Origin of the sequence: Streptomyces sp. NBC_00523 (assembly GCF_036346615.1) — a bacterium.
GTDB lineage: Bacteria > Actinomycetota > Actinomycetes > Streptomycetales > Streptomycetaceae > Streptomyces.
The window spans coordinates 1-227344 of sequence record NZ_CP107836.1 but is presented as its reverse complement, the minus strand read 5'-3'; the positions used below and the strand labels follow the sequence as shown (position 1 = coordinate 227344).

Genomic DNA, 227344 nt, shown 5'->3' with positions numbered 1-227344 from the left:
CGCGCTCGCCACCCGCACCGGCACCGCCGAAGGCCTCGAATGGGCCGTCATCGCCCCCTTCACCGGAGCCGCGCTACTCGGCGCCTGGGACGGCAAACGCCTCGCCGCGAAGCTCACCGGCAACCGCCTGCAGCACATCTTCGCCTACGTACTGCTCGCAGTGGCCGCCTTCATGCTCCTCGACACCCTCATCTGACCACCCCGACCGAAGGACACAGCCCATGAGCTCGACCGTCACCACCAGCGCCGTCCGTGAGCGCCTCCACACCCTCGTCGTCATCGACGTACGTTCCCCCGGCGAATACGCTGGCGGTCACCTGCCCGGCGCCCACAACATCCCCCTCGACGACCTCGCGCAGGCCCTGCCGACGCTCCGCGAGACCGCGGACCGCCGCGACCTCCTCGTGGTCTGCGCCTCCGGCGCACGCTCGCAGAAGGCAGGCGACACACTGACGTCGAACGGCATACCGGCGGCCAGCCTCGAAGGCGGAACCGCTGCCTGGGCCTCGGAAGGCGGGGAACTGCACCGCCCGGCAACCCCTGCGGCGGCCAAGTGGGCCATGGACCGCCAGGTCCGTTTCACCGCAGGCTCCCTCGTCCTGCTCGGGCTGCTCCTGGGCGTGCTGATCCACCCCGCCTTCCAGCTGATTTCCGCCGGCGTTGCCGCGGGCCTCGTCTACTCCGCCCTGTCCAACAGCTGTGCCATGGCCGCGCTGCTCGGGAAGCTCCCCTACAACCGAACCAACCGCGCCAACCTGAACAACACCCTCGCCGTCCTGGGAGAGCATCGGGTGCCGGCCCCGGACACCGTACGAAGCCCAGCCGGCGGCGGCCGGCTGGACGCGGAACATGGACCGCGGGGGAGGAGCTGATGGCGGTGAGGAAGTCGAACGCGGCCGGGTCGACGAACACGGCGCGCGCGGACGTGCTGCGCGTCCTCGGGGTGCTGAAGGTCGCCACGACGGATCAGATCCAGCGGATCGCGATGCCGCACCTGAATCACCGTCACACGGAGAAGCCGACGGCGGCGAAGCGGAAGGCGGCCCGCACCGCGACGCGCACACCACCGCCCTGGCCGACCTGCGCACCCACCGCCTCGTCACGACCGGCGGCCCGACGAGCGCGGGCGAGGTTCTGCGTCACCTGACCCTCAAGGGCCTGGAGGCCGCCGCCACCGAGCTTCAGCGCCCGCTGTCCGAGATGGGCGCGACCGCGCGCGGCGCGGGCGCGGCCGGCGCCTCCCACCCGATGACCGTGAACAAGACCGTGATCGGCCTGCTGCGCCCGAAGCCGGACCTGGCCAAGCTCGCCACCGACCCGCCTGCGGTACGGGCGGCCGCCCAGGCCGTCGTCGACGCCCCCGGCGGGGTGGGGAGCATCGGCTCGTACTTGCCCGAGGTCGCGTTGCCGGTTGCGGGGTCGTGGAGCACGCCGGGCCGGGGCGGCGCCCAGGCCGACATCGTCCTGACCGCGCCCCAGGACAACATCCCGCTGCTGTTCGTGGAGGTCGACAACTGCCACGAGACCGCGGAGGAGTTCGCGGACAAGCAGGAGAAGTACGCCCGCTTCTACCGCCGCAAGGTGAAGGACACGGTGGGCAAGGCGCAGCCGATGTGGCGCACACGCTGGAACACGCCACCCGGCACGGGGCTTGAGAACCCGTACCCGCCGGTGCTGTTCGTGTTCAACCCGCTCGGTGCCCGCAACCCCGAGCGCACCATCGCGCGCCTGGCTGCTCTCACCCGGCACCCGGGGACAAGGACTACGAGGAGGACTTCCACCACTACGGCAGGAAGATCCCCGTCATCGCGACCACCCTGGCCGACCTCCGGGAGCACGGTCCGCATGGTCAGGTCTTCCGTCGCTTCGGCCGCCCCGGTCCGCAGATGCTGTTCGACGCGATCGGTAGCCCCCGCCGTCAGGCCGCCCTGGAACGCCACTGGGCCCAGCAGCGGGCCCGTGAGCGCGAGGCCCAGGAGCGTGAGCGCCAGGAGGCCGAACAGCGCACGGTGGAGCGGGAAGCGCAGCGCCCGGCGTGTGCGCGGTGCGGGACGAAGTTCACCGACCAACGGTGGAAGACGGCCCAGGCCACCGACTGGGGAACTCCGGCGGACACCACCCACGCTCTGCGACCGGTGCAAGCACCGCGCCCTCGTCGCCGTGCAGCTGGCCCAGACCCTCCAACACCGTTCGGAGCGCCACGACCAGGAGGACCATCAGGAGCTGGCGCGGATGCCCGGCCGGTGGTTCTCACGTCGGCGGACCTGAGGAGGCGGCGGAGGCCGGGTGACCTCTGGCTTCTTCCAGCGGTTAGAGGAGGGTGACGATCTCTCACTTGCCCTCCGGGTCTCCTGAATGTTCCGTGCGAGCTGTGGGAGGGGGGAGGAGGCCCTGGCCGCTGCCGCGGCTGCCGGGCAGCCGCGTAGGTCCGCTCCTTGCCCGGTGCGCCGACGGCCTGCCCGGTCGGGGCCTGGCTCGCCGGGGAGCTGCCGGAGGCGATCGAGACGGCGACGGCCTCCCTGACTCTGGAGGAGTGCGACCGCATGGACGCCTACGGTGTGATGAGCGACGGGACGGGCGGCCTTGACGAAGTGACTCGTAGCGAGCTGACCGCCGTGCCGTGCGTCGTCCAGGACGCGCCGTGGCTCACCCCGGAGCAGCAGATCCGGCTGGTGGCGGTGGCCTCGCTGGTCGCAGGGGCGGCACGGCTGCTCGCGCAGGATCCGGGTACAGCGATCGACGGGCAGCTGGATCGGATGTGGGCTTTGCTGGACCACGCCATCGTCTGACGTGCTGACGCCCGGCCGACCGGATCGAAGAGGAGAGCCTTGTGGCAGCGGATCGGCGCCCTATGGACCTGGACGCGTACGAGGCCAGGGTGCGTAACAGTCCATGCTTCATTTGCGCGTTCGTGGCGGGTGAGCCCGGGCATGTGACGGTGTACGAGGACGACCAGCACATCGCCTTTCTCGACCGGTATCCCACCGTGCCGGGGAAGGTGCTCGTGGCTCCCAAGACCCACATCGAGCATGCTGTCCGCGAACTTGAGGAGCCCGCCTACCTTGCCCTGATGTCGGTGGTCCGCAAGGTGGCGCTTGCGGTGGAAGCGGTCGTCGAACCCGAGCGCACCTACCTGCTGTCCCTGGGCAGCCAGCAGGGCAACGCGCACCTTCACTGGCACATCGCCGGCCTGCCCCCGGGAACGCCGTACAGGAAACAGCAGTTCCACGCCCTGATGACCGAGAACGGCATGCTGTCCTACACCGACGCGGAAGCAGCGGCCCTGGGGGAACGTCTACGCGCCGCCCTCGCCGAAGGGTGAGCTCCCAAGCCACTCGCGCTCGTTGTGGAGGCCCGAGTGAACCGGGCGTGAGTTGACCGTTTACGCCCCCAGGGGATTACGGAGTCGGAGGAAGCCAGCCGGGAGCTGTTCCAGCATTGAAGATCACCGTGCCGCCGGAGAAGACGGCGCGGTCGAAGGACACCCTGCCACTGGAGAAGCGCGCCGGCCCCGGCTACCACCCCGAAGGACAGCTTCACCAAGTCGAAGAGCGTCTTCGCGTCGAGCCTGGCGGAGGTGTCGATCCTCTGGAAGCCGAGCAGGACCACCAGGCCGTAGCAGATGCCGCCTGCGACCAGGATCGCAGCGACGAAGGCGATGGTCAGGGGGCCCGGCCGACCTTCCACAGGCGTAGCTCCGGGTCATCTGAGGCTGGTCTCGGCCGTCGATTGGCTGTCATGAAGACGGAGACAAGGATCAGAGGTCCATGGTTGCAGCGGGACCTGGGGCGGCGATCTGTCGGACGACCGTGGCTGTCAGCAGCCCGGTCTCTTCGGCGACCTCGGCGGCGCACGGTCCTGATAGACCGAAGAGAAACGGGCCGCCGGAAATTCCGACGGCCCGTCACGAAAAGTCGAGGGTTTATGCGGGTCTGGGTGAGGGTTATTCGGAGGGCTGCTCGCCCTGTGCGGCCTCGATGCCCCGGTGCAGCCACGCGGCGCCGCCCAGCGACGACGCGGCTGCAGTGGTGCACAGTAGCGCCATCACCAGCAGCGCTGGCACCATGCGACGGGCCGGCGCCGGGGCCAGCAGGGCTCGGACGCGGGCGGGCACGGGTCCCGTCGTGACGCCCGGTGCGAGGGTGGAGGCTTTGGCTGCCGCCGTCGCACGGCTCGCAGCGAGCGCGGCATGCCCGACGGCCTGCGCGGCGAGAGCGCGGTCACCACAGCCGCGGGCGGCGGCCTCGTCGGCCGCTCGTTCTGCGGCGAATGACACGTGGGCGGTGACCGTCCCCAGTGCCGGGTGGCACCACCCGGCCAGGTGCGCGACGGAGAGGAACAGGTGGTGTTTCGAGGCAAGGTGGGCACGCTCGTGGGCCAGCAGCGCCTCGCGCTCGACCGGTCCCAGGGCTCGCAGCATGCCGGAGGTCACCACGATCCGGTTCGTGCGGCCCCGTCCGCCGGGCAGCGCGTAGGCGTCGGGCCGCGGGTCGTCGAGTACGCACAGACCGCCGGCATCCGGCAGATGGGCGACGCGTGCGTGCGCGGCCCGCAGCCGTGCCGTCTCCGAAGCCGCCCGGCGCAGGACGCGGTACACCGCCAGGGTGAGCGCGCCGGTGGCGAGGGCGGAGAGGCTCAGCACGAGCAGCTCGGGGCCGGCGGCCAGTGGCCGCACCAGGTCGGCGAGCGCGCTCACCGGCGGGAGGGTGAGGCTCAGCGGCAGCAGCAGTGCCCCCAGGCAGGCCACGACGCCGACGGCCAGAGCGGCCGTGGCGCTGGTGATCGCCCATAGGGCGATCTCCGGCCGCACCTTGTTCGCCGTACGCCGGGCCAGTGGTGGCAGGGCCCACGGCAGGATCAGCGGGATCAGGAGCAGGGCGATCAATGGGAGCCTCCGCCCAGTAGGCGCTTCAGCTCCGCCTCGTCAGCCGGGTCGAGCCCTTCGACGAACCGGGCCAGCACCACGCTGCGGTCCTCGTCCTGGTCCAGCTCCTGATGCATCCGCCGCGCGGTCAGGCCGTGCGAATCCGCCACCGCGCAATACAGGAAGCCGCGCCGTCCGGGCGTACGTTCCACCACGCCCTTCTCGTGCAGCCGCGTCAGCAGCGTCGCCACCGTCGTGCGCGCCAGATCCTGCGGTATCGCCGCTCTCACCTCGGCCGCCGACAGCGGCCGGCCTGCCGCGCACAGGGCGGCCAGCACGCTGGCCTCCAGTTCGCCCGCGGGTCTGCGCTCGCCCACCGTGTCGGTCATGGAAATGCCCTCTCCATCGAATCGTCTACAGTAAAGTAGACCGACTACTTGCCTGTAGACGCAAGGCCTTTGTGCCCGCGTGTCACGGCAGCGGTCCTTGCTCGTGTCCGGTATACCCGACAGCCCATGATCGAAGGGGCCGCGCCGATGACGCCCGTGCACCAAGCCGTACCCCCGCTCCAGCTCGCCGTGAACATCCTCGACGCCCAGTCGCTGCTCGCCGCCTTCGGCACGGTCGGCATCGCCGTCGTGATGTTCGCGGAGACCGGGCTGCTCATCGGGTTCTTCCTCCCCGGCGACTCGCTCCTGTTCACCGCGGGTCTGCTGTGTGCGGGAGGCACCGCGGCCGCCCCGGGACACCTGTCCCTGCCGTGGGTGCTCCTCGCCGCGGTCGTCGGCGCGCTGGCCGGAGCCCAGACCGGATACCTGCTCGGGCGCCGCGCCGGACCGGCCGTGCTGGCCCGGACGAAATCCCGCAAGATCACCGAAGGCGCCGCCCGCGCCTCCGACATCCTTGAGAAGTACGGCCATGCCAAGGCCATCGTGCTGGCCCGCTTCCTGCCCATCGTGCGCACCGTACTCAACCCCGTCGCCGGCGCGCTCGCCGTCCCCGCACGGACCTTCACCCTCTGGCAGGTACTCGGCGGACTCGTGTGGACCGTCGGCCTGGTGCTGGCCGGTTACGGCCTGGGAGCGTCGGTCCCCAACGTCGACCGCTACCTGCTGCCCATCATTGCCGTCATCGTCATCGTCTCCCTCATCCCCGTCGCCGTGGAACTGCTGCGCTCCCGGCGCGCCCACAACACCGACGGAGGCGAAGCCTGATGTACACGGCCACGACCACGACAACGATCGCTGCTGCCTCGGGTTACAACGGCTCGGGTATCGACGGCAACGTGTACAGGGACGTCGTTGATGCCGCGCACGGAGCCCCGTCCTGGCTGGACAGCCTCGTCTCGGCGTTCTCCACGTACGGGCTGGTCCTGTTCGCCGTCCTGATGCTGTTCGGATGGTGGCAGGCCCGCGCCCAGGACGCGCAGCAGGCGGTGAAGGCACTGGCCGCCCCGGTCCTGACCGTCATCGCGTTCGCCGTCAGCACCGTGCTGAAGCAGGCGGTGCACGAGAACCGGCCGTGCCAGTCCCTGCACGTCATCACCCTGGAAGCCTGCCCTCAGCCCGGGGACTGGTCCTTCCCCAGCAACCACGCCACGCTGGCCGCCGCCGCGGCTGTCGCCCTGTGGTTCGTCTCGACCCGCCTCGGTGCCGTCGCTACCGGCATCGCTCTGGCGATGGCAGCCTCCCGGGTCTGGGTCGGAGCGCACTACCCCCACGACGCTCTCGCTGGTCTAGCTGTTGGAGGGGTTGTCGCGCTGCCCCTGGCACTTCTGCTCTCGCGCCGCACCCAGGAGTTGGCGGGCCTGTTCAGCCGTACCCGTCTGCGTCTGCTGATCACCTCATGAGCCCGGCCGAGGCACCGACGTCCACCTCGGTCGCGGTGCGCCGGGACCGAGGTGCGCGGTGTGGTGGTACGTGCTCGCCGCTTTGGCCTTCGGGGGAGTGTCGGGTGCGGTGCTCGCCGCAGACGGCGGGCAGACCGTCCCCGCTCACACGCGTTCCTTGACTGGCGATCTTGACCGGTTGCCAGGTCAGTTTCACGGCGCTCGCCCGGCCGAAAGACGGCGAAGTGGCCGTGGCGGTGAAGTCGGCGAAGGGGGAAGCCCCCAGTGCTGGGCGTCTGAGGTTCCCATGCGAAGCTTCTCCTCTTCGCCCTGGTCAGGAAGGCTATTGGTTCATGTCTAGGGCGGCGGCGACCACCTCGCGCACCTTCACCGCCGCGAGCTCCTGCGCCCGCTGCGCCCCCGGAGCGGCCCTCAGCGTCACGTCCCGGGCGGTCGGCAGGAACGGGGCGAGGGAGTCCTCGGTGCCCTCACCGGCCGCCAGGTACGCGCTGACGAACAGTTCCGCGAACCCGCCCGGTCCCGTCGACTGACCGACCGCGGCGGGCTGCTCCTGGCGGACCGGAGCCACCGGAGCGGGCCGCGAGACCATCGACAACACGCCCAGCACGGGCCCAGCGACGATCAGCGCCCATGTCGTACGACGCGGCACCGTCACCGTATTGGCGGCGGCGCCGAGGGAACCCAGCGCCCACCCGCCCGCCTCACCCGGCAGCACGTCCTTCACACCCTCGGTGCGCCGCCTCACGACCGCCCCCGCAGCGCCTGGTCGTCCTGACCGGTGCGGCTCTGCTCCGGCAGCCCGAGCCAGCGGGCGAAAGCAGAACTCGCCCGCGTGGCTTCCTCATCGAGGTAGGCGTGCATCGACGCCGCCGTCGCATCGGCGAACGGCGCCGTCTCCAGCTGCACCACCAGCGCGCGCAACAGCCCGTGTGCCCGCACCAATACGGCGAGATCCGACTCACCGCCGGCGTCGCTTTCCGTCTTCGTGAGCCCGGGGTCCGTCATGACCCGCCCACCCCTTCCCAACCCGCAACCGGCAGTACCTCCGCCGCCACCCACCCCAAGGAGCCGCCGACGCCCGAACGTGACCGCGCATCCCGAGAAATCTGAAAACGAGGCCGTCATGCCGCCTGCACCCACCGCTCCGCGACGACCCGCATCTGCCGCACCGTCCGGCTCCGCCGCTTCCGCCACGCCACCGCGGACACCCCCGCCCCGGCCTGCGCGCCGACCCGGGTCTCGTCCGCGATCACCCGCGCCCGGTCGGCGTCCATCCGGCCCGCGCCCACGGCCCACACCAGCAGCTCGACCAGCTCACCCCGAGCCCCGTCGACGCCCTCGCCGTCCCGCAGCAACCCCGCCCTCGCGGCCTGCCGCTCCAGGACCCTCGCCCACGCGGACCGGGCCGGGTCGTCGTCCGCCGGCTCACCGGACAGCACCTCGTCGAGGTACGGGTACTTCACGACGCCTCCCTCGGCGCCCTCGGCCTTCAGCTCGCGACCGGCCAGGTGCAGCGTCTCCAAAGCAAGTTCGCCGCGGCCCCGCTCGTACGCCCGAGCGCCGCCCTCGACCTCCCCGTCCCCGAAGTGCACGCCGCCCTCGCGCAGCCATCCGAGCACCATCTGGGTGTGGCCCGGCTCGGCGCACACAACCGACCACTCGGCATTCAGCGACTCAAAAACACGCGTTCCGTTCACGGCAACTCCTTCAGGTGATGCCGTGAATGCTTCTCAGGCCCTCCGACCCAATCGCTGACCCAAACCCCCGAATGCGCAGGTCAGGAGGTTGCCCAAATGCTGACCCAGGCCGTGCGGAGGGACTGGGTCAGCGAGCCGGCGGCCCGGAGACATCCCCCGAACCGCGCCGATCGAAGCCGGGCGGAGCCAGCTGACCGAAGCGGGGCAGCACGCCCCCTTTGCCCGTGGCGACCGGCTGACCGCACCGGCTGACCAAACCCTGCCGCTGACCCCGCCGTCGCAGACCGAGGACTACCTCAAAGCACCCGCAGCCCCGCCCGGGACCGCGCCGTACAGGGCGACCTCGTGACCCCGCCCAGCGTCATCGGCGCCGTGGCCGAGTTGCACAACGGGTCGCGGCCGTGTTGAGAGGGCGGCACACAGCTGCGTAGCGTCGGTTGCACCGACGAAGCACCGGCCGGACAAGCAGGGGATGGCGCCTGATGCACGCCCAACAGGATCCCAGCTTCGGCCCGTACGGAGTGCCGTCGGCGGCACTCCTTGCCTGCCCGAGGTGCTGCTGGAGGTGTTCTCCTGGACTGGCGCTGACCAGTTCGTCGTCCCGGTTCCCTCGGTGTACGCGCGGCGGAACCCGAAGTGCTTCGGCCGCCGGGGCGGCGCCACCTGGCTCAACATGATCAACGACCAGGCCGCCGGGCTGGGCGGGAAGGTCGTGGCCGGCATCCCGCGCGACTCCCTGTACGTGCTGGACGTCCCCTACGGCCGCGACGGCGGACGGCGCCCAGAGATGATCGTCACCGACACCGCCTCGTACTCCGACATCGCCTTCGGCTTGCTCACCCTCGCGGGGTTCGCGTACGCGCTGCAGCTCGCCGACCTGCCCGACCAGAAGATGTGGCGCATTGACCGGACGGCCGACTTCGGCGCCTTCCAGGACGCGGCCCGCGGCCGGGTTGACCTCGTACGCATTGAGCGGCACTGGGAGGACATCCTGCGCATCATCGGCTCCATCCACACCGGGGCCGTCCGCGCGTACGACGTGATTCGGATGCTCTCCCGCGACGGGCGCCCGACCCCGCTCGGGGACGCGATCGCGCACTACGGGCGGATCGCGGAGACCCTGCACATTCTGCGTCTGGCCGAAGAGCCCGGTTACCGCCGCCAGATCAAGGTGCAGGCCAACCTTCAGGAAGGCAGGCACGCGCTCGCCCGGAAGATCTTCCACGGCCGCGCCGGGCAGCTTTCCCAGCGCTACCAGGATGGTATGGAGGAGCAGATCGGCGCCCTCGGCCTCGTCCTCAACGCCTTGGTCCTGTTCAACACCCGGTACATGGACGCCGCCCTCGCCCAGCTCCGCGCCGACGGCTTCGATGTCCGGGACGAGGATTCGCCGTTCGTGAGGCACCACGTCAACATGCTCGGCCGGTACTCCTTCCAGCTTCCCGACCTGCCCGGTGGCCTACGGCCCCTGCGCGACAAGAACGCGGCTGACGGCGAGTAGGCTCCAGCAAGGATGAGCCGCGCTGCGGTCGGCCGAGGTGCGCTGGCGGTGCGAGGGCTTCAGGCCCCTTCTTCCGATGCGCGGGCGGTACTGCCGGCCGGGGTAAGGCAGCGGCGCACGAGTGCGAGAGTGCGCTGCGTGACCGTATCGAGGGGGGTGCCGTTCTCGACGGCGGCCAGGGCGGTGTGGAGCATTCCGGCGATCAGGTCGGCCGTGAGCGAGGGCTCAGGAGCGCCGAGTTCCCGGACAGCGGCGCGGAACGGTTCGACCTGTTCCAGGTGGAGCTCCATCAGCCGCTGCTGGCAGGCCGGGGGAAGGCCGGCACTCATGAGGGCGACGGCAGGACGGTGTGCGCCTTCGGCGCCCAGGCGGAGGCTTTCCGCGAAGAACGCCTCGACGCGTTCCAGTGGGCCGTTCGCGGTGGCCATGGCCCGGGTGAGAGCCTCGTTGGAGCGCCGGAAGGCTTCCTCCGTGATGGTGGCCAGGAGGGCGGCGGAGGAGTCGAAGTACTGGTAGACGCTGGAGCGGGCCAGGCCCGCGCGGGCGCCGACCACCGCCGGTGTGACGGCGGCGGCGCCCTCGTCGACCAGGATGTCGATCGCCGCCCTGATCAGCGCTTCGCGTTGCTGGGCACGGTGCTCGGCGACGGTGGAGGCGTTGATCTTCGGCATGCGGTACGGGCTCCTGGAGGGGTGGGCGGGGCCGAGAATGCGGTACCGGCCCACGGCCGCCGGTCAGGACAGGCGGCCGTCGACCATTTCGTACACCCGGTCGGCAGCGTCCATTATCGCCGTGTCGTGGGTGACCATGACCGTGGCCGTGTTGCGTTCGTGGGTCTGCTCGGCGATCAGCCGCACCGCCTCGGCGGACCGTACCCGGTCCAGTGCCGACGTGGGTTCGTCCACCAGCAGGACGGCGGGGGAGGTCATCAGGGCGCGGGCCAGGCCCGCGCGCTGGCGCTCGCCGCCCGACAGCTGGTGCGGGCGGGAGCCGGCGCGGTGGGTCAGTCCGACGGCTTCGATGAGTTCGTCGGCGCGGGTCCGGGCAGTGGTGTCGAGGCGTCCGTCGATGTGCAGTGGCAGCAGGAGCTGTTCCCTGACGGTGAGGGAGGCCAGCAGGTTCGACTGCTGGAAGACGAAGCCGATGTGGCGAAGCCGGGTGGCGGTGCGTTCCTTGTCCGAAAGGGTGGTCAGCTCGGTGCCGGCGATGTGCACGGTGCCCGAGGTGGGCCGCTGGAGGCCGCCGGCGACGGCGAGGAGGCTGGACTTGCCGGACCCGGAGGGGCCGACGACGGCGACGAACTCACCGGGGACGACGGTCAGGCTGACGTGGTCGAGGGCGGTGACGGCGGAATCGCCGTCGCCGAGGGTGAGGGTGACGTCGTTCAGGCGCAGCCCGTCGGAGCGGTCGGTGTCCGCGGCGGTCTGGTGGTCGGTGGCGGGTGTGGTCATCGGGTGGCTCCCAGAGCGGTCAGGGGGTCGACGGCGGTGATGCGGCGGACGGCGACGACGGCGCCCACGGTGCCCAGGACGATGAGGAGGCCGGAGGAGGTGGCGATGGCCGGGGCGGACAGCGAGAAGGGGGCCTTGCCGATCATCGCGCTGCCCAGGGCCAGACCGACGGCGGTGCCGAGGGCCGTGGCGCCGACGAGTACGGCGACGACCTGGGCGAGCGCGTCGCGCAGGATGTAGCGGGTGGGGGCGCCCAGCGCCTTCATCAGGGCGATCTCCGGCTTGCGCTGGACGGTCCAGACGGTGAAGAACGCACCGACGACCAGGGCGGAGATGACGTACAGGAATCCCTTGATCAGGGCCATGGTGCTCGACTCGGCCTCGTAGCCGGGGGACGCGTTGAACGTCTCTTCCTTGGTCTCGGCGAGGGTCCCGGTTGCCTTTTCCACCGCGGCGACGTCGGCGCCCGGCTTCAGGGTCAGGGCGACGGCGGTGGCCTGCCGGCTCGCGGCCTCGGGCAGGTCGCCGGGCAGGCCGTAGTGCAGGTGCCGCCACGTGTCGAGGTCGGCGTAGGCGACGCCGATGTGGCCGTAGGAGATGGTCTCGTCGACCAGCCCCACGACCTTCAGCGGCACCCCGCTCTTGTCCGCGGTCAGCACATCACCGACCTTCACGCCCAGGTCGGCGATCTCCCGGGTGATCACGATGCCCGCACTGCCCTCCTTCAGGCCCTCACCGTCGCCGGGACGGGGTGCCAGGGGGGAGTCCGGTGCCATGCCGAAGACGGCGAGGTTGACCTGCTCGCCCTTCTTGTCGCCCTCGGTCACCTGGGCATTGGCCAGGGTGTTCCCGAACGGCTCCGCGCGCTCCACCCCCGGAGCCTTGGACCACGCCTGCCAGTCCTCCTGCTCCACGGTCGAGCGGGAGAACTGCTCGCTGGTCGCCTTCTCATCGAAGGCCAAATGGGTCACAGGCAGCGCGCGCAGCCCGGATATGCCGGCATCCGCCAGACCAGAGGCAAGCCCCGACAGCAGGACACCGAGTACGGCGATGAGCGCGACCACCGCACCCATCAGGGCGAAGCGACCGCGGGCGAAGCGCAGATCGCGTAGGGCAAGGAACACGGAGTTCTCCGAAGGAAAGGGAAATGAGGGCATGACAGGCTGGCCACATCGCCTCTTTGCCTAAAGTTGACGACGCAGGTGTCGGCATCCTATCGGGTGTTGCCGACACGACCGTCGGTATGTCGCGTGCGTCACCCGCTCCCTCCCCGCCAGGCCGCCAGCGGCGACGGAGGCTTGGCGCACGATCGATCCCGATGTTCCTCAGACCCCATGTCTCTCTGGCACCCGGCAGCGTCGACGTCGTGGTGACATCGCCGCCGTACTGGAAGAAGCGCGACCACGGGGTGAAGGGGCAGCTCGGTCAGGAGGGAAACCCCGAGGCGTACGCACGTGCGCCGGCCGACTGCCTGGCGGACTGGCGACGAACGCTGCCTGCGCGCGGCAGCGTGTTCCTGAATGTCGGCGATACCTATCACCGACGGTCGCTGGCGAATGTGCCGGCACTCGTGGAGCTGGAAGCGGCACGTGCCGGGTGGAAGATCCGTAACCGGGTCGTCTGGACGAAGACGCGGGGAATGCCCGACCCCGTCCGAGACCGGCTCACCTCTCGCCACGAGTACATCATCCAAATGACCCCTCGCCGCAGTTACTACTACGACCTGCACGGCTACGTCGTCGACCACGGCACGGGCCCCGGAGACGTCTGGGCCATCGAACCGGAACGCGGGGGGGACGAAACACCTGGCTCCGTTCCCCGTGGAAGTCGCGCGGCGCGGCATCCGTCTCGGATGCCCACCACGGGTGTGCGTCACCTGCCGGACCCCCGCGCGGCGGTTGCTGAGACGGTCGACGTCGCTCGACCGGTCCCGACCCCATCACGGAGGAAGCCTTCCGGCGCTCCAACGAGGCTCTCACCCGGGCCATGGCCACCGCGAACGGCCCACTGGAACGCGTCGAGGCGTTCTTCGAGCATTGAAGATCACCGTGCCGCCGGAGAAGGTGGCGTTGTCGAAGGACACTGGGCCGTCCGCGCGTACGACGTGATTCGGATGCTCTCCCGCGACGGGACCGCCGTCCGCACCTTCACCTGTGCTCCGCAGGGGTTGATCCGCCTTGCCGCGGACAGCCACTGTCGCCCGATGGCCTTCGTCATCACGCCCGGCCAGGCCGGTGACGCACCCGCGTTCCCCGAAGTCATCAGCCGCCTGCGGGTGCCCCGGTCGACCGGCCGTCCAAGGGCCACAGCGGACGTGGTCCTTGCCAGCCATCGGCCGCGCTCTCCAGCTCACCGCACTTGAGGCCGCGTAACTGGGCCCACGCCCACCGCGGACATGGGGTCGTCCCGGTGGGGTGCTGGCCGGCCGGTGACACGGAACCTCGGGCGGTGGCACCACCCATCCCGGCCCGTTGACCACTCCCTGGTGTCGACGACGGGTAAACCGACCGTAGATCTTGGTGCGAAACGTACTGATGGGGCGTCAAGGTCTTCTGTGGTCATCTTCCTGGATGGAATACAGACAACTCCGGATGTTCTGCGACGTTGCTGGTGCGGGGGCGCGATGATTTTGCTGACTTCGCGGGGGAGTGGGTTGGCTGCTGTCCGGTCGGAGGAGGCTGCCGCTGCTCCGGTTCCTGCCGCGGCGGTGGGTTGTGTGCGCCGTGCCCATAAGAGGTTGAGCCCGCAGGGGTGCGGTGCGCGATGTACGCAGTAGTGCCAAAGCTCCGCCGCCCACGGCTCAGAGGCCTTGGGTGGGGAGTCGCGCGGCCGCGCGGCCGCCGGTTGCCGGGTCCTTCGGGCCCGCCGTCGGCGTGCGGACTGATGAAGGGAAGCCCTTTGCTTTCTGCACCTGCCCGTATACGCCGGCCCTTCTCCGTCTGGAGACGCCGTCTGACTTCCTTGACCACGGGCGGCGCCCTGGTGCTCACGGGAGTAGTGGCGCTGAGCGCGCCTGCACATGCCGCTACCGGCCCGCTCGCCTATGTGGCCAACATAGGTGGCAACACCGTCTCGGTGATCGACACCAGCACCAACGCCGTCACCGCCAGCGTCACGGTCGGCAGCAGCCCCGCCAACGTGGCGGTCTCTCCCGCCGGCACCCAGGCATACGTCACCAATCTGGGAAGCAACAGCGTCTCGGTGTTCGACACCGCTACCAACGCGGTGACCGGGACAGTCCCCGTCGGCAGCAACCCGCTCTCGGTGGCACTGACCCCGTCCGGAGCACTCGCCTACGTCACGAACAACGGCACGAACACCGTCTCGGTCATCGACACCGCGACCATCACGGCCAGCGCCACCGTCACTGTCGGAAGCGGCCCGAACGGCGTGGCGGTAAACCCGTCGGGCGCCACCGCGTACGTCACCAACAACTACGCGGACACGGTCTCGGCCATCGACACCGCCACCAACACGGTCACCGCGACCATCCCGGTCGGCAGCGCCCCCTCGGGCGTGGCCGTCAGCCCCACCGGAACCTTCGCCTACGTCACGAACAACGGAGGCTCCACCGTCTCCGTCATCGATACGGCCACCAACACGGTCAGTGCCACCGTCCCGGTTGGGACCGCTCCCAACGGCGTGTCGTTCAACGCGGCCGGCACGCGGGCCTACGTCGCCGACTACGGCAGCTCCACCGTGTCCGTCGTCGACACCGCGACCAGCACCGTCACCGCGACCGTCCCGGTCGGCAACAACCCGGCTCAGGCCAGGATCAATCCGTCCGGCACGGCCGTCTACGCCACCAACCAGTCCGGCAATACCATCTCGGTGATCGACACCGCCACCAATACGGTCACCACGACGATCGCCGGGTTGACCGGCCCCTACGGCCTTGCCTTCAAGCCTGCGCCCCCCACCTCGGACATCGACGTCGACCTCACCGCCCAGCCGCACCTGGGCGTCCTGACGCCCTACCTCAACTACACCCTCACCGCCCGCAACACCGGCCCCGCCACCCTCACCTCAGCTGCCCTCACCGCCACACTTCCCGCCGGCGCCTCGGCCACCAACCTCGCCACCGGATGTACCTCCGCGACCATCACGGTGACCTGTGTCTTCGGCTCCATCGCCGCCGACGCGAGCGCGAGCAAGACCTTCCGCATCCGCCTGAGCCTGCTGAAACTCGGCCCGGTCACCGTCACCGGCGTGCGGACCGCCTCCGCGCCCATCGACCCCAACCCGGCCAACGACAGCGCGGCTGTCACCTGCACCGCCCTCTCCATCGTCCTCGTCAGCTGCCCCTGACCTCCCGCACCTGGTAGTCCGCTCGTCCCGCCATCGCTGCCTTCCACCGGCCCGATCCGGTGGAAGGCAGCGATGGCGTACTTGATACGGCCGCCCCAGGCCCCTGACGGCCAGCACCCTGACGACATGGCGCGGTGTGGCCACCGGCGCTGTACGGATCCCCCGGCAGGCGGGCAGCCTTCCTCCGCTGTCACGCCGTTTTCCGAGCTTTTCTCCTTTGTAGTGGCTTGAACATTCATTCCAGACTTTCCAGGAATAAATCCGGTCATGTGAAGAACTCCCCGTTACTTTGTGCGGACTCTGCGTATAAGTTCTGTCGTGGCCCGGGCGTCCCATCACTGGCTCGGACCGCAGGTTCATCGACCGGATCTGAAGGGGGAAGTCACATGGCTGACATCGATCTCGGAGTGGCGTCGGACTGGGACGAGGGGGACACCCACGGCCGTATCAAACTGCGCGAGAACCAGGTGTATCCGGGATCGCCGAAGAAGGACGTGCTCATCAGCTCCCCGGTGAGCATCGAGCTGTCCGTGAATACGAACTACTCCAGCTCGCAGGAGGCCGACAAGATCTACTTCACGACCCACCACGGCTCGACGAAGAAGATCATCGCGGTCCTCGACTCCGACGGCAACCTGCACATCGCGGGACGCCTGATCACCGACCAGAAGGACCTCAGCTACTAAGAGGCTGCCGGGGCAGCCCCTGGCGAGCGGCCGGACGCGTCATCAATGCGTCGGCCCTTCGCCCACGCAGCACAAGGGCCCGCACGACCGAGCAGGTCGGCGGGCCCTTCTCGTTGCTGAAATCACCGCACGGCTGCGCAACGACGCCTGGTCCGCGCACTGCCCGCCGGGGCGCGCGTGCCGGTGGGCCCGGACGACCGTCGGATGGGAGTGGGCCCAACGCGTGCGGAAGCGCGAACTGACGGCCATCCACCGTGTGCGGGAGGGCGCCGGCAAAGAGGTCACGGGCACCTTCACCGACCTTGTCACGGGCGCCCCGGTCATCACGAAGAAGGGCCACTACATGTTCCGGCCCGCAGACGAGATGACCTTCCACTCCTACGCCCCCCGCGGTCAGGCTCTCCCGCCTTCGCCCAGCCGGACCCGGCGGTGGGGCTGTTGCCGAGCGGCCCGAGCTCATCGAAGGCGAAGGTGCGATTGGGCTGCTCACGCCTCTTCCGCAGCAGCCGCCCCAGTGTCTTCAGGGCCTCTCCCCTTGCCCACTGCACCCCGATGGCGAGTCTCGGGTCATGCGCGTGTTGGGCAGTTTCCCTCGCGAGAGCTCTCGCTCACCTGTGGCCTTGAATCCGTAGCGCTCGTAGAAGCGGACTGCCCACTCGTTGTAGTCAGTGACCCAGAGCCGCATCGGTGTGCTTCCCGCCCAGGCGAGGAACTCACTCATCAATCGGCCACCGACCCCTTGGCCCTGGGCTTCGTTCAGCAGATACATCGGCCCGAGGGACACCACCTTGTCCCGGCGCCCGCAGAGGAAGCCGACCATCTCGGTCTCGGAGCGGACGACACGGCAGAACAACCAATCCGGTTGCTGCTTCACCGCCTCGACGAACTCCCGCCTCTGGGCGCGACCCCTTGCTCGGTCGCGGCGCCGCGCTGTTCACGGATCCATGTCTCATCGATCCCTGCCTCGTCGTTGGGATACGTCTGCAGCCAGGCTCTGTCGGCGTACGGACTTTTCTCCCCAGATGCGTACGGACGAACGTCCCAACGGGCCCATGCCCCATGAGTCGATCAGATCCCACATCGCCGCCAACCCGCGTGTATCCGGCATGAACAGCCCACTGCGGGACCCCTGCGACGGCACTGGGACACGGACCGGGACAGCTATCTGGAGCCTCCGCCGCGGGGCCTCCGGTAGGGGAGGGCGACAACATGGCCGGGCCGCCGCCACCGGTACCGACGGACCGGCAGTCTCCGCGGCCCCCGCTGGACGCCGGGGCGCCCCGGAATCCCCCGGCGGGCACGGTGCGGGTCACCGGGTCCGGCCACCGCGTGCGGAACGTCGCGGCCGCCCGTGCGGGCGGCAACGGTTCGGCGCGCAGGGCGTCGTCCCGCCGCTGTACGTACGGGCCCGGACGGCAACCCGGCTGTTCAGCGGTGTTCGGGGATCCGGGCCGCGGTGATGGCCACCCGGCGGTCGCCGAGGACGGTCACCTGGGCCGTGACATCGGTGAAGCCGTGGCCGACGGCCCAGTCGACGGCGTCCTCGGGGCCGGCCGGGAGCGGCACGTCCGCGGCGAGCAGGGCGGCGAAGCGGCTGGAGGGACGGAAGTGCCCGGCCAGCGGCAGGGAGTACGCGACCCGGCCGCCGGGACGCAGGACGCGCCGCCAGTCGGCGAGGGCCCGGCAGCCCAGGAAGTGCAGCGAGGACGCGCAGAACACCGCGTCGAGCGAACCGTCGGGCTCAGGCAGCGGCACAGCGTCCGCCACCCGCCAGTCGACGGCCCCTCCAACCGCCCGGCCGCGCCCCGCCTCGATCATGCGCGGCGAGATATCGACCGCGAGCACGGGCGGAGCGCTGTCCGGCCGGGCACGGGCCAGACGCAGGGCGACCGCCCCGGCTCCACAGGCCACATCGGCGACGGCATCGTAAGTACCCCGGCCAGGCACGAGCGAGAAGAGCGTCCGCGATCCTCTCGTGGTGATCGTGGTCATAGCTGTCGGCCAGATCGTCGAACAGTCCGGCAAGGATCGCGGCACGGGTCACCCGGCGATCCTATGCCGGACCCACCGGGAACTTCCGGGGCGGCAGTGGGTCTGCCGGGCCGCACCCGCCCACACACGGCAACAAGGACACCGTCGGCCGGGCGGCCCAGGCCGAGAACGCCACGCACGCGGCGGCCGCCCGGATGCCGGCGTCGCGCATCAGCCACCTACTGAGGTTGCACTCGTGGAGTCGTAGGGGCTGACGGCTCGTCGCTCATGCGGTATCACCGGTGCATGCGGTATCCACAAGGGGGCGGGTTGGCCGCCGAACGGCAGCAGTTCCGCGAGGAGTTACGCCTCCAGGCGGCCGGGAGGTTCGCCAAGGGCGAGGCGAGCTCGGTGATCGCCAAGGATCTGCGGGTCAGTGTCCGCTCGGTGCAGCGATGGCGGCAGGCGTGGGAGGAGGACGGGCCGCGCACTCTGCGGTCGCAGGGACCTGCGTCGCTGCCGAGACTGAGCGAGAAGCAGTTCGCGCAACTGGAGGCGGAGCTGGCCAAGGGGCCGGCCGCGCACGGCTGGCAGGATCAGCGCTGGACCCTGAGCCGGATCAAGACCGTGATCGGCCGGCGCTTCTACCTGACCTACACCATTCAGGGTGTGCGCAAGCTGCTGGTGCGCAACGGCTGGTCCCGCCAGGTCCCCGCCCGCCGGGCCATGGAACGCGACGACGAGGCCGTGGCCGGCTGGGTGAAGGAGACCTGGCCCTGCGCGGAAGACTTGCGGCGGCCTGTGGAGCCTGGCTCGTCTTCGAGGACGAAGCCGGCTTCTCCATGACGCCGCCGCAGGCGAAGACCTGGTCACAGCGCGGTCGAACCCCGGCGGTACGGGTCCGCGGCCGCTCCCACAGACGCATCTCCATCGCAGCGGTGACCTGCTACAAACCCGGTCACCGCTCGAGGCCGATCTATCGACCCCGCCGCGACGACGGCAACCGCGACGGACGCAAGAGTTTCTCCTGGCGCGACTACCGCGACCTGCTCATCGCCGCACACCAGCAGCTCGGCGGCCCGATCGTGCTGGTCTGGGACAATCTCAACGTCCACAAGGCCGCCGACCTGCGGAAATGGGCGGCAGGCCAGGACTGGCTGACCATCTACCACCTGCCGCCCTACGCACCTGACCTCAACCCCGTCGAAGGCATCTGGTCGCTGCTGCGGCGCGGCTGGCTCTCCAACGTCGCCTTCAGCACCCCTGAACACCTCGTCCAGACCGTCCGACGCGGCCTCCGCCACATCCAGCACCGCGGCCACCTCATAGACGGCTGCCTCACCGAGACAGGACTGACCAACAGGCCCTGATCACCGAAGACGACATCACGAGTTCAACCTCAGTAGCTCATGACAGGAGGCTCTCACACAGCTCTGACAGCCATAAGAAACGACGTCTTATGGCTTGGCCGGGTCAGGCAACGGGATCTTCCGGGCGCCGTGGGACCAGGCGACCAGCACCATCAGGGCAGCGGTTGTGCCAGCGAGCGTCATGACCAAGGATGGGGCGGAGTGGTCAACCACGACGCCTCCGACCAGCGCCCCGATGGAAATGGTGGCCTGGAACGAGGCCGTGAAGAGCACGGATGAGGCTTCGGGTGAATTGGGTGAGGCCTTGGCGAACCAGGTCTGCGAGCAGACAGGCACGGCACCGTAGGCAACACCCCACAAAACCAGCAGGGCCACGGCGCCGAGATCATCTTTGCCGAGCACCGGGAGCAGCACAGTCGCGCCGGCGATCATCAGGGCGGCGGCTGCGAAGGTGCCCATCGGATACCGTGCCACAGCCGATCCGCCCAGGAAGTTCCCGGCAATTCCTGCAACTCCGTACACGAGCAGATAGACCGTGATGAGCCCGGCGCTCACATGAGTCACCTGCTCCAGGAACGGTGTGACATAGGTGTAGGCACCGAAGTGGGCGAGCACTACTAGGAACGTCATCACCAGGGCGAACCGAGTATTGACACTCCTGAGCATGCCCGTGAGCGCACTCAGACGAGTCGGCTCATCGGTCGGCAGCGGCGGGACCACCAGGAGCAACATGGCGAAGACACAGAGGGTCAGAATTCCCATGGTAAGAAACGTGGTACGCCATCCCGCAATGTCTCCGATGAGCGTACCCAGCGGGACTCCGAGCACGGACCCGAGAGGCACCGCGGAGAAAATCACGGCTGTCGCCCGGCCGACCGATTCGGCAGGTACCAGCCGGCTTGCCAGCCCCGCGCCGATGGACCAGAAACCACCGATGGTGACCCCGACCAATACACGTGAGAATAGGACCAGCCAGTAGCTCGGCGCAACCGCGGCCAGGAAATTCGCCAATGCGAGCAGCAGAATTAGAGTACCCAGCATGAGCCGACGATCGATGCGCCCCGTGGCGACAGTTACCACGGGCGCCGATACCGCGGCCAGGAAACCAGGCATGGTCATCATCAGACCAGCCATTCCGTCGGAAATTGTGAAACTCGAGCCAATCGACGTCAAAAGGCCGATCGGCAGGATCTCGGTGGTGATGATCGAGAAGATCCCCAACATCACCGAAATCACCGCCAGCCACGATACCAATGGTGATCGAGCCGGCAGTGAAGGTGAGTCGATGGAAGTGGTGGTTGCTGTGGACATGAATCCCGTCCTGTGCTGGGCATCACATGGAGTGTGACACTATTTGAGCAGGATCAGGAGCTGCCTTCTGGCAGTTTCGCGACGTCAACAATGGCTTCCGCGTTCGGCGCGTCCGAGGAATACCGTAGTTCCGGTTCGGGCGGTCGGCGGCGTTGTCGTGCACATGTGTCAATCACGTGATGGAGCTGCCGAGTTGAACTGCACGGGCTCGAGGGTGCCTTCGCGCATCTGCACTGGTTCCGTCGCCTGCGCATCCGCTGGGAGATACGTGACGACATCCACGAAGCCTTCCGCGCCCTCCGATGCGCACTGATCTGCTCGCGACGCCTGACGAAGCTCTAGCCGCAGCCGCGGCTGTCCAAGGTGGCGCTGAAGCCATGGTCCTGAAGCACTGGGAACGTCTGCACTGAGCCGCACAGCCATGCGCCGATCTCTTCGTGGGACGCCCTGATGGCGCTGACCAGCTCCACGGCGACCTCCGGCTTCTGCTGGCCGACATTCAGGCGCAGTTCCGCAACCGAAACCTCCCGATACGGCATGCTCAGCTGCCACCAGAAGCGCATGAGATACCGGCACCCCTGCGGCTCGCGATCATCCGCCAGGCGACTGGCGATCATCGCCTGAACACGCTGCCGCTGCTCAACGTCGCGGAATCCGTCTCGAAGGCCCGTCAGAGTCACGGCCGGACCGTACCAACCGTGCTCACCTGCAAACCCAGCGAGGTCATTCCGTTAGGAGTTCTCAGGGCTGGGGTCAAGCTCTTGGTCGACGGTCCAGCGGTCGATTCCTTGCCGATGCCGGCTACCAAGGAAAGCTCGCCACGGACTCGCCCGCGGTGCGGGTAGCCGCCCAGGCCGTCGGGTGTCCGGCAAGGCGATGCCCCCCCGACGATCCCTTGGGCGCCGAGGCCTGCACTTGATCATGATTCGATACGCGCCCCAGCGGCTCCACTCGACCATCGGCTACATCACGCCGCACCAGGCGAGGGTCCGCTGCCGTCAACGGCTGGACCTCGCGGCACAATACGAAAGCGTCGGACCCAAAGGGGTCCTTGGCGGCGCTGAGGGTGGCCGTGCGGGCGTCGTGGAAGTCGGTCGTGGAAACCATGTAGCTCGTCAGGGCGGTGTAGAAGATGTTCAGCGCCTTCGCCCGCCCGATGCCGGTGACGGCGGAGCCGTCGTAGGTGGCGGAGTTGTACGTGACGTTGCCGATGGTCTTCTGGCCGCTGCCTTCGGCGCGCAGGTAGAAGGCATGGGAGGAAATGCCGGAGCCCGCGTGCACCTCTGTGTCGTACGCCTTCGAGGACCAGTAGTCGACGGTGCCTTCGAGCTTGTCGAGGGAGGGCTGGTCCAGGCGGCGCAGGAAGCCCTGCGCCAGGCCGAGCTTCTCGCCGAGCAGGTAATTGGGCGAGTTGGTGGAGTTGTTCGTAGCGAACTCCATGCCGCTGCCGAAGATGTCGGCCAGCGACTCGTTGAGAGCTCCGGGCTCGCCGAACTGATTGCCCCTGCTGTCGATGCGGGTGGGCTCGAGGCCGGCGGTGGCCCCGACCACTCCGTGCGACAGCTCATGACCCGTGACGTCCAGAACGACCAAGGGGTTCTTGAAGGTGGAGCCGTCGCCGTCGCCGTATTGCATGCAGCCGCAGTCGGGGTTCCAGAAGGCATTGCCGACCTTCGAGCCCCAGTGGACCATGCCGTAGGCGCCGCCGCCGCCGACGGGCACCTGCCTGGCGCCCTCAACATCCCCCTGAACCAGATTCAACAGGCGCTGCCCGACATCCGCCACGCTGCCGAGCGCGGTGACGTCCTGGTGGTCTGTGCGTCCGGCGTCCGCTAGGAGAACGTCTGCCGCATCCTCGCCGACCACCACATCGCCGCCGTCACCCTCTCCGGTGGCACCGGCGCCTGGGCCGCCGACGGCCACGACCTCCACCATCCCCAGGACGCCGTCGGCGCCACCTGGGGCATGGAACGTCAGGTCCGTTTCACCGCCGGCACGGTCGTCCTGACCGGTCTCCCTTTCGGACTCCTCGTCCACCCGGCCTTCCAGATCCTCTCGGCCGGCCTCGCCGCCGGACTGGTCTTCTCCGCCCTCACCATCACCTGCGGCATGGCCGGCCGCCATGCTCGCCAAGCTCCCCCACAACCGCTCCCGCGCCGCTGGCCTCCGTAAAGCTCGGGCCGGGCTCCGCAACCGCTGACAGGGGTGGGGGAGGGAAGAGGGCGGGGATCCGGTTCTCCGGCTCCTCGCCCGCTTTGAGGCTGACGCGAACAAGGCTGCTGGAGTCGACGGTCTTCGCGACCGCTCACCTGATGTCGGGCGGGACGTGCGGAGACCACGCCGAGCGGATGGCTGCCTTCGGCGATGACGCAAGCGGCGGTGATGTCGAACGCGCAGCAGATCGGCGTCGCCGCGCGGCCTCATGACGGGTGACTCCTCGTCGTGGCCGCGATGGTCTGCCTCACCTGGTCTGTGAGGGCAGTCAGACGAGGCGATGCGGCGCCGTTTCCGCGTCGGGCATCCCGCGTTCCTCGAACAGTAGCCGGAAGCCCGCCCGGCGCCCCTCCAAGTCCGGTAGTTCAGTACTCGCCGAGGACGCCTGAGACCGGCAGGCAATGAAAGCGCGACATCAGCGCATCCTGCTGGGCCAGGGTGCGGGGCCGGTGATGGCGGGCGCAGCGGCAGAGCGGCAACCGGAGTTCCATCGGCCTAAGGTCGGGTCCACCTCACGCTCCGTATTGACTGAACCCGGACGTCTGCCAAGTTCGGCCGTTCGGCATGACAGCGAATGCCTCGTAGCCGTCGAGGGTTTCCAGCCAGTCCCGTCCGCCCGGGCCCCTGGCGAAGGCTGCGGTGGCGTAGGCGTCGGTCATGGTCAGTGTGGGCCCTATGACGGTGAGGGCAGCGAACTCCGTGGCGGGTGTACCGGTGTGCGGGTCGAGGATGTGGGCGCCTCGTTCAGCGGTGCCCGAGGTGGCGATGGCCATGGTGCGGTCGGCGGTGATGACGGTGGCCAGTTCGCCTGGGCGCAGTGGGTGGGCGATGCCGACGCGCCAGGGGCTGCTGGTGGTCGCTCGGCTGCGGAGCTGGAGGTCACCGCCGCCGTTGGTACAGGTGTTGTGTGCGCCTGCAGCGTGGAGAATAAGGGATGCGGCTTCGGTGGCCCAGCCCTTCACGAGCCCCGAGGGGTCGAGGATGCCGCCCGAGGTCGTGCTGAACCAGCCGTCGGTGGCACGGGTGGCCTGTGCGCAGAGGGCCAGCACTTCATGGACTTCGGGCGGGCAGTCGCCGAGCCGGATCTCGCCGCGGTCGAGGCGGCTGATGTAGCTGTCGGCGCGGTAGGTGGAGAACACGGCGTCGACCCGGTGGAGCAGTTGTACGGCCCCCTGGACGGCGTCGTGGATGGCCGGGGTGGGCTTGTCCCGGATATCGAAGGAGAAGACCGTGCCCATCACGTGCTCGACGTGACGCAGTTCGGTTGCGGTGTCAGGCATGGGCCTGATCCAGTGCGCTCTGCAGGGACTGGATGTAGCCCTGGCTGGTGTAGCTGGCGCCGGAGACGGCGTCGATGTGCGCGCTCTGTGTACCAAGGGCTTCCTGGGTGAGGCGGGGCAGGGCGTAGGCGGCGAGCTGCTGGTCGCGGCCGTTGCTGTCCGGGGCCTGAAGCACCTTGACCGCGGTGATCTTCCCCTGGGAGAGAGTCGCCGCGACCTGCACGGTCCCGTACTGGGTGTCGATGGGATCGCCGGTGAACGTTCCGGTGCCTGTGGATGCGCCCGGCGAAGTGCTTGGGGAGGTGTGCGGAGACGACGAGGGCGTTGACGGCGGGCTGCCGGCGACGACGGGGAGATGGTGGGGTTTGAGGGAGAGCAGCGCGATGACCAGGGCGCTGATCCCGGTGGTGGCGAGGACGGCTCTGCGCATGGTTGCTCCTCAGAACGCGAAAGACTCGTGGTGGATGCGTCGTGCGGGTACCCCGGCTTCCCGTAGGGCGCTCTTGGCGGTCTGTGTCATACCTGGCGGGCCGCAGACATAGACGTCGTGCGAGGCCAGGTCCGGAACCAGCGCGCTCAGCCCGGGGGCGGTGAGAGGGGATGGGCGTCCGGCGGGCTCGTCGACCAAGTAGTGCACGGTGGCCTGTCGGCGTGCGGCTATGGCGTCGATTTCATCGCGCAGGGCGAGGTCGTCGGGCCGACGGGCCCTGTAGACGAGGGTTACCTGTCCCGGCAGCGTCTCGAAGAGGGTGCGCAGGGGTGTGATGCCGACGCCGCCGGCCAGGAGCAGGACCTTGGGTGTGGTGCGCCGCTTGGCGGTGAAGGCGCCGTAGGGCCCCTCGGCCCAGACCCGGGTGCCCGGAGTCAGGTGGGCCAGTGCGGCGCTGTGCCCGCCTGCGGTCTTGACCGTGATGCGCAGGTGGCGGGGGTGAGCGGGGGCAGAGAGGGAGTAGGGGTTCGCTGTCCACCACAGACCGCGGGCCATGAAGCGCCAGCGCAGGAACTGTCCCGGCTCACCCCCCAACTCGTCCAGATGTTCGCCAGTGAGGTGAACGGACACCACACCCGGTGCTTCGGGGCGTACCGCGCTGACGCGCATCCGGTGGCGCAGTCCCCGCCGGACGGGGGCGACGAACCGGTACCAGGCGAGAAGGGCGGCGACGCCGAGGAACAGCGTGTACCAGGCGATCTGGACGGGGCGGTTGCCGACGAAGTCGGCTCCGTTGGAGAGCTGATGTCCGAAGGCGAGAAAGACGGCGAGGTAGGTGGCGAAGTGCAGGTAGTGCCAGGTCTCGTAGCTCATGCGGCGGCGCGCGGCGCGCGCCGACAGGATCCCGGTGGCCAGGAAGAGCAGGAAGGCCGCCGTGGCTTTGAGGAGGTCGGGGTAGTGCAGGACGAGGGTGGAGGTCTGGCTGACCACGCTGGTGTGTGAGGTCAGGGAGTAGCCCCAGATGATCAGCAGGGTGTGGGCGAGGACCAGGGAGATGGTGCAGCGCCCGCCCAGTGCGTGCCAGCGGGCGAGCCGATCGGTGCCGATCGTGTGGTCCAGCATGGGAACGCGGGCCATCAGGGCAAGCAGTACCGCACAGGCGTAGCCGGCCAGGAGCCCTGTGATGCGTCCCGCCCCGGTGAGCCACCCCGCCGGCCCAATGACCGAACCTGTGTCGCTCCACCACAGCGCCAGCACCCCTGCGGCGCCGGCCCAGATCACCAAAGTCGCGAGGAACGGCACAGGACTGCGGTGCGGACGCCGGTGGCGCGTCCCGCGGCTCACAGGGGGAGTGGTGAGGGTGCTGGCCATGAGGTTCCTCCGGCAGGGACTTGCTCCGGCGATGGGCGGCCAGCATCACAGCCCAACCTCTGCGTACCTTCTGAATCGGACCTGCCCTGCGGCTCTCGGCACCGATTCAGAGGAAACTCAGAGGTACGCCTCACGCGGACACGGCCCGTGCCGGGGGATGCTGGAAGGACCATGAACGAGCCGCTTACGACATCCCTTCTGCACCGCCCCGACGGCACCCCCGTGCGAGTCCTTGTCGTCGACGACGAACCCGACGTCACGGACGTGCTGTCCGGGGTCATGACGGCGGAGGGCTGGCAGGTCCGTACGGCAGCGGACGGCGCGAGCGCGCTCGCGACGGCCCGTGATTTCCGGCCCGACGCAGTGGTCCTGGACTGGATGCTGCCCGATCTCGACGGCCTGCAGGTCCTGCGCGCGCTCAGACGCGAGGCGCCCCGTGTGTGCGTGCTGTTCCTGACCGCCCGTGATGCGGTCGAGGACCGCATCACGGGAATCACGGCAGGCGGAGACGACTACGTCACCAAGCCCTACAGCCTGGAAGAGGTCCTGGCAAGGTTGCGCGGGCTGCTCCGACGGGCGGGCGTGACCGCCGAGCCGGGAGCACACCGGCTGACGGTGGGGGACCTGAGCATGGATGAGGAGGCCAGGGAGGTCAGGCGTGGTGAGGTCACCGTCGACTTGTCCCGCACCGAGTTCGAACTCCTGCGTTTCCTCATGCGCAACCCACGCCGGGTGCTCTCCAAAGACCAGATCCTCGACCGGGTCTGGGCCTACGACTTCGGCGGCCGCGCCCACATCGTCGAGCTCTACATCAGCTACCTGCGCAAAAAGATCGACGCCGGACGCGCCCCCATGATCCACACCGTTCGCGGCGTCGGATACGTCCTCAAGCCGGGCACCCCATGAGGCGTCCGCTGCCCCGCACCCTGCGTGTCCAGCTCACCGCCGGCCTCGTCACCCTGCTCGCGCTCGCCTGCCTCGCCGTCGGAATCTCCACCGCCCTGGCCCTCCGAGGCTTCCTGATGGGACGCCTGGACGAACAACTCGCCACCTCGGGAGGCAGGTTCGCCGCCAGCCTGGAACACGAGGCCGAGCCCGACAACGACAACCCTCCCGACACCCGAGGCCAAGCCGAATCGACCTTCGGCGCACGGATCCTGCACGGCACCGTCACCCAGGCCGCCGTCGTCGATGACGCCGGCGACCGACCACTCCGGCTCACACCAGGGGACCGCAGTGCTCTGGCGAGGCTCCCCGTTGACGGAAACGGACACAGCATCCGCCTCTCTGCTCTGGGTGCCTACCGCGTCACGGCCCTCCACGGCGACGACCAGGACATCTTGATCACCGGCTTGCCCCTGCACCCGGTGGAGGAGACAGTGCACCGCCTGGAAGCGGTTGAAGCCGTGCTGTTCGGAGCGGCCCTCGTGGTCACCGGCATCGCCGGAGCCCTGTGGGTGCGGCTCTCTCTGCGTCCCCTCCAACGGGTGACCGCCAGAGCCGTGGAGGTCGCCGGACTACCGCTCGCCAGCGGCGAGATCGCCATGCCGGGACCGCTTCCGGACACAGACCCGCGCACCGAGGTCGGCCAGGTCGGCACGGCCCTCAACCACATGCTCCGCCACGTCGAGGACGCCCTCACCCGCCGCCAGGCAAGCGAGGAACGCCTTCGCCACTTCGCCGCCGACGCCAGCCACGAACTACGCACCCCTGTCGCCAACATTCGAGGCCACGCCGAACTCGCCCTGCGCCATCGCGGCCCGGTGCCCGGCGAAGTCCGACACGCTCTGGAGCGAATCAACGGCGAGTCTCAGCGCATGACACGCCTCGTCGACGACCTGCTCCTTCTCGCCCGTTTGGACGCCGGACGCCCCCTCGAACACCAGCCGGTCGACCTGACGCTGCTGATCCTGAACGCAACGGACGACGCACGCGCCGCCGGCCCCGACCACCGCTGGTTCCTCGAACTCCCCGAAGAGCCGGTCACCGTCACCGGTGACGCCCACCGGCTTCAGCAGGCCATCGGCAACCTCCTCGCCAACGCCCGCACCCACACACCCCCCGGCACCGTGGTGACAGTTACCGTCACCACCGACACCACCGGCGTCTGCGTGAGTGTCAGTGACAACGGGCCGGGAATTCCCGAAGAATTGCAACCCGAGGTGTTCGGACGCTTCGTCCGTGCTGACCAGGCACGATCCCGCAGTACCGGGAGCACGGGGCTGGGCCTGGCCATCGTCCATGCCGTTATCACCGCCCACGGGGGCAGCGCCACCGTAACCAGCAGGCCGGGACGCACCACCTTCCGGCTGATCCTTCCCGGCTGACACCGTCCGGCCGTGCCGGGGGCGGCACTGCGTCTCCAGGGGAAGAGGTCGACGACCTCCCCGGCCCTCTCAAGGGTTTCACCAGACTGGTTCCGCTGCAGTCACTGCGCGGGGTTCTCCGATGACGATGACAACGACGAGGCGGCGGCATGTCAGTCTCGTTGAGATCACCGGCCATCGGATGGCACACGGGTGTCCGAGATGAGCAGCAGCCGTGCGCGGGATTCTGTCACCGCGCCGGTCGTGTCCTCGTCCAGCGAGTTTGGCCTCCCACGCCTCCCCGCCGTGCGCCCAGAGCATCCCGGCCTCCGGCGCGTTAAGACCGTGTCCTATGTGGTGAGACGGGCGAGTCGTTTGTAGCAGCAGAGGGTGGCGGCGAGGCCGAGTAAGGCCAGGTAGTTGCGGGAATCGCGTTCGTAGCGGTGGTTGAGTCTGCGGTAGCTGGTCAGCCAGGACATCGTGCGTTCGATGACCCATCGTCGGCGCCCCAATCGTTCGCTGGACTCGATGCTCTTGCGGGCGATGCGGACGCCGATGTGCTTGCCCCATAACCATTTCCGCAGGTGAGGGACGTCGTATGCCTTGTCTGCGTGGAGGCGCCGGGGCTTGAAGTAGCGGCCGCGGTGGGGGTCGTGTCTCGTTTGGTGACCTGTGATCATGGGCTTCAGGGCGAGGCTGTCGTGGGTGTTTGCCGCGGAGAGGCCGACAAGGAGGGGCAGTCCGTTCGCGTCCGACAGGACGTGCATCTTGGAACCCGGCTTGCCCCGGTCCACGGGGCTCGGTCCTGTGAGTTCGCCCCTTTCTTAGCCCTCACGTGCGCGGAGTCCAGGACCGCGCGGGACAGGTCGAGGAGGGCTGCATCGTCCAGGCGGTGCAGGATCTCCTTGTGGAGCCGGCCCCAGACGCCGGCTCTTGACCAGATCAGGAACCTGCGGTGGGCCGTCGACTTCGATATCCCGAAGCACGGCGGCAGCGCCCGCCAGGCACACCCGCTGACCAGCACGTAGACGATCGCGGCGAACAGCGTCTCATCAGGCATGTCCTGCGTCCCGCCGCCCTGCGGCCGCACCTTCGACGGCAGGATCAGCGGCTCCGCGAACTCCCACAGCCCGTCCGGAACAATCCAACTCCACGTACCCCGCCCCATGACGAGCCCAACGAGCCAGCGCCGCATAGGACGCGGTCTTAACCGTGCAGCACTTCCCCGGGTGGCTCGTCGGCCTGATCACCACAGCCACCGGTGCAGCGGGGACGTGGTGGGTACAGCGCTAGCGAGCTCGTGCATGGTTGGCGGTAGCGGGTCGAGGACTGCGGGCCAGCCGGTTGTGTTCACGTTCGCGTACCGTTGGCGATGGTGGCAACCTGCTGGTGGGAGAGCAGTCCGGCGACGGCCTTGATGGTGTCGCTCATGTGTTCTCGGCGGCCGTGGTGCCGCGCGAGGGGTCGCCAGTTCTTCAGGTGGCTGATGCCGTGCTCGACCTGGATGCGGCGTGAAGAGTGTGCCTTGCGCTGCCGGTGGTGCATCTCCTCGTACCACTCGGGCGGGTTCTTTGTGAACTTGCGGTGCGGTGGCGTCACCACGCGCCCGCCGGTCTGTGCACCCAGTACCTGGTAGCCGCCATCGGCCAGGATCTCCACGGGGGCCCGTCGGCCAGTAGCCCGACCAGGCCCAACTTCCGGCGCGCGTGATGTCCGTGCAGCTGGCCGGCTCGGCCGGACTGCGAAACAGCAACCGCCCTATGGTGTCCGTGACGACCATCGACTTCACGGCGTTCCGCCTGTTCTTGCCGGAAATGAACTTCTCCCGGCCCTTGCGCCCGGTTGCTGGACAACACACCCGGACCTCTGAGCCGTCGATGATCCCGGTCTGTCCGCTCGCGCCGAGATGGTCGATGACTTCGGCGAGTGTGCGTAGCCGGATGCCGGGCGCGACGGTGCAGCCCCGCTCGGCGAGCAGGGGCCGCACTTCAGATCGCACGCGTAATGGTGGAGCGATCGCCACCGAACCAGCAGGCCAGCATGTCGTGCGTGGCGCCATGACGGAGGTGCGCCAGCGTGGCCAACAGTCGGTCGACGAAGACGAGCTTGTGCTTGGCCCCGGCACCGACGGTCCGGCGGCGGGGTCGTGACGTCGGCACGGCCTGGTGTCGCTCATGCCACAACGGGCCAAGTTCAGCAACGAGTTCTGCGATCACGTCGGGCGTCAGCCCGGTGATCCGCTGGCTACGGATGAACCCCGCACACGTCCGGTTTCCCACCCAGGGATCATGATCAACGATCAAGGTCTCGACACGCTACCGCCAACCATGCACGAGCTCGTTAGAGCAACCACGAGCTGTTCAAAGGCGCGAGTTCCAAGGCGTGCTCGGACCGTACGCCTATACCTGTCGTGGATCGACGGACGGCGGTCACGGCCACAGGGGAGTCCTCCTCGGGTGCGTGCAGTGTGGAAGCGACCTGGATCCTGGTACCATGCATTGCATGGAACCCGGCAAGGCAAGTGAAAAGCCGAGCGACCGGACCCCGGGCAGGATCGAGAGCCAGTTGCTCAAGGGCGTCCTGGAGTACTGCGTGCTCGCGCTCATGCGGGACGAGGCGAAGTACGGGGTCCAGCTGCTGCACGAACTGGAGGAGACGGGGGCGCTGGCGACGGGCCAGGGCACGGTCTATCCGCTGCTGTCGCGGCTGCGGCGGGAGGAACTCGTCGTCACCACCTGGCGCGAGTCGGCGTCCGGGCCACCGCGGCGCTACTACGAGCTGTCCGAGGCGGGTCATGCCGCCCTTGCCCGGTTCGCCGCCGTCTGGCCGGGGTTCCGGAACGCAGTCGACGGCCTCGTCATCCCGGGCAAGGGGCCCGGGATGCGTAAGGAAGGGCGCCACCTTGAAGACGAAGACCGATGAAACGCTGACGCGTGAGTACTTGTCGGCAGTCGAACGCGAGACGTCGATGCTGCCGGCCGCTGCTCGTCAGGAGCTCATCGCCGACCTCGGTGAACACATCGCGGTCGCGCTCGCCGAACGGCCCGGCAGCGTGCACGAAATCCTGCGCGAGATGGGCGATCCGCGCGCGATAGCAGAGACCGCCCGCCAGGAACTCGGCGGGATCCCGGCCGCACCGGCCACGGCCCCCGGTCGCCGCCGCTCCCCGGTATGGCTGCCGCTTGCCCTTCTGGTGGCGAGCGAGGTGCTGCCGTACCTCGAGAACATCGTCCTCTCCTTGCTCAGCATCGCCGCCATGATTGCCGCGGTCGTGATCGTGTGCCGGGCCCGCTACTGGACGGCGGCCCAGAAAGGGACCGGACTGGCCCTGACCGTCATCGTCCCGGTCCTCGCGAAAATCGTGTGGTACGTCTCCCCGGTTCCCCACCACGGCAGTTCTGCGGAACCCGTGGCGCGCTGGACGCTCATCACCGTGGTTTTCCTTCTGACGCTGGCCGGCACCGGATGGCTGTGGCGGAACCGCCGCCGCTGAGCGTCCTGGCCGTCAACGGAATGTGCTGGCGGTGCCCGACTCGGCCGGCAACCGGTGTGGTGCCATTTCGGGCGAACTTCGGTGTGACGCTGCGGCCCCGGAGAAGCCGACGGTTCTCGTCGCAGTCATTGCCGCGGTCGGCGAACAGCCGGCCTGGTCGGTGACGTGGCCGGCCGCGAACGCCCCGAATGCGGGGTACCGCGTCCAGCAGGGGCATCAGCTGCGTGACATCGTGCCGATTTCCGCTGGTCAGCGAGACGACCAGCGGACTGCCATGCGGGTCGGCATCAAGTGGTGCTTGCTGGCAGGACGAGCCCGGTCGCCCGGCGAAGGTCCGGTGTGACCTTGGTGGTCAGCCCGCCGCGGGACCGGCCGGGCGCCTGGTCAGCCGCCGCGCGTGCCGGATCTTCCAGTGCGTCCCCCGCCGGTGCCCCTATTTTCGGGCGCCGGCGGCGTGCTGGTGAGCACGGTTGGCCGTGGAGTCGACCGACACGGTCCACTCCACCGCTCCGATCCAGTCGTCGTCGACCTGGACCTCCTCGAGTAGACGGGCCCAGGTCCCGTCCACCTCCCAGCGGGAGAACCGCTCATAGATCGTCTGCCGCGGCCCGAAGCGTTCTGGCAGGTCACGCCACGGAGCACCCGTGCGCAATCGCCACAGCACCCCATTGATCACCTGCGGGTGATCCCGCCACGGACGACCCCGCCCGTCAACACCTGGCAGCAGCGGCGATATCCGCTGCCACGTCGCATCCGTCAGCTCTCCGCGCCCCACCTCAGGCTGAGGCGTCGTGAAGGACGATGAACCTTCCCCTTGGTCGTGGACACCTGGAGACTGGGACCTGAGGTTCCAGAGGAAGTAGCACCAGGTGGGAAGCAAGTACACGAAGCGGTACACCGCGGAGTTCAAGAGGGACGCCATTGCGCTCGTCGACTCCACGGGCAAGACGGTCACCGCCGTCGCCCGGGAGCTCGGCATCAGCTCGGAGTCCCTGCGCGGCTGGTACCGCCAGGCCAAGGCCGACCGTGGCGAGGGCGCCCCGGGAGAACTCACGACCGCCGAGCGCGAGGAGCTCAAGCGCCTGCGTCGGCAGAACGCCGAGCAGGCCAAGACGATCGAGGTCCTGCGAAAAGCCGCGGTCTTCTTCGCGAAGGAGAGCGATCGGTGAACGACACGTACGCGTTCATCGAGGCGGAGAAGACCACCCACGGCGTCGCTTTCCTCTGCCGCCTGCTCAAGGTGGCCCGTTCCTCGTTCTATGCCTGGCTCGCCGCGGCAAAGCCCCGGGCCGCCCGCCGGGCCGCCGACCAGGCCCTGGTGCACGAGATCACCGTGATCCACGTCGGCTCGCGCCAGACTTATGGCGTCCCGCGCGTCCATGCCGAACTGCGGCGTCTGGGACGGGCAGTGAACCGTAAGCGGGTCGCCCGTCTCATGCGCGAGCACGACATCCAGGGCGTGACCCGCCGCAAGCGCCGTTCGCTGACACGAGCGGACAGGAAGGCCAGGCCGGCACCGGACCTGATCGGCCGCGAATTCCACGCCGAGACGCCCGGCACGAAACTGGTCGGCGACATCACCGCCCTGCCCACCGGCGAGGGTTGGCTCTACCTCGCCTGCTGGCTCGACCTGGCCACCCGCGAGGTCGTCGGTTACTCGATGGCCGATCACCACCGGGCCGATCTCGTCGTCGATGCACTCGGCATGGCCCACGGCCGCGGTGGACTGCAACCCGGCTGCGTGATCCACAGCGACCGCGGCAGCGAGTACACCTCGACCCGATTCCAGAACCGAATAAGGGAGTTGGAACTCCGCCAGAGCTGCGGACGCACCGGGTCCTGCTTCGACAACGCCGCCGCGGAGAGTTTCTGGGCCCTGCTCAAAGAAGAGATCGGCACCCGCGTCTGGCCTGACCGGGCCACCGCCCGTGCCGACGTTTTCGATTTCATCGAGACGTTCTACAACCGGCGCCGACTGCGCAGACACAAGTTCTTCGGCTACCTCACCCCGGCCGAGACCCGCCAACGGCACCGACACACCCTCGCGGCATAGCCATCGAGTGTCCAAGATCACGGGGAAGCTTCACGAGGGCAGTCTTCACGATGTCGGCTATTTGATTGGTCGCCTACACCGCCACCCGGTTCACCGTCATCCTCCACAGCCTTGACGCCGACTGCGACCACGAACAAGACCTTCAGCGAGTGGGGCCAGGCCTTCGGCGACGAGGTCCTGGCCACCGCCATCGACCGACTCCTCCACCACTGCGACGTCACGGAAAAGGCTCGTTGCTCATTGGTTTGCCCCAATCCACCTCGTCTCTCCCGTAGCGTGCAACCGCGGGAACTTGTGACGGCGTACATACATGGGTGGGTTGCGGAGCGAAGGGGAGGGACCAGTGGCGGAGGCCGTGCTGTCAGGGCGCTACCGGCTGACCGAGCGGCTCGGCGAGGGCGGGATGGGTGTCGTGTGGCTGGCCGAGGACCTTGTGCTGCACCGGGAGGTCGCGGTCAAGACCGTCGCCGGGCCTGGCGTCACCGAGCAGGCCGCCGCCCGGCTCGAGCGCGAGGCGCGAGCTGCGGCGGGGCTGTCAGACAGTCAACACGTTGTTACCGTGCACGACTTCGGCCAGGATGGTGACACGCTCTTCATTGTCATGGCCCTCGCTCCGGGCCGCGCTCTCGACCGGGTCCTGGCCGCCGAGGGCCCGCCCGCTATTGTGCATGCCGTGGACTGGGCCCGGCAGATTTGCGTTGCCCTGGAGGCAGCGCACGGCGCGGGCATCGTCCACCGCGACATCAAGCCCGCGAATGCCGTCCTCGGCCCGGATGGCACGGTCCGTGTCCTCGACTTCGGCATCGCCTGGTTCCACCGCGATCTCGGCCTGGACCGGCTCAGCCAGGCAGGTGGCGTACTGGGCAGCGCGCCCTGGATGTCACCAGAACAGGCGCGAGGGGAGGAGGTGGGGCCGGCCTCCGATCTGTACTCGTTGGGCTGTCTGCTCCACCAGCTCCTGGCCGGAAAGCCGCCTTTCGGCGACCGGGACGCATTGGCCCAGATCGTCGCCCATGCCCAGGAAGTCCCCGACCCGCCCTCCGCGCACCGGCCCGGAGTGCCAGTCGACCTGGACCTCCTGGTCGCCGAACTGCTCTCCAAGTCCCCGGAGCACCGCCCCGACTCTGCCGCCGCAACTGTGGCGCGGCTCGGGGCGATCGCGCGGGAGCTGGGGGCGGAGGAGACGACGGGGCGGCCCCTGGCACCCCCGATACCGGCTGCCCTGCCGCGCGCCGCCAGCCCCGCGGAGCGTCCGGTGTCCCGGCGGACATTGCTGGTCGGGGCAGTTGGCCTCGTGGCTGTTTCCACGACTGCGATCGTCGTAGTACCGAATGTCCTTGACGGGGATTCCGGCAACGGTAATGGCGGCGGGGAGGCGACATATCGCTGGCGCAAGCAGACGCTCCGGATACCGACCGCCGTGGCCGACTCGGCAGTGATCACGGGGCAGAACGGTGACGACTCCCTCGTCGCGTACGACGTCAGGACCGGGGAGGAGCGCTGGCGGGGCTCGGACGACATCGACGCGACGTACCCGATGACCAAGGACACCTTGTACGTCACCGCGAACGGTGGAGAGCTGCGCTGCCTCGAGCCCGATACGGGGGAGGTCCGCTGGTCTTTCGAGCCGCTCGGCGACGACGACGTATCGGGTGGTGTGTTTCCGGTCCTGGTTCCAGAGTGCGTCTACGTGGGCCTGGGGCCGTACGTCTACTCGCTTGACCACTCCACGGGCGAAGAGCGCTGGCGCTACATGCTGGAGGAAGACCTTGCACTGGTCACCTCGTTGGAGTCGGGGGGCGGGCTGCTGTTCGTACGGGACAAGGAGCGCGCCTGGATCGCACTCGATCCGGTGGCCGGGAGCAAGCTGTGGACCTGGCAGCACGCCTCGTCCGAAGGCGGGAGCGACGAGCGCTCGTTCGTCGGCGCGGTGGACGGCCGGGCCTTCTTCAGCGGCGGCTCCGGACTGACCGTCCTCGACACCTCGGACGGAAGGTTCGTTACGACGTATAGGGACCTTGGTGACGTCCGGGTCGTGCCGGAACACCGGCTGCTGCTTGGGGCGCAGGGTGCGTGGTCGGCCACGGACGGCAGGAGGATGTGGTCCGCGCCAAAGGACTTTTTCGGCGGTGTCCTCATGGGCGGCGCCGTGGTGGGCAACGCGTACGACGCGAAGGCCAAGGAGGGCTACCTTGTGGGCCTCGACCCACGAGACGGCAAGGAACGCTGGCGGCACAAGGACCTGTACGAGTTCGTCTCGACCACCGGCACGGCGGCCGCGGCGGCCACCGACTCGCCGCTGATTGCCAAAGTCCTTACCGCCGGCGTGAAGCTGCTGCGTATCGACCCCGCGACAGGCCGGCGGGGCCCGGTCCGCACCGTGCCGGAGAGCTACCTCCTGTGGACCGGCTGCCTGGGCAATCTAGTCTTCGCCGTATGCGCCGACAGTCGGGTGGACCCCAAGACCGGCACCTGGCCCAAGAAGCGGCGCCTGTACACGATCGAACTGGCGCAGTTCGACGAGGACTGACGGCCGTCGCTGGCCCCTGTACCCGCCTGCCTGGATGAAAGCCCACCCGGCGATGCGCCGGGGCGAGGTGGACATGAACACGACGACCAGGTATTCGTACGCACCAGCTTCCGAAGCACTCCGCAGCGCGGAACAGCGGCCGGGGCCGGCGCGGGGTCACTCGTGCCAGCCCCGGCCGCTGTGGTCACCGCCGCAGGCGCGGCGGGTCCGGTGCCCAGGGCCCGGCGCCCGGCGGGCCGTGACAACGGCCCGTCGTCGGCAACTGGGATGGTCGGCAGGCGTTCCGCAGCGAGGCCGGCGCGCGGCGCCGCTCGCGTGCGAGGCGGTGAACTTCGCCGGGCGGCGTCGGGCAGCAGCTCGTGCTCCTGGCCGTCGTCGTCGGGCGGGTCCGGCGCAGCATTTGCACGGCCGGCGCGGCGGGCTCCACGGACCCGGCTTCTCCAGGGACTTCTACCTGCGTAAGCGCTCCGAGGGGCTCCGTCACGTCCAGGCCGTCCTCGCTCTGGCCCGCCGCCGCGTCGACGTGTTGTGGGCCATGTTCCTCGATGGCCGCCTCTACACCCCGGCCCCGCCCCCACCAGCAGCCATCGCTGCGAGGGGGAAGCGGGGTGGTGTGAAGGGCGGCGCCGTTAGTCAGTGCTGGTCGGCTCGCACGCCGTGCTTCCAGAAGTTGAAGGTCCACGTGTCGTTCGCGACCGGGCGGGCGAAGGCCACCCTGCCGTCGCCGTCGAGGTTCTCCCCCTGGTAGAAGTCGTAGCTGTCGAAGTCGGCGACCATGGCCTTGGCCGCTTCCTGCGCACTCTTCTTGAACTCCTCCACCTCGCCCGGTGCGTTCTCCCTCAGGTGGCTCTCGACCTGCGACAGGTAGCCCTTCAGGTAGGTCAGGTAGCTCTTCCTGTCGAACGCAGTCCGCTGTAACCGGTGGGAATCGACCAGGGTGATCACCTGGATCGTGCCGGCTCCGTACTCGCTGTCATCCTCCCCCTCCGCGCTCCTGGTAGACCCGTTACCGATCTTGACCGAGAGGTCACTGGTGACCATCTTGGCGGTCACCGCGTACAGAGCGGGGAGTTCCTCGATGGGGAACGCATCACTGAACAGTTCGTCCTTGTTGTAGCCGAGGACATCCTTGTAGATCTTCACGGGATCACTGACTTTCATCACGACCGGGGATGCAGGACAGGTGATCATTCGGGCCCGGGTCGATTCCGACGCCCTGCCCTCGTGGGACTGTCACCCGAACGTGGTGCCCTCGCACCATGGCAGCTCCCGGTCCTCAGGGCCGCCGCAGAAGCTCCTCAACTCCCAAGCCAGCCCAGCGGTCCCGAGCAGTTGACAAGTCATCGAGATTCAACGTGCGACCACCAGGTTCGTACGAATCGGGGTCGGGCGTCCGTTCAATGCGCTGGCAGGGCACCGGTCGCTGCGCGGTTCGCTCGTAGGTGGCGTCGGTGTGGGTCACGTCCCACCAGCGAAGGCATGAACGTCCAGGTGTCCTCACCGAACCGTCCGGACGGCTGACAGGGCGCGCAGCGTTCCTTGATGGCTGAGCCAGCCAAGAGGTCTGCCGCTCTGGTCGTCCAGCACCGGTAGCCCCGTGCCGGACACGTCGACGAGCTTCTTCATCGCGGAGGCGAGTGAGTCGTTCGTGGTGACGCGGGGCGCCGGTTCCACTATCTGGCGTACGACGGTCGGGGCGTCCGACGGCTGCTGGGCGAGGGCCTCGGCCGCCGCCCGGGCCGTGACCACCCCGAGGTAGGCGCCCGTCTCGTCGAGGACCGGGAGAGCCCCGTGGCCCGATAGGCTGAGCAGTCCTGACGCCTCGTTCAGTGGGCTGTTCGCCTGCACGGTTCGGGGGAGTGCCTCCATGACGTCGGCGACCTGCTGCCCACCGATCTGCGCTCCTTGTGCGGGGCGGGTCAGGTCTATGCCGCGTCGGAGTAGTTTGAGGGTGTAGATCGTCTCGTGCGAGAGGACTCGGCTGGTGGCCGTGGCCAGCACGATGGCGAGCATCATCGGCAGGATGATCGTGTACTCACCGGTGAGCTCGAACAGGATGACCACCGCCGTGATCGGTGCCCGCGAGGAGCCGGCGAATACGGCGCCCATGCCGACGAGGGCGTAGGCGCCGACCGCGCCGGCGGTCGTGGGCATGACGTCGCCGGCCGCTGCTCCGAAGGCGGCCCCGAGCATGGCCCCGATGAACAGACTCGGTGCGAAGACCCCACCCGAACCGCCGATTCCGATCGTCACGCTGGTTGCCACCATCTTCCCGGCCATCAGCAGGAGCAGGAAGCCGAGGGCATATCCACCTTCAGTGGCCCGCTGGAGCACGGGGTATCCGACGCCGTACATCTCGGGCAGGGCGAGAAGGACCAGTCCGAGGGCCAGGCCGCCCACGGCCGGGCGCAGCCATTCCGGCCCGCGCCATGCCCAGTCGCACGCGTCCTCGATCGCGTACAGGATGCGGGCGAAGCCGACACCTACCGCACCCGCGATGACACCGAGCACCGCGAACAGTCCGTACTGGCCCAGGTGCTCGACGTGGAACGCGGGGAGGTCGAGGAAGGCGGTGTCGCCGAAGGCCGCGCGTCCGATCACGCTGGCGGTGACGCTCGCGAGGACCGCCGCGCCGAACGCCTCCGCGCTGAAGGCGCCGAGGATGAGCTCCATGGCGAAGAAGACACCGGCCAAGGGGGCGTTGAACGTCGCCGCGATGCCACCGGCCGCGCCGCAGGCGACCAGCAGCTTCATCCGGCCCTCCGTCACCTTCGTCACGCGTCCGAGGGTCGAGCCGAGCGCGGAACCGATCTGGACGATCGGCCCCTCCCGGCCCACCGATCCCCCCGAGCCGATGGTGAGTGCGGAGGCGAGCGTCTTGACGACGGCGACCTTGGGGCTGATGCGCCCGCCCCGCTGGGCGACCGCCACCATGACCTCGGGGACGCCGTGGCCCCGCGCTTCCTTGGCGAACCGGTTCACCAGTGGTCCGTACAGCAGACCGCCGACCACCGGGGCCAGCACCACGAAGCCCGGGCCCAGCCAGGCCAGATGTGGATGTGGGCTGCCGGGGTCGGAGGCGTAGTCCGTGTGACCGGAGAAGAAGCGTGTGAAGGTCTCGATGCACCAACGGAACACGATGGATCCGGCACCGGCGCCCGCACCGACGGCTACGGCCAGCACCATCAGACCCAGTGGAGCGCTCCCCAGCATCCCGCGAAGGGGGGACCGAGACATTGCGGTGTCCGTACTCGTGGTCGCGAAAGAACTGGTCACGGGCTCCCTCTCTTCCTCTGCGTCGGCGCGCGAGTGTGCGGTCATAGGCGAGCACTCAAAAATTTGGGCTATGCAATCTTTGCACAGTCCAAATTTGTGCCTCGCCGGGCCCTAAGAGGAAGGCCGGGGGAACCGTCACTATCGCTGAGCGTGGTTCGCCCAGGGAGATCGTGATTCCGGTGGGCTGCCGGAGGCACTCGTGGGCGACAAGGGCTTACGCCCTCCGGGCTGGGCAACGGCGGGACTTTCCGGACACGGCTTAGGACTGCCCTTGCCGGGGACTGGGTGATCCGCCCATCATGCTCAGCATGTCCCTGCCGCCGGTGCGCAGGAAGCGGGCGATCAGGAGCGCGGCCAGCAGGAGGAAGGCGATGTTGAGCCAGGTGGGGGTGACGGCTTCCCCGGTGCGCCCGGCTTCCGCAAGCAGCCCAGCGAAGGGTTCCGCCGCGTATCAAGTAGTGCCTTGCGGGGGCCCGGGCTTGTTCGACCGCGTCGTCGACCCCACTGCAGTAGGCGGGTCACAGTAGGGATCGACGTGGCCCAGCGGATCGCCGCCCGGCCAGAACCCGCGGTCCGAACGCCTCACCGAACTGTCAAGCTGGGTCACCGGGGTGACATGTGAAGACCTGGTCCAGGCCGGTCAGGGTGAAGATGCGTATCAGGTGCGTCGGCACAGCCTCCAAGATCAGGGTGGCGCCCGCCGCTTGCACGTGCTGGCGGGCAGCAAGGAGGGCGGTGATGCCGGTGGAGTCGCAGAAGTTCACACCTGACAGGTCGACGATCAGGCGCTGCCCTGGGGAGAGATGAAGAGCCTCGGTCCTAAGGCTCAGGGCGGCGGAACTTGCGTAGTCGAGTTCGCCAGCCACGTGCAGTGCGGGGCCGGCGGGGGTTTCGTCCGGTGTGATGTTAAGCGGGCTCATGCAGAATGATTCGTTGCCGACCGGGTGTGTGGATTGGTGGCGGGGATGACGAGAGTCCAGCCGGGTGGCCTCGTCTGCCTCCGCCAGGCCAGCAGAGTATCGAGAACCCGTCGGGCGCCATGTCGAAAGGCGCCTGCTTCATACAGCCATTGACCTGCGCGGCCCCCGGGGGCGCAATGCCTGGTCTTCCAGGGTCCGTCGTTTCAGGTGCCCCGCGGGTGCGGGAACCAGCGGCCTGGCCTGGGCACTGCCACCGTCTCGTCCTGCTCCAGGTCGTGAGGCTCGCAGCGGTGCGGCGATGACCCGGGGCACGTCGATGCCCCAGTGCCGCGTCTCGTCGATCATGTCGAGGGCCAGCTGCCACTTTTCGACGTGGCCCACCTGGGCAGGAATGGCGCACTTGTCGCGGCGGGCGACCTTGGCCGGATCGGCTTTCGGCGAGGCGGGATCCCAGCTCCCGGGCAGGAACAGGCGCCAGTTCACCGCGGCCGAGGCGCCATTGGAAGCCAGGTGAAGCGATACGCCGGCCTGGCAGTTGGTGACCTTGCCCGCGGTGCCGGTGTACTGCCGGGTCACGCACGCGGACGCGTCTCCGTCCCTGAGGAACCCGGTGTCATCCATGACCAGCGCGGTGGGTTTGATGACCGGCTGCATGCGCCAGGCCAGCCGGGCCCGCACATGCGCCGCATCCCAGGGGCTGGAGGTAACGAAGTGGGCCAGTGCCTGCCGGTTACCCTCCTCGCCCAGGCGGGCGGCCATCGGCTCCACCGACTTGCGCCCGCCGTCCAGCAGCAGACCCCGCAGATAGACCCCGCCCCACCGCCGTTGATCCGCCCGCGCGAACGGCTCGAACATCTCCGCCGCGAAGTCCTCCAGATCACATCGGACCGCAGCCAACTCCTTACTCTGCAAAACAGGCTCTCCGACAAGCGCGACGACATCGCCATGATCGCCTTTCGAGCCGATCCGCCCGGCTGAGCAGTCGAACAACGGTAAGCGTTTGGCGCCTGGCCGGTGCGGGACCCCGGTGTTCAGCGGTTCTGCTCGCGGCCTGCGGGCCGCCCGGTAAGCCCCGGCACCCGACGCGGTGCCGTGCGAGGTGGAGGGACGCCCGCATACCGCCCGGCGGGCGGACGGGCCCTCAGGCCAGCGCACTTCCCAGCAAGGTCACCCCACCCGCACAGGAGACTGCCAGGACCCCGGCCCGTACCGCGCGCGCGGGCAGCCGGGGCGCAGACACCATGCCGGCGGCCGCGCCGAAGGCGAGGGCGGCCACGGTCGTCCAGGGCGGGAGGACGAACCCCAGCACCGCTGCGGTGACCAGGTTCTGCACGAGGAAGAAGGCGTGCAGCGTGGCCCGGGTGTCCCTGACGGCCCAGCCCGCGTTGGCGGCGTAGAGACCGATCGGTGGTCCGCCCACTCCACCGATAACGTTGAGTCCGGCGCTGCCCAAACCCGCCAGCCAGGCGCCCTTCGGACTGCTGAGGAACGACGAGCGCACCCCCCGAGCCAGCAGCACCACTCCGATCAGCACCCCGCATCCGGCGGCGAGGGCCAGCAGCCTCGTGTCGACGGCGCGCAGCGCCCACGCCGCCACCGGCGTACCCAGGATCGCCGGCAACAGCAGCCGCCCCACGTCGCGCTGGCGGGCGTGCCGCCAGTCGCGCGAAAGTGGCAGGAGGGAGGACACCACGGCGAGGACCAGAACCATCGGTACCCCCCGATGGGGCCCGAAGACGGCGATCAGAACCGGCGCCGCGATCAGGGAGAAACCCATCCCCGTCGCCGCCTGGGCGAACGCACCGAGCGCGACCGCCGCTACGGCCAAGAGCTCCGGCAGCGTCATGCGGCACCGTCCAGGACGCAGCGTCTCTGGAACCACAGTGCGATGCCCATGAGCCCTGCCGGCACACATGTGAAACCGACGAGCAGCGCGGTCAGTGCCGTGCTGGACTGGGCGGCGGGCGCGCCCGCCGTGCTGGAGACGAATCCGCCCATGGCCAGCACCGCCGAGTACACGTACGGGCCGACGGCGGTCCCGGTCGCCTCGGTCGCGGTCCACACCCCGGTGTAGGCCCCGGCCTTCGCCGCCCCGGCCGCCGCGATCGCGTCGGGGAGCATGGAGAACGCGAACAACTGGAGCCCCGCGAACGCCACCCCCATCACCATCACCACACCCGCGGTCACCACGACACCGGGCGTTCCGTCGAGCGTCGCACCCGGAAGCAGGGTCACGGACCCCGCCGCGAACACGCCCTGGGACAGGAGGAGTCCCCGCTGCTTGCCGTGCCGCCGGGACCAGGCCGTCCACGCGGGAGCCGCGAACAGGGCCGGTCCGAGGAAGAGCCCCATGAACAGCGCGGTCAGGCGCGGGGCGTCGAAGACGTACTCGGTCACGTACGGCAACGAGGCGAGGAACAGATGCGTGGTCGTGCCGGTGAACAGGTACGACAGCACCAGCGTCCGGTAGTCGTGGTCCCGCAGCGCGATGCGCAGGTCGGCCAGGGAGGAGTGGCCGGACCGCACGCCGGGAGTGCGGAATCCGCACGCGTCGGTGAGCCGCCGTACGCCGATGACCGCTACGACCGCCGACACGGCCATGACCGATGCCAGCAGCACGGCCATGCGGGCGTAGTCGCCCCGCGTGCCGGCCGAGGTGAGTGCCGGCGCGGTGACGCCGGCACCCAGGAGCCCGATGGTCAGCAGGACCATGCGGAACATGAAGACCCGGGTCCGCTCGTGGTATCCGACCGGCAGATCGGACGGGGTGGTGAGGTACGGCACCTGGAAACCGGCGAACAACAGGTTGCCGACCACGAACCAGCAGCCGACCCACAGCGCGGCCGTACCGCCGTCCAGCCCCGGCGGCACGCTGAACATGGCCACCATGGCCGGGCCGAGCAGTGTGCCGGCCCACATCATCCGGCGCCGGTGCCCGAACCGGTGCGCTTCCCGGTCCGAACGGGACCCCAGCAGCGGGTGGACGACGATGTCGATCACCTTGGGCAGCAGCAGCGTCAGACCCGCCGCGAACGCGGGCACACCGAGGACGTCCGTCAGGAAGTAGAGCAGCAGCAGCCCCGGCACCGTGACCCACACGCCCATGCCGACGGACCCGGTCGCGTACGCCGACAGCGAGCCCCGGCTCGCCTGCGGCGAGCCCGCACGGATCGCCGTCACCTTCCGCTCCGGTGCCGCTCGACGACGCCCGCGGCCGGCTCGGCGCCGTCGAAGACACCGGTGCGCGCCCGCACGGCGAGTGTGCGGGCCACGACGCGGTCGGTGAGGGCGGGCAGGTGTCGCGCCAGGAAGAACTCCAGCGCACCGCGGCGGGTCGTGGTCACATCCCGCCGGGGCCTGGCGGCCACCAGCGTACGGACGAGCGTGTCGACCACACCGTCCAGCGGTTCGTACACGCTCATGCCTTCCAGCGACAGACCCGCCGCCTTCGTCGAGTCGTGGATCGGGCTGCGCACCGCCGACGGGTACACGCAACTGACCGAGACGTGGGTGCCCAGTTCGAGGCGCAGCGCGTCGGCGTACGCGACCATGGCCCGCTTGGACGCCCCGTACGCCGCGGCCAGCGGGAGTTGCATGACCGCCATCCGGGAGGCCACCATCACCACCCGCCCGCGCGTCTCGACCAGCGCGTCGACACAGGCGGCCGTCACCCGCCACGTACCGAGCAGATTGAGCTCCAGCTGGCGGCGCACCTCGGTGCCGGGCGCGTACTCGGCAGGTGCGGGCCCGCCCCTGCCCGCGTTGTTCACCAGGACGTCGAGGCCGCCGAGTGCCGCGAGGGCGTCCGCGACGGCCTTCGCCGTACTGGCGTCGTCGGTGACGTCGCAGGGGATCACGTCGAACGGCTCGTCGCCGCGGGGCCGCAGATCGAGGCCGACCACATGCGCTCCCGCGCGCGTCAGCCGCTCGCCGAGCGCCCGTCCGATGGTGCCGGACGCGCCGGTGATGAGGATGCGCCGTCCGCGGACATCGTGCCGGCGGGCGAGGAAGGAAGGAGTCATGAGGCGTCGGCTTTCGCGTTCGGGGTGTGGACAGTGGCTCCGCGGGCCGCCCGGCGGACGCCGGCGCGGAGCTCTCGGGGCAGGGCGGTGACGTACCGGTCGAAGTCGATCCGCATGGCCGGGCGGCGGTCGCCCCATCGGGCAACCGCCGCGGCGCGGGCGCGCCGGACCGCGGCGAGCTGTTCGTCCGGGGGCGGTAGGGCGTACCGGCCGGCTAGATGCGCGGCGACGAGTTCGGCCTGTGCCTCGACGACGGGAAGGGCCGCCCCGGTGGACTGCATGAGGCCGACGAAGGTCAGTGTGGGGTCGGCGAGGTGGAAGACCCGCTGGTACAGCGGCATCTCCTCCGGGTCCTCGCCGAGCCAGGTGCCGTCCAGGAACGGAACGGTCACGTGGTAGCCGGTTGCCCACACCACCACGTCGACGTCTTCGGCGGTGCCGTCCGTGAAGACCGCCCGGCCGCCGTCGAGTCGCTCGATGCCGGGGCGGGAGACCACCTCACCGTGCGTGAGCCGGTGCAGGATCGTGTCGCTGATCGTCGGATGGTTCTGGAAGAGCCCACCCGCCGGACGCGGCAGCCCGTACTTCTCCGGTCTGCCGACAGCGAGGCGCAGCACCGCCTCTGCCACCTTCTGCCGGAGCCGCCAGGGAAGCACGGCCAGGGCTCCACCGGTGGCGTCCGCGGGGCGGCCGAGCAGGTACTTCGGGACGATGTGGGTGCCGTGCCGTGCCGACAGCAGCACGGGCCCGGCGGAGACGTACGAGGCGTCCACGGCGATGTCCATCGCGCTGTTGCCCATCCCGACGACGAGAACCCGCCGTCCGGTGAAGATCTCCGGACTGCGGTAGTCGTGAGCGTGCATCTGCATACCGTCGAACACGCCCGGGTAGGCGGGCTCCGGCCACTTCGGCTCGCGATTGTGTCCGTTGGCGACGACCACGGCGTCGTAGACATCCGTCGTCGGTTCCGTTCCCCGCCGGGACGTCACCTCCCACCCGGTGTGACACCGGCGTACGGCGGTGACCTCGGACCCGAACCGGATGCGATCGGTGACCCCGAAGGCGTCCGCGTAGGCGGCGAGGTATCCGCCCACCAGCGCGGCGGACGGGAAGTCCGGCCAGTGCTCCGGCATCGGGTAGGCCGTGAACTCCGTGCGGCCCTTACTGGTGTTGAGATGCAGGCTGCTGTACGCCGGGGTCGCCTCGTCGCCGTCGGGCGCCCACAGCCCTCCGGCGCGACGACCTCGCTCCAGGACCGTGACGTCCACCCCTTCACCGAGCAGCGCCTTCGCGGACGCGAGCCCCGCCGCGCCGGCACCGATCACCGCCACCTTTGTCGAACCCATCGCGTGCTCCTCGTCGTAGGGGCGCTCATTCAATCGAATGATGGAGAGGGGCGCAATGGGTCTGAACTGCGGTGCAGTACTCCAGCAGCTGATTGAAGCGGTCCCCGGGCGTCGGGTAGCCTCGGGGCCATGAGCACCCGATCCGACGAGGGAACGAGCCGAGAGCGCATCGTGGAAGCGGCCACCCGACTCTTCGCGGAGCGGGGGTACGACGCGACAAGCACCCGGGCGATCGGCGAAGCCGTCGGTCTCAACATCGCGACGGTCGCCTACCACGTGGGTGGGAAACTGGAGCTGTACCGCGCGGTCATGCGCCGCGCGCACCTCGCCCAGCGGGAGGTCGCGACGACCGCGCTGGATCAGCTGCGCTCCTGCGGCCCCTCGGCCGACGAGACCCGGACCGCGCTGCTCGGCTTCGTCGACACGTATCTCTCCTTCTGTCTGAACAACCCCGAGGTCCCCGCGCTCTGGATGCGCCGTTGGCTTTCGGAGGGGGCCGAACTGGCCGAGATCGAAGCGGAGTTCGCCGGGCCGCTCGTCGCCGAGGTGGCCGACGGCGTGCGCACGGTGGTCGACCGCGCCGGTATCGGAGCGGGAGTCGACATCGAGATGCTGGTCTTCACGATCGTCTGGACCACGCATTCCTTCGGTCAGGCCGGGGTGATCGACGCCGCCGGCCACCGGCTCGGTCCGCGTGACCTGCCCGCACTCGACCGCTTCCGGCGCCACCTGCACACCCTCGTGACCGGAGTGCTGGGCAGCGGAGCGAAGGCCGCGGGCGGACCCCGCTCCTGAACGACGGAACCATGCGGCGACCGGTCCTTCCGCCCCGTGCCGGGCGCGCGTGAGTAGGGAGTGTCGGTACGCAGTCCGGCCTTCCGGCGAGCGATGACGGCCCCGGGGAGGCCCGGGGCGACTGCTGCGTATGCCGCGACCCGTCTCCCAGCCATGCCGGTAGATCCTCTGCACGGCCCCGCCCTCGCCGCATGGCCGATCCCTCCGCTGCGCTCAGATCGCGCTCCTGCCGGACTACGAGGTGGACACCGGCGAGGTCTCCGGCAAGCCGGGGCTCCGCATCCGCCAGATCACCGAGCGCGGCCTCGAACCCCACCTCGACGGCCGGCGGACATCGCTGTGGCTGACGGGGGTTCCCCGAAACGCCTGGCGCTGGATCGTAGAGGACCGGGCCGCCGAACACTTCCCCGGCTGGCGCCAGCTGTGGACGGAGACAAAGGCATGGACAGCCGAGGAACTCGCCTACGACGCCCAATGGCACACCGACCAGTGGAGCAAAGGCTTCTACGACGGGGCATGGTGCGCGAGCGCCCTCCTGCGCCGCGTCGCCGTCCTTCGCACGATCGCTCCCGTCTACGCGGTCTCGGGCTGGCAAGGCCTGGGCACTGACCCCGTCCGATGGTGCATGGAGATCGGTTTCCGACCTGGAACACCCCAGTACCGAAACCATCTCGTCGCAGCGCTGACGGACCCGGTTTTCGGGCTTCCTGTCGCACCGACCTCGGCGCGAACGGGGGCCCGCTCCCCGCGCACATCATGCAATTCGCCGACGCGAGGCGAACGGCCCTCATCGAGTTCCGGGTTCTCCACCGGCATGTTCCGCTCCTACGGGAAGGAGCATCCTGACCTGCACGCCCGGATCGAGAGCCGGATCGAGCGCATCCTTGCCCACCACGGGACTTGGCACGCATGATGCGCGGCAGCCCTCTCCCACCGCGCGCCTGCGGAATTGCCGGGCCGCGGTGATTGGCCGGGCCAGCGGGCCCGTGCCACCCCAGGCTCGGGGTGCGAAGGTTCGCACCCCGAGCCTTCCAGCCCGCACATGTACACGCGGACCGGGTCCGAGCATCGGCCGCGGTGTAGCGGGTCGCGGAAACCAACGCGGATCAGATGATCCGAAGGAAACGCCCTAGTGACCTGTCTCAGGGAAGTTCGACCGGTCTCACTGAACTCTGGCCACCGGCCGTTTCGTCTCATCGGAGTTTGACCGGCGCTGGCAATAGGCCTTCTGCCGGCAGCGTTGTGAGCACGTCCGGCGTCGTTTCCGGAAAGCCCTGGTGACAGCGGCCCCACGCAGACTTCGCATGGTACGGCCGCGAGAGGCTGAACCGCTCCGGGTCTGTTGGAGGCTCGATTCCCTGAGAGAGGATCGAGTTCATGGCCCGTCCTTCCCCTTACCCTGCCGAGCTTCGTGAGCGTGCGGTGCGCATGGTCGCGGAGATCCGCCCCAACTACCCGACTGAGTGGGCCGCGATGAAGGCGGTCGCCGCGAAGCTGGGCATCGGTGCCGCCGAGACGGTGCGGACCTGGGTCCGCAAGGCTCAGGTCGACGCCGGCCATCGCCGGGGTGTGACCTCGGAGGAGGTCGCGGAGATCAAGCGGCTGAAGGCCGAGAACGCCGAGCTGCGGAGGGCGAACGAGATCCTCAGGGCGGCCTCGGCTTTCTTCGCGGCCGAGCTCGACCGGCCGTCGAAGCGCTCGTAGCGTTTATCGACGAGCACCGGCAGGTGTTCGGGGTCGAGCCGATCTGCAGAGTCCTCACCAGCCACGGACTGAAGATCGCGACGAGCACCTACTACGCCGCCAGGAAGCGGGCGCCCAGTGCACGGTCGGTGCGGGATGCGGAGCTGAAGACGCAGATCAGCCGGGTCCACGCCGACAATTTCAGCGTCTATGGGGTGCGGAAGGTCTGGAGACAGCTGCACCGCGAAGGCATACCGGTGGCACGCTGCACGGTTGCCCGGCTGATGCGCGACCTCGGTCTGCAGGGCGTCCGCCGGGGCCGTGGCATCCGTACCACCGTTCGTGACGACGGCCACGACAGGGCAGATGACCTGCTGGGACGCGACTTCACCGCCTTGCGTCCGAACGAGCGGTGGGTCGCTGATTTCACCTACGTGGCCACCTGGTCCGGGATCGTCTACGTCGCCTTCGTCGTCGACGTGTTCTCCCGGGCGATCGTCGGCTGGTCCGCGGCCACCAGCAAGCGGGCCAAGCTTGTCCTGGACGCTCTCGACATGGCGTTATGGCTCCGCGACCGAGCCGGGAACACGGCCGGACCTGGGCTGATACATCATTCCGATGCGGGCAGTCAGTACACGTCGTTCGCCTTCACCGCCCACCTCCTAGAGGCCGGCATCGACGCCTCGATCGGCACCGTCGGCGATGCCCTGGACAATGCCCTCATGGAGTCCCAGATCGGCCTCTACAAGACCGAGCTGATCAAGCCTCGCAAGCCCTGGCACGGCCTGCCCGACGTCGAGCTCGCGACTGCCGAATGGGTCGAATGGTTCAACAACCAGCGTCTCCACACCGCGATTGGGAGCATCCCGCCCCACGAGCACGAGACCAACTACTACGCTCAACACCAGCCCCAACCGGCGGCTGGAGCCAACGCATAGAGCCTCCACCGATCCCGGAGCGGTTCAGGCTGAGCTGGGCCACGGTCAAGGGTCGGCGACTCGCTGGGGCGGGTGGGCATGCCATCGGGTTGGCCCCTACCAATACCACGCATTGGGTGCTCGGTTCTGTACGTCGCACGTGGCGGGCCTGGGTGGCGTGCACGGCGTGCGACTTGCGCCTGTGAAGCATGGGTGGAGTGCCTCGGCGACGGGGCGGGAGGTGCTCACCGCGCGAAGCGGCGATGTGAGTCCCTCGCATGTTCAACTGTTCAACTCGCTTGGGCCGTGGGAGCATTGACCACATGAGTGACCTTGGCACAAGGTCTTGGCGGTCGGTGGCGTGGCGGCTGGCGGTCCCGGTCCTAGTCTTCGCGGGCAGCACGACGGTAGTTATGACGCTCAGGTTCTCCTGGACCCCGCGAGACGACAGTGATCGGTGGACCGTGGCGATGGTGGTTGCCGTGTTCCTCAGCGGCTTGGCAGCCAGCGCCTTCGAGTGGGTCCGCGGCAGCAGCACGCCCGGGACCGACCCGACCTCGACCGACAGGCAGGAGGTCACCGCGGGCCGGGACAGCGAGAACATTGTGGCCCGCGGGGACATCAGCGCCGCCGGCACAGGCGCGCCGGGGCCGGCCGGGCGAAACAGGCCGGCGGCGCCCCTCGATCAGCGTGTGAAGTCCGGCCGACGCAGCCGGAACATCGTGGCCGGCGGAAACGTCGCGCTCTCTCCGGAGGAGAGGGAGTAGCAGTTGGTGGGTGATGGGGACCGCCGATCGGTGCATCAGCAGGTCCGCTCTGGCAAGGGGAGTGTCAACACCCTGGCTGGGCGCGATGCACATGTCACGAACAACTACAACCAGAAGAACATCTCCCTCAAGGTGAAATGGTCCGGTGCGATAGCGTTCGCCATGGTCGTCGCCTTCGGCGCGGTCTACCTCCCCGGGAACCCGGATGTCAGGGACACGTTTGCCAGTGGCCCGCCGCTGCGTGTCACGGTCCAAACCAAAGACAGCGTCGTGAACCACAACGGGGCGTGGTACTTCCCTGAAAGGCTGCTGAGCGCCGGACAGACGCTCTACTTCGACCAGATGGCCGAGCTCATGTCGAAGCGGTCCGGCAAGGTGGACACCCACGAGACGACCACGCTGGTGACTCTGGAGGGCAACCGCAGCCACACCGTCGACATCACGGGCATCCACATCAAGGTCCGCAGCAAGGTCACCCCGACGCAGGGCGGGAGCCTGCTCGTCTATCCGTCCCAGGGCGAGGACACCAACATCAAGATCGGGTTCAACCTCGACGAACCAGTCCCCGTCCCCCGGAACGCCGATCCCGAGGAGAAAGCGTTCGGCGCCCGCTACTTCGACGACCACTCGGTCTCCGTCAAGGAGGGGGAGATCGTGAACTTCGGCTTCACCCTGCAGACCGTCAAGTGGGATGTCACCTACGATCTCGCGCTCGACCTGGTCATTGACGGCGAGCACACCACACAGACAGTGACCAACGGATCCCAGCCGTTTCACACCAGGGGATTCGCCTCTGCTTACGACCAGGCAGTCGCCCCGAACAGTCAGGACGGTGCCTTCGCCGTCACCAGCCGCGCGAAGGCGATGGACGCGATGTGCGGCACGCCCTGCACGGTCACGCTGGCCCAGGGCACCGCGGCCACGGCGCAGTAGGTGGGAAGTGGATGAAGCTGGCCAGGATGAGCACGAACCGCAGAATGGCGCTGGTGCTGGTCGTCGCCGTGATCGTGGCCGGGCTCGCCGGGTACCTGGCGAGACAATGGGATGCCGGGACTCCGGACTCGGCCACCCCGCACGCCGTCGCGACCACCCACACCCCGGCGAGATCCACGGCCGCACCGAGCCCCAGCCCGACCAGCGACAAGCCGTCCGCCTGGTGCGCCGCCGCACCGAACGTGGTCACCGTCCCCCCGCCGAAGGTCGAGCTCCTGTTTTCCACCGCCACCTGGCGCATCTGCACCACCCAGGTCACGCGTAGTGGAACCGGAAGGGAAGGCGTCCAGTACAAGGTCGACGCGTCCCTGCCGGTCTTCTGGTCGGCGAACCCGGCCGTCGATGCGCTCAACTCGGAGATCAAGAGTCGCCTCGACCATGAAGTCAAGGGCTTCCTCGCCGCCGTCGACGAGACCAGGTCTGACGTGGCCGGCGCGGCCTTCACCCTCTCCGAGCTGCCCAGGATCAACCAGGTCGGTCGGCTGGCCGTGATCCAGTTTACCGGCGAGGAATTTGTGGGCGGCAACCACGGTGGAGTGATCGACGACTGGATCAACATCGACACGGACACCTGGACAATCCTGGACAGGGACCAGATCCTTCTTCCCGCCGCCCGGCAGACCGCAGGTGCCACCAGGCTGGCCAGGCTGATCGCCCCGAAGATCAGGGACATGAACAGCGGCTCCTGCACCACGGACGCGAAAACCCTCCTCGCTGGCGGCCAGACGTCCCAAGGAACGGTCACGCCCAGCAGCTATCAGAAGCACATGGAGATGGGCTTCCAGTACGGCGGTCAACTCGTTGTCGACTTTCCCCCGTACTACCTCTTCGCCTACGGCTGCGGCATCGGCACCGCCACGCTCGATCTCCGCGATCTCAGCGGTCTAATCAACCCGGACCTGGCCGCCCTGGCCACAGCAACCGTCCCACCCGAGGTGGATCCTTCTCCCTTCGATGGCTGAACCGAGGATGCTGCGGTCCTGTTAAATCTGGGCGGGTGGTTCGTCGTGTCGTCTGGCGGCCTGTCAGACAAGCAGTTTCGTTGACATTCAACCTGGTCGTTCCAGGTCAGCGGGCTGCACACGACTAACTTCACTGTCGAAGGACAGTTTGACGTCCGCACACCCGTGACTAGGACTTGTCCGGCCGATCATGGTTCCGGTTGCTGGGGCACGGCGGGGTTTGAGTCTGTCGAGGGCATGGTCGGCCCACGATGTCGTGTGCCAGGGTGACGGTATGGACTGGCAGTCGGAGAGCCCGGAACTCTGGGCATTTTTGGAGACCTTGCACAGCGGCGACATCTTGTCTGGGACCGTTGCGGCGATCGAGCGGTTCGGGGTCTTCGTGGCCCTGGACGACGGACCTGCCCATCCCCTCTTCCCCGGTGTCGGGCTCATCGTCATCCCCGAACTGTCCTGGCGGCACATCGACGCCCCCACCGATGTCGTTCACGCAGGCCAGCGGGTCTCGTGCGAGTTCCTCCAGTTCGACACCTACCACGCGGAGGCCAGACTGTCCTTGAAGGCGCTGGAGCCCGAGCCCCTGCGGGCTTTCGCCGACCGCACGGTGGGTCAGGAAATCCGCGGGACGGTGAAGAAGACCGCTCCCATCGGCGTCTTCGTCGAGCTCGGAGACGGGTTCGTCGGGCTGCTCCCCTCCATAGAGATCGACGGTCGGCCCGCAGCGAGTCCAGTGGAGGACTTGGAGGCCGGAGAGGAGATCACCGTCATCGTCACGGAAATCGACCTGCCGACCCGCCGAATCTGTCTTTCCAGGCCGAAGAACGCCCAGCGCGAAGGTGTCGTGCCGACCGCGTGACGGCCGGCGTGCTCCAGCCGTTGAATGGAGCATGGCGCGGGGTGATTTGAGTGATGCCGAGTGGGAACGGCTGCGGCCGCTCCTGCCGGCCAGCAACCGGCGCTGCGGCAGGTGGCGGGATCACCGGCAGGTGATCGACGGGATCCTGCACCGGGTGCGGACCGGCGTGCAGTGGCGTGACCTGCCTGAACGGTTCGGTCCGTGGAAGACCGTCTATGAACGCCACCGCCTGTGGTCGGCGGACGGTACCTGGGAACGTCTCCTCCAGCAGGTCCAGGCCGCAGCCGATGCAGCAGGCGAGATCGACTGGGACATCTCGGTCGACTCCACCGTCGTGCGGGCGCATCAGCATGCGGCGGGCGCTCGCATCGACCCACCGCCGACGCCCGGCTCAAAGGGGGCCGAGGAGCCAGAACACCAGGACGAAGCGCCGTGGCAGAGTCTGCACGCCCGCCTGGTGGAGGTGGTGCTGGAGGCGAGAGTCTGGGCCGCTCGCGCGGCGGGTTCACCAGCAAGCTTCACCTGAGCGCGGACGGCCGCTGCCGTCTGCTGTCCCTGATCGTCACACCAGGTCAGCGAGCTGACTGCACCCAGTTCGTCGCGGTGCTGGAGAAGGTCCGAGTCCCTAGACCGGGCCTGGGGCGACCACGCAAGAAGCCCGACAGTCGTGCGGCCGACAGGGCCTACAGCAACGGCCCCGTCCGCGAGTACCTGCGACGGCGGGGCATCCGCCACACGATTTCGGAGAAGAGTGACAGCCAGGCAGGCCGACTGCGCAAAGGCGCACGCGGTGGACGGCCGCCCAGCTTCGACGAGGACCGCTACAAAAAGCGCAACACCGTCGAGCGGGCAATCAATCGCATGAAGCAGTTCCGGGCGGTCGCCACTCGCTACGACAAGCGCGGCTACGTCTTCCTCGGCACCGCCACCGCGGCGGCCGTCGCGATCTGGCTCCGTACATGATCGGCCGGACAAGTCCTAGGTGTATTGATCACGAGCGTTGTTGACACGGGGGTCTTGATCAAAGGCGAAGACCTCCGGTGTGGTGGAGCTGTCTAGGAACGCACCACACCGGAGGTCTTCGTGTCCCACCGTAATGCCCGGCTGACGGTCTTCGGGAGGCGTCTGCTGGTCGAGCGTGTCGCGTCCGGCCGTCCGGTCGCCCATGTCGCTGCCGAGATGGGGATCTCGCGGGCGACCGCACATAAATGGGTTCGGCGGTGGCGGACCGAGGGCGAGGCGGGCCTGGCCGACCGCTCCAGCAGGCCATTCACGACGCCGCACCGCACAGCGGCCGCGATCGAGGTCCGCGTCTGCGATCTGCGCCGGTCCCGCAAACTCGGACCCGCGCGGATCGGCCCCGTTCTCGGCCTGCCGGCCTCGACCGTCCACCGGATTCTGGTCCGTCACGGGCTGAACCGTCTGGCCTGGCTGGACCGGCCCACCGGCTCGGTGATCCGCCGCTACGAACGCGAGCACCCCGGCGAGCTCGTCCACGTCGACGTCAAGAAACTGGGCCGGATACCCGACGGCGGCGGCCACAAGGTGCACGGCCGCGAAGCCGGCCGGCCGATCCGCGGCATGGGCTTCGACTACCTCCACTCCGCCGTCGACGACCACACCCGCCTCGCCTACACCGAGATCCACGCCGACGAGAAAGTCGCGACCTGCGCAGCCTTCCTGACCCGGGCCGCCGCGTTCTTCGCCGACCTGGGCATCACCCGTATCGAGCGTGTCCTGACGGACAACGCGTGGGCCTACCGCAAGGGCCTGGCCTGGAAGCAAGCCCTGGCCGACATCGGCGCGACCGGCAAACTCACCCGCCCCTACCGGCCGCAGACCAACGGCAAAGTCGAACGCTTCAACCGCACCCTCGCAGACGAATGGGCCTACCTCCGGCCCTACACCAGCAACGACGAGCGCACAGCGGCCCTGGCAGACTTCCTCCACACTTACAACCACCACCGCTGCCACACCGCACTCGGAGGCAAACCCCCGATCACCCGAGTCAACAACCCTGCGGGTCGCCAGCGGGCTGCGGCCGTCGACCTGGACATGCCGTACGAGCAGGGACAGCCCGTAGGGCAGTCCGAGGGCGAGCACGTAGTTGAGGAGCCCGAAGTGTGCCCACAGCGCCCGGGTCAGCAGCAGCAGGGTCAGTGACCCGGCCAGCACGACCATCTGCGGCACCGTGTAGGGGCCGCCCCAGATCCGGCCCCTTCCACCGGGCCACCGGCCGATCATCAGCGGATGCCGCCTACCTTCGCGTGCCGGGCCCAGACCCTCGTACTGGACGTACTTGGGTCTGGGCCCGGCGCGGCGAGAGTGCGTGCATGGCGTCGCACGGCAGACGGGAATGTGACGACAGGGTCTAGCCACCAGCGCTCAACGCCGCGTCCAAGGCCCGCTCGTACTCGTTTCCTCTGTCCCGCAGACTCTCCCGAATCCAGTGCCGGGCGTCGGCACCCGAGCACGAGTATCTCCAGGCCAGAGCGTGCGCGGCTCGGCGTTTCCGCATCGTTCGAGATCCATCGGCAGTTACCGGAAAGCTGTGGACAGACCTCTGAAATCATCAGGACACGCGCCAGCACGGCTCCCTCGTCGGGCAGCCCGTTCTCGGCGGGCGCGTGCTTCGCCAGAGTCCGGATCTCCAGCAATCCCGCCGCCAGAAGCACAGCCACGGCGTCAGCCGCGTCGACCGAAGCAGCAGCGCCGGAGGGCTTGAACAGTCGCCAGTTCAGCCGAGCCAATGCTCCCACCCTCTGATGTAGATGGGGGTTTGCCAGGTGATTCTACCTTCTCCGGGGTAAGGGCATGCCTCATCGCAGCCTCGATGAGGAGGCTTGCCCGGTGGTTGCCGTTCTCCATCCTCTTCCTCACCTTCCCCACCGTCAGCACGTCCTCAAGTCCCGAGGCCGGACTGAACACTGACTTGAGCAGTTCGTCGTCGGTGAGCCCCTGAAGGCGCGATAGCTGGTTCCTGCTGCCGGCCGTTCCTCCGACATCCTCGATGGCGATCGCGCGGAGGTCGGCGACCGTCGCATTCGGCGCAGGAGGCACCTGCCGGGTGAAGAGGCGGGAGAAGAAGCCTCCGCCACCCGAAGGGCAGTTGTGCACGAGAAGCGGCGTGGGGCCTGCGGCCGCGAAATACGTATGGAGGTCATCGACGGTGAGGTTGTAGACCGTTGTTGACTGCGTCCTGTGCTGGGTGGCGGTGAGCTGGACCCAGGTGCCGGCGCTGGTCTGGAGCCATTGTCCGGGCTGTAGTTCGCCAGCCTCTACCCATTGGTGCAGGGCGGGGATCCAGAAAGGGTGGCCGTCGGTGGCTGTGATACTGCCGGTCTTCCTGCCCTTGGTTCCGTCGGTGTCGACGATGAGGTCGACGAGTCGCTTCTCACCTTGGCCCTTGATGAGTGCGGTGACGGTGCGAGGGCCGGCTTCGCCGCTCTCCGGGTCGGCGGCCTGGACTCTGTCGCCGATCTTGACGTCCTTGATCAGCTTCCTGGTGCCGTCTGCCATTAGGACAGGGGTGTCGGCGGTGAAGCTGTTGGAGGCCAGGCAGCTCCCTGTTCGGCCTGCCCCTCTGGTCGCCAGAACCAGGCTCAGGGCCTCACCGGCCTGTCCGAGCACGCATCCCATCAGAGCCGCGTTGACGACGTCGCCCCATTTGACCTTACGGCCGGACAGTCTCTGTAGCGCCCAGTTGACGCCTCCGTCGATCGCCCCGTTGACGGCACAGGCGGCGATCATGGGGTTGTTGCCGGTGGGGTCGGTATGGGTGGTGGGTGAGGACAGGGCGTACTGGTAGAGGTTGGTGCCGCCGGCCTGGCCGATGGGGTCCTGGGAGATGAAGCGGCCGGTGTCGGGGTCGTAGTAGCGGTTGCGGTAGTACAGCAGGCCGGTGCCGTCGTTCTCGCGTCCGGTAAAGGTGTAGGGGTTGGATGAGGCGGCACCGGTGGTCTTGGCCGTCCCGTTGGGGTCGTAGGCGTAGGTGGTGGCGATGGTGCCGTCGCTGTTGGCGAGTCCGATGACCGAGCCGAGGGCGTCGGTCAGGTAGACCTGAGTGCTGCCGTTCTCGGTCCTGGTGAGGAACTGGTCGACGCCGGAGGTGGTGACGGTCGCGGTGGTGTCGCCCGAGCCGTTCTGCTCGACGAGTGGGTTGCTGCCGTCGGTGAGGAACTTGTCCGTCGCCCGTCCGATGGTCTTCGCGGAGCGAATGCCCAGGGCGTCGTAGCCGAAGGTACTGTTCTGGCCGGCCTTGGTCAGGCTGGAGAGCCGGCCGCGTGCGTTCCAGGTGTATTCGCGGATGCCGTCGGTGGTGAGCTGGCCGTCCGCGTCGTAGGTGAAGGAGCGGCCGGCGAAGGTGGTGATGCGGTTGTCCTTGCCGAAGACCGTACCCGTCTCGGCGGCAGGTAGGGCGACGTTGGCAAGGGTGCCGCTCAGGCCGGTCTGCAGGGAGCGGATGTCGCGGGTGTAATTCAGGTCGCCGATGCCGGTGGCGCCCTTGGCATAGGCGATGGATTTGATGGTGCCGGTCTTGTCGTAGCCGGTGGTGCGGGTGATACCCCCGGGCATTGTGGCGGTCTTCTCCCGTCCCACCGCGTCCAGCCCGAACTCGATTTCCTGGGTGCCGGTGGTGACGGATGTGAGGATGTTGGTCTTGTCGAAGCCGTAGGTGGTGGTCTGGCCGCCTGCGGTCATCGTTTCGCGACGGTCGGCCGCGTCGTAGGTGTAGGCGATGGTGCCGGTGGGGCCGGTGTTGGTCTGGGGCCGGTCGTAGGCGTCGTAGGTGAAGGTCTGGTTGCCGGTCTGACTGTCGGTGATCTGCTTGAGGAGATCGTGGCCGTCGTAGTAGTAGCTGACGGTTGATTCAGCCTGGCCGGCGATACCGACCCCGCACAGGACCGTCTTGGATCGGCCAAGCAGGTCGTAGGTGGCAGTCGCGACCTTCCCTGAGCGGCTGGTGACTTTCTTCAGGAGCCCGGCTGTGTCGTACTCGAACGTGGCCTGTGCGCCCACGGCGTCGGTGGCAGACTTGGGGCGGTCGGCGTTGTCGTAGTCCCAGCTGACGAGGTTGTTGCGGGCATCGGTGAGCGTGAGCAGGTTGCCGTTGTCGTCGTAGTCGAAACTCGTCGACTGCCCCAACGGGTCGGTGACCTTGCGGGTGAACCTTCCCCTTGGTCGTGGACACCTGGAGACTGGGACCTGAGGTTCCAGAGGAAGTAGCACCAGGTGGGAAGCAAGTACACGAAGCGGTACACCGCGGAGTTCAAGAGGGACGCCATTGCGCTCGTCGACTCCACGGGCAAGACGGTCACCGCCGTCGCCCGGGAGCTCGGCATCAGCTCGGAGTCCCTGCGCGGCTGGTACCGCCAGGCCAAGGCCGACCGTGGCGAGGGCGCCCCGGGAGAACTCACGACCGCCGAGCGCGAGGAGCTCAAGCGCCTGCGTCGGCAGAACGCCGAGCAGGCCAAGACGATCGAGGTCCTGCGAAAAGCCGCGGTCTTCTTCGCGAAGGAGAGCGATCGGTGAACGACACGTACGCGTTCATCGAGGCGGAGAAGACCACCCACGGCGTCGCTTTCCTCTGCCGCCTGCTCAAGGTGGCCCGTTCCTCGTTCTATGCCTGGCTCGCCGCGGCAAAGCCCCGGGCCGCCCGCCGGGCCGCCGACCAGGCCCTGGTGCACGAGATCACCGTGATCCACGTCGGCTCGCGCCAGACTTATGGCGTCCCGCGCGTCCATGCCGAACTGCGGCGTCTGGGACGGGCAGTGAACCGTAAGCGGGTCGCCCGTCTCATGCGCGAGCACGACATCCAGGGCGTGACCCGCCGCAAGCGCCGTTCGCTGACACGAGCGGACAGGAAGGCCAGGCCGGCACCGGACCTGATCGGCCGCGAATTCCACGCCGAGACGCCCGGCACGAAACTGGTCGGCGACATCACCGCCCTGCCCACCGGCGAGGGTTGGCTCTACCTCGCCTGCTGGCTCGACCTGGCCACCCGCGAGGTCGTCGGTTACTCGATGGCCGATCACCACCGGGCCGATCTCGTCGTCGATGCACTCGGCATGGCCCACGGCCGCGGTGGACTGCAACCCGGCTGCGTGATCCACAGCGACCGCGGCAGCGAGTACACCTCGACCCGATTCCAGAACCGAATAAGGGAGTTGGAACTCCGCCAGAGCTGCGGACGCACCGGGTCCTGCTTCGACAACGCCGCCGCGGAGAGTTTCTGGGCCCTGCTCAAAGAAGAGATCGGCACCCGCGTCTGGCCTGACCGGGCCACCGCCCGTGCCGACGTTTTCGATTTCATCGAGACGTTCTACAACCGGCGCCGACTGCGCAGACACAAGTTCTTCGGCTACCTCACCCCGGCCGAGACCCGCCAACGGCACCGACACACCCTCGCGGCATAGCCATCGAGTGTCCAAGATCACGGGGAAGCTTCACACGCACCGCTACCGGCTCGTCGGACGCGACCGGCTTGCCGTAGGCCCGCTCACAGTCGGCTGTGATCGATGCCCGCACGTCTGCCGGATACCGGGAGTGAAGCAGTCGCAGTCCACCGGGGCGGGCGGCAAGATCCGGGAAGGCCGCCCGGAGGTCCCTGTACGTCTGCTGAGCCTCGGCCACGGTCGTGCAGCACACCAGCGCCGTACCGCCCACGTCAGCGACGGGTGCCAGCACCTCGCGCAGCGCCGCCCGCCGCCCGCCCGCGCGGACCGGCGAGCCAGTCGGCTCCGCCGTGTCCCACACCACCGCCCTGCGCGACACCATCAGAGTGCGGGCCCTGTTGCTCAGCGTGCTCCGGACAGCCGAGACCTCGCCCGACCCTCCACTCGCGAACAGCCAGCCCGGATACCGCGGAGCCACCGCGGACGGCTCGTAAAACCCGGCGCCGCGCCGGTAGGCATCCACCAGAGAGCCGGCCGAACGCCCCGTCAGCGTGGCCGACAACAGCACGACCGGTGCGCGCATCGCTCCCAGCCATTCGAGCAACCGAAGGAGCAGCTGATGCATCCACGGCCCGTAGGCGTGGGCCTCGTCCACGACGAACACCTTGTCCGACAGGCCGAACAGCCGCAGAGCGTTGTAGCGCAGGGGCAGGACCGCGCTCAGAGCCTGGTCGATGGTGCCGACGCCCAGCGGAGCGAGCAGGCCGCGCTTCGGGCCGCGCAACCACGCATCCGCCTCCACAACCGTCGACGCGCCCGCACTCACAACATCCGCCTGCCCGACAGCATCGCCGGGCACGTCCCGCTCCCCGCTTCCCGGCGAACTCAGCCAGGCCATGGAGTGCAGCAGCATCAACGCCCGCTCACCGGACAACGCCTGGGAAGCAAACGCCTCCACCCGCGGCAGCATCGCATCCGCCGTACCCATCGTCGGCAGCGCAAAGTACAGCCCCCGACACCCTGCCGCGCGCCCCAACACCGAAGCGGCGAACAACGCCCCCTCAGTCTTCCCGTCACCGGTCGGAGCAGTCACCAGCACCAGCCCAGGCCCGTGCTCACGCACCAAACCGGGAAGATGCTCCGCGAGATCCCGCTGCAGACTGTTCGGCTCAAAGGGGAACATCGCCGCAAAATCCTGCGAAGAAAACCGCGCCCGGCCCAGCCGCGCCGAACCCACCAGCTTCGGCGCAGCCCGCACCGCGCCTTGCCAGTGCGCATCCAACTGCGCCGGCGTGCCCGACCAGCCAGAAGCCGGCAGGCGAGCCTCGATCGCCGAAGTCTGGCTCGCCAGCCAGTCGGCCACCACCACCAACCCGGCCACGACCACAGCCAGCCCGGCAGGAAGCCCTCCGGCAGGAACCGCAGATGCTCCCATCACCCGCCGCACTTCCGTAAAGTGCGTCTGCCGCTGATCCGCCCACCCAGACCCGCCCAGACCAGCATTGTATGCACTGGCCTGCGCCGCCTCCTTGGACTTCAGCACCGCCCCGAACGAACCATGGTGACCGCCCAGGAGCTGCGCGACCTGGTGACTCACTGCTCGGTGCATCCGACGCCTGTCACCCGGATAGCCAGCTTCTTCGAGCAACTGGAACAGGGACCAATGGGAAGCGATCTCGTGACGGAACTGGCTCTCGTGCTCCGCGCCAGGCGCACTCGCGTAGGCGGGATCCTCGCGCAACAGTCCGTAGCAACTGGGAACCTGCGCCTGGAACGGGGGAGTGATCTTGCCGATGTCGTGCAACGCGGCCCAGAAGGAAACCACCGCGCGTGCCTCCGACAGACTCAGACCAAGCGCGCTTGCCACTGCCTCTTGGGTCTCCTGACTCAGGACGGCATCCCAGAGCTCTCCGAACACGGCACCCGTATCGAGAAGATGACAGATCACTGGATACGGTCGAGTCAGCCCGCACTCCTTCCCCCACATCCGCGCATCCAGAAGACAGCCCTCCAGGGCACCTGCAGTCTCGGTCTTTTCCACGAGCACAGAGATAGCACCCTCTACTGACAGCGGCCCCAAATCCACCGAACTGGAGGCGTCGTGAGGGATGGGCCATACACTCGCTGCGCGATGTCTACGAGAGAGAGTATGACGCGCCGTCATCCCTGGCAAAGGAACTGCAAAGGGCTTCCGTAAGGGCAGGTGGCAGAGTGCTCTCCGCGCGAGCGGAGGTGAGCCGCGGTCCGCGACAACCACGGCTTCACCCCGCACGTGCTCTCCGCGCGAACGGAGGTGAGCCGCCGGCCCGATACGGCATCAGTTGTCCTCCCCGGTGCTCTCCGCGCGAGCGGAGGTGAGCCGCGGGTGGGCCGCTCGCCGTTGTGGCGCCCGGGGTGCTCTTCGCGCGAGCGGAGGTGAGCCGGGCACGGCCACGCTGCCTGCCTCGTGGCGGAGGTGCTCTCCGCGCGAGCGGAGGTGAGCCGGAGGGCAGCGATGCCGAAGACGACTGAGCGCCGGTGCTCTCCGCGCGAGCGGAGGTGAGCCGCTGTGGGAGGCCCTGATCCCGTCGATGGGCAATACACCTAGGGCGCGGGGTGCCTCCCGGTTTTTCTTCGGGTGGAACGCGGTGCGGGTCACTCCGGACTCGGCGGCCAGCGTCTTCAGGTCACATCCCCCGCCGGGCGGGAGGTCGCCCTGAGGATCCGGTCCATCGCGGCCCTGATTGCGTCTTTGTTGCGGGCGCGGTCTCTGCGCTGATGCGGGGCATGGGGCGCCGTGGGCCCGGCCCGCGCACCCCTGGCGGCGGGGTGCGGTGCTGCCAGCTCGGACCTGACGGAGACGCCCCGCTCGATCGTGGAACACGAGCGGTGCGTCTTCGTGCTCGTTGTCAGGATTTGGCGGGCCAACCGCAGGGGCGGATCATCACGGCGAGGAGCGGCGACGCGGGTGACGGCTGGCTGTGGCCGATGTCCTGGTACCCCCACTCTCGGTAGAGCGCGTGGACCTTTCCGTCTCCGGCCGCTTCGTTGACCATGAGGGTCACGTATTTCTCCGGGGATGATAGGAGGAGGGCGTCGTGGATGCGCCGGGCGGTGCCCGTCTTGCGCCAACTCGGCCGTACACCGATCTCTTTGATGGCCAGCGCCGGACTCCTGGTGTACTCGACATCGGGTTCCGGGCTTGTGCGTTGCCAGTACCGGTCCCCGTGCTCGATGCGGTTGCCGTAGGCGTACCCGACCGGGTGCCCGTCCGCGTACGCGAGGACGGCGACGAACCCGGGCTCGGTGCCGTGCTTGTCCAGGCGCTCGCCGAACACGGTGATTGCGTAGTTCGGCAGGTGCAGTAGGGGTGCGCGCACTTCGGCGTAGACGTCGATCAGGTCGCCGCGGGCGGCGTCGAGCTGGGTGAACTGACGTAGTTCGATGGCTGGTGCCGTGGTCATGCGCTGGTCCTCCAGGCGGCTGAGTGCTCGGTCCAGGTCTGCACGTTGAGACTGCCCGGCGCGGTCGCGCGGAGGGCGGCCCCGAACTCATCCAGCATCCGTGACACGCGGGCATGTTGTGTAGCCGCTGCGGCGGGAACCTTCATCGCCGCGGCTACGGCGGCCTCGGCTTCTCCCTGCGCGAGCTGGGCGTGCGCAAGCCGGGTCAGCGTGATGGTGCGGGACCTCTGCAAGTGCGGGCGGAGGCTGGCGAGGCAGCGGTGGGCGTGGGCCTCCGCCGTCTGGTACTCCCCGAGCGCCAGGTATGCGGAGAGGGCAAGCGAGTCGAGTTCGGCCTGGTCATAGAAGGCGACCAGCCAGACCGGGCGGGGTGCCCGCGGGTCGGCGCGGTCCATCGCCTCCTGCGCTTGGTCAAAAGCACGCCGGGTGCCCGTGCGCTCTTGAGCCGCGCCGTGAATAGCGGCCTGGCGCGCCAGGCCGAGGGACGCGAACATGGGGTCGCGGCGCGTGATGTGCAGACCGCGCGCAACGTCGTTTGCGGCGAAAGCATCGGACGGCCGGCCCATGTGCCGGTACATGCTCCCGGCGTGACTCCAGATGCGGAATTTGATTGCCTGGTCGCCCGACATCTCGGCGAGGGCCTGGGCCTCGCGCATGTGGCGCTGGGCATCGATGTAGCGGCGGCCGTCGATCGCGGCCCACATCGCGGAGGAGCGGAACGCGGCAGCGGCGGCGTAGAGGTTGCTTCGCACGCGCTGGGTGGCGCTGCCGGCGTTCTGGAGGTTCAGCGCCTCGTCGGCAAGGGCGGCGGCCCGCTGCTCGATGGTGAGCTGTCCACCGTGGCGGTGATCTCTGGCGATGATCTCGGTGAACCGGCTCTGGAGCCGGTTGATGTCGCTGATCCCGATACGGCGTGGTGCGCTGCCGGGGGCTGCGGCTGCCGCGGCGGCAGTAGCGGCCAAACCGCCGATGAGGGTACGGCGCTTCATGTCGGGGTCCTCCTGATTCAGGCCGGGGTTGGACTTGGCCCCGCCCCGTGCAACGAACCCTAAATCGGTGCTGGAGAGGCCCGTAACGGCTTCCAGCCCCTTGCGGGTAGCCGTGTTGGGCCACCGGGTGCGGCCGGATTTCCAGGCTCGGACCGACGATCCATCGTGCCCGCCGGCGCGTCCGGTCACCCTCTCCATGGCCAGGTTCACGGCCTCGGCCAGGCTTGCGGAGCTGTGACCGTGCTCCTCCATCCACGCCGCAAGCAGAACATTCCGCGTGGCTTCCATGAGCGCACCGTAACGCTGCGAACCCGCCCAGTCAGGTAAACAGCAAGTCAATTCCTCCTAGGTGGCGTCGCCTGATACTCGGCTCATCGCCCTAAGCGGGTTGCCGGAGACTGGAGTTACCTGGATGTGGACCACCCGTTCCGGGGTGGACGGAATGGCGCTTCGCAGCAGTAGCGCGTCGCCGTTGCCCATCGATCCGCCTGGGAGTGCAGAGCAATGCCGAGCACACACGCACGAGATGACGGAGCGTCCAGGGGGCGCCTACTCCCGCCGCTTCCTGCAACAGCGGTGACGACTCAAGCCGAGCGGCAGCTCGCCGCCGGGCACTGGCTGCTGTCGGCCGCCCCGAACCTGCGCAAGAGCCGCGACGACTGGAAGGTCAAGGGGTCGACGTGGCTGCGGCCCGGGGTGCTGTTCGGCGCGATCGTGATCCCGGCCGACTTGGTGCATCGCGCCCTGGACGTGGATAGCCCGAACCAGTGCCGGCGGTTGCTCGCGACGCACTTGGAGGGCGGCCCCGTCTTCTACAGCCCCGAGCATTTCCGCCGGGAGGGCTCGTACACCGTGCTGGTCACCGCGTCCACGGCTATGGCGTGGCGCTCGCGCGGATCGGTGGCGCACAGCTACAGGGCGCTACTGCAAGTCCCGAGCCCGCGCGCAAGCGAGCCTCAGGCCGGCGACTGTCCGTGGTGGGTAGTGCCCCTCGATGGCCCGGGGCTGCATTGCAGAGCCCGCCCTCTTGCTGCGCTCATCACTGCGGGCCGGCTTGCTGATGACCGCACGAGAGGTAGCCGCCATGCCTGAGCCCGCTTTCGCGGCAGGCACGGCGACCTCCGCAAGGCCCTTGATGAACAGGGTTGGCCTGGCCATCGCAGAGGCCACGGCCGACGATGGCCGTCCCGCTTACAGCATGTCGTTGCCGAGAATTGCCGAGTCAGCTTGCGATGCGCGGCTCTTGACGTCTTCCGCCCTCGGCGTCTGGGGCCTCGGTGGCGTCGAGGACGAGGCGCGACTCGTCATCACTGAGCTGATGTCGAACGCTGTCACTCATGCCCGGCGGGACTACGTCCGCGTAAGCGTGATGCGGCGGGACCTCCTGGTCGTGCGCCTTGCGGTTGCGGACTTCTCGCGAGACCTGCCCCGGCTGCGGGCTGCCGGCGCAGAAGAAGAGCGCGGTCGCGGTCTCGCGATCGTTGAGGCAGTGACCGCCGGTCGATGGGGAGCAGAGCCCCGGCGGTGGGGGAAGCAGGTTTGGGCCGACTTGGAGATGTCCGATGAGTGACTGGTCGATGCAGGCCCTGTACTTCGTGGTGCTGGCCGTCCTGGGGGCCGCCCTGTGCCTCGGGATTTCCCTCGGATAGGTCCGCATGATCAGGGACTGGACTACCGGTTGGTGCTGGCGTTGCGAGGCGACCGACGTGTCCGTGCTGTGGGTCGGCCCCGTCTACAGCCCGGAAGTTGGGGAGGCACCCCTCTATATCTGCCTGCCGTGCATCCGCCGGATCGAAGAGTTGATTGCCGCCCACAACCGGGCCTGACCCCGCCTCTCGTCACTGCGGCGGCCGAGCACCCTCGGCGCCCGCACGAAGACGGCGAGTGCTTCAAGACCAGAGAAGCGCGATCACAAGGAGACGGCAGTGACCATCACTACGGAGACCAGAACGTTAGACGCGGCTGCGCTGTCCGCCGCCACGCAGGAGATCATCACGCGCGCCGCCACGAAGAGGTGGCCGGAGAAGGAAGTCGTCCTCGGGGCGCAGTGCCCGAGCGTCACGTCGTACGTCTGCCGCGTCGTGGTCGACGGCGAGGTGCTGATCGCGAAGTACAGTTGGCTGGGCATGTCCCTGGTCTCGATCCTGCGGGGTGGGGCCGGTACGTGGGAGAACGTGCTGGATGCGCAGCCGGCCTACGCGGCGAGCGACGATCTGCTGACCGCCCGCGAGGCAAAGAACCTGTGGTGCCTGCGGAAACTGGCCGGGCTCGGGGATTCCCGGGACTGCCCGGCTGGCGTCCGGGCAGCGCACCCCACTCCATCCCGGTCGAGGTCACCCAGCGGGACGGGATGTACGTGCTGCGCGCCGAGCTGCCCGGGATGGACCCCGAGGACATCCACGTCGGCGTCGATGACAACCTCATCACCGTGAGCGCGGAGCACGACGAGACGGACCGGGACAGGGAGCACTCGGAGTTCCGCTACGGGTCGTTCCGCCGCACCGTCCGCCTCCCGGAGGCGGTACCGGCGGACCGCATCGACGCCGTGTACGCGGACGGACTGCTGACCGTCCGCGTCCCGGTGCCCGGCAGCGCGCCGAAGGCCGTACAGACCGTACCCGTCCGGCGCGGCGGTACGGAGAACGGCCGAGGGGCGCCATGACGACGGGCCCGAGCGGTCCCGCACCGGGGCCGACCGGCCCAAGCGCCGCCCGGGGGCGACGGCCGAATCTGGAAGCGGGGGAACCCGTACGCCACGCAGGAGGAAGGTGGACAGCATGAGGGCCGCTGTCTTTCAGGGACCGGGCGGCATCGCCTGGCAGGACGTACCCGACCCGGACATCATGGAGCAGGGCGACGTCGTGGTGCGGGTCGATCTCGTCACCATCTGCGGGACCGACCTGCACATACTCAAGGGCGACGTACCCGAGGTCACACCGGGCCGCGTCCTCGGCCACGAAGCGGTCGGCACCGTGGTCGAGGCCGGCCGGGACGTGCGTACGGTACGGCCCGGCGACCGGGTCCTCATCTCGTGCATCACCGCCTGCGGGCGCTGCCGGTACTGCCGGGAGGGCCGCTACGGGCAGTGCCTCGGCGGAGGCGGCTGGATCCTCGGGCACACGATCGACGGGACACAGGCCGAGTACGTCCGGGTCCCGTTCGCCGACCTGTCGGTCCACCCGCTCCCCAGCGCCGTGGACAGCGCGGACGCCGTCCTGCTCGCCGACATCTTTCCCACGTCCTACGAGGTGGGAGTCCTCAACGGCCACGTGCGGCCGGCCGACACGGTCGTCGTGGTGGGCGCCGGGCCGATCGGACTCGCCGCGATCACCACGGCACGCCTGTACAGCCCCGGCCGGATCGTCGCCGTCGACTTCGCCGCCTCGCGGCTGGAAGCGGCACGGACGCTCGGTGCCGACGCCACCGTGGGCGCCGACGAGGAGCCGGAACAGCTCGTCGCCGACCTGACGGACGGCCTGGGCGCCGATGTCGTCATGGAGGCGGTGGGCGTGCCCGAGGCCTTCGAGAGCTGCACCCGCATGGTCCGGCCGGGAGGCCATGTCGCCAACATCGGGGTGCACGGCAAGCCCGCCACTCTCCACCTCGAAGAGCTGTGGATCAAGGACGTCACCCTCACCACCGGCCTCGTGGACACCGCGTCCACCCCCATGCTGCTGAGCATGCTGGCGGCCGGCCGACTGTCCACGTCGGAGCTGGTCACCCACCGCTTCGAACTCGGGCAGATGGCGGAGGCGTACGACGTGTTCGGCCGCGCGGCCGACACCGGGGCCATCAAGGTCGTGCTCGGCGCCCCGCAGCACACCGCCGTGCAGGTCCCCGCCCCTCCGGCCGCCGCATGAACGACGTTCGGACACCGCGCTCTTCCCGGACCCCCTGCGGGGAGGGCGCCGGCCCGGCCGACCCCGGCCTCCCGACCATGATGCGGAACGTCTGGAGCGAGCAACGGTGAGCACCGGGTGGACATGGGGCTACGACCGCTACGAACCCGAACGCGAGCGGCTGGTCGAGTCGTTGTGCGCACTCGGCAACGGGCGGTTCGTCACCCGGGGCTCCGCACCCGAATGCCCCGCCGGACCCGTCCACTACCCGGGCACCTACCTCGCCGGCTGCTACGACCGGCGCGGCTCGGCCGTCGCGGGCCGCACGGTAACGAACGAGGACATGGTCAACCTTCCCAACTGGACGGTGGTGCGCTACCGCTGCCTCCCGGACGACGGGCCGCCCGGCGACTGGCTGACCCCCGACTCCCCGGACCTGCGCCACCATCATGTGCGGCTGGACCTGCGCACGGGCACACTCACCCGGCAGCTGTTCTTCCGGGACGCCGAGGGACGCTCGCTGCGCGTCGTCCATACGCGGATCGTGCACATGGGGGACCCGTACCTGGCCGCCCAGCGCAGCACCTTCCGCGCCTACGGATGGCGCGGCACCATCGAGGTGGAGTCCGTCCTCGACGGGGCGGTCACCAACGCCGGGGTGGACCGGTACCGGAATCTGGAGGGCCGCCATCTCACCGGCCACCGCAGCGGTTTCGATCCCGGCGGCACCGCCTGGCTGACCTGCCGCACCCACGACCCCGGCACCCGCCTCGCCCTGGCTGTCCGCACGGTCACCACACCCCCGGCGCCCGCCGCGCGGACGGCCACACCGACCGCCCCCGTGCAGACCTACCGCCTGCCCGTCGCCCCGCGTCACGCGGTGAGCCTCGTGAAGACCCTGGCGCTGCGCACCTCGGCCGACCGCCCGGCCGGCGACCCGCGCGCGGAGGCATGCGCAGCGGCCGCCGGCGCCTCCGCCTTCCCCCGCCTCCTGGCCACGCACAAGGCGGCCTGGCGGCGCCTCTGGGAACAGGGCGAGCTCCACGTACCGGGCGAGGCCGGCCGCATCCTGCGCCTGCACGTCTTCCACGTACTCCAGACGCTGTCCCCGCACACCGCCGACCTCGACGCCGGCGTCCCCGCGAGGGGGCTGCACGGCGAGGCGTACCGGGGCCACGTCTTCTGGGACGAGCTGTTCGTCCTGCCCTACCTGAACCTGCACTTCCCCGAGGTGGCGAAAGCTCTGCTCATGTACCGCCACCGCCGGCTCCCAGCCGCGCGCACAGCGGCCCGGGACATCGGGGCCACGGGCGCCGTCTACCCGTGGCAGAGCGCCGGTTCCGGGCGCGAGGAGACCCAGGAGCTCCACCTCAATCCGCGCTCCGGGCGGTGGCTGCCCGACCACTCACGGCTCCAGCGGCACGTCGGCTCTGCCGTCGCCCACGACGTGTGGCGGTACGCGCAGACCACCGGCGACCGCGCCTTCCTCCACTCGGCGGGGGCCGAGATCCTCCTGGAGGTGGCCCGCTACTGGGCGGGCGCCGCCCGGTACGACCCGGACCTGCGCGGATACCGCATCCGGGGCGTGGTCGGCCCCGACGAGTACCACGACGCCTACCCCGGAGCGGCCGCGCCGGGCGTCGACGACAACGCGTACACGAATGCCACCGCGGCCTGGGTCCTCGCCCGCGGCCTCGACCTCCTGGCCGAACTGCCCGCCGCGCGGCGCGCCGAACTGGCGGACCAACTGTCTCTCGACGGCGAGGAACTGACGCGGTGGGAGGACGTCTCGCGCCATCTGTACATTCCGTTCCACCACGGCGTGATCAGCCAGTTCGAGGGCTACGGGAGCCTGGAGGAACTGGACTGGGACGGCTACCGGGCCCGCTACGGCGACATCCGCCGGCTCGACCGCATCCTGGAGGCCGAGGGTGACAGCGTCAACCGCTACCAGGCCACCAAACAGGCCGACACGCTCATGCTCGGCTACCTCTTCCGGCCCCGGGAACTCCGCGAGCTGTTTGCCCGCCTCGGCCACCCGCTGGACGACGACACCTGGCGCGCGACGGAGGCGTACCACCTGCGCCGCACCAGCCACGGTTCGACGCTCAGCAGCCTCGTCCACGGCTGGCTGCGCACGCGCACCATGGGTGCGGACGCCTGGCGTTACTGCGAGGAGGCCCTGCTCGGGGACGTGGCCGATCTGCAGGGCGGTACGACCGGCGAGGGCATCCACCTCGGGGCGATGGCGGGGACCGTCGACCTGGTCGAGCGCGGCATCACCGGCCTGGAGGCCGGCCCCGAAGGACTGCGCGTCCAGCCCGTCCCCCTGGCGCAGATCCCCCGGTTCTCCTTCACGATCTGCTTCCAGGGCCACCGGGGAGTCCGGGTCCGCGTCCTGCCCGGACGGCTCGCCGTCCGCGTACCCGAGTCGCCCCGGGGCCCCGTTCCCGTCCTGCTGCCCGACGGGCGGAAGGTCTGCGTCGCACCGGGGGAGGAGCGCTGGTTCCTGCTGTGAACGGCGTACGGGTTCCTGCTGTGAACGGCGTACGGGCGACTGCTCAGACGAAGGACAGGACGTCGGAGACCGGCCGCCGCGGGGTCGCCCGCCCGTGCGGCCCGTATCCCAGGCGCAGCAGCATCTGCACGAAGCCCGACGCCGAACGCGGGTCCCGCGACAGCGCACGCAGCTCCGGCCACTCCAGCGGCTGGGACATGAGCGAGGTGGACAGGCCGTCCGCCGTGGCCTGCAACAGCACCCGGTGCAGGGCCTGCCCCGCGACCAGCCAGTCACGGGGCGTGTCGTCCCGCGTGCCGAGCAGGGCGAACCCGGGACGCCTCTCGAAGCGGGCGGAGGCGCGGGAAGGTCCAGGATGCGGAGGCTCGAAATCCCGTACCGGCGACGTCACGTCGAACTGCCGGGGTCCGAAGGCGTACGCGGGAATCCCCTGCGCCCCTGGGTCCTCGCCCTCCGTACGCGTCCACGCGGCGACCTCCGCGCGGATCAGCGGGTCGGCCGCCTCCAGCCTCGCAGCGTCGCGTACGAGCTCCATGAGGGCGTCGGTGAACCAGTCGCCGGGCACATCCAGCCGGCAGCCCTCGCGCGCCGCCGCAGCGCTCAGCCCTGCCATGATCTCGGGCGGAACCGGCTCGTCCGTGAACGGGAAGCGGCTGGTGTGCCGCTCCCGCAGCGCCGGATGGAGCGCGGCGAGCTCCGCCTCTCCGGCGGGGGCGGACAGGTGTACGTCGGCGAGGTGCCAGGGGTCGCCGGGCGCGGGCAGCAGTTCCGCCTCCGCGTTCAGGTCCCGGTGCGCGGCGGCCACCCGCAGACCGAACAGGGCCGCGCCGCACCCCAGATGGAGGGCCCGGCGGACCGGATCCGCGTGCGGCATCTCGCAGGACCGGTCACCGTGCAGCTCGATGGTGTCCGTGGCCGTCCGGTGGAGGAATCGCCAGGGTTGCGCGTTGTGCATGGACGGGGCGCGGATCGCGTCCTCGACCAGCGACGCGACGAGGGTCCGGGGCAGAGCGTTGGCGGTCACGGCTTGTCCTGTCCGCCGGCCACGGTGCCGGGGCCGGCCTGTGCGAGGAGGAGGGCACGTGTGCCCGTATCACCACGGTCCCCGAATTCCGGGGCGGGCGGCGAGGGCCGTACGGGCCACGCCCCGGGCCGGTCGGGCTCGTCCGCCGGGGGCCGTTGGGACGTTTGGCCCCCGTCCCGCCCCTGGGCGGCCCTTCGGGCGCCGCGTCCCGGGTGCCACGGTGGAGGGAGACCGAGCAAGGCGGCCGTGGCGGGCCTCGTCCCCGGGACAGGAGCGGATCATGAGCAGCACGACGGAACACCGTGAGATCGTCGTCGGCATCGACCCGTCGAGGGACTGGCGCCTCACCGTGGCCTGGGCGGCCGACGAGGCCCACCGGCGCCACCGCGCCCTCCGGCTGGTCGTGGCCGTACCCCCGCAGCACGACACCCACCACGTGGACGACACCCCCCGGCACACGGTCCGGGCCCTGGAGGGCAAGGACGCCGTGAGCGCGGCGGCGGAGTGGGCCCGTGAGCGGCGGCCGGGCACCGGGATCGCCACCGCGGTGGTCGACGGCTTCCCGGCGCAGGTCATGGCGCGCCTCGCGCAGGACGCGGCCATGGTCGTCCTCGGCTCCCGGCATCTCAGCCGGACCGAGGAATACCTCAGCGCGGGCGCGCTCGTCGTCCCCGTCACCGCACAGGCCCGCTGCCCGGTCGTGGTGGTGGGCGAGGCCGAGCACAGCACCCAGGAGCCGCCGTATCTCGTCGTGGGCGTCGACGGCAGCGAGTCCTCCCTCGCGGCCCTCGCGTTCGCCGCCCAGGAGGCGGACCTCCGCCGGGCGGAGCTGCGCGCCGTCGCGGTCTGGCAGCCGCCCGTCTTCTCCCTCCGCTCCAGCGACACCATGTTCGAGGCCGAGCGCAGACAGCTCTCGGAGATCACCGCGGGCTGGTCCGAGAAGTACCCCGGTCTCCGGCTGACGCACGAGGTCCGCGTCGGCTCGCCCGTCGAGATCCTGGCGGAGGCGGGCGAGCACGCCCTCGCCCTGGTCGTCGGCCGCCGGGGCCGGGGCGGCTACACCGGCATGCGCGTCGGCTCCGTCGTCCACGGCCTCCTGCACCGCGCCCGCTGCCCGGTTGTCACCGTCCCGGTCCGGTGACCCCCGCCCCGGTGACCGGTCCGACAGGAAGGCGCGAGGCATCGGGGCTACGGTGAAACGGGACGGACGGGACCGGCACTCGGCGGGTCCGACGCAGCCGGAGGTGCCGATGGGTCCGGAGGAGACCCGAAGCGGCGGAGCGCGGTCTCCGCGCCTGGGACTCGATGAACTCCTGGGTGAACTCCAGGCACGGCTGGACGAGGTCCGGAGTACCCGGGAAAAGCTCGGCGAACTACTGAAAGCCGTCATGTCCGTCGGCCAGGACCTCGACCTCTCCCAGGTACTGCGCACCATCGTGGAGTCCGCCGTGACGCTCGTCGACGCGGAATACGGCGCCCTCGGCGTCATCGGCGACGACCAACGGCTCTCCCAGTTCCTCACCACCGGCATCGATGACGAACTCCACGCGCGGATCGGCGCGCTGCCCTCCGGCCACGGCATCCTCGGAGAGCTCATCCGGCACCCCGAACCACTGCGCCTGGACGAGCTGGCCGACCACCCCGCCTCGTACGGCTTTCCGCCCCACCACCCGCCGATGCACTCGTTCCTCGGCGTACCGATCCGGGTCAGGGACGAGGTGTTCGGCAACCTCTACCTGACGGAGAAGCGCGGCCGGGGCAGCTTCGACGACGAGGACGAGGCCGTGGTGACGACGCTGGCCGTCGCCGCCGGCATCGCGATCGAGAACGCCCGGCTGTACGAGCAGGGGCGCATGCGCCAGCTCTGGCTCGCCGCCGGTGCCGACTTCACCAGCGCGCTGCTCTCCGGCTCACGGGAGCGGGAAGTCCTCGACGGCATGCTCGACCGGGCCGTGGACATCGCCGACGCCGACCTGGGCGTGTACTACCTGGTCGGCCCCGACGGTTCGCTGCGCGGGTCGATGGCGAGCGGCGAGGGCGCCGACCGGCACCGGGGGGTCGTGCTGCCCAGCATCGAGGGCACCCTGGCGGCCGCGGCACTCGCCGCGGGCGGGCTCGTCCTCCTCGCGGACATCGAACGGGACGAACGGATCACGGTCCAGCCCGAGCGCTGGACGGGCTTCGGCCCGGCGATCGCCGCGACGGTGGGCACGAAGGACCGGCTGAGCGGTGTGCTCATCCTGCTGCGGCGCAGGGGGCGGCCCGAGTTCACCGGCACCGAGACCGCCGCGCTGCCCGCCTTCACCGGATCGGCGGCCCTGGCCCTGGAACTGGCCGAACGGCGTCGTGACGCCGAGCAGGTGAGCCTGCTGGAGGACCGCGACCGTATCGCGCGGGACCTGCACGACCTCGCGATCCAGCGCCTCTTCGCCACCGGCATGACGCTCCAGAGCGCCCGGCGTTTCGTGGAGCATCCGGTGGCCAGGGACCGGGTGACCCGTGCCATCGACGACCTCGACACCACCATCAAGATCATCCGCTCGACCATCTTCGGCCTCCGCGAGCACTCCGAGCCCGGAACGGCTCCCAAGTTGCGGAGCCGTGTCGTCGGTGCGGTCGACGCCGCCACGCCGACGCTCGGCTTCGCACCCGCGCTGCGCATGGAGGGCCTGCTCGACACCGACGTACCGGCCGGTGTGGGCGACGAGGCGATCGCGGTGGTGACCGAAGCGCTGACCAATGTGACCCGTCACGCGAAGGCCAGGGCCGCGGAGGTGGCGGTCGTCGCGCACGGCGGCGCCTTGACCGTCACGGTCGGCGACGACGGGGTGGGCATGCGGGACGGCGGCAGACGAAGCGGCCTCCGCAACCTGAGCGAGCGCGCGGAGCGGCTGGGCGGCGGCCTCGACGCACACACCCGGCAGCCCCCCGAGCACGGGACGACGCTCACGTGGTGGGTCCCGCTGGAAGAGCCGGAGAACTGACGGCTATCCGGAGTTCGCGTCGTTCTCGTGCACATGCGCGGCGATGACCGCGGCCTGGACACGCCGCTCCACACCCAGCTTCCCCAGAAGCCGGGAGATGTGGTTCTTGACCGTCTTCTCCGAGAGGTACAGCCGCTGTGCGATCTGCCGGTTGGTGAGCCCCTCGCCGATCAGCTCCAGAACGGAGTGCTCCCGCTCCGAGAGACCCGCGAGCCGCTCGTCCTCCGGGGACTTCCGCTCCTCGGGCCCGCGCAGCGAACGCATCAGCCGGGCCGTGGTCGCCGGATCGAGCATCGACTGCCCCGTCGCCACCGTGCGGATCGCCGACACCAGGTCGGACCCGTTGATCTGCTTCAGCACGTATCCCGCCGCCCCCGCCATGATGGCGTCGAGCAGCGCGTCCTCGTCGTCGAACGAGGTGAGCATCAGACAGGCCAGCCCCGGCAGCCCGGAGCGCAGTTCCCGGCACACCCCGATCCCGTCGCCGTCGGGCAGGCGCACATCGAGGACCGCCACATCGGGCCGCAGAGCCAGCCCTCTGGCGAGACCCTGCTCCGCCGTCGCGGCCTCTCCCACCACTTCCATGTCGGGCTCGTCATCGATCAGGTCGCGCAGCCCCCGGCGTACGACTTCATGATCGTCCACGAGGAAGACCCGCGTCGGCGCTCCGGGAACCGGCGGACCGGACATGGTGACCTCTCTGCTCGGCGGACACACAACCGCCCCCACTCGAATTGTCCGCCATCACGCCCCTTCCGGACACCGGTGGGGCCGTGACCCGGTTCCACGGCACACGGTCGCGGGGCCGTGTCAGTGGGCCCGGTTACGGTGCACGGCATGACGCATTGGATACACCGCGCGCTCCCGCACCACGAGGAGACCAACGTCGTCTTCTTCCGGGGGTTGTCCCTGGACACGCTCGTGCGAGGGCTCCTCGACCAGCAGCGCATGCCACTCGCGTACGGCGGGGGAGCCGACTGGGGACTGGTGATGCACGACATGTCCAGCTGGGAGTGCGGCGAGTACGACCTCGCCGATTACGGACGGCTGTGCCCGGACGGCGGCGAACTCGGTGTTTTCGTGACCGAGCCGTGCTGGGCCAAGGCTCACGGGCCCTCGTTCCAGTACTACCGCGAGGGGCGCCTGATCACGGGCTTCAGCTTCGAGACCCCGTACTTCCGCGCGGGTGAGGAGCCCGATCTGCTGCTGCCCGCCCTCACGGCGGCCCGTCCTACGGGGCCGGCGGCGGATCACGACCGGGAGGACGACGAGGAACGTACGGTGCGGGCCGTCAGCGGCTTTTTCTCCTTTCCCGAACTCGAAATGCCTTGACCGGGGCGCCCGGAGGGAGATCGCTAATCTGAACGAGTGCTTTCTTACGACGAATTGACTTCACCGGAGCGCGAGCTGTGGGACGCGTTCCCCGAGGGACGCCGCGTGGACCTGCGCACGGGTGCGCCCGAGGACGACCGGGTCACCGAAGGCGGCGCGTGGGGGCCCGGGCGGACGGTTCGTGCCGCCGTGATCGCGGCGCTGCTCTCGGGCGGGAATGCCGTGCGGCCCGGCGCCGTCGCCTGCGTGGAACTCGTCGGCGCGCGCATCAGCGGCCGTCTGGACCTCTCGGACGTGGAGATCGGGCAGGCGCTCCGGATCGAGGAGTGCTGGTTCGAGCGGGCACCGAAGCTCGTCGGGGCGTCCGCCCGGACGATCCGTGTCGTGGACAGCCGACTGCCGGGCCTCGAAGCCGCCCTCGTACGGGTCGAAGGGCACCTCGATCTGTCCCGGTCGCGCGTGGAGGGATGCCTGGACCTGCTGAACGCCTCGGTGGCGGGCGAGTTGATTCTGAACGGTACGCGGGTGTGCGTGTCCGAGGGCTGGGGCGTGATCGCGGACGGCCTGCACACGGGCGGCGGCATCTTCTGCATGCACGGGTTCACCGCCCGGGGCGGGATACGCATGCTGGGCGCGCAGCTGTCCGGCGGACTGTTCATGCAGGGCGCGCACCTGGAGCGCCCCGTGCCGTTGGGGCGCCCGGGTCCGGGCGGAGTGGCCCTGGCCCTGGACAACGTCGGGGCGCCGACGCTCAACTTCTCCGGCGGTTTCACCTCCCACGGGACCGTGCGGCTGCGGGGCGCCCGGGTCTCGGACCTCCTGACCTTCGAGGGGGCTTTCCTGAGCGCGGCACCCGGCGGCGACGGCAGGGCCGTGGTCGGACGCGCCATGCAGGTGTCCGACTTCGACCTCGCCCTCACCCGACGACCGCACGGCACCGTGGACCTGCGCGGCGCGCAGGTGGCCTCCCTCCACGACAACGAGCACAGCTGGCCGGACGTGGTGGAGCTGGAGGGCCTCGTCTACGACTCCCTCCGGGCACCCGGGCCGAACGGCCGCCGGGGGTCCGTGCCCGGCCGGGTGGCGTGGATCCGGCGCGGTCCCGGCTACAGCCCGCAGCCGTACGAGCAGTTGGCGAACTGGTACCGGAAGGCGGGCCACGACGACGACGCCCGCCGCGTACTCCTGGCCAAACAGCGCCACCGGCGCCGTACGCTGTCACCGGCCGCGCGGGCCTGGGGGTATCTGCTCGACGGGTCCATCGGCTACGGCTACCGCCCCTGGCTGGCCGGTGTCTGGCTCCTCGCGCTGACGCTCCTGGGCACCCTGGCGTTCGCCGCGCACCCTCCCGTCCCCGCCAAGGAGGGCGAGGGCGCCCCGTTCCAGCCCCTCGTCTACACACTCGACCTGCTGATCCCCATCGGCGGCCTGGGGCAGCGCACGGCCTGGTACTGGGCGGACGGCGGGCTCCAGTGGCTGGCCTACCTCCTGATCGCGCTCGGCTGGGTGCTGGCGACCGCCGTCATCGCGGGTGTCACGCGCACCTTGCAGAAGAACTAGCCGGTGCAAGCGCGGCGGCCGCGGTCACACCGTGGAGGAGCCGCGCGCCAGGCGAAGGTTTCCCCCTCGGGTACGCGGAAATGCCTTCGACCGGTCACCACTGGTGCGGCACCCTCTGCGGTATGACCACGCCCTCCTTCATTCCCGGACTGGAACTCTCGCGCCGCTTCTACCTCGAAGCCGTACTGCCGCTGCTGGACGAGACCGTCCCCGGGCTGGCGCACTCCGCCGCCCGGCTCGGCAGCGGTTCGGAAGTCCTCGGGTTCGACACCGCCCGCTCCGCCGACCACGAGTGGGGACCCCGGTTGGAGGTCTTCCTGCACCCGCGCGACGCCGCCCGTCACGCGGCGGACATCACGGCGCTGCTCGCCGAGCGCCTGCCCAAGACGTTCTGCGGCTACCCGACGCACTTCGCCGAGGCGGGCGACGACGGCATCGGGGTCATGCGGGAGACCGGGGGACCGGTGCACCACCGGGTGACGGTCACCGACCCCGGCACCTGGTTCACCGAGCGGCTGGGATTCGACCCGGGCCAGGGCGTCGCTCTGGCGGACTGGCTGGCCACCCCCGCCCAGCGCCTCGCCGAGGTTACGGCCGGTGCGGTCTTCCACGACGGCCTCGGCGACCTCGTACCGGCCCGGACCGCCGTCGGCTGGTACCCCGATGACCTCTGGCGGTACCTCCTCGCCTGCCAGTGGCGGCGTATCTCCCAGGAGGAGGCCTTCGTCGGACGCTGCGGCGAGGTGGGTGACGAACTCGGCTCCGCCGTTGTCGCCGCCCGGCTGGTCCGCGACCTGATGCGGCTCTGCCTGCTCATGGACCGGCGCTACCCGCCGTACGGCAAATGGCTCGGCAGCGCCTTCGCGCTCAACGCCCAGGGGCCCGCCCTGACGCCGGTGCTCACCGCCGCCCTGGCCGCGACCGACTGGCACACCCGCGAGCAGCACCTCGCCCGTGCGTACGAGACCGTCGCGGCGGCGCACAACGGCCTGGGCCTCTGCGACCCCGTCGACCCCACGACACGGCCGTACCACAACAGGCCGTTCCAGGTCCTGCACGCCGAACGCTTCGCCGGAGCCCTGACCGCCCGGATCACCGACCCGGCCGTCCTCGCCCTGCCACCGGCCGGCACCGTGGACCAGTTGATCGACAGCACCGAGGTCCTCAGCCGCCCGGACCTCGCCCGCGCCGCCACCCGCGCGACGGTCTTGCCGTAGGGCCTTGCCGGCAGACCAACGACAGGGCCAGGACCGTCAGGTGCCCACCGTCCGCGCCCCCAGCACCGGCAGCAGCCGCAGCTTCTCGTCGTCCGGCGAACCCGGCGTGGCGGTGTACACCAGCAGCGTCTGGTTCTGCTCCGGGTCCAGCAGGACCTGGCACTGAAGGGTGAGGACGCCCAGCTCGGGATGGCGTACCAGCTTGGGGTCCACCCGCGGTACGTCGATCTCGTGCGCGCTCCACAGGGCCGCGAACTCCTCGCTGCGTTCCAGCAGGAGGTCGCGCAGGTGCTCGGCGCGGCCGCCCGCACCCTGCCGCGAGTACGCGTCCCGCAAGCCCGAGGTGAAGAAGCGGCTGTGCAGCGGGTGGTCCTCCTCCGGGTACAGCAACCGGGCGGCGGGATCGGTGAACCAGCGGTAGGTGAGGCTGCGTTCAGGTCCGGTGAACCGCGTCTGGTCGCCGAGGAGCGCGATCGCCGCCGGGGTCTGGGCCAGGGTCTCCGCCACATCGCTGACGACCTGCGCCGGGGTGTCGTCCAGCCGCCCGAGGATGCGCATCAGGCCGGGCGTGATGTGGTCGGAGCGCAGATTGCCGGGGCGCGAGGGGGTGTTGTGCCCGGCGATCCGGAACAGGTGGTCCCGCTCGGCGAGCGAGAGGCGCAGACCGCGGGCGATGGCGGCGAGCATCGGCTCCGACGGCTGCGGCCCGCGCTGCTGCTCCAGGCGGCTGTAGTAGTCGGTCGACATGCCGCTCAGCGCCGCCGCCTCCTCCCGGCGCAGGCCCTGGGTGCGGCGGCGCGGCCCGCGGGGCAGCCCCACGTCCTCCGGTTGCAGGGCTTCGCGTCGGGTGCGGAGGAAGTCCGCGAGTTGTGCTCGGTCCACGGTTCCAGTCTCCCTCGTGGCCCCGGTGCCTGACATCCGGGGCGCGGTCGTCAAGGCGTACGGGCCCGGCCGGGCCCGGTCCCTCAGAGCAGCATGCCGCCGGACGCCTCGATGCGCTGTCCCGTGACCCAGGAGGTGCCCTCGGCGAGCAGCGCGGCAGCGGCGGCACCGATGTCGTCGGGCTCACCGGGGCGGCCCATCGCGGTGACACCGCTCAGCATGGAGCGCATGCCCTCGTCGTCGCGGACCCCGCCGCCACCGAAGTCGGTACCGGTGGCACCCGGTGCGAGGGCGTTGACGGCGATGCCGCGCGGCCCCAGCTCCTTGGCGAGGTACCGGGTGAGGATCTCCACGGCGCCCTTGGCCGCGGCATACGCGGCGGTCGGCGCGGCGATGAAGCGGGTCAGGCCGGTGGAGACGTTGAGGATGCGGCCGCCGTCCTGGATCACGGGCAGCAGGGCCTGGGTGAGGAAGAAGACGCCCTTGACGTGGACGTCCATCAGCCCGTCGAACTGCTCCTCGGTCGTCTCCGCGAACGGCGCGTGCACGCCGTGTCCGGCGTTGTTGACGAGGACGTCGAGGTGGTCGCGGCCCCACTCCCGGTCCAGGGCCTCACGCACCTGTGCGGTGAAGGCGGGGAACCCGGCGGTGTCCCCGGTGTCCAGCCGCAGGGCGACCACCGTGCGGCCCAGCTTCCTGGCCGCCTCCGCGACGGCCTCCGCCTCCTCGGCGTGCGAGCGGTAGGTGAGGATCAGGTCGGTACCGGCCTCGGCGAGATGCAGGGCGGTGCTGCGGCCGAGGCCCCGGTTGGCGCCGGTGATCAGGGCGATGCGGGTCATGGTGGCTCCGTTCGGATCGTGGTGCGGGCGGACCGGCCGGTCCGTCGCCGCCTACTCCTCAACGATCGCGCGGCCGGAAGGTTGGATGAAGGCCGCGGTTATCCAGGGATCGCGGATCCCCCCTTCCGGGATACGCGCGCGCGGACCGCGCCGCGCACGCGAGCCCGGTACGGCCACGGGGCCCGGACACCTCGCACACACACCGCCACATAAGCTCGTGCGGGCGAGGGACCTCGCATGTGGGTGTGCATCGACTTTCGAGGAGCCCAAGGTGACCGGAACCGGCGTGCGGTGGCTTGCGGGGGCGCTGGTCATGGCCTGCCTGCTGCTCGCCGGCCCCAGCGCGTCGAACAGCGTCTACACGGCCCAGCCGCTGCCGGCCAGTGCCCCCGAAAAGGTCGTGCCGAACCGGGTCATGACCTGGAACATCTGCAACCCCTGCAGGGGGAGCGGGCAGAACGCCGGCCGCGCGGCGGAGATCGCCACGTACGCGCCTCAGGTCATCGGCTTGCAGGAAGCGTGCGTGGGTGATGTCGAGAGGATCCGGGACTATCTGCGGTACCGGTACGGGCTGGTCTACCACGTCGCGTACGGATCGGTGCTGCCGAGTTGGAGCCGGTGCGGGGGACTGCCGTGGAGCCCGGGAGGCTTCGGCCAGGCGATCCTCTCGGCCGCCCCGATGACGGACCGGGTGAACGTGGAGTACCCCGACGGCGGTTCCGAGGACCGCGGGTACGTGGCCGTCACGACCCTCGTGGACGGCCGGCCCGTCCGGGTCTTCAACACACACCTGGCCGAGCGGAGACAGGCACCGGTCCGCGCGAAGCAGACCCCCGTGCTGGCGAAAGCGATCGCCCGGTACGACCGGACGATCGTTCTCGGCGACTTCAACGCGGTGCCCGACGCCCCCGAACTCATCGCGATGTGGGGCGTGGCCCAGGACGCGGCCCCCGGGTGCGGCCCCTCCGGGACGGGCGCCTGCGAGCCCACCACCGACTGGCGCAGCAAGTTCGACTACATCTTTCTTCGCGGCTTCGACTCGTTGAAGCAGCAGGTGCACCTCACGCCCTGGTCGGACCACGATCTCGTGCAGGCCGACCTGAGCCGGACGTAACCACGACGACGGCTATCCGCTCCGGGCCAGCAACCCGGTATCGATGACCTCGGCGACCAGCGCGGCGCCGCGGCTGTTCTGGTGGATGTGGTCCGTCGTGAGCACGAGACCCCGCCGCCGCGCGATCGCGTCGAGGCTGCGGCGCAGCACCGCGTGCTGGACCAGGACGCCGATGGTCGCCGCGGGCGTCGCCTCCTTGTACGGCACCGGCGGCGGGTCCGCCCGGCGCAGCTCCTCGATCTGGCGTTCGTGGAGCGGCAGGTAGGCCACCTCGCTGTGGGCGGCGACCTCGGAGATCAGACTGCTGTACGCCTGCGAGGCCTGTGCCGCCGGTCCGTCGAGCCGCTGGCCGAGTATCGGGAGCGACAGCAGTCCGATCGTCGCGTCGGTCTCCGCCCGCAGCCGCGCGAGAACGGCTTCCAGGCACTCCTGGAACCAGCCGGCCGACGGGCGAGCGGGGAGCCTCTTCCGCTTCATGGCCTGTTCGACCGGGTAGCCGGCAAGGCTCGCCCGGGCGTCGTTGGTCCCGATCAGCACGGTGATCACATCGGGCGGGTTCGCGACGACGGTGTCGAGGCGCTGCAAGAGGTTGTACGCGAAGTCGCCGTTGACGCCGAAACGGGCGGTCCGCACCTCACCGGGAGGCCGCCGTCGTGCGAGAAGATCCAGGTAGTCGACGCTGAACTGCGCGCGGGTGAGGCTGTCTCCGAGGCACGCGACGCGTGTCGTCACGACGCGTCCTCCGGCCCGGACGTGCCGACGCCTTCGGCCGGGCGGCTGTCGGTCCGGGGGCGGTGGTCGGTGCCGAGGGTCGCGGTGACGGACAGGAGGGACGTCGGCCCCTCCATGTCGACCGTGTGCCATACCCCGGCCGGATTGATGGTGGCCTCGCCCGGCCCGAGCCGAACGTGATCGTGGACCCCGATCACGTCGCGCGTGATCGTGACGGACCCGCTGAGGCAGACGACCAGCTCGTCGCCCGCCGGGTGGCTCTCCCAGTGCTCGCCGGGGCCGTTGCCGTCGAAGATCATCACCATCCGGCCCTCGGCGCCGTCCGCCGCGACCGCGGTGCTGTACGCGCGGAGCACCTCCGGGTCCCAGGCGAAGCCCTCGACGGATCGCGCTCTCGATCCCAGCCCGAGGTGGACGGGGGTGGTCCGCAGGTCCACGGCCTTGTGTTCGTTGTTGACGAGTCTCATGCCGACGATCGTCCACGCGGACGATCGGGCGGTCTTGAAGAAATGGGAAGAGCGGCCGACGGCTGCCCGGTCCCGAGGAGGACTTCGCCGTGACGCCAGGCCGTCGGTGACCGGCCGGTGAACTCGCGCCAGTCCCGTACGAGATGGGCCTGGTCCGCGTAGCCGGCGACGGCTGCCACATCGCCCCACGGGAGCGGGTCCCGCGCCGCCGCCAGCTCGTGTGCGTGCTCGAAACGCAGGACCCGGGCGACGGTCTTCGGCGAGAGGCCCACCTCACCGCGAAACCGCTCGGTGAGGTATCGGCGGCTCCAGCCCAGCTCCGCGGCGACCACGCCCACCTGCACGCACCCGCGCGCGGCGACGAGGCGGCGCCACGCCTCGGCCACCTCGGGGCGCACCCGGCGCACGGGCCCGACAGCCCGCAGCAGCAATTCGTCCAGCACGGCGAACCGCGCCGCCCAGGTCCTCGCCGACCGGAGCCGGTCGACCAGCTCGACGGCGAGCGCCCCGAGAAGTTCGTCCAGCGGGACCAGCCGGTGGGCGAGCTCGGCGGCGGGCATGCCGTAGACGGCCCGGGCCCCGAGCGGTGTCAGCGCGATCTGGACCCCGCGCTGGCGTCCGTCGTGGTGAATCGCGACGGACCGGCACATCAGACCACCGGCCACACCGCCGAACCGGGCGACCGGCGACCCGTCGTCAACACCAGCCGCGACCTCCAGAGGATCCGACAGGCTGATCACCGCGGTGAGCGCACGGCCCGGCGGTCCGCAGTGCACTCCTGCGGGGAGGGCGCGGAGGTCGAAGCCGACGTACGAGTCGACGTACGCGCGCAGGGCGGGCGCCGGACGCGCACTGAGCCCGGTGGCCGTGTGGTCCTCCATTCTCCCGAGCTTACGAGCCGCCCGGCCGCGTACGGCGACCGGTCAGCGGGTGCGTTCGTAGTGACGGCGGGCCTTCTCGCGGTTGCCGCAGAGGGCCATCGAGCACCAGCGGGCGCGGTTGGCGCGGCTGCGGTCGATCAGGAACAGCCTGCACGCGTCGTTGGCGCAGGGGCGCAGCCGGCCGGGTAGCTGCTCCTCGGTGGCCGCCCAGCCGAGAACGGCCTCGACGGCCAGGCGGGCGTGCGGGGGAGTCCTGACCGACCACCGCAGGCCGTCGGAGCTGATCTCCGGAACCTGGTGGACGCCTTCGAGCAGCGGGCTCAACGCGGACGGCGGGCTGTCCCCGCGTACGACATCCCGCAGGACGTCCCGCGCCTCGCGCAGCAGCGCCAGTTCCGCGAGGGTGCCGTCGCCGCCGTGCTCCCGCGCCCAGCGGCGGCCCTCGGCGGGGTCGCGGAGGGCGTCCTGTTCCTCGCCGTTGACCAGGGGCCTGCTGTTGAGCAGGTCCAGCAGGGTGTCCATCGGTCACCGCTCTCTCTAACCGGATCGATTCGTTTGACAGGTTAGCTCGCTCGCCGCATGCTTGCACCACGACGCACTAACCAGATCAATGACTCAAAGGGGTTAGGTATGAGCTCCGTACACCACCGGACCGCCACCATCGACGGCCACGAGATCTTCTACCGTGAGGCAGGCCCCGCCGACGCCCCCGCGATCGTCCTGCTGCACGGCTTCCCGACCAGCTCGTTCATGTTCCGCGAGCTCATCCCGCTCCTGGCCGACCGCTACCACGTCATCGCGCCGGACCACCTCGGCTTCGGCCACTCCGACGCCCCCCTCGCCACGGAGTTCACCTATACCTTCGACGCCCTCGCCGAAATCACCTCCCAACTCCTCGACCACCTCGGCCTGGACCGCTACGCCCTCTACGTCCAGGACTACGGCGCCCCCCTCGGATGGCGTCTCGCGCTCAAGCACCCCGAACGGATCTCCGCCCTCGTCACCCAGAACGGCAACGGCTACGAGGACGGCTTCGTCGAAGCGTTCTGGACCGACGTCTGGGCGTACGGGGCAAACCCCGGCCCCGACACCGAACCCGCGGCCCGCGTCGCGCTGAGCATCGACGCCATCCGCTGGCAGTACGTGCACGGCGTACCCGACCCCGGCCTGGTCAGCCCGGACACCTGGGAACACGACTACGCCCTCGTCTCACGCCCGGGCAACGACGAGATCCAGCTCGCACTGTTCCGCGACTACCGGAACAACCGCCCGCTCTACCCGCTGCTGCACGAATACCTCCGCACCAGCGGGGTCCCGGTACTCGCCGTCTGGGGCCGCAACGACGAAATCTTCGCCCCGGCCGGTGCGCAAGCCTTCGCCCGCGACGCCAAGGGCGCGGAAGTGCACCTGATCGACGGCGGCCACTTCCTCCTGGAAAGCCACCTGCACGTTGTCGCGGGTTACATGCGCGGCTTCCTCGGCCGGGTGCTGGGGTAACCCGCATTCCGCCCTCAGGACGCGCTGAGGGTGACTCCGTCAACGGTCCAGAACCAGTTGTTCCCGCCGGTGTAGCGGAAGCGGACGCGGGCGCTGGTGGCGCCGGACGGGACCCGGAGCGTGACGGCCTCGGCTCGGGACGGCGTGTCGGCGGTGTAGGTCTTCACCGTGACCGGGGCACCTCCGTCCCAGGACACCGACACCTCGCCCTTCTGCGGTGCCTCCTGGCGGTAGAGGGTGGTGTAGCGCAGGACGGCGGTGGACCCGCCGGTGACCGCCCAGGCCGGGCCGACGAGCGTGGAGTCGAACGTGCCGCTGGAGGACTTGTCGACCCACTCGTCCCCGTCGGCCACGGCGAAGACATTGCGGGCGCGGATGTTGGACTCCCGCTGCCGGCCGCGCTCGGCGGCGGTCCAGAACTCGTCGGTGGTGAAGGACCAGCCGCGCCACTCCGTCATGCCGCCGGTGCCCATCGCGCCGTTCTCGACGGACCAGCCGGCGGGCGGGGTGTGCGTGAAGCCGGTGAGGGCGGCGGGGATGCCCGTCTCGTCCACGCGGGCGGTCAGTCGCGGGCGCAGGGTGTCGAACGCGTCGGGCACGGGCGTCTGGAGCGGTCGGCCGTCCAGGCCCCACGAGGCGTCGATCGCGATACCGAGATGGGCGAGTGCGGAGGCGGCGACGTCCGGCATCTTGATGTCGAAGCGCGTGGTGCCGGCCGCGATCGCGCCGCCCCTGGCGATGAGGAAAGACAGCCGGCGGCGGAGCCCGCCGCGAGCCAGACCGTGGTGACAAGCGCCGAGCGGAAGGACGCGGAGCCGAAGACCCCGGCGTACGGCGCGAACGAGAGGCCGCCCCCGTCCGGGCTGACGGACTGCCGGACCACGAGGAACAGCGGATAAAGGAAGACCAGCGCCAGCGCGACGACCGGGGGCAGCGCCCAGAGGAACGCCGGCGCGCGACGCGGCTCACGCGGGCCGGGCCGGGTGGCGGGCAGCGAGGGCCGGGGGCCGGCCGGCACCGTGGCGGACTCCGGTACGCGGGTGGGCGCGGCGCTAGGTGTTCTGTCCCGGGAGGTTGTGGACGGGGTGAGTGAGATCTCGGCTGAGGGATCTTGAACGGGTGAGGGCCTTCCGGGTTCGGTGTGGATTGCGACGTCGACACCGACCGAAAGGCCCTCGTGCCCCACCGTAATGCACCCCTGACCGAGACGGGACGCCTGCGTCTGGCCCGCTGCGTGGTCGAGGACGGCTGGCCCCTGCGCCGGGCCGCCGAACGCTTCCAGGTCGCACCCACCACGGCCCAGCGCTGGGCACACCGTTACCGCCTCCTCGGCGAGGCCGGCATGAGCGACCGTTCGAGCCGCCCGCACCACAGCCCGCGCCAGACCCCCACCCGCACCGAACGACGGATCATCAAGGTCCGGGTCCTGCGCCGGTGGGGCCCGGCCCGCATCGCCCACCTGCTGGGTCTGGCGCCCTCCACCGTCCACCGCGTCCTGACCCGCTACCGGCTTGCCCGCCTCACGCATCTGGACCGGGCAACCGGCCGGGTCATACGCCGTTACGAACGCGACCAGCCCGGCGAACTGGTCCACGTCGACATCAAGAAGCTCGGCAACATCCCCGACGGCGGCGGCCACAAGACCCTCGGCCGGCAAGCAGGCCGCAGAACCCGCTCCGGGGCCGGCTACAGCTACATCCACACCGCCGTCGACGACCACTCCGCCTCGCCTACAGCGAGATCCACTCCGACGAACGCAAGGAAACCGCCATCGCCTTCTGGACCAGGGCCCAGGCGTTCTTCACTTCCTGCGGCATCACCGTCGAACGCGTACTGACCGACGACGGCGCCTGCTACAAGTCCCACGCCTGGCGCGACACACTGACAGCGGCCGGGATCACCCACAAGCGAACCCGGCCCTACCGGCCCCAGACCAACGGCAAGGTCGAACGCCTCAACCGCACCCCGCTCGACGAATGGGCCTACGCCCGCCCCTACCGCTCAGAAGCCGAACGCCGCGACGCCTTCCCGCACTGGCTGCACACCTACAATCACCACCGCGGACACACCGCGCTGAAAGGCCAACCACCCGCCAGCCGCGTCCCCAACCTCACAGGGCAATACACCTAGGCCAGCCGGAACACCGGGCCGCGCGGGGTGAACGGCAGTGACGCGCCCTGCGGGATCAGGTAGGCGTGCTCGCGCCGGATGCGGAGGACATCGCACCAGCCGTCGGTGATGACGAGGACCGGCGCGCCCGGCGGGAAGTCGTCCGCCCGTTGCAACAGGTCCACGCCGGGCTGGAGTTCGGTGCCGCCGCGGCCGCGTACCCGCACCCGTCCGGCGATCTCGGTGGGCGGCAGGTAGCCGGCGTCGTAGGGGGCGGCGTCGCAGAAGACGACGCGTGCGGCGGGTACGTCGCGGGCCTCGGCGTACGAGGCGATGGAGCCGAGAGCCTTGCCGAGCAGGGTGCTGTTCATCGAGCCGGAGGTGTCCAGCACGACGCCGAAGGTGCAGCGGGCCGTCTCATCGGGCGGGAAGTACCGTCCGGCGCGCGGGATGTCGGGGGTCGATGCCTGCCGCCGCGCCGGGCGCGCGTACGTCCGTACGGGCTCCGGACGGGGAACGTACTCGTCGAACCAGCGGGCCAGCCGCGCGTCCCACGGTACGGGCGGGTGCGCCAGGGCGCGGATCTCCTGGATCAGCCCGGCGGGCAGGAGGCCGCGCTCCCCGTACTGGTGGAGGTCGAAGCCCTGCACCAGTCCGCGCCGGTAGAACTCGTCCAGGTCGGTGTACGGACCGGCACCGGCATGCGGCAGCGGCTCGCCGAGGATGTCCCCGGCGCCCTTGCCCCGCAGCGTCGCGAGCCTGCGGCGGCGGCGCAGGTCGTGCGCGATGCGGTCGTACACCTCCTCGGCGGACAGGCCCCGCAGCTCCGGGTCGTACAGCAGCCCTTCGGGCATGTCGCCGACGCGCATCTGGACCAGCCAGTCGTTGACGACGTAGTCGGCGGCGACGTTGAAGAGGAACGGGTCGCGGCCCCCTCTGCGTTCGCCGTGCCGCAGCGCGGCGTGCAGCATCTCGTGCGCGAGGACGAAGCGCCATTCCTCGTCGGTGAACGCGCGCAGCGGGTTGATGTAGATCTCGCCCGCGACCGGACTGACCGCCGCGATGGAGATGTCCTGCGTCCGGGCGAGTTCGGCGTCGGCCACGATCTTCAGGCCCGCGGCGAGCCCGCCCAGCAGGGGGTAGGAGGAGACGAACCAGTTCAGGGCACGGTCCCAGGGCCGCTGGGGTTTGCGCTCTCCGGTGACCCGGTCGCGGCGGCCGCCGGCCACGTCCATCGCGGCGGACACACTGCGGGTCAGCGCGTGTGCGAAGGCGGTCTCCCAGTCCGGGACCGCGGAGTTGTCCCAGGCGTTCCAGGTGGTGAGGACCTGGTCGGGGTGTTCACCCGCGGTGCCGCAGTGCTCGTGGGCGGCGGGGATGCCATCGCGGCGCCACCGCGCGGCGAGCATCTCCTCGTCGCCGCCCGGGAACGACTCCGGCAGGGCGAAGGGCGCCCGGCCCATCGGATGGCTGACCAGGAAGCGGTTGACGACCGCGCAGCGCGCCGCGACGTCGAAGCGGTCGGGCTGTTCGCGCGACGCGGCCGCCGAGGCGGGCACATGACCGAAACCGAGGTGCAGCAGACAGTGGGCGAGCGCCCATGCCCATTCCGCCGGATCGGCCCGTTTGGTGGGGTGTACGTGGACGGTGCCGTTCGACGTGACGGCGGCCAGTCCGCCGGCCGGGGTCAGCGCGCACTTCTCCTGGCGGCACACGGACGCCTCCACGGCCGCGAACGCCGGGTTGCGCTTGACGAGCGCGAGCCCGGCGGCGAAGGCCTCGGTGGCCGGGTCGACCGTGTTCTTGTTCTTCCCGTCCTTGCCCCCGCCCCCGCGCCCGCCGGACCCCTTCATCGCCGGGCCTCGACCAGCCGGGGCATGTCCCGCGCGGCGTCCACGAGGAACCACGCGGGCAGCACGGGCAGCCCGTCGGCGTCGTCCGCGATGACGGTCTGCGCGACCTCGACCGAGATCTCGGCCAGCTGGACGAGCAGCGACTTGGCCCGGTAGGCGGTCTGCCGCAGGGACGGCGAGACGTGCTTCTTCTCACGCGGCAGCTCCTTGACCAGGCGTCCCCGGAACGCGTCGGCCAGGTAGTAGAGCAGGTCGCGGTCCTCGGGCCGCTTCGGCCAGGAGGCGTCACCCTTGAGGATCGCCTCGATGCCGAAGGCGTGACGGACGATCTTCGCGTAGCCGCAGAAGGAGACGGCGTGAGCGGGCGTCAGCGTGCCGTGCACCACGACCTTCAGGGTCTCCTCGTCGATCTCCGGCCCGAAGGAGTGCAGGGCGTCCGAGAGCATGTGCCAGGAGCGGGGCGTGGAGAACGGCTCCTCGGTCTTGGGCGGCTGCGACCACAGGTGGTCCGGGCGGTCCACGAGGTAGTCCGTCACCCACGGGTGGACCCCGTTCTCGCCCGCCCACACCAGCCAGTCCGCCGCCGAGGCCCGGAGGTGGACATGGGTGAGCCGGTTGACCAGGGCGGAGGCGATGGGCCGCGCCAGCGCGTTGTCCGTGGCACGGTTGCCGGCCCCGATGACGATCGAACCGGCGGGCAGTTCGTAGGACCCGATACGCCGGTCCAGGATCAGCGAGTAGAACGCCTTCTGCACATCGGGGGTCGCCGCGTTGAGCTCGTCCAGGAACAGGCAGTACGGCTCGTCACGGGCGATGGACTCCGGGGGGCAGAACACGGACCGGCCGTCGCGGATCCGGGGCACCCCGATGAGGTCCTCCGGTGCGAGCTGCGTCCCGAGCAGGCTGACGCACTCCAGCCCCAGGGACTCCGCGAACTTCCGTACGAGCGACGACTTGCCGATCCCGGGCGCGCCCCACAGAAACACGGGCCGCACGGTGGCGAGGCCCAGCAGCAGTTCGGGGATCTGAGCGGGGGTGACGGTGACGGCAGCCTGCACGCGGGAACGTTCCTTCGGATTCCGGGAGTCGGAGACCGCCAGTATGCGGAGGCGCAAAGGCACGCGCAGCCCAATTTAGCCCTGCGGAGAGCCTGAGCGTTCTGCCCTCCCCCCGTATGCCGGACGCGTCGAAGCAACCCGGACTAGCACTGGGCATCGATCTGCCGGGAGAGCCCCTGGAAGAACTCCTGAAGACTGGCCGCGGCAAGGTCGAACTGATCGAACCAAGAGGCGGTGGCAGACCTCCAGACGCGTCCCGAGCCCGCCAGCGCGAACAGATGCCCGCCCCCGTCACTGGCGAACACCAGGGCGGCCTCCTCCCCGTCGATCGAGACGGCCCCGTAAGCGCGGAAGTGGTCCGCGACCAGCGAGGCAGGGTGGACGAAGCAGCCGTTGTCGACATCGGGCAGGGAGACCTCGTCGATCACCCAGTACATCGTCGTCAGGTCCGACGGGATCGGCGTCAGCTCCACGAGCGCGCCGGTGGCTCGGTGGCTCGCATCCGAAGCGCGCACGACCACGTTGCTGCCCGGCTCGAAGCCGAACCGTGCCTGGAACGATGTCATGAGCTCCGAGAGCGCCGCATCCGTCCGCTCGCACCAGACGCGAAGCCACTCGGCATCAAGCCGTTCGTCGGCCACAGCCACCATCTCTCCTTGCCCTGGCCGTGATCTTGCCGGTGGCCGGCCACTGGTCTCACGGTCTACTGACCGGTATACAGGCGGGGTTCGGATTGTGAGAACTTTCGGGGAGGGCATCATGATGCAGCGGAATCGTCCGGGCAGGGCTGTATCCAAGCGACGCACCGCCATCGCGCTGGCCGCGTTGAGCAGCTGCGCGCTCACGGCCGGCTTCACCGGCACGGCCTCGGCCGCGACGGGCGGCGCGCACGGTTCGCCCCGCACCTCCTACGTGGCGCTGGGCGACTCGTACACGTCCGGTCCTCTGATACCCACGCAGGTCGACGCGAACTGTGCCCGTTCCGACCACAACTATCCCTCGGTCACCGCGCGCGAGCGCCACATCACCTCGTTCACCGACGTGAGCTGCGGCGGGGCGACGACCGTCGAGATGTGGGAGGCGCAGGGCACCAACGGGCCTCAACTGGACGCGGTGAAGAAGGACACGGACCTCGTGACCCTTCAGATCGGCGGCAACGACGTCGGCTTCGGCTCCATCATCGGCACCTGTGCCACCCTCAGCGCCAAGGACCTCGCCGGCAACCCCTGCCAGCAGTACTACGGGGCCAAGGGCTATGACCAGTTGACGCTGAAGATCCTCCAGACGGCGCCCAAGGTCGCCCGCGTGCTGCGGGAAGTGCACCACAAGGCGCCCCACGCACGCGTGGTCGTCGTCGGCTACCCGGACCTCCTTCCCGACGACGGCACCGGCTGCTTCCCTCAAGTCCCGTTCGCCGCGAAGGACTTCCCGTACCTGCGGGACACGGAGAAGCGCCTCAACCTGATGCTGCGCGCGGTGGCGCTGCTGAACCGGGCCGACTACGTGGACACGTACGGGCCGACCGTGGGCCACGACATGTGCAAGGCACCCGCCGACCGGTGGATAGAGCCGTTGAGCCCGGCTGCGCCCGCCGCTCCCGCCCATCCCAACGCGAAGGGCGAAGAGGTCATGGCACAGGCCCTCCTGAAGACCCTCGGCAGGGGTGCGGGGCGCCACTGACTCATTCCGTGGGGACGCGGGAGAAGTGGAAAGCGGCCTGGACCACGAGCACCACGGGCAGGGCGAGGAGCAGGGACCACGGCACCGCGCCGGCCGCGGCCAGGAGGCAGATGACGGGAAGGGCGAGGAGGGTGGGGATCGTTGAGATCAGCGCGATGCGCGCACGGATCCGTCGGTTCATCAGCAGGCTCCTTGGGGCGGACGGGAACGCGGGGGCGACCCCGGCGGGTGCGGGTCAGGAGGAGCTGTGGCGAGCGCGGTCCAGATACTCGGCCAGCTCTCGCCAGTCGTCGGCCGGAGCATCGGGGTCTCCCGACATGGCGGCCGGATCGTCGTGCCAGGCAGTCCTGACTCCGGCGGAGATACCGGCATCGCCTCCGCTGAACAACGCGCTCAGCTCATCCATCCGGGCCACCAGGAGGCGGACCTTCCGATCCGTGGCGGGGGTGCCGGCCGTACGGAGTCGTTCGGCTCTCCGGTACAACTCGGGCCACTCGACGTCGAGCAGGTAGTGCATGGCGGGCCCCAAGGCGGCGGCCCGGGTCCGCAGGACCTGCATCTCGTCGGAGTCCAGATGGCGGCGCAGCGTGTGCTCGCCCTCCGGACCGGTGCCGCCGATCGCCCGCAGCGCGTCGAGCAGCGCCGCGGCCGCCGGAGCCTCGTCGGCCGACAGCTCCTCACCGAGCTGTACGAGCCGCTGACGCAGGGCACCGAGCGCCTTGATGGACGCCTCCACCCCCGCCAGATGATCCCGGACCAGGTGCAGCGGATCGACACCCGCGTCGAGGCAGACAGCGATGGAATCCAGCGCCAGCCCGAGGCTGCGCAGCGCCAGCACCTGATAGAGACGGGCGAGGTCGTCCTCGGTGTACTCCCGGTGTCCTCCCGCGGTGCGCCGGGAGGGAGTGAGCAGCCCGATGGTGTCCCAGTGGTGCAGCGTGCGCACGGTCAGACCGCTGGCCTCCGCGAGCCGGCCCACTCTCCAGGTTGCAGAAGTGGTCATGGAGCCACCATGCATCCTCACGCCACGTGAGGTTCAAGCTCTGGTGGCTCTTTTTCGTCAGGCGCCGTTTCGTCAGACGTTCGGTGGCTAGGCCGCCCGGCGCCCCGTCCGCAGCTCCCGGCCGTTGGCCAGGTCCTCCGGGTCCAGCGCCAGCGACACGGCGGCCGTCGCGCCGACGTCCGCCAGGCTCTCCGCGTCGGGCAGCAGCTCCACGCCGTCCGCGCCGGGCCGGTGGATGAGCACGGGGACGTACTCACGGGTGTGGAAGGCGTGCCCGGCCGTCGGGTCGTTGCCGTGGTCACCGGTCACGATGAGGCGGTCGCCCGGCGCGTCGAGCAGGGCGACGAGCGCGGCCAGGCCCGCGTCCGCCTGTTCCAGGAGGCGTCCGTAGCGCTCGGTGTCCTGCTGGTGCCCGGCCAGGTCCGTCTCCTGGATGTTGGCGACCACCAGGCCGTCGCCGCAGGCGCGTACCGCTTCGAGGGTGTGCGTGAGGACGTCGGCGGTGTCCACGGCCGGGTGCCGGGCCGCACGCTCGCAGGCCAGGATGTCGGCGGCCTTCCCCACCAGGGTGACCGGGATGCCCGCGCGGGCGGCCAGGTCGGGGAGCTGGCGGGTGTGGTCGATCCGGGCGCCCAGGTGCTGCACTTCGAGACCGCCGTTGCGGTAGAAGCCGGTGGCGGGGGTGTCGAGGCCCACCGTGCCCTCCTCACCGGCCCGTACGAAGCGGTCGAGCGGGCCGTCCGCGTGCCCGCCCACCGCGATGACCCGCGCGACGGGAGCGACGGCGCGCACCGTGCGGGCCACGGCGAGGATGCCGCCCGGCCCGTCGAACGGCAGGTCCTCCAGCCGCCCGGAGGCGTTCCAGTTGATGCCCGGGTCGGCCTCCAGGTTGTCGTGGACCAGCACCGCGCCGTCCACGACCAGGAGCGGCCTGCCGTCCAGTCGGCCGACCCGGTGGCCCGCCGCTTCGAGGGCGGCGGTCACCTCGTCCAGGTGGTCGGCGAGCCGCGCCACGGTCACCCGGCTGAAGTCGGCCCCCATCATGGTCTGGTGCCCGGCGAAGGTGTCGGCGCCCGGATAGCCGAGCGCGGCCCGGCCCGCGGCGACGGGCAGATGGGTGCGCCGGGCGAGATCGGGATGCGGGTGGACCAGGCCGAGGCCGAGTGAACCCAGCACGGGCAGCCGCAGCGGGCGGCCGAACGCCTCCCGGCAGTGGTCCAGCACATGCCCGCAGGTGTCGGCGGTCAGATCGCCGGGGCGCGTGGTGCCCGCGTCGGGCATGGCGCCGATGCCGAATCCGTCGATCACGACGATGACGGTCTTGGCCATGGGGTGCCTCCTCAGCTCAGGGACCGGCCCTGGGCGTCGTACAGACCGTTGAGACGGGGCGTCCCGGAGGAGAGTCCGGAGACGACGGCGACGGTCGAGCGGGTGACGAAGATCTGGGTGCGGAAGGCCAGCAGCGCGGTGTCGCCGATGCGGACGTCCTGTCCGGGGGCGGGCGCGTCGAGCAGCCGGTAGTAGTCGATGTTCTCGGCGGGCGCGTCCAGCACGTTCAGACGTGCCCCGGTGCGCGGCAGCAGGGCGCTCCTGATGTGGGAGCGGGCGTAGAACCCGCCGCCGAAGACGGCGGGGCGGCCGTCGCCCAGGGTGTGGGCGACCTCGGTGACGTACACGTAGGCCGGGGTCTCGGGCTGCGCCGGGTCGAGCGCGTGCAGCGGGGTCGTGCCGGTCAGCGCGTGGCCCGGCTCTCCGTGGGTGGCGCCGAGGTCCGCGAGCAGCGGCAGGGAGGCCATCGAGGTGGCGCTGGGGGCGCTCAGCAGGAGGTCCGTGTGGCCGCGTCCGGCGAGCGTCTCGCGGGCCTTGAGAGCGAGGGCGAAGTTGGCCGTGGCGTATGGGGCACCCGTCGCCGGGTCGCACAGCACGCACGGGAAGGCGGTGACCCCCGCGATCCGGATGCCGGGAAGGCGTTCGGCGGCGTCGGCGAAGGCGTCGAGCCGGTTGAGCGGGACGCCGCCCTCCTGGCCCGGGTAGACGCTCCCCTCGGCGCCTTCGAGACGGATCAGGACGTCCTGGACGAACCCCAGCCGCCTCGCGGTGTCGGAGACCGCGCGGGCGTTGTCCAGGTCGTAGACGGTGACGGTCTCGGGACGCCACGCCAGCATCTCGGGCAGGGCGCGGCGCGGGATCTGGACGAGGTGGCCGAGGTTGCCGGCACGGGCCCCGGAGGCGTGCAGGGTGCGCGCCTCGGGCGGGTCGATGGCGGCGTAGCGGGGGATGTGCCGGGCGACGGCCCGGATCAGCTCCGGGTTGCGGCCGAGCTGTTTGACGACGAACCAGAGCGAGAGGCCCAGCCGTTCGGCCTCGGCGGCCAGCAGCGCGGCGTTGGCCTCGACGGCGTCCAGGTCCATCACATAGGTGTCCGGCGGGATCGCGCCCTCGTCGTGCAGTGCGGCCGCGGCCTCGACGAGCCCGGGATTGCGGGTCAGTACGGTGTCGAGAAACACGGTCAGTCGCCCTTCCGGTCGTTCAGCGCGGCCAGCGAGCGGCGCAGGATCTCGATGACGAGGTCCGCGCCCGCCCGCATCGGGTTGATGCGCACGGTCCAGTCGGCCAGTTCGGGGGAGTCGTCCAGGGCGGAGCTGGACATCCGGTAGAAGAGCGGCGTGATCTCGTAGCGCGAGTTGGAACCCACCGGGTACGGGGCCGCGCCGAAGCGGGCGGCGACGGCGGGCAGCTCCCTGGCCACGGGCCGGTCGAGCCGGACGAGCAGGCACCGGTCCTGCGCGTTGGCGAGCCGGACCTCGGCGACCCCGGGCACCTCGCCCGCGGTCAGCCGCTCGGCGACCTCGGCACCGACCTGGGACTGCACGGACCACATGAGCGGTACGTGGGTGAGCGCGCGCAGTGCGTCGAGCGCCTGGTGCCCCTGGACCTGGCCGCCGCCGGAGTAGTTGTCGCGGCGGATGTGCTCGATCAGGTCCCCGGCGCCGACGACGATGCCGACGCCCTCCGGGCCGTGCAGCTTGAACAGCGAGAAGCAGGAGGCGTCGGCGCCCAGTTCGACCCCGGCGGCCGGGGTGCGCATCACGGCGTAGTTGTCGTCCACGACCGTGCGGACGCCGGCGGCCCGGCAGGCGGCGAGGACCGCGCCGGGGTCGTAGGAGTCGGCGAGCCGCTGCCGGGTGTGCTGGACGTAGGCCCAGCGGAACCGCCCGGATTCCAGGGCCTCGCGCAGCTCGTCGGGATCGTTGAAGTCGGCCTCGACGGTCTGGACCCCGAGGCCGCGCAGTGTGACCTCGGTGGTGCGGTAGACGGGCGCCCGGTGGATGAGGAGGGGGTCGTCCGGCCGGACGGCGGCGGTGAGGGCGGCCCGGATCGCGCCGGTGCCCGCGCCCTGGACGAAGGCGGCGCCCTCGGCACCGAAGAAGTCGGCGAGGACGGACTCGACGCGTGCGGTGGTGGCGGGGCGCCCGAGGCCGGGCACGACCCCGGCGTCGGAGGCGAACAGCTGCGGGCCCTCGAAGTGGCGGGCGGTGGCCTCGATGAGCCGGAACTGCCGGGCGACGGCGTCGGCCGGGGCCACGGTCGCCAGCGGGAACGTCCGGGGGAGTACGGGGTGCATGGTCAGCTCTCTTCCACGTTCACGCCGCTGAGGAAGCGCAGCGGATTGCGGCGGGTCAGCAGGTCGATCAGGTCGTCGTCCACGCCCGCCGCACGGGCCTCGGGCAGGAAGCTCCCGAAGAGGTGCCCGTAGCCCTGGCCCCCCTCGGAGGTGAGGTAGCCGTGGCGGGAGACGTCGCAGCTGAGCAGGACCCGGTCGGCGTGCCCCGCCTCCAGGAGGGCGAGCAGGAGCCGCAGCCGGGTGTCGTCGCTCTGGTAGCCGTCCTTGCCGACGGTGTCGAAGGCGACGTAAGCGCCGCTCGCGGCCAGCTCCCGGTGCACCGCCGGATCGTCCAGCAGGTCCTGATGGCCGATCGAGATCCGGTGCGGAGGCAGCCCCTCGCCGGTGAGCAGTTCCAGCTGGGCGAGGCCGCCGCGGCCGAGCTGGGCGTGGGTGGCGACGGAGAGCCCGGTGGCGAGGGCGGCCCGCGCCGAAGCACGGAGCACCTTGCTCTCGGGCGGCGTCGGGACGTCCCCGTGGCTGCCGATCTCGCCGAGGACGCCGGGGCGGATGCCGGTGGTGCCGATGCCGTCCTCGATCTCGCGGACGAGGGTGGCGGTGAGGTCCCCGAGGCCGCCGCGGTCGATCTCGGGGGTGTGGAACGGCTCGTAGTACCAGCCGGTCGCGGCGACGACGGCGACCCGGGCGTCCCGGGAGATCCGGGCCAGGGTGCGCACGTCGCGGCCCATGCCGCGACAGGTCAGCTCGATGACCAGGGCGAGTCCGTACTCCTCGCGGAGTGCGGCCAGTTCGGCGGTGACGGCGGCGGCGTGCCGGCCGGCGGCGAGCACGGCGCCGCCGTCACCCCGGTGGTCGAGGTCGAGGACGAGGTGTTCATGGGCCAGGGCGGGGCCGCGTACCGCATCGGGGGCGATGTCTCCGAGAACGGTACGCAGCACGGGGGCGGGGCTGTTCATCGTGGGGGGTCCTTCTTGGGTCGGCCTGCGTGATCAGGGGCGTGGGGCTATCCCTTGATCGGCGTGAACAGGTCCATCCAGTACAGGAGGTTGAGGAGGATGCCGCCGACGATCACCGCGGCCGGTGCCGCGGCCATCCGGACGACCGGCCGGCCCATCGCCTCGTTCAGCAGGTAGAGCCCGCCGACGACGAGGATGCCCAGGCCGCCGCCCATGGCGTTGGCCGCCATCAGCGAACCGAAGAGGATCGCCAGCTGCAGCGTCTCGCTGATCGCGCTGCGCAGGTGCTCCGAGGAGTCGCGGACGCTGGGCAGCCGCCCGAGGAGCTTGCCGATGTAGGACAGGGCCAGCACCTCGGCCGCGAAGACCAGGGCGCCGACGATCGCGGCGAGGAACGGGTTCGGCATCAGGTACCCGATGGGGTACACGAGGGTGAAGCCCGCGATGCCGTACGCGCCGGAGGCCAGCGCGGTGGTCGCGATCAGCGGGATGAAACCGAAGACGCGGTAGAAGTCGACCTGAGCCGCCTCCGAGTACTGCCCCTTCGCGATCAGGAAGCTGGTCGCCTCGCCGCCGCCGAATATGTGCATCTGGGCGAGCACACAGACCCCGGCGCCCAGCACCATGAACAGGGGCAGGTACCGGCGCAGCCGGGCCGCGCTGGCGCTGAAGAGGGAGGCCATCGGGTCGTCACCCTCGATGACGGGTTCGCTCACGCCCGCGGCCCTGTCCGCCTTGCGCTGGGCGAGGTCCTTGGCGACGGCGAGACCGATGAGCATCAGCACACCGACGGCCATCGCCAGCGCGCCGGCGAACATGTTGGGCCACAGCTTCATGGTCATGACGACCAGGGCGAACTCCAGGACCCCTGCGATGCCGCCCCACTTGCGGCCGAACTGCTTGGTGATGGCCAGCACCGGGAACAGCGTGAAGAGGAAGAGGATCGGGGTCGACATCTGCTGCATGGCGGTGATGAAGTCGACCGGCAGGTCATGGGCCACGTTGTTGGCGCCGTTGAGCCCGAAGACGACGACCGCGCCCCAGGCGCCGCCGAGGATCGGCGCGAGCCACTTCTTCGGCGACAGCATGCCGAGGATGTCGGTGGGCAGGAAGAGGAGCCACGGGTTCAGCACACCGGTGGACAGGGCCATCGGGGCGCCGAGCCCGAAGATGAACCCGGCCGAGAGGCCGAACGAGACCGCCGTCGTCGCGCTGCGCGTGGTGCGCCCCTGGATGAAGTCCAGGAGGAACGGGCGTACGCCGTCGTTGAAGACGGCCAGCGCCATGTGGGAGATGTACGCGGTCAGCGCACAGAGGGCTATGACGGTCAGTTGCTGGGCCAGCGAGAAGTCGAGGCTCGTACCGGCTGCGAGTGTCGTACTCACGGGGTCACTCCTTCGTGCCCGGGGTGATTCAGAGTGGGGTGGCTGGGGTCAGCCGCGGGCGGCGATGGCGCGCGCCATGAGGGGAGCGATGGTGTCGATCTGGTCCATCGAGAAGCCGAAGACCTTCTTGCCCTCGTCCAGCAGGGCGGTGATCTGCTCCACGGTGGGGACGTTGCGGCCGAAGGTGTGGCAGACGGCGCTGCCCATCAGGCCGACGAGGACGCCGAGCGAGGCACCGGCGCCCGTGTGACAGGTGCCCAGGTAGTAGTCGGCCTGGGCGACGCGCAGCTTCATCGCGGCGTCCATGTCGCTGGAGGCGGTGACCTCCAGGCCCTCGATGCCGAGCTGCTTGATGGTCTGGGTGACCTCGGTCTTGCCGACGCCGCCGGCGAGGATCTTCGTCATGTCCTGCTTCTTTCCAGAGGGTGGGGACGGGGTGGTTCAGGAGGAGGGGGCGGCGGGTGTCTGCTGCGCCAGCACCGCGAGGTGCATGCCGAGGAAGTTCACCTCGGACTCCGGGAGGGCGGCCCCGAGCTCGTGCCGGGCGCGCTCGGCGACGGCACGGGCGCGGCCGACGGCCTCGGGGTGCCCGGCCAGTTCGGCGGCGACCTGGTCGTCGGTGAGGAACTGCTCGATGGCCTCGCCGTTCAGCAGCCGGGTGAGCGCCATCATCAGGTGGCTGGTGAGCATGCCCGCGGTCGCCTCGGTCACGGTGTTGCCCTCCGCCTCCAGGGCGGCGAGCTCGGCCGTGACGAAGTCGGCCACCTCGGGCTTGATCTGTCCGCCTTCGCGGAAGAGCTGAAGCCGCAGGGCCAGCTGGTCGTCCATGGCGGTCCTCCTAAAATCGACAGTAACCAGGATTTTGTATTTTGGTGAGGCCGAAGGTCCCGTCACGGGCAGGACCTTCGGCCCGATCCGGCCCGGGGCTCAGTACGAGGGCAGGCGTGTGCCCTCCAGTACCTCGCGCTGGAGCGAGGTGATCAGGGGGAGATCCAGGGAGTCCCGGACGGCGGTCAGGGCCTTGGTCCCGTCGGTCCGCCCGATGATCGCCGCGCTCGAGTTGCGCAGCGACAGCTCGCGGGTGACCTCGTCGCCCAGCGGCAGCACGTCGACGCCGAACCCGAGCCGGTCCTGCACCTCGTCCAGGTTCCAGACGGTGGCGTCAACCTCGGCGCGGGCGAAGAGGTCGGGCAGCTGCATGTACGAGGCCTCCAGCAGCTCGACGTCCCGGCGCCCGGCGAAGACCCGGTCGACCAGCATGCGCAGGTCCTCCGACGCGTGGTCGACCGCGACCCGCAGGCCCGGGGTGTCCAGGTCCACGCCGTGGCGCAGGAGCATGCCGTGCGCGCCGACGTAGGTGGCCGGCCCCAGGTCCGCCACCAGTTCCACCGGATGCTCGGCGATCAGCTCGTCGGCGGCGAAGCGGGACAGGACGACGAGGTCGACCTTGCCTTCGAGCAGGGCGGCGGTACGGGCACCGGCGCCCCGCATGAACGTGATCGCGAAGGGTGCGCCCGCCTTCTCGAAGGCGCCGCGCAGTCCGGTGGCCAGGCCCTCGTACCGGCGGGAGTACGGCAGGGGCATCGCGGCCAGCAGCGTCCCGAGCCCGGAGAGCCGCCAGAGTATGGAGCGGTCCGAGTGGGCGAGGAAGGTGCCGAGGTGCCCCCGCGCGGTCGTCCTGATGGCGCCGGACTCCTCCAGCAGCTGCAGGGCCGCCTGGACCGTGCCGTTTCCGCAGCCCAGCTCCTCCGCGTAGTCCCGCACCCGGGGCAGCCGCGTGTCCGGCTCATGGTTGAGCAGCAGGACCGCGAGCTGGCGGGCGGCCAGTCCGTTGCGCGTAAGGAAGCGCTCATCGAAGGCGTTCACAAAGGGAACAGTAAACAGGATTCTGGATATTGACAAGGATCCTCACCGAGGCATCCCGGAGGGCGCACGGGCGCGGGCCAGAACGCCGCCGCCCCGATGCCCGCGGCACCGGGGCGGCAGCCCACGCGTCCCGGCGTCAGCCGCGCGTCAAACGCAGCGTCACCAGCTCGAACGGGCGCAGCGACAACCGCACGCCCTCGCCGTCCCTCTCGGGCACCGGGGCATCGGTCAGCGGCCGCTCCAGCAGGTCGGTCGCCACGACGCCCGCGGCCCGGAAGCCGGTGGCCAGGCTCACCTTCGCGCGGCCGCCCGTCGACTCGTAGAGCCGCACGACGACGTCGCCGCTCCCGTCGTCCGCCAGCTTGACCGCGCTGACCACGACCGCGTCGTTGTCGACACCCACCAGCGGGGCCACCTCGCGCTCACCGGTGACCCGGCGCTCCGGCAGGTTCACGCGGAACCCCTCGCGGACCGCGTCACCGATCGCCGCTCCGGGCACCAGCGCGTGCCGGAAGCGGTGCACGCCCTGGTCGGTCTCCGGGTCGGGGAAGCGCGGCGCGCGCAGCAGCGAGACCCGCACGGTGGTGGTCGTCCCCGCGTCCGCGTCCCGGACGGTGCGCGTGACGTCGTGGCCGTACGTCGAGTCGTTGACGAGCGCGACGCCCCAGCCCGGCTCCTCCAGGTGGACGAAGCGGTGGTTGCACGCCTCGAACTTGGCCGCCTCCCAGCTGGTGTTCGTGTGGGTGGGCCGGTAGAAGTGCCCGAACTGCGTTTCGGAGGCGTACCGCTCGGCGTGCACGTCCAGCGGGAACGCGGCCTTCAGGAACTTCTCCGTCTCGTGCCAGTCGACCTCCGTGTCGATGTCGAGCCGCTTGGCTCCCGGCTCCAGCGTGAGCAGCTGGGTCACCTTCGATGCCCCGAAGCTGCGGACGATCCGCACACCGTCCGTCACCGGGGTCAGTTCGTCGACGTCCGTCAGGTCCGTGACCGTGTTGCGGTAGAACGCGTCGACGTCCCACGCGTCCCACATGTTCGGGAAGTCGGGGTGGATCTGGAGCAGGTTCGCGGCCGCGTCCGGCGCCACGGTCTCGCGGTCCGCGGCGATGTCGTACGCCGAGACGACGAGGCCCCGGCCGTCGATCTCCACCCGGAGCAGGCCGTTGTCGAGCACATGGCCGCCGCCCTCGCGCGGAGTGGACCGGGTGCTCTCGGCCGTCGCGGCGGTGGCCGCCGCTCCGGAGGGGACGCCGCCGCGGGCGTGCGGCGCGGCGTTGAACACGAGGGCGCGTCCGCCCGCCGGGTCACCGGCGAGCGCGCGCTGCGCGGCGTCGATGACGCCGGTCAGCTCCTCGGCGACGGCCGCGTACGTCTTCTCGGCCTCGCGGTGCACCCAGGCGATCGAGGAGCCCGGCAGGATGTCGTGGAACTGGTGCAGCAGCACCGTCTTCCAGATCCGGTCCAGCTGCTCGTACGGGTACGTGAAGCCGGTTCGCACGGCGGCGGTGGCGGCCCAGAGTTCGGCCTCGCGGAGCAGGTGCTCGCTGCGGCGGTTGCCCTGCTTCGTCTTCGCCTGGCTGGTGAGCGTGGCGCGGTGCAGCTCCAGGTAGAGCTCGCCGACCCACACCGGCGCGTTCGGGTACTCGGCCTCGGCCTTCGTGAAGAAGTCCGCGGGCGTCTCCCAGCTGACCGTCGCGGAGCCCTCCAGGCTGCTCAGCCGGGCCGCCTTGGCGATCATCTCGCGGGTGGTGCCGCCGCCCCCGTCGCCCCAGCCGGTGGGTGCGAGGGAGTGCTGGGCCACCCCCTTGTCCTTGAAGTTCGTCGCCGCGTGGGCGATCTCGCTGCCCTTCATCGAGCAGTTGTACGTGTCGACCGGCGGGAAGTGCGTGAAGATCCGGGTGCCGTCGATGCCCTCCCAGTTGAACGTGTGGTGCGGGAACTTGTTGGTCTGGCTCCACGAGATCTTCTGCGTCAGCAGCCACTTGGAGCCCGCGGCCTTGATGATCTGGGGCAGCCCGGCCGCGAATCCGAAGGTGTCGGGCAACCACGCCTCGTCGTTCTCGATGCCGAATTCATCGAGGAAGAACCGCTTGCCGTGCACGAACTGCCGGGCCATCGCCTCGGAGCCCGGCATGTTGGTGTCGGACTCCACCCACATGCCGCCGGACGGCACGAACCGGCCCTCCGCGACGGCGGCCTTGACCTTCGCGTAGACCTCGGGGCGGTGCTCCTTGATCCAGGCGAACTGCTGGGCCTGCGACATCGCGAACACGAAGTCCGGCTCGTCCTCCAGGAGCGCGGTCATGTTCGACGTCGTACGGGCCACCTTGCGGACCGTCTCGCGCAGCGGCCACAGCCAGGCGGAGTCGATGTGCGCGTGGCCGACCGCGCTGATGCGGTGGGCGGAGGGCACGGCGGGCGTCGCGAGGACGTCGGCCAGCTCCGCGCGGGCGGCGGCCGCCGTCCCGCCCACGTCCTGGAGGTCGACCGCGTCCAGCGCCCGGCCGACGGCACGCAGGAGGTCCCAGCGGCGGGCGCCCTCCACGGGCAGCTCCTGCATCAGCTCGCCCAGCACCTCCAGGTCCTGGACCAGGTTCCACACGTCCTCGTCGAAGACGGCGAGGTCCATCCGGGCCAGCGTGTACTGCGGCTCGCTGCCGGCGGTCTCCTTGTCACCCAGCTGCGTGGGCAGGAAGGGGTGGTAGTCGAGGATCACCGGGTTGGACGCCGCCTCGATGTGCAGCAGCACCTCCTCGCCGCCCGCCACCGGGGCGCCCACCCGCACCCACTGGTTGCGCGGGTTGAGGCCCTTCACCGGGGTGCCGTCGGGGCGGTAGACCAGGCCCTCGCACTGGAAGCCCGGCATGTTCTCGTCGAAGCCGAGGTCGAGCAGCGCCTCCACGGTCCGGCCCGCCCACGCCTCCGGCACCGTGCCGGAGACCTTGAACCAGGAGGTGCCCCACGGAGCACCCCACCGGTCGCCGACCGCGATCGGCTCGGTGGGCCCGGCCAGGCCCTCGGCGACGGGGACGGGCTCGCCCGGCGCGTTCCAGACGGCGACGTTCAGCGGGACGGACTCCCGGTATACGGCGGGCCGGATGCGCTCGTCCAGGACGCGCTTGAGGCGGGCTTCGACCAGGCTGCGGTCGTCGTGCATGAGGGGGACTCCGTTGTGAGTGGGTGGGTCGGGTGGGGGGTTACCAGCGGTGCGCGGTGGAGGCGCTGCCGGAGGTCGTGTACAGCTCGCCAACTGCCCTGACCTGGAAACGAGCGGCTTTCTCGCCCGGTTCCCGGCGCAGGCCGGGCACGAAGAACGCGGTGGAGGCGGTGGCGCCCAGGAAGCGCCGGGTGCCGTCGGACAGCACGCGGTGCAGCTCGTAGTGGCGCGGGGTACCGGGGGAGCGGTGCCAGCGCAGCCGGAGGTCCGTGCCGTCGGTGCCCCGGGACGCTCCGGTGACCCGCAGTCCGGTCGGCGCGGCGGGCGTCTCGGCCCGGTCCCGTACGGCCACGGCGCCGAGCCGCCAGCGCACCGGACCGGACGCGGTGAGGCGCACCCCGAGCGCGTGGACCGTACCGGCCCTACCGGAGAGGGAGTTCAGCCGCAGCGTGGAAGTGGTCCATCCGCCGCCGCCCGCCCGGAGTTCGCCCGCCGGTACGTAGGTGTACGCCACCGGCTCGCCCGGCCGGTCCGGCTCGTGCAGGGCGACGGCCAGCTCGACGGTGACCGGGCCCGAGCCCGCGTCGGTGCGGTGGGTCAGCTCCACGACCGTGCGCCGGGACAGCGGCAGCCGGGTGCGGTGGAGGTCGACGGTGACCGGGGCGTCGAACTCCCCGGCGACCAGGAGGCTGCTGCCCCCGCGCCAGGCGTCCTCGAAGTCGAAGCCCACGGACGGGAGCCGGCCCTCGGTGCGGACGACCCAGCGGCGGCCCGGCAGCCGGTCCTGGACCCCGAGGTGGTTCCACTCGGCGTCCGAGGCGACCCGGCCGTTCTCGTACCAGCGCAGGCCGTGGCCGGTGTTGAAGGTGGTGGCGAACGGCAGCCGGTTCACCGTCGAGCGGTCGGCCACCGCCGTCGCGGGCGCGCGCCAGCTGTCCGTACCGTCCGGCCGGGCCGGGTCCAGGGACCGCCCGGTCCAGAACCGCTGGTCGGCGGCGTGGAACTGAGCGGGCGTACGGTCATCCGGAAGATGGCTGCGGGTCCACTCCGGCCGGTAGAAGCCGTAGCCGACCGTGTGCGGCCGGTCGGCCGGAATGATCGCGTCCCAGTCGACGGAGGCGTTCCAGCCGGTCGACTCGACATCGACACCCGCCCAGAGGGCGTACCGGCTGCGTCCGGCGGCCTCGGCGTTCGCCGCGGAGGAGGTGAGCGACGCGGGCGTCCAGCGGAAGTCCACGAACATCGAGTCCGCCTCCCGGAACAGCGCGGTGTTCTCGGAGTTGAGCGCGCCCTGCCAGCCGACCTCGCCCTTCACCGTCATCGCGTCGTACCAGGTGATGCGCAGCCCCGCCGCGTCGCTGCGCGCCCGGAGCTCGGTGACGAAGGCCAGCATCTCGGCGCCGAGCGCGGCGTCCCCGCCCTCGGTCTCGGCGTTGAGGAACCAGCCGTCGAAGCCGTGCGCGACGGCCGCCTCCACCAGCTTGGCGGCCAGCGGGAAGCGCCCGGCCGCGTCGCGCTGCACGAGGTCGCGGGTCCACCGGAGGTCGCCGCCGTGGTGCACGGGCGGCAGGAACACGGTCCCGAGGACGGGCACGCCGTGGCGATGGGCCGCGTCCACGACCGGGGCGTTCGGCGCGAGGATCAGGCCCTCGCCCGCCGAGCCGCCCCAGAAGACCAGCTCATCTATGTACGCCCAGTGGTTCAACGCGTAGTAGTCGGCGGTGGCCGAGCCCTGTGACGGGTTGCCCGCGGTGTTCCCGAACGCCACCAGCGAGGTGATCCGCGCCTGGTCGGTCCGGGCCGTGGCGTTGGCCGGGACCGGGGTGAAGCGCTCGGCGAGCGGTACGGACGCGGTGTTGAACGGCAGGTCCGGGTCGGTCTCCGGGCGCCAGGCCTTCAGGCTCCGCCAGGTGATGCCGTCGCCGGGCGTGCCGGCGGGCAGCGAGTCGGGGAACCAGTACGAGGCGCAGGGCTGCGCCGCGGCAGGTGCGGCGGCGTGGGCGGTCGTGGCCGGGCCGGGAGTGAGCAGAGCGGCGGCGGTTCCGGCTCCGGCGAGGACCACGGTGCGGCGGCTGGGTGCGGACGGGCGTCGCGGGGACTGGGTCATGGTGTGCTCCGTATCGTGCGGGTTCGATTCCGGTGCGGTGCGGGGTGACGCGAGGTCAGCTGACCTCTTCGGGCGTGACGACCTTCGTGATGCCACGGGCGGCCAGGTGGTCCTGGTCGGCGGCCCTGCTCGCGAGGACGGTGGTGGGGCGGACGCCCTCGGCGGTGAGCCGGGCGAACGCCTCGAAGACCGCGCCGCCGGGGGCGCAGACGGAGCGGCGGGGCGCGGTCTCGTCGTCCCCGGTGTCCACGACGAGCGCCGTGGTCCGGGGCGCGGGGCGGTGGGCGCGGCCGCGCTGCTCCTGGACAATGCGGGCGATGGTCCGGCCGGCCGGCTTGACCCGGCGGTCGTTGGTCAGCAGCCCGAGGCTGTACTCCAGCTCCGGGAAGTCGGCCAGCGAGCGCGACACGTCGTGGGAGCACCACCAGGTGACGCCCCACACGTCCTCGCAGTCCAGGGCGTTGGCCACGGTCGCCTCGGTGAACGCGGCGGCGTGCTCGGCGGGGATCAGCGGGGCAGGAGCGCCGACCTCCTGGAGCCAGACCGGCCGGTGCGGGTCGAGCGCCCACGCCTTGGAGAGTTCGATGAGGTAGGCGGCGTGGTGCTCGGTGGCGGTGCCGGTACGGCCGTGGCGCTGGGCGGTGCCGTTGAAGACCCAGGAGTGCACGGCGGTGACGGCGCCCCTGCGTGCGGCCTGCGCCGGGGTGAAGGCGTGGTCGTCCTGGTACCAGGCGGCGTCGTACTCCGCGTGCAGGTGGAGCTTGCCCGGCGCCCCCTCCTCGCAGGCCGCCAGCATCCGGGTCAGCCAGGCGTCCGCCTGCGCGGGCGTGATGCGGTCGGGGTCGGGGTGCGGGTCGCCGGAGAACTGGTTGATCTCGTTGCCCAGGGTCATCCCGATGAAATGCGGCCGGTCGGCGAGGGCGGCGGCCAGGGTGCGCAGGTACTCGGCCTGCCCGGCGAGGACGTCCGGGTCGGTGAAGAGGTTGCGCCGGTGCCACGTACCGGTCCAGGCGGGCAGGAAGTCGAAGCTCGACAGGTGGCCCTGGAGCCCGTCCACGTTGACGTCGAGGCCGCGTTCGGCGGCGGCGTCGGCGAGCTGCACGAGCTGCTCGACGGCGCGCGGGCGGATCAGGGCGCGGTTGGGCTGGAAGAGCGGCCAGAGCGGGAAGACCCGGATGTGGTCGAGGCCGAGGCCGGCGATCGAGTCCAGGTCGGCGCGTACGGCGTCGAGGTCGAAGTCCAGCCAGTGGTGGAACCAGCCCTGGCTGGGCGTGTAGTTGGCGCCGAAACGCACGGGGGAGGTGCTCATACGGAACAGGAGTCCTGGTTCTAGTGGTGCGAGGGGGCGGTCCGGCTCAGCCCTTGACGGCGCCTTCGCCGACGCCCCGGAAGAAGAAGCGCTGCAGCCCCGCGAAGAGGATGATGAGCGGCAGCACGGCGATGATCGTGCCCGCCGCGACGAGCCGTTCGTCGTTGGCGAAGGTGCCGTGCAGGTAGTTCAGACCGATGGTCAGGGTGAAGTTCTCCGGGTCGCTGAGGACGATCAGCGGCCACAGGAAGTCGTCCCACGAGCCCATGAAGGCGAAGATCGCGACGACGGCGAGGGTGCCCTTGACGGAGGGCAGCGCGATCCGCAGGAAGCGCTGCCAGACGTTGGCACCGTCCACGAACGCCGCCTCCTCGATCTCCACGGGGAGGTTCAGGAACGCGTTCCGCATCAGGAGGACGTTCATCGCGCCGACCGACCCCGGCAGCAGCACACCGATCAGGGTGTTGTTCAGCCCCAGGTCACGCATGGTGGTGAACTGGGCGATGATGATGCCCTCCACGGGTACGAGCATGGCGAGGATGAACGCCAGCGTCGCGGCCCTGCGCCCCCGGTAGCGGAGCCTCGCCAGGGCGTACCCCGCGAGCGCCGAGCCGACGCAGTTGGTGACCACGTTGGCGGAGGCGACCTTGAGCGAGTTCAGCGCGTAGTCCCAGACAGGGATCGTGTCGGCGACCCGGCTGTAGTTGTCCAGGGTCGGATCGCTCGGGAAGAACTTCGGCGGGGAGCTGAAGATGTCCTCGTTCGGGCCCTTCAGCGAGGTGGACAGCTGCCACAGGAACGGCCCGACGGTCAGGGCCAGGACCGCCAGCAGCAGCACGTACCGCAGCACGAGCTGCCAGACGGGGACCCGCCGGCCCTCGGCGTCGGTGGTCTTCAGGAAGCTCACGCGTCCTCCTTGCGGTCGGCGCGGAGCACCAGCAGCATCAGGCCGACGGTGACGACGAAGATGACGACCGAGATGGCGGAGGCGTAACCGACCCGCCCGCTCAGCCCGGTGCCGACCCGCTGGACGAGCATCACCAGGGTGGTGTCCTCGCCCGCGGGGCCGCCGGAGGGGCCGGCCATCAGGTAGACCTCGGAGAACACCTTGAAGGCGGAGACCGAGGAGAGGGCCGCGACCAGCACCATCGTGGACCGGATGGCGGGCACGGTGACCGTGAAGAAGCGGCGTACGACACCGGCACCGTCCACGGACGCGGCCTCGTGCAGCTCCCTCGGTACGTTCGCGAGGGCGGCCAGGTAGATGATCATGTAGTAGCCGAGGCCCTTCCAGACCGTGACCGTCATCGCGCTGCCCAGCAGCAGCCACTGGTCGCTGAGGAAGCCGACCTTGCCGATGCCGACGGCTTCCAGGACCGCGTTGATCAGCCCGCGGTCGTCCAGCATCCACACCCAGATCAGGCCGACGACCACGATGGACGCGACGACCGGGGTGTAGAACGCCGACCGGAAGAAGGTGATGCCGGGGATGTGCCGCTGGACGAGCATCGCCAGCAGCAGCGGCAGGATGACGAGCGCGGGGACCACGCCGACGACGTACAGCACGCTGTTGCGCAGGCCGGTCCAGAACATCTCGTCGTGCAGCAGCTCCCGGAAGTTCGCCAGGCCGACGAACGAGCCGGGGACCAGCGTCCGCCGGTCGGTGAAGGAGTTCACCAGCGTGCTGAAGAACGGGTAGAGGCTGAAGGCGCCGACCACGATCAGACCGGGCGCCGCGAACAGCCAGGGGCTGAGGGGCAGATGGCGGCGGATCCGGCTGGTGGGCCGGCCCGCCGCGGCGGTGGGGGAGGGGGATTTCACGGGAGGGCTCAGCTCTGCTGCAACAGCCGGTCACACGCCTTGACAGCGTTGTCAAGGGCTTCCTTGGGGCTCTGCTTCCCTTGCAGCGCCTTGGCGATCTGGTTGCGCAGCTCGGTCTTCATCTGCTCGCTGAACAGCACCGGGGTGTAGTTGACGGCCGTCTTCAGGGACTTCGCGGCGGCGACGCGGACGCGGGTCTCGTCCGTCCCGTCCTCCTTGGTGAAGTACGGGTCGTCGAGCGAGCCGGCGGTGCTCGGGAAGATGGCGACCTGCTTGGCGAACTCCATCTGCCGGGTCGCGTCGGTCACGTAGTGGGCGAAGGCCACGGCGGCGGGCTTGCGCTTGGACTGCGCGTTCACCATGACGCCCATGACGTACATGTTGGCCTTGCCGGTACTGCTGACCTGGTCGGTGATCCCGATGCTCTTGTAGAGGCTCGGGGCCTGCTTCTTGAAGTTGGCCAGGTCCAGCGCGCTGCCCGGATTCATCGCCACGGACTCGGTGAGGAACTTGTGGCCCGAGGACTCCGGCGTCGCGGTCAGCGCCTGCGGGTCGAGCGCCTTGGCGTCGTACAACTCCTTGTAGTGCGTGAGCAGTTCGACGCCCTTCGCGTCGTTGAAGGCGAAGCCCGTGCCCTCCTTGTTCATCAGCTGCCCGCCGTACCGGCCGAAGTCCTCGATGGTGGGGACGTTGGCGAGGGTGGCGACCTTGCCGTGACTCTTCTCCGCCAGCTTCAGACCGTCCGCGAAGACCTCGTCGTACGTGGTCGGCGGCTTCTGCGGGTCGAGTCCGGCGTCCTTGAACAGCCGCTTGTTGTAGAACATCGGCCCGGTGTTGAGGTACCAGGGGAAGGCGTACGTGCCCTCCGTGCCGGGTATCTGGTGGCTCTTCCAGGCGCCGTCCAGGTACTCCTTGCGGTACTTCGGCGCGGCCTTGTCGAGGTCGAGGGCGAGACCGGCCTTGGCCAGCGGAGCCACCAGGTCCGGCGAGACGTTGACGACGTCGGGCAGGGTGCCGCCGGCCGCGTCCGCGCTGATCTTGTCCGCGTAGCCCTCGCCGGGGCGGTCGACCCACTTGACTTCGGTGCCCGGGTACTTCTTCTCGAAGTCCGCGATCACGCCGTTGAAGTAGTCCTTGAAGTTCGCCTGGAGGTTCCAGGTCTGGAAGGTGATCTTCCCTTCGACCTTGCCCGAGGCGTCGGACGAGTCCGAGCCGGATCCCCCGCCGCAGGCGCTCAGCGGCAGGACGGTGGCGAGGACGGCGGCAGCGGCGACTGCTCTGCGGGAGATGTGCACGGTGAACGGCTCCTTTGCTCGGACCAGGCGCGCGGACGGTGGTCCCGGGGTCCCTGACCCGGCGGGCCGCGTTCGCCCGACAGACCCTGCAATGCGCCTGTGCTCAAAGTCAATACATTCACCGGAAAATAATCTCCCGTTGTCACGTCTGTGCAGGTCAAGGACTTGTGACGAGCTATTGACGGCTGCTTACTAATGCGCTTTAGCTAGGTGCAGCTCAAGCGCATTAGTCGGTTGGGCGTCCTCTCTCGACCAAACGGCCGGGGAACCTCTACGATGCCCGGGGGTGAGCGGGCCCGACGGCCCGTCAGTACCCCCGGGCGAGGCAGGAAGTGAGGCACGGGTGGCTCCGAAGCGGCCGACCATGAAGGACATCGCCCAGCGGGCCGGTGTCTCGGAGAGCGCCGTCTCCTTCGCGCTCAACGACCGTCCGGGTGTCTCCGAGGTCACCCGCGCCCGGGTGCGGCGCGTCGCCGAACAGCTGGGCTGGCGCCCGAGCGCCGCCGCCCGCGCCCTGTCCGGCGAGGGATCGGCCACCGTCGGCCTGGTCGTGGCGCGCCCGGCGGCCAATCTCGGGGTGGACTCGTTCTTCCTCCAGCTGATCTCCGGCATCCAGGAGGTGCTGTCCGAGCGTCATCTGGGTCTGCTCTTCCAGGTGATGGACGACGTGGCGGACGAGTGCGGGGTCTACCGGCGCTGGTGGGCCGAACACCGGGTCGACGGCGTGCTCGTCGTGGATCCGCGTACGGATGACCCCCGCGTCTCCCTCCTCGATGAACTGGGCCTCCCCGGCGTCATCATCGGTGCCCTCCCCGGCACCGACACCGGCCCTCACCCCGGCCTCTCCCAGGTCCGCGCCGACGACGCGGGCGCGATGGCGGCGATCGTGGGCCGTCTGTACGAGCTCGGGCACCGGCGCATCGTGCACATCGCCGGTCTCCCCTCGCTCGCGCACACCGACCGCCGCATCCGCTCGCTCCGCCTGGAGGCGGACCGGCGCGGCCTGGCCGGGGTGCACTCGGTGACCACGGACTACTCCGACACCGAGGGCGCGGCCGCCACCCGCCGGGTCCTGGAGCGGACCGACCCGCCGACCGCGCTGATCTACGACAACGACGTGATGGCGGCGGCCGGGGTGGCCGTGGCGACCGGGCTGGGGGTCCGGGTCCCGGGCGATGTGTCGGTGGTGTCCTGGGAGGACTCCGCGCTGTGCCGGCTGACCGCACCCTGGCTGACCGCGCTCTCGCGCGACCCGGTCGCCTTCGGCCGGCTCGCGGCACGGGAGCTCACCACCCTGCTCGACGGGGGTCCGCCGCGCACCGTGCGGGTGGCCCTGCCCGACCTCATCGAACGCGGCAGCACGGCGAAGGCGCCCGAGATCGTCGGGACGCCCTGAGCCCGGCGCCTTCCGCCGGAGTCGCGACGAGGGGCCGGGGCCACCGACCGTACGGCCGCGTGCGGCGAGGCACGCGACCCGAACTCGGGTGTCACCGTCGTGGTGCCAGGAGCGCGGCCGCTCCCGGCCCGTCGAGCTCCTCCCGTACGACCTGCCGACCGGAGACGGCCAGCAGCAAGGAAAGGGCGGGCCCTCTGACCTCCGGACCGTTCCCTGCGGACAGCTCGGCGTCCGTCGCCGTGAGCCGGACACGGGCCGTCAGTTCCTTGGCCCCGCGGAAGGACGCGGGGGTGCGGAGCTGCAGGCGCAGTGACCGGGCGACGGCCACCGGCGGGTAGGGGTGGGCGAGCCCCAACGGCCTGCGGATGTCCTCACCGTGCACGACCTGCTCGACGAGCCGGCTGTCCAAGGGCGCCGGAGGCGTCGACGTCCGCGACGCCACCCGACGAAGCCGCTGCAACGTCTCCTGCGGGGAGGCGCCTCGCTCCCGCTCCACACCGCGTGCGTTCTGACGGTCGAAGTCGAACCGCTCCCTGGCAAGGCCGACCACGAAACCCGAGCCGTGTCGTCCGAGCGGTGTCGACCAGATGGGCAGCCACGTCATGCACGGTCCATCCCGCACACAGCGAAGGAAGCTCCCACTGCGCGTCATCGAGTCGCGCGAGGTCATCGATCAGCGCCGCAGGCTCCGCATGCACCATCGGCCAGACATCGCTACTCATGGGGTCTCCTCCACCCAGAACTGCCCTGTCCGCCCTGTAGGACCCCTGGCCCGGTGAAAACTCATCGCTCAGCGCGTGCGACCGGGCGCGGTCGGCAGACCCGGGCCCTGCGCGGTCGGTGTCCTCGGTGTGGGTCCGGCTACGGCAGCGGGGTGCTGTGAGCGATAACACCCCTCCATTGTGCGGGTTGTGGGGGCGCAGACTGCGGGGTGATCCAGGCGGGAAATGGCCCGGGTGGCCTTGACTGGGTCACGTCAAGTCTCCATAGTGATGCCCGCCCGTACGACAGGTCGCGCATCCCGCCCATGTCCAGTCGGTCAACTACCCCAACCGCTTCATACGTCACTACGCCTACACCGGCTACCTCGCGGGGGACGGGGTCGGCGGCAACACGTGGGACAGTGACGCCCTGTGGAGTGAGGACACCTCCTGGCTGACCGCCCAGCCCTGGTCCTGACCTCGTTCCGGTGGCACACGCCGCGCAGGCGGGTGTGTGCCACCGGTTCAGGAGCGGGCCCCCAGCACTTCGGCGAGGAAGCGGGCCTCGTTGCGCCCGAGTCGGGTCGCGATCACGACCTCGCTGCCCGTGATGCGGCCGATGACGGCGACCTTGGCGAGCAGCCGGCCCTCGCCCTGGACGATCGCCAGGGAGTTCGTGGGCTCGGTCCGCCCCGTCACCCTGCCGGTCAGAGTGGTGAACGCCTTGGCGTCCTTGTCCTCGAACGTCACCCGTACCGACCATCCGCCCGGAGCGCCTTCCTCCGTGTCCTCGAACGCCGAGACCTCCCTGAACCTGTTGACCGTCATACCGGGAGCGGTGGAGACGACCACGCACTGCTGCCGGTCGTCCGAGGTGAAGCCACGCCCCGAGGGCACTCCGGGCTGCGATGTCCCGAAGGGGGTGGCTTCGGACGTCCCGCTGCCGGGGCACGCCCCCTGCTGCTCGCGCTCCACTTCGAGGAAGCGCACGGGCCGGTCCGGGGCTCCGGCGCCACCCTTGGCGTCCCCGTCGCCGGACCCGTTCCAGGGGCTCAGCACCAACAGCGTCCCGGTCAACGCGCCGACCGCGACCAGCCCGCCGACGGCCGGCCGCACCCGTCGGCCCCGACCGGACGCGGCGGTGGGCGGCGGTCCGGGGAGACGTACGGTCCGGCCGGCCCCGGCCACGGCCTGCGTGGGCTCGTCCGGTCCGGCGGCGCCGACCTGGCGCAGCGCCGCACGCAGGGCATCGGTGCGCTCGGCACGGTGCCGCTCGATGGCCTCGGTCCACCGGGCTTCCAGTACACCCCCGTCGCTGCGGGCCGAAGGCTCCTCACCGAAGTGACCGGCACAGTGAGCGACCAGCTGGGCAGGGGTGGGCCGCGCTCGCGGATCCAGATCGAGACAGGGCAGAACGAGGGCGTCCAGAGCAGGCGGGAGGCCGGAGACGTCGGTCTCGCCGGTGGCCGCGCGCATCAGCAGCTCCAGGGCCGAGATCTCCTCGATGTCCCGGTACGGCGGCCTCCCCACCGCCAGGTAGTACAGCGTCGCCCCCAGGGAGAACACATCGGACGCCTCCGTGGTCGGCTCCCCCCGGGCCTGTTCCGGAGAGGCGTACGCCACGGTGCCGAGTGCCGACTGGGTCCGCGTCAGGTCGTGTGCCTGAGAGATGCCGAAGTCGATCACGCGCGGCCCCTCCACGGGCAGCAGTACGTTCGACGGCTTGATGTCCCGGTGCACCAGCCCTGCCGAGTGCAGGGACGCCAGCGCCTCCGCCATACCCGCGGCCACCCAGTGCAGCGCGTCCGTTCCCAACGTGCCGCAGTCCTCCACCAGCTCCTTCAACGAAGGCGCCGGCACGTACTCCTGAGCCATCCACGGGACCTCCGCCGTGGGATCGGCGTCGACGACGCTCGCCGTGTAGATCCCGCGTACCCGCTGCGCACATGCGACCTCCCGGGCGAACCGGCGCCGGTCGTCCGCGTTGTTCGTGATCAGCGTCTTCAGCGCGACCGTACGCCCCGCCGGTGACCGCGCCAGGTACACCCGCCCCATACCGCCGCTCGCCAGTTCGGCCAGCACGGTGAACCGTCCGACCCGTCGGCCCGGACGTACCGCTTCCGCCTCACCCCACCGCATGCCCCGTCCCCACCTGTCTCCCCGTCGCGGGGAAGCCGTAGCCCAAACGGTCGCACCGCACGCGACTCGACCGCTCTGCATCGTCACGTACGAACGCGAACGGTGCATGCGTTTCGCCGAGTTGGCTCACGATGCGGTGGGCGGCCCGTCGCGGCGTGCCCCGGCCGGGGAGCGGTGTAAGGTACCCCACCGGGGTATTTTGACCCGTACAGGCGCAAACGGGAACGAGGATGCGGGCATGAGCGGCGGAGCGGCAGGCGGGCGGGGCTTGCGCCGGCTGGTTGCCGTGTGCGCGCTGCTGCTCGGCCTCTTCCTGATGCACGGCGCTCCGGCCACCGCTGCCGAGGGCTGCCACGGTGCGGTGCCCTCCGTAGCCGCTCATACGCCGGACGGTCATACCGCGTCGGCGATGGACCCGGCGGAGACGCGGGCCACCTCGCAGACGCAGGCCACCGCGCACAGTGCCCCGGCCTTCCGGGCCGCGCCCAGTGCGGGGATGGGCGGCGAACGGTGCTTGTCCACCCCGGCCCAGGAGCGCAACCCGCTGCCGGCCCCGGCCCTTCTCGCCGCTGCAGCCGCCTTGTCGGCCGAGTGGTCGTCGGCTGCCCGGCAGGCGGCCATCGGCCGGCTGCGGCGGCGCGGTCCGCCGACCGGCGGGCGAGATCTGCTGACGCTGGTGTGTATCGCGCGGACGTGACAGGTGCCGCCGGTCCGGGCCCCCAGCCGTGACCGGCACCGTGTCCTGCCCTTTCCGCGCGCCACCGCTGTGGTGCGCCCGCCCCGAAAGTCATCGCGATCCCATGTTCTTCTCTTCCCGTCTCACCACGCACCGCCGCGCCCTGGCCACGGCCGGAACCGCTGTCGCCCTCGCGCTGACGGCGGTCTCCTGCGGCTCCTCCGACGACTCCGCGTCCATGTCCGGCATGGAGCACATGGCCACGGACAAGGGCCTGTCCGATGCCCAGGACGGCTACCGCCTCACCTCCTCCCAGCGGTCCCTCGCAGCAGGCAGGCAGGCCGACTACCGGTTCACGGTGACCGGCCCGGACGGCAAGCCGGTCACCGGCTTCGCCGTCGACCAGACCAAGCGGATGCACTTCTACGCCATCCGCTCGGACCTGACCGGCTTCCAGCACATCCACCCGGCCATGGCGGCCGACGGCACCTGGAGCGCCGGCCTCGCCGCCCTGACCCCGGGGGAGTGGCGCATGTTCGCCTCCTTCACCCCCAACAGCGGGGACGGCAAGGGCAAGGACTTCGTGCTCAGCCGCTCCGTCACCGCGCCGGGCCGGGCCACCAGGACGCCGCTGCCCGCGGCGGCCACCAGCACTCGGGTCGACGGGTACACCGTGACCGTCAAGGGCGAGCCGATGGCCGGTATGGCGCACCCGCTGACCGTCTCCGTCGCCAAGGACGGCGAGCCGGTCACCGATCTGCAGCCCTACCTGGACACCTACGCCCACCTGACCGCCTTCCACGAGGGCGACGCCGCGTTCGCCCACCTCCACCCCACGACGAAGCTCAACGGGAACCACGGCGGGCCGGACCTGTCCTTCCACGCAGAGTTGCCCACCGCGGGCAACTGGCGGCTGTTCCTGCAGTTCCGGACCGGCGGCACGCTGCACACGGCAGCCCTGACGCTGCGCGTCGGCTGAACCCCGGCGGGCGTCCCCTGGCCGGGGGGCGCCCGCACCGCCCGGGACCGGATCGCCGCACTCTCGGGTGACGCCGTTCCCGCTGATCGAATCTCCGAGCCCCGATGACCGCGGCACATCGGGGTACACGGGTGCGCATGGCACCGAAGAAGACCGAGCGCATCCAGTTCCTGCGGGCCGTGCGGCAGCTCCACCGCGCCCGTTCCTTCTACGCCGTCGGCGCACTGCTGTGGGCGGCGTCCGTCGTCTGGACCGGCTGGCAGGCCCCCGGAAGCCGTCAGATGTGGGTGTCAGCCCTCCTCCTGACCGTCTTCACCGGCCTCCTCATCACGGCCGCCGTGTCCCTGCGGCGCCTCGCGGCCCACACCACGTACCGGCCCGCACACCACGGCGTCTCGCACAAGGCATCGCACCCCCGCGGGGCGCACGCCTGACACGCGAGGAACGCGGCCTCCCGGGGCGGCGGTTCGCCACTGGACCCACGTATCGGCCTTGAAGACATGCCGTTTCGGGTCGGGCAGACTACGCACATGCGACTCCCCGCCGAAGCCGTTGACGGCACCGTACTGATCGAGGTCGTACGACTCTCCGGCCTGCCCGCCGGGCGGGAGGACCCTTATCCGGGCACGGTTGCGGCGCACTGGGCCGGGAGCGATGCCGCCGCCGCGCTGTCGCTGATGGCGAGTCTGCCCGGCAGCGAACAGCACCGCTGCGGGTTCTCGCCCGGCTGGAGCGTCCGGGCGTACGACGAACACCTCGGCGCGGCCCTGTTCGAGGCGGCGTTCTGCTTCACGTGCCACGAGGTCCGCATGCGGGGAACGGCCGTGCCGCCCGCCCTGGCCACGCAGTACTTCGACCCGGACTCGACTCCGGCACAGAACCTCTTGTCACTCTTCCGCGGGGCGCACGAGTAGCGACGGCGGGCTGTTCAGTCACCCTGCTGGGTTGCCGCGGGCGGTCGGAAGCAGGCGATCACCATCTTGCCGTCGTTGCAGGGGCGGGTCTCCCACTCGTCGGCCAGGGCGTCGACGAGGAACATGCCCCGGCCGCCCGGCCTGTCGGAACTCGGCGGGCGTGGTGTGGGCAACGCGGTCGAGGAATCGTGGACGGCCACGTGCAGACAGCACTCGTCCCAGGTCATGACCAACTGCGCGTTGCTGTCGGCGTGGACATGAGCATTGGTGACGAGCTCCGAGACGGTCAGAAGCACATCGTCGACCACGTCCGAGGCGTCGGCGGCCCACGGCAGCGTCTCCAGGTGCCCACGTGCCCATTCCCGCGCGATCCTGATTTCACTGTGCAGTGGCAGTGACCGGGCCCAACCCACGGCGCGCAGTGATTCCCCCATGGTGTTCCCTTCATCGGTCCGGTGCCTACGTCCCGCGTGTACCCCTCGCGGAAGCATTGACGCGACGTCCCGTTGCCGTCGGGTTCGAGGCGCCTACGCCTGCCCGTGGTCGCCGCTGCGCAGGGAATCGATCATGCTCTGCAGGATGCGGAACGCGCCCGTCTGTTCGGTCTCGGTCAAGTCGGACAACATCCTGACCTCGACAGCCCTGACCGCCGCGCTCGCCTCCTTCAGGCTCTCGCGGCCACGCGGAGTGAGTCGCGCGGGGAGAGCCTTTCCGACGCGCTCTTCGACGGGCCGGGTCACGTAGCCGTCCCGCTCCAGCGTCTGGAGCAGCACGTTCATGGACTGGCGTGTGACGAACGCACCGCGCGCGAGCTCGGAGTTCGACAGGCCGGGTCGCTGGGCCAGCAGTTCGAGGCAGGAGTAGTGCGTCACGGTCATCCCGAGTGGTCGCAGCACCTCCTCCATGCCCGCCCGCAGTGCGCTCGAAGCCTCCTTCAGCAGGTAGCCCAGTGATTTGTCGAGGTCCACACCGCCACTGTCTTTGCCCATGTCAGGATTCTGACATACGGTGGGTGTGTCAGGAATCTGACATGGGATTCCGGCGTGACGGAAGGAGCATCACCATGCCCGCCATCGGCCCCGACTTTCTCTCGCTCCAAGTGCGCGACCTCGGCGTCTCCCAGGCGTTCTACGAGCAGTACCTCGGCCTGGTGCGCTCGCAGGCCGGGCCTCCGCACGCCGTCGTCTTCGAGACGAATCCGATCGCGTTCGCGCTCCGCGACCTCGTTCCCGGTACCGACCTCGCATCCGTGGCCCAGCCCGGCGTCGGCGCCGCCATCTGGCTTCGCGCCACCGATGTCCAGGCCATCCACGACGCCCTCGTCGCCGACGGTCACACCATCGTCTCCGCACCGATCGACGGCCCCTTCGGCCGGACCTTCGCCTTCGCCGACCCCGACGGCTACCACATCACTCTCCACGACCGTGCCTGAACGGCCGGCCGGTTCACTCCGCAGGAGGGAGCGGAAGGGGCGCGAGCCCGAGCAGCCCCGCAGTCGCCTCGGCGGCGAGGCGCTGCCACTGGCGGGCACCGCGGATCATGGTGTGGCCCCCGCAGGGCATGCGGAAGCCGTGGGTCTCCGCCCCGGCGTCCCGGGCGCGCGAGAGGTAGGCCCAGGTGTCCCCGGCCCGGGTGACGCGGTCGCTCTCGTCGTGGAGGGCGACCACGGTGCGACCGCCCAGGTGCGCGGCGGACTCGCCGGGCGGACACCAGGGGGCCAGCGCCACCACACCCTTCACCTGCGGATCGACGGCCGCACGTAGCGCCGCACGAGCGCCCATGGAATGGCCGACGAGCACGACGGGCACCGGGCCGGCGACCTCGTACAGCTCGCTCAGCGCACGGCGGGCGTCGGCGACGGGATGGGCGTGGTGACCGTTCCAGCCGCGGTGCTGGTAGCGGACGTGGCCCACGAAGACGTCCTCCCGGGCCACGGCCCTCTGGATACGCGTGGCGAACGGCTTCATGCGCAGCGCGGGGAGGTTGAGCGCCGCAGGAGGTTCCAGCGCGTCGACGCGCCCGCCGTGCAGCAGGAGAACCGCGGCCCGCGCGCCCCGCATCGGGCGTCGACCGTCGGCGGGTCGCAGAGCGGCGCCTCCGGGGGCACCGTTCGAGCGATCGAGGAAAGGCATCTTCAGGTCCCTACGCGTCAGAGGTGGCGGGGCCACGCCCACCTCCGGCCCGGCGACGAGGCGTGCTCATACGCCCATCATGCCGTGGTGATGAGGGGACCACGGACGCGCGGCCCGAGGCGGAGCCACCACGACCGTACGGCGCTCGACGCGCAACCCGGCCCGGCCGCGTACCCGCCTCAGCGGCCCGGCGGGGCGAACTCCGGCTGGTCGAGCAGCCGCAGCCAACTCCCGTCCGGCTGGCGCCTGACGACCTGCGCCCGCGCACCGGCCCCGTCCTTCGGCGGGGTCGAGGTGAGCGCGATGTCGCCGCTGATCAGCGTGGGCAGCGGCTGTTCCGGCTCGAAACGGGGGCCGTTGGCCAGCACCTTCCCCCACAGCGCACGGATCGCGTCGCGCCCGACCGTCCGCTCGCCGGGCGGGTAGGCCATGACCGCGTCCTCCTCGTACAGCGCGGCGACCCCGGCCGCGTCACCGGCGTTGGACCGCTCGACGAACAGGCGGGTGATGTCCTCGGGGCGCATGGCCTTCTCGTACTCCGGCATGGGTTTCTCCTCACGTGGTGTTCCGGCACTTTCCAGCGTGATCGGCCACCAGTCAGAAATCCAACAGATGGTTCTTCTGCAAACTAGAATGCGCAGGCATGGAACTGAGGCAGCTGGAGTACTTCGTCGCCGTCGCCGAAGAGCAGAACTTCACCCGCGCGGCTGAGCGGGTACACATCAGCCAGTCCGGTGTCAGCGCCCAGATCCGCCGGCTCGAGCAGGAGCTCGGTGCCGAGCTGTTCGACCGGTCGGCCCGGACCGTCGTCCTCACCGTCGCGGGCAAGGCCGCGCTCGCACACGCCCGCGCCGCCCTCGCCGCAGCCGGAGCGGTCGGTCAGTCGGTGGACGAGGTGACCGAGCTGATACGGGGGCGGCTCACCGTCGGAATGGTCATCGGCTGCACCCTCACCCCGCTCTTCGAAGCCCTCGCCGCATTCCACGAGGCACACCCGGGCGTGGAGATCGCGCTCCTGGAGGACAACTCCGACCGCCTCACCGACGGCGTACGAACCGGAGCCGTCGACCTGGCACTCATCGGGACCGCGACGGCGGCCCCCGACGGGCTGCACGCGCTGACCGTCATCAGCGAACGGCTCGTCGCGGCGGTCCCGGCCCGGCACCCCCTGACGAGACGGCGGCGGGTCACCTTGCGGGACCTGGCCGCCCACCCCATCGTGTGCATGCCCACCGGCACCGGCCTGCGCGCCGTATTCGACCAGGCATGCGCCGCACAGCACCTCCAGCCCTCGATCGCGATGCAGGCCAGCGCCGCGGACGCCATCGCGGACCTCGCCGCCCGCGGCCTCGGCGTGGCCGTACTCAGCGACTCGATGGCCGCGGCCCACCGCGACCGGCTCACCGCCCGCACCATCGACGACGTCGAGACACCGGCACTGCTCGCCCTGGTCTGGAAGAGCGCACACAACCCGGCGGTACGCGAACTCCTCACGCACACCCGACGCGCCTTTCACGCGGAGGTCGAATCCGGACGCAATCACCCGATCGGAACGTTCCTTTCGACGGTCGGCATCGTTGGGGAGTCTGGAATCCCGTAAACGATCACGAGCGAACAACGCACCGCCGTCCCTGTACGGTCCGGGCCCCATCTGCCGTTTCGGCACGGTGGGCGCCGGCGGTGGGCGTGGCTACAGGAGGTATGGAATGTGCTCTCTGCTGGAGAGCTTCTTCGACACGATGGATGAGTTGCACGTCGACTTCTGCCGCCGCCTGGAGGACATCGAGCGGGAGGCGCGGACGGTACCGGTGCCGAGCGTCGGCACCGCAAGCGGCGACACTTCGCACGCGGACAAGTTCGAGGAGATCCGGTACCCGCTCGGGCTGCGACCGCTCTGGACCGATGATTACCTGCCGGCCGAATCCGCGAAGAGCAGAGAGGAGAAAGGGTTCCCCGGGCCGGTCACGGCACTCTCCGACCCATCACTCCACGCAGAAACGATCGTCCGCGTGATGAAGCGGCAGGCAGGAACGATTCGCCGCGACTAGACGCGGACCAAGTGGTCGGCGTTCCCGTCCGCAATGAGGAATACAGAGACTTTGACGAAGCTCATCGCAACCGTGCTGTTCACCACGGCCTTCGTGCTGGGTACAGCCATGGCCGCCCCCGCGAACCTGACCGACTCCGCCGCCCACTTGGTGAAGGGCGCCCCATGAGCCCGTGAGGCGAGGGCGGATACGACCCCGTCCTGCCGAGTCACCCCAACTCGGCAGGACCCGCGGTCGGATCGGACCGGCCCCCGACCCCGCGCTGCCTTCAGTGCGGGAACGTCCTCGGCGGACGCCGGCGGGGCAGCGTGGTGCGGAATTCCTCGATCGCGGAACTCACCTGCCGCATCAGCGAAGTCCGTTCCAGCCGACCGAGGTAGAGATTGCGGCGGGCCAGTCCGGGCAGGTCGACACAGAAGTACAGCGCCATCAGCGGGTTGATGAACAGCTCGGTGTCCTTGGTCCTTTCCGTGAACCGGACGTTGCCGAAGTCACCGCGCACGGCAGCGGCCACGGATCCTTGCACGATGCTCGGGTGGCTCGCGGTGTGGCGCTGGGCATGCGCCACCGCGTCGAGATAGAGCGCGCCCTCCCGCCCCGTCCCGAGCAGCGAGAACGCGCCGAGATAGGAGTCGTCCCGGTCCAGAGCGGCCAGGTTCTCCAGCACGAGCGAGTGGTTCACGCCGTGATACGCGTCCACCCCGAAGCCGAGGCAGGCCACCAGCCGGTGCTCGACCTCGTCGAGCCCGCTCACGGCGGCGAGGCTGGCCATGTCCTCCTCCGGGGTGCCGAGACCGTGCTCGTCGCCGCGCATCAGGATGTCGGTACCGCCGTCCACCAGCACGATCGCGTCAACACCGCCGAGATGCTCGACCAGCGTCCGGTAGGCCGCCCGAAGCGGCCCGACTCCGATGCCCGGGAAGGCGTACACGGTCGACGGCAGATCCTGTGTCACGAGCCACTGGGCAAGCGTCCGTTCAGGGAAGTAGTCGCCACGCACGGGAGTGTCGGGCCCGATGGCCGCGACGTCCTGGTCCACCCACACATCGAGGTCCAGGCCGTACAAGTCGGCGAAGGACAGATTGGCAAGGTGTACCTCCTTGCCCGCCGACCGCAGCGCGAAGGCGAGCGGCAGCCCTGCGTACACGTCGAAACCGCCGCCCGCACCGGCGATGAGCACACGTCGCGCGTCGCGCAGACGAGTGAAGAATGCGGGTTCCCCCAGAGAAATCACCGCATGAAGCTAGCAGGAGTGCGAGTCGGCACCGGATGTCGACAAGGCCGGTGGTCAATTCGCTTGGGTGGGCGGCCCTTGAGCGGGGGCGGGTGGGATGTGGACGGTCATGATCAGGTGACAGGTTCCGGTGCCCGCGCCGCGGTAGGCGTGGGCGACGTCGCCGTCGAACGTGGCGGTCTGTCCGGCCTCGACGGGATGCTCGACCCCGTCGGCGACGAGGACCATCTGTCCGGCCGTGACACTGACGGTCTCCACGACACCGGCCTGGTGGGGGTGGCTCGGGTACTCCTCGCCCGGTTCGAGTTTCCAGCGCCAGACCTCGACCGGGGCCGGTCCCGAGGTGGTCAGCATGAGCCGCGCCTCGCTGCCCTTCGCGCCGGCCCACAGGGGCATGACCGTGTCGGAGGACACGACCCGGACCCGGCCCTCGGACGGTCCCTCCATCAGTGCGGACACCGAGACGCCGAGGGTGTCGGCGAGGCGGACCAGGGTGGCGAAGTTCGGATTGCCCTGCGCCTTCTCCAGGGCGACGAGGGCTCCCTTGCTGACCTTGGCCCGGCGGCCGAGTTCGTCCAGGGACAGTCCGGCACGGGTGCGGGCCGCGCGGACGTTGCGTGCGAGCGTCCGCAGGGCGTCTTCGGTCTCGGTCATCACTGTCACCCCTCCAAGCAGGTCGGTCACTGCACTGGACCGTGTGGTCGTTCAGTTGACGGCGACCGGTCGGTGCGTTGTACGGTGTAGTCGTTCCATTGATGGTAAGGGATGTACTACCTGTGTTCGCTCTGCTGCTGGCCCTGGGCAGTTCTCTGGCCTACGGATGCGCCGACTTCCTCGGCGGTCTGGGCGCCCGCAAGGCCCACGTCCTGCGCACCGTGATGATCGCCGCCCCGGCCTCGCTCGGCGTCGAGCTGCTGCTGTGGCCCGTGCTCGGTGCCTCCTTCGACCCGGCGACACTGGCCTGGGGTGCCGCGTCCGGCGTGGCGTCGGCCGCCGCGTTCGCCCTGCTCTACAAGACCCTGGCGATCGGGCCGATGAACGTGCTGTCCCCGATCACCGCGCTGGTGTCGGCGATGCTGCCGGTCGGCGTCGGGCTGGTGCAGGGTGAGCACCTGGGGCCGGCCGGGCTGGTCGGCCTGCCGCTGGCGCTGGCGGCCGTGGTGCTGGTCAGCGCCGGGCCCGGAGCGAATGCGGCCCGCCCCTCGCGTACCGCGCTGCTGCTCGCCCTCGGCGCCGGCGCGGCCATCGCCCTGCAGCTGGTCTTCCTGCACCAGGCGCCGTCCGACAGCGGTGTCGGTCCCCTGATCATCGGTCGCGCCGTGTCCTCAACCGTCATCCTGGCCGCCGCCGCGGTGATGTTCGGACGCCTGGGCCCGGAGAAGCCCGCGTACGGGATCTCGGCGGCGGCCGGCGTACTGGACTCGGTGGCCAACCTGCTGTTCCTGCTCGCCGCCCGCAGCGGCGACCTGGCCGTCGTCGCCGTGATCACCGCGCTGTACCCGGCCGGCACCGTCCTGCTCGCCCGCGGCGTCCTCTCCGAACGCATCAGCCGGGGCCAGCTCGTGGGCCTGGGGACCGCAGCGGTCGCCGCCGGCCTGCTCGCCCTCACCTGAACCACCCCCCTTCCCGGAAGGAGCCCGGCATGTTCATCCAGCCCTGGGACGCCGCCCTCGACGACGCCGAGTGGCAGACCTGGATCGCGGACGGCCACGACTTCGGCATCCTGAGCGTCAACGGCCTGCCGGGACACGCACCGGCCGTCGTGCCCACCCATTTCACCGTCGATGACACGGCCCTGCTCGTGCATCTCGCCCGGCCCAACCCCGTCTGGGCGGCGATCGAGGCCGACCCGAACGTCACCTTCACCGTCGCCGGTGACTACGCCTTCATCCCCGGACCGTGGCGCGCCCAGCCCGGCACCCGGTCCACCGACGGCGTCCCCACCAGCTACTACGCCACGGTCCAGTTCACCTGCCGGGCCACCATCATCGATGAGCCCGAGGCCAAGGCCGCGCTTCTGCGCCGGCAGATGGCCCACTTCCAGCCCGACGGCGACCACGCGCCCATTGATCCCGGCCGGCCGCCCTACGGCCGGATGCTGCCCGGCATCCGCGGCCTGCGCCTCGATGTCGCCGAGGTCCGGGCGAAGTTCAAGTACGACGACCACAAGCCGGTCGAGCAGCGCACCGACACCGCACACCGGCTCACCGAACGCGGCACCGCCCTGGACGCACCCACTGCGGCCCAGCAGCTCCGCCGCCTGGACCGCGTCGGCACCTGGAAGCCCTGACCTTCCTAGGGCCTGTCTTCAAACTCCCCTCTGCCGTGCGACGACGCCTGGCACGCACTCTCGCTGCACCGGCCGAGATCCCTAGTACGTCCAGTACGAGGGATCGCGGCCGGCACACCGAGAGCACGCACCATGCGCCGCGCGGCCGCCCTCCGGGCGACGAGGGGAGTTTGAAGACAGGCCCTGGTCCCGCCCACAGAACGGAATCGCACCCACGATGACCACCTTCCGCATCAGCCCCGACGTCGCCGCCGCCTTCCCCGACACCCTGATCGCCGTCGTCACCGCCACCGGCCTGAACAGCCGCGAGCCCTGGCCCCATGCCACCGCTGCCATGGGAGACCTGGAGCAGGAGCTCGCCTCCGGCATCTGGGCCCCTGCCGACGAGAGCGACCCGCGCATCGAGGCCTGGCACACCGCCTATCGCTCCTTCGGCACCAACCCGCGCCGCATCCGCCCCAGCGTCGACGCCCTGGGGCGCCGCATGGCAAAGAAGGGAGCCCTGCCCCGTATCAACCCGGCCGTCGACTCCTACAACACCGTCTCCGTCCGCCACGGCCTGCCCGCCGGGGCCTTCGACCTCGACCACGTCACCGGCGACGTCGAGATCCGCTACGCCGACGGCAGCGAGACCTTCACCCCGCTCGGCGAACCCGACGCCACCGAGACCCCCAGGCCCGGCGAGATCATCTACACCGACACCACCGACGTTCTCACCCGCCACTGGAACCACCGCGACGCCCACCGCACCCGCGTCACCGAAACCTCCACCCACGTCGCGTTCGTGATCGAAACCCTGCACGGTCCCGACGACGGACACCTCCTCGAAGCAGCCGCCGAAGAACTGCGCAGCCTGCTCACCCCTCACGCCGAAGCGACCACCGTCCACTACCTCACCCGGAAGCAGCCCCAGGTCACCATCTGAGACCACGTCCGCCACTCAGGTGCAGTGCGTTCGTCGGCTCGCAACCGGGCTACCGCACGGTTCGGGATCGCTTGACCTTGCCCCAGGGGGAAGGACGACGGTGTCTTCGTGGATCACACGGGCGAGCGGTGTGCGCTTGCCGGCCGGACAGGACGAAGAGGGGGGAGTTCGAGTGAAGGCGACCTGCGTCATTCTTGACATCGGTGGCGTCCTGGAGATCACGCCGGAAACGGGGTCGACGCAGCGGTGGGAGGAACGGCTGGAGCTGCCGTTCGGCACCGTGGATGAGCGGATGCGCGACGTGTGGCAAGCCGGGTGCGTCGGAGGCATCAGTGAACGAGGGGTCCATGAGCAGCTGGCGGCACGCATGGGGCTCGACGCACCCCAGGTCGAAGCCTTCATGGCTGATCTCTGGGCGGAATACCTGGGAACGCCCAACGAGGAACTCATCGCCTATGTGCGGGGGCTGCGGGGGAGTTGCAGGCTCGGCATCCTGAGCAACAGCTTCGTCGGTGCCCGGGAGCGGGAGACGGCGCTGTATCACTTCGACGAACTGGTCGAGCACATCGTGTACTCGCACGAGATCGGCGTCGAGAAGCCGGACCCGCGTGCCTTCCAGGCCGTCTGCACCGGCCTGGAAGTGAGGCCGGAGAGCTGTCTGTTCATTGACGACCTCGCCGTCAATGTTGAGGCCGCTCGGGCAACGGGCATGCAGGCGCATCTGTTCGAGGACAACGCACGGACGATTGCGCGCATCGCGGCCCATCTGGCCTGACCGTTCTTCAACGGTTGCCGGCCGGCCGCCCGGGCGCTTCCACGGACGCAGTCACCACGAGCGGGTAGCCGCCCGTGGTGACGCTCACGGTCATGTCCATCGCATGCCGATGCCGGAGAGCAGGTCCACGCGCTCGGGGGTCAGTGCAGCGGCCCGGCTGCGTTGGTTGCTGACCCACGCCCCGAGCCGGAGTTCCCGTTCCTCTCGGTTCTCGCCGACGATCCGCTCGACGTGCTTCCTCGGTACGTGGAGGTGTCCTTCGCGTTCGTAGTACTGGCGGGCTGCGGCATAGTGCATCGCCCACTTGTCGGCCTGCGTACGGGGAGGGGGCGGCTTCTCGTCCTCGGCCGCCGGGGTGATCCCGAGGATCTGCTCGCACATCCACTGCTGTACGGGCGTCAGGTCGTCCCACCCGTACCGGACCGAGCGAACCCACCGTCCGAGGTCCTCGCCCTGGTCCCTCACGTCGCCCGGCCCGGTGGGCAGCGGGTGGCCGGCTCTCAGGTGGAGCCGGACGAGGTGGAAGCAGCGTTGCCATTCCACCGGCCAGCGCGGGCACCACGCCGGGTCGATCTCGTCCAGCTGTTCGCGCCGCTCGTCCGACAAGGCCCCGGCCGACGATCGGACCGGCAGCCCATCGGCCTGCCGCTGTTCATTCGCGGCCGCCTTGCGGGCCGCGGCCCGCGCGTTCTTCAACCAGATCCCGACCCGGTAGCCCTGGTGGACGGCGTCGGTGGGGGCGAGGAGGTGACCTGCCTCGGCCGCCCATCCGCGCGCTGCGGAGAGGCCTTCCTCCCAGGCGACGTCGTAGTGCGACCAGACCATGCCCAGCTTCTCCAGCTGCGCGACGCGGTCCTCGTCCATGTCCCCACGGGCGTAGAACCTCCGTGCGTCGGCCGTCCACTGCCCGAGCGGGAACCCGGCGAGCGATGCCGGCCACCCCTCGACCTCTTCGGCCTGGCCCTCCTCGGCCTCGGCCTCGCTGCTGTCGGCGGTGGGCACGCGGTAGGTGAACGGCACCTTCAGATCGCCGTGGAGCCGGTGGTAGATGCCGGCGGCCTCGATGCCGCGTCGCCAGTGCTCGTTCTCGGGGTTGAGGACACGGAGGCTGATGAACGCGGCCAGCTGCGCCGGATCGCGTGGCACGGAGAACTTCAGCAGCTCCCGCGCCGGCTCCGAGGGACCCTTCGCCCCGCCCGCCTCGATCTCGCCGGCCTGTCCCTGCACGGGCTTGGAGGCGCTGGGGGACTGCTGCTCGGCGAGGTGTTCCACGACGCGGGCGTCATGAGCCCTGAGCGCTTCCAGGAGCTTCGCGAGTCCGCCGTACGCCCGGCTGGTGAGCATGTTGTCGACCGTCTCACCCGGCCCGAGGAGGACCGGTACGACGAGCGAGGCGATCTTGCCTTCGCCGGGCTGCATCCGCAGCGCCCGGCCCACCGCCTGGACCAGGTCGGGCATCGCCCCGCGTACGTCCGCGAAGTACACGGAGTCGCAGTTCTTGGTGTCGACACCCTCGCCCAGGACCTTCACCGACCCCAGGAAGCTCTTCTCCACGACCGCGCCGTCCGTGGTGATCCCGGCCGCGAACTCGTCCAGCACCCGGCGCCGGTGGAGCGGCTTGTGCTCCCCGCACAGCCAGTCGGCCCAGATCGTGCGCGGGTAGAGCTCGGGTTCGGCAGCGCGCAGCCGCGCGGCGACGTGGGGGAGGCCGGCCGCGAACGCCTCGGCCTCGCGGACCTGGTGGTGGAAGGTCAGCGTGCGCCGGAAGCCTTCCTCCGAGGACGCCTTCACCAGGGCGGTCTGGAGGGCAGCGAGCCGGGCCCCGCGTACCTCGTCCGAGCGGCCCTCGACCCCGAGGAGCTGCGCGGCCTGGAGCTGGGTGTCCGTGATGTCGACGCACACGACCTGGTACGGGGCGCAGATACCCCGGTCCACCGCTGCCGAGAGGGTGAGCGTGTACGCCCTGCTGCCGAAGGGGCCCTCGGGGTCGTCCTCCATGCTTGCGACCAACTCGGGCGGTGCCCCGCGGCCGGCGTCCTCGTCCAGCTGCCACATACGCGGGGTGGCGGTCATGTAGAGGCGGCGCAGCGCGGGGATGCGGGTGTTGTCGTGGACGACGGCCCACGGCTTCCCGAGCCGGCCCGAAGTCCGGTGCGCCTCGTCCACGACGATCAGGTCCCAGCCCGGAAGGCCTGTGGCGTGCGCGCGCTCCATTGTGCCGAGGCCGAGCGAGGCGTACGTGGCGAACACGGTGACCTTGTCGAACGGCCGCACCCATGCGACCAGCTCCTCCACGTCCGTGGTGTTCGGAAACGAAGCGTCCTCACCCCGCAGGGACGAGACCCCGATCATCGGGCCCGTACGACCTGCCTCCCGCCACGCGGCCTCGGTCTGAGTCAGCAGATCCAGCGAGGGGACGAGCACGAGTACGCGCCCGGCGCGAAGCTTCTCCGCGCTACGCGCCGCGACCCGGGTCTTCCCGGACCCGGTCGCCATGACGACCTGAGTCCGCAGCCCTCGCTCCGGCACGAGCGACCGCGCAGGCAACTCGAGAGCACGAACAACCGCCTCGACAGCCTCCCGCTGCGCCGCCTCACGCGGGTCAATGCGGCCCGTACCCGACATATGCGCCTGCCCTTTCCTGACCTGATGCCCGATCGCTGTGCCCCGCCGGTCGGCCTGTATTCAACCGAATCCGGTGGAGCGTGTTGTAGCCGGCCGGAGTCACGTACCGACATCTACCACCCGATCCCACGGGTCCTGCGGGGGCGCGTGCGCAAGGCAGGCAGCCGGGCGGTGTCTTCCGCTTCAGCCAGGCTTTCGCCCAAGGCCAGCAGCGAGAGGAGCCGCACCGGCCGACCGGCGGTGGCGGCGGCCTCCAGTTTGTGGTGTCCGTCGAGGAGGAAGTGGGTCAGCCCCAGTGCGCGAAGTAGTCGTCTCCTCGGTCGATGGCGGGCTGGCACACGTCCAGGGTGGAGATCGCCACCGCCGTGGGGACCGTGCCCTGCTCCATCAGCGCGGCGTACTCCTCGACACTCCCGCTCGTTCCACGTCGGGGGAACCATGGGCACGACGAACTCGTAGAGGTGGGTGTCCGCGTCGACCGCGGTCTCGAAGGTCCGGTAGTACGGGGTGTGCGGGTACTCCGGAAGACTCCGTATCGAAGGTCAGTCGTGCCTCGGAGGCTGGGACGCCGAGACGGCGGGGGCCGCCCGTTCTGATCATCACGGGCCGACCGTACGGGACGCCCTCTGCCGGCGTAGCCGAACCCCCGACGAAGGGCACCCCATCGTCGGCGGCTCCGCCTGGGCCGTGAGGAGCGCGGATGTTCCAGGCCAGGCCGACCACGGCCACTGACGAAGCAGCAAGCGCGCCTCGCCGCGAGGGCCGCCTGTTCCGGGCGTGGCGTGCGGCGCACGAGCCCGCCACCGGGGAGCCGCGCTGGGCCCGCCGGGTCGCCTACGCGGCGCCGCTGGTGGTGCTCCCGTCCGGGGTCTGGCGCCTGGGCGTGCTGTTCGCCCCGGACAAGCGTGGTACCCGGCGCCCGCCCCATCCCGGCATCCAGCGCGGGAACACCTCGCCCCAGCGCGGGGCGAACGAGGACTGGGCGATGACGGCGACGTCGTCTTCCTCACCCTCATCCCGACGGCCGCCGCGGTTGTCCCGGCCACGATCGGAGCGACGAGCCTGGCCCTGGTCTTCACGGTCATCGCGATCATCACCACGGTCACCCAGGCCAAGACCAACGGCCGCTCCGCTGTCCGGCAAATCTTGCGTGATTCTGAACGAATTTTGCGCACCCCATGTACTGTGGCGTCATGACAATGAAGGTGGTGCAGGTAGCTGAGTTCGCGGGCGTGAGCCAGCTGACGGTCCGGCGGGTGCTGAACGGCAGCCCGAGTGTCGCCGCCGCGACCAGGGAGCGGGTGCTGCGGGCGCTGGACGTTCTGGGCCTCAAGCGGCCGCCGGGCGCGGCCGCGGAGCGTTCGCCTCTCGTGGGTGTTGTGGTCCCCGACCTCCAGAACCCGGTCTTCCCCTCGTTCGTGGAGGCGTTGGCGGGGCGCTTGAACAAGCGCGGCTATGTGCCGGTTCTTTGCACTCGTACAGCAGATGGGGTCTCCGAAGCCAACTACGTCGAGATGCTGCTGGCGCAGAACATAGGCGGGATCGTGTTCGTCGGGTCCAGCTACGCGGATGTCGGGGCGGAACAGGGGGCCGCGCTGAAGGAGCGGCAGGTGCCGATGGTGATGGTGAACGTCGCCGACGAGAACGCGGACCTGGTCCAGATCGCCGCCGACGACACACAGGCCGTTCAGCAGGCGATGCTTCATTTGGAAGGGATGGGGCACGAGCGCATCGGACTGCTGGTCGGCCCGAGCGGTCACGTGCCGTCCGTACGGAAGTTGCGCGGGTTCGCGCAGTTCTGGCAGTCCAGGGGAGTGGAGCAGGGGCGGTGGGCGCCCTGGGTGGGCCACAGCCTGTTCGCCCTGGAGGCGGGCGCCCGCACCATCTCCGATCTTCTCGACCAGGGGGTCACCGCGGTTGTTTGCGGAAGCGACACCCTTGCACTGGGGGCGGTCCGGGGGGCCCGAAGGCGCGGGCTCGGGGTGCCGGAGGACCTCTCGGTGGTGGGCTTCGACGACTCCGCGTTCATGAGCGCGGTCGACCCGCCGCTGACCACGTGCCGGCAGCCGGTGGCCGCCATGGCCGAGGCCGCGATCGAGGCTCTCGACGAGCAGATCCGCAGCCGACAGGTCGTGCCGGGCCTGACCCTCTTTCAGGCCGAGCTGATCGTCCGGTCCTCCACCGCGAGGCCGAGTTCCGGCAGGTCACAGCCGAAGTAATCAATGTTTTGCAACATGTCATTGACTTTTTACATGACTGACTTCTACCTTCTGCGTATCCGCCGGGGCTTCGGTTGACGGGGCGTCGGCGCAGTGCATCCACGGAAGGTAGATCAGTCATGGGCGGAATGCGCAGTCGCCGCAGGTTCATCGGCGCGGGGATAGCCTGCGTGCTTACCGGAGGGCTTGCCGCCTGCGGCGGCTCCCCTTCCTCGGGCAGCGAGGACGGCGTGGTCACCATCTCGGTGAACGGCATGCCGCCCAAGACCCAGCCGGTGGACCGGAAGTACTTCGAGGAGGACGTCAGGGCCTTCGAGAAGGAGCACCCGAAGATCAAGATCGATGCCCGCGAGGGCCAGATGGACCCCAAGACCTTCTCCGCGAAGCTCGCCGGGGGGCAGCTGGAGGACGTCTACTACGTCTACTTCACCGACCCCGCGGGTCTCATCCAGCGTCGCCAGGGTGCGGACATCACGAAGTACACCAAGGACCTGCCGCGCATCAAGGACATCAAGCCCGAGTACCTGAAGGTGTTCAGCGGGCCCGACGGCGGTCTGTACGGCCTGCCGAACGGCCAGTACTCCCTCGGTCTGGTCTACAACCGGGACCTGTTCAAGAAGGCCGGACTCGACCCCGACAAGCCGCCCACGACCTGGGACGAGGTCCGCAAGGCCGCCAAGAAGATCACCGCGCTGGGCGAGGGAACCGTCGGCTACGCCGACTACAGCAAGAACAACCAGGGCGGCTGGCACTTCACGTCATGGGTCTACTCGATGGGCGGCGACATCGCCGCCCAGGACGGGGACGGGAAGTGGAAGGCGGCTTTCGACAGCAAGGCCGGCCGCGACGCGCTCCAGATGCTGCACGACATGCGCTGGACCGACAACTCCATGGGTACGCGGCAGCTGCTGCAGATCGATGACGTGCAGAAGATGATGGGCTCCGGCAAGCTCGGCATGTACATGGCTGGGCCGGACAACATTCCCACCATCGTCAAGCAGTTCGAGCGCAAGTACAGCGAATTCGGCGTCGCCGCGATGCCCGGCAAGGCCACCCTCGGCGGCGGCAACGGCTTCATGTTCAACCCCAAGGCATCGCCGGAGAAGATCAGGGCCGGCATCGAGTGGGTCCTGTGGAAGTACCTCAACCCGGACCGCACCGAGTTCGAGGACAAGCGCGCCTCCGGCAACGACGTCCCGATCGGCCTCCCGCTGGACCGGCTCCTGAACGGCCTGGCCGAAGACAAGCAGGAACGCGCCCACCAGAAGTACGCCAACGTGCCGCAGAAGAACTACAAGCCGTTCACCGAGCGGAACGACCTCCTCGACCAGAAGGTCGAACCGCCGAACGCCCAGCAGATCTACACGGTGCTGGACGGCGTCATGCAGGCGGTCCTGACCAAGAAGGACGCCGACCTCGACCAGCTGCTCAAGGACGCGTCCAAGAAGGTCGACACCATCCTCGCGACGGTCAAGTGACATGGCGGCTCCGACTCTCACCCGGGAACCCGTATCCCCTCCCGAGCCGCAGAAGGCGAGCATGAACAACCCGAGCAGGCGTCGGCGCCGCCTCAGCGAGCACCTCGTCGCCTACGGCTTCCTCGGCGCGGGCGTGCTCTGCTTCGCACTCTTCTCCTGGTACCCGATCATCCGCGGCTGGCTGCTCGGCTTCCAGGAGGTCACCTTCTCCCAGCCCGCCACATGGGTGGGCTGGGACAACTACCGCCGGCTCTTCGACGACCCGCTCTTCGTGACCGCGTGGAAGAACACCGGCTACTTCACCCTCCTCGCCCTCGTCTTCGGATTCGCCGCCCCCTTCCTCACCGCGGTCGTCCTCAACGAGTTCCGCCACGCGCGTTCCTACCTGCGGATGACCGTCTACCTCCCGGTCATGCTGCCGCCGATCGTCACCATGCTGCTGTGGCGCTGGTTCTACGACCCGGGCCCGGGCCTGTTCAACAACGTCCTGGAGACCCTCCACCTGCCGGCCCAGCAGTGGCTCGAGTCGGAGAACCTCTCCATGATCTCCCTCGTCCTGGTCTCCACCTGGGCGAACATGGGCACCACCACCCTCATCTACCTCGCCGCACTCGGCTCCATCCCCGGCGAGGTCTACGAGGCAGCCGAACTCGACGGAGCCTCCATCCGGCAGCGGCTGTGGCACGTGACGATCCCGCAGATGCGGTTCATCCTGATGATCACCCTCCTGCTCCAGGTCATCGGCACCATGCAGGTCTTCATCGAGCCGTACGTGCTCACCGGCGGCGGACCCGACGACGCCACCGTGACCGTCCTGCTGCTGCTCTACCGCTATGCGTTCGTCTACAACGACTTCGGCATGGCCAGCGCCATGAGCACGGTGCTCTTCATCGTCCTCGGCCTCTTCGCGGCGGTGTACCTCCGGCTGACCCGCAGCAAGGGCTGAAAGGAACGACCATGTCCGACACCTCCGAACGCACCCTCATCGCCCCCGCGGAGATGAACCGGCGCACCGGCCGCTTCCTCTACTGGTTCGTGCTGTCCTCGACCGTCCTCGGTTTCACCCTCGCCTTCGTCTTCCCCCTCTACTGGATGGCCAGCGGGGCACTGAAGTCCTCCTCGGAACTGGCCGACCCGACCCCCACCCTCGTCCCGCACAGCTGGCACCCCGAGTCCTACTCCCAGGCATGGACGAACGTCGGACTGAGCCACTACTTCCTCAACACCCTGCTCCTGGCCGCAGGCGCCTGGCTCACCCAGCTCCTCGTCGACGTGTCCGCCGCCTACGCCCTGTCCAAGCTGCGCCCCGCACTGGGCAACATCGTCCTGGGCATGATGCTGGCCACCCTGATGCTGCCCGTATCCGCCCTGCTGGTACCGACGTACCTGACCGTCACCGACGTACCGCTGTTCGGCACCAACCTGATCAACACCCCCTGGGCGATCTGGCTGCCGGCCTGCGCGAACGCCTTCAACATCTTCATCCTGAAACGCTTCTTCGACCAGATTCCGGCCGAACTGCTCGACTCCGCGCGGATGGACGGAGCGGGACCCCTGCGCGTCCTGGTATCCGTCGTCCTGCCGTTGTCCCGGCCCGTACTGGCCGTGGTCTCCATCTTCGCCGTCGTCGGAGTGTGGAAGGACTTCCTCTGGCCCCTCCTGGTCCTCCCGGACCCGGCACGCCAGCCCATCACCGTCGCGCTCAACCGACTCGCCGAATTCATGCCCGCCAACCAGCTCCTGGCCGGCATGGTCATGGCCTCGATCCCCCTGCTGGTGATCTTCCTGATCTTCCAGCGGCACATCATCGCGGGCCTCACCGCCGGCAGCCTCAAGGGCTGACCCTCAGCCGGTGCCACCACGGGCGAGCCCGGCGTACCCACAGTGCCGCAGCCCATCACCCCCACGACGCCTGCGGCACTTCTCGACAGCGGCCATCACCGCAGCACAGCCCTGCCCCGGCCGCCATCTCGGTCACTGCCCGCCGCCACCACGATCGGGCTCCGTTCCTCCCACGTCGAACCCGCACCCAGGCCCCGCAGACCTGCCCGGCCACCCCCGTTCGCCCCAGCCACCGACCTTTCATGGGCGAGCCCCCTCCCGGAAGGACACACAGCCGTGTCGAAACTCCGCACCGTCAAGTCCCTCAAGCCCACCGCCGCCATATCCGCCGCCATGCTCCTGGCCCTCACCGGCGCCCTCTCCTACAGCCTGGCCACCCCCGCACCCGCCTACGCCGCCACCTCCACGCTGGAGGCGGAGTCGGCGACCCTGTCGGGTGGCGCGGTCAGCCAGCAGGAGCACGCGGGATACACCGGCAGCGCGTACGTCGGCGGACTGACCGACGCGAACAAGGGCCGCGCCACGATCGCGACCACCCTCCAGTCCGCCTACGCCGGCGCCGGAACGGTCGCCGTCCGCTACGCCAACGGAACCGGATCGTCCAAGACGCTCACCCTGACCGCGGGCGGCGCGGCCCAGCAGATCACCCTGCCCGCCACCGACGGCTGGGCGAGCTGGTCCACCATCGACGTGCCGGTCACCTTCACGCAGGGCGCCAACACCCTCACCCTCGCCTTCACCAGCAACGACAGCGGCAACGTCAACATCGACCACCTGAAGGCCACCACCCCGGCACAGCCGGACGACCCGACCCCCGCAGACCCCTCCACGCTGGAGGCGGAGTCGGCGACCCTGTCGGGTGGCGCGGTCAGCCAGCAGGAGCACGCGGGATACACCGGCAGCGGCTACGTCGGCGGACTGACCGACGCCAACAAGGGCCGCGCGTCCCTCACCACCAGCGTGCAGTCCGCCTACGGCGGGGCCGGCAGCCTCACCATCCGCTACGCCAACGGCACCGGGTCGAGCAAGACGCTGACCCTGATCGTGGGAAGCAGTACCGCGCAGGTCACCCTGCCCGCCACCAGCGGCTGGGCCTCCTGGTCGACCGTCGACGTCCCGGTTTCGTACGCCAAGGGCGCCAACACGGTCAAGCTCGCCTTCACCGACAACGACAGCGGCAACGTCAACATCGACCACCTGAAGGCCACCACCCCCACCACCCCGACCGACCCCGGCGATCCCACCGACCCGGACCCGAGTGGCGTAGGTGCCACCCTGCCGTTCACCACCTACGAGGCCGAAGCCGGCAGCTTCAAGGGGTCGGCCATCGGCCCCGACCGCACCTACCTCACCGTGGCCTCGGAGGCATCCGGTCGTCAGGCCGTCAAGCTGACCCAGACCGGCGACTACGTCGAGGTCAAGCTCACCGAGCCCGCGAACGCCATCAACCTGCGCTACTCACTGCCCGACAGCGGCGACGGCAAGGGCATCGACGCCACCCTCAGCGCATACGCCGACGGCAAGGCCCTGCCCGACCTCCACCTCACCTCCCGCTACGCCTGGGTCTACGGCGCCTACCCGTACACCAACAACCCGGGCGAGGGCCAGGGCCACCGCTTCTTCGACGAAACCCGCGCCACCTTCGGCCAGACCCTGCCCGCCGGCACCGTCCTGCGGCTGCAGAAGGACACCGGCGACACCGCCGCCTCCTACACCCTCGACCTGATCGAGGCCGAAGAGACCGGATCCGCCGCCACCCTGCCCAGCGGCTACGTCTCGGCCGCGGACCTCGGCGTCACACCGGGCAGCCAGGACGTCACCGCCGCCCTCAACAACGCACTCGACACGGCCAAGAACCAGGGCAAGGGCCTGTTCCTCCCGGCCGGCACCTACAAGATCTCCGACCACATCAACCTCTCCGGCGTGAAGCTGCGCGGCGCGGGCGTGTGGCACACCGTGCTGCGCGGCACCGGCCTCAAGGGAGGCCTGTTCGGGCAGGGTGGCACCAGCACCATCGAAAACCTCATGATCGACGGTGAGAACACCGTCCGTGACGACGCCGGCGGCCAGGCCGCCATCGAGGGCGACTTCGGCACCGGGTCCGTCATCAAGAACGTCTGGATCCAGCACACCAAGGTCGGCCTGTGGATCTCCGGCCCGACCACCGGCCTCAAGGCCGGCGATCTGCGCATCCGCAACACCTACGCCGACGGCGTCAACCTGCACGGCGCGGTGAAGGACACAGTCATCTCCAACAGCAGCATCCGCGGCACCGGGGACGACGCTCTGGCCATGTGGTCGGACGGCGCCGCGGTGACCAACAGCGCCTTCCGTAACAACACCGTTCAGCTGCCGTCCCTCGCCAACGGCGCCGCCGTCTACGGCGGAAACGGCAACAGCGTCGAGAACAACCTCATCTCCGACACCGTCGTCGCCGCCGCGGGCATCACCGTCTCCACCAGGTTCGGCGAACCGTTCAGCGGGACCACCACCGTCTCCGGCAACCTCCTGCGCCGCACCGGCAGCATGGAAGTGAACTGGAACACCAAGCTCGGCGCCCTGTGGGTGTACGCCGACCAGCACGACATCACCCAGCCCGTCGTCCTGCGGAACAACACCGTCGAGGACTCCACCTACAGCGGACTGCTCATCTCCTGGGAGAAGCAGGTCTCCGACCTGCGCGTGGACGGGCTGACCATCGACAGGACCGGAGCCAACGGCATCGAGGGGAACGCCGGAGGCAAGGGCACCTTCTCCAACACCAAGATCACCGCAACCGCCGAGGCACCCCTCAACATGACCGGCGGCTTCACCATCCAGCGCGGCAGCGGCAACTCCGGCTGGTAACCCCGAACCGACCGCGGGCCCGGCTTGCCTCCCTGGCCGGCCCGGCCCGCGGTTCGCCCTACTCCGAAGACCCGTGGGCCCGGCCCAAGTCCCCGCCGGCCGGGCCCGCGCACTGTTCGCACCACACACGAAGGCAGGCACCATGACCCCGCGCACCACCGACTGGTGGCGTCACGCAGCCATCTACCAGGTCTACCCGCGCAGCTTCGCCGACGGCAACGGCGACGGCATCGGCGACCTGGCGGGCGTGCGCTCCAGACTGGACTACCTCCAGCACCTCGGCATCGAAGCCATCTGGTTCTCTCCCTGGTACCTGACGCCCATGGCGGACGCCGGCTACGACGTCACCGACTTCCGCCGGATCGACCCCCGCTTCGGCACCCTGGCCGAAGCCGAGAAACTCATCAGCGAAGCCCACGAACGCGACATCCGGATCATCGTCGACGTCGTGCCCAACCACGTCTCCAACGAACACGCCTGGTTCACCGCCGCCCTCAACGCCGAGCCCGGCTCACCCGAACGCGAACTGTTCTGGTTCCGCGAAGGCCGCGGCGACGACGGCGAACTGCCCCCCAACGCATGGCAGTCCATCTTCGGCGGCTCCGCCTGGACCCGGGTGCCCGACGGTCAGTGGTACCTGCACCTGTTCGCCCCCGAACAGCCCGACCTCAACTGGCGCAACCCCCTCGTCCGGGCCGAGTACGAAGACATCCTCCGCTTCTGGTTCGACCGGGGAGTGGACGGCATCCGCGTCGACTCCGCCGCCATGTGCAGCAAGGACCCGGACCTGCCCGACTACGACCACAGCGTCTTCCCCGACCCCCACCCCTACGTCGATCTCGACGAGAACCACCACATCTACCGCGGCTGGCGCGCCGTCGCCGACTCCTACTCCGAGCCCCGCGCGCTGATCGGGGAGGTATGGCTCGCCGACCCCGACCGCTTCGCCCAGTACCTGCGCGCCGACGAACTCCACTCGGCCTTCAACTTCGACTTCCTCGGGTGCAGTTGGGACCCCACTGCTCTGCGTGCCGTCATCGACCAGACCCTGGCCGCCCACGTCGGCGTCGGGGCCCCCAGCACCTGGGTGCTCTCCAACCACGACGTCACCCGCCATGTCACCCGCTACGGCCGCCCCGACACCAGCACCGCCGCCGGTATCCGCCAGTACAACCCCGTCGTCGACGAAGACCTCGGCCGCCGCCGCGCCCGCGCCGCAGCCCTGCTCACCATGGCCCTGCCCGGTGCCGTCTACATCTACCAGGGCGAGGAACTGGGCCTGCCCGAGGTCGAGGACATCCCCGCCCACCGCCGCGACGACCCCATCTACCACCGTACGAACGGAGAGGATCCCGGCCGTGACGGCTGCCGCGTCCCGCTGCCCTGGAACGGCACCACCGAGCCCTACGGCTTCAGCCCCGACAGCGCCGCATCACCCTGGCTCCCGCAGCCAGCAGCCTGGGCGGGGCTGACCGCGGCCGCTCAGGACACCGACCCCCACTCCATGCTCACCCTCTACCGCCAGGCCCTCGCCCGCCGCGCGGCCGAGCCCGACCTGGGGGACGGGCCCATGCAGTGGCTCGACTACGCACCCGACGTCCTCGCCTTCACCCGCGGTGAGAACTTCACCTGCATCGTCAACCTCTCCGCCACCCCCGTACAACTCCCGGACGACGCCCAGGTCCTCGTCTCTTCCCAGCCGCTGAGCCAGGGCGTGCTGCCGGTCGACACCAGCGTCTGGCTGCGTACCGCCTGAACCCGCACACCGGGCTGTGGTGTCACACCTCGTGACACCACAGCCCGGTCGCGTCTGCGGCGGAGGTGCGGGGGGCTGCGGACCGCCGGGCCTGTCGGGCCGTGCCGAGGCCGAACGGGCGGGCTCAGGGGCAGGTTTCGGCCGTTTTCCCCTGATCCGGGCCGTGGGGTGTTTGAGCGGGGCCCACAGTAGTTTGGTCCAGACCATTGACCCGCCGTTCGGTCGCTCTCTAGCATTTGCGGCATCACGGCACCCTCCCGGGGCAGCTGTCCCTCCCTCCTCACGCGTCACCCGCACGGGCCGTGCATGCATACGGTTTCAGCCAGGCGGCCGGACCGCCACGACCCGGCCCCCAGGAGCGTCATGCCCGATTCCAGCCAGCGGCCTCACTTCCCGACGCCCGGGGCATCCGGCCCGGAGGCCCAGGCCCTCGCCGAGGCCGTCCTCTCTGTCGGGCAGGAACGCCTCTGGTTCCTGGGCCAGTTCGAGCCGGGGGACCCGGCGTACAACATTCCGCTCGTGCTCCGGTTCACCGGTGCGCTTTCGGCGGACGCCCTCGGCGCGGCGCTGGACGCGGTTGCGGGCCGGCACGAGGCGCTGCGCAGCCGCTTCCCCGCCCTCGACGGCCGCCCGTACGTCGTGGTGGACCCACCGGCCCCGGTCCCATGGGACAGCCATGATCTGCGGGGGTGCGCGGAGGCCGAAACCGCCGCAAGGATCGGGGAGTTCACCAATCGGCCGTTCGACCTGGCGGAAGGGCCGCTGCTGCGTGCCACGCTGCTGCGTACCGGGGAGGACACGTACACCTTCTGTCTGGTCGTGCACCACATCGTCGCCGACGGCTGGTCGCTCGGCCTGCTGCGCTCCGAACTCGCCACGCTGTACTCGGCGTTCCGCGCAGGCGACGGGGCCGCACTGGAGGATCCGCCCTCCTACCTGGCGCACGCCGCCGCGGAGCGCGCCTGGCTGGACGGCCCGGAGGCCGCCGCCGCCCTCGATCACTGGCGCCGGCTGCTCGACGGCACCCAGCCGCTGGCGCTCCCCGCCGAGCGCCCCCGGCCTTCCGTTCCGACCAGCCGGGGCGCCTATCGCACCCAAGTCCTGCGCGGTCTGGGCAGGACGGTGGAGGGCTTCGCCCGTGCCCGCCGGCTCACCCCCTTCATGGTGATCGCCGCGGCCTACCAACTCCTCCTCCACCGCTGCACGGGCCAGGACGACTTCTGCGTGGGCGTGCCCACCGCCGCGCGCACGACGGTCGACAGCGAGCGGACGGTCGGCTACTTCTCCTCGACCCTCGTCCTGCGCGCCGACTTCTCCGAAACCCGGTCCTTCGACGCCCTGCTGCGGCAGATCCGAGGCGACTGGCTCCGCGCCCTGACGCACGGCCGCGTCCCGTTCGAACGGCTCACCGAGGAATTGCGGCAGGACCGGGACACCGGACGTACGCCCGTCTTCCAGACGCTGCTTACTGTGCACACCCAGAGTGGCGGCGACCTGGGCGCGCACCGCTTCGCGGACCTCCTCTGCGCCGAGGCGGACGGCGGCCACACCGCCGCCAAGTTCGAACTGAGCCTGGACGTCCGCCCGGACGGTGACGACCTGCACGCGGTCTTCGGCTACCGCACCGATCTCCTGGACGCGCCGGAGGTGGCCCGGTTCGCCGCCCGCTTCGAGATCCTGCTGCGCGCCGCCCTGGAGGAGCCCGACACGCCCGTGCACCTGCTGCCCCTGCTGGACGAGGGGGAGTCGGCGCTGCTGCGGGACGAGGCGGCGGGGCCCGCGCTGCCGGAGTACCCCCCGACGGTCCTCGCCGCGATCGACCGGAGGATGGCCCGAGCCGCCGATGCCCCGGCCCTCGTCGGCCCAGGGGAAACCCTCACGCGCGGACAACTCGCCGACGCCTCCCGCGCCCTGGCCGCCCGGCTCATGGCGGCCGGGGTCCGCCGCGGCGACCTCGTCGCGTTCTGCCTGCCCCGGGGACCGCGGCCGGTCGTGGTGATGCTCGCCGCCTGGCGCGTCGGCGCGGGCTTTCTCGCGCTGGACCCGGAATACCCCGCCGGACGGCTCGACTTCATGCTGCGGGACAGCGGGGCGGCGGTCCTGCTGACCGGGGACGGCGCACCCGTCCCGGGCCTCATCGCCGATGTCCCCGTCCTGTCCGCCGCCCCCGGCAACCCGTCCGCCCCGCCTTCCGGCCCCGGCATCGAGGCCGGTCCGCTTCCCGGCCCAGGCACCGAGGCCGCCCCGGACGATCCCGCGTACGTCATCTACACCTCGGGGTCCACCGGCACGCCCAAGGGCGTCCTCGTGCCGCACCGCGCACTCGCCGCTCGGGTCGCCTGGATGCGTCAGGGCTACGGCCTCGGCGAGAGCGACCGGGTCCTGCACAGCGCCTCGCTCTCCTTCGACACCAGCGCCGAGGAGATCTTCCCGGCCCTGGCGTCCGGCGCGGTCCTCGTCACCGCCCGCCCCGGAGCGGCCCTCGGCGACCAGCTGGCCGAGCCCTACGCGGCGGGGGTCACCGTCCTGGACCTGCCGACCCCCTACTGGCACCACCTCGTCGCCGACCTCGCCGAAACCCCGTGGCCGGACACGCTGCGCCTGGTCGTCCTGGGCGCCGACCAACTCCGCGCCGAAGCGGTCGCCGCGTGGCGGGCCCGGTTCGGCGACACCGTGCGGCTGGTGAACTCCTACGGCCCGACGGAGACCACGGTCATCGCCACCACGGCGGAGCTCGGCGCGCCGGACGGGCTGCGCAGGCCGCCCATCGGCCGCCCGATCGGCGCGACCACCCTGGCCGTGCTGGACCGCCACGGCACGCCCGTCCCGCCCGGCACCCCCGGCGAACTCGTCATCGGCGGGGCCGGGGTCGCCGACGGCTACCTGGGCCGCCCCGGGGCCACCGCCCGCGCCTTTGTGCCCGACCCGGACGGACCGCCGGGGGCCCGTCGCTACCGGACCGGCGACCGGGTCCGGCGCCGGGCCGACGGGCAGCTGGAATTCCTGGGCCGGCTCGACGGCCAGGTGAAGGTGCGCGGCTTCCGGGTCGAGCCCGGCGAGGTCGAGGCCGCGCTCACCGCCCTGCCCGGCGTGGCCGATGCCGTGGTCCACGCCCGCGGCGACCGGCTCGTCGCCCACGTCGTCCCGGCCCCGGACGCGTCCGCGCCGGACCCGGCCCGGCTGCGCGCGGAACTGGCCGCCGTGCTGCCCCCGCACCTGGTCCCCGGCGCCTGGGCCGTGCTCGACCGCCTGCCGCTCACCCCCAACGGCAAGGTGGACCGGGCGGCCCTGCCGGACCCCGGCGGCGCGTCCCCCGTGCGGGCCGCCTTCGTGGAGCCCAGGACCGAGGCGGAGGAACTGGTCGCCGACATCTGGCGCCAGGTGCTGGGCTCGGGGCCGGTCGGCGCGGACGACGACTTCTTCGACCTGGGCGGCCACTCGCTCCTCGCGACGCGGGTCATCGCCCGGCTCCGCGCCTCCGTCGACCTCGCCGTCCCCCTGCGCACCCTGTTCACCCACCGCACCTGCGCCGCCTTCGCCGAAGCCGTGGAGGCCGCTCTGGCCGCCGAGATCGACGCCCTGTCGGACACGGACGCCGAAGAGCTGCTGGCCGCGCAGGACGCACTGGAAGGAAGCCGGCCCCGCTCATGAGCGCCGACACCGCCCACCCGGCGGAACCAGCCGCCGCCCGCCTCACGGCCGCGAAGCGGGAACTGCTGCGCCGCCGCCTGTCGGCGCGCCCCGCCGCCCGGGCCACCATCCCGCGCCGGGACCCGGACACGCCCGTGCCGCTCTCGTTCGCACAGGAACGCCTGTGGTTCATGGAGCAGTTCGCCCCCGGAACCGCCGCGTACAACATCCCGGTGGTCCGGCGGCTGCGCGGCCCGCTGGACACCGGCCTGCTGCGCGCCGCCCTGGACGCGGCGGTCGCCCGGCACGAGACGCTGCGCTCGCGCTACCCGGCCACCGACGACGGCCTCCCGCTGCTGGTCATCGACCCGCCCGGCCCGGCGGCCCTCACCGAGGCCGTGGCCGAGTCACCGGCCGAGGCCGAACGCCTGGTGGACGAGGCGTCCGCCGTCCCCTTCGACCTGGAGCGGGGCCCGCTGCTGCGGGCCCTGCTGATCCGGCTGGCCGCCGACGACCACGTCCTGCTCCTGGTCGTCCACCACAGCGTCAGCGACGGCTGGTCCAGCGAGGTCCTGCTCGGCGAAGTGCTGCGCCACTACGCCGCCGGCGTCGCGGGCGAACCCAATCCGCTGCCCGAACTGGCCGTGCAGTACGGGGACTTCGCGCTGTGGCAGCGCGAGCAGCTGAGCGGTGAACGGCTCGCGGCCGAGGTCGCCCACTGGTCCGGCGAACTCGCCGGGATCGAACCGCTGGAGCTCGCCTTCTCCCGCCCCCGCCCGCCCCGCCAGACCTTCGAAGGCGCCGGGTACGCGTTCTTCGTCGACCGCCCCCTGCTCGACCGGCTCGCGGCGCTCGGCCGGCTCCACGACGCGACCGTCCACATGGTGCTCCTGGCCGCCTTCCAGATCCTCCTCGCCCGCTTCAGCGGCCAGCGCGACTTCGCCGTCGGTTCCCCTGTCGCCGGACGCACCGAGCCGGAACTCGAAGACCTGGTCGGCATGTTCGTCAACGTCATCGCGCTGCCGGCCCGGCTGGAGGGCGATCCGTCATTCGCCGAGCTCCTGCGCCGCACCCGCGAAACCTGCCTGGACGCCTACGCGCACCAGGAGCTGCCGTTCGCGCAGCTGGTCAGCGAGCTGAAGGTGGCACGCGACGTCTCGCGCCCGCCCGTCTTCCAGGCCGTGCTCGCCGTACAGAACTACGCCACCCAGCGCGACGCCGCGGCGGCGGGCGGCCTGAGCGCCGAGCCCTTCGGGGTACGAGCCAGCGGCACCCGCTTCGATCTCGAACTCTTCCTCCAGGAGTGGCCCGACGGGCTGCACGGCTCCTTCAACTTCAACACCGACCTCTTCGACCCCGCCGACATCGGACGCCTCGCCGATCACCTCGGCAGGATCCTGCGCTCCGTGGCGGCCGCCCCCGAGACCCCGCTCTCCGGCCTCGCCGGGCCCACCCCGGAGGAGCGCGACACCGAGACCGAGCGGTACAACGACACCGCTGTGGACCGTCCGCCCACCACCCTCACCGCCCTGGTGGCCGAGCAGATCGCCCGGACCCCCGACGCGGTCGCCGTCGCCGTCGAGGGCCGGCCCGCCCTCACCTACCGGCAGCTCGACGAGCGGGCCGACCGGATCGCAGCCCGGCTGGCCGCCGAGGGCATCGGTCCGGGCGGCCTCGTCGCCATCTGCTCGGAACGCTCACCCGAACTCGTCGCCGGGCTGCTCGGCATCCTGCGCACGGGCGCGGCCTACGCCCCGCTGGAACCCGGCTACCCCGCCGAACGCCTCGCCTTCCTCCTCGCCGACAGCGACGCGCCCGTCCTGCTCACGCAGCGCGGACTGCCCACCCCGCACGGCTGCACCGCGCAGATCATGCTGCTGGACGACCCCGAGGAACCGCCCCGCTCGCGCCGCGGTCCTGCCGGGCCCACCCCCGACGACCCCGCCTACCTCATCTACACCTCCGGCTCCACCGGCCGCCCGAAGGGCGTGCCCAACACCCACCGGGCCATCGCCAACCGCCTCCAGTGGATGCAGGACACCTACCGGCTGGGCCACGACGACGCCGTCCTGCAGAAGACCCCCGTCGGCTTCGACGTATCGGTGTGGGAGTTCTTCTGGCCCCTGACCACCGGTGCGCGCATCGTCCTCGCCAAGCCCGGCGGCCAGAAGGACGCCGGCTATCTGCTCGACCTCATCGCCACCGCGGGCGTCACCGTGGCGCACTTCGTGCCCGCCATGCTGACCGTCTTCCTCGCCGAGGAGGGCGTCGAACGGTGCACGACACTGCGCCGCGTGATCAGCAGCGGCGAGGCCCTGCCGCCCGACACGGCCCGCGAACTGACCGGCCGACTGCCGCACTGCGCCCTCGCCAACCTGTACGGCCCGACGGAGGCGGCGGTCGACGTCTCCTCGTGGGAGTGCGCCGGGCCCCTGGAGACGGTGCCGATCGGACGGCCCATCGACAACACCCGGCTGTACGTGCTGGACGCCGCCCTGCGCCCCGTGCCGCCCGGGGCCCCCGGAGAACTGCACATCGGCGGCACCGCCGTGGCCCTCGGCTACCACCGCAGGCCCGGCGGGACCGCGGCCCGGTTCGTGCCCGACCCGTACGGTCCGCCCGGCTCCCGCCTCTACCGCACCGGGGACCTGGCCCGCCGCCTCCCGGACGGCACCCTCCAGCACCTCGGCCGCGTCGACGCGCAGATCAAGCTGCGCGGGCTGCGCATCGAGCCCGGCGAGACCGAGGCCGCGCTGCGCGCCCAGCCCCACGTCGCCGACGCGGCGGTCGTCCTGCGCGAGGACCGGCCCGGCGACCAGCGCCTCGTCGGATACGTCGTGCCCGCCGGCCCGGACGAGCCCGATCCGGCCCGGCTGCGTACGGCCCTCAAACGGGTGCTCCCCGAACACCAGGTGCCCTCGGTGGTCGCCGTCGTCCCCGCCCTGCCGCTCACCCCCAACGGAAAGCTCGACCGCCGCGCCCTGCCCGCACCGCAGCTGCGGCGGTCGACCGGCGCGACCCGGCCCGCCACCGAGGTGGAACGCCTGCTCGCCGGGATCTGGGGCGAGGTGCTCGGGCTGACGGAGGTCGGAACGGACGAGGACTTCTTCGACATCGGCGGCCACTCGCTCCTGGCCACCCAGGTCGTCGCGAGGGCCCGCGCCCGGCTGGCCGAGGCGGGCGCCCGGCCCGTCAGCGTCATGGACCTCTTCACCCACCGCACCGTCCGCGACCTGGCCGCCGTCGCCTCCCGGGACGAGAGCGACGACTCCCCGAGGCCGCTGCTGCACCGGCTCACCCCGCCCGTGTCCGCCGCCCACCGCACCCGCACCTTCGTCTGTGTGCCGTACGGCGGCGGCAGCCCCGTCGTCTACCAGCCCGTCGCCGACGCGCTGCCCGCCGACACCGAACTGTGGGCGGTCGCTGTACCGGGCCACGACGTCGGTGTCACCGAGGAGTCCGTGCCGTTCGACGAACTCGCCGAGCGCATCGCGGCGGAGGTACGGGAGCGGACCGAGGGGCCCGTCGTGGTCTACGGGCACTGCGCGGTCGGCACGGCCCTGGCGATCTCCGTCTCCCGGCTGCTGGAAGCCGCCGGGCACCCGCTGGAAGCGGTCTACGCCGGAGCCCAGTTCCCCTTCGCCCGGCCACGCAGCCGGGTGCTCAACGCGCTGAGCCGCGTCGCCTCACTCGAACCGCTGCTCGGCGACCGGGTCTACGCGAACTGGCTCATCGGGCTCGGGGTGAACACCTCCGACCTCGACAAGGAGCAGGCGGCCTTCATCATCGGCAACATGCGCCGGGACACCCAGGCCGCCGAGGACTACTTCACCCGCGCCATCGCCGACGTGGCCGCCGGCGCGCCCCGGCTGCGCGCCCCGCTCATCTGCCTGATCGGCGACCAGGACCCGGCGGCCGACTTCTACCAGGAGCGCTACCGCGAGTGGCTGCTGCTGGCCGAGCGCTCCGCCGTCGCCGTGCTCGACCAGGGCGGTCACTTCTTCCTCAAGTACCGGGCCACCGAGGTCGCCGAGGCGGTGACCACCGTGCACCTCGCGGTGCGCGACGGCGTGACCGACGAACTGCCCGTCCGCGATCCGCGGCACTCGTGGTGGTTCCACGGGGACACCGGGCCGGTGACGGCGGCAGTTGAGGAGTCCGGCACGGAAACCCCCGCCGAGGACGCGAAGTCCGACGCCGGGCCCGAACCCAGCATGCGACGGTTCCTCGCGGTCGCGAGCGGGCAGCTGGTCTCCATCACCGGCTCGGCGCTGACCGAGTTCGCGCTGCCGCTCTGGATCCTGCTGAACACCGGCTCCCTCACCCGGTACGCGCTCTACGCGGTGATCGCCATGGTCCCCGGCATCCTCGTCGGCCCGCTGGCGGGCGCCCTCGTCGACCGGCTGGACCGGCGCACCGTACTCCTCGCGGGCGACCTCACCGCCTGCACCACGCAGGCCGGGCTCCTGGCCCTGCTCCTCACCGGGAACCTGCACTCCTGGGAGGTGTACGTCCTGCTGGGCGTGCTCTCCCTCGCCCTGACCTTCCAACGGCTCGCCTACGCCTCGGCGGTCCCGCAGCTGGTACCCAAGCAGTACCTCGGCCACGCCAACGGCATCGTCCAACTCGCTTTCGGCACAGCCCAGTTCGTCGTGCCGCTGGTGGCCGTCGCGCTGATGGCCGCAATCGGTCTGGGCGGCATCCTCGTCATCGACGTGGCCAGCTACGTCCTGGCCATCGGCGTCCTGCTCGCGGTCAAGTTCCCCCGGACGCTGCCGTGGACCCGGCGCGAGTCCCTCGTCTCCGAGATCCGGCACGGCTTCGCCCATTCCTGGCGCAACCGGGGCTTCCGGGCGATGCTGCTGTGGTTCGCCGGGCTGAACCTCTTCCTCTCCCCGCTCTTCCTGCTCATCACCCCGCTGGTCCTCGCCTTCGACGACCTCCAGGGCGCGGCGCGGGTCGCGATGGCGGGCGGCGCGGGCGCGATCCTGGGCGGGGTCGTCATGGGGTTCTGGGGCGGCCCCCGGCGCCACCGGCTGCGCGGCATGCTCGGCCTCGCCGCACTGCTCGCCCTGGCCGGGGCCCTCACCGGGCTGCACGCCGGTCTCTGGGTGATCGCCGCCGGAGCGTTCGGCATGTCGTTCGCGCTCTCCCTCGTCAACGGCGTCTACTCCACGATCGTCCAGGTCAAGGTCCCGCAGCGCTTCCACGGCCGCGTCTTCGCCCTGAACACCCTCGTCGCCTGGTCCACCCTGCCGCTGGGCCACGGGATCATCGCCCCGCTCGGCTCCTCGGTGCTGGGGCCCCTGATGGAGCCCGGCGGGGCGCTCGCCCCCGTCTTCGGCCCCTTGATCGGCACCGGACCCGGTCGCGGCATCGCCCTGATGTACGTGCTGTTCGGGTGCGCCATGCTCGGCCTGGTCGCGCTCGGCCTGCGCCTTCCGGTGCTGGCGCGCTTCGACCGCGACGTTCCGGAGGCCGAGCCGGACGATCTGGTCGGTCTGCGCGAGCGTGCCCGGATCGCCGCCGCCCGCCGCGCGAAGGAGAGCCGGACATGACACCGACGGCGGCCACCACACTGCCCGCCCTGCTTGCCCACCGGGCCACCGCCCACGGCGAGCGCACCGCCCTGGTCACCAGCCGCGAACGGCTCGACTTCGCGTCCTGGCACGCCCGGTCGGGGGCGTACGCCCGCGCGCTGCGCTCCGCCGGGGTGCGGCCCGGAGACCGGGTGGTGCTGCACCACGGCACGGCCCGCTGGACCGAATACGCCGTCGCCTTCCTCGCGGTGCTGCGGGCGGGCGGGGTGGCCGTCCCGCTGTCCGACCGGACGGCGCCCGCCACCACCGCCCATGTGCTCGCGGACACGCGGGCCCGCTTCCTGCTGCACGGCACGGGGGACGGCCCGCCCGCGCTGCCGGAGGGCACCACCGTGCTGACGGAGGCCGACGCCGACGGCCACCCCTCCCGGCCCGACCTGCCCGAGCCCGCGCCCGGTGACCTCGCCCAGATCCTCTACACCTCCGGCACCACCGGCACCCCGAAGGCGGTCGGAGCCCGGCACGCCAACCTGGCGTACGGCTGCACCCTCGACGAGCGCAGGCGGCCGCTGCGTCACTCGTCCGCCTTCCTGCACGCCTTCCCGGTCGGCACGAACGCCGGGCAGACCATGCTGGTCAACGCGCTGAACGCGTACGCCACCTGTGTCACGGCCCCGCAGTTCACCCCGGCCCGCTTCCTGCGCCTGCTCTCGGAGCACGACATCGGCAGCGTGTTCCTCGTACCGGCCATGGCGATCGAACTGCTGGCGTCCGCCGCGCTCACCGACGCGGGGTCGTCGGGTGCGCGCGACGCCGTGCGCCTGGTGGGTTCCACGGCCGCCGCCCTCCCTCAGCCGGTCGCGCTCGGACTCGTCCGGGCCTTCCCGAAGGCGCAGGTCGTCAACTACTACACGTCCACCGAGGCCGCCCCCGCCCAGGTCACGTTGCTCTTCGACCCGGCCCGCCCGGACTCGCCCGGCCGTCCCGCCTCCCTGGCCGATCTGCGGGTGACCACACCCGGGGGAGAGCCGCTGCCCGCGGGGCGGCCGGGAGAGCTGTGGCTGCGATCGGCGGCGGCTCCGCGGGCGTACGTGGGTGAGACGGACGACGAGGTCTTCCAGGGACGCTGGATACGCATGGGCGACCTGGGCCGCGTGGACGAGGAGGGCTTCCTCCATCTGCTCGACCGGGAGCGGGACGTCGTCAAGTCGGGCGCCCACAAGGTTTCCACCCTCCAGGTCGAGAACGCCCTGCACGCCCATCCGCTGGTCCGGGACGCCGCCGCCCTCGGAGTGCCGCACCCGGTCCTGGGAAGCGTCGTCGCCGCCGTGGTCGTCGCCGACGACGGTCTGACCACCACCGCACTGCGGGCCTTCCTGCTCGACCTGCTGGCCGTCCACGAACTGCCGGCCACCGTGCTGTTCCACGACACCCTGCCGCGCAACGAGGCCGGCAAGGTCCTCAAACGCGAACTGCGCCGCATCCTCGCCCAAGACCACCCCGAGGCCATCCTGTGAACGCGACCCTCAGCTCCGCCCAGCACGGCGTCTGGCTCACCGAGCGCACCCTGGACACCGCTTCCGCCTATCACCTCACCCTGGCCCTATGTCTCGACGGCCCGCTCGACACCAGCCGCCTGAACCGGGCCTGCGCCGCCGTCGCCGCCCAGCACCCGGCCCTCACCACGGTGTTCGCCGCGGACGGCACCCCCCGGCCCGGTCCCGGACCCGGGCGCCCGCGCACGGTCGAGTGCACCGACGGCACACTCGACGCGCTGCTCGCCCGGGAACGGGCCCAGCCCTTCGACCTCGCCCACGGCCCGCTGCACCGCTTCGCACTCCTGCGGCTGTCCCCGGTCCGGCACGTCCTGGTCCTGACCGCCCATCACCTCGTCTTCGACGGCGAGTCCAAGGACCGGCTCGTCGACGACCTGGCCACCGCCTACCGGGGCGGGCCACCGGCTCCGGCCGCCCCGCAGCCGGCCGCCGCACCGTCCCCCGACGCCCTCGCGGACGCCGAAGCGTACTGGGCCACCCGCTGGCGCGATCCGGCCGCTCCCGCGCTCCCGGGCCTCACGGTCCCCCCGGTGGCCGGTACCGCTCCCGCGCCGGGCGCGGAGATCACGTGGAGCCTCGGCCCCGAGCGGGCCGCGCTGCTCGGTGCCACGGCCGAACGGCTCGGGCTCACCCGCTTCGAACTGCTCACCGCGTCCTGGCACGCCCTGCTCGCCCGCTACGGCGAGGCCGCCCCCGTCACGGCCATCGAGTTGTCGCTCCGCACGCCGGGCACGGCCACGGGCGTGGGGCTGGCCGTCAACGAGCTGCCCCTCTTCACCACCGCCGACCTCGACGCGCCCTTCGCGACCTGGTCCCGGACGGTGCGGGCCGAACTGCGCGCCCTGTACCGGCACCGGGCCGTCCCGCTCGGCCGTTCCGTACGCGGACTGACCCCGCGCACCGCGCTGACCCCCCTCTCCCTCAGCTACCGGCGGCGCCCGGAGCGACCGCGCCCCGACTTCGGTGCCGAGGTCCGCGCCGAGGTCCGCTGGCTCGGCTTCTGCGGCACCGCGCGCAACCTGGCGCACCTCCAGCTCGTCGACTCGGGTACGGAGGTGGAGGCGAGCCTCCAGTTCCGCGCGGCGGCGCTCACCGCCGACGGCGCGCGACGGATCGCGGACCACTGGACGACCCTCCTCGACGGCGTACTGGCCGGCCCCGACACCCCGGTCGGCGATCTGCCGCTGCTGACACCCGGTGAACGGGCCGCGCAACTGGCAGCGCCGAGTCCGCGGCCCGAACTCACCCGGCGCACGGTGCCCTCACTCTTCGCCGAGGCGGTGGCCGCCCGCCCCGACGCGACCGCGGTCGTCCGCGGCGACGAGACCCTGACCTACCGGGAGCTGTCCGCCCTGGTCGCACACGCGGCCGCCGCGCTGGCCCGGCACGGCGCGGGCCCCGGCACCCTCGTCGGCATCGAACTGCCGCGCGGCCGCGACCAGCTGGTGGTCCTCCTCGCCTCGCTGGCCCTCGGCTCCGTCCACCTGCCGCTCGACCCCGACCACCCGGCCGAGCGGCTGGCGTTCCTCAGGGCCGACTCGCGCCTCGCGCTGCGCGTCACCACACGCCCCGAGGGCCCCGGCGACCTCACCCCGGAGGCCCTGGCACCCGTCGGGCCGGACACCCCGGCGCTGCCCCCGGGCCCGACGCCCGCCCACCCCGCGTACGTGCTCTACACCTCCGGCTCGACCGGCCGCCCCAAGGGTGTCGAGGTGCCGCACTCGGCGCTCGCCAACGTCCTGGGCGCGCTGCGCGACCACCTGGGCTCCGGCCCCGACGACCGTTGGCTCGGGCTCACCTCGCTGTCCTTCGACATCTCGGCGGTCGAACTGCTGCTGCCCCTCATCAGCGGCGGGCGCGTCGTCCTGGTACCGGAGGGAGGTCACCGCGACGGGCCCGCGCTGCTCGGGCTCATCGATCACCACCGGGTCACGCACGTCCAGGCCACGCCCAGCGGGTGGAGGCTGCTGCTCGACGCGGGGCTCGGCGACGACGCGGCCGGACTCACCGCCCTGTCCGGCGGCGAGGCGCTGCCACCCGCGCTGGCCGCGGAGCTGGGCACCGTCAGCAAACGACTGGTGAACGTCTACGGTCCGACCGAGACCACCATCTGGTCCACCCTGGCGGAGCCCGCCGTGGGCGACGACGGCCAGGTCCTCATCGGCGAACCGCTCGCCAACACCCGTGCCTATGTCCTGGACGGCCGGCTGCGCCCGGTCCCGTACGGACTGCCCGGCGAGCTCTACCTCGGCGGCGCCGGTCTGGCGCACGGCTACCGGCACCGCCCCGGCCTGACGGCCACGCGTTTCGTCCCCGACCCGTACGGGCCTGCGGGCGCGCGCCTCTACCGCACCGGGGACCTCGTGCGGCGCCTGCCCGACGGCGGCCTCGTCTGCATCGGCCGCTCGGACAACCAGGTCAAGGTGCGCGGCCACCGGATCGAACTGGGCGAGATCGAGGCCCGGCTGGCTTCGCACCCCTCGGTCGCGCAGGCCGCCGCCGCGGTGCACGGCGCGGACGGCGAGCGCAGGCTGAGCGCCTATGTCGTCCCGGCCGGCCCGGCGCCCACGGCCCAGGAGCTGCACGCCCACCTCGCCGCCGCGCTTCCCGCCGCCGCCGTCCCCGCCACGTACACGGTGCTGGAGGCGTTCCCGCTCACCCCCAACGGCAAGCTGGACCGGGCCGCGCTTCCGGAGCCGGTCCCGGCGCGCGGACCCGCGCCGGGCGGCGGCGCGGGGACCGGGTCCGACCCCACCATCGACGCGGTGCTCGCGATCTGGCGCGAGGTCCTGGAGCTGGACGATCTCGGCTGCGACGAGGACCTGTTCGACCTCGGCGGCCACTCCCTGACCATCACCGCCATCGCCGCCCGTATCCACCGCACCCTCGGCGTGGACCTCCCGTTCGACGTCTTCTTCGACGCCCCCACCGTGCGCGGCATCGCCGCCGCCGTCACCGCACTGCGCAAGGAGTAGCACCATGACCGAACCCAGCCGCTACCTCGTGGCCGTCAACGACGAGGAGCAGCACGCCCTCTGGCCGGAGGGCGCCGAACTGCCCGCGGGCTGGCGGGCGGAGGGCTTCACCGGCACCGAGGAGGAATGCGTCGCGCACGTCGACCGGGTGTGGCCGGACATCCGCCCCCTGAGCCTGCGCCGCCGCCTGGCCGACGAGGCCGCCCGGTGACCGCGCCCGCCCCCACCCCGGAGAGTGTCGCCCGGCTCGTCGAACGGGCCACCGATGGCCGGCTCGCCGCCGCGGAGCTCATGGACTCCACCGAACCCCTGGCCGCGCTCGGCGTCAGCTCGCTGTCCCTGCTGCGGCTCGCCGACAGTCTGGAGTCGGAGTACGGCGTCCTCATCGACCTCGGCGACCGGGCGCTGTACACCGAAGGTCTCGCGGGCCTGACCGCCCGGGTGCGGGCTCTGGCCGCCGAGGGCACCGAGTGACGGCGACGACGGCGCAGACCACCGCGTCCTTCGCCTTCGCGGGCGGCCGGAGCGGCGATGCCCCGCTGACCTGGGGCCAGCGCGCGATCTGGAACGCGATCGGGCGTACCCGGCCCAACGACCACTACTTCAACATCGGCCGTGTCCTGCCGCTCGCCGACCGGGGCGCACCGGTGGACCTGCCCCGGCTGACGGACGCTCTCACGGCGCTCCTCGTCCGCCACGAAGCGCTGCGCACCCGGATCGCGGACGAGGACGGGGAGCCGCGCCAACGCCTGCACGGCGAAGGGCGGGTGGAGGTCCGTGTCGTCGAGGCGGACGATCCGCAGGAAGCGGCGACGGCCGCCGACGCCCTGTTGTCGTCGCTGACCGCCCACCGCTTCGCCTACGCGGGCGAGTGGCCCGTACGGTTCGGCGCCGTCCGGCACGCGGGGCGGATCACGCACGCCGTGCTGGCGCTGTGCCATCTGGCAGCCGACGGGCACGCCGCCGAGGTCCTGGTCCGCGACCTGCGGCTGCTCGCCCGCCGCGGGTCGGCCGGTCCGGCCTGCGCCGCGAACCCCCTCGACCTGGCGCGCCATCAGGCGTCCCCGGCCGGCCACCGCGCGGGCCGGGCCGCGCTCGCGCACTGGGAGAGGGGGCTGCGGGCGGCGTCCCCGACGATGTTCCCCGCACCGGTCGCCGAGCCGAGCACGCCCCGCTTCTGGACGGGCCGGCTGGTCTCCGCCGCGCTTCCCCGGGCCATCGACGCTCTGGCCGCCGCGCACCGGGTCAGCGGCTCGACCGTGCTGCTGACCGCCTCGGCCGCCCTGGTCGCCGCCGGTCAGGGCCACCAGGTCGCGGCGGTCATGCCGATCGCGGGCAACCGCGCGGCCGAGGGCCACCGCACCCTGGTCAGCACGCTGTCCCAGGACGCGTTGTTCATCCTGCGCATGGACGAGGCCGGTCCGGACGCCGACTTCACGGATCTGCTGGCGGGTGCCTGGCCGGCCGCGCTCGCCGGATACCGCGCCGCCTCCTACGACCCCGCCGACTTCGACGCCCTGCTGGACCGGATGTCCGCGGAGCGCGGCACCGAGGTCCATCCGTACTGCTGCTTCAACGACATGCGCCTGGTGGAGCGCCCGGCGGCGCCCCGGCCCGCGCCGTGCCCGGACCAGGACGCCGCGCTCAGCCGCCGCGGCGTCCTGGATTTCCCCGCGACCCAGGACCGGGTGGCCTGCCGGTACTGCCTGCACGTGAGCGGGGACGACAGCGCGCTCACCGTCACTCTGACCGCCGACACCGCGTATCTGCCACCGCACACCATCCATGCCCACCTGCGCGCCATCGAGGAGGTCGTCGTGACCGCGTCGGCCGGAAACCCGCCCCTTCTGACGGAGCTGCCCGCACTCCTCACGAAGACCGAGGAGGCCGCCCGGTGAGCGCCGAACCGGCCCCGAGACCCCTCGCCCGTGCCGGGACGACGTCCTGCGTACAGGGCGGGTTCATGCGCTTCGCTGTGACCTCCGGCGAGGGCGCCCCGCTCACCGGCCACGTCGTCGTCTCCGACGCCGTGCACGGGCGCCCGATGGCCCGCGCGTCCGTGCACGGCACCGAGTGGACCCTCGACATCCCGGACGACTGGCCCAGTTCGCTGTACGTGGCCCGGTTCCACGACGCCCGTCCGCAGACGCCGGAGCCGGAGCGGGACGCCGAACACGAGGTGTGGTTCGTCGTGCGCGCGGCCCGGCCCGCGACCACCTCGTCCGTGCTCGTCTCCATCCCCTTCGCCACCTGGCGCGCCTACCACCGCGCGGGGCAGCCGGGCCGGAGCCTCTACTACGCCGAGGAACCGGGCCGCGCCGCCCGGGTGTCCTTCACCGACCCGGGAGGGGGCCCGCCGCCCGAGCGCTGGGAGGAGCCGTTGCTGCGCTGGCTGCCCGGGGCCGGCTATCCGGTCGAGTTCTGTTCCGGTCTCGACCTGGACGACGGAGAAGAACTCCTCGCCCCCTATCGGCTGTTGGTCGTCAACGGGCACGACGAGTACTGGTCGGCCGGGATGCGCGACAGCGTCGAGACCTTCGCCCGCCGGGGCGGCAACCTCGCCTTCTTCGCCGGCAACACAGCCTGGTGGCAGATGCGCCTGGAGGACGGCGGCCGCACGATGGTCTGCCATCGCGACGCCGCGTCCGACCCCGTCCCCGACCCCCGCCTCACGACTGTCGAGTGGTCCAGTTCGCCCGTCGACCGCCCCGAGAACGCGATGACCGGCGTCAGCTTCCGCAATGGCGCCGGCTCCTGGGGCGCGGGCATGGGCCTCATCGGCCGCGAGTCCTACACGGTCCGGTTCGCCGGCCACTGGGTCTTCGAAGGAACCGGCCTCCGCGACGGGGACACCTTCGCCCGGGGCGCCCTCGGGTACGAGACGGACGCCGCCGATCTCGACTGGTCGGCCGGGGTGCCCCGCGCCACGGGCCGGGACGGCACCCCGCGCTCGTTCACCGTGCTCGCCACCGCCGACCTGCGGCACTGGCGTACGTACGGGCAGGGCGGCTGGGCCACCATGGGCGTCTTCCGGCTGGGCGCCGGTACGGTCTTCAACGCCGCCACCATCAACTGGGGCCGGGCGCTGGCCGATCCGGTGGTGGACCGGATCACCCGCAACGTGCTGGACCGGCTCGGCGGATGGACTCCGCAGCACGCCTGGCACGCCGTGGGGCAGGCACCGGGGCTGCGGGCGCTCGCCGCCTGCGAAGGGCGGCTCTTCGCCGTCTCCGAGGACGGCGAGACCCTGCTCCACCGTGAGCCGTCCGAGCAGAACCTGCCGTGGGCCGCCTGCCCTCCGGCCCCGGGGCCCGCGCCGCGGATCCGGTGCCTGGCCGCCCCGCGCGAGGCATGCCACCCCATGCCGCTGGCCCTGCTGGCCGTGGACACCGACGACCGGCTGCTCGTACGCGACCCAGTGCCCGGGCCGGCACCCTGGACCCCGGTGGGCGAGGTCCCCGTCGGCACGACGGCGCTGGCGATGTGCGACAACACGCTGTTCGCGGTGACCCCGCACGACGACACCCTGTACGGGCGGCCCGCACCGCACCCGGACGCGCCGTGGACGGTGCTGGGCCCCGCGGGCGGGGCGGTCTCGCTGACCGTGCTCAACGCGCGTCTCTACGCCACCGGCCCGGACGGGCTGCTCACCCGCCCGCCGGTCGTCACCAAAACCCCCTTCGAACCGGCGGGCCCCTTCCCGGTCACCAGGGCGCTCGCCTCGTACGCGGGACGACTGCTGGCGGCGACGCGGGACGGCCTCCTCGTCAGCCATGGACCGCCGCGCCGCTCATGACCCGGACAGGGGCCTAATGCGCGGCGTCCAGTTTCGCCCGCTGGTCCTGAGTGAGGTCGAGGTCCACCGCCGCCAGACTCTCCTCCAGCTGAGCCACCGAGGACGCGCCCACCAGGGGGATGACCGGGATCTGGCCCCCCATCAGCCAGGCGAGGACGACCTGGTTCCGCGTGGCTCCCGTCTCCGCCGCGACCTCGGCCAGGGCGGTGAGCCGGGCAGCCGTGCCCGCGTTCTGGTAGCCGGGGTCCAAGGGCTTGTCCGTACGGCCGTAGCTGCCGTTGAGGAGCGGGGAGTACGCGACCAGGCAGAGGGACGGGTCCTCACGGAGGTAGCTGAGGTGGTCGCCGGAGGCGACCCCCAGGTCGCCGTCGGGGGAGCGGAGCGTGGGCTCGTCGGTGCGGTGGCGGAGGTAGCTGTGGTGGTACTGCAGCACCTCGTAGCCGGGCAGACCCGCGGCCGCCGCGAGAGCCCGGGCACGCTCCAGGCGCCAGACACGATGGTTGCTCGCACCCAGCAGGCCCACCGTGCCGTCGGCGACGACGGCGGCGAAACCCTCCACCGTCTCCTGCAGGGCAACGCGGGGATCCTCGATGTGCGCGTACAGCAGGTCCAGCTTGTCCGTGCCGAGATTGTCCCGGCTGCGCTCGGCCGACTCCCGGATCGTCTTCGCCGTGAGGCTCTCGACGTCCTTCGTGAAGGTCGAGGTGGGGTGATTGGGGCGGCCGCCGAGCTTGGTGGCGATCGTGATCCCGTCGCCCACGCCCCGGCTGCGCCGCCACCGTCCCAGAAGCCGCTCGCTCTCACCGCCCTGGGTGCCGTTGACCCAGAACGCGTAGTTGTTGGCGGTGTCGATGAAGGTACCGCCGGCTTCGACGTACCGGTCGAGGATCGCGTACGAGGTCGCCTCGTCGGTGGTGGTGCCGAACCGCATGGCACCGAGGCTCAGAACGCTCACCTCACGGCGGGTGTCCGGATTTTGACCGATGGTGCGGTAGCGCATGCGGGTGCCTTTCGAAGGGTGCCTGGAGCTTCGGCGGCGAGTCTGCCTCCTGGAGTGCTCTCGAAGTCAAGGGGGGCCGGGACAGGTTCATGAGAGCCGGCAGGAAGCCCGGACGCTGCGCAGTTCGGTCCTCAGCACGGGCGTGCCGTCGACAGGGGCCGGGTCCTCCGCGGTCGGCTCGATTCCGCCGGCAGCGATCTTGTCGAGCGTCTTCAGACCGGCGGCGCCGACCGTGCCGAACACCGTGTAGTCCGGCCGCAGTGCGGAGTCACCGTAGACGACGAAGAACTGCGAACCGTTCGTGTTCGGCCCGGCATTGGCCATCGCCAGCAAGCCGCGCCCGTAGACGCGACGGGCGCCGGTCGGATCAGTCGGCGCCGGCGGCAAGTCCACCGGCAGCTCGTCCTTGTACGCGTACCCCGGTCCACCCTCGCCGGTGCCGGTCGGGTCGCCGCACTGCAGGACCTTCAGCGTCGGATACGCCGTCAGCCGATGACACACCGTACGGTCGTAGAACCGGTGGCGCGCCAGGTGCACGAAGCTCTGGACGGTGCAAGGCGCCTTCGCCCGGTCCAGACGCAGGGGCAGCGGCCCCTGGCTGGTCGGGACAGCCATATCGACCGTTCCGCGACTGGGGGTGTGCCGCGGGTCGGGCGGCAGGGGAACCGGCCGAGCCGCCGGGTCGTCCGGTGTCTGGGAGTACTGGCAAGGCCCGTGCGTGGTCCGCGGCGGGGCTTCGGAAGCGGAGGCGGTGACGCCGCCCCCGGACACGACCAACGTCAGTGCCGCCAGCGCGGTCATGAGGCCTCGGTTCATCCTGCACACCCTCCAGAAGATCGTCAGATTTCGGAGCGGTCGCAGTCTAGTCAGTCGGCGCTCCGCTCCGCAGGCGAGCCGAGGTTCTGGGTGGCGGCCCAGGAGGCGAGGAGGCGGAGTCCCTCTTCGTGGGGCGAGCAGGGTTCGGCGGTGTAGACGGTGAGGGTGAGACCGGGTGCGGCGGCCATCTCCAGGCCTTCGTAGGCGAGGGTGAGGTCGCCGACGGTGTGATGGTGGAAGCGTTTGGTGCCGGTGCCGTGGTGGCGGACGTTGTGGGCGCCCCAGCGGGTGCGGAACTCGTCGCTGCGGGTGGACAGCTCGCCGACGAGGTCGTGGAGGTCCTTGTCGTGGGGGTTGCGGCCGGCTTCGGTGCGCAGGATGGCCACGGCGACGTCGGCGGCCTGATCCCAGTCGGGGAAGAAGAGCCGGGAGGCGGGGTCGAGGAACTGGAACCGGGCCAGGTTGGCCTGGTTGCCGGCGGTGGCGTAGACGTCGCCGTAGAAGGCACGGGCGAGCTGGTTGGTGGCCAGCAGGTCCATGCGGCCGTTGCGGACGAAGGCCGGGCCGGCGGTGATGGCGTCCAGGACCCATTGCAGGCTGCGGTGCGCCTTCCACGGCGCGGCGCGGCGGCGGGGGCGGGTGAGGGCGTCGGAGCCGTCGGCGGCCTGCGCCAGGTTCAGCAGGTGGGCCCGCTCGGCGTCGTCGAGACGGAGGGCGCGTGCGACGGCTTCGAGGACGGCCGGGGAGACACCGGCGAGGTTGCCGCGCTCCAGCTTGGCGTAGTACTCCACGCTGACATCGGCGAGCGCGGCGACCTCGCTGCGAGGCAGGCCCGGTACCCGTCGGCGGCTCCCGGCGGGCAGGCCGGCCTGCCCGGGAGTGATCTTGGCTCGCCGCGAGGTCAGGAACTCGCGGACCTCTTCTCGGTTGTCCACGCCTCCGACGGTACGTCCCGCCCGCGTCCAAAGGGATGTACTGGCAGTACACCCCTTGATGGTGTCTCGCTCCCCGCGCGAAGAGCGGGTTATCTGGATGACGTGGTGCTTTCCCGGGGCGGCAGACCTCGCTCGGACGACACCGACGGCCACCGGCTTTCACCGGTCCCGGCGGACCTCGCGAGCCAAAGCGCAGACGGGGCGCACGACCGTCGGCAATCACAATGATCAAGGAGACACCCGACATGGCCGACCATGACTTCGAGCAGATCTTCCCGCTCGGGGACACCAATGACGCCTACGCCGAGAACTTCGTCGGGCAGAGCTACCTCGCCCCTTTGACCGGCGGGAGCGTCCCGGTCAGCAACGTGTCCTTCGAGCCGGGCTGCCGCAACAACTGGCACATCCACCACGGCACCGGTGGCGGCGGTGACCAGATCCTGCTGTGCACGGCCGGCAGCGGCTGGTACCAGGCCGAGGGCCAGGACCCGGTCAGCATGACCCCCGGCACGGTGATCCGCGTCCCGGCGGGCACGAAGCACTGGCACGGCGCGAAGGCCGACGCGTGGTTCTCCCACCTCGCCCTCATCACGCCGGGAGACGACGTCGGCAACGAATGGCTGGAGCCGGTCACCGACGAGGTGTACGGCCGGCTGCCCAAGAACGGAGAGAACGCATGAGCATCCTGAACGAGACCTACACCCTTTCCAACGGCGTCGAGATCCCCAAGCTCGGCCTGGGCACGTGGTTCATCGACGACGACCAGGCAGCCGCAGCCGTCCGCGCCGCAGTCGAGATCGGCTACCGCAACATCGACACCGCACAGGCGTACGGCAACGAACGCGGCGTCGGAGAAGGCATCCGCACCTCCGGCGTGGCGCGCGAGGACCTGTTCGTATCGACAAAGCTGGCCGCCGAGATCAAGGACCACGACACGGCGGCCGCTGCGATCGACGAGTCGCTGGCCAAGCTGGACATCGGCCACATCGACCTGATGCTGATCCACGCCCCTCAGCCGTGGGACGACTTCCGCGGCGGCGACTACGCCGAGGGCAACCGCCAGGCATGGCGCGCACTGGAGGACGCCCACAAGGCAGGGAAGGTCCGCGCCATCGGAGTGTCGAACTTCCTCCCGTCCGACCTGGAGAACATCCTCGCCCACGGAACGGTGGCACCGCAGGTGGACCAGGTGCTCCTGCACGCCGGGAACACCCCGGACGAGCTGCTGGCCTTCTGCGAGGAGCGCAACATCCTCGTACAGGCGTACTCGCCGATCGCCCACGGCACGCTCCTCGACAGCCGCCGGATCAAGACGATCGCCGAGAATTACCAGGTGAGCGTCCCGCAGCTCTGCATCCGCTACACCCTGCAACTGGGCACCCAGCCGCTGCCGAAGACCGCGAACCCCGAGCACATGCGCTCCAACGCCGACGTCGATTTCGAAATCTCCGAGGACGACATGGCCACCCTGCGCACCCTCGACGAGCGCGACTACGGCGAGCACGCCGCCTTCCCCGTCTACAGCGGCAAGTAGAACCGCACCCGCCGGCCGCCACGCACCACGTCCGGGGTACCCACTGTTGGCCGTCTTGGCGTGGTGCGGGGGCTCGACCGTGAGAGACGGACATTCAGTCATTCGACTGTCGTCCGCGGCGGGCCGCGCGGTGAAAGCCGTGACAGATACGTTGTCGTCGCCACCGTCCCGCACACCCACCCAGACCATGAGACCGGATCCCGACAAGGTGCCACGTCACGAAGTAGGGCCGACATCCGGACGCCTCACACGTGTGAACGGCGTGCCCACCGCATACGAAATGCTCTCCTCGGCCCTCACCAGCGGCTCTCCGGCACGGTCCGTCGGCGACCCACGGGCCGACGGACGGCCGCGGTGCCGCAGGCACCCCCGGGTGAGCGTGAAGAAGGCGAGTTCACGGATACTTCAACGGGCACGGTACGCAACAGAGCTTCCGCCGCCCCACGACAGGATGTCCCTCAGGAAGGCTGAACGCGGTGACGACCGTCGCATATCAGGGTGAACCCGGCTCCAACTCGGCGACCGCCGCACGCGCCCTGTACCCGGACGCCTCGGGACACCCGTGCACCGGCTTCGAGCAGGCCCTGGACGCCGTGGCCCTCGGCGACGCCGACCTTGCCGTGATCCCGGTGGACAACTCCGCGGCCGGACGCGTGGCCGACGTGCACCACCTGCTGCCGGAGTCCGGGCTGTTCATCGTCGGCGAGTACTTCCTCGCCATCCGTTTCGACCTGATGGGTGTCCCCGGCGCCACCCTGGACAGGGTCGAGTGCGTCCGCAGCCACGTGCACGCCCTGGGGCAGTGCCGCAAGCTCCTGCGGGAGGGCGACTGGCGGACCCTGGTCTGCGACGACACCGCCGGAGCGGCGCGTGAGGTGGCCGAACTGGGCGACCCGCGGCACGCGGCCCTCGCACCGCCTGCCGCGGCCGGGCTGCACGGCCTCGACGTCCTGCGCGCCGGCGTCGAGGACGACCCGGAGAACACCACGCGATTCGTGGTCCTCTCCCGCAGGCCCGCTCCCGCCCCGGACCCGGGACAGCCGACCATGACGAGCCTCTTCTTCAGCGTGCGCAACATCCCGAGCGCGCTTTACAAGGCACTCGGCGGCTTCGCCACCGGTGGGGTGAACCTCACCAAGATCGAGAGCTATCAGATCGGCGCGGGGCTCAACGCGAGCCGCTTCTACGTCGAGGCCGAGGGCCACCCCGACGAGCAGCGGGTCGCCCTCGCCCTGGAGGAACTGCGGTTCTTCTCCTCCGAGGTGCGTGTCCTGGGCGTCTACCCGGCTCATCCGCACCGGTTGAAGGACTGACCGGGGACCGCTCGTTCTCACCGGTTCGTACGGTAGTGGGAACGGCCACCCGACGACGGCGCGAGGCCCCGGCGTCGGCGGTTGGCCCGCGCCGCCGGCTCAGAGGTGGTCGGCGTCGACCACGGCCTGGGCGAAGGCGGCAAGGAGCGCGACCTCCTGGCTGAGGTCTTCCCGAACCGGATGGTCGAGGAGCACTACGTCGTCAGCTTGGCTGTCACCACCTGCTGACACGGCGCTGCGATACGTTGGCAACCGCCAGCGGACAGAGGTGCGGCTCTGGTCTCGCAGGCTGGCTCAGGATCGAAGGGTGGATTAGGCCCGTCGCTCAGGCGGCGTACGCGTTGGCGAAGGCCGGGAGCTGCCAGTCGCCGCCGCGGTCCTTCCTCGACATGCGGGCGACCACGTCGGGGATGTGGAGGAAGCAGGCCAGCGCGGTGACGCTCTGGAACGCGCTGATGGCGTGCTTGCTGAGGGGCATGCCCACGCGCAGGATGCGGGGGTTGACCTCTCCCTGGATCTCGTCGACGAAGGGCCGCAGGACCTGTTCGTAGTTCGCCAGCGCGGCCGGCAGGTCGGCCGGGTTCCGGTTGACCTCCCCGGCCAGGACGTAGGCGCCGACCAGGCCGCCGGAGATACCCATGCCGCTGTAAGGGGAGGCGCAGTGCGCGGCGTCCCCTGCCAGGACCACCCGCCCCTTGGACCAGCTGTCGATGCGGACCTGTGCGATCTCCTGGGAGTAGAAGAACGGGCTGTCCTTCATCCCCGTGACGAACCGCTCGGTCTGCCAGCCGGCGTCCTTGAACCGCTCGGCCCAGAACGCCTGCTGCTGCTCGACGGGAGCGCGATGGATCGCGGTCGCTTCCGCCGACTTCTCGCGCATCACGAAGTACACCTGGGTCTCGGTCGCGTTGTGGCTGCGCCGCATGATCTGCCGCCCGCCCGGGACCATGTAGGTGTCGCGAAGGTTGGTGTCGGAGGCAATCCGCGGCACGAACCAGTACGCCATGTGGGTACCCACACGCCAGTACGGATCGTAGCCCGGCGGCAGCAGCGCCCCGCGGGTACGCGAGCCCTGCCCGTCCGCGCCGATCAGCAGGTCGTACTCGCCCGAGGTCCCGTCAGAGAAGTGCGCGGTGACGCGGTCGGAGTGCTGGTCAAATCCGTCAACGCTCATTCCGAAGACGTGCTCGGCGTCGTCCTTCGTCGCCTCGTGCAGGATGCGCACCAGGTCACCGCGCATGATCTCGTATTCCGATGTCAGGGTCTGGCGGCCCTTGCCGGAGGTGTTGGCCATGATCGTTGCTCTCGGTTTCCCGCAGGAATCGACGAACGCCACGCCCGCCTCGTCCACCAGCCGACTGCGCACCTCCCGAAGCAGCCCCATGCGCTCCACCGCCTCGATGCCCTGCCCTCGCAGATCCACCTGCGCCCCCGAGGCGCGTAGCGCTGGGGACCGCTCGACGACCGTCACCGTGTGCCCATCGCGCGTGAGCCAGAAGGCCAGCGCCTGCCCCGCAACGCCGCCGCCGGCCACCAGGATCCGCAGGGAACGCTTCGCGATCTTGTTCGTCATGATCCACACTCCAAAATCTATCAGTGATCGGTTCTGGCTTTCCAGATTCTTCTATCACCGATAGATTGTCAACGTGACGAAGATGAACCGTGAGACCGCCGTCGCTGAGGCGCTGGACCTGCTGGACGACGTGGGCCTGGAAAACGTCAGTACTCGGCGACTGGCCAAACGCCTGGGTGTGGAGCAGCCTTCGCTCTACTACCACTTCAAGACCAAGAAGGACCTGCTGGCCGCAATGGCGGAGGTGGCCATGGCCCCGCACGCCCACGCCGCCCTGCCAGAGCTCGGGGACGACTGGCGCAGCTGGTTCCTGGACAACTCGCGCAGCTTCCGCCGCACCCTGCTGCTGCGCCGCGACGGCGCCCGCCTGCACGCCGGCAGCAGGCCGACCGGCGATCTGGACCGGATCCGTCGGAAGATGACCTTCCTGATGGCCTCCGGCGTACCCGAGCGGCACGCACAGATGGCGATGCTGGCCGCCGGCCGCTTCACCGTCGGATGTGTCCTGGAGGAGCAGGCCGACGCCGACGCGCCGGCCCCGGAGAACCTGCCGGACGATGTTCCCGCACTCGATCACGAGGCCGCCTTCGAGGCGGGCCTCGCGCTCATCCTCGGCGGCCTCGAGCAGCACACCGCTGCTCCCGACACCGCCCACTGACCGCCGACGGGTGAGGTCAGGACACCACACCTCGGGGCCCGTCTCATCGAGGGTGAGACATCCCAGTGGTCGCGCGGCCCACACGGCCGCCAGCACGAGAAGTTGAACCGCAGCCCCTGTCGGAAGCCGTCGGCCGAACGCGCCGCACGTCCACCACGAAGCTCGCGCCCAGCAGCCAGTTGTGGTCATCCGGTTGTGATCGACTTGGTCGACGAGCGTGACTGCCCCGCGAGCGGCGAGGTTGCTGAATATCAGCCCGTTGCGGCTGGCCGAGACAGAGCAGGCCGCATTGCTGAAGCGTCCGTGCGGACCGCTCGCGCGTCGGCATCGTTGCACGGCGGCTGGTTGCTCAAGCGGTTGCCCGAAGGGTGGACTTGCAAGGAGTCGAACTCATGCACTGCAGACCAGGGGCCTTGGGCCAGTCTTTCCTTCTGGCGACACCTCTTCCCCGCAGGGGAAGAGACGATCTCGCCGGGAGAAAGGAGAGCAGGAACGGTGAACCATCGGCATGTCTGATCGAGGCCCAGAGCGTGAAGACCTCCAACAGCATTCCGGCCTCGAGCCAGGCCATCGACGCCGGCAAGAAGAACGTCGGCAGGAAGCGGAGCATCGTCACCGAGACGCTCGGATTCCTCCTTGCCGTGCTGGTGACCGCGGCCGGCGTGCGGGACTCCATCGCCGGCGCCCACCTTCTGGACCAGGTCGCCGCCGAACACCCGGGCATCGGCAAGATCTGGGTCGACGGCGACTGCCGCCATCACCTCGTCGAGCAAGCCGCGACCCTCGGCGTCGACATGGAGAGTACCGCTCGCAAGCCCGAGACCAGGGGCTTTCCCCCGATACCGAACGATGGGCGGTGGAGCGGGCCTACGGCTGGCTCTGCTGAACCGTCGCCTGGCCCTCGACTACGAAGACCTCCCGCACGCTCCGAAGCCGTGATCCACCTCGCCATGACCAGCCTCGTGGCCCGCCGCCTCACCAGCGAGAGCACCATCTCCTGGCGCGACCCGGAGAACGCCGCATAATATCCGATATAGGGATGGGGATTGGGTGAAAACGACCTCTTTCTTCCAGCTTCCGTTGTCGGTGCTTGGTGACAGGATCACCCGCATGAGTTTCGTACGAACCACTCCGCCGCGGCCCGTCGACGTCACGGCGGTCTTCCCGGAACTGCTCCGTTGGCGCGTCTTGCGATACGTCTGCATCCGCGTCCGGGGTCACCTTCGGTCAGGGACAGCTCGGTCGGCGGGCCGTTGTTGTGGCCGACGGGGGAGCCCTGGCCGCACTGTGAGAGCGGGCACTTGCACGTGGACACCGGATTCCGCGAGTCACCGACCGCAGTACGCCTCCAGAGACTCCTGCAGTTCAGGCGGCGTCCTGACGTCCAGCCCATGCTCACGCCCGAGGAGGAAGCACTCAGGGAACAGGACGCCGCGCGGCTCGCCGAACGGCTTGCCGCGAGTTCTCCCGCGCCTGCCGAATCCCCGGCCCCGATGTTGCCCGTGGCGCAGCTGTACCTGCGTGACGTACCCCTTTTGAGGCCGCCCGGGCAGGCTGATCTGCTGCAGATTCTCTGGTGCCCGTACGAGCACGAACCCGATTACAAGCCGGCGACCGCGCTGTTTGGCGGTCGGCCGCGGAAGTCGGTGACGTTCTCGCCGCACCACCGGAACCGTACGAGGCGGACTGTCCGGGCTATGTACCGGAGCCATGCCTGCTGGCACCGGAGGAGACCACTGAGTACCCCAACAGCCTGGATCTGAGCCCGGAGCTCCAGCGGATGCTGGAGGACTGGACCAGGTGGCAGGCGGCCGGTGCCGACGTGGACAGTTCCTACGCGGAGTATCCGCTGGACTTCTATTTCACCCACCTGGGAAACGCACCCGGCTGGAAGGTCGGAGGGTGGCCCCCGTGGGGCCGCACCGACCCGTACCCCCGGTACTGCTCCGTGTGCGAGGCGCGGATGGTCCCGCTCTTGACGATCGCTTCCTGGGAGTGGGGCGGCGATGGAGGCTGGGTGCCGCAGGAGGACCAGGCCCAGGCAGCGCGATCTCACTGGGCAGGCCAGGATCCCTCTCAGCCGACGGGTGTAGAGGTGGGCAGCACGGACAACATGCAGATCTACGTCTGCCCGACCTCCCCCGAGCATCCGCACACCGACCTGATCCAATGAGGTACCCCTCACGCACCCGGTGACAGAAGTGCTGCCGAGCGTGGGCACGTGACAAGTCACTCCCCTCACTGGTGCCATTCAGACTGCTTCGCGCAACCCGTTCTCGCACCTCAACTGGCCCCGGCTGGTGACAACTACGGTGCTTCGGCACAGATCTGCGGGCCGCCGCACGGCGCTCTGGCGGTGGCCCGCACCGAATCCGCACGATGAATGCGAGACCGAAGATGACCCGGTTCTGGCCGCCCGGCGAGAGCACCCGCCGACCGCTCGCCCTGAGCGTCGCCGCGCCCCGCGAGCCAGTTGACCCGGCCCGGATCGGCGGCCGTGTCGTACGGCGCCGGGCCAAGGGTATGAGCGCCGGCGCCATCGCGGCGGCCCTCGATGACGCCCGCTTCGACGCCCGGCAGGCGTCCCGCCACGAGGACCTGGCCGACGACCTTCGGGGCCGGGCGGAGCTCGCGGAGTGGGAGCGCCTGGACCAGCTCCTCGCCGCGGTCGCGCCGGGCACGGGCCACGACCCGGACAGCGACGACGCCGCCCAGGCCGAGCTCGCCGCCGCCCGGGAAGCCGAACTGCGCGAAGCACTGCGGATCGCGGACCGCGCCGACGACCTCCAAGCGCTGCGTTTCGGCACCCTGGAGCAGACCGGGCCCCGCACTGGCGACGTAGCCGTACGCGACGAACTCACCCGGCGAGCCCCACGGCCTCCAGCAGCCGCCGCCCGGGCGCGGCGGCGAGGAAGGAGTGCACACACGGCTCCCCGTCATGGCCGTCATCGGCGGTGACGGGGATACACACGCGCGCGGCGACGTCCAGGAGCAGCCGAAACAGAATCCCCGGGCCGATGTCGGCGGCGACCGCGTCAGCGGTGTCGATGTCCCTGGCGTGCCACGCCTGGACGCAGGCGAAGGCGTTGGCGATGTCGGCCGGCTCCATCGGGGCGAGCGGCGTGATGACGGTGTTCTCGGGAATGGGCGGCTCCCTCATCTTCGGGCCGCCCTGCTGAACACGGCGGCCTCAACGACCCCCCCCCGAACCGCAGCCCGGATGGGTCTCCCTCTCGCCATGCTGCGCGACGATCAGGGAAAGGTGCTGCCGCCCGGGATTTGCCGCTGGGAGACTTTGGAGATGACCACGCAGCGCCTGCCTTTCCCGGTCCCGGATGACCGGGCCCACTACTTCGTCACCTGCTACGCCGACATGCACGACCTCGTGGAGGACCTGGTCGTGCCCGACGGCGTGCCCGAGGCCGCGGCGACGGTCCTGCGTACGGCGCGCGAGCTGCTGCGCCAGTCCTACTACTGCTACGAGTTCTCCACTGTGGCGGTCATGCACTCCCTGATCGCGGTGGAGATCGTGCTGCGCGACCGGATCCCGGACGCAGGCAAGAAGCCGCTGTACCAGCTCATCAAGCAGGGCGCGGCCGACGGGATCCTGACCGCCCGGCAGGCGGAGTACCTCGATGACGGGCGTAAGATCCGCAACCGTCTGATGCACGGCCACACCGCGCACGCGGTGATGCCGCCGGCCATGTCGGTGCCGATGGTGACGACGTCATTCACGATCGTCTCCGAACTCTGCGCGGCACCCGCCGGGTGATCATGGCTCAGTAACGGTGCTCAAGCGGAGCGCCCATTTCCGCAGCTCATTGAGGCCGGCGTCGTGAAGTGCGCCGACGATGCCATGGGCGCGGGCGGTGGTCAGGTCGTGGGTGGATCCGGGAAGCGCGGGTGAGGCCCACAGCAGGCGGCCGAAGGGATCGGTGAGGACCTGGACGTTCATGCCGTGGCGTTTGGGTCTGCCCGAGTCGTGCGGGGCGTCGGCGGCGATCCGGTCGATCGGCAGCAGGGCGCCGTCCAGGATCACGAACGCCTTGGTCCGCGCGACGCGCACCGCCTCGGCACCTCGACCGGTCCCGCGAAGCTGTGCGGGATCATGGCGATCAACGTGGTGCAGCGGAAGGCCAGGGCGAGCGCCGAGCCGGCGAGCGCAGGCACCGTGACCATCAGCGGTGACGCGACCGAGCCGGACACGTACGAGAAGGGCGACACGGTGACCGCCACCGCTCGTCCCGCGCGCGGGTTGCGGCGCACCGGCTGGACAGTCTGCGGCAGGAGACTGCCGCAGACCGGGAACACGGTCAGCATCATGGTGACGGGGGATCACCCGGTCGTCGCCGAGTTCAGCTGCTCCCTTGGTGCGCGGGGGCCGGGCGCACCGTGTCGCCGCGCTGCCGGGCCGACTGCCCCCACGGGCGTTGCAGGGGCCCGGGCCGCCGGCCGCTTCCGGAGTCAGGTGCCGTACACCTGGAGCTGCGCGAGTTGGCCCGCCGGCCAGCCCGTGTTGGCGGTGAAGACGAGCCGCAGATGGCGGGTGGTCGTGGAGGCGGGGAGGGTCAGAGTGGCGGTGTTCCCGGTGAGCGGGTCGAAGGAGCAGTCCGTGCTGCCGCGCAGCATGGAGAAGGAGGCGCCGTCGGTGCTGCCCTGGACGGTGACGGTCTGCGTGCGCGCGCCCCAGTTGGTGGACGGCGGCAGGGCGAGAACGATGCGACGGACGCCTGTGGCAGCGCCCAGGTCCACCTGGAGCCACTGGGGGAAGGCGTGGTTGGCGCTCTCCCAGTACGTGCCCGGATCGCCGTCCACGGCGTTGCCCGCGCCGTAGGTCTGGGTGTGACTGCTTTCGGAGACCGGCCGGCGCAGCGCCAGGTCGCCGGTGGGGGTGCCGCCGCCGGCCGCCGTGGTGACGGTGACCCGGGCCGAGGCCGCGGACACGGAGCCTGTGGAGTCGAGCGCCTGGACGTCGAAGGTGTACGAGGTCGACGGGGAGAGGCCGCTCACCGTGTACGTGGTGGTGTTCCCCGGAGCGGTGCCCACGGGGGTGACCGTGTCACCGGTGATCCGGCGCACACGGTACCCCGTCACACCGGAGTCGTCCGTCGAGGCGGTCCAGGCCAGCGCGACGGTGGTGTCGGTGACGGTGGTGGCGCGCGGATTACCGGGGGCGGTCGGCGGCTGGTTGTCGTTGCCACCGACGAGCGGCGGGGTCGGCCGGGTGGCGGTGACGGGGAACTGGCCCTTGAGCATGCGGCCGCCGTCGCCGGTCAGCCGGAGGTAGTAGTCGGACGAGCAGGCCGTGCCGTCCTCGTCGAGCGCGAGGAAGCCCGACCCGGCCGGTACCCAGTCCCGGGACTCCGCGGTCTTTGCGATCTGGTTGCCCTCGTTGTACTCGTCGAACATGGAGATGTAGACGCTGGACACCTGGGCCCGGCCCATGTTGTAGAACTGCCGCCACATGAAGTCACCATGAGCGCGCTGGCGTTCGGTGACCCCGCCGGGCAGGACACACGGCTGGTAGTCGATGCCGTGCGCGGCGCACTCGGCGAGGTCGGGCACGGTCGCGGCGTTGTAGAAGTTGTCGGCGTCGCCGGCGTTGCCGATCCGGCCGACCAGCCACGGCGAGAGCATGTCGAAGGCGTGGTAGACGCCGCTGAAGCCCGGCCGGGAGTCCCGGTCGCCCGTTCGCCACCATGTCGGGACCCCTCCGATGACGTAGCAGCCCTGGGCCTTGAACCAGTTCAGCACGTCCAGACAGGCTTCCGGGGTGAACGGCCGCTGGGCGTCGTTGAAGCCGAAGCCCCAGATACACACCACCGGTTTGCCGTTCTGCCGGGCATAGGCAGAAGACGCGGTGTGTGCACGCATCTTGAGGGTCCAGTCGGCCTTGATGGCCGTCTGCATGGACGTCCAGTCGGACACGTCGTACATGATGTAGAACTTGACGCCCTCGGCCTCGGCGGCGGCGCGTACCTTGCTCGCCATCGCGTCGCGCGTCGGCCCTTCGCCGCCGGTCGGGTTGAACCGCTGGAGGGCCGCCGCGTCGATGCCGTACTGCTTCATCCACCGGAAGTGGGTGTCGACGGTGGACTGGTCGTAGGACGAGAACAACGAGGCCGGCTGCCCGTTGCCGAGGTTGGCGAAGGCGGTCCGGTACGTGGCCGGGTACTCACGGACATCGGGCCAGGCGACGATGGCGTGGTTGGACGCGGAGGGGGTCTCTCCCCAGTTCCGCGCCCAGTGCCACCAGCCGTCGATCGGGGCGCCGTCGCCCTTGCAGGCGAACCAGCCCTGGTACCCCACGGTCACCTTGCCCACCACGTCCCCCGGGCCGCTGGCCGCGAACGAGGCGTCCGCGAGTGCGGCCTCCCCGCCCGCGATGACTCCTGTCAGTCCCGCCGCCGTCGCCGCTTGCAAGAACGTGCGCCGCGTGAATCCCACCGAGAGCTCCTTCGATCAGTTCTCCACTACGGCGCCCCGGGGGGTCGCGAACGAGCCGCCGGCAGCGCTGCAACTTCTCGCCGGGAACTGTATTGACGTGAACACGTCCTCGCAAGAGGTCGTCATAGAGATGAAAAAAACAGAGCTTCTGTGCGTGTGGGGCGGCCGACCGCTCCGGGGACGCCCTTCGCCCCGACTGGGCGCCGCTCCGGCGGCCTGCGCGCGGGTGAGGTAGGACCAGGTATCGCCGGCCCGGGTGATGCGGTCGCTCTCGTCGTGGAGGGCGATCACTGTGCGACCTCCGGGATGGGAGGCGGACTCGCCCGGCGGGCACCGGAGGGCCAGTGCGATCATGCCCCTCACCTGCGGATCGGCGGCCGCACGGAGAGCCGCCGGGCTCCCATGGAGTGACCGACGAGCACCACGGGCACGGGGCCCGCGACCTCGTACAGCTCGCTCGGCGTGCGGGCCCCCGTCGCGTTTCGTGATCAGAGGGTGTGGAACTCCCGCCTCAGCTCGGTGAATCCACGCTCCACGCGGCTGGGATGGACGCGGTTGGTGAGCAGGACCGCGTAGCGCCCGGCCGCAGGGTCGAGCCACAGGCTCGTGCCGGTGAATCCCGTGTGACCGTACGAAGCCGGGCCGAAGGTGTCGCCCACCGGGGAACCGGTCGAGTCCTGCCCCTGCCAGGCCAGGGCGCGGCGCAGGTTGAGGTGGTCCGTGCGCGGAGTGGTCATCAGCGTGAGGGTGTCCGGCTCCAGCAGCGGGGGGCCGCCGCCCAGGAGAGCGAGCGCGAGGCGTTCCAGGTCCGCGAGCGTGGAGAAGAGCCCCGCGTGTCCGGCGACGCCGCCGAGTACCACCGCGTTCTCGTCGTGCACCTCGCCGACGACGGTCCGGCCACGCCAGGGGCAGGCTTCCGTGGCCACCGCACGCCCCCGCTGGGCGGGCGCCGGCCGGAAGCAGGTGTCGGTGAGGCCGAGAGGTGCGCACACGAGCTCGCTCATCAGCTCGTCCAGGCTCCGGCCCGTGACCTGTTCGGCGATGAGGCCGAGCAGGATGAACCCCTGGGACGAGTACGTGACCCGGGTGCCGGGCGCGGCGGTGCGCGGCAGTGAGCCGAGCGCCGTCAGCAGGGACTCACGGGTCGGGTGGTCGCGGTAGAGCGGTACCCCGCCCGGCAGCCCCGAGGTGTGGTCGAGGAGTTGGGCGATCGTACGGGGGGCGTGCGGGCTGTCCGCGTAGCGGGCCAGATGCTGTCCGACGGTGTCGCCGAGGCGGAGCTCGCCCCGGTCGACCAGTGCCATGACGACCAGGCCCGCCAGCGGTTTGGTCACGGATGCGAGGTCCCACAGATCGTTGCCGTCCAGCGGGGGTCCCCCTTGCGCGCGGGTGCCCGTCCAGCCGCGGTCCCACGGCCCCTCCGTGCCGCCGAGCGACCAGGCGGCACCAGAGTAGAGACCGCGCGCCCGTCCGTCCTCCAGCAGCCGGCGCCGGGCGGCCGCCCGGGCCTCGGGGGGCACCGCGCCGCTCGGGCCGGGGGCAGCCCCCCGCGCGTCGGCGGGCGTCGGGCCGTTCGGGCCGGAGGCGGTCCCTCGCGCCCCGGCGGGCGTCGCCGAGTTCCTGTCCGCGCTCACCGGGACTCCTCCGCCCCGCCGCTTCCGGCGGTCCCCGCGCCGCGATCCGTATCGCGGTCGTGGCCCGGCACCAGACCGAGCCGTGCGCCGGGCTGCGCGGCCAGGCCCGCCGAGACCGCGGCGGCGGCCGACCGCACCACCGGCCCGTAAAGCCGCGCCGCCGCCTCGTCGAGCGTGAAGGCGAGACCGGTGAGCACGAGGGCCCCCACCGCGCGGCCGGTCGCATCGCGCACCGGGGCGGCGAGCGCACGGCGGTCGAGCCAGGCGTCGGAGCCGTCGAAGGCGTAGCCGTCCCGGGCCGCCGCGGACAGGACCGCGCGGGTCACCTCGTCGGCGGGCGCACCGTCGGGGCCGGCGGACAGCGGTTCGCGCTCCGCGGCCGGCAGGTCGGCGAGCAGGGCGAGGCCCGCTGCCCCCGAGGTGAGCGGTTCGCGGAAGCCGGGGCTCAGGCCGAGGCCGAAGTCCTGCGCCGGAGCGCGGACGTCCAGATGGATGACGGTGCGGTCGTCGCGGACCACGTACGAAGCGAACAGCCCGGTGCGCACGCGGAGTTCGTCCAGAACCGGCCCGACCCTGCGCAGCGCGGCGTCGTCGGCGAGCACACCCGCGGCCAGGCCGAGGAGCCGGGGTCCCGGCCGGTAGCTGCCCCCTGGGCCCGGCTCGGCGTAGCCCGACGCGGCGAGCGCGCGGAGCAGTCGGTGCACGGTCGGTTTGGCCAGTCCCGTACTCCGGGCGAGGTCCGCGAGGCGATGCGGGGCGCCCGCCTCGGCGAGGGCCGTCAGGACTTCCATCGCCTTGTCCACCGGGCCGGGGGCGGGCGGTGCGATATCCGCTCCGGAGGCGCCGACGGGCAGCGCGGCGGAGGTCTGCTTCTGCGAACGACTGTTGACCGGTTTCCCCATGTGGCCTACCTTACCCGAACTGCATTCCATTCACCGGAACGAGTGTGTTGTCCAATGGAACGAATACGTGAAGGGGGAGGCGGCCCGGGACTCGGGTTCTCCCGCCGTTCGGTGCTGCGCCTGAGTGGCCTCGCGGTGCCCGCTCTCGCCGCTCCCGCCCTGCTGACCGGGTGCGGAGCCCCCTCGGCGGCCTCGGCCGGCAATGTGCTGCGGGTCTCCCAGACCGGGGACCCGAAGACGATGGACCCGCACAAGCAGGGCGACATGACGTCGATGAACGCCCTGATCAACATGTTCGACACGCTCACCACGCGGGGCCGCGACAACTCGCTCCAGCCGCGGATCGCCCTGTCCTGGAAGGCCGTTGAGCCCAAGGCGTGGCGGTTCGAGCTGCGCCGGGGCGTCACCTTCCACAACGGGGAGCCGTGCGACGCCGAGGCCGTTCGCTTCAGCATCGAGCGGCTGCTCGACCCCGCGACGAAGTCGCCCATCGTGGAACTGCGTTACGTCGAAGGCGTCAAGGTGGTCGACCCGTACACGGTCGATGTCCGCACCTCGGTGCACGACCCGATCCTTCCCGCGAAGCTGTCCCTGTTCGGCGGCGTCGTCGTACCCCCGCGCTACCTCGCGAAGGTCGGCGACGAGGGCTTCGCCGCGCACCCGGTGGGCACCGGCCCGTTCACGTTCCGGCGCTGGCAGCGCGACCACGAACTGCGCCTCGCCGCCTACGACCACCACTGGCAGGGCCGCCCGCACGTCGACGAGCTCGTCTTCGTACCCGCCCCCAACTCCTCCTCCGCGCTGGCCGCGCTGCAGAGCGGGGGCGTCGACATCGTGGCGGGCATGACCCCCGACGCGGCGCAGCAACTGGCCGGCTACCCGGGCGTGGAGATCGGCCACCACACCGGCATCCGCACCTCGTATCTGTCGCTCGACACCCTCACCGAGGGACCGCTGCGTGACCGGCGCGTACGGCAGGCGCTCAACCACGCCATCGACGTGCCCCTGCTCATCAAGGCCGTGCTCGGCGGGAAGGCCACCGAGGTCCCGGCGATGATCCCGCGCGGCGCCTTCGGTTTCGACGCGTCCGTGAAGCCCTTCGAGCGTTCGCTCACCAAGGCCCGCGCACTGCTGGCCGAGGCTGGACACCCCGACGGCATCAGCACCTCGATCACCGCCTCCAACCTGGACGCCAACGTGGCCGAGGCCATCGCCGGCCTGCTGGCCCGCGCCGGTGTCCGGGCCAGGGTGAACCTGCTCGACCCGGGCACGTACTCCCAGCGCCTCACCTCCTCCAACCACGGCGCGCTCGGCCCCATCTATCTCGCCGCGTCCACCGTCTGGACCATGGACGGCGAGAGCATGCTCCAGTCGAACGTGCGCAGCGACCGGCGGCAGAGCCGCTGGCACCACAAGCGCGCCGACCAGCTCGTGGACCGCGAGGAACTGTCCGTCGATCCGGACGTGCGCCGCCGCGCCTTCTCCGAACTCCAGCAACTCATCAAGGACGAGGCGCCGTTCGTGCCCCTCTACCAGATCGACAACATCTACGTGCACAACACCCGGCCGAGCTGGACGCCCGGCGCCGCAGGGGTGCTGGACATGGCGAGCGCGAAGGTGGCCGTGTGATGAGCCAGACCCTGACCGCACCCGGCGTACAGGTCTCCGGGCCCAGTCGCGCCTGGGCCGTCCTGCGGCCCGCCGTCTCCCGCCTCGGCACCGCACTCCTGGTCCTGCTGTGCACCGCCACCGTCGTGTTCTTCCTGGTACGCCTGTCCGGCGACCCGGTGAAGGTGATGCTGCCCCCCGACGCCACCGCCCAGCAGGAGGCCGTGCTGCGGCACAGCCTGGGCCTGGACCGGCCGCTGCTCACGCAGTACCTGGACTACCTGTGGGGCCTGCCGCGCTTCGACTTCGGCAACTCCCTCTTCTACAACCAGCCGGTCCGCGCGGTCCTGGCCGACCGCATCCCCGCGACGCTGCTGCTCGCGGCCGGCGCCCTCGTGGTGACGCTGGTGATCGCTCTGCCCGCCGGGACCATCGCGGCGATGCGGCGCGGCAAGGCCGCCGACCGCGGAGTCATCACGGCCGTCCTGATCGGCCAGTCGACCCCCGCCTTCTGGGTGGGCATCCTGCTCATCCTCGTGTTCGCCGTCGGCCTGCACGCGCTGCCCGCCTCCGGATACGGCACCTTCGCCCACCTCGTACTGCCGTCGGTCACCCTGGCCGTCTACTCCGTCGCCGTCGTCGCACGGCTGCTGCGCTCCTCACTGATCGACGTGCTCGGCTCCGACCACATCCGTACGGCACGCGCCCGCGGCCTGGGACCGGTACGCACCGTGCTCCGGCACGGACTGCGCAACGCGTCGCTGCCCGTGGTGACGGTCGTCGGGCTGGAGATCGGCAGCCTGCTCGGCGGCGCGATCCTCACCGAGCAGGTCTTCTCCTGGCCCGGCGTCGGCCAGCTGACCGTCCAAGCCATCGCCAACCGCGACTTCCCCCTGGTCCAGGGCACCGTGCTGCTGTTCGCCGCCACCTTCGTCGTGGTGAACCTGCTCGTGGACCTGTCCTACGGCCTCCTCGACCCGAGGGTGAGGAACTCCCGATGACCACCACCGCCCCCGCCCCCACGGCCCCTTCCACCGCCCCCGCTCCCGTCTCCGCCCAGCCCTCCGTGCTGCGCTCACTGCTCCGCAACCGGCTGGCCGCCGTCGCGCTCGTCTTCCTCCTGCTGATCGTCGTGTGCGCGCTGTTCGCACCCCTGATCGCGCCCACCGACCCGGCCGCCCAGAACCTCCTCGGCAGGCTCCAGCCGCCCGCCTGGCAGTCCGGGGGCGACAGCGCCCATCTGCTCGGCACCGACCAGCTCGGCCGCGACCTGCTCTCCCGGGTCGTCTACGGCACCCGGGTCTCCCTGCTCGTCGGCGCGGGCGCGGCCCTGCTCGCCGGTGTGATCGGCACCCTCGCCGGCCTCGCCTCCGGGTACCTCGGCGGCTGGACCGACCGGGTCGTGATGCGGTTCGCCGACGTCCAGCTCGCCTTCCCCGCGATCCTGCTGGCGCTCGCCGTCGTCGGATTCGTCGGCTCGGGCCTGGGCTACGTGATCCTCGTGATCGGCGTCACCGGCTGGGTGTCGTACGCCCGGGTGGTGCGCTCCGAAGTCCTGTCGCTGCGCACCCGCGACTTCGTCACCGAGGCCCGCGCGATCGGCGTCGGCGACCTCGCCATCATGCGGCGCCACCTGCTGCCCAACGTCATGGCACCCCTGGCCACCATCGGCACGCTGCACATCGCGTCCGCCATCGTCGCCGAGGCGTCGCTCAGCTACCTGGGCCTCGGCGTCCCCAAGGAGACGGTGACCTGGGGCGGCATGCTCGCCGACGGACAGCTCTACCTCGGCACGTCCTGGTGGATCGCCGTCTTCCCCGGCATCGCCCTGATGCTCACCTCGCTCTCCATCAACATCCTGGGCGACGCGCTGCGCGACGTCGCGGACCCGAAGGCGTACCGCCGATGACCGACTCCGCACAGACCCCGCCCGCCGAGCCCGTCCTCGAATTCCGGGACCTCCGCGTCGACTTCGCGCTCGCCTCCTCCACCGTGCACGCCGTACGCGGAGTGAACCTCTCGGTCGCCGCCGGCGAGACGCTCGCCGTCGTCGGCGAGTCCGGCAGCGGCAAGTCCGCCACCGCCCTGTCCGCGATGCGCCTGAACCCGGAACCTCCGTGCGTGTACGCGGGCGGCCAGGTGCTCCTCGACGGCCGGGACGTACTCGCCCTGCGCGAGAAGGAACTCCGCAAGATCCGCGGCTCCCGGATATCCATGGTCTTCCAGGACCCGATGACCAGCCTCGACCCCCTGCAACGGGTGGGGGACCAGGTGTCCGAGGTGCTGCGGCTGCACGGCGACCACACCCGCGCCGAGGCCCGCCGGGCCGCGCTGACCGCGCTGGACGAGGTCGGCATCCCCGACCCCGAGCGGCGCTACCGCCAGTACCCGCACGAGCTCTCCGGCGGTCTGCGCCAACGCGTCATGATCGCCTCCGCGCTCGTCGCCCGCCCCCGCGTCCTCATCGCGGACGAGCCCACCACGGCGCTCGACGTGACGGTGCAGCGACAGATCCTGGAGCTGCTCGTACGGCTCCAGCGGCGCCACGGCATGGCCGTGCTGCTCATCACCCACGACCTGGGCGTCGTCGCCGAGACCGCCGACCGCGTCGTCGTCATGCGGCACGGCGAGGTCGTCGAGACCGGCGACGTCGAACAGGTCTTCACGCGCCCCGCCGCCCCGTACACACGCGAGCTGCTGGCCGCCACCCCCCGACTGGAGCCCGTCGCATGACCACGACCCCGCTGCTGGAGATCGAAGGACTGCGCAAGGAGTTCCCCGGCCGGCCGCCGAGCGTCGCCGTCGACGACGTCTCGCTCACCGTCCGGGAAGGCGAGACCTACGCCCTGGTCGGCGAGTCCGGCTGCGGCAAGACGACGCTCACCCGGCTGCTGCTGCGGCTGCTCGAACCCACCGCCGGCACCGTACGGTTCGACGGCACGGACCTCCTCGCCGTGAAGGGGGCGGCGCTGAGGCCACTGCGCCGGCAGATGCAGGTCGTGCTCCAGGACCCGTACTCCAGCATGAACCCGCGACTCCGGATCGCCGACATCGTCGGGGAGCCCCTGGTCACCCACGAGGAGTGGGCACGCGGGCGGCGCGGCCGGGCGAAGGTACGCGACCGGGCCGGGGAACTCCTCGACGCCGTCGGCCTGGACGCCGGCATCCTCGACCGGTATCCGCACGAGTTCTCCGGCGGGCAGCGCCAGCGCATCTCCATCGCCCGGGCCCTCGCGCTGGAACCGCGCCTGGTCGTGCTGGACGAGCCGACGAGCGCGCTCGACGTGTCCGTCCAGGCCCGCGTACTCGACCTGCTCGCCGATCTCCAGGAACGCCTCGGCCTGACCTACTTCTTCATCTCGCACAACCTGGCCGTGGTGCGGCAGATCGCTGACCGGGTGGCCGTGATGCGACAGGGCCGCATCGTCGAGTCCGGCACCGCGGACCAGGTGTTCACCTCGCCCGAGGACGCCTACACCCGGCGCCTCCTGGACGCCGTACCCGTCCCCGAAGCCGGCCGCCGGATCCTGGGAGGCGTCGGCGCGTGAGGGTGGCCCTAGCTCCCCGACAGCACCAGCCCCGCCGCCCCCAGCAGCGTGCCGGTGTCCGCGGCCTCGCCCAGGACCACGGTGGGCAGCTCGCCGCCGCCGAGCGCGTCGGCGCGCAGCCGCGACTCGACCAGGGCCCGGAACGGCTCGCCGCCGTCCAGGGCCTCGCCGTGCAGCACGAACAGGCCGCACGCGAACAGCTGCTGGACGGTGGCCAGGCCCAGCACCAGGTTCTCCGCGTACCGGTCGACAAGACGGGCGGCGGCCGGCGCGTCGGACGCCACCAGGGCCGCCAGCGTGGCCTCGCCCTGCGAGAAGCCGTGCTCGGCGGCGCGCTCACGCAGCCACCGGGTCGTCGCCACGGTCTTCCAGCAGCCACGCCGTCCGCAGGTACAGAACTCACCGCTCGCGGTGACCGTCATGTGGGCACCGCTGCGGCCGCCGGCCGGGGCGAGCACCTCCCCTTCGTAGAGGATGCCCACGCCGAGGACGTCGCCGGTCGCGACGGAGGCGAACGAGCGCCGGCCGCGCCCCGCACCGAACCAGCGGTCACCGAGCACCTGCACACGCGCCCGGTGCTCGACCCGCACCGGTGCGCCCGACAGGTCAGCGAGCCGGTCGGCCACCGGGTGGCCGCGCAGCGCCGGGGCGTCGTTCACCTCGATGATCCGGCCCGCCACGGGGTCCACCACACCGGCCGCCGCCACGCCCACCCCGAGCAGGGACTGCCCGTCGAAGACCGCAGCGGCCTCGCGCAGCGCCGCGTCCACCAGGGACGGGTCCGAGCCGGCCGGGTCGAAGCGGGCCTCCGTCCGCGCGCGCACGGCTCCGGCGCGGGTGAGCAGCGCGGCACGCACCAGACCGGGCAGCACCTCGACGGCGCCCAGCACACCGCCGTCCCGGCCGGCCGGCTCGTCCGGCCGCAGGTCGGGAACCAACCGCAAAGGAATACGTTCATGCGCCATGCGCCGACTCTGTCATGCCCCCGGACCGGGGAGACAGCGGCATGACCCACCGCAATCTCACCGAGACCACCTGGCGCGAGACACGGGCGGCGGCGCCCGAGGCGATCGCCGTCCTGCCGATCGGCTCCCAGGAGCAGCACGCCGAGCACCTGCCGATGGGCACCGACACGATGCTCGCCGACGCCGTGGTCTCCCGCGCCCTGGCCCTGCTCGACGAGCGCGCCGCCACCGGGGAGGCTGTGCCCGCCCTTGTACGCCTGCCGACCCTGCCGTACGGACACAGCCCGCACCATCTGTTCGCGGCGGCGCTCACCCTGTCGGCGCCGGTGCTCGGCATGGTGCTCGACGAGCTCCTCGACTCGCTGGCCGCCTGCGGCTACCGCCGGGTCCTCGTCGTCAACGGTCACGGGGGCAACGACGAGATCATGCGGCTCGCGGTCAAGCGGTTCGCGCTGCGCGCCGACGTGACGGCGGCCGCGTGCTCGTACTGGACGCTCACCGACACCGGTGAGCCCGCCGACGCGGTGGAACCGGACGGCCTGGTGCCCGGACACGCCGGCTGGTTCGAGACGTCGCTGATGCTGGCTGCGCAGCCGGAGCTGGTACGGGACGAGCGGGCCGGGCACGCGCCGGTCGAGCCCCCGCCCCTCTTCGACAAGCCGCCCTACCCCGGACTGACCGTGGAGCGGCACGGCGAGTGGGAGCGGGTGGGCGGCGCCACCGACGACGCGGCCGGTGCCGACGCCGTGCACGGAGAGCGCCTGCTCGACCGGCGCGCCCGCGGCCTGGCCCGCGCCGTACTCGCCTTCGACGCCGCGTCGCGCCCCCTGGCGTGACCCCCACCACCTCACACAAGGAAGTACACATGAAGATCACCGAGGTCGACGTCCACGTCGTCAACCTGCCCCTCGTCAACCCGTTCACCAGCTCCTTCGAGACGAAGACCGGGGAGACGCGCACCGTGGTGCGCATCAAGACCGACTCCGGCGTCGAGGGCTGGGGCGAGACGATGTGGGGCCGACCGGTCGCCGCGATCGTCCGCGACCTCGCCGAGGACCTGATCGGTACCAGCCCGTTCGCCCTGGAGGCTTTCCACCGCCGCCACCACATGGTGCCGTTCTTCTACGGCTACCTGGGATACGCGGCGCTCGCCGCGATCGACGTCGCCTGCTGGGACGCCATGGGCAAGGCCACCGGGCAGTCGGTCACCGACCTGCTCGGCGGCCCGGTGCGCGACCAGGTGCCGCTGACCGCCCTGATCACACGCGCCGACGCCCCCGGAGCCGGTGCGGAGGACCTGCCGCGCGCCCTTGCCGAGCACACCGAGCGCGTGGTCGCCGAGGGCGGCTTCACGGCCGTGAAGCTCAAGGGCACCAAGGACGTCCAGGGCGACGTCGCGATCCTGCGGGCCGTGCGCGCCGCGCTGCCCGAGATCGACCTGCGCGTCGACCCGAATGCCGCCTGGTCGGTGCCGGACTCGATCCGAGCCGGTATCGCCCTGGAGGAACTGGACCTGGAGTACCTGGAGGACCCCTGCGTCGGGATCGAGGGGATGAGCCAGGTCCGCCAGAAGGTACGCATCCCGCTGTGCACCAACATGTGCGTGGTCCGGTTCGAGGACTTCGCACCCGCGATGCGGCTGAACGCCGTCGACGTGATCCACGGTGACGTCTACAAGTGGGGCGGCATCTCCGCCACGAAGGCGCTCGCCGCGCACTGCGAGACGTTCGGCCTGGGCATGAACCTGCACAGCGGCGGCGAACTGGGCATCGCCACGGCGGCCCACCTCGCGGTCGTCGCCAGCACCCCGGTGCTGTCGCGCGCCATCGACTCCATGTACTACCTGCACGCGGACGACATCATCGAGCCGCTCACGCTGTCCGGCGGCAGCCTGCGGGTCCCGGACGGACCGGGTCTCGGGGTCACCGTCGACGAGGACAAGCTCCGCCACTACGCGGGGGTCAACGCCGCGGAAGGAGACCTCACCAAGTGACCGCCGACAGCCCCCTCACCCCGCGCCGTGCCGTCACCACGGCCGGAGCACCGGCACCGATCGGCGGCTACAGCCAGGGCATCGCCGCGGGCCCGTACCTGTTCACCTCGGGCTTCGGCCCGCAGGACCCGGCCACCGGCGCACTGGGCGACACCATCGAGGAGCAGACCCGCCAGGTCCTGGCCAACGTGAGTGCCCTGCTCGCCGCCGACGGGCTCACGCTCGACGACGTGGTCAAGGCAACGGTCCACCTCCAGGACGTGCACCGCGACTTCGCCGGCTTCGACCGCGTGTACCGGGAGCACTTCAACGAGCCGAGGCCGGTGCGCACCACGGTCGGCTCCCAGTTGATGGGCATCCTCGTGGAGATCGACGTGGTGGCGCTGCGCCGCGCTTCCTGACCGGGGCCGGGTTACGCGTCAGGGCCGGCCCGTCCGAGGACGAGCCGGCCCTGGCCCGCAGCGAGGGGCCGACCCGTCCGGCCCGGGACCACGCCACGCCTCGTAGGATCGGCACATGGTGGCCCTTGTACCGTCGTTCGTCTGCTTCCTCCTGTTCTGTGTCGGTGTGGTGCGAGACCGCCGCCGCATGAGCAACGCGGTTCTGCTGGGCCTGTCCACCGTCCTCGCGGTGATCGGGCTCCTCCTGCATGTGGCTTCCGAGCGAGCCCAGTTGGGCCACGATCTCGTCGTCGTGCTCCTGACCCTCGCGGGCGTGGGCGTCGTCACGCTTGCGTGGTTCCTCATCGCCAACGGAATCACCATGGTCCGCAAAGAGGGCAGGAGCCCGGCGAACCTGCTGTCCCTGGGGGCCGGCATCGCCCTGGTAGCCCTGCTCGCGCTGCTGATCACCTCGCTGGTGCTGCACACCCACACCCTTCTGGTGGTGGCGGCGACGGCGGTGGCGCTCGCCGGATACATCGCCTTCCTGTTCCTCTGCTTCCTCGTCTACGGGGCCCTTTACGGGCGTCTGCGCATCCGGCGCCGGGCGGACTACGTGGTGGTCCTCGGCTCGGGCCTCATCGGCGGCACCACCGTGCCCCCGCTGCTGGCCGGCCGTCTCGACCGGGCCCGAAAGGAACACTCCAGGCTGTCGCGGAAGGGCCGGCGCCCGGTCCTGCTCACCTCGGGAGGGCAGGGACCCGACGAAAAGCTGCCGGAGTCCCACGCGATGGCCGACTACCTGGTCACCCAGGGCTTCCCCGCCGATCTGATCGAACGCGAGGACCGCTCGACCACCACGGACGAGAACCTGACGTTCAGCAAAACCCTGATGGAGCAGGCGAATCCGGACTACCGGTGCGTGATCGTCACGAACAACTACCACGTCTTCCGCGCCGCGATCATCGCCCGCCGCGCCGGCGTCCGGGGCCATGTGATCGGCGCCCCGACCGCCGCGTACTTCTGGCCGAGCGCCATGATCCGCGAGTTCGTGGCCCTCTTGGTCGCCTACCGTCGCACCAACGCCGTTCTCTTCCTGCTCGTCCTGCTCAGCGGCGTCTTCATCTGGTGGCTGGGGTGATCGAAACCGGCGTGCGGTGGCTTGCGGGGGCGCTGTCGCGGACGTCTCGGCCGCCCCGATGACCGACCTTGTGATGGGGGGGAGTACCCCGACGGCGGCTCTGAGGACCGCGGGTACATGGCCGTCACGACCCTCGTAGCGGGGTGCGCGTCAGGGCGTTCAACACGCACTTGGCCGAGCGGAGGCAGGCCCCGGTCCGCGCGGCGCAGACCCGCGTGCTGGCCGAGGCGGTCGCCCGCTACGACCGCACGATCGTCCTCGGTGACTTCAACGCGATGCCGGCCGCCTCCGAACTCACCGTGATGTGGGCCCTTCGCGGCTTCGCGCCGCTGGAGCAACGGGTGCATCTCACCCCGTGGTCGGACCACGATCTGGTGCAGGTCGATCTGAGTCATGCCTCGGGCCACACGGGGAAGGAAGGAGGGTCCCAGAACTAGGGAGGCTGTTGTGGAGCGGGATCGGATCGGACTGGCAGAGGTGCTCGCCGCGGCCGAGGCTGCCGCGCCGGTGCGCTCCCTCGACGTCGTGGCGCAGATTCTGCGCGAGCGGTTCGGAGCGCGGCATGTGTCGTTTCTGTTCGTCGACGTCGTGGGCCGGCGACTGCTGCGCGTCCATGAGGAGAGGACGACGGCACGAGAGCACGGCGCCGACCAGGTGCTCTTGGCGGGCAGTGTGTACGACGATGTCCTGCGCACCCAGAAGCCGGTCATGGCGCTCGATGGCGGAGAGGGCAGACGGGTGCTCGCCCCGGTCACCAACCGAGGGGACGCCATCGGCGTGCTGGAGCTCTATCTCGCCGACGCCTCGGAGGACGTGCTGGAGCAGGTCGCGGAGGTCGCGCACGCACTGGCGTATGTCATTGTCACCGACCGCCGCTTCACCGACCTCTATCACTGGGGCAACCGCACCGCCTCGGTCACCCTGGCCGCGGAGATCCAGCGCCAGCTCCTTCCCTCGGCGCCCTCCTGCGAGGCACCCGAGTTCACTCTCGCCGGGGCCCTGGTGCCGGCCTCCGACATCGCCGGTGACACCTACGACTACAGCCTCGATGGGCACACCCTGCACCTGTCGATCACCGACGCCATGGGCCACGACGTCGACGCCTCGCTCATGGCCACCCTGGTGGTCAACGCCTCCCGTGGCGCCCGCCGCGCGGGCCTGGACCTGGCCGAACAGGCCCGCCAGACGCACCGGGCGCTCCTCGACCACGGCCGCCGGACCTTCGCCACCGGTCAGCTCCTGCGCATCGCCCTGGACGGCACCAGCGCCGAGCTGGTCAACGCCGGCCACGTCTGGCCGCTGCGATTGCGCGACGGCGAGGTCGAGGAGATCCGCCTGAACATCAATCTCCCCTTCGGTGTCTCTCCGCAGGGCGCTTATCAGGTACAGGACCTCGACCTGCGCCCTGGAGACCGCATCCTCCTCTACACAGACGGCATGCAGGAACGCCAGGCGACAGCCGTCGACCTGCCCCGCCTTCTCCGCGACACCGCCGGCGAGCACCCCCGAGAGGCCGTGCGCGCCATGGTCACCGCGGTCACCGAAGCCTGCGACGGCCATGTCCAGGACGACGCCACCGTCCTGTGCCTGGACTGGTACGGCCCGACCCGCCCGAGATGAAACCACGACACATCTAGGGCCTTTCCTTTGGATCATGCCGGGCTCGCGGGCTGTGGCGCCGCGCCTCGCCGGTCACGATGAGGCGGTCGCCCGGTGCGTCGAGCAGGGCGACGAGCGCGGCCGGGCCCGCGTCCGCCTGTTCCAGGAGGCGTCCGTAGCGTTCAGTGTCCTGCTGGTGCCCGGCCAGGTCCGTCTCCTGGATGTTGGCGACCACGGAGACCGGCACGGCTGCGAGGCCGCTGCGTCCCGACTCCGGTACGACCGCGCAGGCGCGGCCGAGGGCGATGAGCTGGCTGAGCTGCGTGTGGTCGCGCACCTGCGGCCCGGGGCCGTCGGGGAAGGCAACCGTCGGAGAAGGCAACCGTCGGGACGCGGCCAGCGGGGCAGAGGGAGGTCGGGAAGGCCGCTGACCTCGGCGAGCCGCAGTGGGGAGCGGGTGCTGAGCGGGTAACCGGCCGGGATGGCCACGACCTGGCTCCCGGTGTACAGGTCCTCGGTGTCGAAGCCGGTCGTGTCGTCGAAGGGCCGGTGCAGCAGGGCCTCGTCAGCCTGGCCCGTACGCAGCACCAGTGCCTGTTCGCCCGGCCTGCACAGCAGGACGTCCACGGCGACGGCACCGGGCTCGGCGGCGTAGGCATCGAGGAGCTTCGCCAGCAGCTCGCTGGACGCCCCGTCTTGGCGGCCAGGACCACGGCGGGTCGCCCGTCCGAGGCGAGGGCGGCCCGGCGGGTGCGCCGTTCGGCGGCCTCCACGGCGTCCAGCGCGAAGCGGGCCTCCTGGAGCAGCACCGCCCCCGCACCGGTCAGGGCAACCCCCCGGCTGCCGCGCTCCAGCAGCACGGCGCCCAGACGTCGCTCAAGCCCGCTGATCGCCGGAGAAGGATCGATGACATGACTGAGACGAACACCGAGACCACCCCAAGGTCGCGCTGGTGACCGGCGGCGACAAGGGCATCGGGTACGAGATCGCCGCCGGGCTCGGCGCGCTCGGCTGGTCGGTCGGCGTCGGCGCGCGGGACGACGAGCGGCGCGAGGCCGCCGTGGACGAGCACGCGCGGGCGGGGCCGACGCGTTCGGCGTGCCGCTGGACGTGACCGACGACGCGAGCGTGGCCGCGGCGGCCCGGCTGATCGAGGAGCGCACCGCCTCGACGCGCTCGTCAACAACGCGGGCATCACCGGGGGCGGACCTCAGGAGCCCACGACCGTCGACGTGAATCGGGTACGGGCGGCTGCTTCGACGACGAGGGAGAGGTCCCCTGGTGACACGTTTCCGGTTCGCGCCGCCGGATGGGCGCGTACCCGTTCACCGTTCTTCGGGTGGCCGGCCCGAGACGCCGACGTACCAGTCGTCGGCCTCCGTCATCCCGTCCATGCTCGGCTGGTAGGGCTTGACGATGTTGTCGGCGTCCTTGAAGTACACCGTGACGCAGAGCGGGTACCGCGCTCCCGTCGGCGCCGTGACGGTCTCCCGGGGGGCCACCCAGACGAACTTTCCCGGCTGGGTCCACTTCTGGCGGGCGAAGGTCAAGGTGGGGTCGGCCGTACCCAGCTGCAGCAGCTCCGACCAGCTCATGTGCGTCACGGTCCGAGCCTAGGGCGCCGACTCCGCGACGGGGAAGAGGAGTTGACAGCGCGGGACATCGAGGGATAGAAGGCGCCGGGCCGCCGTCGTCAGGGTGCCGGGAGGGGGAATCGTGTGGAACCTACGGAATCCGGCGCATTCAGGGGTTTCGGTTTTCGCTCCCCATGGATTGCCGGGGAGGCGCACAGGGCCTCCGGACCGGGGGTGGTGCCGCCGTGGCCACGGAACGGCACCAGCCCCGTCTTCGCCGGGTGCGTCAGCCGATGTTCGGACCGTTGTCGTTCGCCAGGTTCAGGCCGAAGCGGGCCTCGAGCACCGGGGCGCCCAGGTCGACCGGGTTGAAGGCGAACGAGCCCGTGGCGGTCAGGCCCGAGGAAGCGCCCCGCAGCGACCACACGGCACCACCGTCCGCGACAGCGTCGAGGTCCTCGTCGGGTGCACCGGCTGCCAGGTCTGCCTTGCCGTCCTTGTTGATGTCGAGCAGCCGGACCGATCCGCCGAAGTGGTCACCGGCCTCCGCCACGCCCGGCACCCCGGCCGAGTCCTGGTGGAAGGACTGCGAACCGGTACCGCTCAGTCCGCCGGAGCCACCCTTCAGCAGCACCACGGCGCCTGCCCCCTCGGCCGTCTCGATGGCCTCGAAAGGCACACCGGCGGCCAGATCCGCGTAGCCGTCGCCGTTGACGTCACCCGCGCTGAGCCGGGCGCCGAACTGGTCTCCCCTCTCGCCCACCCCGGGCACACCCGCGGTGTCCTGGGTGATCGTCTTCGTACGGGTGGTGCTGAGCCCGGACGCGGAACCGTAGTAGATCTTCACGGTTCCGGGGTCGGTGGCCAGGTCCTCCGTGATGCCGTTCGGGACCACCCGGGTGGCGAGGTCGTCCTTGCCGTCCTTGTCGAAGTCACCGACCGCGGTGGCCGCGGCGCTCGGGAGCGGGGTCGAGGTCTTGGACAGTCCCTTGGAGGTGCCCAGCCACAGCTTGCCGCCCTCGGCGTGGTTCTCGTACGCGAAGAACGTGCACAGGTCGTCGATACCGTCACCATTGAAGTCGCCCGCGGCGGTGTCCGACATGTCGTTGTCCGTGTCGGACATGAAGATTCCCTGCTCGCCGGCGGGCTTCCCGGCCCGGGTGAACGGCCCGTAGAGCACGTCGCGCTGCCACCCGTCGTCACCGTTCAGCATCATCAGATCCGTCGTCCCGTCGCCGTTGAAGTCGCCGGCGGTGAGGTCGTCTCCGATCTGGTAGTCGGGCGACGTAGGCACACGGACCGCGCCCTGCCCGGTGATGCCGCCGGAGCTGCCCCACAGCAGGATGACGGAGCCGTTGATGGCGTACCCCTCGCCCACGAACCGCTCATGGGTGACCAGAGCGAGGTCGGTCAGCCCGTCGTGGTCGAGGTCCTCGGCAACCATCCGGTAGCCGAAGGCCTGGCCGACTCCGGGCGTCCCCGGCACGCCCGCTGTGTTCTGGTCGATGACCGTGGTGTTCGCCGTCGTCAGGCCGTTGGACGACCCGTAGCTGACGGCGATGTAGCCGGCCCGTGCGTGCCCGGCCACCGTGGCGGCGGGGGCGGCGACGGCGAGGTCCTGATAGCCGTCGCCGTTGAAGTCCTCGCGCACGGTGGTAGCCGCGCTTCCCCCGGTTGCACCGCTGGGAGCCGCGACTGCCGCGCCTCCCGACAACGCTGTAACGGCGCAGACGGCTAGGGCCAATGTGGTGCACATGCCCACAAATCTCTCCTTGGTCGCGTACGCGGAGCCACTGGCGTACGAGGTATGAGGGCTCGCATCGGAGACCCCCATGACGGGGAGAAGGTTGCACGACAAACGAAAAATGAACTCGCCTACAGCGCAAGGCAGTCGACGCAAGCGGCTGATTCGGGGAGGCCCGCAAGTGGTTTCCGGACCGGCGCCTGACGATCGGACCTGCTAGGGGACCGGGCGCGCAGCTGCTGGGTGCTGTGTGCGGCTCACAGGGCCCCGAGTGAACGCCACTTGTCTGCATGCAACACCGGCGTCACCACGATGGCGTGGAAGCGTTCCGACGCGCGGAAGGCAATCACCACTTCACCTGGATCGTTCCCGTCGTGGACACCCTCGATTCCGGCCTTGTCGATGCGCCAGCCGTCCGCCCTGGTCTTGAGATCCGCGTTGGATTTGAAGTGGAGGTGGTCGTCGCAGACCTCCACGACACCGGCGATCTCCTCCTGCACCCCGGATGCTTCGAGCGCGGTCGCGTCAGCCATCAGCGCCTTGCCTGTTCTCACGGCATCCACGATCCGCTCGATCTGTGTGTTGGCCCTGCGCCTGATCCACCAATTGCGAAGGCCCATCCTGATTCCCGTCCCAATAGCAAAACGATTCGTTCAGTGTGCATGTACTGGGTGATCAGCCTAGAGGCGGGGCCGTCCGGCTCATGGCCGAGGGCGAGGGCGGAGGCGGCGCTCACGTCCGTAACGGCTCAGCCGTCGACCAGGCGGCGCAACGCGCGGCGAGCCAGTGGTGCGCACGCGATCACGACCGGCGCGGTCCCGTCGATGCGCACCTCGGCTTCCGTACCGATCGGCGTGCCGGCCCGAACGGTATGCCACAGACGCATGCCCACCGGCCCCACCCGCACGCGCCACCGCCAGGTACGGGCCCGATGGTCGACGGCCTCCACGACGAAGCCGACGCCGGGGCCCATCACGGGCATCACCAGACCGCGCATCCCCACCCGCAACTCCGCTTCCGCCTCTACGGCCCGGATCTGCGGAGCCCACGTGCTCCAGGCGGCCGTTCGCACGTACCGCAGCCAGCCCGATTCCACACTCGCCGCGCCCACAGCGCACACCGTTTTTCGCACCCTCCCACCATGCGCACAGACGGCCCAAGGGCGCTGGTGGCAGGGCCATGTGTCGCGCTCTCACCGGGGGCTGCCATCATGTACGCGACACATCCCTACCGTTCTGGAGCCGCAACCATCATGCTCACCAGGCCTCTCGTCACCAGCGTCCTGATCACCGCGTTCGCCTTCGGCGGTTCGCTCGCCGTCAGCCCGGTCGCGGCTGCGTCGGCCTCGGCAGGATGCCAGTACAAGGTCGTGTGGCCGACCGCTGGTGTCTATGAGGACCCGAACCCGAGCAGTGCCGTCGTCAAGACGAAGTACGCCGGCGACATCGTCGGCGCGGCCACGTGTGAGGGCGCCTCCTACAACGAGTACGGCTATGTGCTGGTCACCACCGACGCGGCCGCGGATGGGCGGGGGTGGATGCGCGAGGGCGCGGTTGTCGCCCTCTGAGCGGTGGGACGAGCACCCCGCCCCGGCGACCGAACGCGCCGATGACAAGTCGTTCAAACGGGTGAAACCACAGGCAACTGCGGGGATCAGTCAGGCGGAAGGGTGATTTCCCGGGCCGTCGTGTGTCCTGGTGAGCGGTGTGGGGGAGAGGTCAGCAGGTTCCTCGCCCCGTTCCATGAGCGTCTCGGCTCCTCCGACGATCAGCGGGTCGGGCTCACCGATGGCCTCCGGGTCCTTGTTGTCGTAAGGGATGCGCCACAGCAGACTGCGCATCGCCTCCAGGCGCCCGCGCCGTTTGTCATTGTTTTTGACAACGGTCCAAGGAGCGTATTCGGTGTCGGTCGCGCGGAACATCGCAACCTTGGCTTTTGTGTAGGCGTCCCACAGGTCCAGTGAGGCGACATCGGTCGGTGACAGCTTCCACCGCCGCAGGGGGTCCACCTGCCGGATCGCGAAGCGGGTGCGTTGCTCTGCCCGCGAGACCGAGAACCAGAACTTGATCAGGATGATCCCGTCGTCCACGAGCATTTCCTCGAAGACGGGGCACTGGCGAAGAAACCGGTTGTACTCCTCATCGGCGCAGAATCCCATCACCTTCTCCACGCCGGCCCGGTTGTACCAGGAACGGTCGAAGAACACGATCTCTCCGCGCGCGGGCAGGTGCGGTACATACCGCTGGAAGTACCACTGTCCCGCCTCGCGATCGGACGGTTTGTCCAGGGCCACGATCCGTGCGCCACGAGGGTTGAGCCGTTCACTGAAGCGCTGAATCGTTCCCCCCTTACCAGCCGCGTCTCGTCCCTCGAAGAGGGCGACGATTCTGGCCCCGGACTCCTGAGCCCACCGTTGGAGTTTCAGCAGCTCGATTTGCAGAACACGCTTGGTGCGCTCGTACTCCTTGCGCCGCAGTCTGTGGTCGTAGGGGTGATTGTCGCGCCACGTCTGGATGACCTCGCCGGAATCGTCCAGCAGCATCGGCCGCTCGGGCCGGCTTTCGTCCACGCTCAGACCGCGCAGCAGCCGCGCTCGCTCTTCTGCCTCGTTCATGCCGTTTGCCGTACCCCCGGGTGCTTTGCCTACGCTTTGCCGTGGGCGAGTCGTGACTGCTCAACTGGATCGGCGCTCGCAGACCTGACCCGCACCATAACGCGGGCCGGCCGCAGCCATCCGGAACCTGAGCCCCGACGCTCCGAGGCCCACCACCTGTACGCGTCAGAGCCCCCGGCCCCTGCGCTACGCCGACCAGTGCGCCGCGTCCGGGGCCGGGCCGAGGACCGGGCCCGTGGACATGCGGTCCAGCGGGCGAGACCTACGGGACGGATCGGCCGTTCCATTCGCGGTCCAGAATGGCGTGGACGACAGAATCGCGCCATTGCCCGGCTTTGAAGATGTGTTCGCGGATGGTTCCTTCCTCGGCCATCCCGGCGGCGGTCAAGGTCTTCGCCGACGCTGTGTTGTGCGGGGATCGTGCTCCCCAGACGCGGTGCAGGTCCAGGTCCTCGAAACCGAGCCCGAGGAGCAGGCGGACCGTTTCGAGGCCGAGACCGGACCCCCAGGTGTCGGGGCGGAGCGCGAATCCCATCGTGGCTCCGCGCGGCTGATGAGGGTCGGCGGCGAGCCGGCCGAACCCGATCACCTCACCTGTGTCCCGCTGGACAACAGCCAGTCCGTACTGGGTACGCGGCGTCTGCGCTGCCGACGCGACGAACCCGGACACGATCTCCTCGACCTGCTCGCGCGTGCGCGGAGTGAAGGACATGTGCTCGGTCGCCGCGGCGCTGCCGTAGACGGCCAGAATCGCGTCGACGTCCGCATCGGCGATTTCGCGCAGACCGACACGTGGGGCGGAGCGGCTGATCGGATACATGGCTCGTGACCCTATCGTCAAGGCAGCTTGCCCGGCGAAGGGCCTGCGTGCAGTTGCAGCGGTGGTATCCACGGAGGGAATGTCCGACTCGAAGCCGAGGGGAGCCGGGGCTCAGCCGGCGTTCAGGGCCGAATCGTCGAGCGTGCGGGCCCCGGGCAGTTGGTGCCGGGCCGCGATCAGTGCCGCGTCGATGTCGCGGGTGCCGGTGGACACGCACAATGTGTAGGCGACATCATTCATGCGCCGGCGTACCTGCGCACTGTCCGCGTGCGACGCGTCCAAGGCGGCGAGGGCCTCGTACTGGTCGATCAGATTCCGCAGCACCGCGGGGTGGGCCATCAGCATCAAAGCACCGTCTTTCTCCACCTGAACCAACGGGTCAGGGCCGTGCACCCTTGTACCCGGTTCTCCGCCCCGCGCTCCCCGCCCTTCACATGCGCCCCGAGCACAGTTCAGGCACCGATTCCGCGGCCGGGGGAGGGCCGTCACGTAAATGCTCTTCGAGCCCCCTCGGGCACGGTTGATCGCGTTCGAACCCGTCCATCTGTCCGGCGAGGGCGAAGCTGTGCCACCGTGCAACGCCGGGCATGACGTGGTGGACCCGTCTGCTTGAGGCAGCAGTCGTGGTCCGGCATCGGACCGGGACCGTCCCGGTCGGTGGCCGGGACGGTCCGCCAGGTCAACGATCGCCAGGGCACCGTCGACGTCGAGGCGGTCGGCGTCTCCCGCCGTGAACAGCGCCGCGTCGAGAGGCCCGAGGTGGACCGACGGGTGCCGGAGCCGGGCCGACCCGCCGGGGACGACCGCCAGGACACGGGTGCCGGCTGCGGCCGGTACCGAGGTGCGGGGTGAGCGGGCGCGGGCGCGCCGCCGGCCCGTCGGCGCCTGGGACGTCGTCTACCGGGGCAAACCCGCTCACGCCGCGCTCGCTCCCTGGGAAGGCGTCAACGCCCTGGACGCGATCGCCCTCGCCCACACCGCTGTGGGCCTGCTGCGTCAGCAACTCCCTCCAGGCACCCTGGTCCACGACGTCGTCTTCGAGGCCGGCCGCGCGGTCAACGTCATCCCCGAGATGGCCCGAGCCCGTTACGAGCTGCGCGCCCGCACCACCGAGGACCTCGACCACGCCCGCCGGAGGGTGCGGGCCTGTCTGGAGGCCGCCGCGCTCGCCACCGGCGCCGAACTCGAACTCACGGCACACGGAGCGGACTTCGCCGACCTGCGCCAGGACGAGTTCCTCACCGCGGCCTACACCCGTGCGGCCCGCTCCCTCGGCCGCGACCCCGTGGACCGCCGGGGCGAGGTCATGGCTTCCACCGACATGGGCAACGTCTCTCACGTCCTCCCCGCGCTCCACCCCACCATCGGCTACGACACCGAGGGCGCCCACCACCACACCGCTTCCTTCGCCCGCTACGGCAACTCCCCAGGTGCCGACCGCGCCGTACTCGACGCCGCAACCGCGCTCGCCCGGGTCGGCGTGGAGCTGGCGACAGACGCGGAGCAGAGGCGACGCTGTCTTGCGCTTCTCGCTGACCGGCGACGAACGGAGACAGCCTCCCCGTGACCAGACCCTGTGGTGGCTCACCTGCCCGTACCGTGCGGCTACGACATAGAGCGGCGCCGACGATGGAGCGGGCCCCCGGCCTTTCCGGCCGGGGGACCGCACGAGGTGCACTGGTCAGCTGCGGCTGGTTTTGCGCCAGCCGAAGGGGCCGGGGAGGTTCATCGAGGTTGTCCGGCGCCCGGTGCTGCTTCGCGTGTGGCGGGTTCCGTGCTTACCACCAGTGGTGATCGACCAGGACTTCCGGTTGATGTTGAGGCGGACACCGGGCAGGATCCTGAAGCTCTTGCGGAATGTCAGCGGCATGACGTCTCGCTTTCTCGGTGCGCGCGAGGTTGCGCGGGTCCACTGATCCTGTCTTCGAAGCCAGTTGACTTCCCTGTGCCCAGCACCGTGCGTTCCAAGCCACCCGGGGGCCGGCCGGGGCTTGGTGCAGCGGGGCGTCAGGTCCCGCCTTGCTGTCACGGCAGGAGGGCAACTCCTCCTCACCGGCCGCCCGCGACACTGGCTCTCCTCACCCGGCCGGCGTGTCGGCAACGCCCACTTCGCGTTGCCGAACGAGCAGGTGTGACGGAGGTCAGGATGCTCGCCCGCCGACCGTCTCAGTGGGTGCCCCGTCGTGTCTGCCCAGTCCCGGAGCAGCTGGGCGTTCAATGAACGCATGACCCTTGATCGGCCGATGTACCGCGTCAAACGGCGGCTCCTTGGCAAGCCGCTCACCACCGCGAGCGTCAGTGAGGAGAAGCTGAGCAACCGGACGGCGCTCGGCGTGTTGGCGTCCGACTGCATCAGTTCGTCGGCTTACGGCTCCGAGGAGATTCTCAGGGTCCTTGTTCCGGTCGTCGGAGCGGCCGCCTTCACGATGGTCATGCCGGTGACCGGTGCGATCCTTCTGGTGCTGCTGCTCCTGACGGTCTGTTACAGCGATGTCGTCACGATTTACACCCGAGCCGGCGGCTCCTACGTGGTTGCCCGCGAGAACTTCGGGCCGAACGTCGCCCAAGTCGCCGCTGTGGCCCTCCTTGTCGACTACATCGTCACCGTCGCCGTTCAGGTGTCGGCCGGCACGAACGCACTGATCTCGCTCGCCCATCTGGCCGGCAACGGCTGGACGGGGCTGGACCATCTCCAGTTGCCGGTCTCCGTGCTGGTGATCGTGGTGCTCGCGTACGGCAACCTGCGCGGAGTCCGAGAGGCGGGCCGGATGTTCGGGGTGCCCGCGTACCTCTTCATCGCCGCCATGAGCCTGGTCTTCCTCGTCGCGGCGGTCCGCGCACTCATGGGCGGGCTGCCGCATGCCGACCTGAACGCGCCCGGTGTCGTGGCGCTGGGGTCTCCCGGCGACGGCTGGCTTCAGGGCGCGTCGCTGTTCATCGTGGCGCGAGCCTTCGCCAACGGCGGCTCGTCCCTGACCGGCCTCGAAGCGATCTCCAACGGCATCTCCGCCTTCCGTGAACCGCAGGGCCGCAACGCCCGGCACACCTTGATCGCCATGAGCTGCGTGCTCGCTTTCCTGGTCCTGGGCGTGTCCACCCTCGCGCATTTCACCCACGCCGTCCCGTACACCGACGGAACCCCCACCGTCATCGCGCAGGAAGCGAGGCTCGCCTTCGGGAACGGCACGGTCGGGACGATCGGGCTGGTCTTCGTCCAGCTGGCGACCGCGCTGGTCCTCTACACCGGTGCCAACACCCCCTTCACAGGGTTCCCGTTCCTGGCGAGCTTCGTGGCGCAGGACCGGTTCCTGCCGCGGGTCCTCACCCGGCGCGGACACCGGCTGGCCTTCTCCAACGGCATCGTCACCCTCTCCGCTCTCTCGCTGGCCCTCCTGCTCGGCACGGGCGCCAATGTGGACCGGCTCGTGGCCCTCTACGCGATCGGCGTGTTCACCGCCTTCACCATGGCAGGAGCCGGCCTCACCGCGTATCACATGCGCAGGCGCGAGGCCCTGCGCCGGGCCAAGATCACGGTGAACGCACTCGCGGCGGTCGTCTCCGGCGCCGTCGTCCTGATCTTCGCCGTGACCAAGTTCTCCGAGGGCGCCTGGCTGGTCGTCGTGGTCTTCCCGCTCGGTGTCTGGATGCTGATTCGCATCAACCGCGAGTACCGGCGCGAGGCCGCTGCCCTGGAACGGCTGCCCACGGACGCGGACCGGCCGCGTACGCGCCGCCACCAGGTGTTCGTCCTCGTCGAGACGCTGGACCTGGCCACACTGAAAGCCCTGCGGTACGCCCATGAACTGCGGCCCGACACGGTCCGGGCCGTGCACTTCGCCATCGACGAGGCCCATGCGCGCCGACTGTCAGCCGTCTGGGCGTCGACAGCCGCGACCTCGGTCGAACTGGAAGTAGTGGCCTGCCCCGACCGGCGGCTGCGTCACGCGATGCGGGAACTGGCCGTGCGCACCACGCAGGACGGGGAGACGTCCCTGACGGTGCTCGTGCCGAGGCGGCTGTACGCGAACGCCCTCGGCAAGCTCCTCCACCGGGGCACGGGCGAGAAGATGTCGAGGACGCTGGAGCAACTGCCGCACGTCGCGGTCACGATTCTTCCGTTCAACGCGTCGCACGCCATGCGGGCCCTGGAGTCGCACCACCTGCCCGGCACGGACTGAGACGGCGGCTGTTCAATGATCTCGGCGAGGTCTGCCCGCGGGCAGACCTCGCCGAGATCGTGTACGGGAGGGACGAGCGGGTCGGCACTCGGAAGCGACGGGGCCGGACGGCCGATTCGGGTGTCAGGGTGAGGGGCAGGGGCCCGGGGTCCGGGTGAGGGAGGCGCGGGCGCCGCCGACGACGATGTCGGTGCCGTCGGACAGCCGGACGTGCAGGGCGTTGACGACGAGACCGTGCCCGTCGCCGTAGACACGCTGTTCGTTGAGGGTGACCGTGCCCAGCTGCGGGAGGGTGATGACGGTGTTCGGTGCCGGGTGGGCGGCGAGCGTGGTGTTTCCCACCCGGGCCCCGGTGAGGGTGGTCGTGCCGGTGGCGGTGATCGTGTCCAGTGCCGTGGGTGCGGTCGCGGTGGCCGTGGCGGTTGCCGTGCCCGCGCTGACCAGACCGCTGAGAAGGTGCAGCCCGTTGACGGTGGCGGTTGAGGTGGCCGTACGGGCACTGCCGGTCCCGGCAGTGCCGGCCGCGTTGGTCGCGGCGGAGGTGAACGCGCCGGTGGAGGAGCCGAAATGGGTGTTGCCCAGCTGGGCGCTGTCAGTGGCCGGGTCCTCGGTGCAGGTGACGTCGGAAGGGGCCAATGGTGCGGCCGCGACGGCCCGGGCGTGCGCGTCCATGAGCAGCGCCACGAACGTCACCGAGGTGCAGCCGGGCGGATCGATGCCGTGCCGGGCGGTGGTCGCCGTGGCGCACAGGGTGTACGTGCCGCTGCGGGCGGAGGTCACCCGGACCGTGATGGCGCAGGACTCCTGACCGACGGCGAGGTCCCCGCCGGAGGTGAGACCGTGTCCGTCGGGGGAGACGGCGACCGTGCCGGAGGAGCAGTCGGTGGTGGCGGAACCGGGGTCGGCGACGAGCCCGGGCGGTAGCTGCTCGGTGAAGGACCAGCCGCGCTTCGCCGCCTTCTCGGTGGTGTTGGTGACGGTGAAGGTCAGCGTGGTCGGGTCGCCGGCGCCCACCGGGTCGGGATCGAAGGCCGTACTGAGCTGCGGGGTGGCGTCCATGATCCGGAGGTTGTCGATCGCGCCGTCGTTGCCGGTCCCGCTGGCCTGCGCGTTGACCATGCGGACACCGGCCGAGGACCCGGAGAAGAGCACGGCGTCGTCGCCCGCGTAGGTGCCGAGGTGCGTGCCGTTCGCGGTGACCGTGTCGGCGTCGGCGCAGGTGTCGATGGGGTCGGTGAACGCCGGGACGACCCGCTGCTCGTCGAGCAGGGAGAACTCCAGCAGCGGATGCGCGGCGAAGCAGTTGACGGCCGCCGCGTCCACCGAGAAGGTCAGGAAGCGGCCGGGCGACTCCACCGGAATCGACTGCACCGTCTCCAGCTGCGTTTTCCCGGCTCCCGGATTCCCCGCGGTGTACGCGGTGACGGCGTGGTTGCCGACCGGGTCGCCGCCGGTCCATTCGGCCAGCGCCGACGCCATGGCCTGCAGAGAGGGCCAGGGCGTCCCGCAGCCGCTGCCGGCCGGGGCGGTGGCGGGGTCCGCCGCCGAGACCAGCCAGCCGTTGCAGGCGGTCAGCCAGGCCGGGTCGGCGGTGTACGACTCGGCGAGAGGCGGAGCCCCGGTGTACGCGGTCAGCGGGCGGGGAGCGCCCGGGGCGTTTTCGAACCCCTCCTCGAAGAGCACGGTCGCCGCCCGGGGCGCAGGCGCGGCGGCGGCCACGGCCAGATGTGCGCCGGCGCCCGAGGCGGGCGCGGACACGGCTGAAGCCCCGGTGAGTGCGGGTGTGCCCGTTGCGGCGGCTGCGGGCAGTGCGGTGGCCAATGCCGCCGCGCAGGCCAGGCCGGATGCCACGGCGGCGCGCAGAATCGGCATGGTCCGGCGCGGCCGATCCGGTAAGTGTCTGTGCACGTCTTCCCCTCCTCGACTCGTCCCGTGGACCGCGAACGCGGTCTGCGGCACGTCCGTCGTCGGGCGGCGCGGGCCGCCCGACGGCCGCGATCGGACCCGAAAGGCGGTGCCCGGCCGCGAAACGGTAGTCAGTCTGGCCGCCGCGCTCGGTCCAGGCAGCGGCGCACACAGGAGGGCAGGGCGTCGCACGCCGGGCGCATGCATCCCCACACCCGACGGCCCCGACGACCCTGTCCGTTCGTGCCATAGGAAGGTTCAGTGCGGGTATGCCTTCGGCGGACGCTGACGGGGCAGCGTGGTGCGGAGCTCCTGACGGACAACTCGCTGTCCTTGGTCCTCTCCGTGAACCGGACGTTGCCGAAGTCACCGCGCACGGCGGCGGCCACGGATCCGTTCACGATGCTCGGGTGACTCGCGGGGTGGCGCTGGGCGTGCGCCACCGCGTCGAGATACAGCGCGCCCCCCCGCCCCGCCTCGAGCAGCGAGAACGCGCCGAGGCTCGCCATGTGCTCCTGCGTCCGGGTCCACCGCAGCCGCGAGCCCGGCGGGGGACCGTGTCGTGGGACGGCCTGGTGTGGCAAGGGCCTGGAGCGCCAGGCGGTGGCCGGTCGGGCAGACCGACCACCGGGGCGGCGCCCACCGGTCATCCGGCCGGCGAACGATCGGCCCAGGGCATGGGCGGGCGGCTCGCACCGGGAAACGGCCACCGAATCTCAGAGCCTTCTGATTTCGCGCCGCTAGCGTCCGGGCCCATGGTGCGCGACTTTCTCATCATCGGGGCCGGACCGGCCGGACTTCAGCTCGCCGCCCTGCTCGAACGCGACGGGCGCGACTACATCGTCCTGGAGAGGGGGAGCGGACCGGGGACCTTCTTCACCCGGTACCCACGCCATCGCCGGCTGATATCGATCAACAAGCTGAACACGGGTTTCACCGACCCGGAACTCAATCTGCGCATGGACTGGAACTCGCTGCTCAGCGACGACCCGGAGCTGCTCTTCACCCGGTACAGCGAGCGCTATTTCCCGCCGGCGGACGACCTGGTGCGCTACCTGGCCGACTTCGCGGCCCGTACCGGCGTACGCGTCGAGTACGGGACGGAAGTCGTCCGGGTCACCCGGGCGGACGGCGTCTTCACCGTGCGCGGCGGCGACGGACGTACCTGGCAGGCCAGGCGGCTCGTCATGGCGACGGGGATCTCCCGGCTCTACGAACCCCCCATCCCGGGAGTCGAACTCGCCGAGCGGTACGACACCTTCGACCCGGACCCCGCGTCCTTCACCAACCAGCGGGTGCTGGTCATCGGCAAGGGGAACTCCGCGTTCGAAACCGCCGACAGCCTCATCGAGAAGGCCGCGGTCATCCATGTCGCCGGTCCGCACTCGGTCAAGCTCGCCTGGAAGACCCACTACCTGGGGCACCTGCGCGCGGTGAACAACAACTTCCTCGACACCTACCAACTCAAGTCGCAGAACGCCGTGCTCGACGGCACCGTCGAGAGCATCGAGAAGGCGGAGAGCGGCGGCTACCGGGTGATGCTGCGCTACGCCCGGACCGTCGAGCCGTTGCGCGAACTCGCTTACGACCGGGTCATTGTCTGCACCGGCTTCCGCTTCGACGCGTCCGTCTTCGACGAGACCTGCCGCCCGTCGCTCGTCATCAACGACCGGTTCCCCGAGCAGACCTCGTCATTCGAGTCGGTCGACGTACCGGACCTCTACTTCGCCGGCACGCTGATGCAGCAGCGGGACTTCAAGAAGTCCACCAACGGCTTCATCCACGGCTTCCGCTACGCGGTGAGAGCCCTGCACCGCATCCTCAGCGCTCAGCATCTCGACACGCCCTGGCCTGCCCGCACGTTCACCGCGACACCGGACGCGATCGCGGACGCCCTCATCGACCGGGTCAACCGCTCGTCGGGGCTCTGGCAGCAGTTCGGATTCCTCGGCGATGTGGTCGGTGTGGACGGCGACCGGGCCGTGTTCCAGGCCGAGGTCCCGCTGGACTACGTCACCGACGGCGGTCTGGGGCCCGCCCCGCACCGGTTCGTCGTCGACCTGGAGTACGGGGCCGACCACGACCGGACCGACCCTTTCGACGTGAGCGTCCCGCGCGTCGTCGAGAACGACGTGGACCACGCGATGGACTCCACGTATCTCCATCCCGTCGTCCGCCACTACCGGGACGGTGTCCTCGCCGGTACTCACCACCTCGCGGAGAACCTGGAGAACGACTGGAACCTGCCGGAGGTCCACCGGCAGCCGCTCACCACCTTTGTGAAGGAGTGCCTTGACTGAGCAGTTCCCCGGCGCCGTACTCGACATCCTCGACGTGGCGGGTGACCGGACGGTGTTCGAGCATGCCGGCGTGGAGGTCTCCGGTACCCAACTCCTCGGCACCGTGCGGCGCGCGGTGAACGGCCTGCGCGGACATGGCGTCGGACCCGGCGACGGCGTGGCCATGCTGTTGGGCGTCGGCCCCGGAGCTTTCGCTGCGATCATCGCCGCCCACGTCGTCGGCGCACGGGTCGTCGGCGTACGGCCCGGCCTGACCGAGGAGCAGCGTAAACACATCGTGCGAGACGTCGGAGTGACCGTCACCGACCGACCCCCCACGGCCGGTGAGTGGGGGGACGGCCTGACCCTCGCGCTCGACGACCTGCTGGCGGCGACGGACGACGGAGTCCGGCCGCGGGTGCTGGCCCTGCCCGGGGACACCGCCCGGCTCCTGCACACCAGCGGCAGTACCGGCCTCCCCAAGGCGTGCGCCCAGACGTATGCGGCGATGACAGCCGGGTGGGCGCACCGACCGGACGCCTGGCCTCCGGCCGTCCGCGAACTCGCCGGGCGCCTCGACCGGTTCCTGGTGTTCGGCACCCTGGCCAGCCAAGTGATGATGGAGTACGGGCTGCTGGCGCTGGCAGCCGGCGGCACCCTCGTCACCGCCGACCCCCCGGACTTCCCTGACGCCCTGGTGCGTCACCGGGCGACCGCGAGCGTGATCACGGTCGCCCGGCTGACGAAGCTCGTGGCGGCGCAGCGTACGGCGCCGGTGGACCTCGGCGCGCTGCGCGCGCTGATGGTGTCGGGGTCGCCGCTGGAACCGGGGCGCGTGCGCGAGGCCGCCGAAGTGCTCGGCCCGGTCGTCTTCCACGGCTACGGCCAGACCGAGACCGGCATGATCTCGATGGCCACCCCGGAGGATCCGCCGGGCTCTCTCGGAGTGCCGCCCGTGGAACTGGAGATCCGTGACCCCTCGGGGCACCCGGTCCCGCCCGGCACCGACGGTGAACTCTTCGCGCGCACCCCCTCCCAGAGCCATGGCTACTGGCAGGAACCCGCCCTCACCGCCGACGTGTACTCCGGCGGATGGGTGCGTACCCGCGACCTCGGCCACCTCGACGCGTCGGGCCGGCTGTGGCTCACGGGACGGACCCGGGACGTGATCATCGTCAACGCCAACGTGTACTACGCCGGGCCCGTCGAGCGGCTGCTCTCCAGCCACCCCTCGGTGGCCGAGGCGTATGTCGTGGCCGAACCGGACGACCGTACGGGCGAAGCCGTCCACGCGTTCGTCGTGCCGGCGGCCGGGCGCGTGCCGGACCTCGCCGAACTGCGGGCGCTGGTGGCAACGGGCGTGGGGGAGGACTCCGCGCCGGCCCGGCTCACCGTCATCGAAGAGGTACCGCTCACCGCCGCCGGAAAGCCCGACAAGCAGCGGCTCGCCCAGGACAGCTAGCAGACCGGCCCCGCCCTCGTCACGAGAGCGGGGCCGGTCCTTCGCCATGTCTCAGAGTGCCGCACCGCCGTCCCGGCCCTTCGCGGGCGCCGCCGGATCGGCCCGCTCCACGGCCACGGACTCGCCGCGCACCAGAGCGTCGAGTTCGGCCTCCAGTCGAGCGGCTTCGTCGGGCGACGCCTCAGCCGTACGCGGGTTGCTGCCGCGCAGCGCCACGGCTCCGCCTGCCAGGGCCATCGGCAGCGCGACGAGCAGCGCGGCGGTGCGCATGCCCCCCGGCGCCGAAAGGACCAGGGCGATGAGCGGGGGCCCGAAGGCACCTCCGGACTTGCCGACCGCCGCCGCCCAGCCGCCGGCGGTTCCCCGGATGGCCAGGGGGAAGATCTCCGCCGTGTAGGGACCGATGAGAGCGATGACCCCGGCGGTACCGGCGAACAGGAGAATCACCGCGGTCAGGAGGATCGGCTCGCTGCCGTCCATCCCCACTGCGGCCAGGACGAGCAGCGCCGTGACGGTGAGGGCGGCGTACAGGGCCATGGTGCCCTTCGCCGACCAGCGCTTGTAGAGCCACGCCGCCACCACACAGGTCGGGATGGACAGAAGTGAGGACAGGAAGAGCAGGGTGGCGGCGGACATACCTCCCTCGTGCGATGCCTCCAGCTGGCTGGGCAGGAAGGTGATGAACCCCCAGTAGACTAGGCCCCAGGCGAGGGCGTAACCGCTGACGACCAGCGTCCTGGTCGTCTGAGGGTGTGTGAAAAGCACGGACGCGCGGACATGCCCGCGCGTCGCCCGCTGGGCGGTGAAGGCCGCCGACTCCGGGATCCACCGGTTCAGTGCGATGAGGATCAGCACCAGCGGGAGCTGCGCGAACCACAGGACACGCCATCCCGTCACCGGGATCAGCAACGAGGCCAGACCGGCGGCCGCCATGTAGCCGCCGGTGGTGGTGAGCCCGGCCTGCAGCACCATGACGGCGGCGCGCCGTCCCGGCGGCAGGCTTTCGGTCATCAGGGCGTACACGACGGGCAGCATGCCTCCGGCCGCCATCCCCATCAGCGCGCACATGACCAGGATGCCGCCGAAGGACGGCATGGCCCCGCACACCGTCGTACCGAGGAAAAGCAGGGACGCGATGAGGATCGTCGCCCTGCGTCCGATCCGGTCGGCCGAGCGGCCCCCGATGAGTGATCCCAGTACGGTGCCGCTCAGCGCGACCGTCGGCAGCCAGGAGATCTCGGCGGCGCTGAGCTGGAACTCCTCGCGCATGCCCGGCTGGATGAACGCCAGGGTGGCGGGCTTCATCTGGTCCACCATCAGCGCGAAGCTCAGCACCCCGATGAGACGGCGCCGGTGGCCCTGCGCTGTCCCGTCCGGAACGGCGGTCCCGGCCGGAATCCGACCGGGGCTCTGCACGACCGCGCGCCCCGAGACCACCACGCCCACGACGATGGCGGCCATCGCGGCCCACATCACGCCGGACATCCCCATCATCGCCATGTGAAAGCCCATCGACCGGGAATCGACGAACATCCACACGTGCTGGCCGACGCCCGTACAGGTGAGGGCCACACCTGCCCAGAACATCAGCGGCCGAGCGATCAGCGACGGGGGCCGGGCGGGCGAGGACGGGCGTGGTCCACTGGGCGTCATCCGTTCCCTCTCTCCACCTGGTGGACGGGACACCCTCCGGTCCGCCGCCCTTCGAAGTACCGCGTGGCCGGGCGCTGTTTGCGGGCGTGCAGGACCATCACCGTGCCGAGGAGCAGTTGGCGGACGCCCCGAGTGACGTCCTCCACCCCGTCCCGCAGCCGGACGAAGCCGCGGAGCGCGGCCAAGTGGCGGGGCCGGGGCGGCAGGCCGTGCGGGATCAGCAGACACGGCGCCCGGTGCGGAATGGAGCGCGTGTGGGAGACCGTCGAGTCCAGCCGGAACCGGTGCAGCACCTCCCGTACCGCGGCGCGCAGCGCGAGCGGCGACAGCCGCCAGGCCGGGCAGGGGCGGTTGGCCGCCACGCCGTACGGGATGTGATGGGCGTCCTTGACGGCCAGGTCCGCCCAGCGGTCCGGATCGAACTCGTCCGGCCGTTCGTATCCGGTGGCGTGGTAGCCGGGGTAGCTGAAGCACACCACGGACCCGGTCGGCAGAACCGTCTCCGCGTCCAGCGCTATGTCGCCGGTGGTGATGCGGTGGGCGATGCCGAACAGCGGATACAGACGCATCGTCTCGTCGAGCACCCGCGTCAGATACGTGTCGTCGTCCGGGTCCGCGCGGAGGCGCCGCTGCACCTCCGGGTGGCGGGCGACAGCGAGCAGGACGTGCGCGGTCGCCTCGGACAGCTGCACGACCGCCGTGTTGAAGAAGGTGCCCTGCAGGTAGTGCACCTGCTCCGGCACCGACAGGGAGGGCGGCAGCCGGTGCGGTACGTCGCCGGCCGCGACCCGGTCCCGCAGGTAGCCGGTGAGCCGGGCCCGGCGGCGCGGATGGCGCAGACCGGTGCATTTCAGCGCGGATATCACGTCATTGGCGTGCGCGGTGATCAGTTTCCGGGCCGGCGGCGGGCACGGCTCCTGGAAGACCAGTTCGTAGCAGAACGCGGCCCACGCGGGCATCATCAGGTCCCGCAGCCGTACGAGACTGATCCGTGTGTCCGGCACCGCGTCCAGCGCGTCCGCGACGGCGCGGGCGGCAGCCGCTGCGAGATCCGCCGAGTTCCCGGCGACGACGCGCCGCGTGGTCGCCGCCACGTCCTGGTAGCGCGCACCGGGCTCCAGGTGCTCCTGGTGCACCTCCGGTCCCGGCGCCAGCCAGTACCAGAAGAGGTCGGAGAGCCCCGCCCCCTCACTACGGCCGTCCGCGTGCGGGTGGGCATAGACCCGCTCGAACACCTCCGGACCGTGGGTGGCGTTCGGGAGGGTCACCGCCCGGTCCCCGTTGACCTTCTCGAAGATGTGGACGCGCAGCGCCACCACGGCGCGCGGCAGCCACCACGCGTCCGTGCCCGCCCGGGCCTTCACCACGTTCCACCCTTCCGCACCACCATGCCGGGTACCAGATCGGTGTTCCGGCGGCCACCGCACAGGGCGAGCGTGTGGTCGTACTCGTCGCGCAGCGTCGCGAGGACCCGCCGCACGCCCGCCTCCCCTTCGGCGGCCAGGCCCCACACCACCGGACGTCCGACGCCGACGGCCCTCGCACCGAGCGCGAGGGCCACCGCGACGTCGCTTCCCCGGCGCGCCCCGCCGTCGAGCAGGACCGGGACCCTGCCCGCGACCGCATCGGCGACCGCCGTCAGGCAGTCCACGGCCCCCGGGACCGCGTCGCACTGGCGGCCGCCGTGATTGGAGACGATCACCCCGGCCGCGCCGTGCTCGACGGCGAGGCGCGCGTCGTCCGGATGGAGGATCCCCTTGACCAGTACGGGGAGCGAGGTGGTGCGTACGGCCGCGGCGAGGTCCGGCCAGCGGAGCGCGGCGGACATCGGGATGGCGGTGAGCCCACCGGGTTCGGACCCGGGCAGGTCGCGCATGTTCTCCGCGGCGTATCCGGGCGGAAGGTCGGTGAACCCGTTGCGCAGGTCCCGGGTGTGCCGGCCGAACACCGGCGAGTCGACGGTCACCACCAGGGCCGTGCAGCCGGCGTCCTCGGCACGCCGGACGAGCGCTCCGGTGACCTCCGGGCGGGAATGCAGGTACAGCTGGAACCACACGGCCGGATCCGGGGCCGCTTCGCGCGCCGCCGCGACGACGTCGGACACCGCGATGGTGGCCGCCGTTCCCGTCACCAGCACGGCGCCCTCGGCGGCGGCCGCGCGCGCCGTGGCCCGCTCGCCGGACCGGTGCACCAGCCGGTGGAAGGCGGTCGGTGCCACGATCACCGGGGACGCGTTCGGGGCGCCCGGCAGATCGACGCCGGTCTCCCGGCCCACGCCACCACTCAGCACCCGCGGCAGCAGCGCGTACCGGTCGAACGCCCGCTCGTTCTCGACGAGGGCGCGCTCCTCGCCCGCGCCGCCCGCGACGTAGTCGTAGACGACCGGGTCCAGTACCTTCCGGGCCCTTTCGTGCAGTTCGCGGAGCGTCACGGCGCCACCGGGGCGGCCGTGCTGCGACGGGCCGTGAGGAAGGCGTCCAGCGGGACGCGGTGGACCTCCTCGCTGTCCCACTCGTTCTCCAGGTTCTCGGTGAGGTGGTGGTCGGCCACGAACTCACCGTCCCGGTACCAGCGGACGACCGGATGCAGATAGCGGCCGTCCAGGCCCGACACGTCCTGCTGGGACTTGCGGCCCGCGCCGACGTCGAACGGGTCCACCCGGTCGTGGTCCTCCCCGTACTCCAGGGTGATCACCGCGTACGCCGCCACCTCACCGAACTCCCCGGCCCGCACCGCCCCCGGCACATGGTCGACGGGTACCTCCTCGGCGTAGCGGAACGTGCCGTCCGGGGCGAGCAGCAGCAGGTCACCGAGGACGGCGAACTGCTGCCACAGCGCCGAGGAACGGTTCACCCGGCCGATCACCGCGTCGACGGCCCGCGCGGTGGAGTCCCCGATCACCGTCGTGGGCCAGGGCACGCCGACATGGCGCTGCCGCAGTCCGCGGTGCAGCGCGCGCACCGCGTAACGGAAGCCGTGGATGAAGCCGGTCGTCGCCTTCCCGAAGGAGCGCCCCTGCATCAGCGTCCCCGCGAAATAGAGACCGGGTACGTTGACCGACTCCCCGAGCGGCGTCAGCTCGGGAAAGCGGCCGTCGACGATCAGGGCCGGTGCGCAGGTGTCGTCGAAGACCGAGGCGTCGAACCGGAAGCCGGTCGCGACGATCACCCGGTCGTAACGGATCTCCTTGACCACCTCGTCGACCCGCTCGAAGGCGACCGGGACGTGAAAACCGTCCTGGTCACGCCGAATGGCCAGGACCCGGCCGTCGAGAAGCGCGTTCTGGGACTTCAACTGGTAGCTGTCCAGGAAGTTGTTGTAGACGGCGCGCAGATGTCCCACATAGTGAGTCCGCCACGCCATCTTCAGGGAGCCCGAGCCGACGACGTGGATGACCGCAGCCGTCTCCATCAGGTTCTCCGCCGTCTCGAAGGCGGAGTTGCCCCGGCCGATGATGAGCACCCGCTGGTCGGTGAAGGACTGGGGATCGGTGTCGATCGTGTCGTAGCGTTCGGCCAGTTCGACGCCCGGGATCGCGGGCAGGTTCGGGACGGACATCCCGGTGGCGACCACCAGATGCCGGGCCCGCCACACCTTGCCCGTGTGATCCGTGACGGCGAAGCCCTCCCCTTGCCTGGAGACCTTCGTCACCTCCGTGTCGTACCGCACGCGCACCCCGGTCCGGGAGGCGAAGTCCGACAGATAGCGCACCAGGTCGTCGGCGGGCGGGAAGTAGCGGGGACTGTACCGGGTGAACAACAGTTCCGGATCGTCGCTCAGCAGGGAGTTCCAGTCCATCCGCAGCCTCAGCTCCGGATCCTCGTAACCCGTGTGCACCTTGTTGTTCGAGATGAGGTAACGGTGCCTGGGGAACCGGGTGAAGAACGTACCCGGACCGCTGCCGCGCTCCAGGACGACGTAGTCCCCGCCGTCCCGCTCCAGCAGGGAGGCGAGCTGAAGTCCGGCGGGCCCCGCACCGATGATCAGGTAGTCATGGGTCATGCCCCGGAAGCTAGCCACCCGTTTTCAGAGCACTCTGAGATTGCCCGCCTACCTTTCCGGATGTGCCCACCACCACGGACTCCCTCTCCCTCACCGGCCCTCTGGACTCCGCAGCCCTGCGCCGGGCCGCCACACCGCTCACCGTCACCGTGGACGCCCGGGCCCGGGACCGTGTGGACCGAGGACGCCGCTTCTTCCACGGGCTGCGGCACGGCGACGGCAGCGGGACCCGCCCCATCTACGGCGCCACCACAGGCTTCGGTGCGCTCGTCGGGTACGCCGGCCGCCCCCACGAGGCGGACCAGTGCGACAACACCCTGGCCCACCTCGGGGCGGGCCAGGGACCGGACCTGCCCCACGAGATCTGCCGCGCCGCCCTCCTGCTGCGCACCTGGTCGCTCTTTCGGGGCTTCTCCGGAGTCTCCGGCGAGGTCGTCGACCGCCTCGCCGCCATGTTCGCGACGACGTTCTCCCCGGCAGTCCCCCGCTACGGCTCCGTCGGCGCGAGCGGCGACCTCATCCCGCTCGCCTACGCGACCCAGGCCCTCCGCGGGCGCGGCTACGCGTACCTGGACGGCCGCCGCATGCCGGCCGACGAGGCGCTGACCGCCGCCGGACTGCGCCCGCTCGACCTGGACGGCCGCGACGCGCTCGCCCTCGTCAACGGGACCTCCGTCACCACCGCGGCCCTGGCGCTGGCCCGTGACAGTGTCCGCGACGCACACCGCTCTCTCATGGCCCTCACCTGCCTCCTGGCCGACCTGCTGGGCTGCGACCCGGGCTTCCTGGACGACGACCTGCTACGGGCATACGGGCACGCCGGGGCGGTCGACGCCGGCGCGCGCATGCGGCGCATCCTCACCGGCCTCGGCCCCTCGGGAAACCGACCGCTCCAGGAGCCGTACAGCATCCGCTGCACCCCACAGTTGCTCGGTGCCGCGGAGGACGCACTGTGCTACGTCGACGGCGTGGTCGCCGCCGACCTCGGCGGCGTCAGTGACAACCCCCTCTTCTTTCCCGGCCATGACGACCGGGAGGGGAAAGTGGTGCACGGCGGCAACTTCTTCGGCCAGCCCGCTGCGTTCGCGGCCGACCTGCTGGCGTCCGTGACCGCCCAGCTGGGCAATCTCGCCGAACGCCAGCTCGACCTGCTGACCGACCCGGCGCGCAACGGGGGACTGCCGCCGATGCTCGCCACGGCACCGGGCCTCCAGCACGGGCTCCAAGGTGTACAACTGGCCGCCACCGCGTTCGTCGCGGAGATCCGCCGCAACGCCACACCGGCAGGCATGCAGAGCCTGCCGACGAACCTGCACAACCAGGACGTCGTCCCCTTCGGCACCCAGGCCGCCCTGCGTTCCTACGACATGGCGGAACTCCTCGCCCTGCTCATCGGATCGCTCGCGCTCGGTCTGCGCCAGGCGGTCCACGTCGGAGCCCGTCGCCCCACCGCGCCCCGGTGCGCGGAACTCCTCGACGCTCTCATCGAGGCGATTCCCCCGGTCGACCCGGACCGCCCACTGGACCGGGACGTCCGCGCCGCAGCCCTCCTGGTCGCCGCCCATGAGTCGCCGTGACCGGGTGCACCTCGACCGGCCGCGCCTCGGCCGGGACGCCGGGCGGGGCCGCGCACTCCGGGAGGCGGATGGTGAACCTGGCCCCCTGACCGGGGTGCCCGTCGGCCGCGACCGTACCCCCGTGGCGTGTGACGACCTCGCGCAGCAGCGCCAGCCCCAACCCGTACCGCCCGCCGTCGCCGCTGCCGCGGTGGAACCTGCGGAACAACTGCTCCACCGCGGCGGGCTCGAACCCGGGGCCGTTGTCCGCGACGACCAAACGCACCGTTCCCCCCGAGCGCGAGAGGATCATGTCGATCCGTCCTTCGTCCGGGGTGTGGCGGATCGCGTTGGACAGCAACTCGCCGAAGGCGCGGCGCAGCGCGGACGGGACGCCGTCGACGAAAAGAGGGTGCGGAGGACCGTCCACGACGACGGTGAGACGACACGCGCGCACCCGATCCGATTCCTCGGCCACCACCGACCGGGCCAGCGCGACCAGTTCGACCGGCCGGTGCTCCGGTCCCCGTACCGGGCCGGCGGCGAGGCTCGCGGACAGCAGCAGGTCGTCGAGCACCTCGCCGAGCCGCCCGGTCGAAGCGACCAGCCGGGCCAGCGTGTCGCGATGAGGACCCGGCAGATCCTGGTCGGCAGCCTGCCGCGCCAGCATCTGCGCCCGCGTGTGCACCTGGGTGACCGGGGTGCGCAACTCGTGACTGGCATCCGTGACGAACCGTTGTTGGCGGGTCAGGGCCTCCGCCAGCGGGGCCACGGCACGACGCCCGAGGAGCGCCCCCGTGACGACTGCGGCCAGCAGCCCCACCGCTTCGGCCACCGCGAGCGCGAACCACAGGTGGCCGCGGTCGGCCAGCTGGAAGCGCATGTCGAACACGGCCTGCACGACCTCTCCGTCGGCCCGGGGCTGCGTGCGCACCAGATAGACCGTGTGGTCACGTTCTACGGTGCGCTCCACTGCCTCACGGGCGCCGCGTACCTCCTCCATGTCGGCGCGCAGGGGGAAGCCGAGCGGAGCGTTGGACAGGGGTTCCACGCCGGGTGCGTACAGCCAGGTGCATACGGGAGGCTTGACCGGGTCGCCGTACATCGCGCCGTAGCGCAACTCGCGCCACACCTGGTCGTTCTGCGCGTCCACCATCACCGTGTGCGCCACGCCCCCGGCGACCGTGACCAGCAGCGTGATGATCGCTCCGGTGATCACGGAGATCCGCAGGCGCGCCCGCCGCACCGCCGCCCACTCGGCCGACGCCGACGGGTTCACAGTGCCCCCAGGCGGTAGCCGAGACCGCGGACCGTGCGCACGACCTTCCTGCCCAGCTTGCGCCGCAGGTAGTAGACGTAGGTGTCGACGATGGACGACGCGGGCGCCTCCTGGAACACCATCCGGCGCAACTCGGCCCGGGAGTGCACCGTTTCGGGCCGCGAGGCGAGCGCCCACAGGAGAGCGAACTCCCGGGGCGCGAGGGCGATCTGCTCGCCGTTCGCCAACTCGACTTCTCTGCGGCCGACGTAGAGGTGTCCCGAGCCTATTCTGAGGACATCGGTGACATCGAGGGCCCGCCGGCACAATGCCCGCAAACGCGCGCTCAGTTCATCGAGGTCGAACGGCTTCACGAGATAGTCGTCGGCACCGGCGTCCAGCCCGTCGACCCGGTCGTGCACGGTGCCCATCGCGGTCAGCAGCAGCACGGGCGTACGCACGCCCCGGGACCGTAACCGGCCCATCAGGTCGAGACCGTCGAGCCCCGGCAGACGTCGGTCGACGGCGAGCACGTCGTACGGCCGGGAGAGGCCGAGATGCAGTCCCTGCTGGCCGTCGGTCGCCACGTCGACCGCGTATCCCTCGGCCCGCAGTACATCGGAGAGCATGCCCGCCAGTTCCCGGTCGTCCTCGACGAGCAGCAGGCGCCAAGGCCCCCGCGAGTGCTTCTGCGCCACGGTCCAACTCCCCTCGTCCTCCCCGCAACCCGTGACAACGCCCCTGCGGGGTAGGGGGTTCCCACTGCGGAGGCCGCAAGGCAGGTGGCGCACGTCCGGTCCGCTGGAGGCCGTACGAAGAACGGGCACCGCTCGGTGCGACGGCCGCTCGTGCCCTGTCCCGCGGGTGGGATCCGGTAGACGGGGACGTGGGGACGCGGCTCGGCGGTGAACTCGGTGCCGGCCCGGTCCGCGTGCCTGGTCTCCAGTCCCATGCCGGCCGGTTGAGCCATGAGGTCGAGTTCGGCCGGCCACATGTAGCGATGGGGACTGCGGCACGGTCGAGCATGCTGGGGCTCGCCGAAGCGGAAGTGGTGCGACACGACGTGCTGGTGCAGGGCGTCATAGGTGTCCAAGCCGATGCATCCGGGTTCGGACTGCCAGACGGCGGCCACTGGAGGTTCGGTCCTGCCGTGCGGGTCCTGGTCTCAGCTCCGGGGCGTGGCAAGAGCCAGTCTGTGAGCAGGCCGTTGACCTCGTCGGGGCGTTCCTGCTGGACCCAGTGGCCGCGGTCTTCCAGGAGGTGGGATGCCGACAGGCGGGGGAGGGTGGTCGGGTAGGAGTCGATCGCGTCGGACACGCAGATGGTGGAGGCGTCCCGGGTGCCGCCGATGGCTTGGTCGGCCCCACCACGACGAGCGCGGTCACCCGCACGGGCTCGACCAGGCACGTGCTCCATCCGGCCGCCCGGGGGACGCGTAAGCCCTTACGCAGGTGTCCGGGCGCGCGTGGACCCGAGACGCGAAGGCGTCAGGCCGCCTCGTACCGGTGCGCACGGCCGCCCCGCCACTGCACCCAGGACGTGTCGTCCAGAAGCAGCTCGGCGTCGGGCAGCCCCGCCCGGCGCAAGAACTCGACCACGTCCTGGTCGTCGTGGGCAAGGCCGACGATCTGCCCGCGGACGGTTACCCGCCGTCCTCCGGTCGCGGACGGACGGTGAATGACCACAGGCGTACTCATATATCCATGGTGCTCCTGCTGCCGCCTTCTGAGATGCGGAGCGCTGCGGGAAGGCGGGCTTTGTTGAAGCCCGGCATTCCGGCAGCCCGGCCGAGGCCGATGTCCGGTCGAGCAATCTGATCTGGGGGTGCTTCGCCGCCCCGCCCGCACCCGGTGCTTCCCGCATCGAACACGGAGCCGCACACGCCGACGCCTTCGAGCGCATGGTGGTGTCCGACCTGCGCAGGGCCGCCGACCGATACCCCGACGACCGTGCCGTGACCGAGCTGATCAACGGACTGCGCGAGACCAACACACGCTTCGCCGATCTCTGGAACCGCTACGAAACCCTTCCGATCGGACGCTCACACAAGACAGTCGTCCCCCCGACCTCGGCGAGATCGTCCTCGACTGCGACATCATGACCATCGAACGCGCCGACCTGCACACCCTGTGGCACTGGACCGCTCCGTACACCGGCGCGGCCGAGAAGCTCGCCGTGCTCCGCGACCGCGTAGCCGCAGCAGCACACTGAAGCCGGGCCTGTTGAAGGACCCATTGTGCGAAGTTCGCTCCGGCGCGGCCGGTGCGCAGCAGTGGGCATATGAGGTTTGCGGCGCCGCCGGTCCTGTGGTGAAGAACGCCGTCATCCGCTCCAGGCCCTGCGGGCCGAACATCGTGTCCAGGCTCTGGGCGGAGTCGTTGGCGGAGGCTTCGCTACGTGGGACGAGGGCCTCCTCGTAGGCGGTCAGGGCGGCCTCGGTGTCGCCGGGGTAAGCGGCGATGGCGGAGGCGAGTTCGGCGCCGTCGAGCATGGCGAGGTTCGCGCCCTCGCCGGCGAAGGGCGACATCAGGTGGGCGGCGTCGCCGAGCAGGGTGACGCCCGGCACGCGGTCCCAACGGTGGCCGACAGGCAGGGCGTGGATACGGCGAGGGGCCATCGTGTCCACGTCGGCGATCAAGCCGCTAAGGGCCTCGTCCGCCCCAACCAGCCCGGCGACTGCGACGGCCGTACGCGGTCGGCTCACCCCTCGAAGCCGTCGATCCCCGCACCGCCAACGTGGGCAGGAGGGCCCGGCCGTCGACGTCTCCGACGCCCATGAACTGCTCCTCGGCTACCTGGGGTGGTGCCGAGAGGCCCTGATGCGAAAGTTCGCCGAACTCTTCGACGACCAGCTCCGAACGCCCGTCGACCCGCTCGGTTGGTCGCCAGTCGGGATGGTCCAGCATCTCGGCTGAGTCGAACGACGATGGCTGCGAGGGGGATTCGGCGCGGAGGATGTCCTAGCCTATCCGCCCGGTGGAGACGCCGAGGAGTTGACGGTCGCTGGCGATACCTCCGCCGCACAGGTCATCGCTACCTACCGGGCGGAGGTAGCCATCGCGAACACCTGTACAAAAGCAGTCCTGTTGAGTGACAAGGCCTGCACGGTCGCCGGCACGCACGCTCGCACCGACCCCGGGAGTCGACGCAGGCCCGAAAAGTCCGGGACCGGCAGTCCAGTTCCCCGTGATCGCTCAGGGAGTTCGTCACGCCGAGCACTCGGCGAGCCGCTGGGCGCCATGACCTCGCCGGCTCCGATCGCGACGCAAGCGGGAATCCGCTGACCGCCCGTACGGACAGTGGTTCATCCGGCCGTACGGGCAGCCATGGCGAGGAGCTTCTGCAGGTGCAGGCCGTGCTTCGCGTCGGTGCCGGTGCCGGTGCCGGTGGCGGTGCGGATCGCGGTGGCGAACTCGCGCCGGGGGACGGGCCAGCACTCCTCGTGGTCGATGCCCGCCGTGTCGTACACCAACTCCTGCTCAGGCCCGAAGAGGTCGACCCGGGTCCTCGCCTTGGGGAGCTGCACGCAGCCGGAGAGGGACGCCTGGCTGACGGCGCCGTTCTCGTGCCCGCAGGTCAGCTCGACCCAGCGGCGCGGGTCGCCGGTGGCCTGTACGGAGACGATGGGCGCGACCGCGGTGTCCAGGATGTCGAGGAGGTGCGGGCCGAGGTCGAGCAGGGCACCGTGTTCCAGCCGCCAGGAGGTGGCGAACTCCCCGCCGCGGAATGCCCCGTGCAGATAGCAGGAGCGGGCCCCCGTCACCTGGTGTCCGGCGGGCCTCGGCGAGGAAAGCGCGGGTGACCGGGTGGTACCGCTTCGTCAGGACGAGCTGGGAGACCACCCCGTGCTCAGCGACGGCGTCCGCGACCGCCCGTGCGGTGTCGAGGTCGGCGCCCAGCGGTTTCTATAGAAGGAGGGTGCGGCCGGCGACGGCGGCGCGGGGGGCCAGAGCGGCCTGGACGGCGGGCGGTACGGCGAAGGCTATCGCCTCGCACGTGTCGAGGAGTTCCTCGAAGGAGCCCGCCGCCGGTGCCCCGTAGGGCGCGGCGACCTCGGCCGCCGCTTCCGGGCGGCGGGCCCAGACCCCCGCGAGCACCGTCCCGGGTCCGGCGGCGAGCGTCCGCGCGTGCATGGTGCGGGCCCACGGGCCCGCACCGACGAGGCCCACGCGGACCGGTTCATGGGACCAGGCGGGCGGGGGCTGGACATGGTGCTCTCCGTGGAGTGTGCGGAGGTGGTGCGCTCGGCCGCCGGGGGCCGCCCGCCCGGACGGCTCAGGCGCCGGCTGTGGCCTTGGCCAGAGCCGCGAGGCGGGCGTCGGCACGATCGGGGGCGTTCAGGTGATCGATCACCATGCGGGCGGCGCCGACATCGCCCAGCCCGAGAAGAAGTCCGGCTGGGTGAGGGGCGGTCCGGTCTGGTGCGCTGCCCGCGCTACGCGAGCTCTCGGTCCGTGATCGTCCGCAGGGCGCTCGCCCCGGCACGGTCCGCCCGGGCCTGTTCCAGGCGCAGCCGCGCCGACCGGCCCCGGAAGGTCAGCGTCATGATCTGGTTGCCGAACCAGGGGCCGCCGGTCCTGCGCCAGCTCACCGCCGGCGGCGCGCAGCGTCCGTGCCGAGCGATGTGCCGGCCGAGGGCCCGTGCCAGGGCGCTCCAGCCGAAGCGGAAGCCGAGGCGCATCGAGAGCGGTACGGAGTTGTGGACGGGCGAGCAGGTCAGCTGGGCCACCCGCGCGTCGGGTGCACGCCCCGGCCAGGACGGCTCGGCGATGTAGGCGTGGTGCACGTCGCCCGACAGCACGCTCACCGTCGCGGGCGCCTCCGGCCCCGAACCGGCCTCAGCAATCAGGTCGCCCAGCGCGTCGAAGGAGGAGGGGAAGGCGGCCCAGTGCTCCAGGTCGGCCCCGCGCCGGATCCGTTCCCCGCGCTCGCCGCGCTCGCCGCCGCACATCGCGGCGTTCCAGGCTTCGACGTCGTGCACCAGGTGGGGCAGCAGCCAGGGCAGGGAGGTGCCGATCAGCAGGTGGTCGTACGAGCCCCTCCCGTCCAGGATCTGCTCGCGCACCCACGCGGCCTCCTCCGGGTCGAGCATCGACCGGCGGTCCTCCGCCAGGACGCGGGCCGCGCGGGAGTCGACCATCAGCAGCCGGGTGCGGCCGAAGTCGCGCCGGTAGCTCCAGCGGACGGAGGCCGCGTCGGCGTCGGCCCGGGTGGCGAACGCGCGCAGGTCGGCGGTGCCGTCGGGGGCCTCGCGGACGGCCGCGTACAGCGGGTCGGCGGCCAGCTCGGCCGGAGAGAGGTTGCCCAGCTGCTGGTACACCCAGTACGACATGAGCCCGCTCAGCAGCCGCTCCTGCCACCAGTCGGTGGCCCGCATGTCGGTGAGCCAGGCGGCGGAGGTGTTCCAGTCGTCTATGACGTCGTGGTCGTCGAAGATCATGCAGCTGGGCACGGTGGACAGCAGCCAGCGCACCTCCGGGTCGAGCCAGGACTCGAAGTAGAGACGGGTGTACTCCTCGTAGTCGGCGACCTGGTCGCCGGGCGGTTCGTCCACGTCACGGCGGTCGCCGATCCAGCGGTGGGTGGCGTCGGACACCTCGTCGGCATACACCTGGTCCCCGAGCAGCAGCAGGATGTCGGGGCGGGCGCCCCCGGGGTCGGCCGCCATCCGGGCGGCGAGGGTGTCCAGGGCGTCCGGGCCCACCGGGTCCTTGCCACCGGCCGGCGGCGCGGCCCAGCGGCAGGAGCCGAAGGCGACGTGCAGGCCGTCGTCCTCGGTGGGCGTGGCGATCACCGAGGGCGGGAAGGGCGAGTCGGGCAGCGGCCACACGCTCGCACCGTCGAGGAGTACCTCGTACGGCGTCGACGTGCCGGGGGTCAGGCCCTCCACGGGGACCAGGGCGTAGTGGTGGCCGGCCACGAGGAAGGTGCGGGCCGTGCCCCGCGCCCCGTCGGCGCAGCGCACCTCGGCGGTGCAGGGGCCGCTCGTCTCGACCCAGACCGTCGCGCACGAACCGTCGGTGTACCTCAGCAGTGGGCCCAGGCGCAGTCCCGCCATGATGATCCTCTCCTTCGTCGCCCCGTACGGTACGGGGTGACGAAGGCCGGTGGGAGGGGCGGCGCCGAACCGACGGCGGACGGCCGGCGTCAGCAGTTCGCGAGGTAGCCCCTGCAGGGCGGACTTCTCCGCCGAGTCGACCGAGAGGGCGTAATGAGTACTTCACCTGCACCCAGGCACGCACGTAGGTGCTGCTGCACGTCGTGCTCGCCGTCGAGGCCGGCAGCGTGCCGCACAGCCGTACCGCCTCGCCGCCACCCGCGCCGAACACCAGACCCTGAGCTGACGCCGGCGTGGGCAACTGAGCCGACAGGAGTCTTCGGCCCGGTCAGCGATAGTTGTTGAGCCAGTCGCCCGGGATCAGGTCACGAATGCGGTCAAGGTCTTCTGCCGTCCGGCCGCGGGCCAGGATGGCCGCGCCGTCGTCATCGCGCAGAAGGGCGTCTTGCCCCAGGAACCACCGGGTTTTCTCGCCGATGGGGTATGCCGGGAACGGCAGTCGGACGGAGTTCGTCTCCAGGAGCTCGAGGCTGTCGTCATCCGGGTCGAGGAAGTCGCAGAGCTCTTCATCGGCCTGCAGGGACTCCGACAAGATGATCTCAACGAAGCAAAGGGAAAGACGCTCCAGCCAGCCCTCCCACCCCTCGGCGCTCTTGTCAGCAAGATCAAGCCGGATGAGCACCGCAGGATCGTCATCCTGGAGGCTGTCGAGGAGGCGCTGGCTTCGGCCTGTCCTTCGCGATCGCCGAAGACGAGTGGTCGAGAACGGCCCTGCTGGCCACCGAACGCGAAATGCTCGGCCTCTACGTGTCCGCGCACCCCCTCGACGGCACCGAGCACGTCCTGTCCCAGCACCGCGACACCACCATCCCCGACCTGATCGCCTCAGGTCGCACCGAGGGTGTCGTCCGCCTGTCCGGCCTCATCACCGGCGTCCAGAACAAGATCACCAAACAGGGCAACACATGGGCCCTGATCAACCTCGCAGACCGCGACGGCACCATCGAAGTCCTCTTCTTCCCCGCCGTCTACCAACTCGTGGCCGCCGCCCTCCTCGAAGACAGCGTCGTCAGCATCCAGGGCAGGCTCAACGACCGCGACGGCGCGCTCAGCATCTTCGGCCAGGAAATCCAGGTCCTCGACATCTCCTCGGCCGAGCGCTCCGGAGCGGCACCCGTACACCTCCGGCTGCCCTACCACCGCATCAACCAGCAACTGATCACCGAGCTGAAAAGAATCATGCAAGCGCACCCCGGCGACCATCCTGTGCGCCTGGCCGTCAGAGGGCCGGGAAAAACCACCGTTTTCCAGCTCGCATCCAACGTCAACGCGCACACGATTGCCTCCGACATCAAGGGCACGTTCGGCATGGACACCTGGCGGGGGATGTCATAACGACGGGCCGATCGACCCGTGTAAAGCCGAGACCAGCCGCCAGTACCTTCTGCTCCGCGACGGGGGCCCACCCGAGCTGTGTCCAGTAAGATTTGTATAAAGCCTGGGGAGTGAAGGCGGGCTTTGGGGGCACAGAGTGTCTCGGAGGTTGATAATCATGGTTCCGATTCTTCTCGTTCTTCTGCTCGCTCTGATCCTCTTCGGTGCGGGTTTCGCGCTGAAGGCGCTGTGGTGGATCGCCATCATCGTGCTGGTGGTCTGGCTGCTTGGCTTCGTGATCCGGCCGACAGCAAATGGCAAGCGGGGCCGCTGGTACCGATGGTGACCACTGCCGACTGAGCAGATCCCTCATGACGTGCGGGTGGGCCGCGACGATTCGTCGCGGCCCACCCGCACGTCAGCCGCATATCTGCCACCCGAGAACGGGCATGGGAAACGCATTGTAGGGCACTCGGAGAAATTGGTCGGGGATTCCATCAGGAACCATGACCTCCAGTGATGGGATCCCCGACCCCTCTTTCCGTAACGAAGACATGGTGCTTCTCTCTCCGCATCCCCGGCGGACACCTTCCCCTACGTGGTCGGCCCCCTCCGCTGGACGGGAAGAACACTGAACCGGCAGAGGGGCCCGTTACGGGGCCCTTCTGCGCGACGGCTCCTATTGCCCGAGCATCATTGTGCGCGGTGGGGGTTTCAGGACGGAGCCACCCCTCCGCTGACGGGTCAGCCGAACGGGACGATGCCTCGCTCGGTGGTCGCCTTGGCGAGGCGGTGACGGTCGCCCTGCATGACGATGACGTGCGCGGGGTGCATGAGGCGGTCGACAGCCGCGGGCGCAAGGGTCTGGAGCATGATCTCGTCGAATCCGGCGATGAAGGTTGCTGCTGATCGCCGGACTCCGTTGAAGTCGAGCGCGAGGGTTGGCTCGGCGGGCCGAAGAACTCAAAGGTGGTTTCGCCGGAACTGAGGATAAGCTCGCCCACACCGACCGGCAGTCTCAGAAGGCCTTGTCAGCCTGGGCATGCCTATCAGGGGCGGGAACATGAGTAGCGGCGCACATCGAGAAGAATCAAGCTGCGACCTGAGTACATGGACGCTCGGCCAACTGCAGATGTTCGTCCATGACGCCCGCGGCGTCCAGCAACTCGAGATGGCACGCGTTGCCGCGCAGGGAAGCCCCTCGGCCAGGTCACCCTATCGAGTGGTCAGCGGAGAGGTGGGTGCCGCAGTAGACACCCTCAAGAGGTGAGGTGGGGACCGGTAGCAGGCGACCACGACCTTGCTGTGGAAGTGGCGCTCAGCAGCCGGGAGACTGGAAGGCACGTCATGGCGAGCCTTCTCGGCAGCGGATCCCGCCACCGCCCGCCGCCCTCGCGCTGCGCTGCGTTCGGCCAACCGGGCCCGCCGGCATCCGCAGCCGACAGACCGGTATTGCCGCCGCAGAACGCGGGCCGGTACCGGGTCAGCCAGACTCGGTACCGGCGGTACGCGCGCTGGACCCCCTGCTGAGAGGCCATGCCCTGGTCGCAATCTTCGGCCCTGACCGTGACGGAAGTGGGGCACGACGTCCAGGAGCACCAGGACCAGGAGGATGACGTCCAGGAGCACGACGTCCTGGACGTCCAGGAGGGCCGGGACCAGGGTGTGCCGGGCGGTCTCTGGGACGCTCGCGGGACCGCACGGGGTGTGAAACCAACGCGTCACGCCCTTCGGCCAGTCCATAGTGCAGGCGGATCGGAACCATGGATTGCCCGCCAGGCATTTGGTGATCGTCTGCGGCCGGGGAAGGTTGCATGGCTAGGGCCTGTCCGGCGGATCATGTGACTTTCCGATCGGTCGCTCGTTGGTTGGGGCATGGGCCGGGGGGATCTGACGAATCATGAGTGGTCGTTGCTGGAGCCGCATCTGCCTTTGCCGGGTGGCCGGGGCGGCCGGTGGAACGATCACCGGACCGTGGTCAACGGGATCCTGTTCCGGGTCCGCACCGGTGTTCCGTGGCGTGACCTGCCGGAACGCTACGGCTCGTGGAAGACCGTCTACGAGCGGCATCGCCGCTGGTCGGCGGACGGCACCTGGGACCGGCTCCTGCAGGCGGTCCAGGCCGACGCCGACCTGGCCGGGCGGATCGACTGGGGCATGGTCGGCGTCGACTCGACGTCCTGCCGGGCCCACCAGCACGCGGCTGGCGCCCGCAGGGCGAGGCCGCGGGTCCCGAAAAAAGGACGACGCCCCGGCACCACCGCCCCGATGAGGGACTCGGGCGGTCCCGGGGCGGTCTGACCTCCAAGATCCACCTCGCCGGTGAAGGCGGCTGCCGCCCCATGGCTCTTCTGATCACTCCAGGTCAGTGGGGTGACGCCCCGCAGATGATCGAGGTCCTGGTCCGGATTCGGGTTCCCCGCCCGCTGGGCGGGCGGCCCCGGACCCGGCCCGCTCACGTCAGTGGCGACAAGGCTTACAGCTCCCGCCGAAATCGCCGCTACCTGCGAAGACGCCGCATCAAGCACACGATCCCCGAGCCGAAGGACCAGCGGGCCAACCGCCGGCGCAGAGGCAGCGCGGGCGGCAGACCTGCAGGCTTCGACCGCGAGCGCTACAGGCGACGCAACGAGGTCGAGCGGACCATCAACCGACTCAAGAACTCCCGCGCGATCGCCACCCGTTACGACAAGCGGGCCTACGTCTTCCACGGCACGGTCACCGCAGGGGCAGTCCGCTTATGGCTCCGCCCATGATCCGCCGGACAGGCCCTAGCCCTCGGCCGTCGCATGGTGCGGTCATCGCCCTGGCCGGGGCGTTCCACCCCGTTCGAATCCGGAGATCCACCATGTCCTCGCTCGCCCTGCTCGTCGTGCTGCTCCTGGTGCTCGTTGCCGTTCTGGTCCTCGGGGCGCTGGCCTACCTCGCGCACCGGCACCCGCAGACCGTCGCTCCGCTCACCCTCGCGCTGTGCGGCGCGGCCGTCCTCGCGGCCATCGTGGTCCCGATCGCCGTCCGATGACCCGGCAACGCTTCGTCTCCTCTCCGCCGCCCGTCACACGGGCCGTACGGTGCGCCCTGTCGGCTCCGTCAGCGCTATCGGGGTTCGGCGGGGGCGTCGAGGTCGAGGGCGCGGTGCTTGATGTTGTGGGCGGCGCCGATGTCGGCGTGGGTGACGTGCCCGCACCGGGTGCACTCGAAGAGGGAGCGGGTACGGCGGCTCTTTCGGTCGACGTGCCCGCACCGGTGACAGGTCTGCGAGGTGTAGGCCGGATTGACTGCGGTGACCCTCACGCCGTGCCACTTCGCCTTGTACTCGATCTGACGCCGGATCTCCCCGAACCCGACGTCCAGCATCGCCCGGTTCAGCCCCGCCTTCGCCGCCACGTTCCGCCCCGGCGCCTCGACGGTGCCGCGCGCCGTACGGGTCATGTTCTTCACCCGCAGGTCTTCGAGCGCCACGTGCTCGAACTGCGTGACCAGCTGCTTGGACAGCAGATGCTGGGTCGAGGCACGCCGCTGCGCGACCAGCCCCATGAGGTGCGCGACCTGGTCCCGGGCCTCCCGCCATCCCGCGCTCTGACGATGGACCGGGAGCCCCTTCACGTGACGCTGGGCCATCCGCCGCTGCCACTTGTGCAGCTGGCGGCGCGCGTTGTCCAGATGCCGGGGATTGCCGAACAGCTGCTCCTTGCCGGCGGCCGTGAGGACCGGCTCCGACGTCGCTGCGAACACCGCCACCCCCAGGTCGATCCCCACCGTCCCCGCCTCCCTCTGCCGACGGGAAGGTTGGGCGGGCGGCGAGAGGACGATGCGGACGTTGAACGAGGCCCACCACTGACTGCCCTCACGGGCGACCGTGACCATCTTCACCACCCCTCCCCGGGCCATCGCCCGGGCCAGCCGCCGCCCAGGCCGGTGCAACCGCACGATCAACGCCTTCTGCCCGGCCGGGTCCATCTCCCCGCCGATCCGCACATGCCGCAGATCCGTACCCACCAGCCGCACACTCGTCATCCGGAACGAATCCCGGCACCTGGCTATGTTCACGAGAATGGACAGCGATTGTTCACCGGTTCGGGAGGCAGCGGAGCTCCCGAGGGAATCGAACGTTCTCCATTTCAGCGTCAGGCTCTCGATGGTGACGCGATCGACCTCGGAGCTGTCTGCGACGATGGAGGGCATGGATGTGCGGAGCAGGAACCATGTGAGGGTGACCGGGCGGTCCGGTGCACCGGTGGTGGTACTGGCGCACGGTTTCGGGTGTGATCAGAACATGTGGCGTTTGGTGGTGCCGGCGCTGGAGCGGGACTTCACCGTTGTCCTCTTCGACCACGTCGGCGCGGGGAACTCGGACCTCTCCGCGTGGAGTCCCGAGCGGTACTCCACGCTGGACGGGTACGTCGACGACGTTCTCGAACTGTGCCGGGAGCTTGCGCTCGGACCGGTGACGTTCGTCGGGCACTCGGTGAGCGCCATGATGGGCGTGCTGGCCGCCGTGCGCGAGCCCGAGGTGTTCGCGGGACTGGTTCTGCTGGCCCCTTCGCCCTGCTTCATCGACGATCCCGATGCCGGTTACCGGGGCGGATTCAGTGCCGCGGACATCGACGAGCTACTGGAATCGCTCGATGCGAACTATCTGGGCTGGTCGGGGGCGATGGCCCCAGTCATCATGGGCAATCCGCAGCGGCCGGAGCTCGGGGAGGAGCTCACCAGCAGTTTCTGCCGCACCGACCCGAAGATCGCCAAGCTGTTCGCCCGGGTGACGTTCCTGTCCGACAACCGCGCCGACCTCGCCGCGGTGACGGTGCCCACGCTGGTCGCCCAGTGCTCCAGCGACGCGATCGCCCCGCCCGAGGTGGGCGCCTTCGTCCACGCGCAGATACCGGACAGCCAGCTCATCACCCTAAACGCCACCGGACACTGCCCGCAGCTCGCCGCGCCCGAGGAGACCGCCGAAGCCATCGCCGTGTTCGCGGGAGCCGCCCGATGATGTGCAAGACCGACGACGACGGGCGAGAGGAACGGGAAGGCGGAGAGCCGGTGGATGAGCAGGCACAGTTCTTCGCGCTGCTGGAGGACAGTGCCGAGGATCTGTACGAGCACGCGCCCTGCGGCTACCTCTCCACCCAGCTGGACGGCCGGATCGCGAAGGTCAATACCACCCTGTTGGACTGGCTCGGATACCAGCGCGATGACCTCGTGGGCCGCAAGCACTTCTCCGACCTGCTCACCGTAGGCGGCCGGCTCTACCACGAGACCCACTTCGGCCCGCTGCTGCGGATGCAGGGCGAGATCAGCGGCATCGCCCTGGAACTGAAGGCCGCCGACGGCACCCGGCTGCCGGTCCTGGTCACCTCCACCGTGAAAACGGGCAGCGACGGGCAGCCCCTTCTGATCCGCACCACCGTCTTCGACGCCCGCGACCGGCGCGCCTACGAAACCGAGCTGCTGCGCGCCCGCCGGGAAGCCGACCTCGAACGCGACCGCCTCCAGGTCCTGGCCACCACCCTGCAGCAGACCCTGCTGCCGCCGGCCCTGGTGAACGTTCCCGGCTTGGACGTGTCCGCGTACTACCACATCGCCTCCGTCGACGAGGTCGGAGGCGACTTCTACGACCTCTTCCCCCTGGCCGCCGGCACCTGGGGCCTCTTCCTGGGCGACGTGTGCGGCAAGGGCGCCGCCGCAGCCGCCGTCACCTCTCTGGCCCGCTACACCCTGCGCGCCGCCGCCGTCTACGACCCAGACCCGGCCGCCGTGCTCGGCAACCTCAACACGGTCCTCAATCACGAGTACCAAGGGACCGACCCCCGCTTCTGCACCGTCGTCTTCGGCCTGCTCACCCCCGACCCTCTCCAGGGCGGCTTCCGAATCACGCTGGCCAGCGGCGGCCACCCCCCGGCCCTGCTGATGCGCGCCGACGGCACCGCCGACTACCTGCCCACCCCCGGCGGCCAGCTCATCGGCGTTCTGCCCGATGCCCACATCGCCACCACCACCGTCCACCTCGCCCCGGGCGACACTCTCCTCCTGCACACCGACGGCCTCACCGAAGCCCACACCCACGCCGTCCAAGGCGGCAAACAGCGCTACGGCGACGAAGCCCTCCTCGACTTCGGCCGCCGGCTCGCCCCCACCACCGCCCCGGACACCATCCGCGCGGTCCGCGACCTGCTCGACATCTTCGGCACCGGCGTCGACGACGACACCGCGGTCCTAGCCATCCACGTACCCCGACCCCCCAGTGAAGAGCAGCAGTGACCAAGCACCTGACCCTTCACACCCGCACCACCCCTGCCGGACCGGTCCTCGAACTCATCGGAGAGCTGGACCACCACACCGCGCCGGAAGTCCGCGCCGTGCTGCCCGGCCTGACTCCGAGCCCGGGCCAGCAGCTCCTTCTCGACCTCGGCGGCCTCGCCTTCTGCGACTCCACCGGCATCACCGTCCTGATCACCGCCCGCAACCACGCCCTGGCCGCGAACGCGACCGTCGTCCTGGCCGCGGTCCCCAGCCACCTCGACCGCATCCTCCGCATCGTCGGCCTCGATCAGGTCTTCACCGTCCACCCCACCGCGCAGGACGCCGAAACCGCCTGGCACACCGCCTCCGACTGACCCACCGTGCCTGCCTAAGGAGGCTCCCGCTCCCCACGGATAATCGAACGATCACCGTTCTCAGTGCCTCCCAAACTGGTGAACATCTGCTGTCCGTTCTCACGAACAAAGCCACCGCTCTGCTGGCCGAGTTGCGCCGAGCCGACCTGCTAGACCTCGACGACTGCGCCGTCGACGGCTCGCACGTCCGAGCGCTGAGAGGGGGGATCACGCAGGCCCCTCGCCTGTCGACCGTGCCCGTCTGGGCAGCAAGCACCACCTGATCGTCGACCGCCACGGAACCCCGCTCGCCGTGACTCTTACCGGCGGCAACCGGCACGACGTCACCCAACTCCTGCCGTTGTTGGACGCAGTCCCATCGATCCGGGGTCTACAAGGGCGCCCCCGACGCAAGCCTCGACGGTTGTACGCCGACCGCGGCTACGACTTTGACAAGTACCGCCGTCTGTTGTGGAAGCGCGGGATCAAACCGATGATCGCCCGCCGTGGCGTAGCCCATGGTTCCGGACTGGGCAAGGGTCTGCTGGGTGGTCGAGCGTGCTTTCGTCTGGCTGCATCAATTCAAACGACTCCGCATCCGCTGCGAACGACGCGCTGATCTCCACCAGGGTCTGCTCGAACTGGCCTGCAGCCTCATATGCCTCCGCCGCCCGCGAACCTCATGTCGCGGCTTAGTGAATCTGCGCAGTGGTTGTGCTTCTGACCTGGGGTTGTGCAGGTTGGTTGAGCGGGATGTCTGCTGGGTGGCTCACTGAAGCTGCATAGTTTCTGGGTGCGGTAGCCGTTTGACTTGGGGTGTTTCTGGCTCCGGGCTTGCTTGCGCAGGTTGGTTGAGTACTGCGCAGGTTCCGTGATCCCCGGTATATGGCGGCGGTTACGGGGTGGGGTTGGTGTCGAGCCAGGTGGTGGGGATGAGTTTTTCGCCGTTGCGCCAGTTGTAGCGGACGGATGCCTGGTACCAGGTGTGGGGCAGGTCGGCGTGGTCGCTGACGATGATTTGGAAGTCGGGGGCGAGTTCGGCGACGACCTGGTGCATGAGCTGGAAGAGGCGGGTGACCGTCTCGCGGTCTTCGTCCAGGGCGAGGTCTTCGAGCCGTCCTCGGGCTTTGGCCATGTCGGAGGGGTAGTAGGGCTGGGTCGGTTGGTCGAGCATGAGGAAGCGGGGTACGGGCCGGCTGTTCGCGGTGAAGTACTGGTGGAGGGCGAGGTGGGCGGCCAGGTGGTAGCCGACGTGGTTCTTGCCACTGCCGATGCGGAGCAGTTCGGTGCTGCCGGCGGGGGCGTCGGTGACGACGGTGGGTTTCTTGAGGTTCAGTCGGACGAGTCCGCCGCCGTGTTCGAGGTTCAGGAATCTGGCGTGGCTGGTCATCTTGCCGCTGACGTAGCCCAGGCTGTGGGTGAGCTTTTCGTCGACGGCGTCGTTGTCGAGCTGTTCTTCGAGGCCTTGGACGAGCTGCTGTGCCATCGCGGCATCTGCTTGCAGGCGCTGGAGGTGGCCGTTGTCGGTTGTGGTGCTGATCTGGCTGAGGTACGCGCTGATCCTGCCGCGGGTGTAGGCCTGGGCTTCGGCTTGTCCGAGGAGGCCGGCCTGCTCGGAGCGCTGTTCGGCGATGACGCTGAGGGCGCCCTCGATGCCGCGGAGCTCTTCGCGTAGACGTGCCGAGACCTGTTCGATCTCGCGCAGGGCCTGCTCGCGGCGGGGCTGCACTGCCCGCACGCTGTCGAGCTGACCGCGGAGGTCTTCGAGGGTGGTGTGCATGGCGGCGACGGTCGGGTCGGGTTCGGTCAGCTCGTTTCCGCACAGGGGGCAGCTGTGTTCGCCGGGGAAGCCGTCGGGCACGAGGCTGAGTGCGGACAAGCGGGACATGCCGCGGGTGACGGCCCCGCTGTAGCCGGCGGCCTGGGATTCCAGATCGTTCAGGAGCTGGCGCTCTTCGGCCAGTGAGCGCAGCTGTCGGCGCAGGGCCGCGGACTGTTCGCTGAGGAGGAGTTCCTGCCTGCGCTGCTCCTCGTCTGCGCCGGGCCGGGCCGGGCGGAAGGAGGAGGCCTGCCGGAGTGCCTCGATGACCATGTCCCTGTCCGCGCTGCTGAAGGAGTCGTCGGCGAGGAGCCCGTGGACTCGGGCTTCGCCCAGGAGGGACTGCAGCTGTGATTCGACTGCCTGGTTCGCTTCCTGGGCGGCTTTGAGGCGGTTCTCCGCACTGCGCTGGGCGCGTTTGGCCTGGAGGAGCTGCTGCTGGAGTGCCGCCTGATCCTCCGGGACCGCGCCGAGGAAGTACGGGATCGTGGCTTTGAGACTGTTGGCGATGTCGCGGTCGTTCTGGCGGTGGAACAGGATCTTCTTGGAGGCGACTTCGTCCTGGTTTTGCAGGCAGAGCAGGACGGCGTGGCCCAGGTTCGCGCTGAGGGGGGCGGCCAGGCTGCCGGCTGCGGGTTCGCTTCGGGTGTCTCCGATGCCGATGCGGCGTCCGATCTGCTGGCGCAGTTGTGTCGAGTCGGTGTTGAGGCGCAGTTCCGACAGCTCCGGGATGCCGAGGTCACTGCCGACCTCGATCATGGCGGTGGTGACGGACTTGGCTGCCGGGCCGGGCGCTGGCCGCGCGGCGAGGACTTCGATGACGAAGCCGAGTGACGAGCCCAGCCCTGGTACCCCCAGCTCGAATCATTCGCACGACAAGGTTCACTGGCCGTCGACGCGTGGCTCTATACAGGGACCGAGGAACGCACCATGTCATCAGTTCCAATATCTAGCCGGGCTCAAGTTTGAAGCACCACTCTGCGGGTTGGTCTCTTCGAACGGTGGGCTATGAGCCGGGACGCTGGACAGCAGGAGATCGAGCGGGAGCTGCGCCGGAGGGCGATCGGCGGGGCGCCCATGCTGGAGATGCTCACCTGGCTGAAAGGAGACCCGGAGGCTCGGATCAGAGATCCAGTCGACCGTGACGGCACGATTGCCTTCTGCATGATCTCGACGTTCACAGCCGTCTTCGACCTTGGGCTCACACCTGGACGGTTCATCGCGAGCTGGGACCGGCTCGGAGGGCACCTGAACGCCGAGGAACTGGCGGCGAGACTGGGCCCGCTGACCCTGGCACCGAACGAGGAGCCTCAGCCCTGTGGCTGCGGCGGGTACTGGGTCTGAGGGCGGAGGCGCCCCGGGGTGGCACGAACAGACCACGCCCGGGCCCATACAAGGTCCGTGACTTGCTTGAGGCTGTTGCGGAGCAGGATCGGTCATCCGGGTGGTCTGACCGGCTGACGGTGGTGTTCGAGTAGTGAGGGTGCCTCGGCGCAGGAGCCGGGAAACACCGAGCCCCCAGGCTTGTTGCAGGCTGCCCGCGGAGCGGGCTTGGTCCGGGAGCGAAGCGGACGGGCCGGGGTGGAGCGAAGCGGAACCCCTGATGGGCTGCCACGAAGTGGCAGCCCATCAGGGCCGCGCGGAGCGCGGCCCGTTCACTGCGTTCACGGAGCGAAGCGGAGGGAACGCCCGCGCTTCGCGCGGGCGGGGAGCGAAGCGAGCCGCCTTGGCGCCCCGCGACGCGGGGCGCTCCGCTGTCCCATCGCGCAGCGATGGG

198 protein-coding genes, 26 pseudogenes, 1 CRISPR repeat array and 1 other annotated feature (1 of these 226 cut by a window edge) are annotated in these 227344 nt (G+C 70.5%); of the genes and pseudogenes, 113 read left to right on the top strand and 111 right to left on the bottom strand.

What is annotated here, in order from left to right; genetic code table 11:
* The 5 genes from OHS17_RS01135 to OHS17_RS01115 form a co-directional block, all read left to right on the top strand.
* Window positions 1-196, top strand: the final stretch of a protein-coding gene (locus tag OHS17_RS01135; protein ID WP_330310618.1) for a sulfite exporter TauE/SafE family protein. Its footprint begins 548 nt before the window's first position; only the last 196 of its 744 coding nucleotides appear in the window; its start codon lies beyond the left edge, outside the window; it ends in the stop codon at window positions 194-196.
* Between the two features lie 25 nt (window positions 197-221).
* Window positions 222-872, top strand: coding sequence for a rhodanese-like domain-containing protein (locus OHS17_RS01130; RefSeq protein ID WP_330310617.1), 651 nt, complete (start codon window positions 222-224; stop codon window positions 870-872).
* Window positions 850-2268 (top strand): replication-relaxation family protein, encoded by a 1419-nt coding sequence (locus OHS17_RS01125; protein WP_330310616.1) that lies wholly within the window; start codon window positions 850-852, stop codon window positions 2266-2268. The genes OHS17_RS01130 and OHS17_RS01125 overlap by 23 nt, the downstream gene beginning before the upstream one ends.
* A gap of 167 nt (window positions 2269-2435) precedes the next feature.
* The gene (locus OHS17_RS01120; protein ID WP_330310615.1) at window positions 2436-2789 is read left to right on the top strand and encodes a hypothetical protein; all 354 of its coding nucleotides are present in this window, start codon (window positions 2436-2438) and stop codon (window positions 2787-2789) included.
* 62 nt (window positions 2790-2851) lie between these two features.
* Window positions 2852-3322, top strand: coding sequence for an HIT family protein (locus OHS17_RS01115; RefSeq protein WP_330310614.1), 471 nt, complete (start codon window positions 2852-2854; stop codon window positions 3320-3322).
* A gap of 621 nt (window positions 3323-3943) precedes the next feature.
* Here the strand turns inward: OHS17_RS01115 and OHS17_RS01110 are convergent.
* Complete coding sequence (locus OHS17_RS01110) at window positions 3944-4885, bottom strand: M48 family metalloprotease (RefSeq protein ID WP_330310613.1); 942 nt, start codon at window positions 4883-4885, stop codon at window positions 3944-3946.
* The gene (locus OHS17_RS01105) at window positions 4882-5253 is read right to left on the bottom strand and encodes a BlaI/MecI/CopY family transcriptional regulator (protein WP_330310612.1); all 372 of its coding nucleotides are present in this window, start codon (window positions 5251-5253) and stop codon (window positions 4882-4884) included. The genes OHS17_RS01110 and OHS17_RS01105 overlap by 4 nt, the downstream gene beginning before the upstream one ends.
* 126 nt (window positions 5254-5379) lie before the next feature.
* Between OHS17_RS01105 and OHS17_RS01100 the strand changes: the two genes are divergently transcribed.
* Both OHS17_RS01100 and OHS17_RS01095 read left to right on the top strand, forming a co-directional pair.
* Window positions 5380-6078, top strand: coding sequence for a DedA family protein (locus tag OHS17_RS01100; protein WP_383168707.1), 699 nt, complete (start codon window positions 5380-5382; stop codon window positions 6076-6078).
* Window positions 6078-6713, top strand: coding sequence for a phosphatase PAP2 family protein (locus OHS17_RS01095; RefSeq protein ID WP_330310611.1), 636 nt, complete (start codon window positions 6078-6080; stop codon window positions 6711-6713). The genes OHS17_RS01100 and OHS17_RS01095 overlap by 1 nt, the downstream gene beginning before the upstream one ends.
* A 322-nt stretch (window positions 6714-7035) precedes the next feature.
* Here OHS17_RS01095 and OHS17_RS01090 read toward each other — a convergent pair whose 3' ends face one another.
* The 3 genes from OHS17_RS01090 to OHS17_RS01080 all read right to left on the bottom strand — a co-directional run bounded on the left by OHS17_RS01090 (window position 7036) and on the right by OHS17_RS01080 (window position 8410).
* Window positions 7036-7458, bottom strand: a complete 423-nt coding sequence (locus OHS17_RS01090; protein ID WP_330310610.1) for a hypothetical protein — start codon at window positions 7456-7458, stop codon at window positions 7036-7038.
* Entirely contained in the window at window positions 7455-7718 is a 264-nt protein-coding gene (locus tag OHS17_RS01085; protein WP_330310609.1) for a hypothetical protein, read from the bottom strand. The genes OHS17_RS01090 and OHS17_RS01085 overlap by 4 nt, the downstream gene beginning before the upstream one ends.
* Before the next feature lie 116 nt (window positions 7719-7834).
* A complete protein-coding gene (locus tag OHS17_RS01080) occupies window positions 7835-8410 on the bottom strand; it encodes a hypothetical protein (RefSeq protein ID WP_330310608.1) in 576 nt (191 codons plus the stop codon).
* 589 nt (window positions 8411-8999) lie between these two features.
* Here OHS17_RS01080 and OHS17_RS01075 point away from each other — a divergent pair.
* A pseudogene (locus tag OHS17_RS01075) lies at window positions 9000-9911 on the top strand (Tn3 family transposase); the annotation flags it as partial.
* A gap of 59 nt (window positions 9912-9970) precedes the next feature.
* On the opposite strand, the gene OHS17_RS01070 reads toward OHS17_RS01075, so the two are convergent.
* The 3 genes from OHS17_RS01070 to OHS17_RS01060 all read right to left on the bottom strand — a co-directional run bounded on the left by OHS17_RS01070 (window position 9971) and on the right by OHS17_RS01060 (window position 12486).
* The gene (locus OHS17_RS01070) at window positions 9971-10582 is read right to left on the bottom strand and encodes a TetR/AcrR family transcriptional regulator (protein WP_330310606.1); all 612 of its coding nucleotides are present in this window, start codon (window positions 10580-10582) and stop codon (window positions 9971-9973) included.
* Window positions 10583-10645: 63 nt separating this feature from the next.
* A complete protein-coding gene (locus tag OHS17_RS01065) occupies window positions 10646-11362 on the bottom strand; it encodes an ABC transporter ATP-binding protein (protein ID WP_330310605.1) in 717 nt (238 codons plus the stop codon).
* Entirely contained in the window at window positions 11359-12486 is a 1128-nt protein-coding gene (locus OHS17_RS01060; protein ID WP_330310604.1) for an ABC transporter permease, read from the bottom strand. The genes OHS17_RS01065 and OHS17_RS01060 overlap by 4 nt, the downstream gene beginning before the upstream one ends.
* Before the next feature lie 119 nt (window positions 12487-12605).
* On the opposite strand from OHS17_RS01060, the pseudogene OHS17_RS01055 reads away from it, so the two are divergent.
* From OHS17_RS01055 to OHS17_RS01035, 4 genes and pseudogenes are all read left to right on the top strand, one after another.
* Window positions 12606-13073 (top strand): annotated as a pseudogene (locus OHS17_RS01055) (DNA methyltransferase); the annotation flags it as partial.
* A gap of 227 nt (window positions 13074-13300) precedes the next feature.
* Window positions 13301-13393: pseudogene (locus OHS17_RS01050) on the top strand (TetR/AcrR family transcriptional regulator); the annotation flags it as partial.
* A 1014-nt stretch (window positions 13394-14407) separates the two neighbouring features.
* Window positions 14408-15670 (top strand): YVTN family beta-propeller repeat protein, encoded by a 1263-nt coding sequence (locus OHS17_RS01040; protein WP_330310603.1) that lies wholly within the window; start codon window positions 14408-14410, stop codon window positions 15668-15670.
* A 386-nt stretch (window positions 15671-16056) separates the two neighbouring features.
* Window positions 16057-16356, top strand: coding sequence for a DUF6342 family protein (locus tag OHS17_RS01035; protein WP_132905263.1), 300 nt, complete (start codon window positions 16057-16059; stop codon window positions 16354-16356).
* 520 nt (window positions 16357-16876) lie between these two features.
* On the opposite strand, the gene OHS17_RS33835 is transcribed toward OHS17_RS01035, so the two are convergent.
* Both OHS17_RS33835 and OHS17_RS01025 read right to left on the bottom strand, forming a co-directional pair.
* Window positions 16877-17230, bottom strand: a complete 354-nt coding sequence (locus tag OHS17_RS33835; RefSeq protein WP_443066118.1) for a GNAT family N-acetyltransferase — start codon at window positions 17228-17230, stop codon at window positions 16877-16879.
* Between the two features lie 554 nt (window positions 17231-17784).
* Entirely contained in the window at window positions 17785-18267 is a 483-nt protein-coding gene (locus tag OHS17_RS01025; RefSeq protein WP_330310602.1) for a class I SAM-dependent methyltransferase, read from the bottom strand.
* A gap of 366 nt (window positions 18268-18633) precedes the next feature.
* Between OHS17_RS01025 and OHS17_RS33830 the strand changes: the two genes are divergently transcribed.
* Window positions 18634-19697 (top strand): IS630 family transposase gene (locus tag OHS17_RS33830; RefSeq protein WP_443066117.1). Its coding sequence is split into 2 segments (ribosomal slippage): window positions 18634-19077 and window positions 19080-19697, totalling 1062 coding nucleotides; the frame shifts between segments, so codons are not numbered across the junction.
* Between the two features lie 87 nt (window positions 19698-19784).
* On the opposite strand, the gene OHS17_RS01010 is transcribed toward OHS17_RS33830, so the two are convergent.
* The 3 genes and pseudogenes from OHS17_RS01010 to OHS17_RS00995 all read right to left on the bottom strand — a co-directional run.
* Window positions 19785-21008, bottom strand: coding sequence for an MFS transporter (locus OHS17_RS01010; RefSeq protein ID WP_330310599.1), 1224 nt, complete (start codon window positions 21006-21008; stop codon window positions 19785-19787).
* A 338-nt stretch (window positions 21009-21346) separates the two neighbouring features.
* Window positions 21347-21688, bottom strand: a complete 342-nt coding sequence (locus tag OHS17_RS01000) for a hypothetical protein (protein ID WP_330310598.1) — start codon at window positions 21686-21688, stop codon at window positions 21347-21349.
* Between the two features lie 349 nt (window positions 21689-22037).
* A pseudogene (locus OHS17_RS00995) lies at window positions 22038-22712 on the bottom strand (M4 family metallopeptidase); the annotation flags it as partial.
* On the opposite strand from OHS17_RS00995, the pseudogene OHS17_RS00990 reads away from it, so the two are divergent.
* A pseudogene (locus OHS17_RS00990) lies at window positions 22638-23208 on the top strand (rhodanese-like domain-containing protein). The pseudogenes OHS17_RS00995 and OHS17_RS00990 overlap by 75 nt on opposite strands.
* Window positions 23209-23734: 526 nt before the next feature.
* Here OHS17_RS00990 and OHS17_RS00985 read toward each other — a convergent pair.
* Genes OHS17_RS00985 through OHS17_RS00975 form a run of 3 tightly spaced genes read right to left on the bottom strand, consistent with a single transcriptional unit; the run spans window position 23735 to window position 26303 of the window.
* A complete protein-coding gene (locus OHS17_RS00985; RefSeq protein WP_330310597.1) occupies window positions 23735-24502 on the bottom strand; it encodes an FAD:protein FMN transferase in 768 nt (255 codons plus the stop codon).
* Window positions 24495-24932: an FMN-binding protein gene (locus OHS17_RS00980; RefSeq protein WP_330310596.1), complete on the bottom strand. Its 438-nt coding sequence runs from the start codon at window positions 24930-24932 to the stop codon at window positions 24495-24497. Before OHS17_RS00980 ends, OHS17_RS00985 begins: the two co-directional genes overlap by 8 nt.
* Window positions 24933-24941: 9 nt before the next feature.
* Complete coding sequence (locus OHS17_RS00975) at window positions 24942-26303, bottom strand: ferredoxin reductase family protein (protein WP_330310595.1); 1362 nt, start codon at window positions 26301-26303, stop codon at window positions 24942-24944.
* Between the two features lie 171 nt (window positions 26304-26474).
* On the opposite strand from OHS17_RS00975, the gene OHS17_RS00970 reads away from it, so the two are divergent.
* The gene (locus OHS17_RS00970; protein WP_330310594.1) at window positions 26475-27209 is read left to right on the top strand and encodes a response regulator transcription factor; all 735 of its coding nucleotides are present in this window, start codon (window positions 26475-26477) and stop codon (window positions 27207-27209) included.
* On the top strand, window positions 27206-28630 hold the full coding sequence (locus OHS17_RS00965; RefSeq protein ID WP_330310593.1) for a sensor histidine kinase: 1425 nt from the start codon (window positions 27206-27208) through the stop codon (window positions 28628-28630). Before OHS17_RS00970 ends, OHS17_RS00965 begins: the two co-directional genes overlap by 4 nt.
* Before the next feature lie 329 nt (window positions 28631-28959).
* Here OHS17_RS00965 and OHS17_RS00960 read toward each other — a convergent pair.
* The 3 genes from OHS17_RS00960 to OHS17_RS00950 form a co-directional block, all read right to left on the bottom strand.
* Window positions 28960-29777 (bottom strand): IS5 family transposase gene (locus tag OHS17_RS00960; RefSeq protein WP_330315121.1). Its coding sequence is split into 2 segments (ribosomal slippage): window positions 28960-29429 and window positions 29429-29777, totalling 819 coding nucleotides; the frame shifts between segments, so codons are not numbered across the junction.
* Window positions 29778-29959: 182 nt separating this feature from the next.
* Window positions 29960-30268 (bottom strand): transposase family protein, encoded by a 309-nt coding sequence (locus OHS17_RS00955; RefSeq protein WP_330310592.1) that lies wholly within the window; start codon window positions 30266-30268, stop codon window positions 29960-29962.
* Between the two features lie 329 nt (window positions 30269-30597).
* The gene (locus OHS17_RS00950; protein WP_330315120.1) at window positions 30598-30768 is read right to left on the bottom strand and encodes a helix-turn-helix domain-containing protein; all 171 of its coding nucleotides are present in this window, start codon (window positions 30766-30768) and stop codon (window positions 30598-30600) included.
* A gap of 343 nt (window positions 30769-31111) precedes the next feature.
* Here OHS17_RS00950 and OHS17_RS00945 point away from each other — a divergent pair, with 343 nt between their 5' ends.
* Both OHS17_RS00945 and OHS17_RS00940 read left to right on the top strand, forming a co-directional pair.
* A complete protein-coding gene (locus tag OHS17_RS00945; RefSeq protein WP_330310591.1) occupies window positions 31112-31531 on the top strand; it encodes a PadR family transcriptional regulator in 420 nt (139 codons plus the stop codon).
* Complete coding sequence (locus OHS17_RS00940; RefSeq protein ID WP_330310590.1) at window positions 31512-32102, top strand: DUF1700 domain-containing protein; 591 nt, start codon at window positions 31512-31514, stop codon at window positions 32100-32102. Before OHS17_RS00945 ends, OHS17_RS00940 begins: the two co-directional genes overlap by 20 nt.
* Before the next feature lie 85 nt (window positions 32103-32187).
* Here the strand turns inward: OHS17_RS00940 and OHS17_RS33825 are convergent.
* A pseudogene (locus tag OHS17_RS33825) lies at window positions 32188-32877 on the bottom strand (IS5 family transposase); the annotation flags it as partial.
* 94 nt (window positions 32878-32971) lie between these two features.
* On the opposite strand from OHS17_RS33825, the gene OHS17_RS00925 reads away from it, so the two are divergent.
* From OHS17_RS00925 to OHS17_RS33820, 5 genes and pseudogenes are all read left to right on the top strand, one after another.
* On the top strand, window positions 32972-33271 hold the full coding sequence (locus OHS17_RS00925; RefSeq protein WP_073772198.1) for a transposase: 300 nt from the start codon (window positions 32972-32974) through the stop codon (window positions 33269-33271).
* On the top strand, window positions 33268-34155 hold the full coding sequence (locus OHS17_RS00920) for an IS3 family transposase (protein WP_330310572.1): 888 nt from the start codon (window positions 33268-33270) through the stop codon (window positions 34153-34155). The genes OHS17_RS00925 and OHS17_RS00920 overlap by 4 nt, the downstream gene beginning before the upstream one ends.
* 126 nt (window positions 34156-34281) lie before the next feature.
* A pseudogene (locus OHS17_RS00915) lies at window positions 34282-34374 on the top strand (ATP-binding protein); the annotation flags it as partial.
* 124 nt (window positions 34375-34498) lie between these two features.
* Complete coding sequence (locus tag OHS17_RS00910) at window positions 34499-36685, top strand: protein kinase domain-containing protein (protein ID WP_330310588.1); 2187 nt, start codon at window positions 34499-34501, stop codon at window positions 36683-36685.
* A 433-nt stretch (window positions 36686-37118) separates the two neighbouring features.
* Window positions 37119-37271, top strand: a pseudogene (locus tag OHS17_RS33820) (IS110 family transposase); the annotation flags it as partial.
* A gap of 47 nt (window positions 37272-37318) precedes the next feature.
* On the opposite strand, the gene OHS17_RS00905 reads toward OHS17_RS33820, so the two are convergent.
* The 8 genes and pseudogenes from OHS17_RS00905 to OHS17_RS00870 all read right to left on the bottom strand — a co-directional run bounded on the left by OHS17_RS00905 (window position 37319) and on the right by OHS17_RS00870 (window position 46249).
* Window positions 37319-37828: a translationally-controlled tumor protein gene (locus OHS17_RS00905; RefSeq protein WP_330310587.1), complete on the bottom strand. Its 510-nt coding sequence runs from the start codon at window positions 37826-37828 to the stop codon at window positions 37319-37321.
* A 354-nt stretch (window positions 37829-38182) separates the two neighbouring features.
* Window positions 38183-39871, bottom strand: a complete 1689-nt coding sequence (locus tag OHS17_RS00900) for a chloride channel protein (RefSeq protein ID WP_330310586.1) — start codon at window positions 39869-39871, stop codon at window positions 38183-38185.
* A 683-nt stretch (window positions 39872-40554) separates the two neighbouring features.
* Window positions 40555-40881 carry an STAS domain-containing protein gene (locus OHS17_RS00895; RefSeq protein WP_330310585.1) on the bottom strand — a complete coding sequence of 109 codons (327 nt, stop codon included), beginning with the start codon at window positions 40879-40881 and terminating at the stop codon, window positions 40555-40557.
* Window positions 40882-41175: 294 nt separating this feature from the next.
* Window positions 41176-41793, bottom strand: a pseudogene (locus OHS17_RS00890) (IS701 family transposase); the annotation flags it as partial.
* A 229-nt stretch (window positions 41794-42022) separates the two neighbouring features.
* Window positions 42023-42727, bottom strand: a complete 705-nt coding sequence (locus OHS17_RS00885; protein WP_330310584.1) for a sulfite exporter TauE/SafE family protein — start codon at window positions 42725-42727, stop codon at window positions 42023-42025.
* A complete protein-coding gene (locus OHS17_RS00880; RefSeq protein ID WP_330310583.1) occupies window positions 42724-44061 on the bottom strand; it encodes an MFS transporter in 1338 nt (445 codons plus the stop codon). Before OHS17_RS00880 ends, OHS17_RS00885 begins: the two co-directional genes overlap by 4 nt.
* Complete coding sequence (locus OHS17_RS00875) at window positions 44058-44903, bottom strand: SDR family NAD(P)-dependent oxidoreductase (RefSeq protein WP_330310582.1); 846 nt, start codon at window positions 44901-44903, stop codon at window positions 44058-44060. The genes OHS17_RS00880 and OHS17_RS00875 overlap by 4 nt, the downstream gene beginning before the upstream one ends.
* On the bottom strand, window positions 44900-46249 hold the full coding sequence (locus tag OHS17_RS00870; RefSeq protein WP_330310581.1) for a flavin-containing monooxygenase: 1350 nt from the start codon (window positions 46247-46249) through the stop codon (window positions 44900-44902). The genes OHS17_RS00875 and OHS17_RS00870 overlap by 4 nt, the downstream gene beginning before the upstream one ends.
* A gap of 129 nt (window positions 46250-46378) precedes the next feature.
* Between OHS17_RS00870 and OHS17_RS00865 the strand changes: the two genes are divergently transcribed.
* From OHS17_RS00865 to OHS17_RS00825, 9 genes and pseudogenes are all read left to right on the top strand, one after another.
* Entirely contained in the window at window positions 46379-47044 is a 666-nt protein-coding gene (locus OHS17_RS00865; protein WP_330310580.1) for a TetR/AcrR family transcriptional regulator, read from the top strand.
* Window positions 47045-47285: 241 nt separating this feature from the next.
* Entirely contained in the window at window positions 47286-47957 is a 672-nt protein-coding gene (locus OHS17_RS00860; protein ID WP_330310579.1) for a hypothetical protein, read from the top strand.
* A gap of 464 nt (window positions 47958-48421) precedes the next feature.
* Window positions 48422-49665, top strand: a protein-coding gene (locus tag OHS17_RS00855; RefSeq protein WP_330310578.1) for an IS3 family transposase whose coding sequence is annotated in 2 segments (ribosomal slippage) — window positions 48422-48704 and window positions 48704-49665 — 1245 coding nt in all. Because the reading frame shifts where the segments join, the coding sequence is not laid out codon by codon here.
* Window positions 48703-48831, top strand: a sequence feature (AL1L pseudoknot). Its footprint overlaps the gene before it by 129 nt.
* 302 nt (window positions 49666-49967) lie before the next feature.
* A complete protein-coding gene (locus OHS17_RS00850; RefSeq protein ID WP_330310577.1) occupies window positions 49968-50411 on the top strand; it encodes a hypothetical protein in 444 nt (147 codons plus the stop codon).
* 30 nt (window positions 50412-50441) lie between these two features.
* The gene (locus tag OHS17_RS00845; RefSeq protein WP_330310576.1) at window positions 50442-51344 is read left to right on the top strand and encodes a hypothetical protein; all 903 of its coding nucleotides are present in this window, start codon (window positions 50442-50444) and stop codon (window positions 51342-51344) included.
* Window positions 51345-51370: 26 nt separating this feature from the next.
* Complete coding sequence (locus tag OHS17_RS00840) at window positions 51371-52366, top strand: hypothetical protein (protein ID WP_330310575.1); 996 nt, start codon at window positions 51371-51373, stop codon at window positions 52364-52366.
* Between the two features lie 274 nt (window positions 52367-52640).
* Window positions 52641-53222: a S1 RNA-binding domain-containing protein gene (locus OHS17_RS00835; RefSeq protein ID WP_330310574.1), complete on the top strand. Its 582-nt coding sequence runs from the start codon at window positions 52641-52643 to the stop codon at window positions 53220-53222.
* A gap of 31 nt (window positions 53223-53253) precedes the next feature.
* Window positions 53254-54185 (top strand): IS5 family transposase gene (locus OHS17_RS00830; RefSeq protein ID WP_443066116.1). Its coding sequence is split into 2 segments (ribosomal slippage): window positions 53254-53638 and window positions 53638-54185, totalling 933 coding nucleotides; the frame shifts between segments, so codons are not numbered across the junction.
* A 120-nt stretch (window positions 54186-54305) separates the two neighbouring features.
* A pseudogene (locus OHS17_RS00825) lies at window positions 54306-55256 on the top strand (IS481 family transposase); the annotation flags it as partial.
* Between the two features lie 651 nt (window positions 55257-55907).
* Here the strand turns inward: OHS17_RS00825 and OHS17_RS00820 are convergent.
* On the bottom strand, window positions 55908-58367 hold the full coding sequence (locus OHS17_RS00820; protein ID WP_443066115.1) for an RHS repeat-associated core domain-containing protein: 2460 nt from the start codon (window positions 58365-58367) through the stop codon (window positions 55908-55910).
* 87 nt (window positions 58368-58454) lie between these two features.
* Between OHS17_RS00820 and OHS17_RS00815 the strand changes: the two genes are divergently transcribed.
* Together OHS17_RS00815 and OHS17_RS00810 are read left to right on the top strand one after the other, a co-directional pair.
* On the top strand, window positions 58455-58754 hold the full coding sequence (locus OHS17_RS00815; RefSeq protein ID WP_073772198.1) for a transposase: 300 nt from the start codon (window positions 58455-58457) through the stop codon (window positions 58752-58754).
* Window positions 58751-59638, top strand: a complete 888-nt coding sequence (locus OHS17_RS00810) for an IS3 family transposase (RefSeq protein ID WP_330310572.1) — start codon at window positions 58751-58753, stop codon at window positions 59636-59638. Before OHS17_RS00815 ends, OHS17_RS00810 begins: the two co-directional genes overlap by 4 nt.
* Here the strand turns inward: OHS17_RS00810 and OHS17_RS00805 are convergent.
* The 3 genes from OHS17_RS00805 to OHS17_RS00795 form a co-directional block, all read right to left on the bottom strand.
* A complete protein-coding gene (locus OHS17_RS00805; protein ID WP_330310571.1) occupies window positions 59589-61658 on the bottom strand; it encodes a CRISPR-associated endonuclease Cas3'' in 2070 nt (689 codons plus the stop codon). The genes OHS17_RS00810 and OHS17_RS00805 overlap by 50 nt on opposite strands.
* 169 nt (window positions 61659-61827) lie before the next feature.
* Window positions 61828-62163: a CRISPR direct-repeat array (repeat unit 30 nt; unit sequence GGTGCTCTCCGCGCGAGCGGAGGTGAGCCG).
* A gap of 342 nt (window positions 62164-62505) precedes the next feature.
* A complete protein-coding gene (locus OHS17_RS00800; protein ID WP_330310570.1) occupies window positions 62506-63060 on the bottom strand; it encodes a GNAT family N-acetyltransferase in 555 nt (184 codons plus the stop codon).
* Entirely contained in the window at window positions 63057-64337 is a 1281-nt protein-coding gene (locus OHS17_RS00795) for an XRE family transcriptional regulator (protein WP_330310569.1), read from the bottom strand. The genes OHS17_RS00800 and OHS17_RS00795 overlap by 4 nt, the downstream gene beginning before the upstream one ends.
* A gap of 288 nt (window positions 64338-64625) precedes the next feature.
* Between OHS17_RS00795 and OHS17_RS00790 the strand changes: the two genes are divergently transcribed.
* Window positions 64626-65141 carry a hypothetical protein gene (locus tag OHS17_RS00790; RefSeq protein WP_330310568.1) on the top strand — a complete coding sequence of 172 codons (516 nt, stop codon included), beginning with the start codon at window positions 64626-64628 and terminating at the stop codon, window positions 65139-65141.
* On the top strand, window positions 65134-65619 hold the full coding sequence (locus tag OHS17_RS00785; protein WP_330310567.1) for an ATP-binding protein: 486 nt from the start codon (window positions 65134-65136) through the stop codon (window positions 65617-65619). The genes OHS17_RS00790 and OHS17_RS00785 overlap by 8 nt, the downstream gene beginning before the upstream one ends.
* Window positions 65620-65958: 339 nt before the next feature.
* Here the strand turns inward: OHS17_RS00785 and OHS17_RS00780 are convergent, their stop codons facing one another.
* A complete protein-coding gene (locus OHS17_RS00780; protein ID WP_330310566.1) occupies window positions 65959-66177 on the bottom strand; it encodes a hypothetical protein in 219 nt (72 codons plus the stop codon).
* Between the two features lie 117 nt (window positions 66178-66294).
* On the opposite strand from OHS17_RS00780, the gene OHS17_RS00775 reads away from it, so the two are divergent.
* The 3 genes from OHS17_RS00775 (at window position 66295) to OHS17_RS00765 (ending at window position 70406) form a co-directional block, all read left to right on the top strand.
* Complete coding sequence (locus OHS17_RS00775; protein ID WP_330310565.1) at window positions 66295-66711, top strand: Hsp20/alpha crystallin family protein; 417 nt, start codon at window positions 66295-66297, stop codon at window positions 66709-66711.
* Window positions 66712-66826: 115 nt separating this feature from the next.
* Window positions 66827-67909, top strand: coding sequence for a zinc-dependent alcohol dehydrogenase family protein (locus tag OHS17_RS00770; RefSeq protein WP_330310564.1), 1083 nt, complete (start codon window positions 66827-66829; stop codon window positions 67907-67909).
* A 106-nt stretch (window positions 67910-68015) separates the two neighbouring features.
* Window positions 68016-70406 (top strand): glycoside hydrolase family 65 protein, encoded by a 2391-nt coding sequence (locus tag OHS17_RS00765; RefSeq protein WP_330310563.1) that lies wholly within the window; start codon window positions 68016-68018, stop codon window positions 70404-70406.
* Window positions 70407-70449: 43 nt separating this feature from the next.
* Here the strand turns inward: OHS17_RS00765 and OHS17_RS00760 are convergent.
* A pseudogene (locus OHS17_RS00760) lies at window positions 70450-71442 on the bottom strand (Acg family FMN-binding oxidoreductase); the annotation flags it as partial.
* 268 nt (window positions 71443-71710) lie between these two features.
* Between OHS17_RS00760 and OHS17_RS00755 the strand changes: the two are divergent.
* Both OHS17_RS00755 and OHS17_RS00750 read left to right on the top strand, forming a co-directional pair.
* Entirely contained in the window at window positions 71711-72571 is an 861-nt protein-coding gene (locus OHS17_RS00755; RefSeq protein ID WP_330310562.1) for a universal stress protein, read from the top strand.
* Window positions 72572-72680: 109 nt separating this feature from the next.
* Window positions 72681-74414: a sensor histidine kinase gene (locus OHS17_RS00750; protein WP_330310561.1), complete on the top strand. Its 1734-nt coding sequence runs from the start codon at window positions 72681-72683 to the stop codon at window positions 74412-74414.
* Between the two features lie 3 nt (window positions 74415-74417).
* On the opposite strand, the gene OHS17_RS00745 is transcribed toward OHS17_RS00750, so the two are convergent.
* Window positions 74418-75104 carry a response regulator transcription factor gene (locus tag OHS17_RS00745; RefSeq protein ID WP_330310560.1) on the bottom strand — a complete coding sequence of 229 codons (687 nt, stop codon included), beginning with the start codon at window positions 75102-75104 and terminating at the stop codon, window positions 74418-74420.
* 147 nt (window positions 75105-75251) lie between these two features.
* Here OHS17_RS00745 and OHS17_RS00740 point away from each other — a divergent pair, with 147 nt between their 5' ends.
* The 3 genes from OHS17_RS00740 to OHS17_RS00730 all read left to right on the top strand — a co-directional run bounded on the left by OHS17_RS00740 (window position 75252) and on the right by OHS17_RS00730 (window position 78523).
* Window positions 75252-75746, top strand: a complete 495-nt coding sequence (locus OHS17_RS00740; protein WP_330310559.1) for a hypothetical protein — start codon at window positions 75252-75254, stop codon at window positions 75744-75746.
* 36 nt (window positions 75747-75782) lie between these two features.
* Complete coding sequence (locus OHS17_RS00735) at window positions 75783-77306, top strand: oxidoreductase (RefSeq protein ID WP_330310558.1); 1524 nt, start codon at window positions 75783-75785, stop codon at window positions 77304-77306.
* 122 nt (window positions 77307-77428) lie between these two features.
* On the top strand, window positions 77429-78523 hold the full coding sequence (locus OHS17_RS00730) for a DUF4037 domain-containing protein (protein WP_330310557.1): 1095 nt from the start codon (window positions 77429-77431) through the stop codon (window positions 78521-78523).
* A 36-nt stretch (window positions 78524-78559) separates the two neighbouring features.
* Here the strand turns inward: OHS17_RS00730 and OHS17_RS00725 are convergent, their stop codons facing one another.
* Both OHS17_RS00725 and OHS17_RS00720 read right to left on the bottom strand, forming a co-directional pair.
* Window positions 78560-79405 carry a helix-turn-helix transcriptional regulator gene (locus OHS17_RS00725; RefSeq protein WP_330310556.1) on the bottom strand — a complete coding sequence of 282 codons (846 nt, stop codon included), beginning with the start codon at window positions 79403-79405 and terminating at the stop codon, window positions 78560-78562.
* A gap of 83 nt (window positions 79406-79488) precedes the next feature.
* Window positions 79489-80244, bottom strand: coding sequence for an SDR family NAD(P)-dependent oxidoreductase (locus tag OHS17_RS00720; RefSeq protein WP_330310555.1), 756 nt, complete (start codon window positions 80242-80244; stop codon window positions 79489-79491).
* Between the two features lie 271 nt (window positions 80245-80515).
* Here OHS17_RS00720 and OHS17_RS00715 point away from each other — a divergent pair, with 271 nt between their 5' ends.
* A complete protein-coding gene (locus OHS17_RS00715; protein ID WP_330310554.1) occupies window positions 80516-81358 on the top strand; it encodes an endonuclease/exonuclease/phosphatase family protein in 843 nt (280 codons plus the stop codon).
* 12 nt (window positions 81359-81370) lie between these two features.
* On the opposite strand, the gene OHS17_RS00710 is transcribed toward OHS17_RS00715, so the two are convergent.
* Genes OHS17_RS00710 through OHS17_RS00695 form a run of 4 tightly spaced genes read right to left on the bottom strand, consistent with a single transcriptional unit; the run spans window position 81371 to window position 83960 of the window.
* Complete coding sequence (locus OHS17_RS00710; RefSeq protein WP_330310553.1) at window positions 81371-82090, bottom strand: SGNH/GDSL hydrolase family protein; 720 nt, start codon at window positions 82088-82090, stop codon at window positions 81371-81373.
* The gene (locus OHS17_RS00705) at window positions 82087-82557 is read right to left on the bottom strand and encodes a cupin domain-containing protein (RefSeq protein ID WP_330310552.1); all 471 of its coding nucleotides are present in this window, start codon (window positions 82555-82557) and stop codon (window positions 82087-82089) included. Before OHS17_RS00705 ends, OHS17_RS00710 begins: the two co-directional genes overlap by 4 nt.
* Window positions 82554-83438 carry an AraC family transcriptional regulator gene (locus OHS17_RS00700; protein WP_330310551.1) on the bottom strand — a complete coding sequence of 295 codons (885 nt, stop codon included), beginning with the start codon at window positions 83436-83438 and terminating at the stop codon, window positions 82554-82556. Before OHS17_RS00700 ends, OHS17_RS00705 begins: the two co-directional genes overlap by 4 nt.
* Window positions 83439-83480: 42 nt before the next feature.
* Window positions 83481-83960 (bottom strand): CGNR zinc finger domain-containing protein, encoded by a 480-nt coding sequence (locus OHS17_RS00695; RefSeq protein WP_330310550.1) that lies wholly within the window; start codon window positions 83958-83960, stop codon window positions 83481-83483.
* Window positions 83961-84068: 108 nt separating this feature from the next.
* Between OHS17_RS00695 and OHS17_RS00690 the strand changes: the two genes are divergently transcribed.
* On the top strand, window positions 84069-84935 hold the full coding sequence (locus tag OHS17_RS00690; RefSeq protein WP_330310549.1) for an alpha/beta fold hydrolase: 867 nt from the start codon (window positions 84069-84071) through the stop codon (window positions 84933-84935).
* Between the two features lie 14 nt (window positions 84936-84949).
* Here OHS17_RS00690 and OHS17_RS00685 read toward each other — a convergent pair whose 3' ends face one another.
* Entirely contained in the window at window positions 84950-85624 is a 675-nt protein-coding gene (locus tag OHS17_RS00685) for a hypothetical protein (RefSeq protein WP_330310548.1), read from the bottom strand.
* A 488-nt stretch (window positions 85625-86112) separates the two neighbouring features.
* Between OHS17_RS00685 and OHS17_RS00675 the strand changes: the two are divergent.
* Window positions 86113-87065: pseudogene (locus tag OHS17_RS00675) on the top strand (IS481 family transposase).
* On the opposite strand, the gene OHS17_RS00670 reads toward OHS17_RS00675, so the two are convergent.
* The 3 genes from OHS17_RS00670 to OHS17_RS00660 all read right to left on the bottom strand — a co-directional run bounded on the left by OHS17_RS00670 (window position 87062) and on the right by OHS17_RS00660 (window position 90605).
* A complete protein-coding gene (locus OHS17_RS00670; RefSeq protein ID WP_330310547.1) occupies window positions 87062-88897 on the bottom strand; it encodes a vWA domain-containing protein in 1836 nt (611 codons plus the stop codon). The pseudogene OHS17_RS00675 and the gene OHS17_RS00670 sit on opposite strands and share 4 nt — an antisense overlap.
* The gene (locus tag OHS17_RS00665) at window positions 88894-89955 is read right to left on the bottom strand and encodes an ATP-binding protein (RefSeq protein ID WP_330310546.1); all 1062 of its coding nucleotides are present in this window, start codon (window positions 89953-89955) and stop codon (window positions 88894-88896) included. The genes OHS17_RS00670 and OHS17_RS00665 overlap by 4 nt, the downstream gene beginning before the upstream one ends.
* A gap of 143 nt (window positions 89956-90098) precedes the next feature.
* Complete coding sequence (locus OHS17_RS00660) at window positions 90099-90605, bottom strand: hypothetical protein (protein WP_330310545.1); 507 nt, start codon at window positions 90603-90605, stop codon at window positions 90099-90101.
* 109 nt (window positions 90606-90714) lie between these two features.
* Here OHS17_RS00660 and OHS17_RS00655 point away from each other — a divergent pair, with 109 nt between their 5' ends.
* A complete protein-coding gene (locus tag OHS17_RS00655) occupies window positions 90715-91635 on the top strand; it encodes an SGNH/GDSL hydrolase family protein (protein ID WP_330310544.1) in 921 nt (306 codons plus the stop codon).
* Window position 91636: 1 nt separating this feature from the next.
* Here the strand turns inward: OHS17_RS00655 and OHS17_RS00650 are convergent, their stop codons facing one another.
* The 16 genes from OHS17_RS00650 to OHS17_RS00575 form a co-directional block, all read right to left on the bottom strand.
* Window positions 91637-91816: a hypothetical protein gene (locus OHS17_RS00650; protein ID WP_330310543.1), complete on the bottom strand. Its 180-nt coding sequence runs from the start codon at window positions 91814-91816 to the stop codon at window positions 91637-91639.
* 54 nt (window positions 91817-91870) lie between these two features.
* Window positions 91871-92638: a MerR family transcriptional regulator gene (locus tag OHS17_RS00645; protein WP_330310542.1), complete on the bottom strand. Its 768-nt coding sequence runs from the start codon at window positions 92636-92638 to the stop codon at window positions 91871-91873.
* A gap of 87 nt (window positions 92639-92725) precedes the next feature.
* Complete coding sequence (locus tag OHS17_RS00640) at window positions 92726-93967, bottom strand: phosphopentomutase (protein WP_330310541.1); 1242 nt, start codon at window positions 93965-93967, stop codon at window positions 92726-92728.
* A gap of 11 nt (window positions 93968-93978) precedes the next feature.
* Window positions 93979-95145 (bottom strand): alanine racemase, encoded by a 1167-nt coding sequence (locus OHS17_RS00635; RefSeq protein ID WP_330310540.1) that lies wholly within the window; start codon window positions 95143-95145, stop codon window positions 93979-93981.
* A gap of 2 nt (window positions 95146-95147) precedes the next feature.
* Window positions 95148-96263: an aminotransferase class V-fold PLP-dependent enzyme gene (locus OHS17_RS00630; RefSeq protein ID WP_330310539.1), complete on the bottom strand. Its 1116-nt coding sequence runs from the start codon at window positions 96261-96263 to the stop codon at window positions 95148-95150.
* A gap of 2 nt (window positions 96264-96265) precedes the next feature.
* The gene (locus OHS17_RS00625; RefSeq protein ID WP_330310538.1) at window positions 96266-97219 is read right to left on the bottom strand and encodes a phosphotriesterase family protein; all 954 of its coding nucleotides are present in this window, start codon (window positions 97217-97219) and stop codon (window positions 96266-96268) included.
* A 47-nt stretch (window positions 97220-97266) separates the two neighbouring features.
* Window positions 97267-98604: a YhfT family protein gene (locus OHS17_RS00620; RefSeq protein WP_164631144.1), complete on the bottom strand. Its 1338-nt coding sequence runs from the start codon at window positions 98602-98604 to the stop codon at window positions 97267-97269.
* Between the two features lie 48 nt (window positions 98605-98652).
* A complete protein-coding gene (locus tag OHS17_RS00615; protein ID WP_330310537.1) occupies window positions 98653-99009 on the bottom strand; it encodes a DUF2620 domain-containing protein in 357 nt (118 codons plus the stop codon).
* A gap of 36 nt (window positions 99010-99045) precedes the next feature.
* Complete coding sequence (locus tag OHS17_RS00610; RefSeq protein WP_330310536.1) at window positions 99046-99432, bottom strand: transcriptional antiterminator; 387 nt, start codon at window positions 99430-99432, stop codon at window positions 99046-99048.
* A 99-nt stretch (window positions 99433-99531) separates the two neighbouring features.
* The gene (yhfZ, locus tag OHS17_RS00605) at window positions 99532-100470 is read right to left on the bottom strand and encodes a GntR family transcriptional regulator YhfZ (RefSeq protein WP_330310535.1); all 939 of its coding nucleotides are present in this window, start codon (window positions 100468-100470) and stop codon (window positions 99532-99534) included.
* A gap of 136 nt (window positions 100471-100606) precedes the next feature.
* On the bottom strand, window positions 100607-103624 hold the full coding sequence (locus tag OHS17_RS00600) for an alpha-mannosidase (RefSeq protein WP_330310534.1): 3018 nt from the start codon (window positions 103622-103624) through the stop codon (window positions 100607-100609).
* 40 nt (window positions 103625-103664) lie between these two features.
* Window positions 103665-105731 carry an endo-beta-N-acetylglucosaminidase gene (locus OHS17_RS00595; RefSeq protein WP_330310533.1) on the bottom strand — a complete coding sequence of 689 codons (2067 nt, stop codon included), beginning with the start codon at window positions 105729-105731 and terminating at the stop codon, window positions 103665-103667.
* 55 nt (window positions 105732-105786) lie between these two features.
* Complete coding sequence (locus OHS17_RS00590; protein ID WP_330310532.1) at window positions 105787-107040, bottom strand: glycoside hydrolase 5 family protein; 1254 nt, start codon at window positions 107038-107040, stop codon at window positions 105787-105789.
* Window positions 107041-107086: 46 nt separating this feature from the next.
* On the bottom strand, window positions 107087-107947 hold the full coding sequence (locus OHS17_RS00585) for a carbohydrate ABC transporter permease (protein ID WP_161208016.1): 861 nt from the start codon (window positions 107945-107947) through the stop codon (window positions 107087-107089).
* Window positions 107944-108861 carry a carbohydrate ABC transporter permease gene (locus OHS17_RS00580; RefSeq protein WP_330310531.1) on the bottom strand — a complete coding sequence of 306 codons (918 nt, stop codon included), beginning with the start codon at window positions 108859-108861 and terminating at the stop codon, window positions 107944-107946. The genes OHS17_RS00585 and OHS17_RS00580 overlap by 4 nt, the downstream gene beginning before the upstream one ends.
* 8 nt (window positions 108862-108869) lie before the next feature.
* Window positions 108870-110156: an ABC transporter substrate-binding protein gene (locus OHS17_RS00575; protein WP_330310530.1), complete on the bottom strand. Its 1287-nt coding sequence runs from the start codon at window positions 110154-110156 to the stop codon at window positions 108870-108872.
* A gap of 364 nt (window positions 110157-110520) precedes the next feature.
* Between OHS17_RS00575 and OHS17_RS00570 the strand changes: the two genes are divergently transcribed.
* Window positions 110521-111552 carry a LacI family DNA-binding transcriptional regulator gene (locus OHS17_RS00570; protein WP_330310529.1) on the top strand — a complete coding sequence of 344 codons (1032 nt, stop codon included), beginning with the start codon at window positions 110521-110523 and terminating at the stop codon, window positions 111550-111552.
* Window positions 111553-111643: 91 nt separating this feature from the next.
* Here OHS17_RS00570 and OHS17_RS33815 read toward each other — a convergent pair whose 3' ends face one another.
* Complete coding sequence (locus OHS17_RS33815; protein ID WP_443066114.1) at window positions 111644-112048, bottom strand: maleylpyruvate isomerase family mycothiol-dependent enzyme; 405 nt, start codon at window positions 112046-112048, stop codon at window positions 111644-111646.
* A pseudogene (locus tag OHS17_RS33810) lies at window positions 112032-112253 on the bottom strand (maleylpyruvate isomerase family mycothiol-dependent enzyme); the annotation flags it as partial. The gene OHS17_RS33815 and the pseudogene OHS17_RS33810, both read right to left, overlap by 17 nt.
* A gap of 337 nt (window positions 112254-112590) precedes the next feature.
* Here OHS17_RS33810 and OHS17_RS00560 point away from each other — a divergent pair.
* Window positions 112591-112731, top strand: a pseudogene (locus OHS17_RS00560) (AbfB domain-containing protein); the annotation flags it as partial.
* Window positions 112732-112778: 47 nt separating this feature from the next.
* On the opposite strand, the gene OHS17_RS00555 reads toward OHS17_RS00560, so the two are convergent.
* Window positions 112779-114392 (bottom strand): serine/threonine-protein kinase, encoded by a 1614-nt coding sequence (locus OHS17_RS00555; protein WP_330310528.1) that lies wholly within the window; start codon window positions 114390-114392, stop codon window positions 112779-112781.
* A gap of 268 nt (window positions 114393-114660) precedes the next feature.
* Here OHS17_RS00555 and OHS17_RS00550 point away from each other — a divergent pair, with 268 nt between their 5' ends.
* The 4 genes from OHS17_RS00550 to OHS17_RS00535 all read left to right on the top strand — a co-directional run bounded on the left by OHS17_RS00550 (window position 114661) and on the right by OHS17_RS00535 (window position 116961).
* Window positions 114661-115089: a hypothetical protein gene (locus tag OHS17_RS00550; protein ID WP_330310527.1), complete on the top strand. Its 429-nt coding sequence runs from the start codon at window positions 114661-114663 to the stop codon at window positions 115087-115089.
* 103 nt (window positions 115090-115192) lie between these two features.
* On the top strand, window positions 115193-116047 hold the full coding sequence (locus OHS17_RS00545; RefSeq protein ID WP_330310526.1) for a hypothetical protein: 855 nt from the start codon (window positions 115193-115195) through the stop codon (window positions 116045-116047).
* Between the two features lie 137 nt (window positions 116048-116184).
* Window positions 116185-116481 (top strand): hypothetical protein, encoded by a 297-nt coding sequence (locus OHS17_RS00540; RefSeq protein ID WP_018104822.1) that lies wholly within the window; start codon window positions 116185-116187, stop codon window positions 116479-116481.
* A 96-nt stretch (window positions 116482-116577) separates the two neighbouring features.
* Window positions 116578-116961 carry a c-type cytochrome gene (locus tag OHS17_RS00535; RefSeq protein ID WP_330310525.1) on the top strand — a complete coding sequence of 128 codons (384 nt, stop codon included), beginning with the start codon at window positions 116578-116580 and terminating at the stop codon, window positions 116959-116961.
* A gap of 14 nt (window positions 116962-116975) precedes the next feature.
* On the opposite strand, the gene OHS17_RS00530 is transcribed toward OHS17_RS00535, so the two are convergent.
* Both OHS17_RS00530 and OHS17_RS00525 read right to left on the bottom strand, forming a co-directional pair.
* On the bottom strand, window positions 116976-117395 hold the full coding sequence (locus OHS17_RS00530; RefSeq protein WP_330310524.1) for an ATP-binding protein: 420 nt from the start codon (window positions 117393-117395) through the stop codon (window positions 116976-116978).
* 93 nt (window positions 117396-117488) lie between these two features.
* Window positions 117489-117950 (bottom strand): MarR family winged helix-turn-helix transcriptional regulator, encoded by a 462-nt coding sequence (locus OHS17_RS00525; RefSeq protein ID WP_330310523.1) that lies wholly within the window; start codon window positions 117948-117950, stop codon window positions 117489-117491.
* A 74-nt stretch (window positions 117951-118024) separates the two neighbouring features.
* Between OHS17_RS00525 and OHS17_RS00520 the strand changes: the two genes are divergently transcribed.
* Window positions 118025-118393 carry a VOC family protein gene (locus OHS17_RS00520; RefSeq protein WP_330310522.1) on the top strand — a complete coding sequence of 123 codons (369 nt, stop codon included), beginning with the start codon at window positions 118025-118027 and terminating at the stop codon, window positions 118391-118393.
* A gap of 13 nt (window positions 118394-118406) precedes the next feature.
* Here the strand turns inward: OHS17_RS00520 and OHS17_RS00515 are convergent, their stop codons facing one another.
* Complete coding sequence (locus tag OHS17_RS00515; RefSeq protein WP_330315119.1) at window positions 118407-119021, bottom strand: alpha/beta fold hydrolase; 615 nt, start codon at window positions 119019-119021, stop codon at window positions 118407-118409.
* A gap of 251 nt (window positions 119022-119272) precedes the next feature.
* The gene (locus tag OHS17_RS00510; RefSeq protein ID WP_330310521.1) at window positions 119273-119638 is read right to left on the bottom strand and encodes a YybH family protein; all 366 of its coding nucleotides are present in this window, start codon (window positions 119636-119638) and stop codon (window positions 119273-119275) included.
* Window positions 119639-119736: 98 nt separating this feature from the next.
* On the opposite strand from OHS17_RS00510, the gene OHS17_RS00505 reads away from it, so the two are divergent.
* A complete protein-coding gene (locus tag OHS17_RS00505; RefSeq protein ID WP_330310520.1) occupies window positions 119737-120693 on the top strand; it encodes a LysR family transcriptional regulator in 957 nt (318 codons plus the stop codon).
* Between the two features lie 106 nt (window positions 120694-120799).
* Window positions 120800-121141: a hypothetical protein gene (locus OHS17_RS00500; protein ID WP_330310519.1), complete on the top strand. Its 342-nt coding sequence runs from the start codon at window positions 120800-120802 to the stop codon at window positions 121139-121141.
* A 268-nt stretch (window positions 121142-121409) separates the two neighbouring features.
* Here OHS17_RS00500 and OHS17_RS00495 read toward each other — a convergent pair whose 3' ends face one another.
* The gene (locus OHS17_RS00495; RefSeq protein WP_330310518.1) at window positions 121410-122375 is read right to left on the bottom strand and encodes a DUF1152 domain-containing protein; all 966 of its coding nucleotides are present in this window, start codon (window positions 122373-122375) and stop codon (window positions 121410-121412) included.
* 54 nt (window positions 122376-122429) lie between these two features.
* The gene (locus OHS17_RS00490) at window positions 122430-123029 is read right to left on the bottom strand and encodes a helix-turn-helix domain-containing protein (RefSeq protein WP_330310517.1); all 600 of its coding nucleotides are present in this window, start codon (window positions 123027-123029) and stop codon (window positions 122430-122432) included.
* 122 nt (window positions 123030-123151) lie between these two features.
* On the opposite strand from OHS17_RS00490, the gene OHS17_RS00485 reads away from it, so the two are divergent.
* The 4 genes from OHS17_RS00485 (at window position 123152) to OHS17_RS00470 (ending at window position 126365) form a co-directional block, all read left to right on the top strand.
* Window positions 123152-123988 (top strand): EamA family transporter, encoded by an 837-nt coding sequence (locus OHS17_RS00485; RefSeq protein ID WP_330310516.1) that lies wholly within the window; start codon window positions 123152-123154, stop codon window positions 123986-123988.
* Window positions 123989-124017: 29 nt separating this feature from the next.
* Window positions 124018-124665 (top strand): FMN-binding negative transcriptional regulator, encoded by a 648-nt coding sequence (locus OHS17_RS00480; RefSeq protein ID WP_330310515.1) that lies wholly within the window; start codon window positions 124018-124020, stop codon window positions 124663-124665.
* Between the two features lie 217 nt (window positions 124666-124882).
* Entirely contained in the window at window positions 124883-125590 is a 708-nt protein-coding gene (locus OHS17_RS00475) for a B3/B4 domain-containing protein (protein ID WP_330310514.1), read from the top strand.
* 172 nt (window positions 125591-125762) lie between these two features.
* Window positions 125763-126365: an HAD family hydrolase gene (locus OHS17_RS00470; RefSeq protein ID WP_330310513.1), complete on the top strand. Its 603-nt coding sequence runs from the start codon at window positions 125763-125765 to the stop codon at window positions 126363-126365.
* A 90-nt stretch (window positions 126366-126455) separates the two neighbouring features.
* Here the strand turns inward: OHS17_RS00470 and OHS17_RS00465 are convergent, their stop codons facing one another.
* Window positions 126456-128990 (bottom strand): DEAD/DEAH box helicase, encoded by a 2535-nt coding sequence (locus tag OHS17_RS00465; RefSeq protein WP_330310512.1) that lies wholly within the window; start codon window positions 128988-128990, stop codon window positions 126456-126458.
* A 1193-nt stretch (window positions 128991-130183) separates the two neighbouring features.
* On the opposite strand from OHS17_RS00465, the gene OHS17_RS00460 reads away from it, so the two are divergent.
* The 14 genes from OHS17_RS00460 to OHS17_RS00395 all read left to right on the top strand — a co-directional run bounded on the left by OHS17_RS00460 (window position 130184) and on the right by OHS17_RS00395 (window position 156629).
* Window positions 130184-131209: a LacI family DNA-binding transcriptional regulator gene (locus tag OHS17_RS00460; protein WP_330310511.1), complete on the top strand. Its 1026-nt coding sequence runs from the start codon at window positions 130184-130186 to the stop codon at window positions 131207-131209.
* Between the two features lie 230 nt (window positions 131210-131439).
* The gene (locus OHS17_RS00455) at window positions 131440-132687 is read left to right on the top strand and encodes an extracellular solute-binding protein (RefSeq protein ID WP_383165274.1); all 1248 of its coding nucleotides are present in this window, start codon (window positions 131440-131442) and stop codon (window positions 132685-132687) included.
* Between the two features lie 61 nt (window positions 132688-132748).
* Window positions 132749-133633 carry a carbohydrate ABC transporter permease gene (locus OHS17_RS00450; protein WP_330310509.1) on the top strand — a complete coding sequence of 295 codons (885 nt, stop codon included), beginning with the start codon at window positions 132749-132751 and terminating at the stop codon, window positions 133631-133633.
* A gap of 11 nt (window positions 133634-133644) precedes the next feature.
* On the top strand, window positions 133645-134529 hold the full coding sequence (locus OHS17_RS00445) for a carbohydrate ABC transporter permease (RefSeq protein ID WP_161207059.1): 885 nt from the start codon (window positions 133645-133647) through the stop codon (window positions 134527-134529).
* Between the two features lie 276 nt (window positions 134530-134805).
* The gene (locus OHS17_RS00440; RefSeq protein ID WP_330310508.1) at window positions 134806-137376 is read left to right on the top strand and encodes a carbohydrate-binding protein; all 2571 of its coding nucleotides are present in this window, start codon (window positions 134806-134808) and stop codon (window positions 137374-137376) included.
* Between the two features lie 142 nt (window positions 137377-137518).
* Window positions 137519-139132, top strand: coding sequence for a glycoside hydrolase family 13 protein (locus OHS17_RS00435; RefSeq protein WP_330310507.1), 1614 nt, complete (start codon window positions 137519-137521; stop codon window positions 139130-139132).
* A 363-nt stretch (window positions 139133-139495) separates the two neighbouring features.
* Window positions 139496-142783 (top strand): amino acid adenylation domain-containing protein, encoded by a 3288-nt coding sequence (locus OHS17_RS00430; RefSeq protein ID WP_330310506.1) that lies wholly within the window; start codon window positions 139496-139498, stop codon window positions 142781-142783.
* The gene (locus tag OHS17_RS00425; RefSeq protein ID WP_330310505.1) at window positions 142780-148320 is read left to right on the top strand and encodes a non-ribosomal peptide synthetase/MFS transporter; all 5541 of its coding nucleotides are present in this window, start codon (window positions 142780-142782) and stop codon (window positions 148318-148320) included. The genes OHS17_RS00430 and OHS17_RS00425 overlap by 4 nt, the downstream gene beginning before the upstream one ends.
* Window positions 148317-149819 carry a class I adenylate-forming enzyme family protein gene (locus OHS17_RS00420; protein ID WP_330310504.1) on the top strand — a complete coding sequence of 501 codons (1503 nt, stop codon included), beginning with the start codon at window positions 148317-148319 and terminating at the stop codon, window positions 149817-149819. Before OHS17_RS00425 ends, OHS17_RS00420 begins: the two co-directional genes overlap by 4 nt.
* Entirely contained in the window at window positions 149816-152833 is a 3018-nt protein-coding gene (locus OHS17_RS00415) for a non-ribosomal peptide synthetase (protein ID WP_330310503.1), read from the top strand. The genes OHS17_RS00420 and OHS17_RS00415 overlap by 4 nt, the downstream gene beginning before the upstream one ends.
* Window positions 152834-152837: 4 nt before the next feature.
* Complete coding sequence (locus tag OHS17_RS00410) at window positions 152838-153044, top strand: MbtH family protein (protein WP_018520704.1); 207 nt, start codon at window positions 152838-152840, stop codon at window positions 153042-153044.
* Window positions 153041-153307 carry an acyl carrier protein gene (locus tag OHS17_RS00405; protein ID WP_018104796.1) on the top strand — a complete coding sequence of 89 codons (267 nt, stop codon included), beginning with the start codon at window positions 153041-153043 and terminating at the stop codon, window positions 153305-153307. Before OHS17_RS00410 ends, OHS17_RS00405 begins: the two co-directional genes overlap by 4 nt.
* Window positions 153304-154731, top strand: a complete 1428-nt coding sequence (locus OHS17_RS00400; protein WP_330310502.1) for a condensation domain-containing protein — start codon at window positions 153304-153306, stop codon at window positions 154729-154731. The genes OHS17_RS00405 and OHS17_RS00400 overlap by 4 nt, the downstream gene beginning before the upstream one ends.
* Window positions 154732-154796: 65 nt before the next feature.
* Window positions 154797-156629: a N,N-dimethylformamidase beta subunit family domain-containing protein gene (locus OHS17_RS00395; protein ID WP_330310501.1), complete on the top strand. Its 1833-nt coding sequence runs from the start codon at window positions 154797-154799 to the stop codon at window positions 156627-156629.
* Window positions 156630-156642: 13 nt separating this feature from the next.
* Here OHS17_RS00395 and OHS17_RS00390 read toward each other — a convergent pair whose 3' ends face one another.
* From OHS17_RS00390 to OHS17_RS00380, 3 genes are all read right to left on the bottom strand, one after another.
* Window positions 156643-157629 carry an aldo/keto reductase gene (locus OHS17_RS00390; protein WP_330310500.1) on the bottom strand — a complete coding sequence of 329 codons (987 nt, stop codon included), beginning with the start codon at window positions 157627-157629 and terminating at the stop codon, window positions 156643-156645.
* Window positions 157630-157716: 87 nt separating this feature from the next.
* On the bottom strand, window positions 157717-158244 hold the full coding sequence (locus OHS17_RS00385) for a peptidylprolyl isomerase (RefSeq protein ID WP_330310499.1): 528 nt from the start codon (window positions 158242-158244) through the stop codon (window positions 157717-157719).
* A gap of 251 nt (window positions 158245-158495) precedes the next feature.
* Window positions 158496-159380: a helix-turn-helix transcriptional regulator gene (locus tag OHS17_RS00380; protein ID WP_330310498.1), complete on the bottom strand. Its 885-nt coding sequence runs from the start codon at window positions 159378-159380 to the stop codon at window positions 158496-158498.
* Between the two features lie 245 nt (window positions 159381-159625).
* Here OHS17_RS00380 and OHS17_RS00375 point away from each other — a divergent pair, with 245 nt between their 5' ends.
* From OHS17_RS00375 to OHS17_RS00365, 3 genes are all read left to right on the top strand, one after another.
* Window positions 159626-160060 carry a cupin domain-containing protein gene (locus OHS17_RS00375; protein WP_330310497.1) on the top strand — a complete coding sequence of 145 codons (435 nt, stop codon included), beginning with the start codon at window positions 159626-159628 and terminating at the stop codon, window positions 160058-160060.
* Window positions 160057-160914 carry an aldo/keto reductase gene (locus tag OHS17_RS00370; RefSeq protein WP_330310496.1) on the top strand — a complete coding sequence of 286 codons (858 nt, stop codon included), beginning with the start codon at window positions 160057-160059 and terminating at the stop codon, window positions 160912-160914. The genes OHS17_RS00375 and OHS17_RS00370 overlap by 4 nt, the downstream gene beginning before the upstream one ends.
* 476 nt (window positions 160915-161390) lie before the next feature.
* Window positions 161391-162227 carry a prephenate dehydratase gene (locus OHS17_RS00365; protein ID WP_330310495.1) on the top strand — a complete coding sequence of 279 codons (837 nt, stop codon included), beginning with the start codon at window positions 161391-161393 and terminating at the stop codon, window positions 162225-162227.
* A gap of 99 nt (window positions 162228-162326) precedes the next feature.
* On the opposite strand, the gene OHS17_RS00360 is transcribed toward OHS17_RS00365, so the two are convergent.
* On the bottom strand, window positions 162327-162458 hold the full coding sequence (locus OHS17_RS00360) for a hypothetical protein (protein ID WP_330310494.1): 132 nt from the start codon (window positions 162456-162458) through the stop codon (window positions 162327-162329).
* A 94-nt stretch (window positions 162459-162552) separates the two neighbouring features.
* Window positions 162553-163800, bottom strand: coding sequence for an FAD-dependent monooxygenase (locus OHS17_RS00355; RefSeq protein WP_330310493.1), 1248 nt, complete (start codon window positions 163798-163800; stop codon window positions 162553-162555).
* An 82-nt stretch (window positions 163801-163882) separates the two neighbouring features.
* Between OHS17_RS00355 and OHS17_RS00350 the strand changes: the two genes are divergently transcribed.
* The 4 genes and pseudogenes from OHS17_RS00350 to OHS17_RS00335 all read left to right on the top strand — a co-directional run bounded on the left by OHS17_RS00350 (window position 163883) and on the right by OHS17_RS00335 (window position 167416).
* Window positions 163883-164458 (top strand): TetR/AcrR family transcriptional regulator C-terminal domain-containing protein, encoded by a 576-nt coding sequence (locus tag OHS17_RS00350; RefSeq protein ID WP_330315118.1) that lies wholly within the window; start codon window positions 163883-163885, stop codon window positions 164456-164458.
* A gap of 476 nt (window positions 164459-164934) precedes the next feature.
* Window positions 164935-165483: pseudogene (locus OHS17_RS00345) on the top strand (transposase); the annotation flags it as partial.
* Between the two features lie 755 nt (window positions 165484-166238).
* A complete protein-coding gene (locus OHS17_RS00340; RefSeq protein ID WP_330310492.1) occupies window positions 166239-166631 on the top strand; it encodes a hypothetical protein in 393 nt (130 codons plus the stop codon).
* A 206-nt stretch (window positions 166632-166837) separates the two neighbouring features.
* Window positions 166838-167416, top strand: coding sequence for a hypothetical protein (locus OHS17_RS00335; protein ID WP_330310491.1), 579 nt, complete (start codon window positions 166838-166840; stop codon window positions 167414-167416).
* On the opposite strand, the gene OHS17_RS00330 is transcribed toward OHS17_RS00335, so the two are convergent.
* Window positions 167316-167618, bottom strand: coding sequence for a hypothetical protein (locus OHS17_RS00330; RefSeq protein WP_330310490.1), 303 nt, complete (start codon window positions 167616-167618; stop codon window positions 167316-167318). The two genes, OHS17_RS00335 and OHS17_RS00330, sit on opposite strands and share 101 nt — an antisense overlap.
* A 141-nt stretch (window positions 167619-167759) precedes the next feature.
* Between OHS17_RS00330 and OHS17_RS00325 the strand changes: the two genes are divergently transcribed.
* Entirely contained in the window at window positions 167760-168230 is a 471-nt protein-coding gene (locus tag OHS17_RS00325) for a hypothetical protein (RefSeq protein ID WP_330310489.1), read from the top strand.
* A gap of 57 nt (window positions 168231-168287) precedes the next feature.
* Here OHS17_RS00325 and OHS17_RS00320 read toward each other — a convergent pair.
* A pseudogene (locus tag OHS17_RS00320) lies at window positions 168288-168530 on the bottom strand (transposase family protein); the annotation flags it as partial.
* A 36-nt stretch (window positions 168531-168566) separates the two neighbouring features.
* Between OHS17_RS00320 and OHS17_RS33805 the strand changes: the two are divergent.
* Window positions 168567-168758 (top strand): annotated as a pseudogene (locus OHS17_RS33805) (InlB B-repeat-containing protein); the annotation flags it as partial.
* Between the two features lie 164 nt (window positions 168759-168922).
* On the opposite strand, the gene OHS17_RS00310 reads toward OHS17_RS33805, so the two are convergent.
* From OHS17_RS00310 to OHS17_RS00300, 3 genes are all read right to left on the bottom strand, one after another.
* Window positions 168923-170905, bottom strand: a complete 1983-nt coding sequence (locus OHS17_RS00310) for a discoidin domain-containing protein (protein WP_330310488.1) — start codon at window positions 170903-170905, stop codon at window positions 168923-168925.
* Between the two features lie 488 nt (window positions 170906-171393).
* Entirely contained in the window at window positions 171394-172425 is a 1032-nt protein-coding gene (locus OHS17_RS00305; RefSeq protein WP_443053276.1) for a serine hydrolase domain-containing protein, read from the bottom strand.
* Window positions 172426-172535: 110 nt separating this feature from the next.
* Window positions 172536-173441 carry an IclR family transcriptional regulator gene (locus OHS17_RS00300; RefSeq protein ID WP_330310487.1) on the bottom strand — a complete coding sequence of 302 codons (906 nt, stop codon included), beginning with the start codon at window positions 173439-173441 and terminating at the stop codon, window positions 172536-172538.
* Between the two features lie 54 nt (window positions 173442-173495).
* Here OHS17_RS00300 and OHS17_RS00295 point away from each other — a divergent pair, with 54 nt between their 5' ends.
* From OHS17_RS00295 to OHS17_RS00275, 5 genes are read left to right on the top strand one after another with little or no spacing between them, the layout of a single operon-like run.
* Window positions 173496-175070 carry an ABC transporter substrate-binding protein gene (locus OHS17_RS00295; protein WP_330310486.1) on the top strand — a complete coding sequence of 525 codons (1575 nt, stop codon included), beginning with the start codon at window positions 173496-173498 and terminating at the stop codon, window positions 175068-175070.
* A complete protein-coding gene (locus OHS17_RS00290) occupies window positions 175070-176050 on the top strand; it encodes an ABC transporter permease (RefSeq protein WP_330310485.1) in 981 nt (326 codons plus the stop codon). Before OHS17_RS00295 ends, OHS17_RS00290 begins: the two co-directional genes overlap by 1 nt.
* Complete coding sequence (locus OHS17_RS00285) at window positions 176047-176958, top strand: ABC transporter permease (protein WP_330310484.1); 912 nt, start codon at window positions 176047-176049, stop codon at window positions 176956-176958. The genes OHS17_RS00290 and OHS17_RS00285 overlap by 4 nt, the downstream gene beginning before the upstream one ends.
* Window positions 176955-177782, top strand: a complete 828-nt coding sequence (locus OHS17_RS00280; protein ID WP_330310483.1) for an ABC transporter ATP-binding protein — start codon at window positions 176955-176957, stop codon at window positions 177780-177782. Before OHS17_RS00285 ends, OHS17_RS00280 begins: the two co-directional genes overlap by 4 nt.
* Entirely contained in the window at window positions 177779-178597 is an 819-nt protein-coding gene (locus tag OHS17_RS00275) for an ATP-binding cassette domain-containing protein (RefSeq protein WP_330310482.1), read from the top strand. Before OHS17_RS00280 ends, OHS17_RS00275 begins: the two co-directional genes overlap by 4 nt.
* 8 nt (window positions 178598-178605) lie before the next feature.
* Here OHS17_RS00275 and OHS17_RS00270 read toward each other — a convergent pair whose 3' ends face one another.
* Window positions 178606-179562 (bottom strand): ROK family protein, encoded by a 957-nt coding sequence (locus OHS17_RS00270; protein WP_239079210.1) that lies wholly within the window; start codon window positions 179560-179562, stop codon window positions 178606-178608.
* A 41-nt stretch (window positions 179563-179603) separates the two neighbouring features.
* On the opposite strand from OHS17_RS00270, the gene OHS17_RS00265 reads away from it, so the two are divergent.
* The 6 genes and pseudogenes from OHS17_RS00265 (at window position 179604) to OHS17_RS00240 (ending at window position 184696) form a co-directional block, all read left to right on the top strand.
* Complete coding sequence (locus OHS17_RS00265; RefSeq protein WP_330310481.1) at window positions 179604-180398, top strand: creatininase family protein; 795 nt, start codon at window positions 179604-179606, stop codon at window positions 180396-180398.
* 29 nt (window positions 180399-180427) lie between these two features.
* A complete protein-coding gene (locus OHS17_RS00260) occupies window positions 180428-181555 on the top strand; it encodes a mandelate racemase/muconate lactonizing enzyme family protein (RefSeq protein WP_164625103.1) in 1128 nt (375 codons plus the stop codon).
* Window positions 181552-181956: a RidA family protein gene (locus tag OHS17_RS00255; protein ID WP_161207518.1), complete on the top strand. Its 405-nt coding sequence runs from the start codon at window positions 181552-181554 to the stop codon at window positions 181954-181956. The genes OHS17_RS00260 and OHS17_RS00255 overlap by 4 nt, the downstream gene beginning before the upstream one ends.
* Window positions 181957-182071: 115 nt before the next feature.
* Window positions 182072-183076, top strand: coding sequence for a YdcF family protein (locus OHS17_RS00250; protein ID WP_330310480.1), 1005 nt, complete (start codon window positions 182072-182074; stop codon window positions 183074-183076).
* A gap of 25 nt (window positions 183077-183101) precedes the next feature.
* A pseudogene (locus OHS17_RS00245) lies at window positions 183102-183513 on the top strand (endonuclease/exonuclease/phosphatase family protein); the annotation flags it as partial.
* 10 nt (window positions 183514-183523) lie between these two features.
* Window positions 183524-184696 carry a PP2C family protein-serine/threonine phosphatase gene (locus tag OHS17_RS00240; RefSeq protein ID WP_330310479.1) on the top strand — a complete coding sequence of 391 codons (1173 nt, stop codon included), beginning with the start codon at window positions 183524-183526 and terminating at the stop codon, window positions 184694-184696.
* Between the two features lie 64 nt (window positions 184697-184760).
* Here OHS17_RS00240 and OHS17_RS00235 read toward each other — a convergent pair.
* Window positions 184761-184910: pseudogene (locus OHS17_RS00235) on the bottom strand (phosphopentomutase); the annotation flags it as partial.
* A gap of 3 nt (window positions 184911-184913) precedes the next feature.
* A pseudogene (locus OHS17_RS00230) lies at window positions 184914-185574 on the bottom strand (LysR substrate-binding domain-containing protein); the annotation flags it as partial.
* Between the two features lie 50 nt (window positions 185575-185624).
* Here OHS17_RS00230 and OHS17_RS00225 point away from each other — a divergent pair.
* Window positions 185625-185937 (top strand): annotated as a pseudogene (locus OHS17_RS00225) (SDR family NAD(P)-dependent oxidoreductase); the annotation flags it as partial.
* Between the two features lie 63 nt (window positions 185938-186000).
* Here OHS17_RS00225 and OHS17_RS00220 read toward each other — a convergent pair.
* The 4 genes from OHS17_RS00220 to OHS17_RS00205 form a co-directional block, all read right to left on the bottom strand.
* Window positions 186001-186270 (bottom strand): Thoeris anti-defense Tad2 family protein, encoded by a 270-nt coding sequence (locus OHS17_RS00220; RefSeq protein WP_330315116.1) that lies wholly within the window; start codon window positions 186268-186270, stop codon window positions 186001-186003.
* A 265-nt stretch (window positions 186271-186535) separates the two neighbouring features.
* Window positions 186536-188005, bottom strand: a complete 1470-nt coding sequence (locus OHS17_RS00215) for an FG-GAP and VCBS repeat-containing protein (RefSeq protein ID WP_383166444.1) — start codon at window positions 188003-188005, stop codon at window positions 186536-186538.
* A 245-nt stretch (window positions 188006-188250) separates the two neighbouring features.
* A complete protein-coding gene (locus OHS17_RS00210; RefSeq protein WP_330310477.1) occupies window positions 188251-188613 on the bottom strand; it encodes a hypothetical protein in 363 nt (120 codons plus the stop codon).
* Between the two features lie 128 nt (window positions 188614-188741).
* On the bottom strand, window positions 188742-189104 hold the full coding sequence (locus tag OHS17_RS00205; RefSeq protein WP_330310476.1) for an SRPBCC family protein: 363 nt from the start codon (window positions 189102-189104) through the stop codon (window positions 188742-188744).
* Between the two features lie 141 nt (window positions 189105-189245).
* Here OHS17_RS00205 and OHS17_RS00200 point away from each other — a divergent pair, with 141 nt between their 5' ends.
* Window positions 189246-189560, top strand: coding sequence for a glycosyltransferase (locus OHS17_RS00200; protein WP_330310475.1), 315 nt, complete (start codon window positions 189246-189248; stop codon window positions 189558-189560).
* Window positions 189561-189650: 90 nt separating this feature from the next.
* On the opposite strand, the gene ppk2 is transcribed toward OHS17_RS00200, so the two are convergent.
* The 3 genes from ppk2 to OHS17_RS00185 form a co-directional block, all read right to left on the bottom strand.
* Window positions 189651-190607: a polyphosphate kinase 2 gene (gene ppk2, locus OHS17_RS00195; RefSeq protein ID WP_330310474.1), complete on the bottom strand. Its 957-nt coding sequence runs from the start codon at window positions 190605-190607 to the stop codon at window positions 189651-189653.
* A gap of 262 nt (window positions 190608-190869) precedes the next feature.
* The gene (locus OHS17_RS00190) at window positions 190870-191427 is read right to left on the bottom strand and encodes a GNAT family N-acetyltransferase (protein WP_330310473.1); all 558 of its coding nucleotides are present in this window, start codon (window positions 191425-191427) and stop codon (window positions 190870-190872) included.
* Between the two features lie 111 nt (window positions 191428-191538).
* A complete protein-coding gene (locus OHS17_RS00185) occupies window positions 191539-191772 on the bottom strand; it encodes a DUF5133 domain-containing protein (protein WP_330310472.1) in 234 nt (77 codons plus the stop codon).
* Window positions 191773-192036: 264 nt separating this feature from the next.
* Between OHS17_RS00185 and OHS17_RS00180 the strand changes: the two genes are divergently transcribed.
* Window positions 192037-192279, top strand: coding sequence for a hypothetical protein (locus OHS17_RS00180; RefSeq protein ID WP_330310471.1), 243 nt, complete (start codon window positions 192037-192039; stop codon window positions 192277-192279).
* Window positions 192245-192994, top strand: a complete 750-nt coding sequence (locus OHS17_RS00175; RefSeq protein WP_330310470.1) for a peptidase dimerization domain-containing protein — start codon at window positions 192245-192247, stop codon at window positions 192992-192994. Before OHS17_RS00180 ends, OHS17_RS00175 begins: the two co-directional genes overlap by 35 nt.
* Window positions 192995-193108: 114 nt before the next feature.
* Here the strand turns inward: OHS17_RS00175 and OHS17_RS00170 are convergent, their stop codons facing one another.
* Window positions 193109-193297 (bottom strand): DUF4236 domain-containing protein, encoded by a 189-nt coding sequence (locus OHS17_RS00170; protein ID WP_330310469.1) that lies wholly within the window; start codon window positions 193295-193297, stop codon window positions 193109-193111.
* Window positions 193298-193652: 355 nt separating this feature from the next.
* Here OHS17_RS00170 and OHS17_RS00165 point away from each other — a divergent pair, with 355 nt between their 5' ends.
* Window positions 193653-195605, top strand: coding sequence for an APC family permease (locus OHS17_RS00165; protein WP_330310468.1), 1953 nt, complete (start codon window positions 193653-193655; stop codon window positions 195603-195605).
* Between the two features lie 123 nt (window positions 195606-195728).
* On the opposite strand, the gene OHS17_RS00160 is transcribed toward OHS17_RS00165, so the two are convergent.
* Window positions 195729-197477: a choice-of-anchor P family protein gene (locus OHS17_RS00160; protein WP_330310467.1), complete on the bottom strand. Its 1749-nt coding sequence runs from the start codon at window positions 197475-197477 to the stop codon at window positions 195729-195731.
* Between the two features lie 291 nt (window positions 197478-197768).
* Window positions 197769-198016: pseudogene (locus OHS17_RS00155) on the bottom strand (DUF1152 domain-containing protein); the annotation flags it as partial.
* Window positions 198017-198265: 249 nt separating this feature from the next.
* Here OHS17_RS00155 and OHS17_RS00150 point away from each other — a divergent pair.
* The gene (locus tag OHS17_RS00150; RefSeq protein ID WP_330310466.1) at window positions 198266-199810 is read left to right on the top strand and encodes an NAD(P)-binding domain-containing protein; all 1545 of its coding nucleotides are present in this window, start codon (window positions 198266-198268) and stop codon (window positions 199808-199810) included.
* The gene (locus OHS17_RS00145) at window positions 199803-201251 is read left to right on the top strand and encodes a class I adenylate-forming enzyme family protein (RefSeq protein WP_330310465.1); all 1449 of its coding nucleotides are present in this window, start codon (window positions 199803-199805) and stop codon (window positions 201249-201251) included. The genes OHS17_RS00150 and OHS17_RS00145 overlap by 8 nt, the downstream gene beginning before the upstream one ends.
* Window positions 201252-201302: 51 nt before the next feature.
* On the opposite strand, the gene OHS17_RS00140 is transcribed toward OHS17_RS00145, so the two are convergent.
* Genes OHS17_RS00140 through OHS17_RS00125 form a run of 4 tightly spaced genes read right to left on the bottom strand, consistent with a single transcriptional unit; the run spans window position 201303 to window position 206906 of the window.
* Window positions 201303-202904 carry an MFS transporter gene (locus tag OHS17_RS00140; RefSeq protein WP_330310464.1) on the bottom strand — a complete coding sequence of 534 codons (1602 nt, stop codon included), beginning with the start codon at window positions 202902-202904 and terminating at the stop codon, window positions 201303-201305.
* A complete protein-coding gene (locus OHS17_RS00135; RefSeq protein WP_330310463.1) occupies window positions 202901-204271 on the bottom strand; it encodes a cytochrome P450 in 1371 nt (456 codons plus the stop codon). Before OHS17_RS00135 ends, OHS17_RS00140 begins: the two co-directional genes overlap by 4 nt.
* Window positions 204265-205335 carry an alpha-hydroxy acid oxidase gene (locus OHS17_RS00130; RefSeq protein ID WP_330310462.1) on the bottom strand — a complete coding sequence of 357 codons (1071 nt, stop codon included), beginning with the start codon at window positions 205333-205335 and terminating at the stop codon, window positions 204265-204267. Before OHS17_RS00130 ends, OHS17_RS00135 begins: the two co-directional genes overlap by 7 nt.
* Complete coding sequence (locus tag OHS17_RS00125) at window positions 205332-206906, bottom strand: FAD-dependent oxidoreductase (protein ID WP_330310461.1); 1575 nt, start codon at window positions 206904-206906, stop codon at window positions 205332-205334. Before OHS17_RS00125 ends, OHS17_RS00130 begins: the two co-directional genes overlap by 4 nt.
* A 62-nt stretch (window positions 206907-206968) precedes the next feature.
* Between OHS17_RS00125 and OHS17_RS00120 the strand changes: the two genes are divergently transcribed.
* Window positions 206969-208483 (top strand): aromatic amino acid ammonia-lyase, encoded by a 1515-nt coding sequence (locus tag OHS17_RS00120; protein WP_330310460.1) that lies wholly within the window; start codon window positions 206969-206971, stop codon window positions 208481-208483.
* Here OHS17_RS00120 and OHS17_RS00115 read toward each other — a convergent pair.
* From OHS17_RS00115 to OHS17_RS00095, 5 genes and pseudogenes are all read right to left on the bottom strand, one after another.
* Window positions 208389-209741, bottom strand: coding sequence for a sensor histidine kinase (locus OHS17_RS00115; protein WP_330310459.1), 1353 nt, complete (start codon window positions 209739-209741; stop codon window positions 208389-208391). The two genes, OHS17_RS00120 and OHS17_RS00115, sit on opposite strands and share 95 nt — an antisense overlap.
* Window positions 209738-210418, bottom strand: a complete 681-nt coding sequence (locus OHS17_RS00110) for a response regulator transcription factor (protein WP_330310458.1) — start codon at window positions 210416-210418, stop codon at window positions 209738-209740. Before OHS17_RS00110 ends, OHS17_RS00115 begins: the two co-directional genes overlap by 4 nt.
* 167 nt (window positions 210419-210585) lie before the next feature.
* A pseudogene (locus tag OHS17_RS00105) lies at window positions 210586-210876 on the bottom strand (SAM-dependent methyltransferase); the annotation flags it as partial.
* Between the two features lie 29 nt (window positions 210877-210905).
* Window positions 210906-211070: pseudogene (locus OHS17_RS00100) on the bottom strand (alpha/beta fold hydrolase); the annotation flags it as partial.
* A 137-nt stretch (window positions 211071-211207) separates the two neighbouring features.
* The gene (locus OHS17_RS00095; protein ID WP_330310457.1) at window positions 211208-211417 is read right to left on the bottom strand and encodes a hypothetical protein; all 210 of its coding nucleotides are present in this window, start codon (window positions 211415-211417) and stop codon (window positions 211208-211210) included.
* A gap of 116 nt (window positions 211418-211533) precedes the next feature.
* On the opposite strand from OHS17_RS00095, the gene OHS17_RS00090 reads away from it, so the two are divergent.
* Window positions 211534-211821: an MmyB family transcriptional regulator gene (locus OHS17_RS00090; protein WP_330315115.1), complete on the top strand. Its 288-nt coding sequence runs from the start codon at window positions 211534-211536 to the stop codon at window positions 211819-211821.
* 195 nt (window positions 211822-212016) lie between these two features.
* On the opposite strand, the pseudogene OHS17_RS00085 reads toward OHS17_RS00090, so the two are convergent.
* From OHS17_RS00085 to OHS17_RS00065, 5 genes and pseudogenes are all read right to left on the bottom strand, one after another.
* A pseudogene (locus tag OHS17_RS00085) lies at window positions 212017-212382 on the bottom strand (FAD-dependent oxidoreductase); the annotation flags it as partial.
* A 642-nt stretch (window positions 212383-213024) separates the two neighbouring features.
* Window positions 213025-213483, bottom strand: coding sequence for a Gfo/Idh/MocA family protein (locus tag OHS17_RS00080; protein WP_330310456.1), 459 nt, complete (start codon window positions 213481-213483; stop codon window positions 213025-213027).
* A 142-nt stretch (window positions 213484-213625) separates the two neighbouring features.
* Window positions 213626-213889 carry a Gfo/Idh/MocA family oxidoreductase gene (locus OHS17_RS00075; RefSeq protein WP_330310455.1) on the bottom strand — a complete coding sequence of 88 codons (264 nt, stop codon included), beginning with the start codon at window positions 213887-213889 and terminating at the stop codon, window positions 213626-213628.
* A gap of 266 nt (window positions 213890-214155) precedes the next feature.
* Window positions 214156-215778 carry an alkaline phosphatase D family protein gene (locus tag OHS17_RS00070; RefSeq protein WP_330310454.1) on the bottom strand — a complete coding sequence of 541 codons (1623 nt, stop codon included), beginning with the start codon at window positions 215776-215778 and terminating at the stop codon, window positions 214156-214158.
* A 328-nt stretch (window positions 215779-216106) separates the two neighbouring features.
* Window positions 216107-216460 carry a hypothetical protein gene (locus OHS17_RS00065; protein ID WP_330310453.1) on the bottom strand — a complete coding sequence of 118 codons (354 nt, stop codon included), beginning with the start codon at window positions 216458-216460 and terminating at the stop codon, window positions 216107-216109.
* Between the two features lie 110 nt (window positions 216461-216570).
* Here OHS17_RS00065 and OHS17_RS00060 point away from each other — a divergent pair, with 110 nt between their 5' ends.
* Together OHS17_RS00060 and OHS17_RS00055 are read left to right on the top strand one after the other, a co-directional pair.
* A complete protein-coding gene (locus OHS17_RS00060) occupies window positions 216571-217173 on the top strand; it encodes an OB-fold nucleic acid binding domain-containing protein (protein WP_330310452.1) in 603 nt (200 codons plus the stop codon).
* A gap of 157 nt (window positions 217174-217330) precedes the next feature.
* Window positions 217331-217498, top strand: a complete 168-nt coding sequence (locus OHS17_RS00055; RefSeq protein ID WP_073969395.1) for a hydrophobic protein — start codon at window positions 217331-217333, stop codon at window positions 217496-217498.
* A 398-nt stretch (window positions 217499-217896) separates the two neighbouring features.
* On the opposite strand, the gene OHS17_RS00050 is transcribed toward OHS17_RS00055, so the two are convergent.
* Complete coding sequence (locus OHS17_RS00050) at window positions 217897-218025, bottom strand: hypothetical protein (protein ID WP_330310451.1); 129 nt, start codon at window positions 218023-218025, stop codon at window positions 217897-217899.
* A 1002-nt stretch (window positions 218026-219027) separates the two neighbouring features.
* On the opposite strand from OHS17_RS00050, the gene OHS17_RS00045 reads away from it, so the two are divergent.
* Both OHS17_RS00045 and OHS17_RS00040 read left to right on the top strand, forming a co-directional pair.
* Window positions 219028-219908 (top strand): IS5 family transposase gene (locus tag OHS17_RS00045; RefSeq protein ID WP_330310450.1). Its coding sequence is split into 2 segments (ribosomal slippage): window positions 219028-219388 and window positions 219388-219908, totalling 882 coding nucleotides; the frame shifts between segments, so codons are not numbered across the junction.
* A 92-nt stretch (window positions 219909-220000) separates the two neighbouring features.
* The gene (locus OHS17_RS00040; RefSeq protein WP_330310449.1) at window positions 220001-220174 is read left to right on the top strand and encodes a hypothetical protein; all 174 of its coding nucleotides are present in this window, start codon (window positions 220001-220003) and stop codon (window positions 220172-220174) included.
* Between the two features lie 74 nt (window positions 220175-220248).
* Here the strand turns inward: OHS17_RS00040 and OHS17_RS00035 are convergent, their stop codons facing one another.
* Entirely contained in the window at window positions 220249-221169 is a 921-nt protein-coding gene (locus OHS17_RS00035; RefSeq protein WP_330310448.1) for an RNA-guided endonuclease InsQ/TnpB family protein, read from the bottom strand.
* Between the two features lie 166 nt (window positions 221170-221335).
* On the opposite strand from OHS17_RS00035, the gene OHS17_RS00030 reads away from it, so the two are divergent.
* The 4 genes and pseudogenes from OHS17_RS00030 to OHS17_RS00015 all read left to right on the top strand — a co-directional run.
* Window positions 221336-222145: an alpha/beta fold hydrolase gene (locus tag OHS17_RS00030; protein WP_330310447.1), complete on the top strand. Its 810-nt coding sequence runs from the start codon at window positions 221336-221338 to the stop codon at window positions 222143-222145.
* Window positions 222145-223413, top strand: a complete 1269-nt coding sequence (locus OHS17_RS00025; protein WP_330315114.1) for a PP2C family protein-serine/threonine phosphatase — start codon at window positions 222145-222147, stop codon at window positions 223411-223413. The genes OHS17_RS00030 and OHS17_RS00025 overlap by 1 nt, the downstream gene beginning before the upstream one ends.
* On the top strand, window positions 223410-223769 hold the full coding sequence (locus tag OHS17_RS00020) for an STAS domain-containing protein (protein WP_330310446.1): 360 nt from the start codon (window positions 223410-223412) through the stop codon (window positions 223767-223769). The genes OHS17_RS00025 and OHS17_RS00020 overlap by 4 nt, the downstream gene beginning before the upstream one ends.
* Before the next feature lie 119 nt (window positions 223770-223888).
* Window positions 223889-224428: pseudogene (locus tag OHS17_RS00015) on the top strand (IS5 family transposase); the annotation flags it as partial.
* 215 nt (window positions 224429-224643) lie between these two features.
* On the opposite strand, the gene OHS17_RS00010 reads toward OHS17_RS00015, so the two are convergent.
* On the bottom strand, window positions 224644-226326 hold the full coding sequence (locus tag OHS17_RS00010) for a DUF3732 domain-containing protein (RefSeq protein WP_330310445.1): 1683 nt from the start codon (window positions 226324-226326) through the stop codon (window positions 224644-224646).
* Between the two features lie 249 nt (window positions 226327-226575).
* Between OHS17_RS00010 and OHS17_RS00005 the strand changes: the two genes are divergently transcribed.
* Window positions 226576-226911, top strand: coding sequence for a hypothetical protein (locus OHS17_RS00005; protein WP_330310444.1), 336 nt, complete (start codon window positions 226576-226578; stop codon window positions 226909-226911).
* Window positions 226912-227344 lie beyond the last annotated feature (433 nt).

Excerpts from the sequence above, each read along its gene's own strand:
- OHS17_RS00885 (WP_330310584.1), bottom strand. The coding sequence starts at position 42,727 with ATGACGCTGCCGGAGCTCTTGGCCGTAGCGGCGGTCGCGCTCGGTGCG.
- OHS17_RS00140 (WP_330310464.1), bottom strand. The coding sequence starts at position 202,904 with ATGACGCCCAGTGGACCACGCCCGTCCTCGCCCGCCCGGCCCCCGTCG.
- OHS17_RS01070 (WP_330310606.1), bottom strand. The coding sequence starts at position 10,582 with ATGCCGAAGATCAACGCCTCCACCGTCGCCGAGCACCGTGCCCAGCAA.
- OHS17_RS00220 (WP_330315116.1), bottom strand. The coding sequence starts at position 186,270 with ATGAGCTGGTCGGAGCTGCTGCAGCTGGGTACGGCCGACCCCACCTTG.
- OHS17_RS00540 (WP_018104822.1), top strand. The coding sequence starts at position 116,185 with ATGGCACCGAAGAAGACCGAGCGCATCCAGTTCCTGCGGGCCGTGCGG.
- OHS17_RS00040 (WP_330310449.1), top strand. The coding sequence starts at position 220,001 with ATGTCCTCGCTCGCCCTGCTCGTCGTGCTGCTCCTGGTGCTCGTTGCC.
- OHS17_RS00745 (WP_330310560.1), bottom strand. The coding sequence starts at position 75,104 with ATGTCCGGTCCGCCGGTTCCCGGAGCGCCGACGCGGGTCTTCCTCGTG.
- ppk2 (WP_330310474.1), bottom strand. The coding sequence starts at position 190,607 with ATGAACGAGGCAGAAGAGCGAGCGCGGCTGCTGCGCGGTCTGAGCGTG.
- OHS17_RS00510 (WP_330310521.1), bottom strand. The coding sequence starts at position 119,638 with ATGCCGGAGTACGAGAAGGCCATGCGCCCCGAGGACATCACCCGCCTG.
- OHS17_RS00875 (WP_330310582.1), bottom strand. The coding sequence starts at position 44,903 with ATGACTCCTTCCTTCCTCGCCCGCCGGCACGATGTCCGCGGACGGCGC.
- OHS17_RS00275 (WP_330310482.1), top strand. The coding sequence starts at position 177,779 with ATGACCACGACCCCGCTGCTGGAGATCGAAGGACTGCGCAAGGAGTTC.
- OHS17_RS00095 (WP_330310457.1), bottom strand. The coding sequence starts at position 211,417 with ATGAGTACGCCTGTGGTCATTCACCGTCCGTCCGCGACCGGAGGACGG.
- OHS17_RS00070 (WP_330310454.1), bottom strand. The coding sequence starts at position 215,778 with ATGGCGGGACTGCGCCTGGGCCCACTGCTGAGGTACACCGACGGTTCG.
- OHS17_RS00740 (WP_330310559.1), top strand. The coding sequence starts at position 75,252 with ATGACGCATTGGATACACCGCGCGCTCCCGCACCACGAGGAGACCAAC.
- OHS17_RS00025 (WP_330315114.1), top strand. The coding sequence starts at position 222,145 with ATGTGCAAGACCGACGACGACGGGCGAGAGGAACGGGAAGGCGGAGAG.
- OHS17_RS00755 (WP_330310562.1), top strand. The coding sequence starts at position 71,711 with ATGAGCAGCACGACGGAACACCGTGAGATCGTCGTCGGCATCGACCCG.
- OHS17_RS00515 (WP_330315119.1), bottom strand. The coding sequence starts at position 119,021 with ATGCGGGGCGCGCGGGCCGCGGTTCTCCTGCTGCACGGCGGGCGCGTC.
- OHS17_RS00425 (WP_330310505.1), top strand. The coding sequence starts at position 142,780 with ATGAGCGCCGACACCGCCCACCCGGCGGAACCAGCCGCCGCCCGCCTC.
- OHS17_RS00260 (WP_164625103.1), top strand. The coding sequence starts at position 180,428 with ATGAAGATCACCGAGGTCGACGTCCACGTCGTCAACCTGCCCCTCGTC.
- OHS17_RS00965 (WP_330310593.1), top strand. The coding sequence starts at position 27,206 with ATGAGGCGTCCGCTGCCCCGCACCCTGCGTGTCCAGCTCACCGCCGGC.
- OHS17_RS00030 (WP_330310447.1), top strand. The coding sequence starts at position 221,336 with ATGGATGTGCGGAGCAGGAACCATGTGAGGGTGACCGGGCGGTCCGGT.
- OHS17_RS00795 (WP_330310569.1), bottom strand. The coding sequence starts at position 64,337 with ATGGAAGCCACGCGGAATGTTCTGCTTGCGGCGTGGATGGAGGAGCAC.
- OHS17_RS00420 (WP_330310504.1), top strand. The coding sequence starts at position 148,317 with ATGACACCGACGGCGGCCACCACACTGCCCGCCCTGCTTGCCCACCGG.
- OHS17_RS00780 (WP_330310566.1), bottom strand. The coding sequence starts at position 66,177 with ATGCCCAGCCAACTGTACTTCGCGATCAGCACCTCGCCGTCGACCACG.
- OHS17_RS00445 (WP_161207059.1), top strand. The coding sequence starts at position 133,645 with ATGTCCGACACCTCCGAACGCACCCTCATCGCCCCCGCGGAGATGAAC.
- OHS17_RS00985 (WP_330310597.1), bottom strand. The coding sequence starts at position 24,502 with ATGCCTGACACCGCAACCGAACTGCGTCACGTCGAGCACGTGATGGGC.
- OHS17_RS00570 (WP_330310529.1), top strand. The coding sequence starts at position 110,521 with ATGAAGGACATCGCCCAGCGGGCCGGTGTCTCGGAGAGCGCCGTCTCC.
- OHS17_RS00340 (WP_330310492.1), top strand. The coding sequence starts at position 166,239 with ATGCTGGAGGACTGGACCAGGTGGCAGGCGGCCGGTGCCGACGTGGAC.
- OHS17_RS00850 (WP_330310577.1), top strand. The coding sequence starts at position 49,968 with ATGAGTGACCTTGGCACAAGGTCTTGGCGGTCGGTGGCGTGGCGGCTG.
- OHS17_RS01065 (WP_330310605.1), bottom strand. The coding sequence starts at position 11,362 with ATGACCACACCCGCCACCGACCACCAGACCGCCGCGGACACCGACCGC.
- OHS17_RS00630 (WP_330310539.1), bottom strand. The coding sequence starts at position 96,263 with ATGCACCCCGTACTCCCCCGGACGTTCCCGCTGGCGACCGTGGCCCCG.
- OHS17_RS00250 (WP_330310480.1), top strand. The coding sequence starts at position 182,072 with ATGGTGGCCCTTGTACCGTCGTTCGTCTGCTTCCTCCTGTTCTGTGTC.
- OHS17_RS00625 (WP_330310538.1), bottom strand. The coding sequence starts at position 97,219 with ATGAACAGCCCCGCCCCCGTGCTGCGTACCGTTCTCGGAGACATCGCC.
- OHS17_RS00975 (WP_330310595.1), bottom strand. The coding sequence starts at position 26,303 with ATGGCCAGCACCCTCACCACTCCCCCTGTGAGCCGCGGGACGCGCCAC.
- OHS17_RS00395 (WP_330310501.1), top strand. The coding sequence starts at position 154,797 with ATGCGCTTCGCTGTGACCTCCGGCGAGGGCGCCCCGCTCACCGGCCAC.
- OHS17_RS00125 (WP_330310461.1), bottom strand. The coding sequence starts at position 206,906 with ATGACCCATGACTACCTGATCATCGGTGCGGGGCCCGCCGGACTTCAG.
- OHS17_RS00375 (WP_330310497.1), top strand. The coding sequence starts at position 159,626 with ATGGCCGACCATGACTTCGAGCAGATCTTCCCGCTCGGGGACACCAAT.
- OHS17_RS00190 (WP_330310473.1), bottom strand. The coding sequence starts at position 191,427 with ATGTATCCGATCAGCCGCTCCGCCCCACGTGTCGGTCTGCGCGAAATC.
- OHS17_RS00785 (WP_330310567.1), top strand. The coding sequence starts at position 65,134 with ATGCCTGAGCCCGCTTTCGCGGCAGGCACGGCGACCTCCGCAAGGCCC.
- OHS17_RS00640 (WP_330310541.1), bottom strand. The coding sequence starts at position 93,967 with ATGGCCAAGACCGTCATCGTCGTGATCGACGGATTCGGCATCGGCGCC.
- OHS17_RS00600 (WP_330310534.1), bottom strand. The coding sequence starts at position 103,624 with ATGCACGACGACCGCAGCCTGGTCGAAGCCCGCCTCAAGCGCGTCCTG.
- OHS17_RS00475 (WP_330310514.1), top strand. The coding sequence starts at position 124,883 with ATGACCACCTTCCGCATCAGCCCCGACGTCGCCGCCGCCTTCCCCGAC.
- OHS17_RS00615 (WP_330310537.1), bottom strand. The coding sequence starts at position 99,009 with ATGACGAAGATCCTCGCCGGCGGCGTCGGCAAGACCGAGGTCACCCAG.
- OHS17_RS00325 (WP_330310489.1), top strand. The coding sequence starts at position 167,760 with ATGACCACGCAGCGCCTGCCTTTCCCGGTCCCGGATGACCGGGCCCAC.
- OHS17_RS00150 (WP_330310466.1), top strand. The coding sequence starts at position 198,266 with ATGGTGCGCGACTTTCTCATCATCGGGGCCGGACCGGCCGGACTTCAG.
- OHS17_RS00535 (WP_330310525.1), top strand. The coding sequence starts at position 116,578 with ATGCGACTCCCCGCCGAAGCCGTTGACGGCACCGTACTGATCGAGGTC.
- OHS17_RS00645 (WP_330310542.1), bottom strand. The coding sequence starts at position 92,638 with ATGACCACTTCTGCAACCTGGAGAGTGGGCCGGCTCGCGGAGGCCAGC.
- OHS17_RS00200 (WP_330310475.1), top strand. The coding sequence starts at position 189,246 with ATGCTCACCAGGCCTCTCGTCACCAGCGTCCTGATCACCGCGTTCGCC.
- OHS17_RS00505 (WP_330310520.1), top strand. The coding sequence starts at position 119,737 with ATGGAACTGAGGCAGCTGGAGTACTTCGTCGCCGTCGCCGAAGAGCAG.
- OHS17_RS00270 (WP_239079210.1), bottom strand. The coding sequence starts at position 179,562 with ATGGCGCATGAACGTATTCCTTTGCGGTTGGTTCCCGACCTGCGGCCG.
- OHS17_RS00685 (WP_330310548.1), bottom strand. The coding sequence starts at position 85,624 with ATGCCGGACGTCGCCGCCTCCGCACTCGCCCATCTCGGTATCGCGATC.
- OHS17_RS00720 (WP_330310555.1), bottom strand. The coding sequence starts at position 80,244 with ATGACCCGCATCGCCCTGATCACCGGCGCCAACCGGGGCCTCGGCCGC.
- OHS17_RS00690 (WP_330310549.1), top strand. The coding sequence starts at position 84,069 with ATGAGCTCCGTACACCACCGGACCGCCACCATCGACGGCCACGAGATC.
- OHS17_RS00870 (WP_330310581.1), bottom strand. The coding sequence starts at position 46,249 with ATGGGTTCGACAAAGGTGGCGGTGATCGGTGCCGGCGCGGCGGGGCTC.
- OHS17_RS00350 (WP_330315118.1), top strand. The coding sequence starts at position 163,883 with ATGAACCGTGAGACCGCCGTCGCTGAGGCGCTGGACCTGCTGGACGAC.
- OHS17_RS00430 (WP_330310506.1), top strand. The coding sequence starts at position 139,496 with ATGCCCGATTCCAGCCAGCGGCCTCACTTCCCGACGCCCGGGGCATCC.
- OHS17_RS00660 (WP_330310545.1), bottom strand. The coding sequence starts at position 90,605 with ATGGTGGCTGTGGCCGACGAACGGCTTGATGCCGAGTGGCTTCGCGTC.
- OHS17_RS00465 (WP_330310512.1), bottom strand. The coding sequence starts at position 128,990 with ATGTCGGGTACGGGCCGCATTGACCCGCGTGAGGCGGCGCAGCGGGAG.
- OHS17_RS00170 (WP_330310469.1), bottom strand. The coding sequence starts at position 193,297 with ATGCCGCTGACATTCCGCAAGAGCTTCAGGATCCTGCCCGGTGTCCGC.
- OHS17_RS00050 (WP_330310451.1), bottom strand. The coding sequence starts at position 218,025 with ATGCTCCAGACCCTTGCGCCCGCGGCTGTCGACCGCCTCATGCACCCC.
- OHS17_RS00450 (WP_330310509.1), top strand. The coding sequence starts at position 132,749 with ATGAACAACCCGAGCAGGCGTCGGCGCCGCCTCAGCGAGCACCTCGTC.
- OHS17_RS01095 (WP_330310611.1), top strand. The coding sequence starts at position 6,078 with ATGTACACGGCCACGACCACGACAACGATCGCTGCTGCCTCGGGTTAC.
- OHS17_RS00480 (WP_330310515.1), top strand. The coding sequence starts at position 124,018 with ATGTTCATCCAGCCCTGGGACGCCGCCCTCGACGACGCCGAGTGGCAG.
- OHS17_RS00215 (WP_383166444.1), bottom strand. The coding sequence starts at position 188,005 with ATGTGCACCACATTGGCCCTAGCCGTCTGCGCCGTTACAGCGTTGTCG.
- OHS17_RS01035 (WP_132905263.1), top strand. The coding sequence starts at position 16,057 with ATGGCTGACATCGATCTCGGAGTGGCGTCGGACTGGGACGAGGGGGAC.
- OHS17_RS01125 (WP_330310616.1), top strand. The coding sequence starts at position 850 with ATGGACCGCGGGGGAGGAGCTGATGGCGGTGAGGAAGTCGAACGCGGC.
- OHS17_RS00300 (WP_330310487.1), bottom strand. The coding sequence starts at position 173,441 with ATGGGGAAACCGGTCAACAGTCGTTCGCAGAAGCAGACCTCCGCCGCG.
- OHS17_RS00160 (WP_330310467.1), bottom strand. The coding sequence starts at position 197,477 with ATGCCGATTCTGCGCGCCGCCGTGGCATCCGGCCTGGCCTGCGCGGCG.
- OHS17_RS00840 (WP_330310575.1), top strand. The coding sequence starts at position 51,371 with ATGAGCACGAACCGCAGAATGGCGCTGGTGCTGGTCGTCGCCGTGATC.
- OHS17_RS01105 (WP_330310612.1), bottom strand. The coding sequence starts at position 5,253 with ATGACCGACACGGTGGGCGAGCGCAGACCCGCGGGCGAACTGGAGGCC.
- OHS17_RS00435 (WP_330310507.1), top strand. The coding sequence starts at position 137,519 with ATGACCCCGCGCACCACCGACTGGTGGCGTCACGCAGCCATCTACCAG.
- OHS17_RS00655 (WP_330310544.1), top strand. The coding sequence starts at position 90,715 with ATGATGCAGCGGAATCGTCCGGGCAGGGCTGTATCCAAGCGACGCACC.
- OHS17_RS01100 (WP_383168707.1), top strand. The coding sequence starts at position 5,380 with ATGATCGAAGGGGCCGCGCCGATGACGCCCGTGCACCAAGCCGTACCC.
- OHS17_RS00695 (WP_330310550.1), bottom strand. The coding sequence starts at position 83,960 with ATGGACACCCTGCTGGACCTGCTCAACAGCAGGCCCCTGGTCAACGGC.
- OHS17_RS00750 (WP_330310561.1), top strand. The coding sequence starts at position 72,681 with ATGGGTCCGGAGGAGACCCGAAGCGGCGGAGCGCGGTCTCCGCGCCTG.
- OHS17_RS00895 (WP_330310585.1), bottom strand. The coding sequence starts at position 40,881 with ATGAGCCCGCTTAACATCACACCGGACGAAACCCCCGCCGGCCCCGCA.
- OHS17_RS01130 (WP_330310617.1), top strand. The coding sequence starts at position 222 with ATGAGCTCGACCGTCACCACCAGCGCCGTCCGTGAGCGCCTCCACACC.
- OHS17_RS00335 (WP_330310491.1), top strand. The coding sequence starts at position 166,838 with ATGAATGCGAGACCGAAGATGACCCGGTTCTGGCCGCCCGGCGAGAGC.
- OHS17_RS00520 (WP_330310522.1), top strand. The coding sequence starts at position 118,025 with ATGCCCGCCATCGGCCCCGACTTTCTCTCGCTCCAAGTGCGCGACCTC.
- OHS17_RS00545 (WP_330310526.1), top strand. The coding sequence starts at position 115,193 with ATGTTCTTCTCTTCCCGTCTCACCACGCACCGCCGCGCCCTGGCCACG.
- OHS17_RS00670 (WP_330310547.1), bottom strand. The coding sequence starts at position 88,897 with ATGAAGGGGTCCGGCGGGCGCGGGGGCGGGGGCAAGGACGGGAAGAAC.
- OHS17_RS00290 (WP_330310485.1), top strand. The coding sequence starts at position 175,070 with ATGAGCCAGACCCTGACCGCACCCGGCGTACAGGTCTCCGGGCCCAGT.
- OHS17_RS00370 (WP_330310496.1), top strand. The coding sequence starts at position 160,057 with ATGAGCATCCTGAACGAGACCTACACCCTTTCCAACGGCGTCGAGATC.
- OHS17_RS00330 (WP_330310490.1), bottom strand. The coding sequence starts at position 167,618 with ATGAGGGAGCCGCCCATTCCCGAGAACACCGTCATCACGCCGCTCGCC.
- OHS17_RS00945 (WP_330310591.1), top strand. The coding sequence starts at position 31,112 with ATGGAACCCGGCAAGGCAAGTGAAAAGCCGAGCGACCGGACCCCGGGC.
- OHS17_RS00460 (WP_330310511.1), top strand. The coding sequence starts at position 130,184 with ATGACAATGAAGGTGGTGCAGGTAGCTGAGTTCGCGGGCGTGAGCCAG.
- OHS17_RS00410 (WP_018520704.1), top strand. The coding sequence starts at position 152,838 with ATGACCGAACCCAGCCGCTACCTCGTGGCCGTCAACGACGAGGAGCAG.
- OHS17_RS00355 (WP_330310493.1), bottom strand. The coding sequence starts at position 163,800 with ATGACGAACAAGATCGCGAAGCGTTCCCTGCGGATCCTGGTGGCCGGC.
- OHS17_RS00210 (WP_330310477.1), bottom strand. The coding sequence starts at position 188,613 with ATGGGCCTTCGCAATTGGTGGATCAGGCGCAGGGCCAACACACAGATC.
- OHS17_RS00590 (WP_330310532.1), bottom strand. The coding sequence starts at position 107,040 with ATGAGCACCTCCCCCGTGCGTTTCGGCGCCAACTACACGCCCAGCCAG.
- OHS17_RS00970 (WP_330310594.1), top strand. The coding sequence starts at position 26,475 with ATGAACGAGCCGCTTACGACATCCCTTCTGCACCGCCCCGACGGCACC.
- OHS17_RS00385 (WP_330310499.1), bottom strand. The coding sequence starts at position 158,244 with ATGGCTGTCCCGACCAGCCAGGGGCCGCTGCCCCTGCGTCTGGACCGG.
- OHS17_RS00980 (WP_330310596.1), bottom strand. The coding sequence starts at position 24,932 with ATGCGCAGAGCCGTCCTCGCCACCACCGGGATCAGCGCCCTGGTCATC.
- OHS17_RS00035 (WP_330310448.1), bottom strand. The coding sequence starts at position 221,169 with ATGACGAGTGTGCGGCTGGTGGGTACGGATCTGCGGCATGTGCGGATC.
- OHS17_RS01085 (WP_330310609.1), bottom strand. The coding sequence starts at position 7,718 with ATGACGGACCCCGGGCTCACGAAGACGGAAAGCGACGCCGGCGGTGAG.
- OHS17_RS00800 (WP_330310570.1), bottom strand. The coding sequence starts at position 63,060 with ATGACCACGGCACCAGCCATCGAACTACGTCAGTTCACCCAGCTCGAC.
- OHS17_RS00390 (WP_330310500.1), bottom strand. The coding sequence starts at position 157,629 with ATGCGCTACCGCACCATCGGTCAAAATCCGGACACCCGCCGTGAGGTG.
- OHS17_RS00835 (WP_330310574.1), top strand. The coding sequence starts at position 52,641 with ATGGACTGGCAGTCGGAGAGCCCGGAACTCTGGGCATTTTTGGAGACC.
- OHS17_RS01010 (WP_330310599.1), bottom strand. The coding sequence starts at position 21,008 with ATGTCCACAGCAACCACCACTTCCATCGACTCACCTTCACTGCCGGCT.
- OHS17_RS00500 (WP_330310519.1), top strand. The coding sequence starts at position 120,800 with ATGTGCTCTCTGCTGGAGAGCTTCTTCGACACGATGGATGAGTTGCAC.
- OHS17_RS00595 (WP_330310533.1), bottom strand. The coding sequence starts at position 105,731 with ATGACCCAGTCCCCGCGACGCCCGTCCGCACCCAGCCGCCGCACCGTG.
- OHS17_RS00490 (WP_330310517.1), bottom strand. The coding sequence starts at position 123,029 with ATGACCGAGACCGAAGACGCCCTGCGGACGCTCGCACGCAACGTCCGC.
- OHS17_RS00060 (WP_330310452.1), top strand. The coding sequence starts at position 216,571 with ATGCTCGGCCTCTACGTGTCCGCGCACCCCCTCGACGGCACCGAGCAC.
- OHS17_RS00610 (WP_330310536.1), bottom strand. The coding sequence starts at position 99,432 with ATGGACGACCAGCTGGCCCTGCGGCTTCAGCTCTTCCGCGAAGGCGGA.
- OHS17_RS00865 (WP_330310580.1), top strand. The coding sequence starts at position 46,379 with ATGAGCACCCGATCCGACGAGGGAACGAGCCGAGAGCGCATCGTGGAA.
- OHS17_RS00165 (WP_330310468.1), top strand. The coding sequence starts at position 193,653 with ATGACCCTTGATCGGCCGATGTACCGCGTCAAACGGCGGCTCCTTGGC.
- OHS17_RS00650 (WP_330310543.1), bottom strand. The coding sequence starts at position 91,816 with ATGAACCGACGGATCCGTGCGCGCATCGCGCTGATCTCAACGATCCCC.
- OHS17_RS01115 (WP_330310614.1), top strand. The coding sequence starts at position 2,852 with ATGGACCTGGACGCGTACGAGGCCAGGGTGCGTAACAGTCCATGCTTC.
- OHS17_RS00005 (WP_330310444.1), top strand. The coding sequence starts at position 226,576 with ATGAGCCGGGACGCTGGACAGCAGGAGATCGAGCGGGAGCTGCGCCGG.
- OHS17_RS00055 (WP_073969395.1), top strand. The coding sequence starts at position 217,331 with ATGGTTCCGATTCTTCTCGTTCTTCTGCTCGCTCTGATCCTCTTCGGT.
- OHS17_RS00555 (WP_330310528.1), bottom strand. The coding sequence starts at position 114,392 with ATGCGGTGGGGTGAGGCGGAAGCGGTACGTCCGGGCCGACGGGTCGGA.
- OHS17_RS00770 (WP_330310564.1), top strand. The coding sequence starts at position 66,827 with ATGAGGGCCGCTGTCTTTCAGGGACCGGGCGGCATCGCCTGGCAGGAC.
- OHS17_RS00700 (WP_330310551.1), bottom strand. The coding sequence starts at position 83,438 with ATGGAGGACCACACGGCCACCGGGCTCAGTGCGCGTCCGGCGCCCGCC.
- OHS17_RS00285 (WP_330310484.1), top strand. The coding sequence starts at position 176,047 with ATGACCACCACCGCCCCCGCCCCCACGGCCCCTTCCACCGCCCCCGCT.
- OHS17_RS00730 (WP_330310557.1), top strand. The coding sequence starts at position 77,429 with ATGACCACGCCCTCCTTCATTCCCGGACTGGAACTCTCGCGCCGCTTC.
- OHS17_RS00295 (WP_330310486.1), top strand. The coding sequence starts at position 173,496 with ATGGAACGAATACGTGAAGGGGGAGGCGGCCCGGGACTCGGGTTCTCC.
- OHS17_RS00265 (WP_330310481.1), top strand. The coding sequence starts at position 179,604 with ATGACCCACCGCAATCTCACCGAGACCACCTGGCGCGAGACACGGGCG.
- OHS17_RS00900 (WP_330310586.1), bottom strand. The coding sequence starts at position 39,871 with ATGGTGCTGGCCGTAGCCGTCGGTGCGGGCGCCGGTGCCGGATCCATC.
- OHS17_RS00185 (WP_330310472.1), bottom strand. The coding sequence starts at position 191,772 with ATGCTGATGGCCCACCCCGCGGTGCTGCGGAATCTGATCGACCAGTAC.
- OHS17_RS00530 (WP_330310524.1), bottom strand. The coding sequence starts at position 117,395 with ATGGGGGAATCACTGCGCGCCGTGGGTTGGGCCCGGTCACTGCCACTG.
- OHS17_RS00525 (WP_330310523.1), bottom strand. The coding sequence starts at position 117,950 with ATGGGCAAAGACAGTGGCGGTGTGGACCTCGACAAATCACTGGGCTAC.
- OHS17_RS00705 (WP_330310552.1), bottom strand. The coding sequence starts at position 82,557 with ATGAGACTCGTCAACAACGAACACAAGGCCGTGGACCTGCGGACCACC.
- OHS17_RS00010 (WP_330310445.1), bottom strand. The coding sequence starts at position 226,326 with ATGATCGAGGTCGGCAGTGACCTCGGCATCCCGGAGCTGTCGGAACTG.
- OHS17_RS00280 (WP_330310483.1), top strand. The coding sequence starts at position 176,955 with ATGACCGACTCCGCACAGACCCCGCCCGCCGAGCCCGTCCTCGAATTC.